A 227,845-nucleotide genomic window follows, 5' to 3' on the forward strand; every position below is an offset into this window, starting at 1 on the left:
CCATATCCAGCGGTGTGACCTACGCCGTCGCGGCCGGCAACAGCAGCGCCAACGCCTCCTCGTACTCCCCGGCCCGCGTCACCGAGGCGATCACTGTCGGCGCCACCACCAGCACGGACGCCCGGGCCAGCTACTCCAACTACGGTTCGGTCCTGGACATCTTCGCCCCGGGTTCGTCGATCACGGCCGGCTGGAACACCGGCGACACGGCGACGAACACCATCTCGGGCACCTCGATGGCCACCCCGCACGTCGCGGGCGCGGCCGCGGTCTATCTGGCCGGTCACCCCTCGGCCACCCCGGCCCAGGTCGCCTCGGCCCTGACCGCCGGAGCCGTCACCGGCAAGGTCACCGGCCCGGGGACCGGTTCCCCGAACCGTCTGCTGCAGATCGTCCCCTGACGGTGAACACCGCCGTGTGAACGGGAGTTTCCCCGAAGGCGCGTGCCGCCTCCGGGGAAACTCCCGTGCGCGCGCCGAACCGCGTGCGGGGTCGAGCCCGCGGCGCGCCGCGGAAAGCGGGTGCACGGGGCGCCCCCGGTGACGGATCATGGCGCCATGTCTGCCAACCCACACGACGCACTGCCGATCCGGCTCAACGTCGACGACAGCGACTCGCCGTCCGATGTCGTCGACGCGCTGTTCCTCGGCCGTTTCGCGACGGGCGAGCAGCCGTACGCGCACGCGGCGAACATCGACCGGGTACGGTCCGGCGCCACCCTCCTGCCGCCGGGCGCCCGAGTGCTGCGGGCCGCGCGGGACGACGACCGCAGCGCGACCCTCGCCGAGGGGGACGGCTGGACCGTGCTGATCTCCCGCTGGAACCGGGGCGCCGACGTCACGGTCACCGCGACCACCGCCGAGCTGGCCCAGAAGGTGCTCGGCCAGGCCACCGACGGCGCGGCCGACGAGCCCGAGCCGCAGCCGCAGGACGTGACGATGGGTTTCTGGTACGTCTCGCCGCGCCGGGGCCCGCACCGCACGACCCGGCAGATCTCGGCCGGCACCTGGGAAGAGGTACGGCCGAACTACACGGCGCCCGTGGCGGACGCGATGGACCGCCTCATGAAGACGACCCCCGAGAACATCGCGGGCCGCCTCCTGCTGCTGCACGGCCCGCCCGGCACCGGCAAGACCTCCGCCCTGCGCACGCTGGCCCGTTCCTGGCGGGACTGGTGTCAGGTCGACTGCGTCCTGGACCCCGAGCGGCTCTTCTCCGACGTCGGCTATCTGATGGACATCGCGATCGGCGAGGACGACTCCACCGGCAAGGGCCGCTGGCGGCTGCTGCTCCTGGAGGACTGCGACGAACTGATCCGCGGCGAGGCCAAGCACACGGCGGGCCAGGCGCTCTCCCGGCTGCTGAACCTCACGGACGGCCTGCTCGGCCAGGGGCGCAACGTCCTGGTCGGCGTCACCACCAACGAGGACCTGGAGCGCCTGCACCCCGCCGTGGTGCGCCCCGGCCGCTGTCTCGCCCGGATCGAGGTGGGCGCCCTGACCCGCGCGGAGGCGGTGGGCTGGCTCGGCACGGACGAGGGGGTCGGCCGTGAGGGCGCGACCCTGGCCGAGCTGTACGCGCTGCGCCGCGGCACGTCACCGACGTCGCTGCCGGAGCCGAGGGGCGGGGCGGACGCGGGCCTGTACCTGTAGGCGGTCGCCTACGGGCGATCACAGTAGGCGGTCGCCTGTGGGCGATCACCTGTGGGCGGTCGCGCTTCGGTGCTTTCATGGATGTATGACCGTGTTCGTCGGCACGTCGGGGTGGCAGTACGAGGACTGGCGCGGCGCCCTCTACCCGGCGGGCTGCCCCACCCGGCTGTGGCTGGAGGAGTACGCGGCCCGCTTCGCCACGGTCGAGCTCAACAACGCGTTCTACCGGCTGCCGACGAAGGAGAACTTCGAGGCGTGGCGGGAGAGGGTGCCGGCGGACTTCGTGGTCGCGGTCAAGGCGAGCCGGTACCTGACCCACATCAAGCGGCTGCGGGACCCCGAGGAGCCGGTGCACCGCCTGATGAGCCACGCGGAGGGCCTCGGCGACCGGCTGGGCCCGATCCTGCTCCAGCTGCCACCGACCCTGCGGGCCGACGCGGACCTGCTGAGCGCCTGCCTGGACCGCTTCCCCGCCGGCACCCGCATCGCGGTCGAGCCCCGCCACGACTCCTGGTGGGCCCCCGGGATCCGCGAGGTGCTGGAGTCCCGCGGCGCGGCCCTGTGCTGGGCCGACACCCGGTCCCGCCCGGCGACCCCGCTCTGGCGCACCACCGGCTGGTGCTACCTCCGCCTCCACCAGGGCCGGGCCCGCCCCTGGCCCCACTACGGCCGCCAGGCCCTGTCGACCTGGGCCCACCGCATCGCCGACACCTGGCCCGCCGACGCCGACGCCTACGTCTACTTCAACAACGACCCCCACGCGGCGGCGGTGAGGGACGCGACGACGTTCGCGAGCGCGGCGCGGAGCGCGGGCCTGCGGCCGACCCGCACACCGCGGCCGGCACGGCCGGCGCGGACCTGAGCCCCGTCGCGGGCCCCTCCCCGGGGTCCTACTCCGCGTACGCGGCCCGCAGGGCGTCCCGGGCCACCGCCAGCGCCTCCGCCTCGCCGAGGCCGAGCCGGCGCACCCGCTCCGCGTACGCCCCCGCGGCCGTCGCGGCCTCGCGCTCCGCGGCCGAGCCGGCGGCCGCCACGAACGTCCCGTTGCGCCCCCGCGTCTCGATCACCCCGTCCGTCTCCAGCGCCCGGTACGCCTTGGCGACGGTGTTGGCCGCGAGTCCGAGCTGCTCGGCGAGCCCCCGTACGGTCGGCAGCCGGTACCCCACGGGCAGCGCGCCGGAGTGGGCCTGTTCCGAGATCTGGGCGCGCACCTGCTCGTAGGGCGCGCCCCCCTCCACGATGCGAATCTTCAAGGTCACGCGGCGATTGTCCCGTACCCGGCGGAAATTCGGAGGCAGCCCACCGTGCGGCCCCCGTACCGTGCGCACCCATGACAGTGATCGTGCGCGCCCTGCGCGCCGCCGACCCCGCGGACGCCGAGGCGTTCGCGGCGGTACGGCGGCAGGCCCTGCCCTTCATGGTCGGTACCGCCGAGTCCGTGCTCCACGACGCCGCCCGAGCGGCTCCCGAGGCGCACTACGGGCAGCTGGTCGCCGAGGCGGACGGCGAGGTGATCGGCACCGCGCAGCTGGGCATCGCCGACGACAGCCCCGTGCCGGGCCAGGGCTTTCTGAACGTCTATGTGCACCCGCGGCAGGTGCGTCGGGGGGCCGGCGCTCTGCTGGTGCGCGCGGCCGAGGAGCGGCTGACGGCGGTGGGGGCGAAGCGGCTGCTGTCGTGGGTGCTGGACACCCCGGAGAACCGGGCGTTCGCCGAGCGCCGAGACTACGCCCCGAGCCGCTCCGCCCACTTCCTCCGCCTGGACCTGGCCCACGGCACCCTCCCCCCGCCCGGAACACCGCCCCCGGGTGCGGAGCTGCGCACGGCCGCCGACTTCGCCGACGACCCACGCCCCCTGTTCGACCTGGACGCGGAGGTGTCGGCGGACGAACCCGGCGATCTGGACGCGGAGTTCGACGACTACGAGCGGTGGCTCGCCGAGACCTACCGCCACCCGCTGCTGGACCACGCCCTGAGCACGGTGGTCGTCGTGGACGGCACGCCCGCCGCGTTCACCGCGGTCCGCACGGACGGCCGGGACCGCTACTTCACGGGGATGACGGGCACCGCCCGCGCCTTCCGCGGCCGGGGTCTGGCCAAGCTCGCCAAGAACGACTCCCTGCACCGCGCCCGGGCCGCCGGCTGCACGGAGGCCTTCACGGGCAACGACGCCGGCAACGGCCCGATGCTGGCGGTCAACAGGTGGTTCGGGTACGAGATCTGCGCGACGGAGGTGCGGTATGTCCGTGAACTGGGCTGAATCCGGAGGCGAGGCGTACGAGGTGGACGTCGTCCTGCTCAAGGCGGGCCGTACGAAGATCCGTTACCCCGCGCGGTTGTTGAGCGACGACGGCGTCCGGGTGGCGGTGCGGGCCGCCTGGGCGGGCGAGGGCGTCCGGGACTTCGGGTTCGTGCGGTTCGAGCCGGGTGACGTGTTCACCGAGTACTTCTGGCGCGACCGGTGGTACGCCGTGAAGGAGGTCCGTGACGCGCGGGGCGCGCTGAAGGGCTGGTACTGCGACGTCACCCGGCCCGCCACGTTCGCCGGCGGGGAACTCGTCGTCGAGGATCTCGACCTGGACCTGTGGCGCTCGGCCGACGGCACGGCCGTACTGCGGCTGGACGAGGACGAGTTCGAGGAGAGCGGGCTCGCGCAGAGCGATCCGGCGGTCGCGGCGGCCGCCGTGGCCGCCCTGGACGAACTGGAGGCGCTCGCCACCGTCGAAGGGGGCCTGGAGTCGCTGCTGGCGTGAACGGCGTCGGCGTCGGCGGGGGTGTGGGCCGGGGGGCGGCTCCGGCTCCGGCCCGGGACGGCGGTCAGAGGCGGGCCACGACCGCGTACCGCTCGTCCTGGACCGTCCGGCCCCACAGCAGCGCGTCGCCCTCCAGCCGCACCACCTCGGCGTCGGCCACGAGGGGCGCGACCATCCCCCGCAGCCGCTCGGCGGAGATGCCGACCGGGCTGAGAGCGCCCCACACCCCCTCGACCAGCACGAGCCGGCCGCCGGGCCGCAGCAGGCCGCACCAGTGGCGCAGGACGCGGCCCGGGTCGGGCAGGGTCCACAGCACATGGCGGACGAGGACGACGTCGAACCGCTCCTCCCCCACGGGCGGGACCGCCGCGTCGCCGACGAGGAACACGGCGGGGCGCCCGGCGAGTTTGGCGCGGGCGAGGGCGACCATGGCCGGGGAGGAGTCGATCCCGGTCACCCGGTGTCCCTGCTCGGCCGCGAGGAGTGACAGGCTGCCGGTGCCGCAGCCGAGGTCGAGCACATCGCGGGCGGGAGGCGGCAGCCAGTCCCGCAGGCGGGCCGCCCAGGCCTCCCGGACGGCGGGTTCCCGCAGGCCATGATCGGATTCGTCGTCGAAACCGGGCGCCTGAGCGTCCCAGTCGACGGCCTCCGGAGGGTCATCTGCCGCCGGGTCGTCCGGTGTTCGAAGGTCCGGGGAGGTTTCGCCGTCGTCGATGTTGGTCATGCCGCCAGAGTGACACCTGCCACTGACAGTCCAGATGGTGACAGCCGCCACTGACAGAGCACGAACGATGAGTAACGCTCCCGGAAAAGGTCTACCTCCGTGAAAACGCGGAACCCGGTGGACGCAAGGAGGCAGCCATGCGCCGTACGACCGTGCAGAAGCCCCTGAGGAAGTCCTCGTCCCGCCAGGTGCGGGACGAGGCCGACGAACGCCCCGTCGAGCGCCGGGAAGTGCGCAAGGACATCGCGCGCACCTGGTGGCCGGACGGCTGACCGCTCGCCCCCGGCCCACCGACCATCCGACCACGCCGTCCGGCGGACGGCCCTCCACGACCTCGTACCCGGCCCTCGGGCCGCGCTGCGGGGTGAATTTCCGGTTCTCCGCGTCACCACGTCGTGCAGGAGCGTGCCCTCGGCCCGGCCGAGGGCACGCTCGTGTACCGGGGGCCCGTACCGGGCCGGGTCAGCGCCGCGACAGGTTGCGGTCCAGCAGGTCCAGCAGCGCGGTCCAGTGGCGTGCCGTCGCCTCGGCGTCGTAGGAGGCCGTGTCTGCCTGGGTGTAGCCGTGCGAGGCGCCCGCGTAGACCTCGGTACGGTGGCGGACGCCCGCCTCGGTGAGCGCCTTGTCGAGCAGGTCGATCTGCTCCGGCGGCAGGGACGGGTCCTCGTCGGCGTGGCCGAGGTACACCTCGCCGGTGATCCGGGCCACCGCCAGGTGCGGGCTGTCCGGGGCGTCGGTGGCCAGGCCCCCGCCGTGGAAGCCGGCCGCGGCGGCGACCCGCTCCGGGAAGGCACCGGCGGTGTGCAGGGCGAGCCGGGTGCCCATGCAGTAGCCGGTGATCCCGACGGGCCCGGCGGCGGCGTGCGGGCTGTCTGCCAGCGTGTCCAGGTAGGCCGCCGCGTCCCGCAGCGCGAGTTCCGGTGTCAGCGCCTGCATGGCGGGGAGGATCTGGCCCCATATCTCCGGGCGCGCGGCCGGGTCGATGAACTCCGGCAGGTCGAACACCGGGGTCCGCCCCGACCGGTAGAAGACATTGGGCACGAGGACCGTGTACCCGGCGCCGGCCAGCCGGTCGGCCATCGCCCGCAGATGCGGCCGCAGCCCGAAGGCGTCCATGTAGAAGAGGACCGCAGGGTGCGCGGCGTCGTCGTCGGGGTGGACGAGGTAGGCGTCGGCGGTGCCGTCCTGGGTGGCGATGTCCACGGTGGTTCCGCGTACGGCGGTCATGGGCGCTCCTCATTCTTCTGGGCGAATGGTCCTCGACCTGTCGTCAACTGACGCGGGCGACCGCATTGTTCCGCGCCCGGGTAAGAAACCGATCATCGGCCGTAGGGGAACGCCCGTTCCTGAGCCCTCGGTTAGCCCCTCCTTAACGCCACCATAAGGATCTCCCGCACCGGCCCCCAGCAGGCGTTCTCACGGTTCTCTGGGGCTAGCTTGCTGATCGCCCCCGGCACCCGGGACCGACCCCGGAGCCGTCCAGGACCGCGTGAGGAGTGCCCCGCCATGCCCGCTGCACGTCGCCGTCGCACGGCCGCCGCGTTCGCCACCGCGGGTGTCGTCGGTGCCGCCCCGCTCGTCCTGGCCGTCCTCGCCGCGGGACCGGCCAGGGCGCACGGCTCGCTGGGCGACCCGGTGAGCCGGGTGGCGCAGTGTTACGCGGAGGGCCCCGAGAGCCCGCGGTCGGCGGCCTGCGCGGCGGCGGTCTCGGCCGGCGGCACCCAGGCGCTCTACGACTGGAACGGCGTACGGATCGGCGACGCGGCCGGCCGCCACCGGGAGCTGATCCCGGACGGTGAGCTGTGCGGTGCGGGCGACGAGGCGTTCAAGGGCCTCGACCTGGCCCGCGCCGACTGGCCGGCGACGAGCGTGCGCGCCGGGTCGTACACCTTCCGGTACCGGGTGACGGCCCCGCACAGGGGCACCTTCGCGGTGTACGTCACCAAGCCCGGCCACGATCCGTCCCGGCCGCTCGGCTGGGACGACCTCGATCTCGCGCACCCGGTCGCCAAGGCCACCGACCCGGCCGCGTCCGGCGGCTTCTACACGTTCTCCGGCACCCTCCCGCAGCGCTCCGGCAGGCATGTGCTGTACGCGGTGTGGCAGCGCTCGGACAGCCCGGAGGCGTTCTACTCCTGTTCGGACGTCACCTTCGGCGGCGCCTCCTCCGGTCCGAGCGCGTCGGCGCCCTCCGAGGAGCAGATCGAGGACGGCACCGACGCATCGACGGTCGAGCACGGCGGTCACGGCGACGACGACGCGCACACGACGACGGACCCGACACCGTCGCCGAAGGCGTCGGCGGCGAAGACCGGCAGGGCCGCCTCCGACGACGCCTCGCCGACCGCGAAGTCGACGACGGACACCGGAGCGGCGAAGGCAGAGGGCACCGCCGGTCTCGCGGAGCCCGCCGGCGGTGCGGAGGGCCTCGCCGACACCGGCGGCGAGGGCATGACGCCCTCTGTGGCCCTCGGCGGCGCGGCCGTCCTGGCCCTCGGCTCCGCCCTGCTCTTCGCCGCGGCCCGCCGCCGCGCGACGACCGCCGGCCGGCACGGCCGCTGACGACCTCCGGGGCCTGTCGGGCGGCTCAGGCCGGACAGGCCCCGGCAGCATGCGTACGCACCGCCGGGCGGCCCCGGCGGTGCGTACGCACACGTGTCAGCCGACGGCCGAGAGGCAGGTCGTCGGGGTGGCGTGGGCGGGGTCGAGGGCGTTGACGACCTCGTGGAACGCGATGCGGTCGAGGAGTCCGATCGCCGCGTGCTCGGAGAGGTCGAGGGCGCAGAGGTCCTGGATGACGATGTTGCGCACGTTCGGTCCGTCGAGGAACTGGGAGCGGTAGGGGGTGACCACCTCGTCGTACTTGGTGGCGAGGACGGTGTACGTGACGCCGGGGACGGTGTCGCCGCCCGCGTTGAGCTTGGTCAGGAAGGGGGAGCCGGCCACCTGGTCGGCGAGGGCGGGGGTGGCGGTGGACAGCAGGTCACCGGCGCCGGGGAAGTACGGGAGGAGTCCGGTGAGACCGTTCAGGGTGGTGCCGTGGTTGGAGGGGGCGATGCCGACGAGGGCGTTCACCTCCGCGGCTCCGCCGAGGAACTTGAGGTAGTAGCGGGGCATCATGCCGCCCTGCGAGTGGCCGACGAGGTCGGCCTCGGCGGCGCCGGTCGCGGCGAGCACCCGGTCGACGAAGGCGTCGAGCTGCTCCGCCGACCTGTCGATGGGGCCGAGCCCGTTGAAGAAGGCGACACCGGGAAGTCGGCCGTAGTCGAGGGAGTAGACGCAGTAGCCCCTGTTCACGAGGTACGGCGCGAGACCGAGCCAGTTGTCGACGGAGTTCGCGAACGTTCCGTGGACGAGGACGACGGGGCGGGGGTGGGCGCTGGAGGGTTTGCAGGAGTAGTCGTTCCAGCCATGGCTGGGTGCGGCGGCCGTGTCGGCGGCCTCGGCGGCGGTGGCGGGGACGACGGTGGCCGCGGCGGCCAGGCACAGGGCGGCCAGCGGTCTGATCAGGCGCTTCCAGGGCAGCATCGAGTGATCTCCTTGCGGCTCAAGGGATGTGCGACGGCGTACGCCCTGTGATCCGGATCACGAGGATGCTGTTCTAATGCGCCAAGTTACGGGCGAGTAGAAAAAGTGGGAAGTTACGCGTCAGTAAAAACTTCAAGTGATGATCGTGGGCACTGACACGTGACGTCACATCGTCACCAGGCGGGCCTGATGGGACCGTAGGGCGCGATACGCGACAACCGATCACGCAACGCCCGCATCTCACCCTCCCCGCCGACCACGTCGACCCATTCGGCGACCACCTCGGCCGCCACCTCCTCGGCCGCGCGGGCGCAGGCCCACCCGCGTCCGGTCATCACGACCAGCCGAGCCCGGGCGTCGGTGGGGTGCGGCCGACGCTCGACGTACCCCTTGCGCACCAGTTCGTCGACGAGCTGGCTGGCGGCCTGTTTGGTCACTCCGAGATGGACGGCGAGGTCGGTGACCGTGGCGCCGTCCGGGGCGAGCCGGGTGAACGCGTAGCCGTACGAGGGCCTTCCGTCGAAGCCCCGCGCGGAGACGCCCTCGTCGATGCGCCGCGTCAGATCACCCGCGGCGGCGAGCAGGGCGGCGGTCAGGGCGAGGGCTTCGGAGTTCTGCACGTCTGCATTGAAACACCGTTGACGGATCGGTCAAGCTGCTTGACCATAGAGGCAGATGGTCAAGCAGCTTGACCATTCGCTCGCATCGACCGAGTGTTCCGAGGACCTCGGAAGCCCTGAAGACCGAAGGAGACCCGTATGCCAGTCGTCCGCTCGTCCGAAGCCGTCACGCACGAGATCCACGGCGCCCGTTTCGTCTCGTACGCCACTCCCCGCACCGGCAGCAGGGAACTGGCCGCCTGGCGGGGCGAGATCCCCGCCGGAACCAAGGCACCCGCGCACACGGTCACCAAGGAGGAGATCCTGCATCTGCTCAGCGGCGAGCTGGTGGTCACGCTGGACGGCCGCACCGAGCGGGTCCGGGCCGGCGACACGCTGATCATCAACTCGGGGGCCACCCTCGCCGTCGAGAACCCGACGACGCAGACCGCCGTCACCTGGGTCGCCACCTCCCTCGGCCTGGAGGCGGAGCTGGCCGACGGCACGCGGATCGTGCCCCCGTGGGCCAACTGAGCACCGCACGAGGGCGGTTACGCGGCCAGCGTCCCCGGCATCACCGCGCGGGGACCGAACTTCGCGCGGACGCGGTCGGCGACCTCCTCGATACGGCGGACCTTCTCGTCGACGGGGTCGAAGGCGAGCTGGTGGGAGGCCTGGCCGGCGGGAGTGAGGCCCTCGGCGCGCAGGGAGATCGCGCGGACACGGGCCCGCTGGAGGCCGAGGGCCTCGTACAGGGCGTAGGCCACCGAGGTCAGCGCCGGGGAGTGCGCGGTCGGCTCCTGGAGGGTGCGGGTGCGGGTCGTCGAGGACCGGTCGGCGTAGCGGACCGTGAGGGTCAGAGTGCGGCAGACCTTCTCCAGGGCGCGCAGCCGGGAGCCCAGTTCGGCGGCGCCGGCGAGCAGGGCGCGGCGGTGCCGGTCCGGGTTCAACTCGTCGAGGGAGAAGGTCTGTTCGGTGGCGAGCGAGCGTGCGACGGCGTTCGGTACGACCCGGCCCCGGTCGACGCCGTTGGCCTTCTCGTGCAGGTCGCGGCCGGTCCGGGCGCCGACCAGGCGCTGGAGCGTGGACAGGGGGGCGCAGGCGACGCCGCCGAGGGTCTCCAGGCCGTACTCGCCCAGGGTGCGGGCGGTCGCGGTGCCGACGCCGGGCAGCGCGGCGACGGGCAGTTCGGCGAGGAAGTCCACGACGAGGTCCTCGGGCACCGCGCACGGCGATCCGGGCGCCGCCGCCCCCAGCGCGAGGCGCGCCGTCAGCGGTCCGGGCCCGGCGCCGATCAGACAGTCGACGCCGTACAGGGCGAGGGCGCGGACCCGGATCAACCGGGCCAGTTCCTCGGCGTCCCGGCCGAAGTACCGTTCGGCGCCCCGCAGGTCGGCCAGTGCTCCGTCCGGCGGCAGGGCCTCCACGACCGGGGTGAAGTCCTCGACCACACCGAGGAGGCCGGGCAGGGCGGCCTCGTACTTCGGCGGCAGCTGGAAACGTACGCAGAGGATGGTCATCCCGCACTCCCTGGACTCTGGTGCCACAACTTCCGTACCTGAGAAGGACCTTGTGAGGGCTCGTCGCCCGCGGGCCGCAGGTCGGCCCATGGGTGCATCCGGTAGCCGGTGGACATACGGATCCGGCGGCCGGTGTCCCCGCGCCGTCCGCCGTCGGAGGCCGCGTCGTCGGGGGCGCTCCCGGTGTCCACGGGCTCCGCCAGCCGGGGTGCCACCGCGTCGAGGCCGCCCTCGCGCCGCAGCTCCACCAGCTCGGCGAGGTTCCAGGCGGCCGCGCCCACCACGCTGAGGCTGCGCGGGCCGCGCCGCTGCACCACCCCGCGCACCAGCAGCAGCCAGGAGTGGAAGACGGTGTGGGCGCAGGCGTCGTGGGAGTCGTCGAAGAAGGCGAGGTCGACCAGGCCGGTGCCGTCGTCGAGGGTGGTGAAGACGACCCGCTTGCCCGAGCGGATGGGCGGGGTCTGGGTCGCCGCCTTGGCGCCCGCGACCAGGACCGTCTCCCCGTGCCGCGCCTCGCGCAGCCGCCGCGCCGACACCACGCCCAGCTCGTCGAGGAACACCCGGTGGTCGTCCATCAGATTGCGCGAGACGTCCATCGACAGCACGCCCAGTTCGGCACTGAGCCGCTCGGCGGAGGACAGGTCCGGCAGTCCGGCCGACGCGGTCCGCCGCCCGCCCGCCAACGGCAGCTGACCGCCGCCCGCGCCCCGGCCGGCCCGGTGCAGCTCGGTCAGGTGCAGTTGCAGATCACGCCGGTTGGCCCCGAAGGCGTCCAACGCGCCGACCTGGGCCAGTCTTTGGGCCAGCGGCCCGCTCGGCCGGGCCCGCTCCCAGAAGTCCAGCAGCGAGGCGTACGGCTGTCCGTCCGCGATCCGCGCGGCCTCCGCCTCGCTGATGCCGTGGCCGTCGGAGAGAGCGAGCCGGATTCCCCAGGCCTTCTCCTCTCCCGACCTCCTTGATTCAGACACCAGTTCGATACGGTGGGCGACCGCCGACCGGTTCACGTCCAACGGCAGGACCGGCACCCCCCGCCGCCGCGCGTCCGCCAGCAGCAGCCGCTTGGGGTACATCCCGGGGTCGTGCGTGAGCAGCCCCGCGTAGAACGCCGCCGGATGATGCGCCTTCAGCCACGCCGACTGGTACGTCGGCACCGCGAACGCCACCGCGTGGGCCTTGCAGAAGCCGTACGACCCGAAGGCCTCGACGATCTCCCAGGTCCGCTGGATCGTCTCGGCGTCGTATCCCTTCGCCGCCGCGTGCTGGGCGAACCAGACCCGGATCCGCCCCTGCGACTCGGGGTCGGACAGCCCGCGCCGCACCCGGTCCGCCTCGTCCCGGCCGCAACCGGTCATGAGGTGCACGATGTCGATGATCTGCTCGTGGAAGACGACCACGCCGTACGTCTCCCGCAGCGGCTCCGCCAGATCGTCGTGCGGGTAGCGGACCGGCGCCCGCCCGTGCCGGGCCGCGATGAACGGCCGCACCATGTCGGCGGCGACCGGACCGGGCCGGAACAGCGAGATGTCCACCACGAGATCGTGGAAGGTGGCCGGCTGGAGCCGCCCCACCAGGTCCCGCTGCCCCGGCGACTCGATCTGGAAGCAGCCCAGCGTCTCGGTGGAACGGATGAGTTCGTACGTCGCCGGATCGCCCGCGCCCCGCTCGAAGTCGAGCGCGTCCAGGTCGACCCGCTCCCCCGTCGCCCGCGCCACCTCCGCCACCGCGTGCGCCATCGCCGACTGCATCCGCACGCCCAGCACATCGAGCTTGAGCAGCCCGAGGTCCTCCACGTCGTCCTTGTCGAACTGGGACATGGGCAGCCCCTCGCCGCTGGTCGGCATCACCGGCGTACGGCTCAGCAGGGACGCGTCGGACAGGAGCACCCCGCACGGGTGCATGGCGACTCCGCGCGGGAGGGCGTCGAGCGCCTCGACCAGCTCCCACAGCCGGCCGTACCTCGCTCCTTCCCGCTGAAGCTCCCCCGCCAGCTTCCTGAGTTCGGGCAGTTCTTCGAGCGCCGCGCGCGCGTCGCGGGCCCGGATGTGCGGGAAGGACTTGGCGATCCGGTCGATGTCGGCGGGGTCCAGGGAGAGGGCCGCGCCCACGTCCCGCACGGCGTGGCGGACCCGGTACGTCTCCGGCATCGCGACGGTCGCCACCCGCTCGGTGCCGAAGCGGCCGATGATCGCGCGGTAGACCTCCAGGCGGCGCGCGGACTCCACGTCGATGTCGATGTCGGGCAGCGCGACCCGCCGCTCGGACAGGAACCGCTCCATCAGCAGGCCGTGTTCGACGGGGTCGGCGTGCGCGATGTCCAGGAGGTGGTTCACCAGGGAGCCCGCGCCGGAGCCGCGCGCGGCGACCCTGATGCCCATCTTCCGTACGTCGTCCACGACCTGGGCGACCGTGAGGAAGTAGGAGGCGAAGCCGTGGTGGGCGATCACGTCCAGCTCCCGGTGCATCCGCTCCCAGTACGCGCGGCGGCCGTCGTAGCCGTGCCGCACCATCCCGGCCGCCGCCCGTGAGGCCAGCGTCCGCTGGGCGGTGCGGCGGGCCGCGCCGACGAGGTACGGCTCGGGGAAGTGGACGGTGCCGAGGCCGAGGTCGTCCTCCGGGTCGACCAGGCACTCGGCGGCCGTGGCCCGGGTCTGCTCCAGCAGGCGGTGCGCGGTGTCGCGGCGGAACCCGGCGGCCTCGACGACCCGCTCGGCGACACCCAGCATGGCGTCCGCGCCCTTGAGCCAGGCCTCGCCGGAGTCCAGCTCGCCCCGGGGGTCGACGGGGACGAGCCGCCGGGCCGCGTCCAGGACGTCGGCGACCGGGCCCATGCCGGGATCGGCGTACCGGACGGCGTTGCTGAGCACGGGCCGTACGCGCTGCTCGGCGGCGAAGCCGACGGTCCGGGCGGCCAGCCGCAGCGAACCGGGGCCGGTGCCCTCGCGACCGTGCCACACGGCCTCCAGCCGCAGGGCGTCGCCGTACCTCTCCCGCCAGGGCACGAGGAGCTTCGCGGCGCGGTCGGGGCGCCCGGCGGCCAGCGCGCGCCCCACGTCGGAGGCGGGGCCCAGGAGCACGGTCAGGCCCTCGGCGGCGGACTCCGACCAGGGCAGCAACGGCGGGACCTCACTCCTGCCCCCGCCCGGGCCCCCACCCGCATGCGCCGCCGAAACGATTCTGCACAGCTCGGCCCAGCCGGTCGCACCCTCGCGCGCGAGGAAGGTCACCCGGGGGGTCGACTCGTCGATGAAGGCACCCCCGCGCACGGGAGCGCGCCGTCGCGCCTGACGCACGGCGGCGGCGGGCACCTCCACCGCCAGGTCCACCCCGAACAGCGGACGGATCCCTGCCCCGGCACAGGCCTTGGCGAACCGGACGGCGCCCGCGAGGGTGTCCCGGTCGGTGAGCGCGAGGGCGTCCATGCCCCGTTCACCGGCGCGCTCGGCCAGCCGCTCCGGATGCGAGGCCCCGTAGCGCAACGAGAACCCGGAGGCGGTGCGCAGATGCGTGAACCCCGGCACACACACCTCCCGCACTCGATCCACCACACGACCGGGCCACCGCCCCGGCCGCGACCCGGCCACCGGCCCGGTCACTCGTCAGCCACTCGGCTCGAACATCAGTTCCCAGCCTCCTCGTCTCCACCATAGACCACTTTTCGAACTTCTGTGCGACCACCATTCGGCTCCATCCCACCTGCGCAAACGTCGTCCGCCCCAGACCGTGGGGACATGACACAGACGTCCGGCCCCGCCCCCCGATCCTTCGCCGGCGAACTCAGGGACGGGATCACACCGCGGGCCACCCTGCTCGTCGTCGGGGTGCTCGCCCTGCAGCTGCTCTTCATCGCCTCGTACGTGGGGGCGCTGCACAGTCCGAGGCTCAGGGACGTGCCGTTCGGCGTCGTCGCGCCGCGGGCGGCGGCCGAGCAGGCGGTGGACCGGCTGGAGCGGCTGCCGGGAGAGCCGCTGGACCCGCGCGCGGTGGCCGACCGGGCGGCGGCGCGCGAGCAGATCGTGGGCCGGGAGATCGACGGCGCCCTGCTGATCGACCCGGCCGGCACCACCGACACCCTGCTGGTCGCCTCCGGCGGCGGTCGCACCCTCGCCACCGCGCTGGCCACGCTCGTCACCGCGCTGGAGCGGCCCGAGGGCCGCACGCTGCGCACGGTGGACGTGGCCCCGGCCGAGACCGGGGACGCCAACGGGCTCACGTCCTTCTATCTGGTCGTGGGCTGGTGCGTGGGCGGCTATCTGTGCGCGTCGGCGCTGGCGATGAGCGCCGGGGCGCGGCCCACCAACATCCGGCGCGGCACCATCCGGCTGGGCGTCCTGGCCCTGTTCGCGATCGTCGGCGGACTCGGCGGCGCGGTGATCGCCGGGCCGGTCCTCGGCGCACTGCCCGGGAGCGTGGCGGCGCTGTGGGGACTGGGGGCACTGGTCGTCTTCGCGGTGGGCGCGGCCACGCTGGCGCTCCAGTGCGTCTTCGGGATCGCCGGCATCGGCGTGGCCGTCCTGCTGGTGGTGATCGCGGGCAACCCGAGCGCCGGGGGCGCGCTGCCGTCGCCGCTGCTGCCGCCCTTCTGGGCGGCGATCGGCCCGGCGCTCCCCCCGGGCGCGGGTGTGTGGGTGGCCCGCTCGATCGCCTACTTCGAGGGCAACGACACCACCGGCCCGCTCCTGGTGCTCTCCGCCTGGGCAGCGGCGGGGGCCGCCATCACCGTGGTGATGGCGGCCCTGAAGAGGAGACCGGCAGAGCGGCCGGTCGACTGATCAGCCGGTCGGCCGGGTCGGCCGGTCAGCCGGTCGGTCAGCCGATCTGCGTGCCCGTCGCCGACAGCGCCTCGGTGACCGGCTGGAAGAAGGTCTCGCCGCCCGAGGTGCAGTCGCCGCTGCCGCCGGAGGTGAGGCCGATGGCCTTGTCGCCGGAGAAGAGCGAGCCGCCACTGTCACCGGGCTCGGCGCAGACGTCGGTCTGGACGAGGCCGTTGACGATGTCGCCGTTGCCGTAGTTCACGGTGGCGTCGAGTCCGGTGACCGTGCCGCTGTGGACCTGCGTGGTCGAGCCGCTGCGGGTGACCTTCATGCCCACGGTCGCCTCGGCGGCCCCGGAGATGGCCTGCGCGGAGCCGTTGTAGAGGTTGACCTCGCTCGGGTGGTCGACGTCGGCGGTGTACTTCACCAGGCCGTAGTCGTCGCCCGGGAAGCTGGAGTCCGCGTTCTCGCCGATGACCTGGCCGCCGGCCGACCAGGTGGAGATGCCCTCGGTGCAGTGACCGGCCGTCAGGAAGAACGGCTCGCCGCCCTTGACCACGTTGAAGCCGAGGGAGCAGCGGCCGGTGCCGCCGGTGATGGCGTCGCCGCCCGCGACGAAGGGCTTGTACTCGCCCTCGGTGCGCTTGAGTTCGGCCTTGGCGCCGAGGCCGTCCACGACCTCGGTGAGTCTCGCCAGTTCGGCCTTGGAGACGGTGCGGTCCGCGGTGACGACGACCTTGTTGGTGGTCGGGTCGGTGGCCCAGGCGGTGCCGGGGATGGTGGCGTCCGACGTGAGGGTCGTCCGGGCGCTCTTCAGCTCGGCGAGGGAGTTCTCGACGAGGCGGGCCTTGGCGCCGGCCGCCTCGACGGTCTCGGCGGCGGACTCGTCGAGCACGTTCACGACGAGGAGCTTGCTCTTCGCGTCGTAGTACGTTCCCGCGGCGTCGGCGCCGAGGTCCGCGTCGAGGGTCCGGGCGAGCTTTCCGGCCGCCATGACGGTGAGCGCTTTCAGCTCGGGGGCCGGCGCGGTCTCACTCGCGTTCGCAGTCTGGAAGGTCACTCCCGCGGCGACCAGCGCGGCGATGCCCGCACCCGTCACGACGGCACGGCGCCTGGGTATGCGTCGGTGCTTCAACTCGCGTCCTCCTGTGGGGGGTTGGCCGAGAGGGGCGTGGGGGCCCGGCTCGGCCGCAATTCGTACGGGCAGGAAGGCGACGGACGAAAGAAAACGCCGCGTCCATGCCAACTCTGCGGCGCCCACTATTCCTAGGCGCACACGGGGCACACAAGGTCGACTTCAGGCCGGGCACACGACGACGGCGCACGCCCCCTATGCCATTACCGTCCGGTAACGCCCCGCCTCACACTCGCAGGAATTCACACTGCAAACACAGGAAGCAACGAACCCCTCCGCAACGAGCGAGGTCTAGTCCTGTCCGAAACTCGCCCCTCGTGGGCCGAACTCAGTGGCGTGTGTTGTCGGTGGAAGGTCAGTGGGGGGGCCGGTCACACAGTTCCCTGCGGCCTTGAGAACAACGACTCTGCGGCCCTGAGAACAACGACTCTGGCGGCCTGAGAACAACGACTCTGCGGGCCCCTGAAAAGGCAGGGGCGCGGCCCCGCCTTTTCAGGGGTGCGGGGAACTGCGCGAGAAGCCCCACCGCCCCGCAGCCGACTCACCGAACGAGGGCGAGCCCCCGCACACATGGTGTGCGGGGGCTCGCCTGTTACCGGCTGCCGCCGGGTGGGGGGCCGGCGCCGGGGGGAAGAGCGCCGGTTCCGTTCGGCCTGATCCCGTTCGGCCTAGTAGACGCTGACCCCGTACGCGCTCAGGGCCTCGGTGACCGGCTGGAAGAAGGTCGTACCGCCGGAACTGCAGTTGCCGCTGCCGCCGGAGGTCAGACCGTACGCCACGCCGTTGCTGCCGTAGAGCGGGCCGCCGGAGTCGCCGGGCTCGGCACAGACCGTGGTCTGGATCATGCCGTAGACGATGTCGCCGCCACCGTAGTTCACGGTCGCGTTGAGGGCGGTCACCCGTCCGGTACGGGTACCGGTGGTGGAGCCGGTACGGATGACGTTGGTGCCCACGCTCGGGGTGGCCGCGCTGGTGATGTCGACGCTGCCCGCGGTGCCGTCCTTGGCGATGGACGTGTTGCTGTAGCGCACGAGACCGTAGTCGTTGGTCGGGAAGCTCGACCCGGCGGTCGAACCGAGGACCGTGGTGCGGCCGGAGTTGGAGTACCAGGTGCCCGCACCGTCGGTGCAGTGACCGGCCGTCACGAAGTAGTAGGTGCTCCCGCTGCGGACGTTGAAGCCGAGGGAGCAGCGCCAGCTACTCGCATAGATGGCGTCGCCGCCCTTGATCAACTTGTTGAACTTGCCCGGCGTCCGCTTGATCGTCAAGGCGCCGGCGTTGTCGCCCGCCGCCTCCTTGATCTTCGCCAGCTCGCCCTGGGAGACGGTGCTGTCGACAGTGACGACGACCTTGTCGGTGGCCGGGTCGATCGCCCAGGCGGTACCCGGGATGTCAGCCTTGAGCACCGATGAGCTGGCACTCTTCAACTCGGACGCGCTGAACGTCTGGGCGCCTGCCGCGTTGGCGGTGGGGACCGTGACGGCGGCCGCGGCGACGAGTCCGGTGGCCACGGCGATCAGCCGAGTCCGTCTCGTTATGCCACTGCGGGGGGTGGTGCGCTTGATCCTCACTGTTCGTTCCCTCCAAAGGGAAGTCGGGGGCCCGCGTGGGGTCGGGGCCCGTGAGGCGCAGATCAGGGACGCGGTCCGGATTCCGGACACGCCGTGTCCCTGACAAGGCGCTGGGGGGAAGTATTCGGCCGTACCGCCGACCCACGCAAGGGTGCCTTTCGGCCTCTCGGGAACCCAACCGGCGCGCCCTCCACTCCAGTTGACCCCATCAGGCCATATGTGCGGGTTCTGTGTAAATCCTGATCGGCTCCCGGCGGGGCCCGATGACGGGTCGTCGGAGCAGGCCGCAGGGCCCGGGAGCGTCGATCACCACTATCGTCGGCCGGGGCGCAGGACACCCTCCGAGGCGCCCGGTCGGAGTACGGGGGTCCACCGCCCGGGGGTGTCCGGAAGTCATCTGTTGGGCCGTTCAGCCGTTCGGGCCCGCCCCCAGGGGCCCTCGACGGCCCGACGCGCGAGCACGGCACCGCCCGCCGCCCCTCCCCACGCTCATGACGCCGCCCCCGTGGCCTTCCCCCGCGCTCTCGCCGTCGCGGCGCACCCGCCGACGGGACGGGCGAGACCCAGGTGCTCGCGGAGCGTGCTGCCCGGATAGAAGGTGCGGAACAGGCCACGGTGCTGGAGCAGCGCCACCGTCGCGTTGACGAGCCGTTCCAGGTCCCGGCGCGGCTCGACGGGGACGAGATGGAAGCCGTCCACGGCCCCGGCCCGGTGCCAGGCGGCGACCAGTTCGGCGAGGTCCACGGGTCCGCCCCGGTACAGCGGGCCGTCGGCGGTCCGCCGTGGACCTCCCCCGCCGTGTCCCGGCTCGGCCGCGTGCTCACCACCGCCGAGATCCACTCCGAGACTGGCCAGCACCCGCAGCTCATCGGGGTCCCGCCCGAACCGGGCCGCCATGTCCCGCAGTTCCTCCCGTACGGCGTCGGCGTGGGCGGGGTCGGTGACCCGCAGGAGGGCCACGTCCGCGTACCGGGCGGCTGCCCCACGGCTCTCCCCCTCGGTCGCGTCGACGACCCGCACGGGACGACCCTGCGGCGACCGGGGCACGATCGCGGGCCCCCGCACACGGGCCCCGGCGTCCTCGGCACTCTCGGCACCCTCGACGCGGTGGCTCCGCTCCCAGCCGCCCTCCTCCCGGCCGTCCTCCTCCCAGCCACCGTCCCCCACCCGGCCCTCGTCCCCCACCCTGCCGTCGGACCACTCGCTCCCGTCGGCACGGACACCGGCGGCACCGTCCTCGCAGCCTGCCCCCCGGGCCGCCGCGTCGCCCTGCCCACCGACGTCCCGCCCCGGCTCATCCCCGGACGCGACGTGCCACCGCCCGAACCGCCGGGCCTCCCTCTGCTCCTGCGGGCCGGGCTCCTCGATCCACCATCCGGCCCGCCCCCGGCTGACCCAGTCGAGCGTCGCCACGGCCGCCCGCGCCCGCGACGGCTCGGCACGCGCCGCCATGGCCGGCACCAGCCCGACCCGCACCGTCTCCGGCGCCACCCGTGCCAGCACCGCGGACGCGTCCGGCCCCGGCCGCCCGGCCGCGTCGCCGAGCGTCACGAAATCCAGCACCCCCCGCTCCGCGAGCCGGGCGAGCTCGACGAACGCCCCCACGTCACCCACCGCGCGCTGATCGATGGCGGCGGCCAGGTGCAACCGCCCCCGACCGTACGACGACTCCATACCGACCGACCTCTCTCCGTTGCTCCGCCGTTCCCGCTTCCGACCGACCGCCCGATCGCCCGTCCCCGCAAGGACGCCGCCCCCTCACGCGGCCGCGCGGCACTCCAGGTCGCGCAGGACCGCGAGTACGGCCCGAGCCGTCGCGTCGTTCTGCCGGAAGGCCGGGCCACCGGTACGCGGACGGGTGAAGGCCCCCGGCGTACGGCTGTTCGTGTAGGGCCCGAGCGCGAAGCGCCGGGGGTGGGGGCGTCCGGCCCGGTCCAGTACGCGCCCGTCCGCGGGGTCGACGGCGACCAGCCCCTCCGCCGTCTCGACGACACCCCCCTCGTCGTACAGCCCGCGCAGCAGCCCGTCGCGGACCCGGGCCACCGTCGGCTCCGGCAACCGCGCCTCGACCAGCGCCCTCGCCTCGACCGATCCCCCGGGCACGGTGGGACTGGACGCCCGGAACACCCCGCCCTCGGCGACCACGCCCATGTCCGCGCCGACGAAGTGCAGGACGCCGGCCCGCGACAGGGCGAGCAGCTGCCGCAGCCGGGGACCAGGCGGCCCGGAGGCGAGGAAGCTGAAGAACCCGTGCCACCAGGTCCCGACGTCACCGAGCCGGATCAACTGCCCGTAGACGGACAGCAGCCCGAAGAAGACCCCGAGGTCGGCGCTGAAGGAGTCATCGTGGCGGCGGGCCAGGTCGGCCTCGACATAGCCGCGCAGCCCCTCCTGGAACTCCTCGTGCGTCCCGTATCTCACGCCCCGCAGCGGACGGTCCAGCGCGGCCAGGTCCAGCCGGTCGGCCACGTCCGGCACCGCCGACGCCACCAGCACCGCCCGTTCGCCCGCGTCCGCCGCCGCGTACTTCTCCTCGAAGTCCGCCCAGGCCATGGCCGTCCGCTCGGGATGCGCGGTGAACAGCCGGTGGTAGTGCGCGAACCCCAGCTCCTTCTCCACCAACGGCCACACATCGCCCCGGAAGTCGAACCCGGCCGCCCGTGACAGCAGTGCGTCGACCTCGGCCGGTCCGAAGAACCTGGGCAGGGGCGGCCGTTCCCCGTCCAGGTCGTACCCGATCTTCGAGCGGTAGGGCACCCCGCGTCGCGACCCGACGTACAGCACGGGCTCCCGCCCGGACGGGTGATACGTCAACTCCTCGTCCCCGTCGCCCTCGTGGCGCACGTACCGCCCGCCGCGCCCCTCCGTCAGCAGCACCAGCAGGTCGACGAAGGCGAGCCCGAAGCCCCGCACGAGCACCGGTTCCCCGGGGGCCAGCAGCGACAGGTCGCTGTCGGCGGTGAAGTCCGGCGGCAGGTGGACGAGCCCGTGGGCGCGGGCGTACTCCGCCAGTTCCCGCTGCTCGTCGTCGAGTTCGGCGTCCAGGTGACCGAGCGCGAGGATGACGAGATCCGCCGGCAGCGGCCGTGGGCGGCCCTCCAGCCACACCTGCTGACGCCCTTCGGCCGGTCCGCTCACCCGGAGTGCCCGCCACGGATGATGGTGGACCTCGACCCCTCGGGGAAGATCGGCGACGGCGTTCTCGTGCACCCAGCGCAGATACTCGCCCTGTATGCGCCGGTCGGGGAAGGTCCGCCCGTCGAGCCCCGCCCACTCGTGCAGCGTGGGCCCCTCCCGTACGGGCCCGTCCATCCGCACCGTCTCGTCGGTGAACATGGTGACGTCCTCGGCCTGCGAGTTCATCCACAGCAGCGGCGACTGGTCCGCCCGCCAGATGCGCCCGGCCCCCGGCGGGTGCGGATCGACGAGATGGATGTCGAAGCCCGTTCCCGCGTACAGCTCACCGGCGTTGGCGGCGATCCGCTCGACCAGTCCGGTGGCACGCGGCCCGGCCCCGACGATCACCAGGGACGGGCGCGCGGAGAACGTGGCGTGAGGGGAGGAAGCAGAGTGGGGAGAGGAGGGGAAGGAAGAGGCAGACGGCATGCGAAAGGCTCCGTGATGTCCGAGTCGAACACGGGTGCCTTCACACGGAGTGCGTCGATGGAGACGGACGCGGGGCGACCGAGCCCCTCAGCAGCGGTCTGCGCCGAGAGTACGGCGACCTTTCCCCTCACTGTCAAGGGTGTCCGAACTGTGGGCGCTCCGTCTCACGTCGGTTGACTCCCTCTCGGATGCCTGTTCCACTTGCTCCATGCATCCGCAGCAGTGGCTGGTCAAGCGCTCCCACATCGACTTCGGTCGAGTGTGGTCCTCCTCCTGTTGAACTGAGCCGACCCCACCGCGCGCCCCGTTTCCGAGGGGCGCCGTTCGCGTTCTCGCCCCTGGCCTTCACACACGCACGCCTCCCCTCGCGTCCGCCTGTTTGCCGATGTTCCCCGCCGTCCGGCTGCCGTCTCAGCAGTCACAAGCACAGCACTCGCACGCCTCGCAGCAGTCACAGTCGCAGTCCCGGCAGCAGCCCTCGCGCTTCTTCCGGGACCAGGGGCCCTCGTACTCCTTGGCACAGCACATCCGGCAGGTGCAGCACAGCAGGGTGAACATCCCGCACCCCGCCCAGAACCCCCGCCGCCGCGGCGGCTGCGGCACCCCGCCGAAGCCACCACCCCCGCCCGCCCCGTAGCCCCCGCCACCGGCGAACGGATTGCCGCCGGCGTACGGTCCACCGGCGCCGCCCGCATAGGGATTCCCGCCGCCCCCGGCGTACGGATCACCCGGCACCGGCGCCCCGCTCCCCCGATGCGCCGAACACACCGGCACGGCGCCGAAGGCCCGGTCCACCGACCTGCGCAACTCGTGCGCCAGCAGCAGATGGGCCAGTCCGCCGTCGACGAAGTCGACCTCGCGCAGGGCGAGTCGGATGCCGTGCAGGGCGTCGTCGGCGAGCCGCCGGGCCTCGGTGAGCGAGGTCCCGGTGGCGGTCAGCGGATTCCACGCGCCCGCGGCGGCGTCAACGGTACGGTCCTCCACCGCGTCCAGCAGATGGGCGAGCCGTCCGAAAAGCCGTCCGGCCTCGGCGAGTGGTTCGGCGTTGCCCGGTCGTCCGGCCAGGATCGCGGTGTGGGCGAAAGCCGCCGCCGTGGCCGTCTCCGTCGGCTCGGTGACCGTCAGCAACCCAGTGCCCGGCCCGGCGAGCGCCTCGATGCCGAGCTGCCGGTCCACCGCGTCGACCAGCACGGCCGTGTCGAACCCGAGGTCGGATCCCGTACGCGCCCCCGCGCGCCCCCAGTTCGTCGCGATCCGGCGCGCGGCGTGCGCCACCGGCTTGCGCGCGAGCAGTCCGTCCCCGTCGGCGACGTGGTCACGGACCTTCGCGGAGGCGAGCACCAGCGAGACGGCGGCGGCGAGCCGCGCGCCCTCACCCTGGGCCACGGAGGCGGTGCGCATCCCGCGCAGCGGGCAGGGCCCGGCGGTGCGCCGCCCTCCGGTGGTGGGCCCGGACTGAGCTTCCGTCAGAACCGAGACCAGCAGGCCGTCATAATTGGTGACAACCCGGGCGAACTGCCCATGGTCCGTGCGCAATGCGAGACACAGACCGCACAGATGCGCCATCCATTGCGTACGCAGCCCTTCGCCGAGGCGATGAGCGCAGGGCCTGACTATTCCGAACACGACACTCCCCCGTGTCTTCGCGCGCCGCCGCGTGCCCGCCGGCGTCGCGGCATCGTAGCCGCCGGAACGTTCACCCGGTCGGCCCCCGACTCACCCATACGCCGCGAACAATATTATTTCACTCCCTGTCAGCAGGTGTGTACAGCGGAGCCCTTGGGGCACATGGACTCTCGACGAATTCGTTCTGCACCAGTACCGTCACGAAACCCCCGTGCGGCGTCTATCCACTTGGCGAGACATCCGCATCATGGACGACGATAGGGATGCGGAAAGCACGAAAGACCGCTGCGAGAGGAGGCGTCCATGGGATCGGTGCGCAAGGCGAGTGCCTGGCTTGGCCTCGTCGACGACAACGATGACGAGCGTTACTACGACGACGACTACGCCGATGAGCGGGAGTCCGGCTCCGGCGAGGCCTGGGTCACCGACCCTCGCGTCAAGGTGGCGTCCGAGTCCGCGCAGGACCACGGCCGCCGGATCGGCACGGTCACGCCGGACAGCTTCCGCGACGCCCGGCACATCGGCGAACTCTTCCGGGACGGCGTCCCGGTCATCATGAACCTCACGAACATGGAGGCCTCCGACGCCAAGCGGGTCGTCGACTTCGCGGCCGGCCTGATCTTCGGTCTGCGCGGCTCGATCGAGCGGGTGTCCAACCGCGTGTTCCTCCTGACCCCCGCCGACACGGAGATCGTCAGCGGCGAGGTCGCGAGCCGTCCGGTCGACGGTTTCTTCAACCAGAGCTGAGGCAGGGCCGCTCGCCGGCGCGTCCCCCGGTCCGCGATCGTCCGACGCGGCTCACCGGAAGGCGTCGAGACCGGTGAGCGCCTTGCCCAGCACCAGTTGGTGCATTTCGACGGTGCCCTCGTAGGTGAGCACCGACTCCAGATTCGTCGCGTGCCGCATCACCGGGTACTCCAGGGAGATCCCGTTCGCGCCGAGAATCGTCCGGGCGGTACGGCAGATCTCGATCGCCTCTCGCACGTTGTTCAGCTTGCCGAAGCTGATCTGCTCGGGACGGAGCCGTCCCGCGTCCATCCGCCGCCCCAGATGGTGGGCGAGCAGAATCCCTTTGTGCAACTCGACCGCCATGTCGGCGAGTTTGGCCTGGGTGAGCTGGAATCCGCCGATCGGTTTCCCGAACTGCTCCCGCGTCCGGGCGTAGGCGACGGCCGACTCGAAACAGGACCGCGCGGCGCCCATCGACCCCCACACGATTCCGTAGCGGGCGTGCGAAAGACAACTCAAGGGGCCTTTCAGTCCCCTGACCTCCGGCAGTACGGCGTCCTGCGGCAACCGCACGTCGTCCAGGACGAGTTCACTGGTGACGGAGGCGCGCAGGGACCACTTGTGCTTGATCTCCGGCGCGGAGAACCCGGCGGTGTCCGTGGGCACGACGAACCCCCGCACGCCCTCCTCGGTCTGCGCCCACACCACGGCGACCCCGGCGACGGACCCGTTCGTGATCCACATCTTCCGCCCGTTCAGGACCCAGTCGCCGCCGTCCCGCTCGGCGTACGTCCGCATCGACGCCGGGTCGGAACCGTGGTCGGGCTCGGTGAGGCCGAAGCATCCGATGACCTCGCCGGAGGCCATGCGCGGCAGCCACGTCCCCTTCTGCTCCTCGCTGCCGAAGCGGTGGACGGCGTACATCGCGAGCGACCCCTGCACGGACACGAGCGACCGGATCCCCGAGTCCGCCGCCTCCAGCTCCAGACAGGCGAGCCCGTACTGCACGGCACTGGCCCCGGCGCACCCGTACCCCTGGAGCGACATCCCGAGCGCCCCGATCGCGCCCAACTCCCGGGCCAGCTCCCGGATCTCGGGCAGCTCCCCCCGCTCGTACCACTCGGCGACCCGGGGCAGCACCCGGTCCGCCGCCCACCTGCGCACGGTGTCCCGCACGGCGAGGTCCTCGGGGTCGAGCAGATCGTCGAGGCCGAGGAAATCGGCGGGATCGAAGGACGGCGACTTCGCGGGCGCGGCCATGGGGAAACCTCCGGCTCATAAAACTAGCGGTGCTCAGCACATTACCCATGGACCGGGCGCCCCGACTCCATCGGACCACGACCGCCGGGAGGCGGCGGCTCAGCGCATCGACTCCGCGCGCACGGACGGTGCCGCCCTGGCCTCCCGCGGGCCCGGCAGGTCCGCGGCGGCCCCGCACTCCATGCCCCGGGGCAGCCTGAGGGCCATCACCGCACCGAGCACCAGCAGCGCCGCGCTCACCAGCAGCGTCATGTGCAGCCCATGGACGAAGGAGTCCCGGGCGGCGTGCCGCAGCGCCTCGCCCGAGGGGCCGCCGAGCCGGTCCGCGACCTCGTACGCCTCGCCGAGCGAGTGCCCGGCGGCGGAGGAGGCCGACGACGGCACCCCCGGCACGGACGAAAGCCCCGGCGTGTACGCCGCGTTCATCACGCTCCCGAGGAGCGCGATCCCGATACCGGCGCCCAGCTGGTACGAGGTCTCGCCGATCGCCGCCGCTCCGCCCGCCGAGGAGGCCGGGGCCTCGCTCAGCATCGACTCGTACGCGCCGAAGAGGGTCGTCTCCAGGCCGAAGCCCAGCAGCACGAATCCGGCGAGCAGCAGGCCCGCGTTGTCGTGGCGCCCCATGGCCGTCAGCAGGACGACCGCGAAGGCGGTGAGGCAGAAGCCGGCGCAGACCATGCGGCGCGGCCCGAAGCGGTGCAGCAGGTGGGAGCCGACGAGCCCGGCGGCCATCGCGGCGATGGTCAGCGGCAGCAGGCGCAGCCCGGTCTCCAGGGGGGAGAGCCCGAGAACCAGTTGCAGATACTGCGCGGCGATCAGCTCGAGCCCGACCAGCGCGAGCATCGCGAGGACGATGCAGCCGACCGAGGTGCTGAACGCGGGGCGGGCGAACATCCGCAGGTCGACCAGCGGATGCCTCCGGCGCCGCTGCCGTCGTACGAACACGGTCAGCAGGCCGGCGCCGCCGAGGAGGGCGAGCGCGGTGCCCGGGTCGAACGGCGGGTGTCCGCCGCCGAGCCGTTTCACCGCGAGGACGACGCCGAAGAGACCGACGGCCGCCATGAGGGCGCCGATCACGTCCCAGGGTCCGTCGCGGTCGCCCGTGGACTCGGGCAGCAGCAGCCGTCCGATCGGCAGGCTCACGAGCATCAGCGGGATGTTGACGAGGAAGACCGAGCCCCACCAGAAGTGTTCCAGCAGGAATCCGCCGAGCAGCGGTCCGACGGCCGCGCCGACGGCGGCGACGGCGCTCCAGACGCCGATGGCGAGCGCCCGTTCGCGCCGGTCGGGGAAGACCTGGCGCAGGATCGACAGCGTGGCGGGCATGATCATCGCGCCGCCGACGCCGAGCAGGGCGCGGGCCGCGATCAGGACCTGGGGGTTGTCGGCGAAGGCGGCGAGGCCGGAGGCGACGCCGAAGAGGGTGTATCCGAGAAGGAGGATCCGTCTGCGGCCGACCCGGTCGCCGAGCGTGCCGAACAGGATCAGCAGCGAGGCGCAGACCAGCGGGTAGACGTCGACGATCCAGAGCAGCTCCATGCCGCTCGGCCTGATGTCCTCGGTGACGGCGGGGACCGCCACGTGCAGCACGGTGGCGTCGACGGCGACCAACAGGAGACTGACGCACAGGACGACGAGGACGACCCAGCGGTTGGCATCGGCCCCGGTGCCCGGACGGCGTCGTGCGGCGGCCGTGGGCGTCCCGGACATGTACGTACCTCCCAGAATGCTCTCGCGTTCGGCGGAACCACGGGGTGGGGACTCCCCTGCGGCCACGGCCCGGGAGGAGCGGCGTCCCGGACCCGCGCAACGAAAGGCGAGCGAGCCGTCAGCGTACGCGAGTCCCGGCCGGTGAAGAGTGGCGGGTGTCTCATGGAACCCTCATGTGACATGTGGCATACGCCACGCCCCGGGCCGCCCACCGGTCCTCCATGACTCCTTCATCACTCGTCCGTGGCTCCCTTGCGGCTCGGCCACCGCCGTCCACCACGGCCCACCACGCGGTGACGTCCCGGCCGGTTCCCGGCTCCGCCGATAATCGAGCGCGTGACCGATCTTGCTACGCGCCCGCCGCCGCCCTCCTGGAGGCGGGCCGCCCCCGCGCTCCTCGGGTACGCCGCCGTGCGCGCCCTGGGCCTCGTCGCCCTCGCCGGGTGGAGCGCGGCACGCGACAAGAGCCCGTGGACGCTGCTGTCGGCCCGCTGGGACTCGCTCTGGTACACGCGCGTCGCCGAACTCGGTTACGGCTACGAGGTGCGCCTGCCGAACGGCGACGTCCACTCGAACCTGGCGTTCTTCCCCCTGCTCCCCTGGCTGGAGCGGGCGGTGTCGGCGGTGACCCCGCTGTCGTACGCCCACGCCGGCCTGGTGGTGGGCACCCTGGCCTCGCTCGCCGCGGCCTGGGGGATCTTCGCGGTCGCCGACCATGTGTACGGCAGGCGGGTCGGCGTCCGCGCCGTCCTGCTGTGGGCGGTGCTGCCGGTCGGGATCGTGCAGTCGATGGCGTACACGGAGTCGCTGTTCACTGCGCTGGCCGCCTGGTCGCTGTACGCCGTCCTGACCGGCCGCTGGGTGACGGCGGGCACCCTGGCCGCCCTGGCCGGGCTGACCCGCCCGGTGGGGCTCGCGGTGGTCGCGGCACTCTGGGCGGCGGCGATCGCGTCGTACGTACGGGACCGGCGACCCGCACCCGCTCCGCCGTCCGGGCGAAGCCTGAGTGACGAGGCGTCGGACGGCGCTCGGTACTGGCCACGCGCCCTCGGGATGCTCCTCGCACCCCTGGGGGCCGTCGGGTACGTCCTGTGGGTCGGCCGGCACACGGGCAAGGGGCCGCTCGGCTACCTCGACGTCCAGGCGGGGTGGCGCAACGGCTTCGACGGCGGCTACGCCTTCGCGCGTTTCGTCACCGACAAGTTCACGTCGTTCCCGTCGGCCCTGGCGGGTCTCGGACTGATCATCGGAGTGGCGTTGATCATTTGGCTGTACGCGGTGTGCGTACGGCAGGGGCAGCCGCTGTCGTTGCTGGTCTACGCGGGGGTCGTCACCGCGCTGGCGCTGTGCGCGTCGAGCTACTTCGGCTCCAAGCCCCGGCTGCTGATGCCGGCCTTCCCACTGCTGCTGCCCCTCGCCCGGGCCCTCGCCGGCGCGCGTACCGCCAGGTCAGCGGCGATCGTCGGGGCCGCCGGGGTGGTGTCGGCCCTCTACGGGGCGTTCTGGCTGAACGGCTCGGGTCCGCCCTGACGGCCGGCCACGGACCGCGAGCGAACGGGTAATTCCACGCAAGCATTCGGTGAACGAATTCAAAAGGGTCGCAAAACGACCGGTCCGTATTAGGCCATGGAATTGAAGGCCAAGTGGCGCAACGATTCGTCATTCAGCAGAAATAAACATCAATATGAGAGGAATCCCACATCACGGCGTCATCACAAAGCCGGTGATTCACGCCGCGTCGGAGCTCACTCGCTGTAACGTCGATTGAGTGCGTACCGAACCAAAGCCGACCCGTCTGGACCGGGTCTTCTCCAGGCTGGACCGTGAGCCGGAACGACCGGCTCACATCGATGTGCCGGGGATGACCCGGCACCGGGTGGTGCTCTTCGCCTCCACCCTGGCCTTCTACGTGGCCATCGTGTGGGCCGTCGTGATCACCTCGTGGCTGGTCCGGCTCGACTGGCAGATCATGTTCTTCCGGCCGTACCAGCAGTGGCAGCAGATCCACGCCTTCCTGGACTACTACGTCGTCCTGGGCCAGCGCGGCCCCACCGCCGTGATGGTCGCCGCCTGGCTGGGCTGGCGCTCGTGGAGACAGCACACCCTGCGCCCGATGCTGGCGCTCGGTGTCTCGCTGCTGCTGCTGAACATCACGGTCGGCGCCGCCAAGATCGGCATGGGCCGGCTCGGCCCGCACTACGCCACCGAGATCGGCGCCAACGAGATGTGGCTCGGCGGCGACATATTTCCTTCGGGACACACCGCCAACGCCGTGGTGACCTGGGGCATCCTGGCCTACCTGGCGTCGACGCCGAGGGCCAGGCGCTGGCTGTCCGCGCTGTCCGCCGTGATCTCGCTCGGGGTCGGCCTCACCACGGTGTACCTCGGTACGCACTGGCTGAGCGACGTCCTGCTGGGCTGGGCCGCCGGTCTGCTGATCATGCTGGCCCTGCCCTGGTTCGAGCCGCTGATCGCCCGCGCCGAGGTCTGGATCTTCTCGCTGCGCGACAGCCTGCGCGACCGTCGTACGGCACCCGCTCCGGCACCCGCACCCGCACCCGCAGCGGTGGGAACGGCCGTGGCGCGAGGGCACGTCGAGGAGCCCGTGACCGTCCGGGAGACCGGCATCGCGGCCCGCGCCGCCCATCCGCCGATCGTGCCGCTGCACCTGTCCACCGGACCCCATCTGGCCAGGTCGGAGAGGGCCCCGGTCACCCCGACCGGCTCCCGCCGGCCGCCCCACGCCGACCGCGTCGCGCACAACGCGACCCCGGCCCGCCCGGTCGCGGGCGGCTGACACGAGGCAGCGGGGCCCGGTACGCACAGCCCATGCCCCGCACGGACGAAGGCCCGGCTCGCCACGAGCCGGGCCTTCGTCCGTCAGGGCCTCAGGGCCTCCACCAGGACCCCCGGTCCTGGGCCTCAGGGTCTCCGCCCTGGACCGGGGGCCCCTCGTCCCGGGTCCGTGATGCCGGCCCTCAGCCCTTCCAGGCGCGTCTCACCCGGCCGTCCTCGACCTCCAGGTTCAGCCGCCCGAAGCGGTACTCCATGGTGATGATCGCTCCCGGCGGCAGCTTTCTGACGGTGGACCAGCCGTGTTCCACGGCTCGGCGCTCGGCGTCCGGCGCCTGGAGTCCGACGTACGCGTCGGGGTCGTCCCGGGGTTCTTCTGAGGGGGTGGGAATCGGTGCCATGGCCGCCACGGTAGGCGGCCGGAGCTCCGCTGTCCCCTCGCCGTCACGCTTCTGTCACAGAACCACGACACCCGTTTCGGCCCAACGCAGTCACACGTACGAGCGGTTCCTTACACCTTCCTCGTGCTGTCGAACGGAATTCCCGGGCACTTCGGCACCATCGCGAATAGCCCGTCGGAAAGCTGTCCGGGCCGTGTGTGTCCGGTGCATGTCCAGCCTTTTCCCACCGATTACCGGACGGCTGCCGGAAGCTCCCGCCCCATGGGAAATACACGGTTCCCGCACACTTCCCCCGTACGCCCCCTGTCGGCGCGACGGGGGCGCGAGCATCATGGCGTGCGGCACGGGCCCAGGACGCGGCGGCGAAGGGGCGAGCGATGGGGACCGAGACCGTACAGGCGGTGGCACGACCCGTGGGGGCGAGGACGCCGGGGCGGGTGGTGGTCGACTGGCTGACCACGACGGACCACAAGAAGATCGGCCATCTCTACCTGGTCACGTCGTTCCTGTTCTTCCTGGCGGCCGGTCTGATGGCGCTGGTGATGCGGGCCGAACTGGCCCGGCCGGGCACACAGATCGTGGACAACGAACAGTTCAACCAGCTGTTCACCCTGCACGGCACGATCATGCTGCTGCTCTTCGCGACACCGACCTTCGCCGGGTTCGCCAACGAGATCATGCCGCTGCAGATCGGCGCGCCCGACGTGGCCTTCCCCCGGCTGAACATGCTGTCGTACTGGCTGTTCCTGTTCGGCGGGCTCATCGTGATGGGCTCGCTGCTGGTGCCGTCGGGGCCCGCCGACTTCGGGTGGTTCGCCTACGCGCCGCTGAACAGTGCGGATCGGTCGCCGGGGATCGGGGCCGACATGTGGATCATGGGGCTCGCGCTGTCCGGCTTCGGGACGATCCTCGGCGCGGTGAACTTCCTGACCACGATCATCGGGATGCGCGCCCCCGGCATGACCATGTTCCGGATGCCGATCTTCACCTGGAACACGCTGTTCACGTCGATCCTGATCCTGATGGCGTTCCCGGTGCTCGCCGCCGCGCTCCTGGTGCTGGAGGCGGACCGACGGTTCGGCTCGCAGGTCTTCGACGCCGCCAACGGCGGCGCGCTGCTGTGGCAGCACCTGTTCTGGTTCTTCGGGCACCCCGAGGTCTACATCATCGCCCTCCCCTTCTTCGGGATCATCACGGAGATCATCCCGGTCTTCAGCCGCAAGCCGATCTTCGGCTATCTGACGCTGGTCGGGGCCACGATGGCGATCACCGGGCTCTCGGTGGTCGTGTGGGCGCACCACATGTTCGCCACGGGCGCGGTGCTGCTGCCGTACTTCTCGTTCATGAGCTTCCTGATCGCCGTGCCGACCGGGGTGAAGTTCTTCAACTGGACGGGCACGATGCTGAAGGGCTCGCTGTCCTTCGAGACACCGATGCTCTGGGCGACCGGCTTCCTGGTGTCGTTCCTGTTCGGCGGGCTGACGGGGGTGATCCTGGCGTCGCCGCCGATGGACTTCCACGTCACGGACTCGTACTTCGTGGTCGCGCACTTCCACTACGTCGTCTTCGGCACGGTCGTCTTCGCCACCTTCGCGGGGTTCTACTTCTGGTGGCCGAAGTTCACCGGCAGGATGCTCGACGAACGGCTCGGCAAGATCCAGTTCTGGACCCTCTTCGTCGGCTTCCACACCACGTTCCTGGTGCAGCACTGGCTGGGCGCCGAGGGGATGCCACGGCGGTACGCCGACTACCTGGCGGCCGACGGCTTCACGGCGCTGAACACGATCTCGACGATCGGCGCGTTCCTGCTGGGCATGTCCACGCTCCCCTTCCTCTACAACGTCTGGCGGACCTCCCGGTACGGCGTGCGGGTCGACGTCGACGACCCGTGGGGCTACGGCCGGTCGCTGGAGTGGGCGACCTCGTGCCCGCCGCCGCGCCACAACTTCGTGACGCTGCCCCGGGTCCGCTCCGAGGCGCCGACGTTCGACCTGCACCATCCGAGGTTCGCGGCGATCACGCCGCCCCAGACCCGGAAGGGCCAGGAGCGGACGCCGCATCCCCGGTTCGGTCAAGAGCGGCCGACAGGCGGTCCCGGAGAGTCCTGATGGTGCCGGTCAGCTCCGCCGGTTCGACGACCTCGAAGTCGACGCCGGTCATCATCACGTGAATGGCCATCACATCGAGGTTCGGCGCCCCGGTGCGCAGCAGACAGCTGTGCTCGTCGTAGGCCTCCAGGGTGCCCGCCGAGGGCGAGATCAGTTCGGTTGCCTCGTGCAGCGGCACCAGCAGCCGTACGACGGCGTGCGAGGCGTACACCGTCGTGGAGACCCCTCGGGAGACGTACGCGGCGAGGTCCTCGGCCGGTGGCTCGCGCGGGGTGAAGCGCGGGCCGTGCGGCGGCGTGGGCGTGACCCGGTCCACGCGGAAGGTGCGCCATCCGGCCCGGTCGACGTCCCAGGCGACCAGGTACCAGCGGCGCTCCGTGCACACCAGGCGGTGCGGCTCGACGGTACGGCGGGTGGCGGCGCCGGAGTGGTCGCGATACTCGAAGCGCAGCCGCTCGGCGTCCCGGCAGGCGTTGGCGAGTTCGGTGAGCACCCCGGGGTCGATCGCGGAGAGCCGGGGGCCGCGCAGCAGCGGCACGGTGAAGGCGTTCAGGGCGCCCACCCGGCGGCGCAGGCGGTGCGGCAGCACCTGTTCGAGCTTGGCGAGGGCGCGCACGGAGGACTCGCCGATACCGTCGATGCCCTGCCCGGCGGCCGAGCGCAGCCCGACGGCGACCGCGACGGCCTCCTCGTCGTCGAGGAGCAGCGGCGGCAGTTCGGCCCCGGCGCCCAGCTGGTAGCCGCCGCCCGTGCCGGGGCTGGCGTTGACGGGGTAGCCCAGCTCGCGCAGCCGGTCCACGTCGCGGCGGACCGTGCGCGCGGTGACCCCGAGGCGGTCGGCCAGGTCCGAGCCGGACCATTCGCGGTGGGCCTGCAGAAGCGAGAGCAGTCGTAGCAGCCGTGCCGATGTCTCCAACATGGGGCGAGTCTGTCAGCGGTCGAGGACAGGTCGTGTCCTCGACCACTGGAGAAGACCGTTGAACCGCCCCGCTTCGTTCAGCGCGACATGCGGTCGGTTCGGCTCACGGCGACGACCGTGACGGACAGGTCGTTGTCGGCCGTGTAGGACGGCACGGCCTCCACCGGGCCGTGCCCGGTCTCGACCCGCTTCCCGGGGTAGACGAGGACGGGTGCCTTCTCGACGATGTCGTCGAGCAGCCGCGCCACGCGCACCCGCGGGCCGGACTCCCCCCGCGGGCGCAGCCACAGGTCCCAGGTGCCGGGCCTCAGCTCGCCGTAGGCCACGGTGAAACGGAGGCCGCCCCGGTCGTCCGGGGCGAGGGAGGCCCGTACGGGGGGCGCTGCCCCCGCCCGGTCGGTGACCTCGGCGTACGCCTCGGGCGCGGGCTCGGCACCGTACGCCCGGACCGTCACCTCCAGTCCGTCGTCGCCCACGTGGAGGGCGCCCGCCTCGGCGTGCGGGGAGCGCTCCCAGCTGCGGATGCTGAGGTTGCCGTGCTTGGTGCCGTAGGGGATGCGGACCGCGACCCGGCCGGTGGTGGCCGCGGGCGCGCGGTCGACGAGGGAGCGCAGGTCGTTGAGGCCGGGGAAGAGCCGGTGCGGCTCGTCGTCGGCGACCTGGAGGTAGACGTCCCAGCGGCCCTCGGGGACGTCCGTGCTGCTGGGCAGCGCGGCCCGCAGGCGGCCGTCGCCGGCCGGGGTGAGCGGCAGGCGTACCTTCCGGTCGCTGTCGCGCAGGAGCAGGAGGAGGTGGGCGGCGTCCGTCACGCCCTGCCCGGCGAGGTCGAAGGTCAGGCCGCCGGCGAAGTCGGCGACGCAGTCGGCGCGCGGGGGCACGGCCCTGTCCTCCTGGTCGTCGTGGTGCGTGGGCCGCCGCGGAGCCAGCGTCATCATGCGGTGCGGGCCTTCCTGATCGCGGAGCGGGCGGAGCGTCCGGCACCCCGAACGGCGTACGCGCTGCCGAGCAGAGCACCACGGGTGCGGTGCAGTGAGCCGCGCACCCGGCCCCATGGCGAGGCACCGCCCCGGGCGAGGAGGTCGCCGAAGAGCGTCTCGTAGCGTTCGGCGATGTGGGACGGGTCGAAGCGCTCGGAGTCCTGGAGCGCGGCGTGCGCCATCTGCCGCCGCTTGTCGTCGTCGTTGATGAGTTCCAGCAGACCGTCGGCGATGGCCGGGACGTTGCCGACCTCGACCAGGCGGCCGTCGACGCCGTCCTCGATGATCTCGCCGGGGCCGTGCGGGCAGTTGGTGGAGACCACCGGCAGTCCGCAGCGCATGGCCTCCACGATCGTCATGCCGAACGACTCCAGGCTGGAGGTGACGGCCGCGATGGAACCCTTGGCCCACTCGGGCTCGATGGGGGTGGCGGGGCCCATCAGGTACACGTGGTTGTAGAGGTCCAACTTGTCGACGAGGGAGCGGAGTTTGTCCTTCTGCTTGCCTCCGCCGTAGATCCGCAGGCGCCAGTCGGGCCGCTCCTGACGGACCTTGTCGAAGGCCTTGACGAGCAGGTCGTAGCGTTTGACGGGCGCGAGCCGCCCGGCGGCGACGACCCACTTGCCGGAGCCGTCGGCCGGGTCGATGCCCGGCGCGGGCACCGGGTTGGGCACGGCCTCCAGGCGGACGCCGGGCAGCCGCATCTTCGCGCGGTACGCGCGCGCGTCCGCCTCGGTGGTCGTGGTGAACGCGTCGAGCCGCGGGTAGGCGCCGCGCAGGGTGGCGCGCAGGGCCGGGGAGTGGCTGTCGAGCGTGAGGTGCTCCTGGCCGACACGGACGGGCCCGCGTCGGGTCTGCCGGGCCATGTGCACGTTCAGCCCGGGGCGGGTACCGACCAGGACGTCGGCGTCGACCGAGGCGAGGTGCTCGGCGATGCGCCGGTCGGTCAGGGCGCTGTACTGGGCGTAGCGGCCCTCGGCGCGCGGGAAGACCTTGGCGGGGCGCCGCAGGTCGGCGTGCCCCTTGTCCGCGCCGCCCTCCCGGATGTCGACGAGGCCCCGCAGCCGCACCCTCGGATCGACGTCGAACACCGGCTCGTCACGATGGCGGAAGACGGAGACGATCTCCACGTCGTGCTGTTCGGCCAGGGTGTTCGCGAGGTTGTACGTCGTCCGGATCGTTCCCCCGATGCCGTACGCGTTGTGTATGAGGAAAGAAATGTGCATGCGTCCCCCGAACCCCCTGATTTCCCTGGTCATCCGTTGATTTCCCCGGTCATCCGTCCATGGCGGTGCTGGTCCACCACCACCCGCTTAGACCCGGCATCCCTGGGAATGGTTGGAAGGCATCATCAACTTGTGCTGCAACGGTTGCCCGATCGATAGCCGGATGAGGGAACCTGTTCGCCGCTCAACGCATCAGGGGCTATAGGGCAGTTGCGGAACGTCGAAGCAGGTGTCGTTCATGTCCCCCTGGCCCACCCACCCCTTCCCGTCCTGCCAGCGGGCCACGGAGACACAGGTCCGGCGGGTCCTCGGCGGCTCGGTGAGCCGCTCGAAGCGGACGGGCACGAGAAGCCCGTCGGCGCTGTAGGGCTCGTCGCGGTTCATGAAACGGTCGACGCACGCGCGCGTGACGCCTTCCCCGCTCCCGGCGCACGAGCGCGCCGCGTCCGTGAACCACATCGCGGCGGCCCAGCCCTCCAGCTGCCACTGGGAGTGCGTCCTGAGACTCTTCGTCGCGTCGCGGAACTCCCGTACGGCCCGGTCCTCGCCGTCCGCGTGGTTGCGGCTGGAGCCGGTGGCCCACAGGGCGTTGCGGCAGTGCGGGGCGTCCGCGTAGTCCTCGGCGATCGTGGAGGTCCAGTTCTGCACGTTGGTGACCTTGGCGGTGAGTTCGACGCCCGCCGCGTCGAGCGCCGCGCAGAGCCGGGCGTTGCCGTGGCCGTCGATGGCGTCGAACACCAGGTCCACGTCCCGCTCCTTGATGTCGGCGGCCACCGCGCGGAAGTTGGGCAGCGCGAAGTCGACCTGCTCGGTGATCACCTCGTATCCCTCGGCCCTGAGCCCCCGCACGACCAGGCGCGCGTACGCCGCCGAAGCGGGCTGGTTGTACGAGACCACGGCGGCGGTGCGGGCGCCCTGCTCGCGCGCGAAGTAGCGGTAGACCTCGGTGCCGCCGTACTGCTTCCCGTCCCAGCCCGTCGTGCCGTTCCGGGGCGCGAGGCTGCCGTAGACGCTGTAGAGGTACGGGTAGGTGTCGTAGGCCGGGCCGATGGGCTGGCCGCCGATGTCGGGCACGCGCGCGCGGGCGACGCGGGAGGCGCCCGCGTAGTCGAGGGCGGTGGTGGCGACGAGCGCCACCACGCCGTCCTCCTCGACGAGCCGGTGCACGCACTCGTTGTTGCCGACGCCGCTGCCCCCGTCGTCGCACTCCCGCACCTCCACCCGGCGGCCGTCGATGCCCCCGCGCGCGTTGAGCGCGGCGAAGTAGGCCTTCGCCCCGTCGCGCGGCCCGGTGAACGCGGTGCCGCCCACCGGGCTGGTGACGCTGGTGACGATCCCGACGCGCAGCGGCTCCGCGCCCGCCGAGGCCGTGGTGCCGTCCCGGCGTTCGAAGTCGCTCTCCGGGAGCCGGCTGCCGCATGCCGTCACCAGCAGGAGCAGCAGGCCCGCGGCGGCCGTCTCAGCAGCCCGGACCCGGTGTCGCATTGCCGCTCAGCGCGACCAGTCCGCACAGCGTCTTGACGGAGATCTTCCAGGTGCCGTCCTGCTCGACGGCCGTGCCCGCCGCGTCCGGCAGGGCCGTGGCGCCCTCCAGCAGCAGCGTGTACGTCACGTCGGCGCCGGTCGCCGAGGTGAACGTGACCTTCCGCACCTCGGCCTCCACCTGCCCGCCGCGCTCGTCCCCGCTGAAGGCCGCGAGGACCGGGCCCATCTCGTCGCCGTTCTCCAGCACGGCCTGCTTCTGCTCGGTGGAGGTGGCCGGGTCGAAGAACGTCTTCCAGTTCTCCTTGATCTGCTTCTCGGCCGCCGCCGTGTCCCCGGGTCCGCTCGCGGTGACGGTCGTCTCGCCGGGCTCCTCGGTCGTCCGTTCCACGGTCGGCGTGGGCGGTGCCGTGTCACCGCCGCCACCGCTGTCGTCGCTGCACGCCGCGAGGGCCGGGGCGAGGAGGAGGACCAGGGCGGCCGCCAAGGCCGTACCCCGTCCCGCCGCCGCGGGCCCGCGCCCGCTCGCCCGCCTGAGGTCGCTCCCGAGAACCATCTGGCTCACCACCGGGTGTCGGTCCGGGCGGTCGACGCCCGGTGCTTTCAGGGTCAGGTTGCAGGGGGCATAGTGCAAGCCATCGGCTGAGATGGACAGACACACGACGTGTGGAGGCCCGGATGCGGACAGCCCGACCGCGGAGCGTGCGGCCCTTTCTGTGGGCTCTCTGGGCCGGCTGGGCCGCGCTCGCCGGCGGGGCGGTGCTGTGCGTCGTCGGCTGGTACGGCGTCTCCGGCGAACGCTTCGCCGAACGCCAGCTCCCCTACCTGGCCTCCTGCACGGTCCCCGGCGCCGCGCTGATCATCGCGGGCTCGGTCCTCCTCGCCCACGGCAGGAGCGCCCTGGCCGTCTCGCGGGTCGAGGAGCTGTACGGCCTCCTGGTCGCCGCCGAACCCTCCGGCGCCGACGCGTCCGGGCAGGCGGCCACCGCCCCGCTCGCCGTCAGCGGCAGGCTGCTGATGGTGCCCGGCGGCACCCTGTGGCACCGCGCGGACTGCCCGCTGGTGGCCGGCAAGGCGGAGGCGGTGCCGGTGGACTCGCGCGTCCTGGCCGGCGGTGAACTGCGCCCCTGCCCCATCTGCGAGGCACCCGCCGGCAGCGACCCCGCCGGGCCCGCGGAGGGCTGATGGCCTCGCTGACGTACGACCTCACGCTGGCGGGACTGTCGGTCGGCAGCGCCGCCGCCCTCAGCGGCATCGGCCTGATCGTGACGTACCGGGCCACGGGTGTGCTCAACTTCGCGCACGGGGCGATCGCCATGGTGTGCGCGTACCTGCTGCGCCAGTGCACCGTGGAGTGGGGGTGGCCGCTCTGGCTCGGCACCCTCGTGACCCTGTTCCTGGTCGCCCCCGCCCTCGGCCTGGCCCTGGAGCGCCTCGTCTTCCGCCCGCTCGCCGTGCTCGGCGGTGACCCGGCACAGACGCTGGTCGCCTCGATCGGCGTCTTCGTCCTCCTCGTCGGCGGGGCCGTGCTGCTGTGGGGGCAGGGGGCGCGGGACGACGTGCCGACCGTGCTGTCCGCCGACCCCTGGGGTCAGCTGGCGGTGGCCGTGGCCGTCGCGGCGGCCGTCGGCGCGGTCACCCGCTGGACGCGCTTCGGCCGTGAGCTGCGCGCCGTCGTCGACGACCGCTCCCTCGCCGTCCTCGGCGGTATCGACGCCGACCGGGTGGCCGCCGCGGGCTGGGCGTTCGGCTCCTTCACGGCGGGCCTGACGGGCGTGCTGCTGGCTCCTTACGTCCGCCTCGACCCGTACGGCCTGCCGCTGCTGGTGATGGAGGTGATCGCCGTGGCGGTCGCCGCCCGGATGCGCCGTCTCGGGGTGGCCGTGCCGGTCGCGCTGGGGATCGGGGTCGCCCAGAGCCAGCTGACCCGGTTCCACCCGTCGGGCCGGGCGGAACCGCTGCTCCAGGCCGTGGGCGCGAACCTCTTCGTGGTCGCCCTGCTGGTCGCGGCCCTCGTCCTGCCCGGGGTGGGGACTCGTGACGCGCTGCCCCGCACGGCGACCGCCCGGGTCCGCACCCCCGCCGGCGCGTGGATCGTGGCGCTCGCGCTGTTCCTGATCCCGCTGGGCTTCGCGGGCGAGGACCTGCACACGGCCGTCCAGGTCCCGGCGCTGGGCGTGGTCCTGCTCTCCCTGGTGGTGGTGACGGGCCGGGGCGGCCAGATCTCCCTGGGCCAGGCGGCGTACGCGGGTCTGGGCGCGCTCTTCACCGCGCTGCTGTCGGCCGGCCGCCTCCCCCTGTTCCCCGCCCTCCCCGAACTGACCGCCCTCCTGGTCGCCGTCCTTCTGGTGGCCCCGCTCGGCCTGCTGACCGGTTGGCCCGCCATCCGCCGCCAGGGTCTGGCGCCGGCCCTCGCCACGTTCGCCGTGGGCGTCGGCGTGAGCCGCTTCGTCCTCGCCCAGCCGTACGCGACCTCGGGGCTGACCCCGACGCGCCCTACGGGGTTCGAGGGCGACCGGGCGTACTACGTCCTGGAGCTGGGGCTGCTGTCCCTGGCCCTGCTGGCCACCCACACCCTGTGCCGGGGCCGCACCGGGCGGGCCCTCGCCGCCCTGCGGGACCACGAGTCGGGCGCGTCGGCGGCGGGTGTGCCTGTCCCGTCGCTGAAGCTGGCGGCGTTCGTCACGGGCGCCGCCCTGGCCGCCCTCGGCGGCGGCATGCTCACCATGGGCGTCCGCGCCTTCGACCCCGGCGCCTACGACCCCGTCCGCGGCCTCCTCTGGTTCGCCGCGATCGTCGTCCTGGGCGCCGACAGCACACTCGGCGCCCTCGCGGCGGCCGCCCTGCTGGTGGGTCTGGACGCGGGCACGAAGGGCGGCGTCGCGGCGGCACTCATCGGCGTCCTGGCCGTCCTGGCAGGCCGCTTCCCGGGCGGCCCCCAGGAGGCGGTACGAGCGGCCCTCGCCCGGCTCCGGCCGGGGCCGGGCCTCCGTCACGAGCTGACGCCGACGGGAGCACGGGCCCGGGAGCGGGTACGCGCGGGCATGGCGGGCGTCGGGAGCGCCGCTAGGGACGGGCGGGGCATGAGCGGGGCCTCGGCGGCCTCGACGGACGGCCGGGCGGAGGCGGGCCGGGGCGGACCGGGCGCGACGGAGGCGGACCAGGGCGGGTCCGCGACCCCCCGCCCCGCGGAGCGGGCCGGAGACCCACCCCCCTCGGGCGGTGCTCTCCGCCTCGCCGGGGCCGAAGCCGGCGCGGAGGGGCGCGAGGCACAGCCCGCAGCCCGCTCAGGCACCCCTCCCCCACCCCTTTTCCTCCGGGCCCGCCGCCTCCGTCTCGTCCACGGCGGCCTCGCGGCCCTCGACGGTGTCGATCTCGACGTGCCGCCGGGGCGGGTCAGCGCGGTGGTGGGGCCCAACGGTGCCGGGAAGAGCACCCTCCTCCACTGTCTCGCCGGGTCGCTGCGGCCGGGGCAGGGGCGGGTGCGGCTCGGCGGGCGGGACATCACGAGGCTGCCGGCGCACGCCCGCACCCGGCTCGGCATCGCCCGGACGTTTCAACAGCCGGCCGTCTTCCCCTCGTCGACCGTGGCGGAGAACGTACGGGTGGGCGCCGAGCAGGGGCGGCGCGCCGATCCGGCAGCCGTGGAACGGGCGTTGCGGCTGTTCGGGCTGGACGGGGCTGTGCGGACGGCGCCGGCGGCCGGACTGCCGACCGGGACGCTGCGGCGGATCGAGCTGGCGCGGGCCCTCGCCGGGAACCCGCGTGTGCTGTTGCTCGACGAACCCGCCGCCGGACTCGACACGGCCGAGGTGGCCGCCCTGGCCCGGGTGCTACGGGCCCTCGCGGACGACGGCATGGCCCTGCTGGTCGTCGAGCACGACCTCGACCTCGTCGCGGACCTCGCGGACGTCGTGCACGTCATGGCCGCGGGCCGGATCGTCACCTCCGGCCCCGCCGACCACGTCCTGCGCACACCGGGCACCCTCGACCCGCTCGACCCGGCGGTGGACCGATGACCCTCCTGGCCCTCCGCCACGCCCGCGTCCGCTACGGCCCCCTGGAGGCCCTGCACGGCCTCACCCTCGCCGTCCCGGGCCCCGGCCTCACCGTGCTGCTCGGCCGCAACGGCTCCGGCCGTACGACGGCGCTGCGGGCCCTCGCCGGCACGGTCCCGCTCTCCGGCGGCGCCGTCGTGTGGGACGGGGCCGACGTCACGCGCACACCGGCGTACGAGCGGGCCCGGCGGGGCCTCGTCCTCGTGCCCGAGCGGCGGGCCGTCTTCGGTTCGCTCACCGTGCGCGAGAACCTCGAACTGGCCGCGCCGGACCTCTCGTACGCCCTGGACGCCTACCCACGGCTGGAAGCCCTGCTCCCCCGCCGCGCCGGCACCCTCTCCGGGGGAGAGCAGCGCATGCTCGCCCTCGCCCGTGCCCTGTCGGCCCACAGGCGGGTCGTCCTCGTCGACGAACCCACCCAGGGCATGTCACCGGCCGTCGCGGCCCGCACGTACGCACTGCTGAGCCGCCTCGACGCGTGTGTGGTCGTCGCCGAACAGCGCCTGCCGTCGGGGCTGCGCGGTGTGCCGGGCGTCCTGGTGTACGAACTGCGGCGCGGGACCCTGGCGTTCGGCGGCGAGGCGGCCGAACTCGCCTGACGGGAGCGCGGACCTGCGGGTGGCGGGGTCAGAGGTCGAGGCGCCGGCCCGGCACGATCATGTCGGGGTCGCCGCCGATGACGGCCTTGTTGGCCGCGTAGATCTGCCGCCAGGTGGTCCCGTGCCGGGCGGCGATCCCGCTCAGGGTGTCGCCCTGCCGGACGGTGTAGTCGCCGCGGGACGAACCCCGGTCCGCGTGTCCGACGGGCCGCGACGGGGCCGCCTCGACGGACTTCTGCGGGCGCGCGGGGGTGACCCGCCGGGTCGATCCGGTCGCGGCCGCGTCGGCGGAGGGCGCGCCGGGCGCGCTGCCGGCCGCGCCGGCGCGACGGGAGCAGGTGGGCCACGCTCCCCAGCCCTGGGCACGCTGGACCTTGGTGGCGACCGCGATCTGCTGGGCCCGAGAGGCCCGGTCCGCGGTCGCCGCGTAGGCGGTTCCGCCGTACGCGCGCCAGGTGGAGGCGGCGAACTGGAGTCCGCCGTAGTAGCCGTTGCCGGTGTTGATGTGCCAGTCACCGCCGCTCTCGCACTTGGCGATGCGGTCCCACACTCCGCTGTCGGCCGCCGAGGCGGTGCCGGTGAGGGCCAGGAGGCCCAGCGGGGCGAGCAGCGCCGCCCCGGCGAGGACGGCCGTCGTACGCGTCTTCCGGGCGCTGCCGCGCGTGGTGTCGGCACATTCGGACATGAAGATCCCTCTCCACGGACCCGGGGTCCCCCAGGGCGGGGCGCTTCCCGCGCATGGACGCGAGTGTCGCGCTCCGCCCCGTCCGCCGCGGTGGTGCTGCACGCTGTCCTGCTCTGCGCGACCGGCGGACGTACCCGAGCGGTGCTCGTTGCACACGGCCGGGAATGTAGGGAGGTTGACGACCTGTCAGCAAGCAATCGCCTGTCGTGCGAGGCCAGTTCGCCGTTACCGCAAGTAGCAGCCAGATCCGGCCACCCATTTCATTCCCTGATTTCCGGATATGTCGACCAAGTGGCCCGATAGCCTGTGACTCACTTCACCGGATCAACTTCCCCGGACCTCGGCGAAGTTGGCGCGGAGTAACCGATTCCACCCACGAGTTCACCCTGCGCTGCGGTTGGTTCGATTCCGTTCGTCCTCGGGCGTGACTCCGGCCACAGATCGTCCGTTGTCATCTGCATGAGCCGGAACCTCCGCGCTCATGGGGCCGGGCGCCACCCGGCACCGACACGCACCGCATCCCGAGGAGCCACCCGTGCCGCGCATGCTCGAGGTCAGCGACGAGGTACGCGCCGAGATCGGCGACGAAGAGGCCGACCGGCTGCTCGCCGGAGAGAACGCCCCCGGCGGCTACGACTGCACGTCGTGCCGCACCCCCGGCGACTCCGAGCAGGAGCGCACCAGCACCGTCCTCTTCGTCGGCGACGAGACAGCCGTGCTCGCCTTCGCCCACTCCACCTGTCTGCCCTCCCAGGTCGTCCAGGTCACCGAGGAGCAGTTGCAGGGCGCCGCCCGTTCCATCGCCGGGGACAACCCGGTCCAGGCCGCGCCCGAGCAGGCCGTGCTCGGCGTCACCAGCGGACTGATCCTGCTCAGCGGCGAGCTGCACCCGGCGCTGGTCGTCGAGCCGACCGCCCCCATCGCCCGCCCCGGCACGACGGGCGTCGGCGACGACTTCCTGCCGCTGCTCATCGAGCAGGGCTTCATGCCGCTCCCCCAGATCGACTCCGTACCGCCCGTGCTGCACGGCTGGTCGGTCCTGCTCGCCATGGGTCAGCTGCACGCCATCCTGCAGCCGGGCACCACCGGTGGTTCACCGGTCGCGTGGTGGCAGGCCCACCAGGCGCTGCAGGTGGCCGACGCGTGGCGGGCCGCCGCCAACAAGCATCAGCAGGTGCTGATGTTCGCGGCGCCGGTGGGCTCGATCGGGCGGCAGCCGCGGGAGGACCTGCTGCGGGACGCGCTCGACAGGGCCGCGGCGAACGGGAAGCTGGTGGCGGCGACCCTGCCGCTGGCCGGCACCTGAGCGTCCACCCGCCGAAGCCGTGACGACCCGCCCCCTCGGGGCGCGATCCCTTCCCGGAGGCTGAATGGTTGAGGTAGCGCATCCCTTCCGGGGCGGGGTCGTTGGCACAGGCGTGCACGCATACGAGGTTCCCCGCCGCCAGTCCTATCAGTCGATCCCGTCCATGCGGCCGACTCAGGACCCTTCGTCCACACCCATCTACGACACGCTCTACGCGGAGTGGGTAAGGACCTACCGGACCCTGCCGGGTGACCGGCACGGGGAGGAGGACATGGGGTTCACGGGCTTCGGCAACCTGTCGCACGGCTCGGGCGGGCCGCGCGCCACCGGGTCGTACACCTCCGCCTCGTACGCCGCCCGGCACGCGGCGGGTCACCTCGCCACCCAGCGCGAGAACCAGCCCGGCCACACGTCCGGCACGGCGGCCGTGTGGCAGCCGGTCGGGCGGATCCCCACCGGACACACCGGGATGCACCACATCCCGTCGCCCCTGCCCCCGAACCCGCGCCGAGGTCTCTGACCACGCAGAGACGCGAAGCGGCGCGCAGGGACACATGAGGAGGGCGGCTGCCCGAGGTCACCGGACCTTCGGACAGCCGCCCTCCTCACACGTGTGCGCCGGCGACGGTGGGACTACTTCTTCTTGCCGCGCTTCTCGCGCACCCGCACCGAGATGTGGATCGGGGTGCCCTCGAAGCCGAACTCCTCACGCAGCCGGCGCTCGATGAAGCGTCGGTAGCCCGCCTCGATGAAGCCGGAGGCGAAGAGGACGAAGCGCGGGGGCTTGGTGCCCGCCTGGGTGCCGAACAGGATGCGGGGCTGCTTGCCGCCCCGGATCGGGTGCGGGTGGGCGGCGACCAGCTCGCCGAGGAAGGCGTTCAGACGGCCCGTCGGGACGCGGGTCTCCCAGCCGGCCAGCGCCGTCTCGATCGCCGGGACCAGCTTCTCCATGTGCCGGCCGGTGCGCGCCGAGACATTGACCCGGGGCGCCCAGGCGACCTGGCCGAACTCGGTCTCGATCTCCCGCTCCAGGTAGTAGCGGCGCTCCTCGTCGAGGGTGTCCCACTTGTTGTACGCGATGACCATCGCGCGACCGGCCTCGACCGCCATCGTCACGATGCGCTGGTCCTGGACCGAGATGGTCTCGGAGGCGTCGATGAGGATGACCGCCACCTCCGCCTTCTCGACGGCCGCCGCGGTGCGCAGCGAGGCGTAGTAGTCGGCGCCCTGCTGGAGGTGGACGCGCTTGCGGATGCCCGCCGTGTCGACGAACTTCCAGACGACACCGCCGAGTTCGATCAGCTCGTCGACCGGGTCACGGGTCGTGCCCGCGATCTCGTTGACGACGACGCGCTCCTCGTTCGCCACCTTGTTCAGGAGGGAGGACTTGCCGACGTTCGGGCGGCCGATCAGGGCGATACGGCGCGGACCGCCGACCGCCGTGCCGAAGCTCTGCTCGGGCGCCTCGGGAAGTGCCTCCAGGACGGCGTCCAGCATGTCACCGGTGCCGCGGCCGTGCAGCGAGGAGACCGGGTGCGGTTCGCCGATGCCGAGGGACCACAGAGCGGTCGCGTCGGCCTCGCCGCTCGGGCCGTCGACCTTGTTGGCGCAGAGCACCACGGGCTTGTTGGCCTTGCGGAGCAGCCGGACGACGGCCTCGTCGGTGTCGGTGACGCCGACCTTGGCGTCCACGACGAAGACGACGGCGTCGGCGGCCTCGATGGCGTACTCGGCCTGGGCGGCGACGGAGGCGTCGATGCCGAGGACGTCCTGCTCCCAGCCGCCGGTGTCGACGACCTTGAAGCGGCGGCCCGCCCACTCCGCCTCGTAGGTGACGCGGTCGCGGGTGACGCCGGGCTTGTCCTCGACGACCGCCTCACGGCGGCCGATGATGCGGTTCACGAGCGTCGACTTGCCGACGTTCGGACGGCCGACGACGGCGAGGACGGGCAGCGGTCCGTGACCCGCCTCGTCGATCGCGCCCTCGACGTCCTCGATGTCGAAGCCCTCTTCCGCGGCGAGCTCCATGAACTGCGCGTACTCGGCGTCGCCAAGCTCTCCGTGCTCGTGCTCGGAGGGAAACTGGTCGTTCATGAAGTCCGTACCTCGTAGTTCATCGTGGTGATCGGTGGAACACCCGGCTCGTCGTCGGATGGTCCACTACTCAGTGTCGCCCAGCGCCCGATCGGACGCCCGGCGTTTTACCGGCGGCCGGTGAGCCGCCGGGCATGCTCCAGGTGCGCGCCGAGCTGCTGCTGGATGCGCACGGTCGCCTCGTCGAGGGCCTTGCGCGTACGCCGTCCGCTGCCGTCGCCCGCCTCGAACGGGTCACCGAAGACCACGTCGACGCGGGAGCGCAACGGGGGCAGCCCCTTGACCAACCGTCCGCGCCGCTCGGTGCTTCCCAGTACCGCCACCGGCACGATCGGCGCTCCGCTGCGCACGGCGAAGTAGGACAGCCCGGCGCGCAGCGAGGCGAAGTCTCCCTCGCCCCGCGTGCCCTCCGGGAAGATGCCCAGCACACCGCCGCCCGCCAGGACGGCGAGAGCGCGGGTGATGGCGGTGCGGTCGGCGGTCGAGCGGTCGACCTCCACCTGGCCGACGGCGCGCATGAACGGGCCGAGCGGACCGACGAACGCCTCCTTCTTGACCAGGAAGTGCGAGGGCCGGGGCGCCACGCCGATGACCATGGGGCCGTCGACGATGTGGGAGTGGTTGGGGGCGAGGATCACCGGGCCGGTCGTGGGGACCCGCCAGGCGCCCAGCACGCGCGGCTTCCACAGCCCGTACATCAGGCCCACGCCGATACGCCGGCCCACCTCGGCGCCGAGCGGCGAGGGAACCTCGGGCGACGCGGCCCGGCCCGTGGCGGCTTCGCTCACTCGCCCGCCCGCTTCTCCTCGACGAGGGTGACCACGCACTCGATGACCTGCTGGAGCGTGAGGTCCGAGGTGTCCACCTCGACCGCGTCGTCCGCTTTGGCGAGCGGCGAGGTCTTGCGGCTGGAGTCGGCCGCGTCGCGCTTGAGGAGGGCCTCGCGGGTCGCCTGGACGTCGGCGCCCTTCAGCTCGCCGCTGCGGCGGGCGGCGCGGGCCTCGGGGGAGGCCGTCAGGAAGATCTTCAGGTCGGCGTCCGGAAGTACGGTCGTACCGATGTCGCGGCCCTCGACGACGATGCCGTTCGCGGCGTCCGCCGCGATGGTCCGCTGCAGTTCGGTGATCCGCGCCCGCACCTCGGGGACGGCGCTGACCGCGCTGACCCGGGAGGTGACCTCCTGGGTGCGGATCGGCCCGGCGACATCCGTGCCGTCGACGGTGATGGTCGGCCCTGACGGGTCCGTCCCCGACACGATGTCCGGCTTGCCGGCCACGGCCGCGATCGCCGTGGGGTCATCTATGTCGATGCCGTTGTTGACCATCCACCAGGTGATCGCCCGGTACTGGGCGCCCGTGTCCAGGTAGCTCAGCCCGAGCTGCGCGGCCACGGCCTTCGAGGTGCTCGACTTGCCCGTGCCGGAGGGGCCGTCGATGGCAACGATCACTGTGGCGCGTTCCACTGGGGAGCACCTTTCCTGGTCCGAGGTGGTGGGGCGGGACGGAAAGCGCCCCGGACAAGGGTACTGGGTGCGCATGCCCCGTCCGGCCCTGCCCACCACCGCCCCGGCCCCACGGCCGCCGGGCTCTCCTGCCGGATCGTCCAGCCCCGCTCGGCACCACCGCCACCGTCGCCTGCGCCGGCCTCCGGCCGCCGACCCACCACCCCCTACTGCCGGATCGCCCAACCCCGCTCCCGCAGCGCCCCCGTCAGCACCACCGCCGCCTTCGGCTCCACCATCAACTGCACCAGACCCGCCTGCTGCCCGGTGGCGTGCTCGATGCGGACGTCCTCGACGTTGATGCCGGCGGCGCCCGCGTCGGCGAAGATGCGGGCCAGCTGGCCCGGCTGGTCGTCGATCAGTACCGCCACCACCTCGTAGACCCGTGGCGCGGACCCGTGCTTGCCGGGGACACGGACCTGGCCCGCGTTGCCGCGGCGCAGGACGTCCTCGATGCCGGTGATGCCTTCGCGGCGCTTGGCCTCGTCGCCGGCCTGGAGGGCGCGCAGGGCCTGGACGGTCTCGTCGAGGTCGGCGGAGACGTCGGTGAGGAGATCGGCGACCGGGCCGGGATTGGCGGAGAGGATGTCGATCCACATGCGCGGGTCGGAGGCCGCGATCCGGGTCACGTCCCGGATGCCCTGCCCGCACAGCCGTACGGCCGACTCGTCGGCGTGCTCCAGCCGCGCGGCGACCAGGCTGGACACCAGGTGCGGCATGTGCGAGACCAGGGCGACGGCCCGGTCGTGGGTGTCCGCGTCCATGACCACCGGGACGGCCCGGCAGTGCGAGACCAGCTCCAGGGCGAGGTTCAGGACCTCGGTGTCGGTGTCGCGGGTGGGGGTGAGCACCCAGGGCCGGCCCTCGAACAGGTCACCGGTGGCGGCCAGCGGGCCGGACTTCTCCCGGCCCGCCATGGGGTGCGAGCCGATGTAGCAGGTGAGGTCGAGGCCCAGTTCCTCCAGCTCACGGCGGGGGCCGCCCTTGACGGAGGCCACATCTAGGTAGCCGCGCGCGAGGCCCCGCCGCATGGCGTCGGCGAGGGTCGCGGCCACGTGCGCGGGCGGGGCCGCGACGATCGCGAGGTCCACCGGGCCCCCGGGCGCCTCGTCGGTGCCGGCGCCCAGCGCGGCGGCCGTACGGGCCTGCTCGGGGTCGTGGTCGGCGAGGTGGACGGTGACACCGCGCTGGGCCAGGGCGAGGGCGGCGGAGGTGCCGATCAGCCCGGTGCCGATGACGAGTGCGGTTCTCACTGGGCGATGTCCTTGCGGAGTGCGGCCGCCGCCCCCAGGTACACGTGCGCGATGTCCGAGCGCGGCCGGTCCGACTCTATGTGCGCGAGGATGCGTACGACCCGGGGCAGGGCGCCCTCTATGTCCAGCTCCTGCGCGCAGATCAGCGGCACGTCGACGATGCCGAGCTTGCGCGCGGCGGCGGCCGGGAAGTCGCTGTGCAGGTCGGGGGTGGCCGTGAACCAGATACTGATCAGGTCGTCCGGGGTGAGCCCGTTGCGCTCCAGGACCGCGGTGAGCAGCTCGCCCACCTGCTCGTCCATGTGCCCCGCCTCGTCCCGTTCGAGTTGGACGGCGCCCCGGACCGCTCGTACCGCCACGGCTCTGCTCCTCACTGCTGTACATCCCGGCCTAGTACGACCAGCCTAGTCATCCGGCCCGGACCGGTGCGCGACGCCTGCCTGCCGAAAGCCTGGCCGAAAGGCGACCACGAGGGCGGATCACGGCCGCAGACCCGGACAATGTCATGCGAACGTCACTGTCCCGCCACTTGGGTCGAAACACCCCGGTACGCCCCTGGACGGCGCCCCGTGCGTCCGCTTCCATGAAGGAGGCCGTCCGCGCCACGCCTCGGGGGAGGCTCCCATGAAGCGCTCCGGACCACTTCTCACCCTTCTCGGCGGGCTGTTGCTGGCCCTGTTCATGCTGTCGCTCAACGCGACGACGGGGACCCGCGCCGACTCGGCGTCCGCCACGACCGACCCACCGCCCGCCTCGGCGACCCCGAGCCCGCCGCCGAGCCCGCCGCCGAGCCCGTCGGCGAAGACCTCGCCGTCACCGGTCCCCGCCCCGCCGGCCGACGCCGACTACGCGGGCCGCACCGACGACGACTCGGCCGCCGTCGCGGTGACCCTGCGCGACGGCAGGGCGGTCGCCTACTTCTGCGACGGCCGCGACAAGGAGGCATGGCTCAAGGGCGACGTACGGGACGACGGCGGCATGCGGCTCACGGGCGGCGACGGCGCCGAGCTGAACGGCACCCTGAAGGGCGGGAGCATCACCGGCACGGTCGACATCGCCGGTCACGCGTACGACTTCACCGCACCGAGGACCGTCGAGCCCTCGGGGCTGTACCGCGCGACCGGCAACGTACGCGGAGCCAGGGTCGACGGCGGCTGGATCGTGCTGCCGGACGGCCGTCAGGTCGGCATTCTCAAGCGCGACGGCGAGCCCGCAGCGGCTCCGGAGATCGACCCCGCGACCGGCACCGTGACGGTCGACGGAGAACAGCTCACGGCCCGCCCCGTCACCCCGGAGGGCAGCTCATGACCGTCGATCCGAACGCCGCGACCCAGGACTTCCCCTCCCCGCCCACCCCGGCGCGCGCCCCCGCCGGCGCCTCCCGCTATCTGGTGCCGGCCCTCGTGGCCTGCGCCGTGGCGGTCGCCCTCGGCGTCTACGGCAGGGCGCACGACCCGGCGGGCACCGCGTTCAACCTCGCGGGCTTCAGCAGCACGGGCGCGGTGAAGTCATGGCTGGCGACGGCCGCGTTCGGCTTCGCGCTGGTGCAGCTGACGTCGGCGCTGATGATGTACGGGAGGCTGCCGGGCCCGAGATGGTCGGGGGTGCTGCACCGCTGGTCGGGGCGGGCGGCGTTCCTGCTCGCCGTGCCGGTGGCGGTGCACTGTCTGTACGCCCTCGGCTTCCAGACGTACGAAACACGCGTTTTGTGGCACTCCCTCCTGGGTTGCTTCTTCTTCGGTGGATTCAGTGCGAAGATGCTGCTGCTCCGTTCGGAGCGACTCCCCGGCTGGCTCCTGCCGATCGTCGGCGGTCTCGTCTTCACCGCGCTCACGGTCGTCTGGCTGTCCTCCGCCCTCTGGTTCTTCCGCACGTTCGGAGTGACGACATGACGATGGGTTCCACGCGGCGCACGGTGCTGACCACGGGCGCGGCGGGCACGGCGGCGCTGCTCATGGGGTGCGGTGAGTACGGCGGGGACGACGGCGGCGACACCACGGAGCGGTCCTCCCCCGGGGGCACCGCCGCGGACGGCGGCGAGGAACTGGCGAAGACGGCCGACATCCCGGTGGGCGGGGGCAAGATCTTCGACGAGCAGAAGATCGTCGTGACGCAGCCCGTGGAGGGCGACTTCAAGGCCTTCTCGGCGGTCTGCACCCACATGGGCTGCATCGTCAGCAGCGTCTCGGACGGCACGATCGACTGTGCGTGCCACGGCAGCAAGTTCAAGGTCGCGGACGGGGCCGTGGTCCACGGACCGGCCACCGAGCCGCTGCCCTCGGAGAAGATCACCGTCGCGGGAAATTCGATTCTGCGGCCTTGATCCACCCCGTACGCTCCGGGCATGCAGCCCCCGCACCCGCACGATCTGGTCCGCGACCACACGATCTACGCCTGCGTGATGGGGTCGCGGGCCTTCGGTCTCGCGACGGACGACAGCGACACGGACCGGCGGGGCGTCTTCCTGGCCCCCACCGAGCTGTTCTGGCGCTTCGAGAAGCCGCCCACACACGTGGAGGGCCCCGCGGAGGAGCAGTTCGGCTGGGAGCTGGAGCGCTTCTGTCATCTGGCCCTGCGCGCCAACCCCAACATCCTGGAGTGCCTGCACTCCCCCCTGGTGGAGCACGTCGACGCCACGGGCCGTGAACTGCTCGCCCTGCGCGGGGCGTTCCTGTCCCGCCGGGCCCACGAGACGTTCGCCCGCTACGCCCTCGGCCAGCGCAAGAAGCTCGACGCGGACATCCGCACCCACGGTGCCCCCCGCTGGAAGCACGCGATGCATCTGCTCCGCCTCCTGATGAGCTGCCGGGACCTGCTGCGCACGGGCGAGCTGACCGTCGACGTGGGCGATCAGCGCGAGCCCCTGCTGGCGGTGAAACGCGGCGAGGTGCCGTGGGCCCGGGTCGAGACCTGGATGGCCAGGCTGGCGACGGAGGCCGCGGACGCGGCGGACCGCAGCCCTCTGCCGGCGGAACCGGACCTGGCCGGGGTCGAGGACTTCGTCGTACGGACCCGGCGCGCGTCGGCCCTGCGCACCGCACGGGGTCGTTGAGCCGCGCGGGGCCTCGGCCCCGCGGATCACCTCAGCCCTTCAGGCCCTCCAGCCGGACGCGGACGACGAAGTCGTGCAGGGCGTCGTACGCGGCCGGGTTCTCGGGCAGCACCGAAAGGGCCTGTTCCTCCTCCAACACCCCCTGGAGCCGCTCCACGTCCGCCGCCACGCGCTCCCGGTCGACGTCCGCCTTGCCGTGCTCCTCGGCCGCCTTCGCCGCGACGAGGTCCGGCAGATAGGCGGGGGCCTCCTCGGTCTCCGGCACCAGGGTGGGCAGATGGGCCTGCACCTCGCCGCTGCGCATGAGGTGGATGCCGGTGAGCAGCACCCGGAACGTGTAGAGCAGCGGCTTGAGTTCACCGGTCTTCTCGAAGAGCCGCCACTGGGTGAGGGCGAACCCCCGGTAGTGGTGGGCGTGGTGCCGGGTGAGGACCCCGGGGGCGAGCGCGACCAGTTCGCGGTGCCACTCACCGGTGTGCACGACGAGCGGGGAGAGCAGCTGCTCCAGCACATAGCCGTTGCGGCGCAGCATCAGCCGGGCGAACTTGCGCAGGTCGTGCGTGACGAGGTCCATCTCGACGCCGTCCCGGTCCCACATCCTCGACCGGGTCTCCTCCGGATCGCGCAGCCCGACCAGTTCGGCCGCGGGCAGCAGATGCACACCGCGCAGGTCGACGTCCGAGTCGCGCGAGGGGAAGCCGTACAGGTGGGCTCCGGAGACGGTGGCGAACAGCAGGGGGTCGGGCTGTTCGGCCACCACGGGGGCCAGGTCGATGTCGAGGGCGTCGGTCAGGGCGTCGGTCATCCCTCAAGCGTCCCAGAGAGCCCCCAGCGACACGAGATCGCTCTGGTACTCGATCCGGTCGGCCCACTCGGCGGGCCAGACGTCCGGGCCGTGGTAGGCGCCCGCGAAGGCCCCGGCGAGACTGGCGATGGAGTCGGAGTCGCCCGAGGTGCAGGCGGCGCGGCGCAGCGCGGTGACGGGCTCGTCGACGAAGAGCAGGAAGCACAGCAGCCCGGTGGTGAGGGCCTCCTCGGCGATCCAGCCCTCCCCCGTGGCCGCGCAGGGGTCGGTCTCGGGCGACGGGAGCCGCAGGGCCTGCTGGAGACGGTCCAGGGCCTCCAGGCACTCGTCCCAGCCCCGGGAGATGTAGTGCTCGGGCGAGGGGTCCTGGCTGTAGGTCCACAGGTCCCCGAGCCAGCGCGCGTGGTAGTGGGCGCGGTTCTCGTAGGCGTACGACCGCAGCCGGCCGACGAGGCCCATCGGGTCGGCGCCCTGGGACAGCAGGCGTATCGCGTGGGCGGTGAGGTCGGAGGCGGCGAGGGCGGTGGGGTGGCCGTGGGTGAGGGCGGCCTGCAACTGGGCCGCGCCGGCGCGCTGTTCGTCGCTGAGCGGGCCGATCAGACCGAGAGGGGCGACCCGCATGTTGGCGCCGCAGCCCTTGGAGTGGATCTGGCTGGCGAACTGCCAGGGGTGGCGCTCGACCGCGAGGAGGTCGCAGGCGACCAGGCAGGTGTGGCCGGGGGCGCGGTTGTTCTCCGGGGAGCGGGACCACTCCACGAACTCCTTGCGGACGGCCCGCTCCAGCGCCTCGGCGCCGAGTGATCCGCGGTCCATGGCCGCCCGCAGCCCGTGGGCCAGCGCCAGCGTCATCTGGGTGTCGTCCGTGACGATCGCGGGCTTCGGCAGCGCCATCTTCCGCCAGGGTCCGCACGTGGCGAGGATCGACGGGACGTCGTTGAACTCCGTCGGGTGGCCGAGGGCGTCTCCGAGGGCGAGGCCGAGCAGGGATCCGGTGGCCGAGCGCTTCGTACGCAGCGTCGTGGTCATCAGGGCCGTCCTTCCGTGGTGGGTCGCAGCAGGGGCGGGTGCAGGGCGGTGGCCCCGCCCGCCCGGTACAGCGCGGCGGGCTTGCCGCGACCGCCGGTCAGGCGCGCGGCGCCGGGCACCTGTTCGACGAAGCCCGGCGTGGCCAGCACCTTGCGCCGGAAGTTGGGCCGGTCGATCGGAGTGCCCCACACGGTCTCGTAGACCTGCTGCAGCTCGCCGAGGGTGAACTCGGGCGGACAGAAGGAGGTGGCGAGACAGGTGTACTCCAGCTTGGCGCCGACGCGTTCGTGGGCGTCGGCGAGGATGCGGTCGTGGTCGAAGGCGAGCGGGCCGATGGCGTTGAACCGCAGCCACTGGGCCTGGGCCGCGTCGCCGCCGCCGTGCGGGACGGGCGGGTCCGGGAAGAGCGCGGCGAACGCGACGGTGACGACCCGCATGCGCGGGTCCCTTCCCGGCTCGCTGTAGGTCCGCAGCTGCTCCAGGTGGAGGCCGGGGACGTCCGAGACCCCGGTCTCCTCCGCGAGTTCGCGCCAGGCGGCCTCCTCCGCGGACTCGCCCGGCAGCACGAACCCGCCCGGCAGCGCCCAGCGGCCCTCGTACGGTTCCTGCCCGCGCTCGACGAGCAGCACCTGGAGGGTGCCCGCGCGGACGGTGAAGACGGCCAGGTCGACGGTGACGGCGAAGGGCTCGTACGCGTGCTTGTCGTAGCCCGCCGGTGAGGTCATGTCCATCACCCTCTTCATGGCCACCGTGAGTAATAGTCAGAACGACTATAAAAGGACGAGGCGTGGCGGCACAACCCTTTTACGGGGAAGGGAACGGCAAGACCGGCACCGGGAACGGCAAAGGGCCGCCCCCGAAGGCAAACCCGGGACCGGCCCCTGCTCGTACGCTCCGACGACCCTAGAGGTCGACCTCCTGCATCAGCATCCCGACCTCGGTGTTCGACAGCCGGCGCAGCCAGCCGGACTTCTGGTCGCCGAGGGTGATCGGCCCGAAGGCCACGCGCACCAGCTTGTCGACCGGGAATCCGGCCTCCGCCAGCATCCGGCGCACGATGTGCTTGCGCCCCTCGTGCAGGGTGACCTCGACGAGGTAGTTCTTGCCGGTCTGCTGCACGACCCGGAAGTGGTCCGCGCGCGCGTACCCGTCCTCCAGCTGGATGCCGTCCTTGAGCTGCTTGCCCAGGTCGCGCGGGATCGGGCCCACGATGTGCGCGAGGTAGACCTTCTTCACGCCGTACTTGGGGTGCGTCAGGCGGTGCGCCAGTTCACCGTGGTTGGTGAGCAGGATGACGCCCTCGGTCTCGGTGTCGAGCCGTCCGACGTGGAAGAGGCGGGTCTCGCGGTTGGTCACGTAGTCGCCGAGGCACTGACGGCCCTCGTTGTCCTCCATCGTGGACACGACACCGGCCGGCTTGTTCAGCGAGAAGAACTGGTACGACTGGGTCGCGACGGTCAGCCCGTCGACCTTGACCTCGTCCTTCTCCGGGTCGACGCGCTTGCCCTGCTCCAGCACGATCTCGCCGTTGACCTCGACCCGCGCCTGCTCGATCAGCTCCTCGCAGGCGCGCCGGGAGCCGTAGCCCGCGCGCGCGAGGATCTTCTGCAGCCGCTCGCCCTCCTGCTCGGCGCCGGGGAAGGTCTTGGGCAGCTTGACGTCCTTCTTGTCCGCGTACCGCTCCCGGTTGCGCTCCTCCGCCCGCGCGTCGTACTCGCGGGAGGTCGCCGGGGCCCACCGGCCCCGCCCACTGCCCGGGGACTGCTTGGGGCCGCCCTTGGCGCCACCGCGCGCGGACGCGCCGCGGCCCGACTTCGGCCCCTCCGGGGAGGCGCCGGGGCCCACGTCGTAGCGCCGCTCCTCCGGGCGCGGGTTCTTCGGCCGGCCGCCCTGCCTGTCGTCGCGGTCGTTCCCGGCACCGCGGTTGTTACCGCGGCCACCGCTGCTCCCGCCGCGGCCACCGCTGTTCCCGCCGCGGCCGCCGCTGTTGCCACCACGGCTCCCGCCGTTGTTTCCGCTGCTGTTCCTGCCGCTGCTGCTTCGCATCAAAGTTCCGTCTTGTCGTCTGCGTCCTCGGAATCCGGGGCGTCCGGATCGAACGACGGGACCCCCTCCAGTGTCTCGGCCTCGATCGCCTCAGCCTCCGGGAGGAAGGGCGCGAGTTCCGGGAGCTCGTCCAGGCCGCGCAGGCCCATCCGCTCCAGAAAGTAGTTCGTCGTCCTGTACAGGATCGCACCTGTTTCGGGTTCCGCGCCCGCCTCCTCGACCAGACCCCGTTGGAGGAGGGTGCGCATGACCCCGTCGCAGTTCACTCCACGCACGGCGGAGACCCTGCTCCGGCTCACCGGCTGCCGGTACGCGACGACGGCCAGCGTCTCCAGCGCGGCCTGGGTCAGCCGGGCCTGCTGACCGTCCAGCACGAACCGCTCGACGGCGGCGGCGTACTCGGGCCGGGTGTAGTACCGCCAGCCCCCGGCGATCAGCCGCAGCTCGAAACCACGCCCCTGCACCGCGTAGTCGTCGGCCAGTTCCCTGAGCGCCTTGGCGATCTGCCGCTTGGGGCGCTCCAGGATCTTCGACAGGTGCTCCACCGTCGCGGGCTCGTCCACGACCATGAGGACGGCCTCCAGGGCGGGCTTGAGGTCGAGGTCGGCGACGGTGCGCGGGCCTCCGGGCCCGCCGGCTCTCTCCTCGCTCACGCCTTCTCCTCCTCGGGCGACTCCGGCGTCTTTGGCGACCTGGGCGACTCGGGCGGCTGGGGCGGCCGGTCGAACTCGTCGGTGACCACGGGCTCCGCGCCCCCGTCCCCGCCGGTCCACCGCACGAGCAGATCCCCGAGCGCCGTCTCCTGGTCGAGGGCCACGGCCTTCTCCCGGTACAGCTCCAGCAGCGCGAGGAAGCGGGCGACGACGGTGAGGGTGTCGTCGGTGTCCTCGACGAGCACCCGGAACGACGCCTCCCCCAGCACCCGCAGCCGCGCGACGACGATCCCGGCCTGTTCCTGCACGCTCACCAACGGCGCGTGGATGTGGTCGATGTACACCTGCGGCTTGGGCTTCGGCTGCATCGCCTTCACGGCCAGCCTGGCGAATCCTTCCGCCCCGATGCTGATGACCACCTCGGGCAGCAGCTCCGCGTACTGCGCCTCCAGCCCGACGGTCCGCGGATACCGCCGCGCCTCCTCGTCCAGCCGCCGGTTGAAGATCTCCGCGATCTGTTTGTACGCGCGGTACTGCAGCAGCCGGGCGAAGAGCAGGTCCCGGGCTTCGAGGAGCGCGAGATCCGCTTCGTCCTCGACCTCGGCGGCGGGCAGCAGCCGCGCCGCCTTCAGGTCCAGGAGGGTGGCGGCGACGACGAGGAACTCGGTCGTCTCGTCCAGGTCCCAGTCCGGCCCCCTCGCCCGGATGTGCGCCATGAACTCGTCGGTGACCTTGGAGAGCGCGACCTCGGTGACGTCCAGCTTGTGCTTGGAGATCAACTGGAGGAGGAGGTCGAAGGGGCCCTCGAAATTGGCCAGCCGGACCTTGAAGACCCCGTCGTCGGGCGCGTCCGGATCCTGGGGCTCGACGGCGGTGAGCGCCTCCTCGGCGAGCAGTGCCTCCCCGACAGGGAGTGCCTCCTCGGCGGGGAGCACCTCGTCCGTTTCCACCGCGTGCGCCCCGCCGTCGTCGGCCGACGACGGCGCCTGGACCTGCTCGGCCGGCTCAGCCTGCTCGACCGGCGGAGCCGACGGCCCCCGACCCAGCGCACGGCGACGACCGGCAGAACCACCGGAAGCCGGGCCAGAGGAGTCGAACGAGGTCATAGCCCCCGCAGGCTACCCCTACCGCCCACGAAGCCGTCGGACGAGGATGCTCGCGTCTCCCCGGGACTCCAGATCCGCCAGCACCACGGCGACGGCCTCCCGCACGATCCGCCCGCGGTCCACGGCCAGCCCGTGCTCCCCGCGCAGCACCAGCCGCGCGTGTTCGAGATCCATGAGCTCCTCGGCGGAGACGTACACGGTGATCTTCTCGTCGTGCCGCTCCCGCCCGCTGGGCCGGCGCCCGGAGGCCCGCCCCTTCTTGCGGGGCCCGGCGGCGGCTGAACCTTCCTGCGGCTTCGGCAGACGTCCGGCCGCGGCGGCCCGCTCGGCACCGACGGCGGCGGAGCGGCTGCGCGGCTGTTCGCCGTCGGACTCGGCGTCCGCGGCCACATGCTCGGCCCCCTCGCCGTCACCGCCCCGCACGGGCACGGACGGTGGAGCGTCCTCCGCGGCGGCGGCCCCGTCGCTGTCCCCGGCGGGAGCGGGCACACGGGCTTCTCCGTTGGCCCCCCGCCGGGGAGTGGACGGCTGCAGCGCCATTCCCCCTGTCGTACGGAAGAGTTCGTCGGCCCCCGGCAGACTCACTCGGCGTGACACCGGGCGAGCACCTCCCTGGCGAGCTGGCGGTAGGCGGCGGCGCCGACGGAGTTGGAGGCGTACGTGGTGATCGGCTCACCGGCGACCGTGGTCTCCGGGAAGCGGACCGTGCGCCCGATGACCGTGTGGTAGACGTGCTCGTCGAACGCCTCGACGACGCGCGCGAGAACCTCACGGCTGTGCACGGTGCGAGAGTCGTACATGGTGGCGAGGATGCCGTCGAGCTCCAGGTCGGGGTTGAGCCGCTCCTGGACCTTCTCGATGGTCTCGGTCAGCAGCGCGACCCCGCGCAGTGCGAAGAACTCGCACTCCAGGGGAACTATCACCTTGTGGGCGGCCGTCAGGGCGTTCACGGTGAGCAGGCCGAGCGAGGGCTGACAGTCGATCACGATGTAGTCGTAGTCGGCCAGCAGCGGCTTGAGCGCCCGCTGCAGGGTGGACTCGCGCGCGACCTCGGAGACCAGCTGGACCTCGGCCGCCGACAGGTCGATGTTGCTCGGCAGCAGGTCCATGTTGGGGACCGCGGTCTTCAGCAGGACCTCGTCCGCCGACATGCCCCGCTCCATGAGCAGGTTGTAGACAGTGAGGTCGAGCTCCATCGGGTTCACACCGAGGCCGACCGAGAGGGCGCCCTGCGGGTCGAAGTCGACGAGCAGGACCCGGCGGCCGTACTCCGCGAGCGCGGCCCCCAGGTTGATGGTCGACGTCGTCTTGCCGACGCCGCCCTTCTGGTTGCACATCGCGATGATCTTCGCGGGACCGTGGTCGGTCAGCGGGCCCGGGATCGGGAAGTACGGCAGCGGGCGACCGGTCGGACCGATGCGCTCGCGGCGCTGGCGGGCCGCGTCGGGCGCGAGCGTGGCCGCGTACTCCGGATCGGGCTCGTACTCGGCGTCGGGGTCGTAGAAGTGCCCGTCGGGCAGCTCGTCGTAGTCGGCGAAGTGGTTGTGGACCCCGCCACTTCCGTCGCCGGCCATGGCGTTCACGTGTTGGCCATCCATGCTCTGGAGTGCTGTCGGAGTTGCCTGCGGACTCTGGTGGGCCGCGAAGGTGCGGACAGCGACCGAGCCGACAGCCGCGAACCCCGTGGGACCCGAGACCGGCGCAGGCATTCCTGGTTGACCACCCCCGGGAGTAAATGTCGACTCATTCACAAGTCGTCTTACCTCCTTGGTGACCAGGAAACTTCTAGATAGGTCAGCGTGGCACCATGCCGACAGCTGGCGACTCTATGGCGTGTCGGCGGTCCGCAGCAACACAATCCGCCGGACCCGGCCCGATGTGTCGGCAATGAAACATGCGGCTGTCAAGGGCGTAGGGCCGTCGCACGGCAGGATTCACCGGTGCGCGAAACAACCGAACGGTTACGTTCGAGGCGAGTTGCGCGAGTGTCGCAAAGTGACCATACACACATCCGGCCGGACCTTGTCGGGCAAGATCCGGCCGGGAAGGTGCTGTTGACGACCTGTGTTGACGTATCGCCTTTTACCGAAAGGTGACTTGAAGCAGCCGGTCGGGATCCGCCCCGCGCCCGGTCACCGGCGGGTCACCGGCCGGTCGGCGGCCTGCGCCGGACGGCCCCCGCGACGGCTCTCGCCGGGCGGCGGGTCAGACGAGCAGCGACGCCAGCTCGACGTGCTCCAGGCCGTGCGCCTCGGCGACCTCGCGGTAAACGACCCTGCCGTCATGGGTGTTGAGGCCCCTGGCCAGCGCGGGGTCGCGGCGCGACGCCTCGGCCCAGCCGTGGTCGGCGAGTTCCACGATGTAGGGCAGCGTGGCGTTGGTCAGCGCGTAGGTGGAGGTGTTGGGCACCGCGCCGGGCATGTTGGCGACGCAGTAGAAGACCGATCCGTGGACCGGGAAGGTCGGCTCGGCGTGGGTGGTGGGCCGGGAGTCCTCGAAGCAGCCGCCCTGGTCGATCGCGATGTCGACAAGGACACTTCCGGGCTTCATCCGCGACACCAGCTCGTTGGTGACCAGCTTCGGGGCCTTGGCGCCCGGGATGAGGACGGCACCGATGACGAGGTCGGCCTCCAGGCATGCCTTCTCCAGTTCGAAGGCGTTGGAGACGACCGTCTGGATCCTCGTACCGAAGATCTTGTCGGCTTCCTTGAGCTTGTTGATGTCCTTGTCGAGCAGGGTCACGTGGAAGCCCATGCCGATGGCGATCTGCGCCGCGTTCCAGCCCGACACGCCACCGCCGATGACGACGGCCCGGCCGGCCAGCACCCCCGGCACACCGCCGGGCAGCACCCCGCGGCCGCCGTTGGCACGCATCAGGTGGTAGGCGCCGACCTGCGGGGCGAGCCGGCCGGCGACCTCGGACATCGGCGCCAGCAGCGGCAGCGCGCGGCTCGGCAGCTCGACGGTCTCGTACGCGATCGCGGTCGTGCCCGACTCGACGAGGGCGTCGGTGCACTCCTTGGAGGCGGCCAGGTGCAGGTACGTGAAGAGCGTCTGGTCCTTGCGGAGGCGGTGGTACTCCTCGGCGATGGGCTCCTTGACCTTGAGCAGCAGGTCGGCGGTGGCCCACACCTCGTCGGCGGTGGCGAGGATCTCGGCGCCGGCGGCGACGTACTCGGCGTCCGGGATCGACGAGCCGACACCGGCGCCCTGCTCGATGACGACCTGATGGCCGTGGCGCACCAGCTCGTGCACACCGGCGGGGGTGATGGCCACCCGGAACTCGTTGTTCTTGACCTCGCGGGGGATGCCGACCTTCACGTCGATCACGGTCCTTGACTCGGAGGGTGTGTGGGGGCTCGCCCGTACGGCGGCACATGCCCACGCAGTGCAGGACATACCCGTACGCATCGGAGCGCACCGGGAGACACCGCAGGAGAACCGGCGGCGTAGCCAGTTTAATGAAGGTGTCCCCGCTGTCTAGCCTTTCAATGCATCAATCTTTCGGGGATGCACTACGGATTTCGCAGGCGTTAGCGTCCTGTTCCGGCTCGATCTCATGGGTTTCGGGGTCCGAAGCCCCGTCTCCGAGGAGCCGCTCCGCGGCCGCCCGGTGCAGCCGGGCCGCCGCCGGATCGCCGAGCCGCTCCAGGGTGTCGGCGGTCCGCAGCTGGATCGCGGCCTGCAACCGGGTGTCGTCGGCGCGCCGGGCCCACTGAGCCGCCTCCTCACACGTCCGCAGCGCCTCCTCGGGCCGCCCCGCGTACTCCTGGACGCGCGCCATCTCGCCCAACGCCCGTGCCTGGGCGCCCACATCACCGAGTCTGCGGTGGCCGGTGAGCGCCGAGCTCCAGTTGCGCAGCGCCTCGCCGTAGCGGCCCGCGTAGGTGTGCGCGGTGGCGATCCGGCCGTACAGCCGGGCTGCGTCCTCGCGCTCGTCCCGGGCGAGCCGCTGGGCGAGCGCGCGGCCGTACCAGTCGGCGGCCCGGTCGTAGTCCTCCAGCTCCTGGTGCGCACCGCCTACGGATTCCATCGCGCGGCCGGTCGCGTACGGGTCGTTCGCCCGCCGTCCGGCGTCGAGCGCGGCCCGGTAGCGGGCCAGTGCCGCCTGCGTACGGCCGGTGCGGGCGTCCAGGTCGCCGAGGTTCAGCAGGGCCGCCGCCGCCTCGCGGGGCAGGGCGCGGCGCTCGGCGACATCGAGGACGAGCCCGTGGATGCCGTACAGGTCGGGGGCCGCGGCCTGGGTGCCGAAGTGCGCGACCATGGCCCGGACCAGCTGGGACATCAGCCGCCGGGCGAGGGTGTCCAGCTCCCCGTCGGCGACCGCGAGCCGGGCCGCGGCCAGCAGCGCGGGCCGCCGGGCGCGCAGCCACTCCTCGGCGGCCCGGGGGGTGGGGAACCGCAGCGCCTTGGGCATGGCGAGGAGCTTCTCGCGGGCGAGCGGGCTGTCGGTCTCGGTGACGGCCCGGCAGGACTGGAGCAGCCGTACCGTCCGCTCCAGCATCCGCGCGCGGGCGAGCCGCAGCTCACCCGGCCGCTCCTGGCTCTCGGCGAGGGACCACAGCAGCGGCTGGAGGCAGCCCGGGACCTCGTACTGCGGGAGCGCCGTGTCGGCCTGGTGCAGGAAGCCGAGGGCCACGAAGTCGTCCAGCGTGGTGCGGGCCGCGCCGACCGAGCAGCCGGCGAGTCCGGAGGCGATGTGCGGGTCGACCAGGCCCGCCGGGGCGAGGGCGAGCAGCCGCAGTATCCGGGCGGCGGCGGGCGGCAGCGAGGCGTACGCCAGCTTGAGCACCCGGGCGAGGGGCGGGCTGTCGCCGTCCTCGGCGCGCAGCTGCTTGGCCAGGTCGGAGACGGCCACGGTCGGCCGGGCGGCCAGCCAGCCGCCGGCGAGCCGCAGTGCGGCGGGCTGGGACCCGCACACCTCGGCGAGCCCCTCGGCCGAGCGAGGGTCCACGGTGATGCGTACCGAGCCGCTGAAGCGTTCCAGCAGGTCCACGGCGGACTTGGTGTCCAGTCCGCCCAGGGTGCAGGGGCGGACGTCGGAGATGCCCGTCAGCGGCCCCCCGGAGACCGCCACGACCAGGGAGTCGGGGGTGGCCGGCAGCAGCGCGTCGACCTGTTCGGCGTCGGCCGCGTCGTCCAGCAGGAGCACCACCCGGCGGTCGGCGAGCGCCTCCCGCAGGGCTTCGCCGAGGTCGTCCTCGTCGGCGCCGGCCGGCGCCGGCAGCCCCAGCTCCCCGAGCAGTTCCCGCGCCGCGCGCTCGACGGGCACGCGGGTGCCGTCGGGCTCGGTGAGCCGGGTCCGTAGCACCCCGTCGGGGTAACCATCGGTAACCTGCCGGACGAGTTCCTCGGCGAGCGCGGTGCGGCCGGAACCGGGCCGGCCGGCGATGAGGAGCACGCGCGCGTGGGGCGCCTTGCGGCCGGCGAGGGTGTTGAGCCCCGCGCGGTCGATGTCGGCCCGCAGTTCCTTCAACTCGCGTGTCCGGCCGAGGAACTGACTGTCCGTGGGGGCGGCCTCGACAGCCGGGGGCCGCCCTGTTCCGGACACCCGGGCACCCCCGAGGTCCACCGCCTGATCCGCCACGGGCCACTCTCCCGTCCCACCGCACGAGCAAGCCCGCCGGGACTCCGGTGCGGGCGATTCCCGAGCCTAGTTCACGCTCTGCGACGATCCGGGCGGAGCGGGGCGGTGAGGTCGCTCGATCGGATCAGCAGATCGTACGACCGGTGCCCTCGGGGTGCCGCGGAGACGGCCCGCATGCCCTCGCAGGAGGCGACGGCCCCGTGCGTCCTACGCCTCGAAGGGCCGCGCGGGCCAGGCCGCCTCGGCGGGGCGCAAGGCCTCGACGCCGTCCTGCGCCCGCGCCGCCACCAGCGAAAGCACGCCCACCACCAGGCAGTTGTTGTGCAGCTCCCCCGCGAGCACCCCCCGCACCAGCTCGTCCAGCGGCACCCGGGCCAACTCCATGTCGGCCTCCTCGTCCTCCACCTCGAACCGCCGACCATCGGCCTCGGAGAGGTCCCGGGCCAGGAAGATCCGCACGGCCTCGTCGCAGCCGCCGGGCGTGGTGTAGACGTCGGTCAGCACCCGCCACTCCTCGGCCTTGACGTGCGCCTCCTCGTACAGCTCGCGCTGGGCGGCGTGCAGCGGGTTCTCGCCGGGCACGTCCAGCAGCCCGGCCGGGATCTCCCACAGCTTCTCGCGGACGGGGTGGCGGTACTGCCGGATGACCAGCACCCGGTCCTGGTCGTCGACGGCGAGGACGGCGACGGACCCGGGGTGCACCTGGTAGTCGCGGCGGACGACCGACCCGTCGGGCATGACCACGTCGTCCGTGCGCACGGAGGTCTTCTTGCCGACGAACGGCGTCTCGCTCGCCCGGACCTCCCACTGCTCGGCGATGTCCTTGATCGTCATGTCGACTCGTCCTCCCACACCTACACAAAAGAAACCGGGGCACACGTCCCGAAAGACGCGTACCCCGGTCACCGTACAAGCTCCGGCGCCGCCCGGTTTCTACTTACCGGTCTTGCGCTCCACGGCCGCCTTCACCAGCCCCGCGAACAGCGGGTGCGGGCGGGTCGGACGGGAGCGCAGCTCGGGGTGCGCCTGGGTCGCGACCAGGTAGGGGTGGACCTCGCGCGGGTACTCGACGTACTCGACGAGCTTGCCGTCGGGCGAGGTGCCCGTGAACTGCAGGCCGGCCTTCTTCTCCAGTTCCCCGCGGTAGGCGTTGTTCACCTCGTAGCGGTGACGGTGGCGCTCCTCGACGTACTCCTTGCCGTCGTACACCTCGCGCACGATCGAGCCCTCGGCCAGCTTGGCCGGGTACATGCCGAGCCGCATGGTGCCGCCCATGTCGCCCTCACCGGCGACGATGTCGAGCTGCTCGGCCATGGTGGAGATGACCGGGTGCGCGGTGGCGGAGTCGAACTCGGTGGAGTTGGCGTCCGGGATGTCGGCCAGGTTGCGCGCGGCCTCGATCACGATGCACTGCAGGCCGAGACAGAGGCCGAGCAGCGGGATCCTGTTCTCGCGGGCGTACCGGATGGCGCCGACCTTGCCGGAGACACCCCGGTCGCCGAAGCCGCCGGGGATGCAGATGGCGTCGACGTCGGCGAGCTGGGCCGCGGCGCCGGCCGGGGTCCGGCAGTCGTCCGAGGTGACCCACTTGATCTTCACGCGGGCCTTGTTGGCGAAGCCGCCCGCGCGCAGGGCCTCGGTGACCGAGAGGTAGGCGTCGGGCAGGTCGATGTACTTGCCGACCAGCGCGAGGTTGATCTCGTGGAGCGGGTTGTGGACGCGGTCGAGCAGGTCGTCCCAGGTCGTCCAGTCCACGTCACGGAACGGCAGGTCCAGCTTGCGGACCACGTAGGCGTCCAGGCCCTCGCGGTGCACGGTCTTCGGGATGTCGTAGATCGACCGGGCGTCGGGGCACGCGACCACGGCGTCCTCGTCGACGTCGCACATCAGGGAGATCTTGCGCTTGATCGCGGCCGGCACCTCACGGTCGCAGCGGAGCACGATCGCGTCCGGCTGGATACCGATGTTGCGCAGGGCCGCAACCGAGTGCTGGGTGGGCTTCGTCTTCAGCTCTCCCGACGGCCCGATGTACGGCAGGAGCGAGATGTGGACGACGAAGACGTTGTCACGGCCGACCTCGTGGCGGACCTGCCGGACGGTCTCCAGGAACGGCAGCGACTCGATGTCGCCGACCGTGCCGCCGACCTCGGTGATGACGACGTCCACCTCGTCGGAGGCCATGCGCCGGATGCGGTGCTTGATCTCGTTGGTGATGTGCGGGATGACCTGCACGGTGTCGCCGAGGTACTCGCCGCGCCGCTCCTTGGCGATGACCGTGTTGTAGACCTGGCCGGTGGTGACGTTGGCCGAGCCGTCGAGGTCACGGTCGAGGAAGCGCTCGTAGTGGCCGATGTCCAGGTCGGTCTCGGCGCCGTCGTTGGTGACGAACACCTCACCGTGCTGGAAGGGGTTCATCGTGCCCGGGTCGACGTTCAGGTAGGGGTCGAGCTTCTGCATCACGACGCGCAGACCGCGGGCCTTGAGCAGCATGCCGAGGCTGGAGGCGGTCAGACCCTTGCCGAGCGAGGAGGCGACACCCCCGGTGACGAAGATGTGCTTGGTCGTCGTGTTTCGAAAAGCAGCGGGCGGCATGGCCAAGAGGGGGCTCCCGTGGTCGCGGTTCGGTATGCGGGTCGGCCGCCGCCCGAACTCATCCGTCGGGGGTGCCTTCGCTGCGGTTCGGGGGTCCCTCGTGCGACTTTTTTCGACTGGGCGCCCACCGGTCCACGGGCTACCAGGGTATCAGCGACAGAACACGATCGCTTCCGGCCACGCTCCGCGCACGGGCCGACACGGACGTCGTACGACCATCGGCGAATCCCCGACGGCCTTCACCCCTTGCTCACCCGTTCGGCTCACTCGCGTTGCCCGGAGCGGGACGCGGAGCCCTCCGCTGCGTCGTATCCTCTTCGGACACTCGCTGCCGAGCGCGGCCGGCGCGACGGCACCACCCCAGCCCGTCTCCGGCAATCATGAGAGCTCGTCAGTCCGTTGAGCAACGATCGCCTCATTTGCGTTGAGGATCGTTGAGCGACATCGCACGACACCGTCCCTTGGATCACTCTGGACACATGGTTCCTTTGTCGATCCCATGGGTCCCTTGACCGCACACCGCACAGCGACCGCCCCTCGGGGGGCGACGACGTGGCCGTTCGACTGGAGTTGCACGTGGCCGGGCGCATCGAAGACTACGCACTCATCGGAGACATGCAGACAGCGGCGCTGGTCTGCCGGGACGGCACGGTCGATTGGCTGTGCCTGCCCCGCTTCGACTCCCACGCCGTCTTCGCGGGACTGCTCGGCACCGAGGAACACGGATTCTGGAGACTGGGCCCCGCGCATGCCGCGGACGCCGAACCGCCGACGGCCTCCCGCCGCCGGTACCGCGGCGACTCGCTGATCCTGGAATCCGAGTGGGACACCCCACGCGGCACGGTCCGTGTGACGGACTTCATGCCGCCCCGTGACGGCGCCCCGCAGCTGATCCGGATCGTGGAGGGCGTCAGCGGCCGCGTGCCGATGCGCTCGGCTCTGCGGATGCGGTTCTCCTACGGCCGGGTGGTGCCCTGGGTGCACAAGCACGAGGGGCGCACGGTGGCCGTGGCCGGACCGGACTCGGTGTGGTTCGACACCGAGTGCGAGACGTACGGCAAGGCGCTGACCACCTACGCCGACTTCACGGTGACGCCCGGCGACCGGATCGCCTTCACGATCTCCTGGGAGCCCTCGCACAAGCAGCCCCCGGCGCTGCCGGAGCCCGAGCCCTCGCTCGTCGCCACGGAGGAGTTCTGGCGCGACTGGGTGGACCAGTGCACGTACCACGGCCCGTACCGCGAGGCCGTGGTCCGCTCGCTGATCACGCTGAAGGCCCTGACGTACGCGCCCACCGGCGGCATCGTCGCCGCGCCGACCACCTCGCTCCCGGAGCACATCGGCGGCGTCCGCAACTGGGACTACCGCTACACCTGGCTGCGCGACGCGGCCATCACCCTCTCCTCGCTGCTGCGCACCGGCTACCGCGACGAGGCCCGCGCCTGGCGCGAGTGGCTGCTGCGGGCCGTCGCCGGCGACCCGGAGAACCTGCAGATCATGTACGGCATCGCCGGCGAGCGGGAGCTGGGCGAGGCCGAGCTGGAGTGGCTGCCCGGGTACGAGAACTCCGCCCCGGTGCGGGTCGGCAACGGCGCCGCGCACCAGCTCCAGCTGGACGTGTACGGCGAGGTCACCGAGGCCCTGCACCTGGCCCACATGACGGGCCTGGCCCGCAACGACTACGCCTCCCTCCTGCAGCTGAAGCTGATCCGCTACCTGGAGGACCACTGGGACGAGCCGGACGAGGGCATCTGGGAGGTGCGCGGTCCGCGCCGGCACTTCGTGCACTCCAAGGTCATGGCCTGGGTCGCGGTGGACCGCACGATCAAGCTCATCGAGTCCGGTGACGCGGACGGCCCGCTGGAGAAGTGGCGCGAGCTGCGCGACGACATCCACCGGGACGTGTGCGAGAAGGGGTACGACAAGGAGCGCAACACCTTCACCCAGTCGTACGGCTCCAAGGAACTGGACGCCTCGCTGCTGCTGATCCCGCAGATGGGGTTCCTGCCGCCGGACGACAAGCGGGTCATCGGCACCATCGAGGCGATCCAGCGCGAGCTGTCGACCCCGGACGGCTTCATCCTGCGCTACCCGACCTCCGGCGCGCAGGAGGGCGTGGACGGGCTGCCCGGCGACGAGGGCGCGTTCCTCGCCTGCTCGTTCTGGATGGCCGACGACCTGGCGATGATCGGCCGCGTGGACGAGGCCCGCAAGCTCTTCGAGAAGCTGCTGTCCCTCCGCAACGACCTGGGTCTCCTCGCCGAGGAGTGGGACCCGGTCCTCCAGCGTCAGGTCGGCAACTTCCCGCAGGCCTTCAGCCACGTCCCGCTCATCGACACGGCCCTGCGGCTGACCGCTTCGGGGGCGTACGGCGGCTGAACGCGCCCTCCGGTCCGGCGCGCGCGACGGCGGACCGGGGCGCGCGGCGGCGGTCCCGCGCGCGGGCGGGCGCGTACGGCAACCGTTCGCGCCCGCCGGTACGGGTGGCTCCGCCGAACAGGACCGATCCACCGCCCCCGCCTAGCCTGGAAGGAGCCCAGTCCCCCGAGCGAAAGGGGGCGGCTCGCCATGGCTCCCCTCTCGAAGGCGCGCGCGGCTCTCACCGCGCTGCGTGAGGATCTGACCGGCGACGTGTTCGCGCCGGAGGATCCGGGGTACGACGACGCCCGTACGGTCTTCAACGCCATGATCGACCGGCGTCCGGCCGTGATCGCGCAGTGCGCGGACGAGGCCGACGTCGTCCGTTCCGTGCGCTTCGCCCGTGACCTGGACCTGCCGATCGCGGTGCGCGGCGGCGGTCACAGCGTGGCCGGCATGGCCCTCAACGACAACGGGCTCGTCATCGACCTGCGCCGGATGCACGCCGTCACGGTCGATCCCGGCTCCCTGAGCGCCCGCGTCGAGGGCGGCGCCACCATGAGCCATCTCGACCGCGCCACCGAACCCCACCGCCTGGCGACCACGGGCGGCCGGGCGTCGACCACGGGCGTCGGCGGTTTCGTCCTCGGCGGCGGCAGCGGCTGGCTGGACCGCACCTTCGGGCTCGCCGTCGACAACCTGCTCGGCGTCGACCTGGTGACCGCCGACGGTCAGGCGGTCCACGCGAGCGCCGAGGAGAACCCGGACCTGTTCTGGGCGCTGCACGGCGGCGGCGGGAACTTCGGCGTGGCCACCACGCTCACCCTCCGGCTGCACGAACTGCCCGCGTTCGCCATCGCCCTGCTGCTCTACCTCCCGGAACACGGCCCTGAGGTGATGCGTGTCTACCGCGAGGTCATCGAGACGGGCCCGCGGGAGGCGAGCGGCGGTGTCCTGTACTTCACCGGGCCGCCCGAGGAGTTCGTGCCCGAACACCTGGTGGGCAGGCTGGTCTGCGGCGTCCTGCTGACGTACGCGGGCACCGAGGACGACATGCTCAAGACCGCGCAGCCGCTGCTGGCGATGCCGCACGAGGCCGAGATCGTCGGCGCGATGCCGTACGCGGACGTGCAGTGCATGATCGACGACCCGCCGGGGATGCGGAACTACTGGTCGGCGGAGCATCTGACCGGTCTGCCGGACGCGGTGGTGGACGTCCTCACCACCCGCGCCTGGACGATGCCCGTGCCGACCGGCACCCAGCACGTGCTCTTCCCCCTGGGCGGCGCCATCGCCGACGGCCCCCGCCAATACCCGGTGCCGTACCGCGACGCCCCCTGGGTCGTGCATCCCTTCGGTGTCTGGTCGGATCCGGCGGACGACGAGCGGTGCGTGCGGTGGGTACGGGACGTGCGCGCCGACGTACGGCCGTGGAGCACCGGCGCGGTCTACCTCAACTTCGTCGGCGACGAGGGCGCCGACCGTGTGGTGGCCGGTGTCGGTGTCGACAACCACCGGCGGCTGACGGCGGTGAAGGCCCGGTACGACCCCGACAACGTCTTCCGCTACAACCACAACATCCCCCCGGCCTGACGACCGGGTACCGTCCGCTGCATGGACACCCGTGACAGCCGCGCACCAGGTGACGGCCGCGAGGCGCAGGGCGGTATCACCGTGCGGCGGGCCCTGGAGCTGCCCGGTCTGCGCGGCGGACTGCCGGAGGTCCTGGCGGGCGCCGACCGGCTGGAGCGGACCGTGCGCTGGGTGCACGCGGGCGAGGTCCCGAACATCGCCTCGCTCCTCAAGGGCGGCGAGCTGCTGCTGACCACCGGGTACGGGCTCGGCACCCGCCCCGCCGACCAGCGCGCGTTCGTGCGGACCCTCGCCGAGCGCGGCATCTCGGCCCTGGTCGTCGAACTGGGCCCGCGCTTCGCCCGGCTCCCGGCGGCCCTCGTGGAGACGGCGCGCTCAGCCGGTCTGCCCCTTGTCCAGCTGCACCGTGAGGTGGCCTTCGTGACGGTCACCGAGGAGATCCACACCGAGATCGTCAACGGCCACTACGCGCTCCTCCAGCAGGCCGAGGAGGTGCACCGCCGCTGCACCGAGGCCCTGCTCGGCGGGGGCGGCATCCCCCAGGTCCTGGACATCCTGGCCGCCTTCAGCGGCAACCCGGTCTTCCTGGAGACCGCCGACGGCCAGCTCCTGTACGCCGCCGGGGCCGGCCCGGCGGACACCGATCCGCTCCAGGTGTGGGAGGGGGTGCGCGACCGGCACCAGGACGCACCGCCGGCCGGGACGACCCTCGTCGACGTGCCCGGCGGCGGTCCGGGCACGGGCTCGGTCCGGGCCCGCCTGGTCCTCCTCCCGGTCGTCGGCCCCCTGGCCCCCGTGCACCGGATGGCGGCCGAGCGCGCGGCCGGGGTCCTCGCCGTCGTCCTGATGCAGGCCCGCCAGGAGGAGGAGCTGGCGGCGCGCGGACGCGGCGACTTCCTCACCGATCTCGCCGAGGGCCGGGTCCGGGCGGAGGACGCGCCCGCGCAGGCCCGCGTCCTCGGCTTCCGGCCGGGCTCAGGCCCCCTGCTCCCGGTCGTGATGAAGCTCGCCGACGGTCTCTCCCCCGACGGGGGCGGCTGGGCCGTCCTCGCCCGCGCGGTCGCCGAGGAGCTGGCCTGCGTGGGTGCGCCCCTCCTGCTCGGCGTACGCCCCGTGGAGGGCCGCGTCCCGCTGCTGCTGGGCCTGCGCGCGGAGTCGGAGCGCCCGGCGATCGCCGACCGGGCCGCGGCGGCGCTGCGGGCCGGCGCGGAGCGGGCCGGGATGCGCCGGCCGGGCGGACGGCCGCCCGTGGTGGTCGTGGGCGTGCCCGGCGGCTGGGCGGCCGCCTCGGCGGGCCTGCGGCACGCGGCGGAGACCGCGACGGCCGCGCAGGGCCTGGCCGACCGCCCCTGGTACGACGCCCGGCGCCTGGACATCGACCTGCTGCTGTGGCGGCTGCGCGACCACCCCGACCTCGCCGCCTTCGTGGACCGCGCGATCGGTCCGCTGCGCGACCACGACGACCGCGCCAAACCCCCGCTGCTGCCGACCCTGGAGACCTATCTGGCGCACGCCGGCCGGAAGGCGGAGACGGCCCGTGAACTGCACCTCAACCGCCAGACGCTCTACAACCGCCTCGCCCGCATCGGCGAACTCCTCGGCACCGACCTGGACGACCCCCAGGCCGTCCTGGCCCTGAGCCTGGCCCTGCGGGCACGTCGGCACGTCTCGTGAGGGTGCACCCCCTCGGGCGCGGGTCGGCCGGTGTGCGTCAGCCGAGGGGCCGCGGCCGGGTCAACTCGTCGTAGACGCTGAGCACCTGGGCCACCGTCTCGTCCTCGGTCGGCCAGGTGGCGGCCTGCCGCGTGCCCCGCTCGCGCAGTCCCGCACAGCGGGCCGGGTCGTCGAGCAGGCGTGTGACGGCCGCGGCGAGCGCTCCCGCGTCGCCGTACGGGACGAGTTCGGCGCCGTCGCCGACCAGGTCGGTCACCGATCCGACGGCGGCGGCGACGAGCGGCACGCGCGCGCGGAGCGCCTCCTGGGCGAGGACGGGACGGGCCTCGGGGCCGCCGGGCAGCAGCGCGACGTCGGCGGCCGCGATCAGCTCGGCCACGTCGTCGCGCCGCCCGGCCAGCCGTACGGGAAGCTCCTCCTGCGCGATACGGCGCTGCAGGACGCTCCGCAGCGGCCCCTCGCCCACGACGACGAGCAGCGGTGCCGGGTCGAGGCCGCGCCAGGCCCGGGCGGCGTCGAGCAGGGTGTCGTATCCCCGGTGGCGGTCGAGCGCACCGACGGCCATGAGCAACGGGCGTGCCGTGGCGCCCAGTTCGGCCCGGACCTTGCAGGCGGGCCGGTCCTGGTCGTCGCCGGTGCCGGTCCGGCCCGGCGCGGGCAGGGCGACGGCGGCGAGCCGGGCGTCGCGAGCGCCCCGGCTGCGGGCCCGGTCGACCAGGTCGGAGGAGGTGCCGAGGACCACGGCCGCGGCCTTGGCGACCCGGCGCTCCAGCAGCCGCAGCAGATGCGCCCGCGCCCCCTCCGCGTACGAACGCGTGTGCCAGGTGACGACGAGCGGGGTGGTGCGCTGGCCGAGCGCGAGGGTGGCGCGGAAGCCGGCGTGCAGGCCGTGCGCGTGCACCAGGTCGGCGTCCGCGCAGGCGCTGCGCAGGCTGGCCACCGAGGCGGGGTCGCTGCTGCGGGGCACGTGGACGTGGTGGGCACCGACGCCGGTGAAGTCGTACCGGCCGTCGGCGTCACTGGGGGCGCACACGGTGACCCGCACGCCCCGGGCGACCAGTCCCGAGGCCAGCGACCGCACATGCGCACTGCTCACCGCGCTGCCACCGCCGAGCACTTGTACGGTTCGCAGCGGCGACTGGCCGTGCGGTGAGTGGCTGCTCACGTGGCTCACGTGGCCGGGGCTCCTGGCTCGGGGTCGGACGGTCACGAAGAAACGTACCGAAGGACCGGCCGGTGGGGGTGGACCGTTCGAGGTACTTCCGCACGGTCCACGCGGCACGTCCTGCTACGTCGCTCCTGTCCAAGGATGCCAGGCCGCAAGGGTGTTCCGGCACAGCCGGACGGAGCGAGAACCGGAGGGGCGGGCAACCTCGGACCCAGGGTCACCCACACGAGTGAACTCCCGTACGAGGTTGCCCCTCCGCGCCCCTCCCGCCGCGCTCCTTCCCGCCCTGTCCCCGGCCCTGTTCGCTCAGGGCCGACGGAGCGGCGGCCGGGGTCCGGCCCTACGCGTCCGCGCGGGCCGCCGCCAGCAGCTCCTCCGCGTGTGCGCGCGCCGTCTGGGAGTCCTCCAGGCCGGCGAGCATGCGCGACAGCTCCCGCACCCGCTCCTCGCCCTCCAGGACCTTCACGCCGGACCGGGTCACGGACCCGTCGTTGGTCTTCTCCACCAGCAGCTGCCGGTCGGCGAAGGCGGCCACCTGGGGCAGGTGGGTGACGACCACGACCTGTGCCGACCGGGCGAGCCGGGCGAGGCGCCGGCCGATCTCGACCGCGGCCTTGCCGCCGACACCGGCGTCGACCTCGTCGAAGAGGTACGTCGGCACGGGGTCGGTCCCGGCGAAGACGACCTCGACGGCCAGCATCACCCGCGACAGCTCACCCCCGGACGCGCCCTTGGCGATGGGCCGGGGCGGCGCCCCCGGGTGCGGGGCGAGCAGCAGTTCGACCTCGTCGACGCCCGACGGCCCGTACGCGACCGTACGCCCGTCCACCTCGACGCCCTCGGGATCAACGCTCTGCCGGATCTCGAACGACACGCGCGCGTGCGGCATCGCGAGCGAGGCCAGCTCCGCGGTGACGGCGGCGGCGAACCGGTCGGCTGCCTCCGTGCGCGCGTCGGTCAGGGCCTGCGCGAGTCCGCCCAGTTCCCCCCGCAGCGCGTCCCGCTCGGCGGTCAGCTCCTCGATCCGCTCGTCGTCGCCGTCGAGTTCGGTGAGCCGCTGGGCTCCCTCCTCGGCCCACGACAGCACGGCGGTCATGTCCTGGCCGTACTTCCGCGTCAGCGCGGTGAGCGCGGCCCGCCGCTCCTCCACGGCCGCCAGCCGCAGCGGGTCGGCGTCCAGGTCGTCGGCGTATCCCGCCAGCTCCCCCGCCACGTCGCCCAGCAGGATCCCGATCTCCCCGATCCGCTCGGCGAGCGCCGCGAGCGCCGGGTCGTGCGACCGCACGGCCTCCAGCGCCCGGTGCGCGCCCGCGACGAGCGTGGTGGCGTCCACGCCCTCCGGGTCCTCGGGGTTGCCCGCGAGCGCCGCGTGCGCGGCCGTGGCGGCGGACGCCAGCGCCTCCGCGTGCCCGAGCCGCTCGGCCTCCTCGGCCAGCTCCACGTCCTCACCCGCCCGCGGCTCGACTCCGGCGATCTCGTCGAGGCCGTAGCGCAGCATGTCGGCCTCCTGGGCCCGTTCACGCGCGCGGGTGACGATCTCGTCGAGTTCGCCGGCCACGGCTCGCAGCCGGCGGTAGGCCTCGCCGTACTTGGTGAGCGGCACGGCGACCGCGTCCCCCGCGTACCGGTCGAGCGCCGCCCGCTGCCGGGACAGCTTCAGCAGCCCCTGCTGGTCGGTCTGCCCGTGCACGGCGACCAGTTCGTCGGCCAGCTCGGCGAGCACGCCCACCGGCACCGAACGCCCGCCCAGGTGCGCCCGCGACCGTCCCTCGGCGGAGACGGTACGGCTGATCAACAGCGCCCCGTCGTCGAGTTCGGCCCCGGCCTCCTCGGCCCGCAGAATCGCCGACGCGCCCTCGGGCACGGTGATCCGGCCCTCCACGACGGCGTTCTTCGCGCCGATCCGCACGAGCGCCGCGTCCGCCCGCCCGCCGAGCAGCAGGCCGAGGCTGGTGACCACCATGGTCTTGCCCGCGCCCGTCTCACCCGTCACGGCGGTGAAGCCGGGCGACAACTCGACGACAGCGTCGTCGATGACTCCGAGCGACCGTATCCGCATCTCCTCCAACACGGACACGACCATACGAGGTCGGGGAGGCGGACCGCGACGCGCCCCGGCACCTATGTCACCCCGGAGAGCTACGGCGCGCTCGGGAAGGGGCGCGGGACGGTGTCGATACGCGGCTCCGCCGCGCGGGCGCGGACCACCACGACGAGCCCGCGGTCCCGACGGTCCCCGCCCCCTCACCTCGCGCTAGTGCCGAGCCCCCCGCCACCCGGAAACGGGCAACGCGAACTTGGCCACCAGCCGGTCCGTGAACGACGCGTGATGCAGCCGGGCCAGCCGCACCGGCACGGCCCCTCGCCGCACCTCGACCCGCGCCCCCGGCGGCAGCTCCACGGTCCGCCGCCCGTCGCACCACAGCACCCCCGGCGGGATGTGCGGCAGGACCTCCACCGCCAAAACAGAATCCGGTGACGTCACCAACGGCTTCGCGAACAGCGCGTGCGCGCTGATCGGCACCATCAGCAGCGCCTCCACCTCGGGCCACACCACGGGCCCGCCCGCCGAGAACGCGTACGCCGTGGACCCGGTCGGCGTCGACAGGACGATCCCGTCGCACCCGAACCCGGTCACCGGCCGGCCGTCGATCTCCAGGACGACTTCCAGCAGCTTCTCGGCGCCCGCCTTCTGCACCGCCGCCTCGTTGAGCGCCCAGTCCGTGTGGACGATGTCCCCGTTCTGATGAACGACGACGTCGACGGTCATCCGCTCCTCGACCTCGTACGCCCTGGTCACGACCCGGTCGACGACCTTGTCCAGGTCGTCCCGCTCGGCCTCCGCGAGGAAGCCGACGCTGCCGAGGTTGACGCCGAGCATCGGCACCCCGGACGCGCGGGCGAACTCGGCGCCGCGCAGCAGCGTGCCGTCACCGCCGAGGACGATCAGCAGCTCGCACCCGTCGAGGCACTGCGGGGTGGCCTCCTTGACGAGTTCCACCTCCTCCGGCACCGGGATGTCCTCGGCCTCGTGCTCCAGAACACGCACCGTGATGCCGTGGTGCAGCAGCCCCTTGACGACGAGTTCGGCACTGCGGATCGCCGCCGGCCGCCCGGTGTGGGTGAGCAGGAAAACGGTTCGAGATCGGTCCTTGCTCAACGCGGCCCCTCCGCCACTGCTCGGTCGACGTCGGCCGGGTCCAGCGCGGGAGCGCCGGCACGCAGCCACAGAAAGTACTCGACATTGCCCGAGGGTCCGGGCAGCGGACTGGCCGTCACACCCTCCACCCCGAGCCCCAGCTCCCCGGCCCGCCGGGCCACCCCGCGCACCGCCTCGGCGCGCAGCTCCGGACTCCGTACCACTCCCCCACTGCCCAGCCGCTCCTTACCCACCTCGAACTGCGGCTTGACCATCATCACCAGATCGGCGTCCGGCTTCACGCACCGCACCAGTGCGGGCAGCACCAGGCCGAGCGGGATGAAGGACAGATCCCCCACGACAAGATCCACAGGCTCCCCATCGATCGCTTCGAGCGTCAACTCGCGTACGTTCGTACGGTCCTTGACGGTGACGCGTTCATCGCTGCGCAGAGTCCAGGCGAGTTGTCCGTATCCGACGTCCACGGCGACGACGTGCGCGGCGCCGGCCCGCAGCAGGACGTCGGTGAAGCCGCCGGTGGAGGCGCCGGCGTCCAGCGCGCGGCGGCCCTCGACGGCCAGGCCCCGCGGCACGAAGGCGGCGAGGGCGCCGGCGAGCTTGTGGCCGCCTCTGGACACGTACTCCGGGTCGCCGTCGTCGGCCACGACGACGATCGCGGCGGCGGTCTCCACCTGGGTGGCGGACTTCGTCGCGACGGTCCTGCCGACGGTGACCCGCCCGGCGGCGATCAGCTGGCTCGCGTGCTCACGCGAGCGCGCGAGCTTCCGCCGGACCAGTTCGGCGTCCAGACGGCGGCGTGCGACTCCTGCCACGGTGGGTTCAGCTCCTGCTCTCGTATGGCCGTGGGGGCCCCGGAGGTCCCGGGCGGGCGTCGAGCGCGGTGAGCGCGTCGCGCAGCCCCCGGTGTACATCCTCGTACACCTCCACATGGCCGTCGGTCGCGAGGTGGTCGGCGTCGGCCAGCCGGTCGAGGGCGGTGTCGACCTCGGGGTGGCCGGTGGGGGTGCGGGGCACGTTCAGCGGGGCCGGGCCGGCGGGGTCGTCCCCGGGTTCGGCGACCCGGGGCTCCGACGCGGGGACGGACTCGTCGGCCGCCGCCGGAACCACTGCTTCCACCCCGGCCTCGACCTCGGGCAAAGAGTCGCTCATGCCCAGACGCTACCGCGAAGCTCTGGGGTACCGTCGACCGCGATGGCAACGATTGAGGAGTGCCGCGCCGCACTCGAAAAGCTTTCGGACACCATGGCAGGCGCCCAGGGACACGTGGGCGAGGCGACGGCCCTCGACCGCTCGGTCAGCTGCCATGTCAGGGACCTCGACGTCACCTTCGTGGGACGCATGCGCGACGGGCGCATCGAGGTGCACGACACTCTCCAGGGACCGCCCGCCGAGAAGGCCCAGATCCGGCTCGCCATGACGGGCGACGACCTGGTGGCCCTCGTCGGCGGCGAACTGAACTTCGCCAAGGCCTGGGGCTCCGGCCGGGTGAAGCTGGAGGCGGGCTTCCGGGACCTGCTCCAGCTCAGGAAGCTGCTGTAGCGGCCGCCTCCACGCTCCGCCCGGCGCCGGTCCGTGCCGCACGGGCCGCCGGCACCACCAGCGGCGTCCCCGTCTCCGGGTCGTCGATGACCTGACAGCGCAGCCCGAACACCTCCTCGACCAGCTCGGCCGTGACGATCTCGGAGGGGGCGCCCTCGGCGATCACCGAGCCGTCGCGCAGGGCGATGAGGTGGGTGGCGTAGCGGGCGGCGTGGTTGAGGTCGTGCAGCACGGCGACCAGCGTGCGGCCCTGTTCCTCGTGGAGTTCGGCGCACAGGTCGAGCACGTCGATCTGGTGCTGGATGTCCAGGAAGGTGGTCGGCTCGTCGAGCAGCAGCAGCGGCGTCTGCTGGGCCAGCGCCATGGCGATCCAGACCCGCTGGCGCTGACCGCCGGACAGTTCGTCGACGTAACGGTCGGCCAGCTCGGCGACCCCGGTCGACTCCATCGACTCGCGCACGATCCGCTCGTCCTCGGGGGACCACTGCCGCAGCAGCCCCTGGTGCGGGTACCGGCCCCGGCCCACCAGGTCTCCTACGGTGATCCCGTCGGGCGCGATCGAGGACTGCGGCAGCAGACCGAGCGTCCGCGCGACCTTCTTGGCGGGCATCGACTGGATGACCTGCCCGTCGAGCAGCACCCGACCCTGCGACGGCTTCAGCATCCGGGACAGGGCCCGCAGCAGTGTGGACTTGCCGCAGGCGTTGGGGCCGACGATGACGGTGAAGGAGTTGTCGGGTATCTCCACCGACAGCTGCTCGGCGATGACCCGCTGGTCATAGGCGAGGGTGACGTCCTCGGCGGACAGGCGGTTCACGGTGCTCCTCTTGTCGTTCTTGTTCGCCGGCGCGCTGCCGTTCTTGTGCGTAGGCCCGCTGTCGTTCTCGTTCTCCGCCACACTGCCGTTCGCATCCGCCGGCGCGCTGCCGTTCGCATCCGCCGGCGCGCTGCTGTTCTCATGCGCCGATGCGCTGCCGTTCGCATCCGCCGGCGCGCTCATATCCGCCCGGCCTTCCGCTCGGTGACCAGCAGCCACAGCAGGTAGACGCCGCCGAGCACGCCGGTGACGACGCCGACGGGCAGCTGGTCGGCGCCGAAGGCCCGCTGGGAGGCCCAGTCGGCCACGATCAGCAGGGTCGCGCCCATGCACATGGCGGGCACCAGGTTCGGGCCGGGCGAGCGGGTCAGCCGCTTCGCGAGCTGGGGTGCGGTGAGGGCGACGAAGCTCACCGGCCCGGCGGCCGCGGTGGCCCCGGCGGTGAGCAGCACGGCCGAGACCATCAGCAGCAGCCGCACCCGCTCGACGCGCACTCCGAGGGCGTACGACACGTCGTCGCCCATCTCCGTCATCCGCAGCCCGCGCGCGTTGCCGAGCACCAGCGGCACGAGGATCACGCACATGATCAGCAGCGGCCAGACCTGGGCCCAGTCACGGCCGCCCAGCGATCCGGTCATCCAGACGACCGCGCGGGCCGCGTCGACGAGGTCGGCCTTGGTGATCAGATAGCCGTTGACGGCGGTGACGATCGCGGAGACGCCGATGCCGACCAGCACGAGCCGGTACCCGTGCACGCCCCGCTTCCACGCCAGCGCGTAGATCGCGAACCCGGTGACCAGACCGCCGGCGAGCGCCCCGAGGGCCACCTGGTTCGCGCTGCCGGAGAACAGCACGATGACGACCAGCGCGCCTGCGGTGGCTCCCTGCGAGAGGCCGAGCACGTCCGGACTGCCCAGCGGATTACGGGAGATGGACTGGAACAGCGCTCCGCCGAGCCCGAGCGAGGCCCCGACGAGGAGTCCGACCAGGACCCTGGGCAGCCGCAGTTCGTTGACGATGAACTCCTGTCCGGCGTCGCCCTTGCCGAGCAGCGTCCTGAGGACGTCACCGGCCGGGATGGGGAAGTCACCGGTGCCGATCAGTACGACGCTCGCGGAGAGCGCCGCCACCAGCAGCAGGGCGACGACGGCGCACGCCCGTACGTCCAGCCGGAACGACAGCCCGCCGGGGGTGCGCACCACACGGTTGCGTGCGCCGTGCCCGCCCGTGCCCGGGGTCTTCCCCACGTCCCGCGTCTTCCTGAAGGTGTCCGGTGTCTCCCTCGTGACCTGCGTCTTCACAGCTGCGCCGTCCTCCGCCGTCGTACGAGAAAGATGAAGACCGGCCCGCCGAGGATCGCGGTGACGATGCCGACCTGCAGCTCCGCGGGCCGTACCACCATGCGGCCGACGACGTCGGCGCCGAGCAGCAGCACGGGCGACAGGACGGTCGCGTACGGGAGGATCCAGCGCAGGTCGGGCCCGGTGAAGGACCGGACGACGTGCGGGACCATCAGCCCGACGAACACGATCGGCCCGCAGGCGGCGGTCGCGGCACCGCACAGCACGGTGGCGGCGCCCATCGAGAGCGCGCGGGTGCGGTTGAGGTCGGCGCCGAGCGCGCGGGCGGTGTCGTCGCCCATGGCCATCGCGTTCAGCGGCCGGGCGAGCAGCAGCGCGACGACCGTGCCGACGGCCAGGAACGGCAGCACCTGCGTGATCGTCCCGTCGGTCGCCGACGCGAGCGAACCGACCGTCCAGAAGCGCATCTTGGAGAGCGCCGCGCCGTCCATGATCATGACGGCCTGCAGATAGCCGTAGAGGGCGGCGCTGATGGCGGTGCCCGCGAGCGCGAGCCGCACGGGTGTCGCGCCCCGGCTGCCGCCGAGGAACCAGACCAGCGCCCCGACCGCGGCGGCACCGGCGAACGCGAACCACACGTACCCGCTCAGCGAGGTGACGCCGAAGTAGGTGATGGCGGTGACGACCGCGGCGGACGCGCCCGCGTTGATACCGAGCAGGCCCGGGTCGGCCAGCGGGTTGCGGGTGAGCGCCTGGAGCACGGCCCCCGCGAGGCCGAGCGCGGATCCCGCGAGCAGGCCGAGGAGGGTGCGCGAGACCCGTTCCCCGACGACGGCGTCGCCGTACGTCCCCGTGTCCTCGAACAACCCGTGCCAGACCTGCGCGAAGGACAGCTCCTTCGCGCCGATCGCGATACTCGCCAGGGCCACCAGGACGAGGATCAGGACGGACACGAGGAGCCCGACGGCCCGTACCGCCCGGCGGTTCACAGGCGCGGGGGCGGTCTCCGCGCTCGGTTCAGGAGGACTGTCGACCAACACCCGGTTAGGTTAGCCTACCCTCCCTTGCGGGCTCGATCGCGGCCCCCTCCAGGGTCCGCCGAGCGCTCACAGCCCCAGCCGGGCCAGCGCCTTCCCTCCGTCCAGCTCGCACGAGCCCTCCCCGGCAGCCGTCCAGGCGGCCGCGCACAGCGCTCGCAGCCCGTCCAGCGCCGAGCCCTCGCCGTCCAGTTCCAGCCGCTCCGCGCCGGCGGTCGCCGTCCAGCCTCCGCAGCGGAAGCCCGCGCCCGCCTCGACGACCTCCGGCTGCCCGGTGAGCATGCCCCGCAGATCGGCGTCGACATACGTCGGCCGGTGCTGCGGGGGCGCGGCCAGCAGCTGCGCGCCGTCGGTCACGCCGGTCAGCACGAGCAGCGAGTCGACCTCGCCGTTGAACGCGCCCTCGATGTCCGTGTCCAGCCGGTCCCCGACCACCAACGGCCGCTCGGCGCCGGTCCGCAGGATCGTCTCCCGGTGCATCGGCGGCAGCGGCTTGCCCGCCACCTGCGGCTCGGCCCCGGTCGCGATCCGCACGACCTGGACGGCCGCCCCGTTGCCGGGCGCGATGCCCCGCGCACTCGGGATCGTCAGGTCGGTGTTGGACGCGTACCACGGCACGCCGCGCGCGATGGCGTAGCTGGCCTCCGCGAACCGCCCCCAGGGCAGGTCGGGGCCGCCGAAGCCCTGCACCACGGCCGCCGGATCGTCGTCCACCGACTCGACCGGTTCGAGACCCCGCTCGCGCAGGGCCACCCGCAGCCCCTCTCCGCCGATGACCAGCACCCGCGCGCCGGCGGGCAGCTGCTCGCTGATCAGCCGGGCGACGGCCTGCGCCGAGGTGATGACGTCCCCCGCCTCGGTCGGTATCCCGAGCGCGGTGAGATGCGCGGCCACCGTGTCGGGCGTCCGCAGCGCGTTGTTGGTGACGTACGCGAGGTGCATACCACCCGCGCGCGCCGTGCCCAGGGACTCCACGGCGTACGCGATCGCACTGCCGCCCGCGTACACCACCCCGTCGAGATCGAGCAGCGCCGTGTCGTACGCCTCGCTCAGGGCCTGCCCACTGCCGTCGGGCCGTGTCCTGACTGCCTGGCTCATTGCACTCCGCTCCTCGCTCGGTCCACCGGTCGGCCGGTCACCCGTCGGCGGTCCGGCGATCGGGCCCCGACCGGGCCGGTGACGGGGCTGTGATCGGGCCGGTGATCGCCCGGTGGGTCAACAATCGATTAGGTCACTTTCCCCGATCATCCCTCACAGCACGGGCACCCATACGATGCATCAATGAACTACGCAGGTCCCGCGGAGGAGATCCCGGCGCGCAGCGGCCTCGAACTGACCCCGTTCCGGGGGCTTCGCTACGACCCCGACCGGGTCGGCAGCCTGGCCGCCGTGACGTCACCGCCGTACGACGTCGTCGTACGGCCGGACGGTCTGCTCCACCTCGAATCCGCCGATCCGCACAACATCGTCCGCCTGATACTCCCCCAGGCCAGAACCCCCACCGCCCGCGACGAACAGGCGGCCGACACCCTGCGCCGCTGGCTCGCCGACGGCGTCCTCGCCGCCGACAGGGAGCCCGGCCTCTATGTCTACGAGCAGTCGGACGGCAGCATCCTCCAGCGCGGCCTCATAGGCGCCCTGCGCCTCTCGGAGCCGTCCGCCGGGGTGGTCCTCCCGCACGAGGACGTCATCCCCCACGTGATCACGGACCGCGCGGCCCTGATGCGCGCCACCTCCACCAACATGGAGCCTCTGCTCCTCACCTACCGGGGCGGCGGTGCGACGGCCGGAGCGACGGCCGTGGTCGAGCGGACCACCGAACGGGCCCCGCTCCTCGCCACGACCACGGAGGACGGCTTCAGCCACCGCCTGTGGGCCGTCACCGACCCCGCCGACCTGGCCGAGATCCAGGCGGACCTCGCCCACCACCAGGCCCTGATAGCCGACGGCCACCACCGCTGGGCCACCTACCTCCGGCTCCGCACGGAACACCCGTCCCCCAGCCCCTGGGACTACGGCCTGGTCCTCCTCGTGGACACCGCCCGCTACCCCCTCCGGGTCCGCGCGATCCACCGCCTCCTCCACCGGCTCGCGGTCCCGGACGCTCTCGCGGCCCTGGACGGCCGGTTCCGCGTACGCCGCCTGGACGTCCCGCTCCCCCAGGCCCTGGAAGCCCTGGGCGAAGCGGCCGCCGCCGGCAACGCCTTCCTCCTCGCGGGCGACGGCTCCTTCCACCTCGTCGACCGCCCGGACCCGGATCTCCTCGCTCGTACGATCCCCACCGACCGCCCGGCCGAGTGGCGCACCCTCGACGCGACCGTGCTGCACGCCACCCTCCTCGACCACGTCTGGCACATCCCCGAGGACTCACCGGCCCACGTCGCCTACATCCACGACACGGCGGCGACCGTCGAGAAGGCGGAACGCGACGGCGGCACGGCCGTCCTGATGCACCCGGTCCGCGAGGAAGTCGTACGCGACCTCGCCCGCCAGGGCGTCACCATGCCCCGCAAGTCCACGTCGTTCGGCCCGAAACCGGCGTCGGGGCTGGTGCTGCGCGCGCTGGACCTCTGAGGGATCCCCGGTCCCCCCGGGGAGCGGGCATGCGAAAGGGCGGGACCCCGTCGTACGGGATCCCGCCCTGACACGGCCTTCGCCGGTTCGCCGAGGTCAGTCCTTGTCGTCCCGGACGTCGACGACATCGACGCTGTCGGCGGACGCCTCATCCGTCACGTCCACGTCCGCGTCCGTCACGTCCACGTCGGCAGCGTCCTCGTCAGGGGCGTCGTCAGTGGCGTCGTCAGTGGCGTCGTCCTCGTCGGTGACGTCATCCTCGTCGGAGGTGTCGTCATCCTCGTCGGTGTCGCTGTCCAGGCCGGCCTGCTCGTCGTGGCTGTCATCGACGGCCGGCTCGTCCGTGACCGACACGCTCAGCGGAGCCTCGTCGCCCTCGTGTCCGCCCTCTTCGTCGCCGAGGGCGTCGACGAACTCGACGCCGTCCATCTCCGCGAGCCGGTCCGACGCGTCCGTGCTGCCGTCCTTGTCGGCCTCGACAGCCTTGGCGAACCACTCCCGCGCCTCGCCCTCACGCCCGGCCGCGAGCAGCGCGTCGGCGTACGCGTACCGCAGACGCGCGGTCCACGGCTGTACGGAGCTGGAGGCCAGCTCCGGGCTCTGCAGGGTCACGATGGCCGCGTCGAGCTGGTCCATGTCGCGCCGCGCGCCGGCCGCCACGAGCCGCATCTCGACCTGACCGGCCTTGTCCAGCTTGTGCACCTCGGGGGCACCGGCCATGTCCAGCGCCTTCTCGGGCCGCCCGAGACCTCGCTCGCAGTCCGCCATGACGGGCCACAGGTCGACATTGCCGGTCATCCGCCGAGCCGCCCGGAACTCCGCGAGCGCCTCGCTGTACTTCTGGTTGGCGTACGCGGCGAAGCCGGCCGCCTCACGCACGGCGGCGACGCGCGACGCCAGCCGCAGCGCGACCCTGGAGTAGCCGTACGCGCCCTCGGGGTCCTCGTCGATGAGTCGCGCGACCATCACCAGGTTCTTGGCGACATCGTCGGCGAGCGTCTTGGGCAGGCTCTGCAGCTCCTGCCGAACGTCCTTGTCGATCTCCTCCCCAGTGACGTCCTCGGGGATCGGCAGCCGCTTGATCGGCTCACGGTCCCGGTCCCGCTCGTCACGGAAACGCCCGCCGCCGCGCCGGTCGTCGCCACCGCGCCGGTCGTCCCGGTCACGGAACCCACCGGGGCGGCCACCACCACGATCGTCCCGACGGGGGCCACGGCTCCGGTCATCACGGCCTCGGTCGTCTCCACGCCGGTCGTCGCGGCCGCGGAACCCACCGGTGCGCTCACCACCGCCACGGTTGTCGTCACGACGGAACCCGCCGGTGCGCTCACCGCCACGGCTGTCATCGCGACGGAAACCACCACGGTCGTCATCACGACGGAAGGAGGGACGGTCCCCCTCACGACGCTCAGGACGGGCCGGACGGTCATCGCGGCGGTCGTCACGGCGGAAGGCGGGCCGGTCTCCGCTTCCGCGGTCGTCACGCCGGAACGGCGGACGCCCACCTCGGTCGTCTCCACGCCGGTCGTCACGGCCTCGGTCGTCTCCACGCCGGTCGTCGCGGCCGCGGAACCCACCGGTGCGCTCACCACCGCCACGGTTGTCGTCACGACGGAACCCACCGGTGCGCTCACCACCGCCACGGCTGTCGTCACGACGGAACCCGCCGGTGCGCTCACCGCCACGGCTGTCATCGCGACGGAAACCACCACGGTCGTCATCACGACGGAAGGAGGGACGGTCCCCCTCACGACGCTCAGGACGGGCCGGACGGTCGTCACGTCGGAACCCACGGTCCCGATCGCCGCCCCGGTCACGGTCGTCCCGACGGAAGCCTCCACGGTCTCCGCCGTCCCGGCGGTCGTCACGACGCGGACCCGCACCCGCGGGACGGTCGTCGCGCCGGAACGCGGGACGGTCATCGCGGCGGGCGAAGCCCCCACGGTCGTCACCACGCCGGTCGTCGCGCCGGTCATCCCTGCGCTCGTCCCGCCGGAAGGCCGGCCGGTCGCCGTCGCGGCGGAAGCCACCACGGTCTCCGCCGTCCCGACGGTCGTCACGACGCGGACCCGCACCCGCGGGACGGTCGTCGCGCCGGAACGCGGGACGAGGCCCACGATCGCCCTCGCGACGGTCGTCCCGTCCCCGGAAGCCACCGCCGCCGCGCTGCTCACCGCGGTTGTCGTCACGACGGAAGCCGCCACGGTCGTCACGACGGTCATCACGCCGGAACCCGCCACGGTCGTCACTTCGACGGTCGTCACCACGGCGGTCATCGGGACGACGGTCGTCCCGCCGACCGTAGCCACCACGGTCGTTGTCCCGACGGTCGTTGTTCGGACGGTCGTTGTTCGGACGCGGCCCGCCGCGATAACCACCACGGTCACCACTGTCCCGTCGCCGCTGGTCGCGCTCCGGTCGATCGTCGGGAGAGTTGGTGGACATGGTGACTCCTGTCTTCGGTACCGCAAGTCATTCTCGCGCAGCCGGATACCCGGCGCGCTCCGGAAAAACAAAAAAGGACCCCTGGTCCCAGCTGTACGCTGGTGACCAGGGGTCCTTCAAAGATTGTTCGGCGGCGTCCTACTCTCCCACAGGGTCCCCCCTGCAGTACCATCGGCGCTGTAAGGCTTAGCTTCCGGGTTCGAAATGTAACCGGGCGTTTCCCTCACGCTATGACCACCGAAACCCTATTGGTTTCGAGCGAACAAGCACACTTTTCAGTTGATGTTCTGCTCTGAGCCGACAACTGTTCGTTGTCTCAGAACTAACACAGTGGACGCGAGCAACTGAGGACAAGCCCTCGGCCTATTAGTACCAGTCAACTCCACCCGTTACCAGGCTTCCATATCTGGCCTATCAACCCAGTCGTCTACTGGGAGCCTTACCCCATCAAGTGGGTGGGAATACTCATCTCGAAGCAGGCTTCCCGCTTAGATGCTTTCAGCGGTTATCCCTCCCGAACGTAGCCAACCAGCCATGCCCTTGGCAGAACAACTGGCACACCAGAGGTTCGTCCGTCCCGGTCCTCTCGTACTAGGGACAGCCCTTCTCAATATTCCTGCGCGCGCAGCGGATAGGGACCGAACTGTCTCACGACGTTCTAAACCCAGCTCGCGTACCGCTTTAATGGGCGAACAGCCCAACCCTTGGGACCGACTCCAGCCCCAGGATGCGACGAGCCGACATCGAGGTGCCAAACCATCCCGTCGATATGGACTCTTGGGGAAGATCAGCCTGTTATCCCCGGGGTACCTTTTATCCGTTGAGCGACGGCGCTTCCACAAGCCACCGCCGGATCACTAGTCCCGACTTTCGTCCCTGCTCGACCCGTCGGTCTCACAGTCAAGCTCCCTTGTGCACTTACACTCACCACCTGATTGCCAACCAGGCTGAGGGAACCTTTGGGCGCCTCCGTTACTCTTTAGGAGGCAACCGCCCCAGTTAAACTACCCATCAGACACTGTCCCTGATCCGGATCACGGACCCAGGTTAGACATCCAGCACGACCAGACTGGTATTTCAACGACGACTCCACCCGAACTGGCGTCCGAGCTTCACAGTCTCCCAGCTATCCTACACAAGCCGAACCGAACACCAATATCAAACTGTAGTAAAGGTCCCGGGGTCTTTCCGTCCTGCTGCGCGAAACGAGCATCTTTACTCGTAGTGCAATTTCACCGGGCCTATGGTTGAGACAGTCGAGAAGTCGTTACGCCATTCGTGCAGGTCGGAACTTACCCGACAAGGAATTTCGCTACCTTAGGATGGTTATAGTTACCACCGCCGTTTACTGGCGCTTAAGTTCTCAGCTTCGCCACACCGAAATGTGACTAACCGGTCCCCTTAACGTTCCAGCACCGGGCAGGCGTCAGTCCGTATACATCGCCTTACGGCTTCGCACGGACCTGTGTTTTTAGTAAACAGTCGCTTCTCGCTGGTCTCTGCGGCCACCCCCAGCTCACCGAGTAAATCGGATCACCAGTGATGGCCCCCCTTCTCCCGAAGTTACGGGGGCATTTTGCCGAGTTCCTTAACCATAGTTCACCCGAACGCCTCGGTATTCTCTACCTGACCACCTGAGTCGGTTTAGGGTACGGGCCGCCATGAAACTCGCTAGAGGCTTTTCTCGACAGCATAGGATCATCCACTTCACCACAATCGGCTCGGCATCAGGTCTCAGACTATGTGCCAGGCGGATTTACCTACCTGACGTCCTACACCCTTACCCCGGGACAACCACCGCCCGGGATGGACTACCTTCCTGCGTCACCCCATCACTCACCTACTACAAGTCTGGTCCGTCGGCTCCACCACTTTCCTTTCCCCGAAGGGTCCGGAACGGCTTCACGGACTTAGCATCGCCTGGTTCAGTGTTTGACGCTTCACAGCGGGTACCGGAATATCAACCGGTTATCCATCGACTACGCCTGTCGGCCTCGCCTTAGGTCCCGACTTACCCTGGGCAGATCAGCTTGACCCAGGAACCCTTGGTCAATCGGCGCAAACGTTTCTCACGTTTGTATCGCTACTCATGCCTGCATTCTCACTCGTGAACCGTCCACAACTCGCTTCCGCGGCTGCTTCACCCGGCACACGACGCTCCCCTACCCATCCCAGCAGGCGTTGGCCCTCAATGCTGGAATGACACGACTTCGGCGGTACGCTTGAGCCCCGCTACATTGTCGGCGCGGAATCACTAGACCAGTGAGCTATTACGCACTCTTTCAAGGGTGGCTGCTTCTAAGCCAACCTCCTGGTTGTCTCTGCGACTCCACATCCTTTCCCACTTAGCGTACGCTTAGGGGCCTTAGTCGATGCTCTGGGCTGTTTCCCTCTCGACCATGGAGCTTATCCCCCACAGTCTCACTGCCGTGCTCTCACTTACCGGCATTCGGAGTTTGGCTAAGGTCAGTAACCCGGTAGGGCCCATCGCCTATCCAGTGCTCTACCTCCGGCAAGAAACACACGACGCTGCACCTAAATGCATTTCGGGGAGAACCAGCTATCACGGAGTTTGATTGGCCTTTCACCCCTAACCACAGGTCATCCCCCAGGTTTTCAACCCTGGTGGGTTCGGTCCTCCACGAAGTCTTACCTCCGCTTCAACCTGCCCATGGCTAGATCACTCCGCTTCGGGTCTTGAGCGTGCTACTGAAACGCCCTGTTCGGACTCGCTTTCGCTACGGCTACCCCACTCGGGTTAACCTCGCAACACACCGCAAACTCGCAGGCTCATTCTTCAAAAGGCACGCAGTCACGACGCACCAAGTAAACTTGATGCGCGACGCTCCCACGGCTTGTAGGCACACGGTTTCAGGTACTATTTCACTCCGCTCCCGCGGTACTTTTCACCATTCCCTCACGGTACTATCCGCTATCGGTCACCAGGGAATATTTAGGCTTAGCGGGTGGTCCCGCCAGATTCACACGGGATTTCTCGGGCCCCGTGCTACTTGGGTGTCTCTCAAACGAGCCGTCAATGTTTCAGCTACGGGGGTCTTACCCTCTACGCCGGACCTTTCGCATGTCCTTCGCCTACATCAACGGTTTCTGACTCGTCCTGTCGCCGGCAGACGACAGAAGAGAGATCCCACAACCCCGTATACGCAACCCCTGCCGGGTCTCACACGCATACGGTTTGGCCTCATCCGGTTTCGCTCGCCACTACTCCCGGAATCACGGTTGTTTTCTCTTCCTGCGGGTACTGAGATGTTTCACTTCCCCGCGTTCCCTCCACTTGCCCTATGTGTTCAGGCAAGGGTGACAGCCCATGACGACTGCCGGGTTTCCCCATTCGGAAACCCCCGGATCAAAGCCTGGTTGACGACTCCCCGGGGACTATCGTGGCCTCCCACGTCCTTCATCGGTTCCTGGTGCCAAGGCATCCACCGTGCGCCCTTAAAAACTTGGCCACAGATGCTCGCGTCCACTGTGCAGTTCTCAAACAACGACCAACCACCCATCACCCCGAACCAGAAGTCCGAGTGCACTGGGGCCGGCACTGAAGGCAGCCATACGGCCATACCCTCAGACACCCAACAGCGTGCCCGGCATCCCTCACCACTCCGATCAGCTTTCCACGCCCCCGAAAGGACAGTACTCACAGCCTGAGATGACTCAAGACGCCGAATAATCAACGTTCCACCCATGAGCTAACCAGCATCAGACGTTCGCTGATGGTCTGGCCTCTGACCTCACCCCGAAGGGATCGGTAGAAGTGCTCCTTAGAAAGGAGGTGATCCAGCCGCACCTTCCGGTACGGCTACCTTGTTACGACTTCGTCCCAATCGCCAGTCCCACCTTCGACAGCTCCCTCCCCGTAAGGGGTTGGGCCACCGGCTTCGGGTGTTACCGACTTTCGTGACGTGACGGGCGGTGTGTACAAGGCCCGGGAACGTATTCACCGCAGCAATGCTGATCTGCGATTACTAGCAACTCCGACTTCATGGGGTCGAGTTGCAGACCCCAATCCGAACTGAGACAGGCTTTTTGAGATTCGCTCCGCCTCACGGCTTCGCAGCTCATTGTACCTGCCATTGTAGCACGTGTGCAGCCCAAGACATAAGGGGCATGATGACTTGACGTCGTCCCCACCTTCCTCCGAGTTGACCCCGGCAGTCTCCTGTGAGTCCCCATCACCCCGAAGGGCATGCTGGCAACACAGAACAAGGGTTGCGCTCGTTGCGGGACTTAACCCAACATCTCACGACACGAGCTGACGACAGCCATGCACCACCTGTCACCCGACCACAAGGGGGGCACCATCTCTGATGCTTTCCGGGCGATGTCAAGCCTTGGTAAGGTTCTTCGCGTTGCGTCGAATTAAGCCACATGCTCCGCTGCTTGTGCGGGCCCCCGTCAATTCCTTTGAGTTTTAGCCTTGCGGCCGTACTCCCCAGGCGGGGAACTTAATGCGTTAGCTGCGGCACCGACGACGTGGAATGTCGCCAACACCTAGTTCCCACCGTTTACGGCGTGGACTACCAGGGTATCTAATCCTGTTCGCTCCCCACGCTTTCGCTCCTCAGCGTCAGTAATGGCCCAGAGATCCGCCTTCGCCACCGGTGTTCCTCCTGATATCTGCGCATTTCACCGCTACACCAGGAATTCCGATCTCCCCTACCACACTCTAGTCTGCCCGTATCGAATGCAGACCCGGGGTTAAGCCCCGGGCTTTCACATCCGACGCGACAGACCGCCTACGAGCTCTTTACGCCCAATAATTCCGGACAACGCTCGCGCCCTACGTATTACCGCGGCTGCTGGCACGTAGTTAGCCGGCGCTTCTTCTGCAGGTACCGTCACTTTCGCTTCTTCCCTGCTGAAAGAGGTTTACAACCCGAAGGCCGTCATCCCTCACGCGGCGTCGCTGCATCAGGCTTTCGCCCATTGTGCAATATTCCCCACTGCTGCCTCCCGTAGGAGTCTGGGCCGTGTCTCAGTCCCAGTGTGGCCGGTCGCCCTCTCAGGCCGGCTACCCGTCGTCGCCTTGGTGAGCCGTTACCTCACCAACAAGCTGATAGGCCGCGGGCTCATCCTTCACCGCCGGAGCTTTCCACCACCCACAGATGCCTGTAGTGGTTGTATCCGGTATTAGACCCCGTTTCCAGGGCTTGTCCCAGAGTGAAGGGCAGATTGCCCACGTGTTACTCACCCGTTCGCCACTAATCCCCACCGAAGTGGTTCATCGTTCGACTTGCATGTGTTAAGCACGCCGCCAGCGTTCGTCCTGAGCCAGGATCAAACTCTCCGTGAATGTGTACCCGTAATCGGGTGCAAACCACGAGAGCGGAACAGCCAGGCGGAATAAGCCCGGCCGTTCACAGCGTCCTCGCTGTGTTTGTTTCAAAGGAACCTCGACCACCGGAACACTGCCCGGCGGACGGGGTATCAACATATCTGGCGTTGATTTTTGGCACGCTGTTGAGTTCTCAAGGAACGGACGCTTCCTTTGTACTCACCCAAGCTACTCTCGGGCTTTCCTCCGGGCAGTTTCCCTTCGGTCTTGCGTTTCCGACTCTATCAGACCGTTTCCGGTTCCGATTCCCAGTCGGGAGGTTTGCCTTTCGGCTGCCTTTTGGCCTCTCGGTTTCCCTTGCGGCCTTTCGACATTCACTACGTTAGCCGATTCCCTCGGCAACTCATAATTGAGTTCTGCGGGCTGGAATCAGGGCATGCCTGATTCGCCCCCGCTGAGGGGAAGTCGTAGGTAGTGGGTTGGCCGCTCTCGGCTGCTGGCTGATCGCCGTAACCGGTTCAAGCGGCTCGGGCTACGTTACGGACCCCCCAGGGGCGAGTCAAGTTGAGCGCCGACGGGGGGCATGGGCCCGATACGGGCTGACCGTCGGGTCGTCGGCGATCCAGAAACGCCAGGGGTGCACTCCACCGTCCCCGGAGACACCGGTACGAGGGCCGTTGCGTACCTGGTCAGGACCAACAGGAGTGCCGGTCAGGACCGTTATGGGCGCGGTGCCCGATGCGCAGGCGTCCGTACCGTCGAGGGCCCGGTCCACGTCCAGGGCGGTGGCCAGGCGGGCGGGTCCTTTGGCCAGTTCTTTGTCATCTCGGGCTGAGATTCGACGTTTGCGGGCGAGGTCGACGCCTTCGGTGATCTCGCCGGCGCGCAGCAGGATCCCGCTCGCCGTGCCCTCCGGACCGCACACGAGGTTCATGCAGTGCCACATGCCGTAGGTGAAGTAGACGTACACGTGACCGGGTGGACCGAACATCACGTCGTTGCGGGCGGTACGCCCGCGATAGGCGTGGGAGCCGGGGTCGTTCGCGCCGTCGTAGGCCTCGACCTCCGTGAGGCGCAGTTCGATCGGTCCGTCCGGGGTGAGGCGTACGAGGACGCGTCCCAGGAGGTCCGGTGCCACCTCCAGTACGGGGCGGTCGAAGAACTCGCGGGCCAGGGGCGTACGGTCGGTGCTCGCGATCATGGCGTCCGAGCGTAGTCCAGACGGGTGCGTGCCGACGGGTGGCGAGAGGGCGTTCTCCTTGGAAGGGTGTGGAGCGGGAGGACGCGGAACCGGTCGACGCCTGTTTGCGTTTGTAGGGATCAAGGATCCACGCCACGCAGAGCGATCCACACCACAAGACACAGAACCACACAGCTATGCAGGCATTGCCTGACGGGAGGAACAGACATGGGGTTCAAGCGGCTGCTCGCGAGCCTGGGAGCCGGCGGGGCTTCGGTCGAGACGGTGCTGACCGAGGTCAATGTCGTCCCGGGCGGCGTCGTCCAGGGTGAGGTGCGGATCCAGGGCGGCTCCGTGGACCAGCAGATCGAGGCGCTGTCCGTCGGTCTGCAGGCCAGGGTCGAGGTGGAGGGCCAGGACGCGGAGTACAAGCAGGACATGGTGTTCACCAAGCAGCGGCTCGGTGGTGCCTTCGAGCTGAAGGCCGGGGCGGTCCACACGGTGCCGTTCGGACTGGAGATCCCGTGGGAGACGCCGATCACGACCATCCAGGGGCAGACCCTGCCGGGCATGAACATCGGTGTGACCACCGAGCTGGAGATCGCGCGTGCGGTCGACTCCGGTGACCTGGACCCGATCAACGTGCACCCGCTGCCGGCGCAGCAGGCCATCCTGGACGCCTTCATCCAGCTGGGCTTCCGCTTCAAGAACGCGGACCTGGAGCGCGGTCACATCCGTGGCACCCGGCAGAAGCTCCCCTTCTACCAGGAGGTCGAGTTCTACCCGCCGCAGCAGTACCACGGCCTCAACCAGGTGGAGTTGAGCTTCGTGGCCGACGACCGCGAGATGGACGTCGTGCTGGAGATGGACAAGAAGCCGGGGCTGTTCAGCGAGGGCAGCGACTCGTTCCGTTCGTTCCGGGTGGGGCTGCACGACTACCAGGGCACGGACTGGGCCGCGTATCTGAACCAGTGGCTGTCGGAGGTCGGCAGCAAGCGCAGCTGGTTCTAGGCTCTGAGCACACCTACCCCGGATCCATCAGGAGGTATTGAGGTGACCGAGCCGAAGAGGCCGCCGCTCCCCCACGATTTCCACCCGGTCGTGCCGTCGTTCACCGTCACGAGCGAGGACGTCGAGGCGGGTGCGACGCTCAAGGACGCCCAGGTCTACGCGGAGGGGAACACCTCGCCGCAGCTGAGCTGGGAAGGCTTCCCGCCGGAGACCAGGAGTTTCGCCGTGACCTGCTACGACCCGGACGCCCCCACGGGCAGCGGGTTCTGGCACTGGGTGGTGTTCGACATCCCGACGTCGGTGACGGAGTTGCCGACGGGCGCGGGCTCGGGGAAGTTCGAGGGGCTGCCCGAGGGCGCCGTGCAGGTGCGCAACGACTACGGGACGAAGGACTTCGGCGGGGCCGCGCCGCCGCCCGGGGACCCCGCGCACCGCTATGTGTTCACGGTGTACGCCGTGGATCAGGAGAAGCTCGGTCCGGACTCGGACGCCTCACCCGCCGTAATCGGTTTCAACCTGCGGTTCCACACTCTGGCTCGTGCTCACCTCATCGGTGAGTACGCCGCTGAGGCGGAAAAGTAACGAAGCCGGACGTTCATTGAACGTTTGCCCGTCTCTGGTCTTGGAAGTGATCAGAGACGGGCATTTTTTATTGCGTTGTCCATCTCGGCGTGCCCGGCCAGAGTTGATCCAAGCCCGCCGGGGGGTGGGCTGGCACAGGAGGTGGGCTGGGATGCGGGACACGCTGGTACTGAACGCGAGCTTCGAGCCGCTGTCGACGGTGACGCTCAACCGAGCCGTCGTGCTGGTACTGCAGGACAAGGCCGTCGTCGAGCAGACCCACCCCGAACTGCGCATGCGCGGAGCCGCGGTCGACATACCGGCGCCCCGGGTGATCAGACTCTGCAGGTATGTCAGGGTGCCGTTCCGAAGACAAGCGCCGTGGTCCAGGCGGGGTGTCCTGGTGAGGGACAGGCACAGGTGCGCGTACTGCGGCAGGCGGGCGACGACCGTCGACCACGTGGTGCCTCGGTCGCGGGGCGGTGGTGACACGTGGCTGAACACGGTCGCCTCCTGCGCCGAGGACAACCACCGCAAGGCCGACCGAACTCCTGAGCAGGCGGGTATGCCGCTGCTGCGACAGCCGTTCGAGCCGACGCCGGCCGACGCCATGCTGCTGTCGCTGGGGCACGAGGACTACGACGCGCTTCCGGCGTGGCTCTCCCAGCAAGCCGCGTAGGGCTTCGCCGGCCCCCGAAAGGCAGAGACCAGGGGCCCGCCTTCTGCTCGAAGGCGGGCCCCTGGTCGTGTGCTCAGTCGATCGCCGGCTTCTCGCGGCGTTCGCCGTTGCCGTCGGCGGGCCTGGGGACCGACGGGCCGCCGCCCAGGTTGCCGAAGTTGCCCATGGCGCCGGAGAGGCCCTTGAGGGCGTCGCCGATCTCGCTGGGGACGATCCAGAGCTTGTTGGCGTCGCCCTCGGCGATCTTCGGGAGCATCTGGAGGTACTGGTAGGAGAGCAGCTTCTGGTCCGGGTCACCGGCGTGGATGGCCTCGAAGACCGTACGGACGGCCTGGGCCTCGCCCTCGGCGCGCAGGGCGGCGGCCTTGGCCTCACCCTCGGCGCGCAGGATCTGGGACTGCTTCTCGCCCTCGGCGGTGAGGATGGCCGCCTGGCGCGTACCTTCGGCGGTGAGGATCGCGGCGCGCTTGTCGCGGTCGGCGCGCATCTGCTTCTCCATCGAGTCCTGGATGGAGGTGGGCGGCTCGATCGCCTTCAGCTCGACGCGGTTGACGCGGATGCCCCACTTGCCGGTGGCCTCGTCGAGGACGCCGCGCAGGGCCGCGTTGATCTCCTCGCGGGAGGTCAGGGTGCGCTCCAGGTCCATGCCGCCGATGATGTTGCGCAGCGTGGTGACCGTGAGCTGCTCGATCGCCTGGATGTAGCTGGCGACCTCGTACGTCGCGGCGCGGGCGTCGGTCACCTGGTAGTAGATGACCGTGTCGATGTTCACGACCAGGTTGTCCTGGGTGATCACCGGCTGGGGTGGGAACGGCACGACCTGTTCACGGAGGTCGATGCGGTTGCGGATCGAGTCGATGAACGGGACGACGATGTTGAGGCCCGCGTTGAGGGTGCGGGTGTAGCGGCCGAATCGCTCGACGATCGCCGCGCTGGCCTGTGGGATCACCTGGATGGTCTTGATCAGGGCGATGAAGACCAACACCACCAGAATGATCAGGACGATGATGATCGGTTCCATCGTTGCTCCCCGTGCCCTTCTCCGCCGTGGCGCTTCCGGAAGATCTTATGCCTGTTCGGACTGTTGAAGATCTTGCTGGTCGAGTCTGGCAGAACCCCGCCTGCCAGGTGGGTCGTTCAGGTCATTGCGTCATCGCCTCGTGACCCCGTCGTGCGAGGTCACATGACGATCGCCGTGGCTCCCTCGATCTCCACGACGTCCACTTCCTGACCCACCTCGTAGGCCTGGCCGGTGTCGAGCGAGCGGGCGGACCAGATCTCGCCGGCCAGCTTGATCCGGCCGCCCATGCCGTCGACCCGTTCCAGGACGACGGCCTGTTTGCCCTTCAACGCGTCGATACCGGTCGCGAGTTGGGGTCGCTGGGACCGGTGCCTGGCCGCGATGGGCCGTACGACGGCGATGAGCGCGACCGAGACGACCGCGAAGACGAGGACCTGGAGTACGACACCTCCGCCCAGCCCCGCGGTCACGGCGCCGGCGACCGCGCCCAGGGCGAGCATGCCCAACTCGGGCATCGCGGTCACGACGAGGGCGATCCCGAGCCCGGCCGCGCCGATCAGCCACCACACCCATGCGTCGATGCTGTCCACATCGGCCATGGTAGAACCGCGATCGGGCCGCCGAACAGAGCGCACGGTCAAAGATCACGTGCAGAGTGCGCCCAAGTCGGTTGCGCCTGGGTCCGGTTGTGGTCCCAGGGCATCCGACTGGCGCAGGGCCGGGAGAAGTTGGAGGTCAGGTGAGCGGCAGACCATGGGCGGTCCAGCGCTCGCCGAGCTGGTCGACGACGAGCGGGAGGCCGAAGCAGAGGGAGAGGTTGCGGGAGGTGAGTTCCAGCTCCAGCGGACCCGCGGCGAGGACCTTGCCCTGACGGATCATCAGGACGTGGGTGAAGCCCGGCGGGATCTCCTCGACATGGTGTGTGACCATGATCATGGAGGGGGCGATCGGGTCGCGGGCGAGGCGGCCGAGACGGCGTACGAGGTCCTCGCGGCCCCCGAGGTCGAGGCCGGCGGCGGGCTCGTCGAGGAGCAGCAGCTCGGGGTCGGCCATCAGGGCGCGGGCGATGAGGGTGCGCTTGCGCTCGCCCTCGGAGAGGGTGCCGAACTTGCGGTCGACGTAGTCGGTCATGCCGAGGCGGTCGAGGAAGGCGCGGGCGCGCAGCTCGTCGATCTCCTCGTAGTCCTCGTTCCAGGTGGCCGTCATGCCGTACGCGGCGGTCAGCACGGTCTGCAGGACGGTCTGGCGCCTCGGGAGCTTCTCGGCCATGGCGATGCCGGCCATGCCGATGCGGGGGCGCAGCTCGAAGACGTCGACCTTGCCGAGGGTGTCGCCGAGGATCGTGGCGGTGCCCTTGCTGGGGTAGAGGTAGCTGGAGGCGATGTTGAGGAGGGTGGTCTTGCCGGCGCCGTTCGGGCCGAGGATGGCCCAGCGCTCGCCCTCCTTGACCGACCAGGAGACCTGGTCCACCAGAGCCCGGCCCTCGCGGACCACGGATACGTCCTCCAGCTCCAGAACATCGCTCATGAGCGCGCTGTCTCCCCTTGCAGTGTCGGCCTGTCTCGGCTGTCGCGTACGCCTGTGGTCGGAGCCACCGCCGGGTGGGCGCAGCCCTCAGGGAAATCTACGCCACCGGTCGGGCCGTCCATCCCCTCGGTCGGTCCTTAGGGTGGGGGCATGCTCTCGGAACCACGCTCAGGACGCCTTGCCGCATGGGGAAATGCCCTACTTGCCGGACTTGTCTCGCCGGATGACGCGGTGCTCGCGATCGTCGGTGAGGACGCGGTGCACCGGGTGGAGGGGCTGCCCGGCGAGCTGGGTCCGGTCGGGCTGACGCTCGCGCTGGGGCGGTTGCGGGCGCTCGGGGTGAGCGGGCTGCGCATCGCGCTGCCGGCGGCGGGGCATCCGCTGGGGCTGAGCGGGCCACCGGAGTTCAACAAGCGGGCGCTGGAGGCCGAGGAGGCGGTCGTCTGCCACGGGGGTGCGCTGGGGCTGGTGCCGGAGGTGTACGCGGCCGGGCCCGCCGGTGACGAGCATGTGGAGGTCGTCTGGCACTGCCTGGAGGTGCGGGAGGCCCCGCCGGCCGACGTGCCGTCCCTCGGGGAGGCCGAGCGCGAGCTGGCGGAGGCGTTGCGGGACGCCACCGCCGTGCTGTCCCGGCTGGACGTCGCGGCGTCCGGGCCGGTGGCCGAGGCGGCGATCGACGCGTACCGGGCGCGGGCCGAGCGGGGGCGGGAGGTGTTGGCTCCCGGGTATCCGCCGCGTGCGGTACGGGTGCTGGAGCTGGCGCAGCGGGTGGGGCTGCTGGTCTCGGTGGCCTTCGAGCACGGGGACGGCGGGGCCGTGAGCGCCTCGGAGATGGCCTCGCGGGCGGACGCCCTGCGGCCGGTGGAGCGGACGGCCCGGCGGGCGCAGGTGGCGGCGTACAACGCGTTCGTGGAGGAGCGGGAGCGGGGGCGGTAGGCGGCCGGGTGCCGACCGGGTGGGGCGGCACAGCCGAAGGCCCCGCGAACCCGGCAGGTTCGCGGGGCCCCGGTGGGAGCGCGGGGATGGTCAGGGGTTGGCCGTGACGTTGCCGAACGTCGGGTTGAGCGCGGCGACGAGGTTGGCACCGAGGCCGGTGACCGTGACGGGGACGTCGACGGGGACCTGCACGTCGAGGCCGGAGGCGACGCCCGGGGAACCGACGGCCGCGCTGTCGGCCGACGAGTCGGCGACGGCGGTGCCGGACGAGGCGCCCGCCGCGAGACCGGCGGCGGTCACGGTCAGGGCGGCCTTCTTGGCGAAGTTCATGAGCCGCGTTCCTCCTGCGTCGTACGGGTCCGACCCGCACACGGATCGTGCGCCGGCCGACGCCGGGCGCGGACGCCCTGGCACGGACGGGCCGTTGGGAACTGCCCGTTCGGCGCATCGAGACGGCAGGACGGCAGGGGAACAGGGTGGGGCGGCAGCCTGACCGGCCTCCCAGGGGCGCCTGGAAGGCCGGTGGTCACTGGTGCTCCGGGGCGGGAACGTCAGTGGTTGACACCCAGGTTGCCGAAGGCCGGGTTCAGGATGCCGATGACGTTCACGCTGTTGCCGACCGCGTTCACGGGGATGTGGACCGGGGCCTGGATGACGTTGCCCGAGACGACGCCCGGCGAGCCGATGGCCTTGCCCTCGGCGTGCGCCCCGCCGTCGGTGGCGGAGGCCATACCGGCACCGGCGGCGACGAGGCCACCGGCCACCATCGTGACAGCGGCGGCCTTCTTCAGGTTCTTCACGTTGAGCCCTTCCTTGCGATCACTGCGGCGGTCGCACGCAGCACGCACTGAAGAACGGCGGGGCTCCCCCGAGGATGCGCCACCCGAGGGACATACACCCGACAGTATGAATCTCAGCCCGGAGTGGAACCCTCCATGTTGCCGGACAATACGCACATCATCAGGTCACACCGTGGCGTACCGCCCACAGCGCGGCCTGGGTGCGGTCCGCCAGGTCGAGTTTCATCAGGATGTTCGAGACGTGGGTCTTGACCGTCTTCTCGGAGAGGACCAGCGCGCGGGCGATCTCGCGGTTGGAGCGCCCGTCTGCTATCAGACCGAGCACCTCGCGCTCCCGCTCGGTGAGGGAACCTCCCCTGCCCTGGCCCGAGTTGGCCCCCTCCTGCGACAGCAGCGCGTCGGCGACCTCCGGCTGCAGGAGGATGTGCCCGGCGTGCACCGAGCGGATGGCACCGGCGAGGGCGTCGGGGTCCACGTCCTTGTAGACGTACCCGGCGGCGCCGGCGCGCAGGGCCGGGACGACCGTGCGCTGCTCGGTGAAACTGGTGACGATGAGCACGCGCGCGGGGTTGGCGAGTTCGCGGAGTTTGCGCAGGGCGTCGACGCCGTCCATGCCCGGCATCTTGACGTCCATGAGGACGACGTCGGGCCGGAGTTCCTCGGCGCGGGCGACTCCCTCGGCGCCGTCGGCGGCCTCTCCCACGACCTCTATGTCGTCCTGCACCTCCAGGAAGGTGCGCAGGCCGCGTCGGACCACCTGGTGGTCGTCGACGAGCAGCACCTTGATTGTCTCAGCCACCGGGGACCTCCATCTCGATCGTGGTGCCCTTTCCGGGCGCCGATTCCACGGTCAGCCGGCCGCCGACGCCGCTCGCCCGGTCGCGCATCGAGACCAGGCCCAGATGGCGTCCCGCGCTGCGCACGATCTGGGTGTCGAAGCCGACGCCGTCGTCCGTGACCCGTAGGACCGCCCCGCCGCCGTGCCGGTCGAGGGCGACGTCGACCCGCTCGGCTCCCGAGTGCCGCAGGGCGTTGTGCAGCGCCTCCTGGGCGACGCGCAGCATGGCCTCCTCCTGGGCGGCCGGCAGCGCGCGGGCGCCCCGGCCGGAGAAGGTGACACGGGCGCTGTGGGCGCGGTCCAGGACGTGGATCTGGGTGCGCAGGGTGGCGGCGAGGCCGTCCTCGTCGAGCCCGGCGGGGCGCAGCTCGACGACGGCGGCGCGCAGCTCCTCGGCGGCCTCGGCGGCGAGGGCGGCGACCTGCTGGAGTTCGCCCTTGGCACGGGAGGGGTCGCGGTCGACCAGGGCGGCGGCGGCCTGGGCGGTCAGGCGCAGGGAGAACAGCTTCTGGCTGACGGCGTCGTGGAGTTCGTGCGCGAGCCGGGAGCGTTCCTCGGCGATGGTCAGCTCGCGGCTGCGCTCGTAGAGACGGGCGTTGGTCAGGGCGATCGCGGCGTGCTGGGCGAGGATCGACAGCAGGTCCTCGTCCTCCTCGGTGAAGCCGCAGCCGCCCTCGGGCCCGGGGCAGCGCTTGTTGGCGAGGAAGAGGGCGCCGATGACCTCGTCGCCGTCGCGGATGGGCAGGCCCAGGAAGTCGACGAGATCGGGGTGCGCGCTCGGCCAGCCCTCGAAGCGGGGGTCCTTGCGGACGTCGGCGAGGCGCTCGGGGGTGGCCTCGTGGAGCATGGCGGCGAGGATGCCGTGCTGGCGCGGGAGGGGGCCGATGGCCTTCCACTGGGCGTCGCTGACGCCGTCGACGACGAACTGGGCGAAGCCGCCGTGGTCGTCGGGGACGCCGAGCGCCGCGTACTCCGCGTCGAGCAGCTCGCGCGCGGAGGCGACGATCGTCTTGAGGACGTCGCGCACCTCCAGGTGCCTGCTCATGGCCAGCAGCGCGGAGCTGACCGCGGCGAGGCCGGACCGTGGACGGTGACTCATGAACTCACCGTACCGGCGGGGTCCGACACCGCGGATCGGGCCGGTGGGGGTCTCCTCCGGACCCTGCGACCTAGGCCGGGGCCTACGACCGGACCTAGGACCGCGGGCCCGCCCGGCGGCCTAGGGCAAAGGGCCCCGACGGTCTGCGGCCCGCGCACGAGGCGGCGGGGGCGGTCCCGTTCCTACGTTGGGATCACCGCCGCCCGGGTCGGGTGGCGGCCGAGGACGAGGGGACGGATGTCATGCCCGTAGCGATCATCACGGGGGCGTCGAAGGGGCTGGGCCGGGCGCTGGGCGCGGCGCTGGCGGAGCGCGGGTGGGATCTGGTGCTGGACGCCAGGACCGCCGGGGCCCTGAGGGAGGCGGCGGCGGAGCTGTCGGCGTACGGAACACGGGTGGAGGCGTTGCCGGGGGACGTCACCGACGCCGGGCACCGGGCCGCGCTGACGGCGGCGGCGCGGGGGCTGGGCGGGGTCGACCTGCTGGTGAACAACGCGAGCGCGCTGGGCGCCGAGCCGCTGGTACGGCTGGAGGAGCTGGCCCTGGACGGGCTGCGGCGGGCCCTGGAGGTCAATGTGGTCGCGGCGCTGGGGCTGGTCCAGGAGGCACTGCCGCTGCTGCGGGCCTCCGGGGCGGGCGCGGTGATCGACGTCAGTTCCGACGCGGCGGCCGAGGCGTACGGGACGTGGGGCGGGTACGGGGCCTCGAAGGCGGCGCTGGACCAGATGTCGGCGGTGCTGGCCGTGGAGGAACCGGGGCTGCGGGTGTGGGCCGTCGATCCCGGGGACATGGGCACGGACCTGTACGCCGCGGCGGTACCGGACGACGACGAGCCGCGGCCCGGTCCGGGGAGCGTGGTCCCGGCGTTCCTGCGGTTGCTGGACGAGCGGCCGGTCAGTGGCCGGTACGGGGCGCGGTCCCTGCTGGAGGGGCGATGAGCACGGTGGCGGTGGGCGTCCCGGAGGAGTTGCACGCGCGCGTGCCCGCCGAGCAGCGCGGGCCGGGCCTGGACCGGGACGGCGTACGGCTGCTGGTCTCGTGCGGTACGCGGGTGTCGCACCACGCGTTCGCGGCGCTGCCGGGGCTGCTGAGGGCGGGAGACCTGCTGGTGGTCAACACCTCGCCGACGCTGGCGGCGGCGGTGGACGGGACGGTGGGGCACGCGCGCGTGGTGGTGCATTTCTCCACGCGGGGCGACGACGGGCGGTGGGCCGTCGAGCTGCGGGATCCGGACGGACGCGGCACCACGCGCGCGCGGGCGGGCGGGCCGGCGGGGACGGAGGTGGGTCTGCCGGGGGAGGTGCGGCTGGTCCTGGAGGAGCCGCTGAGCGCGCGGGGCGAGCGGCTGTGGTGGGCCCGGGTGTCCGCACCGGACGTCGCGGGGGTGCTGCGGGAGCACGGGCGGCCCATCCGCTACTCCTACACGGAGCGGGACCAGCCGCTCTCGGTGTACCAGACGGTGTTCGCGCTGCCGTCGCGGGACGGGGCGGGGTCCGCGGAGATGCCGAGTGCGGGGCGGCCGTTCACGGCGCGGCTGGTGGCGGAGCTGGTGAGCCGGGGGGTGCAGTTCGCGCCGGTCACGCTGCACACCGGGGTGGCGTCGGCGGAGGCGCACGAGCCGCCGTACCCGGAGCGGTTCGCGGTGCCGGAGGCGTCGGCGCGGCTGATCAACGCGGCGCGGGCGAAGGGTGGGAGACGGGCGGGTGGGCGGGTGGTCGCGGTGGGGACGACGGCGGTGCGGGCCGTGGAGTCGGCCACCGGGCCCGACGGTGTCGTACGGGCCCGGCGCGGCTGGACGGACCTGGTGGTGACCCCGGAGCGCGGGGTGCGGGTGGTGGACGGGCTGCTGACGGGGCTGCACGAGCCGGAGGCCTCGCATCTGCTGATGCTGGAGGCGGTCGCCGGGCGGGCGGCGGTCGATCGCGCGTACGAGGCGGCGGCCGAGGGGCGTTACCTGTGGCACGAGTTCGGGGACGTGCACCTCATCCTGCCGGAGGAGGCCCCTCACGCAGAGCATTGCGCCAGCAACTGCCGGTGAGCTTGCCGCCCGGGCCCTGTGAGCCCGCCCATAGGGTGCGCATCACGTACGAAGCTGCCTAGGAGAGGGATAAGGGGGGTTTGAGCGGGAAGGACGGGTTGTTCTGTCCCGTTTTGCCCTTTCCGTTTCAACTAAGCAGCATCGTACGTCACACCTTTGCCACACGATTTTGCGGCCGCTAAGAATTGCTGCTGTCGCTCGACGCCGCGGGTCGCCCCGCGGCGTTTGTGCTGGAACAGCAATGTCCCCACCCGGCACGAGAGCGACCTCCGCGCTATTCGAAGAGGTCCCTCACTCATGATCAAGAACGTCAAGAAGCCCGGCCACAGTCTCGCGCTGACCAAGACCCACAAGCTCTCGCTCGCCGGAGTGGCCGCCTTCGGCACCGCCGCCCTCGCGTTCTCGCTGGTGCCGGCCGAGGCTCAGACCACCACGCAGACCGTGTCCGCGGCTCCGGCGGCGTTCAGCCAGAACCCGGCGCAGGCCGTGAAGGCCAGCGTCACCGACCAGGCCGCCGACGCCGACACGAAGGCCGCCGCGGCCGCCGCGAAGAAGAAGGCCGACCAGGAGCGCGCCAAGAAGGAGGCCGCGAGCCGGTCCGCCCAGCGCGCGAAGATCGCCAAGGCCGCCGTGAAGTCCTACCCGAACAACCTCGACGGCTGGATCCGCGAGGCGCTCGACATCATGAAGAAGCACAAGATCCCGGGCACCTACAACGGCCTGCACAAGAACATCATGCGGGAGTCCTCGGGCAACCCGAACGCCATCAACGACTGGGACATCAACGCCATCAACGGCGTCCCGTCGATCGGTCTGCTGCAGGTCATCAAGCCGACCTTCGACGCCTACCACGTCCCGGGCACGGCCCACAGCCAGTACGACCCGGTCGCCAACCTGACGGCCGCCGCGAACTACGCCGCCGACCGCTACGGCTCGATCGACAACGTCAACAGCGCGTACTGAGGTCGGCGCGGACCTCTGAGAACGTGGAAGGGCGGCACCCGGTGCGGGTGCCGCCCCTCGTACGTCCGTGCCCGGCCCGTGGGCCCTGGGGCTACTTGCGCATGACCTCCGGCTCGTGGCGGCGCAGGAAGCGGGCCACGAGGAACCCGCAGATCACGCCGAGCACGATCAGGGCGATCATGTCGAGGCTGTAGGCGCCGACCGTGTGGTTCCACAGCGGGTCGGTGTCGCCGGCCTCCTTGGGCGGGCTGATGTTGTTGAAGTCCAGCGTGGCTCCGGCGGCGGCGACCGCCCAGCGCGACGGCATCAGGTACGAGAACTCGTTGACACCCGGGCTGCCGTGCAGGGCGAAGAGGCAGCCGGTGAAGACGACCTGGACGATCGCGAACATCACCAGCAGCGGCATCGTCTTCTCGGCGGTCTTCACCAGCGAGGAGATGACCAGGCCGAACATCATGGAGGTGAAGCCGAGCCCCATGATCGGGATCGACAGTTCGAGCATGACGGCGACCTTGCCCTCGCCGAAGATCAGGGCCTCGTCCGGGATCGTCCGGCTGGAGAACCCGATCGCGCCGACCATGGCGCCCTGGAACACGGTAACCGCGCCCAGGACGATCACCTTGGACATCAGGTACGCCGAGCGTGACAGGCCGGTGGCCCGCTCCCGCTCGTAGATCACGCGTTCCTTGATCAGCTCTCGGACCGAGTTGGCGGCGCCCGCGAAGCACGCGCCGACCGCGAGGATCAGCAGCACCGTGGTGGCCGTGCCGTTCGGGACGGGCAGGCCGGTCGCCTTGTTCACCCCCCGCACCAGCAGGTCCTTGTCCGGGTCGATGAGCAGGCTCACCGCGCCGAGCACGGCCGGCAGGATCACCGTCAGCGCCAGGAAGCCCTTGTCGGACACGATGACGGAGACGTAGCGCCGGACCAGGGTGCCGAGCTGGGAGAGCCAGCCCTGCGGCTTCGGCGGGCGCATCGACTGCGGCGGCGGCATGTGGACCGACTGCGGGGCGACGGCGTCGATGTCCGCGGCGTACATCTGGTAGTGCTGCGAGCCCTTCCAGCGGCCCGCCCAGTCGTAGTCGCGGTAGTTCTCGAAGGCGGAGAAGACGTCGGCCCAGGTCTCGTAGCCGAAGAAGTTCAGGGCCTCCTCGGGCGGACCGAAGTACGCCACCGAGCCGCCCGGCGCCATCACCAGGAGCTTGTCGCAGATCGCCAGCTCGGCGACCGAGTGCGTGACCACCAGGACCGTACGGCCGTCGTCGGCGAGGCCGCGCAGCAGCTGCATGACGTCACGGTCCATGCCCGGGTCGAGGCCGGAGGTCGGCTCGTCCAGGAAGATCAGCGACGGCTTGGTCAGCAGCTCCAGGGCGACCGAGACGCGCTTGCGCTGGCCGCCGGAGAGCGAGGTGACCTTCTTGTCCTTGTGGATGTCGAGCTTCAGCTCGCGCAGCACCTCGTCGATGCGGGCGTCACGCTCGGCGGCCGTGGTGTCGGCCGGGAAGCGCAGCTTGGCCGCGTACTTGAGGGCCTTCTTGACGGTCAGCTCCTTGTGCAGGATGTCGTCCTGCGGGACCAGACCGATGCGCTGCCGCAGCTCGGCGAACTGCTTGTACAGGTTCCGGTTGTCGTAGAGGACGTCACCCTGGTTGGCCGGGCGGTAGCCCGTGAGCGCCTTCAGCAGGGTGGACTTGCCGGAGCCGGAGGGGCCGATGACCGCGATGAGCGACTTCTCCGGGACACCGAAGGAGACGTCCTTCAGGATCTGCTTGCCGCCGTCGACGGTGACCGTCAGGTGGCGCGCGGAGAAGGAGACGTCACCGGTGTCGACGAACTCTTCCAGGCGGCCGCCGACGATACGGAACGTCGAGTGGCCGACGCCCACGATGTCGTTCGGACCGAGGAGGGCCGTGCCGCCCTTGGCGATCGGCATACCGTTGACGAACGTGCCGTTGTGCGAGCCGAGGTCGCGGATCTCGAAGCGCCCGTCGGGCGTCGCGTGGAACTCGGCGTGGTTGCGCGAGACCTGCAGGTCGGAGACGACCAGCTCGTTCTCCAGCGCACGGCCGATGCGCATGACCCGGCCGAGCGAGAGGTGGTGGAACGTGGTCGGGCTGCGGTCACCGTAGACCGGCGGCGCCCCCGCGCCACCACCGGGGCCCTGCTGGTGCGGGACCTGTGCCTGCGGCTGCTGCCAGCCCGCCTGCGGCGCCTGCTGCTGCGGGGCCTGCTGGCCGGCGTAGCCGGCGTTCGCGCCCTGCGCCGCGTACGGCTGCTGCTGGGGCTGCGCGACGGACGCGGCACTGCCGGAGAGGTTGAGTCTCGGGCCGTCGCTCGCGTTGCCGAGGTGCACGGCCGAACCGGGGCCGATCTCCAGCTGGTGGATCCGCTGCCCCTGCGCGAAGGTGCCGTTGGTGCTGCCGTGGTCCTCGATCACCCAACCACGGCCGCTGAAGCTGATCGTGGCGTGACGCCAGGACACCCTGGCGTCGTCGAACACGATGTCTCCCTGCGGATCACGTCCGAGGGTGTATGCCCTGGACGGATCGAGCGTCCAGGTTTGTCCGTTCAATTCCAGTACGAGTTCCGGCACTCCATGCCCCACTGAGTTGTCCCCCGATTTACCCCCGTCACAGGGAGTCTAGGGATGTCGAACATCGGGGGGAACTATTTCAGGCTCGGCCCCCTGACCGAAAGTCGGGCCTTGTGAAGAGTGCGTACGGGGGTATCGGCCGGTCCCGTTGACGGGGTTGAAACCGGGCCGGAGAGTGGTAATCCCACGCGAGAGGGACATCGGCGGTGCAACGCCGCGATGCGGATCGGGGGGTCCGACATGAGCGACCGGAATCTCGGCCGAGGCGGCGGCGTGCCGTGGGGGGACGTACTGTTCTCCGCGATCGCCGCCGTGAGCTGGGCGTTGATCGGAATGGCGGGTACGGCGGCGCTCGGCCTGCACCTGCTGGAGGCCGACACGGCGGGCGAACTCGGTCCCATGACCGCGGCGGTCGTGGCGCTGGGGGCAGGTGGGACGGTGACCCCGTCCGGCGACGTGTCCGCCTTCGGCCTGGAAGGAGCCCAGGCCACCACCGCCATCGACATAGCGCCACTGGGGGTCGGCCTGGTGGGGGCGCTCCTGCTGGCCTGGTTCTTCCTGCGGTCCCTGCGGGGCGCGGGACTTGTGATCTCCCCCGGCGAACTCCTCGCGCGGGCGGGCACGGTGCTCGCCCTCTTCGTGGCGCTGATGGGCGGGCTGGCCTGGGCCGGGAACGCCGTCGTCACCCTGGACGGAACCCGGCTGGGGCTCGACGGACAACTGCCCGGCGGCGGCGCCCTCGACGACGTGGAGATCCCGGGGCTCGGTGCCATCGGGGACATCGGCGGCGGTCTGCTGCCGGACCGGCTGGGCGACCTGGCCGACGCGCAGGCCAAGGTCGGCTTCACCGTCGACACCGTGCCGACCCTGCTCGGCGGCCTGACCTGGTGCCTGGGCGTGCTGCTCATCGCCCTGCTGGCCTCGCGCCGCACCCCGCTGCCGCCCGCCCTGGACGCCCTGCACCGCGTCGTACGGCCCACCGTGTCCGCCGTGGTCTCCGTGCTGCTGGTGGCGGTCCTGGCCGGGCTCGCGGCGGCGGCGTACGCGGCGATCGGCGACCCCCACCCCCGGCGGATCGCCGGCGCGGCCCTCCTCGGCGCGCCCAACGGCGTCTGGCTGGGCGTCCCCCTCGGCCTCCTCGTCCCCTGGGACGGCAGGGCCACCGGCGCGCTGGCCGACCTCCTGCCCGACCCGCTCGACGAGCTGCTGAACATCGACACGAGCGAAGCCGTCACGCTCGGCCGCCTCGCCGAACTGGACGGCAGGGTCTGGCTGTTGGGCCTCGCTGCCGCGCTGATGATGGTGTACGCGGGGGTCCTGACCGCCGTACGTACGCCTTTCGTACGGCGGTCCGCTGCCGCCGCTGCCGGGGGCGGATCCGGTGCGGATGCACGGGGCGCGGGCACGCTCGGTTTCGTGGGGCGCTGCGCTCTTCGGCTGGGCCTCGCGACGGCGGTGGCGCTGCCGCTGCTGGTACGGCTGACGGAGGTGTCGGTGGACGCCTCGCTGGGTCTGTTCGGCATCGACGCGTTCGACGCGGGCATCGAGCTGCGCGGGCGGGCGGTGACGGCTCTGCCGCTGGGCGCGCTCTGGGGCGCGGGTGCGGGGGCCGTCGGGGCGCTGCTGGCGTGCGGGACGCGGGCCGCCGGGGTGCGGGCCTCGCCGTGGGCACGGGGGGAAGCGGACGGCCTCCGGGCGGTGCCCGCCGGGGCCCATGGGGCCACAGTCGCGGATTCCTCCTCAGGACCGTACACGCCGGGCATGCCGTACCGGCCGCCGAACCCGGACACCAATCCGTATCTGCGGCTGCCGGACGAGCTGCGGAGGGCGCAGTCGCCGGGGGCCCCGGACTCGCGGGAGCCCCGGGGGGCACCGCCGCCCGATGTGTACGGGGCGCCGACGGTCGTGCGGCGGTTCACGCCTCCGCCGCGACGGCCGGGGCAGCAGCCCGGGTCCGGGGCGGGGTCGGGATCGGGATCGGGATCGGGGTCGAGTGTCTGGCCGGCTCCGCCGCCCCCACCGGAGGAGGGGCCGCCGCCGCCACCGCCACCGCCGCCTCCGCGCGGGCCCCGGGGGCGCTGAGACACCGGGACGGGGGTGGACGGGGGTGATCCGAGGGGGCTCTCCGGGGCGTCGTACACGGTCCAGGTGCGCTTCAGCCGCCGGTAACCCAGTGTTCTCCGTCCGCTGGGCGGACCTCAGGGGCCAAAGGCGCGGGGCGCCGGATACGGTTGGCACATCATGAGCGCTTCGCAGACCTCCTCTGACGTCCCCACTCTCCTCGTCAAGATCTTCGGCAAGGACCGGCCGGGCATCACCGCCGGACTGTTCGACACCCTCGCCGCGTACTCCGTCGACGTGGTCGACATCGAGCAGGTCGTCACCCGTGGCCGGATCGTGCTGTGCGCGCTCGTGACCGAGCCGCCCGCCGGGCAGGAGGGTGACCTGCGGGCGACCGTCCACAGCTGGGCGGAGTCGATGAAGATGCAGGCGGAGATCATCTCCGGCAAGGGCGACAACCGGCCGCGCGGCCTCGGCCGCTCGCACGTGACCGTGCTGGGCCATCCGCTGACCGCCGAGTCCACCGCCCGCATCGCCGCCCGGATCACGGCGACCGGCGGCAACATCGACCGTATCTTCCGGCTCGCCAAGTACCCGGTGACGGCCGTCGAGTTCGCGGTCTCCGGTACGGAACCGGAGACACTGCGGACCGCGCTGGTCACCGAGTCGGTGGCCCTCGGCGTGGACGTCGCCGTGGTCGCGGCGGGGCTGCACCGGCGGGCGCAGCGGCTGGTGGTCATGGACGTGGACTCCACCCTCATCCAGGACGAGGTGATCGAGCTCTTCGCCGCGCACGCCGGGTGCGAGAAGGAGGTCGCCGAGGTGACCGAGGCCGCGATGCGGGGCGAGCTGGACTTCGAGCAGTCGCTGCACGCGCGTGTGGCGCTGCTGGAGGGGCTCGACGCCTCGGTGGTGGAGAAGGTGCGCAGCGAGGTGCGGCTCACGCCGGGGGCGCGCACGCTGATCCGCACGCTGAAGCGGCTGGGCTTCCAGGTCGGTGTGGTCTCGGGCGGGTTCACGCAGGTCACCGATGACCTCAAGGACCGGCTGGGGCTCGACTTCGCGCAGGCCAACACGCTGGAGATCGTCGACGGCAAACTCACCGGCAGGGTGGTCGGCGAGATCGTGGACCGCGCGGGCAAGGCCCGGCTGCTGCGCCGGTTCGCCGCCGAGGCGGGGGTGCCGCTGTCCCAGACCGTGGCGATCGGCGACGGCGCCAACGACCTCGACATGCTGAACGCGGCCGGTCTGGGCGTCGCCTTCAACGCCAAGCCGGTCGTCCGCCAGGCCGCGCACACCGCGGTGAACTTCCCCTTCCTCGACACCGTGCTGTACCTGCTCGGGGTGACCCGCGAAGAGGTCGAGGCGGCGGACACGCACGACGAGTAGCGGGCACGTACGCACGACCGAGGCCCGGCACCGAACCGGTGCCGGGCCTCGGTCGTGCCGGGGGCCGGTGGGGTCGCGCGGGCGGGGTTATTCCGTCGGCGCCCAGTAGTCGGCCAGCGTGGTGGCGCCCGGCTCCAGGCTCTTCCAGACGCCCTCGAACGAGAGCACGGCGAAGGCGGCGGCCGGGAACCCGTGACGGTTCATACGCGCGCGGGTGTCGCCCTCGGCGCTGCCCGCGAGTATGTCGGCGAGGCCCTGGATCCCGGGGTTGTGCCCGATCAGGACGACGTTGCGCATGTCGTCCGGGGTCTCGTTGAGCAGGGCGATCAGCTCGCCGGGCGAGGCCTCGTAGATCCGCTCCTCATAGACCGTTTTCGGCCGCTCGGGCAGTTCGTGGACGGCCAGCTTCCAGGTCTCGCGGGTCCTGACGGCGGTGGAGCAGAGGGCAAGGTCGAGAGGGGTACCGGAGTCGGCCAGCTTGCGCCCAGCGACGGCGGCGTCCATGCGGCCCCGGTCGGCGAGCGGCCGCTCGTGGTCGGAGACCTGCGGCCAGTCGGCCTTCGCATGCCGGAAGAGGATGATCCTGCGGGGTTCTGCGACGCTCATGAGTCCCAGCTTCGCACGAAACAGGCCATGGGGCGCTGGGAGTTGAAGTGCGGATACCCGGTACCCGTACAGGTGCTTCCGGTGGGCTGGTCACTCGTCACTGCGCGTGGCCCGCCAGCGCCTGCCGTATGAGCTCCAGGAGGCGGGGGATCACGGGATCTCCGCCGGCCGCCTGGGCCTGAGCGGGGTCGAGGATCAGCAGCAGGAGGGTGACGAAGCCGAGCGCCGGCAGGGCGACCGCCCACCAGGGCAGCCGGATGTCGACACCGGCCGCGGGTGCCGCCGGGTGGGGCCGGGTGTGTGTACGGGCCGACATGCCGCCTCCGTGGTCCGAGAGTCCTCGTGGCCCGGTCCTCCGTGGGCCCTCGCGGGTCCCCTGCGGCCACATCTCGAACTTACGGACTGCGGGCGCCCCGGCCCATCCGGTGATCCACCCACTTCACCCTGAGACCGACCCCCTAGGGGACGGGGGGTTTTCCCCACCCCTCGGCGGGGTCACGGTGACGCGATGGCCGCGATGATCCCGATGACGACGAAGATGGCGAGGAACGAGCCGAAGACCAGGAGCATCTTCTTCTGGCCGTTCTGGGGGTTCGGGTCGAGCACTGGCATGCCGCCAGTCTCGCACCCCCACCCCCTGCCGGAGTCGCGGGGGCCGGTCCGGGGGCGGGTCAGCGGGCCGCCTCGTCCTCGACCACCCGGTCCCGGCCCGCCAGGACGCCCACCGCCATCTGCGGGAGCATGAGGGCGGCCATGAGGCCGAGGGGCAGGCCCCAGCCGCCGCTGTGCTGATAGAGGACGCCCACGAGGAGCGGGCCGGGGATCGAGATCAGGTACCCCGTGCTCTGCGCGAAGGCGGACAGCCTGGCCACGCCCGCACCGGTCCTGGCCCGCATACCGACCATGGTGAGCGCCAGCGGGAAGGAGCAGTTGGCGATGCCGATCAGCACGGCCCAGGCCCAGGCCCCCTCGGCCGGGGCGGCGTAGAGGCCGCCGTATCCGAGGAGCCCGCAGACGCCCAGGACGATCACGATGGGGCCCTGGCGGGGCAGCCGGGTGGCGAGCCGGGGGATCACGAAGGCCAGCGGTACGCCCATCACCATCGTGACCGCCAGCAGCAGCCCCGCCCGGCCGGCCGGGACCCCCGCGTCCCGGAAGATCTGGGCCATCCACCCCATCGTGATGTAGGCGGCGGTCGCCTGGAGCCCGAAGAAGACGGCGAGCGCCCAGGCGGTACGGCTCCGGGTGATCCGCAAGGCCGGCCCCTCCTCGCGCGCGGGAGCCGGCCCGGCCGAGCGCGGTGCGCGGTCCCGGACGAAGGGCAGCCAGGGCAGCACGGCCGCCGCCGCGAGGCCCGCCCACACCGCGAGCCCGGTCTGCCAACTCCCGCCCAGGGCCGCCGTCATGGGCACGGTGACGGCAGCGGCGGACGCGGTGCCGAGGGCGAGGGCCATGGAGTAGAGGCCCGTCATGGAGCCGACCCGGTCCGGGAACCAGCGCTTGACGATGACCGGCATCAGGACGTTGCTGACGGCGATGCCCATCAGGGCGAGGGCGCTCGCGGCCACGAATCCGGCCGTACCGCCGGCGTACGGCCGCAGCAGCAGCCCGCCGGCGATCGCGGCCATGCCGGCGCAGACGACGGCGGCCGGGCCGAAGCGGCGGGCGAGACGGGGTGCCATGACGCCGAAGGCGGCGAAACAGAGCGGCGGCACGGAGGTGAGCAGTCCGGCGACGCTGCCGCTCATGCCGAGTCCGACGCGCACCTCTTCGAGCAGGGCGCCGAGGCTGGTGATGGCGGGGCGGAGGTTGAGGGCCGTGAGGACGATGCCCACGACGACCAGTCGTGCCGTCCACGCGCGCGTGCCCCGCGCCGGGCGTCCGGACGCGGACCCTCCGGGCGCGGAACCGACGGAATCCACGGACCGCGCGGAACCCACGGACCGCACGGACCGCACGGACATCGTTCGTCCACGTGTCGACGCCGACGTCGAAGTCTCCTCGCTCACCATGACACCCATCATAGAATCATAGGATGATTGGTTGTCCAGAACCCGGCCTCCCCCGGTCGGCCCGCACGTGCGAAGGTGTGCCATGCCGCTGAGCCATCCCCGCCGATCGGCGCTGTCCGAACAGGTCATCGCCGCCCTGCGGAACCAGATCACCTCGGGCGAGTGGCCGGTCGGCTCCCGCATCCCCACCGAGCCCGAGCTGGTCGAGGAGCTGGGCGTCGCCCGGAACACGGTCCGCGAGGCCGTCCGCGCGCTCGCCCACAACGGCCTGCTGGACATCCGTCAGGGCTCCGGCACCTATGTCGTCGCGACCAGCGAACTCGCGGGCGTGATGCACCGCCGCTTCGCGGACGCCGACCCGACCCACATCGCCGAGCTGCGCTCCGCCCTGGAGTCGAACGCCGCCAAGCTGGCCGCCGAGCGGCGCACGGACAAGGACCTCATGCAGCTGGACGCCCTCCTCGCCCGCCGTGAGGAGGCGTGGTCGTCGGGCGACACGGAGGCCTTCGTGACCGCCGACGCGACCTTCCACATGGCGGTCGTGGCCGCGTCCCACAACGACGTCGTCACGGCGGTCTACGCGGACCTCGGCGAGGTGCTGCGGGACTGGCTGCGCGGCGACGTGGGCGAGGAGCTGACCCCGGAGACGTACATGGACCACGCCCGCCTGGTGGACGCGATCCGCGCGGGCGACGCCGGGACCGCGGCGGCGGAGGCGGCCGGCTACCCCTTCCACTGCCGCCCGGGTCGGGTCAGCCCTCCACCCGCTGGTGGCTGAACCACACCGAGCGGACTTCCTTCCAGCAGCGCCCGGCGAGCCGTACGGTCTGCGCCGGTCCCGCCGCGACCGCGGCACTGTCGCTGTCGATGTCCCACCACCGCGCGCACTCGATGTGCAGCCGGACGCGGTCGACGGCCACATAGGGGTTGTGGCAGTGCGCGATCACCCGGGAGCCGGTGACGGTGCTGCGGCAGGCCGCTCCGAACGGGTCGGGCCGGTCGGCCGGATGCGCGTCGGACGGGAGGGCCGGGACGAGGGCCAGGGCGAGGGCGAGGACCGCCGGGGCGATGCTGCGGGAGACGCGCACAAGGGAACCTCCTCAGGCCGAGCGGCTGAGCGGTGTACCTCCAGCGTGCGCGGCACCGGGCCCCGGCGCCCCGCCGGATGAGCCGAACGAGTGATCGTCCCCGCGAAGAGGAGTACGGCGAGGGCGCGCACCCGAATGGATGCGCGCCCCTCATGCGCCGGTGAAACCCAGGGCAGTGCTACGCGCCGATCGCGTGCAGCCCGCCGTCGACGTGGATGATCTCGCCGGTGGTCTTCGGGAACCAGTCGCTGAGCAGGGCGACGATGGCGCGGCCGGCCGGCTCGGGGTCCTTGAGGTCCCACTCGAGCGGCGAGCGTGCGTCCCACACCGAGGCCAGTTCGCCGAAGCCCGGGATGGACTTGGCGGCCATGGAGGCGAGGGGGCCGGCGGAGACGAGGTTGCAGCGGATGTTCTGCTTGCCCAGGTCGCGGGCGACGTAACGGCTGGTGGCCTCCAGGGCGGCCTTGGCAGGGCCCATCCAGTCGTACTGCGGCCAGGCGAACTTCGCGTCGAAGGTGAGGCCGACGACCGAGCCGCCGTTCTGCATCAGCGGCAGGCAGGCCATGGTGAGCGACTTCAGGGAGTAGGCCGAGACGTGCATGGCGGTGGCCACGGACTCGAACGGCGTGTTCAGGAAGTTGCCGCCGAGGGCGTCCTGCGGGGCGAAGCCGATGGAGTGGACGACGCCGTCGAGGCCGCCGAGCTCCTCGCCGACGAGGTCGGCCAGCCGTCCGAGGTGCTCGTCGTTGGTGACGTCGAGCTCGATGACCTTGGTGGGCTTGGGGAGCTTCTTGGCGATGCGCTCGGTCAGCGTCGGCCGCGGGAACGCGGTGAGGATGATCTCGGCGCCCTGTTCCTGGGCCAGCTTGGCGGCGTGGAAGGCGATGGAGGACTCCATCAGCACACCGGAGATCAGGACGCGCTTGCCTTCGAGAATTCCGCTCATGGTGATCAGTGACCCATTCCCAGTCCGCCGTCTACGGGGATGACGGCTCCAGTGATGTACGAGGCGTCGTCCGAGGCGAGGAACCGCACCGTCGCGGCGATCTCCTCGGGCTGCGCGTACCGGCCGAGCGGCACCTGCTTCACGATGCCCGCCCGCTGCTCGTCGGTGAGCACCTTGGTCATGTCGGTGTCGACGAAGCCGGGGGCGACGACGTTGAAGGTGATGTCGCGCGAACCCAGCTCACGGGCGAGGGAGCGCGCGAAGCCGACCAGGGCGGCCTTGGAGGCGGCGTAGTTGGCCTGCCCGGGCGAGCCGTAGAGGCCCACGACCGAGGAGATGAGGACGACGCGGCCCTTCTTGGCACGCAGCATGCCGCGGTTGGCGCGCTTGACGACGCGGAAGGTGCCCGTGACGTTGGTGTCGATGACCGAGGTGAAGTCCTCCTCGGACATGCGCATCAGGAGCTGGTCCTTGGTGACGCCGGCGTTGGCGATCAGGACCTCCACGGGGCCGTGCTGGGCCTCGATCTCCTTGTAGGCCTGCTCCACCTGCTCGGAGTCGGTGATGTCGCACTTGACGGCCAGGTAGCCGGCCGGCGGCTCCCCCGAGCGGTACGTGATGGCGACCTTGTCGCCGGCGTCGGCGAACGCGCGGGCGATGGCGAGGCCGATGCCCCGGTTGCCTCCGGTGACGAGAACCGAGCGGCTCAACGGATCACCCTTTCCATAGGGGTCTGACAGACCCGCCCGTACACCTGGATGACAGGCGGCTTCTCCGAAAACCTATCGGGCCGTCCCCCGCCAAGGGCATTCGGGCACCGACAGTGGGAGACAGCCAGTGCTGTGGGATCCCTACATGCCTGCCGTGAGCGGCGACCGGTGACGCGGTGCCTCCGGTTTCTCACATGTCCCCGGACCAGCGCAGATCCGCCCGGGCCAGTTCGTCGCACAGGATGTGCAGAGTGCGGTCGAACAACACCCCGCGGTGCGACAGCACGTTCCGGGCCAGGACGAGCTGCTCCAGCAGCCGTCGGTCCTCGACGGGGAGGTTGAGGTGGCCCTGGCGGCAGGCACGGAGCAAGGGTCCGACCTCGATGGTGCGGAACACCTCCTGCGCGCGGGTGCGGTATCCGGCCGGAGGCCGCTCGACATAGCGGTCGATCAGCTCGGCCACGGGTCTGGTCGCCGCGGACAGGGCGCGCAGTGCCACACGCTGGCGAGCCTCCTCGATCCAGGGCAGCAGCACCCGTGCCTGGGCTTGGCTGACCAGGATCTTCAAGTGGTCCGAGCGACTCCGGTCGCCGCACCAGACCACCGGGTGGACGCGTGAGCGGCCGTCCCATGCCTGCAGCAGCCCGCGCGCCCAGGCCGGGCGCAGCCCGCTCGCCGGCCGGTGCCCGGAGCCGACGCCCGAGAGAACGGTCAAGGGCTCCTCCGGCGGGACCGCCCGCATGCCCTCCAGGCACGCCCGCAGGCTGTCCTCCAGCGTGCCCTGGCTGCCGTCCCAGCGCCGGGCCAGTCGCCAGCCGAGCACGGGATCGGGCCCGCACACCTCGCTCACCACCTCGTCGCGGACGGCGCGCAGGATGCGGTCGCGCGGTATTTCGCCGGGCCGACGGGTGTCGCGGGAGACGTCGGCGGCCACGGCCGAGACGACCGTCGCGCTGTCGAGCCGATCGACGGTCCCCCACCACCAGTGCACGGCCGAGGTGGCCAGGTCGAGTTCGAGTTCGTCGGGAAACCGGGGCGGAAGGTCCTCGACCCGGGCCGTCACCAGCAGCCGGGGACGGTTCTCGGGCGGCAGACCTGCCTGTTTCGCCGCCGCGTTGAGCGAGCGGATGAGACGGGCCACCTCCCGGCCGCGCTCCTGCTCCGGATCGCCGGAGGCCGCGCTTGCCGCCGACTCCTCCCACGCCCGGACGCCGATCACCGGCCGCCATCGCCGGTCGGGGTCCACGAGGGTGTCGACGGCCTCCCTCGGAGGCACGGACAGTTCCTTGGCCAGCCGGGCGAGGAGTCCGGACTCCGGCGCTTCCGGTGCATCGGTGGGTCGCGGCGCGCTGCGCTGGCGCGGGAAGACCGGCTCCCATCCGAGGTCGAACCCGTCGTCGTAGTCCTCCAGGAGGGGGAGGTCGTCCACAGCCCAGCCCGTCTGCTCAGGAACGGCTCCCAGGGGCGGGACCGAAGCCGTCTCCGACTCGGAGCGTGCCGGTATGTCGAGGCGGTCGGGAGCGGAGCAGAGCGCCACATGGTGCAGTTCCTCGGCGTAGCCTCCCTCGACCAGGTCGTCCGGGAGCAGCCAGAGGCAATGTACGCCTGCCGCCAGATCAGCCGCGATCCTGCTGATCTGGCGCCGCACACCAGGCAGTTCGGACAGCGCTCGGGCGCTGAGCTCCACGCGTCACCCTCCGGCCGTACGAGCGCGCGCCGCGCGGAAGGTGACGGCGTCCACAGCGTGTCCCCCGGGCAGGGAGTCCAGCACCCCGAGCAGATCGAGACGGCCCAGCCAGAGCCCGGCCTCCTCCAGGGGCCGCTCGATCGCCGCCGCCACGTCGTCCAGCGGCACACCTTGCCCCTCGTCGACGTACGACGTCCACATGCCGAGGAGTTGCTCGTCGCGAGTGTCGAGTCCGGTCTGTTTCCAGTGCGCGGCGAGGTTCCCCGGCTTGCCGATGGCGTGGCGCACGGCGTCCAGTGAGCTGTGCAGGGTCGCGCCGTTGACCGAGACCTCGGTGATGGCCAGCTCGACCCAGGGAGCCCATCCGCCGGTCACCCGGATCAGACTCCTTCGCTCGGTCCTCGACACGAACGGACATTCGGGCCAGGCGCGCAGGCTGTCCACGGTCCATCGTTCGGGGTGCAGGAACCGCACCGGCAGTCGCGTCCCCTCGCGGGCCTCGTCCGCCAGTGCGCCCGTCGCGAGCGCGTCACCCAGCAGGAACACCGAGCGGTTGCCCGTGGGCTTGCGGACAGCGGAGCGCACCCGGACGTCGGCCGCGGGTCCGGCGTGTTCGGCGCACAGGTGCACCGCGGTGGCCAGTTCCTGTTTGCCCAAGCCGGAGAGGTCGGCCACCAGGACGTAGTTGCGTCGCAGCCGTGCGGCGTCCCGGAGCGCCACGCGCAGGTCATCGGGTGCCTTGACCTTGCGTACCTCCACTCCGCGCGCCTCGGCGAACGCCTCGGCCGCCCTGATCATCAAAGGCGGCCGATAGGACTCGGTCACTCCGATGAGGGTCACGCCGGGCTGGGCCGCCTCGTGCAGTTGTCCCTCGGTCAGAGGGCTGTATCGCTGGATACGGTCCTTGGGGTCCCGTCCCAGGAGTCGGCGCGCGGCGCGCGGGTCGTAGTCGTAGGGAAGGCTGAACTCCGTCTCCTTGAGCTCCAGTTCCAGTTCCTCGCGGGTGCCCAGCATGTTCACCACGTTGGGGCTGCGCACCGCGAACCGGGACCGGTCGCCGAGTTGGACGAGCAACCCCAGGCCCACCATTTCGGTGAGGTAGATCTCGACCCGCTTCACACCCAGGCCGTCAAAGCCCTGCGGCCATGCCTCCCGGGCCAGGTCGAGCAGTTGCTCGGCGGTGTAGTCGCCCCGGTACTTGTCGGCGAGGCTGCGCAGGGCGATCACCAGGGTGAGGACCCGGTAGCGGTCCTCCAGGTTGATGGTGAAGCGCAGCCGCTCCGCCAGACGCCGCCGGACCGTCTCGGAAGCGGCGACGCCCTGGACGTCCTCCTCCGTGATCCGCATGGGCCGCTCGGGCTCCGGGTGCGCGCGCCCCTGGAGGGTCCGAATGAGCTCGCTGCAGAAGATCTGCACCAGATTGGCCTGGTAGTTGGTGATGGCGAGGATCCGCCACACCAGCTCGGGCCGGTCGAAGACGAAGCCCAGGGCGGCCATCGGCTCGGTCACCAGCCTGACCGCGGCGTGCGGCTTGAGCGGCCCCACCAGGACGTCGGGGCCGCCGTGGGCGGTGGACACGTTCGACAGGTCGCCGAAGCGCTGCACCTGGTGGAGGCCGGCGAACACCACTTTCAGGCGCCGGTTGGTCTGTTCCATGAGCTGCTGGAACCGCTTGACGTTCTGGAACGTCGACTCGCCGCCGCTGCGGAAGACACGGCGCGAGTCGGCGGTGAGGAAGGCGTCCGCCTCGTCCGCGAGGATCAGCAGTCGTCGGGACTCGTCCGCGTCCAGCCAGTCACGGATCCGCTTGGCCACCACGTCGGGGCCGCCACGCTCGGACATCTTCGCGTCGAAGACCCCACGCCGCTTGAGCCCCTCGGCGAGCAGCGACCAGATCTGCTCCGGCGGCTCGGCCTGGCCGATCTCGGCCTTGAGCAGGTCGAGGTAGACGGCGACATTGGCCTCCGACCGGCTGGGGAACAGCTCGGCCACCCGCTGGAGCAGTGCGGACTTGCCCAACTGCCGCCCGCCGTAGAGAAAGAGCCCCCCGTTGGGGTCCATGACCTCCCGGAGCTCGTCGTCACGCCCGTAGAAGACCTCCGGCGGCACCAGTCCGGCGACGAAGGGGGTGTACGGGTTGAACGACGTCCACGGCAGGGTGATCCGCTGCAGGGATCGGAACGAGCGGGGGGCCCGGGCCACCATCCAGCCGAAGACGGCCGGGTCGATGACCAGTGCCTGCTGAGCACGTCCGGAGGCCGCCTCGACGAGCGCCTGCCGGCCGGCCAGGCCCAGCGGATGGAGGTACAGCACGATGTTCGCGTCGACGTCGGCGTCCTCCAGGTGGGTCAGCGGACCGCCCGCACGTTGTTCCTCCCACACGAGCAGGATCGTGTACGACGTGGCACGGGATCCGAGGGCCGCGACGTAACCGGCGTCCTCCGCGACGGTCGCGCGGACCTTGAGCCGGCGGACGCCCTGGCCAGGGCGGTCGGAGTGGAGCTGCCCGGCGGGTTCCAGACCCAGCAGGCGCAGGACGCGCGGGATGTGCTGCTGCCATTCACTGCTGCGGCCCTTCTTGGTGCACAGCGCCTGCCAGGACTCGAGTGCCTGCTCCGCCGCGGCTGTGAGCCGCTCGCCGGAATCGTAGTTGTGGACCCACCACGAGGCGTGGACGCCCTCGCCGCCGGGCCGGGGCATGCCGGGGCCGGTGAGCCCCGACACGAACTCGACGAGTTCGGTCGCATCGTGCTCGGGACGGTCGGGGAGGCTGTGCCCGCCGTTCGCCAGGGCCAGGAACTCCTGGGCGGTGACCGTGTCCCCCTCGTCGATGAGCGCCCGGATGCGGTCGTGGTCGTTCTCCGTCAGAACACGTTCCGGATCGAGGCGCAGGCGCTCCAGGTCCTGGCGCAGTCGCCCGGTCGAGTCCTTGACCAGACCCGCGAGTTCCCGCACCAGCCGGGCCAGCTGCTCGCGTGCGTACCGGTAGCGTCCGGCCTCGTCCCCGTCGGCGAACTCCTGGAGCCGGCCGGTCAGGTCGCGTTCGACGTCCGGTGCCATCAGGTTGAGCGTGCGGATCTGGGCGAGGTGTCCGGCGGCCCGGCGGTGGTACTCGGCGGTGCGGTCGCGCCAGCCCTTCTCCGCCTCACGGCAGCGACGGGTCGCCTCATCGGCCCAGTCCTCCGGCAAGGACGCCAGGAGGGACGGGTTGCGCTCGACCCACGCGATCAGCCCTTTGGCGAGGTGCAGGTCTCCGGTTCCCACGTAGGTGCTCAGGGCGGCGTCGGGTGACGCGGGCGCGAGGAGCGCGGCCATCGCCCGCGGGGTGCGCGGGTCGGCGAGGTCGGGTCGTCCCTCGATGTCCCTGGGGAGGTCCGGGGCGAGCAGCAGGCAGTCCGCGGACGGGGCGTGGTGGGAGGGGGTGCGTTCCGCCGGCGCCCAGGTGTCCGCGACGTACTGGCCGACGAGCCAGTCCCGCAGCAGGCCCAGCGCGGCTCCGCCCACGCCGGGCGGCGGACCGTACGACTCCAGCTGGTTGATGGCGGTGGCCAGCTGGGGCAGGTCGCTCCCGTGCGCGGCGCCGCGGCTGCGGATCGCTGAGGCCACCGCGTCGGCCTTGGTCAGCAGTTCGCTCACGGACCGCACTGCGGCGTGGAGCTGACGCAGCGCCCCGGAATGGATGGCCTCCTTCGACTGCTTCGGCGTGCGGAAGCGGCTGTCGGCCTCCTCGATGAGCCGGTCCACGTACTCCGGTCGCCGCATGTTCTCGCTCAGTACCGCCAGCGGGGCCGCGTCGCCGCCCCGGGCCCACTCGACCACCGCCTTGAGCGCCTTGTGGGGCGCGCCCGACGGACCAGTCAGGTACTGCAGCACCCGGGACGCCCGCTGGTACTTGATCTTCCGGCGGGGCAGGTCCTCCAGCAGAACGCGCGCCTCCTCGCCGAGATCGCCCAGGGTGACGGTGTCCCCCGGGTCCGCCAGGTCACCGATGGCGCCGGGGACGAAGGTCCTGCAGTCCCGCACCGCCGTGACCAGCACGGTGAGCAGTTGCTGCCAGGGCTCGGACAGCCCGGAAGGCGTTGCGAAGTCGCTGACCAGGACATGCGGCCAGCCCGCGGTGAGGCCGGCCCTCAGCGCGGCGACCGTGGCCACGATCGCCGCCTCCCTGTCCTCGGCGACGCGCTCCGGCGTGATGTCGTGGTCGATCTGCACCTGGGTGGCCTCGTCGCTGCCGACACAGCCGAAGGCCGCGGCGGCGAAGGCCAGCGCCTGGGCGCGCGGTTCCGGCTCCTGGGACGCGGCCGTCATCCAGTACGCGTGCGGCAGCTGCCCTGCACCGATCAACCGCGCCACCGGCGAGTCCTGGCTGGTCTCCCAGGGAGCCGCAGGGTCCCAGTCCGCGTGGTCCATGCCGGCGGGCCACGGCACATCCGCGGTCTGCGGGCCGGGCGGGGCGGCGTCCGCGGCCGTCGACGGGCCGTCCTCAGGGGCCGCAGGCGGCTGTGGGGAGGTGTCCTCCGCGGTGGTGTCCGGCGAGGACGGGACGGCGGTGCCCGCCGCGGCGGGCACCTGCGGTACGGCCTCCGGCGTGGCCGTGGGCTCCACGGCGACAGTCAGGCTCGCGTCGGTCAGTCCGGTGTCGGTCTCCTCGGCGACGGTCACGCCCGCGTCGGTCTCCCCGGCGTCGATCCCGCCCGCGTCGGTCTCCCCGGCGACGGTCACCTCGTCCGGACCCAGGGCATCGGGCTCCTCAGCGGCGGCTTCATCGCTGGGCGCCGCACCGGATTCGGCGGCCGGAACGCCGTGCCCGTCCACCGCGGCGATCTGGGAGGGAGCTGTCATGAGGACTGCGTCCGCCGACGGGCCCGGTTCCGTCACCGGGCGGAGTTCGGCCTCCCCATCAGCCGGCTCGGCGACCGGAGCTTTCTCCTCGCCCCGACCGCTCTCCAAGTCGGCGATCTGCGCGACGAGTTGCTGCAGGGCCTGCTCCAGATGCGCGGCGACAGCGGCGTCCGACACGGCGACCATCGTCTGCAGCTGGGCCTCTCGCTGACGCAGCTCGTCCAGCCGACGCTCGCGCGCCTGCGATGCCTCGGCCTGCAGACGGTCGAACTCGGCCTCCAGCTCCTCATGTCCGGAGTCCGAGCCCCAGGTCCCACCCACCTCGGCCACACTCCCTGCCAGCAGCGTGCGCTGCCGCCGCCAGTCGGCCACCGCGTCGGCAGTCCACGCCTGCGCCGACAGGTCGCGTCCCTCGCTCATCAGCTGGGCCGTCTCGCGCAACGCTCGCGCCAACTCGGCACCGTGGGAGTGCAGTTGGGCGGCGGAGTCCCGAAGCCCCCGCAACTGCCCGTCGTCAGGGATCCGGGAGTCCTGCTGCTCTGGCGACGTCATCGTGGCGGCTTCCGCTTTCTGGTCGGACTCGGCGGGCGGGGCGGGAACGCGCAGTGCGGGACCGATGTCCCGGGCATCGGGCGGCGGCTCGCTGTCCGCCGCCCTGAAGTACACCTGCGGACGGCGCGTGACGAGAGCGGCGGCAGGCAGGTTCTTGAGCACCGGGTTCGACAGGCCGAGCACGACGCAGTGCGCGAACTCCGGGTCAAGCACGGTCAGCATCGTGACCAGTTGGTCCTCGGACGGCTCGGCCACCACCTCTTCGGGGAAGCCGTACTCCGTCCGCAGTGCCCTGGCCGCTGTGACCAGCGCACACCGTGCGGTACCGGTCATCTGGGATTCCCGCGCCCTGGTCAGCCACACCCTCGCCGACTGGGCCTCCTGGCGGGTGACGGGCTGCACCGCCCCCGCCGTCTTTCCGTGCACACACCTTCGCTGGCGCAGGCACGCGTGTCGCGTCAGCAGTCGCCGCATGCGGACGTCGTCCAGGGACAACGACCATGTGCGGAACTCAAGTCCCCACCCCTCCATGCCCAGATATTGCCATGAGGACCTGACAGTCCGTGAGGCAACCGCGCATCAGATATGACTGACGCGCGCCAGGGGGCGCGGGATCACCGGCCGATCGGGAAACAGACGCGGTCATCCGTCGACGTGGCGCATCATTGCACTTCGGTGCGCCCGCTTCGGCGACGGCGTGCCTGCCCAAGGGGGTCGAAGAGGAGGAGGGCCATCGTGCCCCATGAGATTGACGCGACGTTTCTCGCACTGCCCCTGCGCGCCCTCGCCGACGCCGCGCTCGCCCGCGCACGTGCCCTCGGCGCCGATCACGCGGACTTCCGGTTCGAGCGGGTGCGCAGCGCGTCCTGGCGGCTGCGGGACGCGAAGCCGGCCGGGTCGTCGGACACCACGGACCTCGGGTACGCGGTGCGGGTGGTGCACGGCGGGACCTGGGGGTTCGCCTCCGGGGTGGATCTGACGATGGACGCCGCCGCCAAGGTCGCCTCGCAGGCCGTGGCGATGGCCAAGCTGTCCGCGCAGGTCATCAAGGCCGCCGGGTCGGACGAGCGGGTCGAGCTGGCGGACGAGCCCGTGCACGCGGAGAAGACCTGGATCTCGTCGTACGGGATCGACCCCTTCACCGTCCCGGACGAGGAGAAGACCGCGCTGCTCACCGAGTGGAGCACGCGACTGCTGGCGGCCGACGGGATCAACCATGTGGACGCCTCGCTGCTCACCGTGCACGAGAACAAGTTCTACGCCGACACCGCCGGGACGGTGAGCACCCAGCAGCGCGTACGGCTGCACCCGTCGCTGACGGCCGTGTCGGTCGACGAGTCCAGCGGTGAGTTCGACTCGATGCGGACGCTGGCGCCGCCCGTCGGGCGCGGCTGGGAGTACCTGACGGGCACCGGCTGGGACTGGGACGACGAGCTGGCCCGGATCCCGGAACTGCTCGCCGAGAAGATGCGGGCGCCGAGCGTCGAGTCGGGCGTCTACGACCTGGTGGTCGACCCCTCCAACCTGTGGCTGACCATCCACGAGTCCATCGGTCACGCCACCGAGCTGGACCGCGCGCTCGGCTACGAGGCCGCGTACGCCGGCACGTCCTTCGCCACCTTCGACAGGCTCGGCAAGCTGCGCTACGGCTCCGAGCTGATGAACGTCACCGGTGACCGCACCGCCGAGCACGGCCTGGCGACCATCGGGTACGACGACGAGGGCGTGGCGGGCCAGAGCTGGGACCTGGTGAAGGACGGCACCCTCGTGGGGTACCAACTCGACCGGCGAATCGCGAAGTTGACCGGTCTCGGGCGCTCCAACGGCTGCGCGTACGCCGACTCCCCCGGACATGTGCCGGTGCAGCGCATGGCCAATGTGTCCCTGCGGCCGGACCCGGCCGGGATGTCCACCGAGGATCTGATCGGCGGGGTCGACCGGGGAATCTACGTCGTCGGGGACCGGTCGTGGTCCATCGACATGCAGCGGTACAACTTCCAGTTCACCGGGCAGCGGTTCTTCAGGATCGAGAACGGCCGGATCACCGGTCAGCTGCGGGACGTCGCGTACCAGGCGACGACGACCGACTTCTGGGGTTCCATGGCGGCCGTCGGCGGGCCGCAGACCTACGTCCTGGGCGGTGCCTTCAACTGTGGGAAGGCCCAGCCGGGCCAGGTCGCCGCGGTCTCGCACGGCTGCCCGTCGGCCCTCTTCAAGGGAGTCAACATTCTCAACACCACGCAGGAGGCCGGTCGATGAGCGCCCGTACCAACAAGCCGCACGAGATCGTCGAGCGGGCCCTCGCGCTGTCCCGGGCCGACGGCTGTGTGGTGATCGCCGACGAGTACTCGACGGCGAACCTGCGGTGGGCGGGCAACGCGCTGACCACGAACGGGGTCACCCGGGGCCGGTCGGTGACCGTGGTCGCCACCGTCGACGGCAAGGAGGGCACCGCCTCGGGGGTGGTGTCGCGGTCCGCCGTCACCGCCGAGGAGCTGGAGCCGCTGGTGCGGGCGGCCGAGGCCGCCGCGCGGGGCGCCGGGCCCGCCGAGGACGCCCAGCCGCTGGTCACGGGCGTGGCGCACTCCCCCGACTTCACGGACGCGCCGGCCGAGACCTCTTCCGCCGTGTTCGCCGACTTCGCGCCGGCACTCGGGGAGTCGTTCGCCCGGGCGCGTGCGGGCGGCCGGGAGCTGTACGGCTTCGCCAACCACGAGCTGGTGTCGAGCTACCTCGGTACGTCCACGGGGCTGCGCCTGCGCCACGACCAGCCGAACGGGACGCTGGAGCTGAACGCCAAGTCCCCGGACCGCAAGCGCTCGGCCTGGGCGGGGCGCTCCACCCGGGACTTCAAGGACGTCGACCCGGCGGCCCTGGACGCCGAGCTGGCCGTACGGCTGGGCTGGGCCGAGCGGCGGGTGCCGCTGCCGGCCGGCCGGTACGAGACGCTGCTGCCGCCGACTGCCGTCTCCGACCTGCTGATCTACCAGATGTGGTCGGCGTCGGCGCGGGACGCGGCCGAGGGCCGGACGGTGTTCAGCAAGCCCGGTGGCGGCACGCGGATCGGCGAACGGCTGACCGAGCTGCCGCTGACCCTGCGCAGCGACCCGAACGAGCCGGGCCTGGAGTCCGCGCCCTTCGTGCTGGCCCACTCCTCCGGCGGCGACAGCTCGGTGTTCGACAACGGCCTGCCGCTGCGGGAGACCGCGTGGATCAGCGGGGGCGAGATCGCGAACCTGCCGACCACCCGGCACAGCGCGGGCCTGACCGGGCTGCCGGTGGTGCCCACGATCGGCAATCTGATCCTGGACGGCGGCGAGGACCGCTCCCTGGAGGAGATGGTCGCAAGCACCCGGCGCGGGCTGCTGCTGACCTGTCTGTGGTACATCCGTGAGGTCGACCCGGCGACGCTGCTGCTGACCGGGCTGACCCGGGACGGCGTCTACCTCGTGGAGAACGGCGAGGTCACGGGTGAGGTCAACAACTTCCGGTTCAACGAGTCGCCGGTGGACCTGCTCGGCCGGGCCACCGAGGCCGGGCGCACGGAGAAGACGCTGCCGCGCGAGTGGAGCGACTACTTCACCAGGGCCGCGATGCCCGCGCTGCGGGTGCCGGATTTCAATATGAGTTCTGTCAGCCAGGGCGTATAACCTCGTACCCGATGACCAGCTCAATCAAGGAGACACGAGAACCGTGACGGACATCGTCGACGAGCTGAAGTGGCGGGGGCTGTTCTCCCTGTCCACCGACGAGGACGCTTTGCGCAAGGCGCTCGCGGACGGTCCCGTCACGTTCTATTGCGGTTTCGACCCGACCGCGCCGTCCCTGCACGTCGGACACCTGGTGCAGGTGCTCACCGTGCGCCGGCTCCAGCAGGCCGGGCACCGGCCGCTGGCGCTGGTCGGCGGGGCGACGGGCCTGATCGGCGACCCCCGCCCGACGGCGGAGCGCACGCTGAACGACCCGGAGACGGTCGCGGGCTGGGTCGGCAGGCTGCGTGCCCAGATCGAGCCGTTCCTCTCCTTCGAGGGTGAGAACGCGGCCGTCATGGTCAACAACCTCGACTGGACCGAGGGCCTGTCCGCCATCGAGTTCCTGCGGGACATCGGCAAGCACTTCCGCGTCAACAAGATGCTGGCGAAGGACTCCGTGGCCCGTCGGCTGCAGTCCGACCAGGGCATCAGCTACACCGAGTTCAGCTACCAGATCCTCCAGGGCATGGACTTCCTGCAGCTCTACCGCAGGTACGGCTGCACCCTCCAGCAGGGCGGCAGCGACCAGTGGGGCAACCTCACGGCCGGTCTGGACCTGATCCACCGGCTGGAGCCCGGCGTACAGGCGCACGCGCTGGCCACTCCGCTGATGACCAAGGCGGACGGCACCAAGTTCGGCAAGACCGAGGGCGGCGCCGTCTGGCTCGACCCTGAGATGACGACGCCGTACGCGTTCTACCAGTTCTGGCTGAACGTGGACGACCGGGACATCAGCGGGTACATGCGCATCCTGTCCTTCAAGTCCCGTGCGGAGCTGGAGGAGTTGGAGCGTCAGACGGAGGAGCGGCCGCAGGCGCGGGCCGCGCAGCGGGCGCTGGCCGAGGAGCTGACGACGCTGGTGCACGGGGCGGAGCAGACGGCCGCCGTGATCGCCGCGTCCCGTGCCCTCTTCGGTCAGGGCGAGCTGGCGGAGCTGAGCGAGAAGACGCTGGCCGCGGCGCTGTCCGAGCTGCCGCACGCGAAGGTGCCCGAGCTGGCGCCGGTCGTGGATCTCCTCGCGGAGGTCGGTCTGGTGCCGAGCAAGTCCGCGGGGCGGCGGACCGTGAAGGAGGGCGGGGCCTACGTGAACAACGTGAAGGTCACCGCCGAGGACGCCGTGCCGGCGTCCGAGGATCTCCTTCACGGGCGGTGGCTGGTGTTGCGCCGCGGGAAGAAGAACCTGGCCGCGGTCGAGGTGACCGGGGCCTAGCCGCCGTCGGGGCGTGGGTGCCTGGCGAGTGCCGCGCGGACGTGGTCGCTCGCGGGTTCTCGCGCCCCTTCCGGGGGTCCCTGGGCTCAGGTCCGCTGCTTCCGCTTGCCCAGGGTCGCCATGTAGACCATGTCGCCGAACGCCACGATGACGATCGCGGCGACCAGTTGGAAGATGTGGCGGCTCCAGTCGATCCCGGCGGTCTCCTCGACCCCGAAGCCGCGTGCGACCGCGTTGCCGATGACGGCGCCCAGCATGCCGAAGATCGTCGTCAGCCAGAGCGGGCTGTGCTGCTTGCCCGGCAGGATGGCCTTGGCCAGCAGGCCCAGGATGAATCCCACGATGATCGCCCACAACCAGCCCATGGCTGCCTCCTCGTACGGCTCGACGTGAGCAGTACGCCCAGTGTCGGCCCGCCCGCGATACGCCGCATGTCGGGCACGGCCGTACGCGCCGCGGCGCATTTCCTCCACTCTCCGCCCAGGGTGCCCCGGTCTCGTAGGCGTCGCAGTCGCGGCGTACCGTGGAGCGTGTCCGGGACCGCGTTCCGTGTGGCGGCGCGGGCGGGCACGGGCCGGGGAGCGTCCGATACAGGCGGGTGGTGGAGCGTGATGCGGAAGCAGGGAAACGTCGAGGTCTTCCGGATCACGGGCGCCCGGCAGGGCCTCACCGACGACGTCCGCGCCCGGCAGCGTCGCTACATCATCTCGATGTCCGTCCGTACTCTCGCGGTGATCGCCGCCGCGGTGCTCTGGAACGTCGAACGGCACGTCGCGGTCGTCGCACTGGTGCTCGGCGGGGTGCTGCCGTACGTGGCCGTGGTGATCGCCAACGCGGGACGGGAGAACGCGCCCTCGCTGCCGTCCACCTTCGTCCACGCACCGACGCGTCCGATGATCACGCCGCCGCAGGGGACGGACGCCGCGTCCTCGGCCGGTTCCGGGGCCGGGGGGCGCTTCGCGGAATCCGTCCCGGAGGACGTCGCGGCCGATCCAGCGGGCGGCGTTCGCGGTGAGTCGCGCGAGCGGTTCTGAGCGTCGGGGGTCCGGAAGAAGCGGAATCCGGCCACCCGCCAAGCTCAAGAAATGCTCAGATCAATCATGAAGTTCCTGTGCCGGGCAGAGGCACACCCGTGACATACTTCGTACGCGCTCCGCATCCCCCGTCGGAGCGACAGACCGACGCCGGGCAGCTCCCCCCGTGGCTGCTCGGCGTCGCCTTTTGTACGGCTAGGGTCGACCTGTGAACATCCTCGACGTCCCCGGTTCCGATCCGTCCTCCCCCATCTGTTCGGCCAAGGGCTGCCGGGCCGACGCGGTCTGGGTGCTCGCCTGGAACAACCCGAAGCTGCACACGCCCGAGCGCCGCAAGACCTGGCTCGCGTGCGACGAGCACCGGGAGCACCTCTCGCAGTTCCTGGGGGTGCGGGGGTTCCTGAAGGACGTCGTGAAGCTGGACGAGTGGGAGGCCCCGGCGCCGTAGAGCGCGCGGCCTCCCCGTCAGCCGCCGATCGCCGACATCGGCCGGTCCGGCTGCACGAACGACGGGTCGTCCAGGCCCGCGCCCGCCTTCTTGCCCCACATCGCCAGACGCCAGATCCGGGCGATCTCCTCGTCGGGCGCGCCGGAGCGCAGCGCGGCGCGGAGGTCGGTCTCCTCCCGGGCGAACAGGCAGGTGCGGACCTGGCCGTCGGCGGTGAGGCGGGTGCGGTCGCAGGCCGAGCAGAACGGGCGGGTGACGGAGGCGATGACGCCGACGCGGTGGGGGCCACCGTCGACCAGCCAGCGTTCCGCCGGGGCCGAGCCGCGGATCTCGGAGCCCTCCGGGGTGAGGTCGAAGCGGGTGCGCAGGGAGGTGAGGATGTCGCCGGCCGTCACCATGCCGTCGCGCTTCCAGCCGTGCTGGGCGTCCAGGGGCATCTGCTCGATGAAGCGCAGCTCGTAGTCGTGTTCCACGGCCCAGGCCAGGAGGTCGGGGGCCTCGTCGTCGTTCAGGCCCGGCATCAGGACCGAGTTGACCTTGACGGGGGTCAGGCCGGCGTCGCGGGCGGCCTCCAGGCCCTCCAGGACGTCCTTGTGGCGGTCCCGGCGGGTGAGGGTCTTGAAGACGTCCGGGCGCAGGGTGTCCAGGGAGACGTTCACCCGGTCCAGGCCGGCCGCCTTCAGGGCCGTCGCCGTGCGCCTGAGGCCGATGCCGTTGGTGGTGAGGGACATCTGGGGGCGGGGGGCGAGGGCCGCCACACGCTCCACGATGCCGACCAGGCCGGGGCGCAGCAGCGGCTCGCCGCCGGTGAAGCGGACCTCCGTGACGCCCAGGGTGCGGACGGCTATGTCGATGAGGCGGACGATCTCGTCGTCGTCGAGCAGGTCGGGCTTGGCCAGCCACTGCAGGCCCTCCTCGGGCATGCAGTACGTGCAGCGCAGATTGCACCGGTCGGTCAGCGAGACCCTCAGGTCGGTGGCCACTCGGCCGTAGGTGTCGATGAGCACGTGGGCCCCCTCCCTCGTAGCGATCACAGGTTTGACGACACTTGCGAGCCTACGTGACACCGCTGACAACATCACCGGCCCGATCGCACGAGATGCGGCGCGGAATCGCCGTAGGTCCCTACGACCGGACACGGCGCGGGGCCGCCGTAGGGATCTACGACGGCCCCGGGCGGGGTGGGCCGGGTCAGTGTGCGCCGGTGCCCGTGAGGGACCGGACCTCCAGCTCGGCGTACTTGCCGGTGTCGGGCTTCTCCTTGGACAGGACGGTGCCGAGGAAGCCCATGAGGAAGCCGAACGGGATGGAGATGATGCCCGGGTTCTTCAGCGGGAACCAGTGGAAGTCGACGTCCGGGAACATCGCCTTCGGGTCGCCGGAGACGACGGGCGAGAACAGCACCAGGCCGACGGCGACGATGAGACCGCCGTAGATCGACCACAGCGCGCCCTGGGTGGTGAACTTCTTCCAGAAGAGGCTGTAGAGGATCGTCGGCAGGTTGGCGGAGGCCGCGACCGCGAAGGCGAGGGCGACCAGGCCGGCCACGTTCAGGTCGCGGGCGAGGGCGCCGAGGCCGATGGAGACGATGCCGATGAAGACGGTCGCCCAGCGGGCCGCGCGGACCTCCTCGGCGCCGGAGGCCTTCCCCTTGCGGATGACGTTGGCGTAGATGTCGTGCGCGAAGGAGGACGACGAGGCGAGGGTGAGGCCGGCGACCACGGCGAGGATCGTCGCGAAGGCCACCGCGGAGATGGTGGCCAGCAGGATCGCGCCCCAGGCCGAGTCGACGCCGCCCAGGTGCAGGGCGAGCAGCGGGGCCGCCGTGTTGCCCGACGGGTTGGAGGCGATGATCTCGTCCTGGGAGATCAGCGCGGCGGCGCCGAAGCCGAGGGCGATGGTCATCAGGTAGAAGCCGCCGATGATGCCGATGGCCCAGTTCACGGACTTACGGGCGGCCTTGGCGTTGGGCACCGTGTAGAAGCGGATCAGGATGTGCGGGAGGCCCGCGGTGCCGAGGACCAGGGCGATGCCGAGGGAGATGAAGTCCAGCTTGGAGGTGCCGGTCGCGCCGTACTGGAGGCCGGGCTCCAGGAAGGCGGCGCCCTTGCCGCTGTTCTCGGCGGCGGTGCCGAGCAGATCGGAGATGTTGAAGTTGAACTTCAGCAGCACCAGGAACGTGATGAGGATCGTGCCGCCGATGAGGAGGACGGCCTTGACCATCTGGACCCAGGTGGTGCCCTTCATGCCGCCGATGGAGACGTAGACGATCATGAGGATGCCGACGAGGGCGACGATGAGGATCTTGCCCGCGTCGGAGGTGATGCCGAGGAGCAGCGAGACGAGGACGCCCGCGCCGGCCATCTGGGCCAGCAGGTAGAAGATCGACACGACGATCGTGGAGGTACCGGCCGCGGTGCGGACGGGGCGCTGGCGCATGCGGTAGGCGAGGACGTCGCCCATCGTGTAGCGGCCGGAGTTGCGCAGCGGCTCGGCGACCAGCAGCAGGGCGACCAGCCAGGCCACCAGGAAGCCGATGGAGTAGAGGAAGCCGTCGTAGCCGAAGAGGGCGATGGCGCCGGCGATGCCGAGGAACGAGGCCGCCGACATGTAGTCGCCGGAGACCGCGAGGCCGTTCTGGAAGGCGCTGAACTGGCGTCCGCCCGCGTAGAAGTCGGCGGCGTCCTTGGTCTGGCGGCCGGCCCAGATGGTGATGGCGAGCGTCGCCAGGACGAACAGGCCGAAGAGGGTGATGATGAGCGGCCGGTGCTGGCTGGCCTCGTTGGCCGCGAGGAACGTCTGCTGTGCGGGGCTCATGCGCCGCCCTCCATCCGGGACTTGATCGCCTCGGCCTTGGGGTCGAGCTTCGCGGCGGCGTGCCGCGAGTACCACCAGGCGATGAGGAACGTGGTGACGAACTGGGCGATGCCGAGGACGAAGGCGATGTTGATGTTGCCGAAGAGCTTGGTGCCCATGAAGTCGCCCGCGTAGTTGGAGAGCAGGACGTACAGCAGGTACCAGGCGATGAACGCCACGGTCAGCGGGAAGGCGAACGAGCGGTAGGAGCGGCGCAGTTCGGCGAACTCGGCGCTCTCATGGACCGCGGCGAACTCCTCGGGTGAGGGGAGGTGATGCTCGGTCTTCGAGGGGGGCGGTGCGTCGGTTGCCACGGAGTCTCCTCGCGTCTGCGCCGCCGTCGCGACGGCGGACGGTGGCTTCTTCGCCGTCGGGTCGGGGGTCGGATGGGGTACGGACATGGGGGTGGGCTCTGTTCCTTCGGTGGCGGGTGCACGATCGTGCTCGGGCTCCCTGCACAACGTCACGGCGGCGCGGTGGGACCGGTTCAACCGTGTGTGTTTCTTTCGAAAACCGATTCGGAAGCGGCCGGGACGTGCGGTGACTTCGAGGGTTACCCCTCTACTTCGGCCTCCCGCCCGTGAAGTCGTTGCTGGCCGACGACGACCAGGGATAGCTTCGGGCTGCACCACCAACGTCATGTACCTGCCCAGGCACACGTGTGCCCGGGGCCGGTTTCTTTGAAGCTGATGTGGAGATCCCATGGCTCATCTGCGCTCCAGACGACGGCTCGCTCTCGCGGTGCCGGTCGTCCTGTCGCTGACCGCCTCGCTCGGTTTCCTGCCGGGTGTCGCCACGGCGGCACCGGTCGCGAAGTCCACCGCCGCGACCGCGGAGGGCCCGAACCTCTCGTACGTCGTGAACACGAAGACGAACAAGCGCACGATAGCCGCCGTCCAGGAGGCGATAGCCGAGGCCGGCGGCAAGATCGTGATCACGTACGACGAGATCGGCGTGATCGTGGTCCACTCGACCGACCCGGCCTTCGGTGCGAAGATCCGCGCCGTGCGCGGTGTGCAGTCGGCCGGTGCCACCCGTACCTCGCCGCTGACGCCGGCCGGTACGACGGACGTGGGTGCCGTCGACTACCTGACGGCCGAGGAGGCCGCGAAGGTGAAGGCCGCCTCGGCGGACATGCCCGGCGCCGAGCCCCTCGAGGCCGACCAGTGGGACCTGCGGGCGATCGGCGCCGACAAGGCCGCGACGATCAACCCCGGGAGCAAGAACGTCACCGTCGCCGTGATCGACACCGGCGTCGACGACACCCACCCGGACCTCGCGCCGAACTTCTCCAAGTCCCAGTCGGCGAACTGCAACGGCGGTGTCGCGGACACCAGTGAGGGCGCCTGGCGTCCCTACACCGCGGACGACTACCACGGCACGCACGTGGCCGGTGAGATCGCCGCGGCCCGCAACGGCGTCGGCGTCGCCGGTGTCGCGCCGGGCGTGAAGGTCTCCGGCATCAACGTGACCGACCGCGTCAGCGGCCTCTTCTACGCGGAGAGCGTCGTCTGCGCGTTCGTGTTCGCCGCCGACCACGGCGTGGAGATCACGAACAACAGCTACTACGTCGACCCGTGGCTCTACAACTGCATGGACGACCCGGACCAGCGGGCGATCGTCGACGCGGTCAACCGGGCCCAGGAGTACGCCACCAAGGAAGGCACGCTGAACCTGGCGTCGGCGGGCAACTCCAACCACGACCTCGCCTCCGACGCGATCGCGGACGCCTCCAGCCCCAACGACACCACTCCGGTCCCGCGCACCATCGACCCGAGTGAGTGCTTCGACGTCCCGACCCAGCTGCCGGGTGTCGTCACGGTCAGCGCGACGGGCGTGAAGAACGAGAAGTCGTACTACTCCACGTACGGCAACGGTGTCGTCGACATCGCCGCCCCGGGTGGCGACGCCCGCTACCAGATCCCGGACACGCCGTCGAAGAACGGCCGCATCCTGTCCACGATGCCGAACGGCGCGTACGGCTTCCTCCAGGGCACCTCGATGGCGTCCCCGCACGCCGCCGGTGTCGCCGCGCTGCTGAAGTCCACGCACCCGGGCGCGAACCCCGGCCGGCTGCAGCGGCTGCTGAAGGCCGAGGCGGACAAGCACGCCTGCCCGACGTCGTACGACCAGAACGGTGACGGCACGCAGGACGCGGTGTGCCAGGGCACCCTGGACCTGAACGGCTTCTACGGCGCCGGCATCGTCAACGCCCTGAAGGCCGTCGAGAAGTAACCCCTCCGCGAGGAGAGGGTACGGTCATGACGTGTACGGCCGGGCGGTGACCTCACCGCCCGGCCGTTTCCGTTGTCGCCCTCCGTCCCGGTCTTCGATGCATAGTGCGGGTCATGACAGACATGAATCACGCGTGGGCGGCCCTGGGCGGCGATCCCGCGCTGCTGCCGAGGGTCTCGACCGTCGTACGGGACGGGGTGCTGCAAGCCCGGCTGCCGGTGCGGGAGCTGGCGCGGACGTGCGTCGGGGTGTGCGCGCTGGCGGCCGCCGAACTCGGGGCGCGACGGGCCGGGCTCGCGGAGGTGCCGCGGGTGCGGGTGGACGACGGGGCGGTCGGCACCGCCTTCGTGAGTGAGCGTCATCTGCTGGTCGGCGGACGGGCGCCGGTCAGCTTCGCGCCGCTGTCGCGGTTCTGGCGGACGGCGGACGGGTGGGTGCGTACGCACGCCAACTATCCGCACCACCGGCGGCGGTTGCTGTCCGCGCTGGGAGTGCCGGAGGCCTCCCCCGACCCCGTCGCCGACGCCGAGGCCGTCCTCGTCGAGCGGGCGTCCCTGGAGGTCGAGGAGACGGTGTACGCGGCCGGGGGCCTGGCGGTCGCCCTGCGGACGGCCGGGCAGTGGGCGGCGCACGGGCAGGCGGGGGCGGTGGCGGCCCGGCCGCTGGTGGAGCACGAGCGGCTGGACACGGCGTACGCGCGCGTGCTCGCGCCGATCGGGGGCGGGCCGGCCGGGGGCGGTCCTGTGCTCCCCGCGGCCGGAGTGCGTGTGCTGGACCTGACCCGGGTCATCGCGGGCCCGGTGGCCACCCGCACGCTCGCCCTGCTGGGCGCGGACGTGCTGCGCGTGGACCCGCCGGGGATGCCGGAGATCCCCGACCAGCACACCGACACCGGATCCGGGAAGCGGTCGACGACCCTCGACCTGGGCCGCACCGCCGACCGGCGGGCCTTCGAGGACCTGCTGGCCGCCGCGGACGTCGTCGTCACCGGCTACCGGCCGGGCTCCCTCGACCGCTTCGGGCTGTCACCGGACGCGCTGGTCTCACGGCGGTCCGGCGCGGTCGTGGCGCAGCTCTCGGCGTGGGGCGCGGACGGGCCGTGGGCCGGGCGGCGGGGGTTCGACAGTCTGGTGCAGGTGGCGACGGGCATCGCGGCGATCGAGGGTACGGAGGAAGGACCGGGCGCGCTGCCGGCGCAGGCGCTCGACCACGGGACGGGGTACCTGATGGCGGCGGCCGTGCTGAGGGCGCTCACCGAGCAGGCGGAGCAGGGACACAGCCGGGTCGTCCGGCTGTCGCTGGCCCGTACGGCGGCCTGGCTGACGGGCGGGATCGAGCATGCCCCGGGCGAGGACGAGGGCGCGGCGTACGAGGGACCGCAGGCGTGGCTCGCCGAGCGGGACAGCCGGCTCGGGCGGCTGCGGTACGCCCTGTCGCCGGTGTCGTTCGAGGGCGGGCCCGGCGACTGGGCTCGGCCGCCGGGGCCCTGGGGTGCGGACGGGCCGCGCTGGGACTGAGTCACCGGGGCCGCTCACCCGTACGTATGGGGGCAATGTCGAACTGCCAGTCGTTTTCCGGCACTTGCATGGTTCTGGTGCGACTGGTGAACTTTTCGGGGTGAGCCTGACGAGTGGGACCGCTGAGGCGACGGAGGCGGGGGCGGACGAGCCCGAGCACAGTGCCGGGCGACCGCCCTGCGGGCCCGGAGGCCGGGCCGGCAGGGCGGTCGTCGTGCTCGTCGTGCTGGGCGCGGGTGCGCTGATCCCCCTGCTCGGACCGCGTGCCGCGCTGGACGGCACGGGTGAGGCCGGGGCGCCCGGGACCGGGGGCGTCGCGCTGCTGCGGGCGGTGCTGCTGGCCGCGCTGTGTGTGCCGGTGGGCGAGCTGTTCGTGGGGTGGCTGGGGCGGCGGGTGCCGGGCGCCTCGCAGGAGGCGCCGCACAGTTGGGCGCCCTGGGCGGCGGTGGCCGGATTCGTGGCCGCGTCGGGGCTGGCCTCGGTGGTGGCCACGGGCAATCTGGTGCCGTACTCCCCCGCCGACCTGGACGTGGGCGGGCTGTACGCGACCCGGGACGGCAGACTCGCACTGCTGGAGGTGAACGCCTTCGCGGCGGCCGGCCTGCTCGCGCTCTCCCGCAGGCCGGCCGCCCAGGCGCTGCCCCTGACCGCGCTCGTCGTCGCGGAGGCCCTGCGGGCGCACCCCGCCACCGAGGACAGCCCGCTCGTCGGCACCGGCCTGACCCTGGTGCATCTGACGTGCGCGGCGCTGTGGGCGGGCGGACTGCTGCACGTCCTGCGGACGCTGCGCACGGGCGCGTGGCGCTCGACGCGGGCGGGCACCGCGTTGCTGGGCCGCTACGCGCGCGTGGCCGCCCTCCTGCTGGCCGCCGTCACCGCCACCGGCGTGTGGAGCACGCTGCGCCGCATGCCACCGGGCACGGCCCTGGACCAGCTGACGCAAACGGCGTACGGACGCGCCCTGTTGGCCAAGGTGCTCCTGGTCACCGCGGTCGCCGCCCTCGCCCTGCGAGCCCGGCGACGCCTGCGCCACCCGACCCACGACCGGCCCGACGCCGCCGCCTTCGCCCGCGCCGAGGTGGCCCTACTGGGCGCGGTCGTCGCGGTGTCGGCGCTGCTGACGGCACTGCCGGTACCGATCCGCTGGTGAGCGGCGCCGGGGGTCCGTGGTGCGAAGGGCGGTCGGTGGTCTCGTCGTTCGGTCCGTCAGAGCGGGTTCGCCGTGTCGTACGCCGGGGTGGCCGGGTGCCGGTCGCCGGGGCTGCCGAGGACGCCACGGACCAGCAGGTACTGGGCCGCCAGATAGGTGAGCATGATCCACAGGTCGGGGCGGGGCGGCTGCGGCCAGTCGGCCACGCCGGTCGCGATGAGCATGTCCGACACCACGAAGAGCGCGCCGCCGAGCCCCGCGAGGCGCCCGAGCCGTGCGGCGGCCCACGCCATCGTGGTCAGCAGGGCGCTGTAACCGGCGACGGGGAGCCGTAGGTCCGCCGGCAGACCGGGCCACAGACTCGCGACGGCGGCGACCAGGGCGAGGCCGTACCCGACGGCGTACGCGAGCCGCCTGGGCGGGTCGGACCTCCCGAACAGGACGAGATAGCAGACGTGGCCCGCGGCGAAGGAGGCCATCCCCGCGAGGAAGGCCGGTTCGGCGCCGGAGAGGAGCAGGACATCGCCGCCCCAGCCGAACAGCAGGGCCGCCGGCAGCGGCCGGGGCGCACCGCGCGTGTACGCGTACGCCGCGAGCAACGGCATCAGCAGGGGCTTGGCGACGGTGTGCCCGGGGGTGACGCCGAGGGCGAGGGCACCGAGGTCGACCACGGCGGCGGTCCCGAAGGCGACGAGGAGGGCGGTTGCCCCGTCCGGTCGTCTCACGCGGCGGTCTCCTCGACGGCGGCCGCGCCCCGGCCGGCCGGCCCGTCCTGCTGGGCCGTCGCGTCCTGCTCGGACGCCGGGGCGCGCTCGGCCGCCGGGGCACGCTCGGCCGCCGGGGCGCGCTCGGGCGGCTGTGCGGGCTGCCAGCCGGGCCCGCGGAAGACCCGGCCCGCCCGCTCGCCCCAACCGCTCGCCCGCTTCAGGTCCCTGGCGATGGAGACGTACTCGTGGGTGGCGACCCGCAGCGGGTTGAACGTGTCGATGTTCTTCGTCAGCCCGTACACCGGCCGCTCGGTCTCCTCCACGAAGGACCCGAAGAGCCGGTCCCAGACGATGAGGATGCCGCCGAAGTTACGGTCCAGATAACCGCCCTGAGAGGCGTGGTGGACCCGGTGGTGCGAGGGCGTGTTGAACACGAACTCGAACGCGCGGGGCAGCTTCCCGACCCGCTCGGTGTGGATCCAGAACTGGTAGACGAGGTTGGCGGAGGAGCAGAAGGCGAGCGCGGCCGGGTGCACGCCGAGGGCGACGAGCGGGACGTAGAAGGGCCAGACGGTCAGCGTCGTCCAGGGCTGCCGCAGGGCTGTGGTCAGGTTGAACCTGCGGCTGGAGTGGTGGACCACGTGACAGGCCCAGAGGATCCGGATCACGTGGTGGCCGCGGTGCGACCAGTAGTAGAAGAAGTCCTGCGCGAGCAGCATCAGCGGGATCGTCCACCACAGGACGGGGACGCGCAGCGGGGTCAACTCGTGGACGGCCGTGTAGATCGCGACGATCGGGATCTTCCAGAGGAAGTCGAAGGCGAGGCTCCCGAGTCCCATGCCGACACTGGTCGCGGAGTCCTTCCTCTCGTACCCGGCGGCATCGTCGTCCGGATGGATCCGGACACTGATCACCTCGATCACGGTGAGCAGCACGAAGGCGGGTATCGACCACAGCACGACATCGGGCAGGTTCGGCATGTGGGCACCGTAGATCCGCTGGTCGGCGGCGGCTAGACGGTGTTACTGACAAGTATTTCCGGCGGTACGCGCTTGCTTCTTGGCGCCCTCCACCAATACGGGGGTACGGGGCACACGGTCGGCGGGGCGCCCCCGCCGACGACGCGAGCGCCGTCGGGCGCCCACACCTCGGGCGACTGCCGCGCACCCGTGCGGAGTTGTACGGCACCGAGCCCGACCTGCCTCGCCCGCAGACGCGGTAACAGGCTGTCAGTCGCGGCCCGTATCCTCAGTGACCATGCTCGAAGACCACACGACCGCAGCGTCGCAGGCGCCTTGGCCGGCCGCGTACCCACAGGGGTACGCGGTCGTCGACGTGGAGACGACCGGACTGTCCCGGGACGACCGGATAATCTCCGCGGCCGTGTACAGACTGGACGCGCGGGGCGAGGTCGAGGACCACTGGTACACGCTGGTGAATCCCGAGCGGGACCCCGGGCCGGTGTGGATCCACGGGCTGACCAGTGACGTGCTCGAAGGGGCGCCGCTCTTCCGGGAGATCGCGCAGGAGTTCTCGTCGCGGCTCGCCGACCGTGTACTCGTCGCGCACAACGCGGTGTTCGACTGGTCGATGATCGCCCGCGAGTACGCGCGCGCGGAGACCGAGGCGCCCGTGCGGCAGCGGCTGTGCACGATCGCGCTGTCGAAGGAGCTGGGCCTGCCGCTGCCCAACCACAAACTGGAGTCGCTGGCGGCGCACTTCGGGGTGGTCCAGCAGCGGGCGCACCACGCCCTGGACGACGCGCGGGTGCTGGCGGAGGCGTTCCGGCCGAGCCTGCGGGTCGCCGCCGCGGGCAACGTTCGGCTCCCGCTGCACGAGTGCCGGCCACTGACCGAGTGGCGGGACAGCCCCGCCGCGCCCCGGATCGGGCAGCAGGCGGGCCCCGGCGGCCACGCCAGCTACCGGCCCACCAGTTGGCGGCCCGCACGGAAGCGGCCCGCCTGCCCGCACCCCAACCCCGGGCGTTACGAAGACGGCAAACCGCTCAAGCAGGGCATGCGGGTCGCCTTCTCCGGGGACACGTCGATCGAACGCGATCTGCTGGAGGACCGCGCGATCGAGGCCGGGCTGCACGTGGCGACCAGCCTGTCCCGGGTGACCAGTCTGCTCGTCACCAACGACCCGGACTCGAACACGTCGAAGGTCGTCAAGGCCCGGCAGTACGGGACACCGGTCGTGGACGAGGCGGCGTTCGGACAGCTGCTGCGCGATGTCGAGCCCGCCGACGGGTGAGCGGCGCGGCGGCCCGCGGCGGCGGCCGTACGGATGGGTGATTGACGCGCGACTCGCCCGCCGCCCGCTCGCCCGCGCGGTGGTGACGGCTCACCCTGTGGCGCATGGCGAGATGCGAAGTTTGCGGCAATGACTACGGCATGACCTTCGAGATCCACGCACAGGGCGCGGTGCACGTCTTCGACTGCTTCTCCTGCGCGATCCACCGCATGGCCCCCATCTGCGAGCACTGCCGGGTGCAGATCATCGGCCAGGGCGTCGAGGTCGAGGGCCACTGGTACTGCGGCGCCCACTGCGCGCGGGCCGAGGGGAAGGCGGGCATCGTCGACAAAGTCTGACCGCGCCCCCGCGGGGCCCGACGAGGTCCGAGCGCCCACCCGCCCGAAAACACCCCACGACCGAGTTGTACGGTCGTGGGGTGTACCGCTTCCTGTTGTCCCGGCAGTGGGTGATCCTCACTCTGCTCTCGCTCGTCCTGATCCCGACCATGGTCAGGCTGGGCATCTGGCAGATGCATCGTTACGAGGAGCGCAGCGCCCGGAATCAGCTCGTCGCCGACGCGCTGGCCGCGAAGCCGGTGCCCGTGGAGCGGCTGACCTCCCCCGGGCACGCCGTCACCAGCGCCGAGCGCTACCGCACGGTGACCGCGAAGGGCCGCTTCGACACCGACGACGAGGTCGTCGTCCGCCGCCGCGTCAACGCCGACGACGAGGTCGGCTTCCACGTCCTGACCCCGTTCGTGCTCGACGACGGCAAGGTGCTGCTCGTCAACCGGGGCTGGATCCCGGCCGACGGACCGAGCCAGACCGCGTTCCCGAAGATCCCCGCGCCGGCCGCCGGTGAGATCACCGTCACGGGACGGCTGATGCCGGACGAGACGACCGAGGCGAGCGGGATCAAGGATCTCCAGGGCCTGCCGGACCGGCAGATCATGCTGATCGACAGCGAGCGGGAGGCGGACCGCCTCGGCGTCCGGGTGCTCGGCGGCTACCTCGTGCAGACGGCGCCCGAGCCGAACGGCGACACCCCGGAGCAGCTCGGCAGTCCCGGCGACGAGAACGCCGCGCTGAACTACGCCTACGCGCTGCAGTGGTGGCTCTTCGCCCTCGGTGTCCCGATCGGCTTCGTCATCCTCGTCCGCCGTGAGCGGCGCGACCGTGCGGAGGCCGCGACCGCCGCCGCGGAGGAGAGGGAGACGGCGTCCGCTCCGGCGTAGACGCGCGTGTTCCCGGCGCGGGTCTCAGGTCCGGCCCCGGCCACCCCTCGCTCTCTCCCGCCAGTACGCGAACATGCGTTCCGGCTCGGGCAGCAGGTCCCACGGGTGGCGTCTCAGCATCTCTGGATCCGGGGTCGGGGGTGGGCGTGGAGTGCGTTGTCGGGTGCGGGTGAGTGGGGGCTGGCCGCGCAGTTCCCCGCGCCCCTGAGAAGCAGGGCTGCGCCCCGTGCTTCTCAGGCCCGCAGAACCGTTGGCTTCCAGGCCCGGAGGACCGTGGCCCCGCGGGACCTGGTCTTGCGGGCCCCGCGGGGCCTGGGCTTTCAGGCCCGCGGGGCCTGGGCTTTCAGGGGCGCGGGGAACTGCGTGAGAAGCCCCACCGGACCCGCACCCGCCGAAGAGACCCGCACCCCGGCCGGGCGGGCCGGCCCAGGGGGCCTGCCCGCCGCGCTCAGCAGCAGCGGCCCTCCGGGTGCTCCTCTCTCCGCCGGGTCCGCAGGACGTCGTACTCCCTGCGGGTCGGGAGCGGGGCCTTCGGGTGGTGGCGGCGGTGGCGGTCGCAGTAGCGGTCGTACTCGGCCTCGCCGGTCAGCTCCCGCAGGTACCAGCGCACCCCGCGCACCCAGTTCCGGACGGTCACCGGCGAGCCCCCACCAGCTCCTTCTCGGAGTCCCCCGCGTCGAGGCGGGACTCCACGTACGGCGTCTCGGTGGACGGCAGCGGGACCGGGGAGCGTACGGCGCGGACGCACACCACGGCGCAGTTGACCAGGACCGTGAGGACCAGGAGCAGGAAGATCGCCATGATCACTCCGTCGACCGTGTTGTTGAGGACGATCGTGTGCATGTCGTCCATGTTCGTGGCGCCCGGCAGCAGTTCGCCCTTGTCGATGGCCGCCGCGTACTTGTCCCGCAGGGCGAAGAAGCCGATCGCGGGGTTGTCCGAGAAGATCTTCTGCCAGCCGGCGGTGAAGGTGACGGCCACGTCCCAGGCCAGCGGGATGCCGGTGACCCAGGCCCAGCGCAGCTTGCCGGACTTGATGAGCACGGTGGTGGTGACGGCCAGGGCGACGGCGGCGAGCAGCTGGTTGGCGATGCCGAAGAGGGGGAACAGCTGCTTGATCCCGCCGAGGGGGTCGGTGACACCGGCGTAGAGGAAGTAGCCCCAGGCGCCGACGACCAGGGCGCTGGTGATCCAGATGCCCGGCTTCCAGGTGACGCGGCCGATCGGCTTCCAGACGTTGCCGAGCATGTCCTGCAGCATGAAGCGGCCCACACGGGTGCCGGCGTCGACCGTGGTGAGGATGAACAGGGCCTCGAACATGATCGCGAAGTGGTACCAGAAGGCCTTCATCCCGGCGCCGCCGAAGACCCCGGCGAAGATCTCCGACATGCCGACGGCCAGGGTGGGCGCGCCACCCGAGCGGCCGACGAGGGTCTCCTCCTCGACCGCCCTGGCCGCCGCGGTGAGCTGTTCCGGGGTGATGGTGAAGCCGAGGTTCTTGACCGCCTCGGCGGCGGTGTCGACGGTCGGGCCGAGCAGCGCGGCCGGGGAGTTCATGGCGTAGAAGAGGCCGGGTTCGAGGACGCAGGCGGCGATGAGGGCCATGACGGCGACGAAGGACTCCGTGAGCATGGCGCCGTAGCCGATCAGCCGGACCTGCGACTCCTTCCGGATCAGCTTCGGCGTGGTGCCGGAGGAGACCAGGGCGTGGAAGCCGGACAGGGCGCCGCAGGCGATGGTGATGAAGAGGAAGGGGAAGAGAGAGCCGGCGAAGACCGGTCCGGCGCCGGTGTGCGCGAACTCGGTGACCGGCTCGGCGCGGAGGTTCGGGGCGGCGATGACGACACCGACGGCCATCAGGGCGATGGTGCCGACCTTCATGAAGGTGGAGAGGTAGTCGCGCGGGGCCAGCAGCATCCACACGGGGAGCACGGAGGCGACGAAGCCGTAGCCGACCAGGCAGAAGACCAGGGTCTCGGGGCTCCAGACGAAGTACTCGGCGAGCGAGGAGTCCTGGATCCACCCGCCGCCGAGGATGGCGAGCAGCAGCAGGGCGACGCCGATGAAGCTGGTCTCCACGACCCGGCCGGGGCGCAGGTAGCGCAGGTAGAAGCCCATGAAAAGGGCGATCGGGATGGTCATGGCGACCGAGAAGGTGCCCCAGGGGGACTCGGCGAGGGCGTTGACGACGACCATCGCGAGGACCGCGAGCAGGATGATCATGATGGCGAAGACACCGATCAGCGCGGCGGCACCGCCGACCTTGCCGATCTCGTCCCGGGCCATCTGACCGAGGCTCTTGCCGTCCCGGCGCATGGAGAGGAAGAGGACGATCATGTCCTGCACCGCACCGGCGAAGATCACGCCCGCGATGATCCAGATCGTGCCCGGCAGATAGCCCATCTGCGCCGACAGCACCGGCCCGACCAGGGGGCCCGCGCCGGCGATGGCCGCGAAGTGGTGGCCGAACAGCACCCGCTTGTCGGTGGGGTGGTAGTCGACGCCGTCCTCCAGGCGTTCGGCCGGCGTGGCCCGGGTGTCGTCGACCTTGAGGACCCGGCGGGCGATGAACCGCGAGTAGAAGCGGTAGCCGATCGCGTACGAACCGAGGGCCGCCATGAGCAGCCAGACCGCCGAGATCTCCTCGCCCCGGGACAGCGCGAGCACGGCCCAGCCGATGGCGCCGACGAGGGCCACGGATATCCACAGCGCGATCGATCTGGGCGACATGCGGGATTTCTCCGGGTACTCCGGACCGGATTCGGGCATGACTGAGGTGGACATGGCGGCTCCTGATGTCAGCGGGTGTGCGTGCGGCAGGGAGGAGTGGGGCGGGGGCGGCTCAGGGATGGGGCTCGGAGCGCTGTCCGTCCGAGCGCTGTCCTCGCGGACGACGGCGGTCGGTCAGCGCGTACGCGGCGAGCAGGCACAGGCCGCATCCCGGGACCCAGGCGAGCTGGTACCAGTAGAAGAACGGCGTGCCCGCGAGCCGGGGCTCCGCGCCGGCGTACCAGGGCACCCACAGCAGTCCCGCGGCCGGGGCGAGGAGCAGGACGGCGGTCGCGACGCGCCGTAGCCGCTGGTGAGCGTGGGGTTCCATGGGCTGTGCTCCTCTCCCGATCGCTGTGGGTCTGTGCAAGAGTTGCCCACCCGCCGGATCCGGTTGACACCGAATTTCCAGAAGATTTCCCGCCGCTTCGTGTCCTCCGAACCGGCCGTCCGCGCAACCAACACGCGAGGGCCCAGGCACACCAAGGACGGTGACCCATGGCGGACGCTGCCATGACCGCGACGTTCCTCGCCGTGATCGGCGGAGCGTCGCTGCTCGCCGTCACCGCGCGCCGGCTGCGCCCCACCGACCGGCTGCCCTCGCTGGAGGGCTGGGCGCTGGCCGACCGGAGCCTCGGCCCGGTGTGGACCTGGCTGCTGCTGGGCGGCACGATCTTCACCGCGTACACCTTCACCGCCGTGCCCGGCCTCGCGTACGGCAACGGGGCGCCCGCCTTCTTCGCGGTGCCGTACACGGTGATCGTCTGCCCGCTGGCCTTCGTCCTGCTGACCCGGCTGTGGGAGGTGGCCCGGCGGCACGGCTATGTGACGGCCGGGGACTTCGTGCGCGGGCGGTACGGTTCGGCGCCGCTCGCCCTGGTGGTGGCACTGACCGGGATCCTCGCGACGATGCCCTATCTGGCGTTGCAGCTGCTCGGCATCAGGGCCGTACTGACGGCCGGGGGCGTCTATCCGAAGGGCGCGGCCGGTGACCTCGTGATGGTCGCGCTGTTCGCGGGGCTCGCGGTGGCGACATACCGGCACGGGCTGCGGGCGCCCGCCGTGATCTCGGCGCTGAAGGCGGTGGCCGTCTTCGTGTCGCTGACCGCCGTGTGCTGGCTGGTGCTGGAACGGTTCGGCGGCCCGGGCGCGGTCTTCGAGGGCGCGGCCCGGCGGCTCGGCGGCACCGGGGTCGAGGGGTCCGCCCTCCTGCTGGCCCCCGAACAGCAGCCCGCCTACGCCACCCTCGCGCTCGGCTCGGCGCTGGCCCTGCTGATGTACCCGCACGTCCTCACCGCCGGGTTCGCCGCCGACGGGCCGCGCACGGTCCGCAAGGTCGCGGTGGCGCTGCCCGCCTGGACGGGGCTGCTGGCCCTCTTCGGCTTCCTCGGGATCGCGGCGCTCGCGTCCGGGGTGCGGGCACCCGAGGGCGGTGCGGAGGCGGCCGTGCCGATGCTGGTGGACCGGCTGATGCCGGCACCGCTGGCCGGACTGGTGTTCGGCGCGATCACCGTGGGCGCGCTGGTCCCGGCGGCGGTGATGTCGATCGCGGCCGCCACCGGCTTCGTCCGCAACGTGTACGTCGAGTACTTCCAGCCCACCGCCACACCCAAGCGCCAGGTGCGCATCGCCAAGGCGGTGTCGCTGACCGCGAAGGTGGGGGCGGTGGCGTTCGTGTTCGGACTGCGCGACCAGGACGCCATCAACCTCCAGCTCCTCGGCGGGGTGTGGATCCTGCAGATCTTCCCGGCGGTGGCGGTCGGCCTCTTCACCGGACGGCTGCACCCCCGGGCCCTGCTCGCCGGATGGGGCGTGGGCATGGTGACCGGCACGTTCCTGGTGGTGCGCGAGGGGTTCTCGTCCATCGTGCTCCTGGGCGGCGGCTCGCTGGAGATCTACGCCGGCCTGCTCGCGCTCCTGCTCAATCTGACCGTCGCCGTCGTCGGCACCGCGGTCCTCGAACGGCTCGGTGTCCCGCGCGGCGCCGACGCGACCGGCCTACCGTCCCGCCTGACCGTCAGGCGGCGCCCCGAGACGGGAGCGAGCAACCCGTGAGACGCAGACAGCACCTACGCGTGCCGGTGCCCCCGGCCGTTTCCGGACCCGTGACCGCCGCCGGGTCCCGGAGCCCGGTGCCGGCCCCGGCCGCCGCCGAACCCCTGATACCGCAGCCGGGGCTGGTCCCGAACCAGGCCCTGCCGCCGGGCGCCCTCAGTGATCCCGCCGACGTGGAGCGCGAGGCGGGCGTCGCCCGGCTGTTCGAGCTGCACTACTCCTCGATGCTGCGGCTCGCGGTGCTGCTGGGCGCCGACGACCCCGAGAACGTGGTGGCCGAGGCGTACTACCAGATCTACCGCAAGTGGCGGCGCCTCAGGGACGCCGAGGCGGCGGAGGCGTATCTGCGGTCGACGGTCTGCAATCTGACCCGGATGCGGATACGGCACCTCCAGGTCGCCCGCAGGCATGTCGAGACGCCCGCGGCCGAGGAGCCGGTCGCCTCCGCCGAGAGCACCGCGCTGCTCCACGACGACCAGCGGGTGCTGATCGGCGCGCTCCAGCACCTGCCCGCCCGGCAGCGGGAGGCACTCGTGCTGCGCCACTGGCTGGGGCTGAAGGAGAGCGAGATCGCGGCCGCGATGGGGATCTCCTGCGGCTCGGTCAAGACCCACACCGCACGCGGCCTCGCCGCCCTGACCCAGGCGATGGAGGCCAGGCGATGAACGACACCACCGGCAACGACACCGGCCGGGACCGCACCGAGCGGGAGCTGGCCGAGGCGCTCGCCGCACTGGCGGGCGGGGTCCACGCCGCCCCGGACGCCTACCGCACGGCCCGCGGCGACTGGCTCCGCCGCGAACGCCACCGCCGCCTCGTCCTCGCGGTCCTCGTCCTCGTGGTCTTCACCCTCGCCACCCTGCTCGGCCTGTGGGTCCTCAACCAGGCCCCCTCCGGCTCCGGGGTGATCTTCTCCGGGGTGGGAGGGACGACGGCGGGGGCGGGGCCGGGCTGACCCTCCCCTTCCGGTTCCCGCCGGATTGATCACCCCGGGCCCGGGAACCCGCACCCCGTGCACCCCCGCATCGAGGACTACGCGCTCATCGGCGACCACCAGACGGCCGCGCTGGTGAACCGCCACGGTTCCATCGACTGGCTCTGCCTGCCCCGCTTCGACTCGGCCGCCTGCTTCGCCGCGCTGCTCGGCGACCAGGAGAACGGGCACTGGACGATCGCGCCCCGAGGAGGCGGAACCTGCGCGCGGCGGGCCTACCGGCACGACTCGCTCGTCCTCGACACCGAGTGGGAGACCGACGAGGGCACGGTACGGGTCACCGACCTGATGCCGCAGCGCGACCGCTCCCCCGATGTCGTACGCATCGTGGAGGGCCTGTCCGGCCGGGTGACCATGCGCAGCACCGTGCGCCTGCGCTTCGACTACGGCTCGGCCGTGCCGTGGATGCGCAGGTCGGACGGTCACCGTGTGGCGGTCGCCGGACCGGACTCGGTGTGGCTGCGCAGCGAACCCGGGGTGCGGTCGTGGAGCGAGGACCGCGCCACGTACGCGGAGTTCACGGTCGGACCGGGCGAGAAGGTCGCGTTCGTGCTGACCTGGCACCCCTCGCACGAGCCCCGGCCCCGCCTCGTCGACCCGTACGAGTCGCTGGAGACGAGCCTGCACGACTGGCGGGCCTGGGCCGCGCGCTGCCGGTACACCGGCCCGCACCGGGACACCGTGGTCCGCTCCCTGATCACCCTCAAGGCGCTCACCTATGCCCCGACCGGCGGGATCGTCGCGGCCGCCACCACCTCCCTGCCCGAGGAGATCGGCGGCGTCCGCAACTGGGACTACCGCCACTGCTGGCTGCGCGACTCCACCCTCACCCTCGGCGCGCTGCTGTCCTGCGGCTACCAGGAGGAGGCAGAGGCCTGGCGTGACTGGCTGCTGCGCGCGGCTGCGGGCGACCCGGCCGACCTGCAGATCATGTACGGCCTGGCCGGTGAGCGCCGCATCCCCGAGTACGACCTGCCCTGGCTGTCCGGGTACGAGGACTCGCGTCCGGTCCGGGTCGGCAACGACGCCGTACGGCAGTTGCAGTTGGACGTGTACGGCGAGGTCATGGACTCCGTGTTCGTGTCACGGCGTGCGGGTCTGCCCGACAAGCCGGACATGTGGCGGATGCAGTGCGCGCTGATGGAGTACCTGCGCTCGGCCTGGCGCAAGCCGGACGAGGGGCTGTGGGAGGTGCGCGGGCCGCGCCGCCACTTCACGCACTCCAAGGTGATGTGCTGGGTGGCCGCCGACCGGGCCGTGCGCACCCTGGAGGACGACCCGACGCTGACCGGCGGCGACCTCGAAGGCTGGCGGGCCCTGCGCGACGAGATCCACCGCGAGGTCTGCGACCGGGCCTACGACCCCGAGCGGGGCACCTTCACCCAGTCCTACGGCTCCCGCGAACTCGACGCCTCGCTGCTGCTCATCCCCCTCATGGGCTTCCTGCCGCCGGACGACCCCCGGGTCGTCGGCACCGTCGACGCGATCCGCGCGGAGCTGAGCCACGAGGGGCTGGTCCGCCGCTACGGCCTCGACCACCGCACGGCCGCGACCACCTCCGTCGACGGCCTGCCGGGCGGCGAGGGCACGTTCCTCGTCTGTTCGTTCTGGCTGGCGGACGCACTGCATCTGACGGGCCGCACGGCCGAGGCGCGGGAGCTGTTCGAACGGCTCGTGGGGCTGGTCAACGACGTGGGGCTGCTGGCGGAGGAGTACGACCCCGTCGCGGGCCGGCAGCTCGGGAACTTCCCCCAGGCGTTCAGCCACGTCGGTCTCGTGGGCACCGCCCTCGCCCTCTTCGACGGGAAGGAGGCAGGATAGGGCCATGGATCTTGGGCTGAAGGACCGTGTCTACATCGTCACCGGAGCGACCCGCGGACTGGGTCACGCGGTCGCGCGCGAACTCGTCGCCGACGGCGCGAAGGTGGTCGTCACGGGCCGCGAGGAGGAGAGCGTCGGGGCGGCGGCGGCCGCGCTCGGGGGGAACGCGGTGGGCGTCGCCGTGGACAACGCCGACCCCGGGGCCGCCGGGCTGCTGATCGCCGCCGCGCGCGAACGCTTCGGGCGCTTCGACGGCATCCTGGTCAGCGTGGGCGGGCCGGCGCCCGGGTTCGTCGCCGACAACACGGACGAACAGTGGACCGCCGCGTTCGAGTCGGTGTTCCTGGGGGCGGTCCGGCTGGCGCGGGCCGCGGCCGAGGAACTGGGCGAGGGCGGTGTCATCGGGTTCGTGCTGTCCGGGTCCGTGCACGAGCCGATCCCCGGGCTGACCATCTCGAACGGGCTGCGGCCGGGGCTGGCCGGGTTCGCCAAGTCGCTCTCCGACGAGCTGGGGCCGCGGGGCATCCGGGTCGTGGGGCTGCTCCCGGCGCGTATCGACACGGACCGGGTGCGTGAGCTGGACGGGCTGTCGGCGGACCCGGAGGCGACGCGGGCCGCGCACGAGTCGCGGATCCCGCTGCGGCGGTACGGGCGACCGGAGGAGTTCGGGCGTGCGGGCGCCTTCCTGCTGTCCCCGGCCGCGTCCTATCTGACGGGGATCATGCTGCCGGTGGACGGCGGGATGCGGCACGGGTTCTGACGGCCCGGGAGACCAGCCCGGACGCGCCGGGGCGAGGTGGGGCTGACCGTCAACTCACCCTCTCCGCACGGTGCCTGGCCGCGCGCAGTGCGACCTCCGCCGGGAGCGCGGCCAGTCCGGCCGAGTCCTTGGCATGGGTCAGGGCCTGGGACGTCAGGGTGCGCAGGGCGTCGCCCGGGTTCACATGGGGCTGGAGGAGGAGGCGGACCCGGGCCTCGGGGGCGTTGCGGCGCCCCGTCAGGCGGGTGTGGGCCCGTTCGACACCGTCCGCCTCGGCGGCCTCGGTGGTGAGCACGCCCTCCAGTGCCCGTCCGCGCAGCAACGCGCCCTCGCCGTCGCCGGTGTCGACGAGCACCTCGGCGAGGCGGTGGCGCCGCAGGACCGCCGTCAGCCACCACAGGGCGAGCAGGACAAGCACGGCGAGCACGGCGATGACGGTGGGCCACCACCAGCCGGAGTCGTGCCACCGGGTGCGGTCGGCGTCGCTGAGCAGGACGTCCTTCTTGCCGTCGTGCGGCCACCACGAGGGCGGGTCCACACCCAGTCCGACGGCGAGGACGGCGCCGCCGACCACCGCCAGCACGAGTCCGACGACTGCGAGCAGCATCCGGTTGACGATCCTCAGCATCGCGCTCACCCCTTCCGGCCGGGCCGGCGGACATGCACCGACAGAGCGGGCGGCCGGGACAGGCCGAGCCCCCGGATGCCGTCGGCGAGCATGACGTCCAGGTCGGCCCGTACCTCGTCGAGTTCCCGGAAGTGGGACACCGCGCGGACGTCGACCCGCCTGCGGCCCGCCCGGACCCGTACGGACTGCACCCCGGACACCTCCATGGCCCGGTCGCGCAGGGCCAGCGCGGCGGCGTCCCGGTGCAGTCCGGCCCGTACCCGGGGGTGGACACGCCGCATCGGCAGGACGTCACGCAGTCCGGGGGTCGCGGCGAGCACCAGCAGCCAGAGGCCGAGGAGCACGGCGACCGAGGCGCCGACGAGCACCCAGATGTCGTCGAGGGGGCGCTCGGCGAGTTCCCCGGCCAGCGAACGGCGCCACTGCATGGCGGGCCGGCCGGCGCGGACGGCGACGACGTCGTACAGCAGCAGGCCGAGACCCGCGAGGAGCACGGCGGCGAGGATGCCCGCGGGGATTCTGCGCGCGGACCAGAAGCGTTTCTCCCCGCCGTTCTCGCCGTCGCGGACCGGCGGCGGGTCGTACGCGGCGGCGGACGCGGACTGGTCCGGCTCGCGGTCGGCGGTCCTTCCGTCCGCGCCCGTGCCGTCGGTGTCGTCGGCCTTCTCGATGACGGGTAGTCGTCGCGTGGTGCCTTCGGAGCGCTCGGGTTCGCTCATCGCGTCCTCGCCTGTGCCACGTCGTGTGCGTGCGCCGGGTACAGCCGTTCGACGTGGACGGCCACCTCCGACACGTGCATTCCCGCCAACGTCGCTACCCGCTCGACGACATGACGACGCACCGCGGCGCACTGGCCCCCGATGTCCGAGGGGTAGGGGAGCCCGAGACTGACCGTCACGCGCGCGGTCTCGTGATGGACGAGGACGGTGGCGTTCGGGGGCGCGGAGTCCGGCGTCGGCGCCACCATTGCCTCGCGCGCCGCCTGCGCGGCGATCTTCGCGACCACTCGGTCGGCGATCCGGATCGCCCCGCGCTCACCGGGCTCGACGGCCCCGCGCTCCGCGGGACGGCCGCTGCCAGGCGGGTTCATCGGCGTCGGTCGTCACGTGGGCGGAAGAAGTCGCCCGGTTCCAGGTCCCCCGCCAGGAACCGGCCGACGACGAAGCCGACGGCACCCAGCGCGGCCACCAGCAGGAAGGCGCCGAATCCGCCGAAGTACCCGGCGAAGCCCAGCGCCATGCCGGCGATCATGCCGATCATGGCCAAGCTCATCCTGTGCTCCTAGACACTCCAAGACTCCTGACGTACGTGGTGGGCCGGGTGCTCGACGGCCGGGCCCCGCTCACTGCAGGCGGGACTCGGGCTCCTCGTCCTCCTCGTCCGGCAGCTTCACGTCGCTGACCGCGATGTTGACCTCGACGACCTCCAGCCCGGTCATCCGCTCGACGGCCGCGACGACGTTCTCGCGCACATCGCGGGCCACATCACCGATGGACACCCCGTAGTCGACGACGATCTCCAGGTCCAGCGCGGTCTGCACCTCGCCGACCTCGACCTTCACACCCCGGGTCACGGACTTGGCCCCGCCGGGCACCCGGTCCCGCACGGCCCCGAAGGTCCGTGACAGTCCGCTGCCCATGGCATGGACGCCCACGACCTCCCGCGCGGCGAGTCCGGCGATCTTCTCCACGACGCCGTCGGCGATGGTCGTACGCCCCCGGCCCGCGGGATCCCCGCCACCGCGCCGGGTGGTCCTCCGCCCGACCTGTGGCGGCTCCTTGGTGGTGTCGGGCCCTTCCGTCCGGTTCCGCTCCGTCATGTCAGTCATGCCGTACGTCCCTTCCGGTCGTCCCCCTCAACCCACAGTAAGCGCGGTTGCGGCGCCGCGCGCCGGGGATAGGGCAGGCTGGAGGAATGACGGCGGACAGGTGGACGAAGGCGGTACGCCGGCACCTCGGGACGGGCCGCGTGCTCCCCCTGGGCGGCCCGCAGGACGGCGCGTGGATCACGGAGCGGGCCGTGGAATCGGTGCTGCGCGGCGCGGCCGCGGCGCTGCGGGGGCTGAGTCTCGGCCCGCTGCGCGTCTCGTCGGCCGACGTCGACGGGAGCGAGGCGGCCGTGCCCCCGCCGCCGAGCGCGCTCCCCTGCGGACCGCTGCGCGTCACAGCCGACTTCGCGGCCCTGGCGGGCCCGGCCGCCGAGCCCTTCCCCGCGACGGCGGCCCGTCTGCGGACCGTCCTCACCACCACCGCCCGGGAACGCATCGGCCTGCGGGTGGCAGAGGTGGATCTACGGCTGACCCATCTGCTGGAGGACGACGAGCAGGCGGTCCCCCCGCTCTCCGCGCCCCCGTCGGCGACCCCCGCTCCGCCCACCGGCGACGACGAGCAGGCGCGCGCCGCCGCCGCGGGGCTCGCGGTCCCCGGCGTCGGCCGCCTCACCACCGTCCTCGGCGCTCCCGGCACGACGGGGCCCGCCCTCCCCCGCCGCCATGTCCTCGTGGAACTGGTGGTGACGGAGGAACGGCGGGCCCTGGACGTGGCACGCGAGGTACGGGTGGCGGTGGGCGAGGCAATGCCGGACCACCCGACGGTGGCGGTGCTCGTCACCGCGGTGACAGGCGGGGCCGCCCTGGCCTGACCGCCGTGGATCGCGGCGCCGACTCGGTGCACACGTCGCCCCGGCTGCCGGGTGCCTGCTACTGAGCGATCCCCGCGAGGTCCCGCAGGCGCCGTGCCTGGGCCGCCCGCTCCGCCGCGCGCTGCTGGTCGTAGTCCCGGCCCACCGCTCCTCGCAGCAGCGCCTTCGTCTCGACCACCGCGTCGCGCGGCGCGGACACCAGCGCGGCGGCCAGGTCCCGCACCGCGTCGGCGAGCTGGTCGCCGGGGACCGCGAGGTTCGCGAGCCCGATGCGCTGCGCCTCCTCCGCCGTGACGAAGCGTCCGGTGAGACAGATCTCCAGTGCGCGGGCGTACCCGACGAGGCCGACCAGCGGATGCGTCCCCGTGAGGTCGGGCACGAGCCCGAGGCTGGTTTCGAGCATGGTGAACTGCACGTCGTCGGCGACGACGCGCAGATCACAGGCGAGGGCGAGCTGGAAGCCCGCACCGACGGCGTGTCCCTGCACGGCGGCGATGGACACGATGTCGTTGCGCCGCCACCAGGTGAACGCCTCCTGGAACTCGGCGATCATCGAGTCGAGCCCGGCGTCGTCACGACGCGCGAGATCGACGAAGGAGGGCTCCCCTTGAATGCCTTCGGGCGTGAACATCTGCCGGTCGAGGCCGGCGGAGAACGATTTGCCCTCGGCCCGCAGCACGACCACACGGACGGAGCCCGGCACCGACCGTCCGGCCTCGGTGAGCGCCCGCCACAGAGCGGGGCTCTGCGCGTTGCGCTTGGCCGGATTGGTCAGCGTCACCGTGGCGATGGCGTCGTCAACGGTGAGCCGTACGCCGTCCTGGTCGAGCAGCGGTTCGAGCGAAGCCATGGGGCGCCTCCGATGAGTGCGGTCAGCAGAGCGATGAAACATCGCTAAGTGACTGCACAGTAACCACCCGGTCGGTCTGCGGTCCCCCCAGGTCCCTCTAGGGCCCTGGGGGACGACCGACCGGGTGGCCACCATCGAAGCCGATGGGCCGCCCGGCGCGTCAGGCCGAGGCGGCTTTCTTGCCCCGCGTCGCGCCGCCACGCCCTCGGAGCGTGACACCCGATTCGCTGAGCATCCGGTGTACGAAGCCATACGAGCGACCGGTTTCCTCGGCCAGCGCCCGAATGCTCGCACCGGAGTCGTACTTCTTCTTCAGGTCTGCCGCGAGCTTGTCGCGCGCGGCGCCGGTTACCCGGCTGCCCTTCTTCAGAGTCTCGGCCACCCGGTCCTCCTCATGGGAAGTGCGCTCTGGTCTCCTCATGATCACCCCTCCGGGGCGTGATGGCCACCCATTCGGCAAGGTCCGTGGGACAAGGTTGTGACGACAGGAGTGCGTACTCACGAGCGGAACCTGTGATTCCGCCCAGCGTTGTCCGTACACCCGAACGGGTTGTTCTGCGAAGTACCAGGTCAGAGACGCACGATGGCCGAGCCCTTCGCACGGAAGGACTCGGCCGTGAAATCGATGTAGGACACACCTCGGTACGAGGAGATCTCACACAGATGATGGATCACGGATGGGCCGAATGATCCAGAGGCAGTTGATCAACCCGAGTGGTCGGCCCATTCGCTCCGCCGCTCGCTCAGGCGAGCGCGACCAGATCCGCGTAGTCCGCGCCCCACAGGTCCTCGACGCCGTCCGGCAGCAGGATGATCCGCTCCGGCTGGAGCGCCTCGACCGCGCCCTCGTCGTGGGTGACGAGGACGACCGCGCCCTTGTAGGTGCGCAGCGCGCCGAGGATCTCCTCGCGGCTGGCGGGGTCGAGGTTGTTCGTCGGCTCGTCGAGGAGCAGGACGTTCGCGGACGACACCACCAGGGTCGCGAGCGCGAGACGGGTCTTCTCGCCGCCGGAGAGGACCCCGGCCGGCTTGTCGACGTCGTCGCCGGAGAACAGGAACGAGCCGAGCGTCTTGCGGATCTCGACCAGGTCCAGGTCCGGGGAGGCGGAGCGCATGTTCTCCAGGACCGTGCGCTCCGGGTCGAGGGTCTCGTGCTCCTGCGCGTAGTAGCCGAGCTTGAGGCCGTGGCCCTCGATCACCTCGCCGGTGTCGGGCTTCTCCACACCGCCGAGCAGGCGCAGGAGGGTGGTCTTGCCGGCGCCGTTGAGGCCGAGGATGACGACCCGGGAGCCCTTGTCGATGGCCAGGTCGACGTCGGTGAAGATCTCCAGCGAGCCGTACGACTTCGACAGGCCCTCGGCCATGAGGGGGGTCTTGCCGCAGGGCGCGGGCTCGGGGAAGCGCAGCTTGGCGACCTTGTCGGAGACCCGGACCGCGTCGAGGCCGGCGAGCAGCCGGTCGGCGCGCTTGGCCATGTTCTGCGCGGCGACGGTCTTGGTGGCCTTGGCGCGCATCTTGTCGGCCTGCGAGTGCAGCGCGGCGGCCTTCTTCTCGGCGTTCTGCCGCTCCCGCTTGCGGCGCTTCTCGTCGGCCTCGCGCTGCTGCTGGTACAGCTTCCAGCCCATGTTGTAGACGTCGATCTCGGCGCGGTTGGCGTCCAGGTAGAACACCTTGTTGACGACCGTCTCGACCAGGTCGACGTCGTGGGAGATCACGATGAAGCCGCCGCGGTAGGTCTTCAGGTAGTCCCGCAGCCAGACGATCGAGTCGGCGTCGAGGTGGTTGGTCGGCTCGTCGAGGAGCAGGGTGTCGGCGTCGGAGAAGAGGATCCGGGCCAGCTCGATACGGCGGCGCTGACCGCCGGAGAGGGTGTGCAGCGGCTGGCCGAGCACCCGGTCGGGCAGGTTCAGCGCGGCGGCGATGGTGGCGGCCTCGGCCTCGGCGGAGTACCCGCCCTTGGTGAGGAACTCCGTCTCCTGGCGCTCGTACTGCTTCAGCGCCTTCTCCCGGGTGGCGCCCTGACCGTTGGCGATCCGCTGCTCGTTGTCGCGCATCTTGCGGATCAGTACGTCGAGGCCGCGCGCGGAGAGGATGCGATCGCGGGCGAGGACGTCGAGGTCGCCGGTGCGGGGGTCCTGCGGGAGGTAGCCGACCTCGCCGGAGCGGGTGATGGTGCCGCCGGCCGGCATGCCCTCGCCGGCCAGGCACTTGGTGAGGGTGGTCTTGCCGGCGCCGTTGCGGCCGACCAGGCCGATGCGGTCACCCTTGGCGATGCGGAAGGTGGCGGACTCGATGAGGACGCGGGCACCGGCGCGCAGCTCGACGGCGGAGGCGGAGATCACGGACAGACTCCAGGGCGGATCGGGGGTGGCGGGTGGGCGGCTGAGGACGTTCCCGCCGTCTAATGCGCGAGGAGAATGGCCATGGGCCGATTCTAACTGGGGGCGGCAAGCGGTTTATCGCCCGTATGACAAGGGATCACGTGGTCTCGGTCACCGGCGTACCGGGGCGTTGTCGGTGGTGGGTGCGAAACTGAGCCGCAGGGCGTGTTCCGGACGACGGAGAGGTCGTGATCGGTATGACGGGCAGGAGCGACGGACGTCCGAGCGTCTATCCGACGCTGCTGTACGCGGACGCCAAGGCCGCCATCAGACAGCTCACGGAGGCGTTGGGCTTCACCGAGCTGTCGGTCTACGAGGGCGAGGACGGTGTGGTGCAGCACGCCGAGCTGACGCAGGGCAACGGCGCGGTGATGGTCGGCTCCAAGGGCAGCGGCAGCGTCTTCGACGGCGCGATGAAGGGCGCGGGGCCCGCCGGGGTGTACATCGTCGTGTCCGCCGACGAGCTGGACGCCCACCACCGGCGGGCCGTGGAGCACGGCGTGGAGATCCTGACGCCCCCGACGGACCAGGAGTACGGCTCACGGGACTACATGGCCCGGGACGCCGAGGGCAATGTCTGGAGCTTCGGCACCTACGCCCCCGAGACGGGCGGCTGACGGGCCGCCGCCTCACCCGCCCGGTCAGCTGCCCCCGGTGTGCACCTGGAAGGCGGCGCGGCGGACGGCCTTGGCGAGGGCCGGGTCGGGGTGGGCGGCGGCGAGGGCGACCAGGACCTGGACGGTGCGGGGGTGGCCGACCGCGCGGACCTCGGCCAGCAGCGCGGGGACCGTCGGCTGCACCGCGGACTCCAGATGCCGCACGAGCAGCGGGGCCTCGCCGTGGTCGGCGACGGCGGCGGCGGTGTCCACCCAGAGCCAGGTGGACTCCTCACGGGTGAGGACCTCGTGGGCGTCCTCGGGGTCGGCGCCGTCGTGCTCGGCGAGCCAGAGCAGGGCGTAGGGGCGCAGCGGGGTCTCGTCGGCGACCGTGCGGACGTCGGGCTCGGCGGGGGCGCCGACGACGCGCAGGGCCTCGAAGGCGAGGCCCCGGATGAGGGCGTCCTCGCCGCGCGCGGCGGCGATCAGCTCGGTGACGGCGCCGCCGACGGGGCGGGCGGCGAGCCAGGCGCGGTACTCGGCGCGGGCCGCGTTCGGACGGAGCTGCGCGCAGCCTCTGAGCATGTCCTCGGCGGAGACCTCGATGTTCCCGGCGGGGCTCTGCGCGGCGACGCAGATCTGCTCCAGCTTGACCCAGACCGCCCAGCTGCCGAGCGGGGTGAGGGTGGCCTGGGCGTCGCCGTAGGTGAGGGCGCCGACGGAGGCGAGGGCGCGCAGGGACCAGTCGAGGAGCGGTGCGAGGGGGGTGTCCTCGGCGGCGGGCTCGGGGTTCGGCTCCGGCTGCGGGCCGTAGGGGACCTCGCAGCGCTCGGTGCGCAGTTCGGTGACCCGCTGCTCCAGGAGGTCGAGGAGTTGTTCGACGGGGACGGGCCCGGCGGAGAGCTGGAGGAAGGAGAGCACCTGGGGCATGGCCGAGACGACCTCGGCGACCGCCGCGGGCTCGCGGTCCTCGGGCTCGGGGTAGGCGATGGACCAGGCGTCGAAGAACGCGACCCAGCCGCGCAGGACGGCGCTGTCGTCGCGGTGCCAGGCACGCAGCCGCCAGCCGGGGCGCGCGCTGTCGCCGTGCACCTCGATGAGGCCGGCCAGTCGTGCCGTGTCCCAGTCGTGGCGGACCTGATCCGGGGTCAGGCCCAGTTCGACGGCGGCCCGTTCGGCGGTCGCGGCGGAGAGGGTGCCCTTGCCGTCGGGGTTCGCGCCCTCACGGCCGGGGCGCAGGACGGCATCGGCCCAGTGGGCGACCCGGGCCGCGTCCGCCAGAACGGCGCGGGCCATACGGGCGAGTTCCACGGGCGGCGGGGTGCCCTCCGGGGGCCGGGGGGCCGGTCGGCGGCGCTGGGTCACTGCTGCTCGGGGAGCGGCGGCCAGGGTTCGCGGGCCGACGAGGCGGAGCCTGGAGTCGCGCGGGTTACGGGACGTCACGGGGGCAGTCTTCCGGTTGACGGTCCGAAAACCCAAACGGAATGTCACAGCGGGCGACAGGGGTGGCCAACGCACGGGGTCCCCAGGGGTCGGTACCGACGAGGATCGCGTCGCCACCGCACTAAGCGGAATGTGGCGTACCTCTCGCCGCGGACGGGTTTCGCGGGGCCCTCGACGAGCCCCGGCCGTTACACCAGGGGGGTGAGGAAGCGGCGGAGCGTTTCCTCGTAGGCCTTCGGGTCGGCGTTCCACATGGCGCCGTGCGGGGCGTGGCGGACCGTGCGCAGGGTGACCCGGTCGGGGCGGAGGGCGGCGAGGCGCCGGGAGGGGCCCCAGGGGGCGACGGTGTCGTCGGGACCGTGGAGGAGCAGCGTCGGGGCCCGGAGACCGGAGGGGGCGGGCTCGTGGTCGGCGGGGACGGCCCGCAGTCCGGTGCGCCCCTGGGCGGCGCGGACCGCGAGGGGCAGCAGGGGGCCGGGGGTGCGGCGGGCGGTGGCGAGGGCCCGCAGGGTGGCGGCCCAGTCGAGGACCGGTGAGTCCAGCACGAGTCCGGCGACGCGGTCGCGCAGGGCGGAGCGGGTGGCGGCGTGCAGGGCCATGGTGGCGCCGGTGGACCAGCCGAGCAGGACGACGCGCTCGGCGCCGTACCGCACGGCGTACCTGAGGGCGGCGTCCACGTCCCGCCACTCGGTCTCACCGAGGTGGTTCAGGCCGTCCGGGGAGCGGGGCGCGCCCGGGTCGCCCCGGTAGGCCGGGGCGAGGACCGGGAAGTGGTGGCGGTGCAGGGCCTCCATGAGGTTCAGGGCGTGCGCGCGGGTGGCACCGAGACCGTGCACGGCGATCACCCAGGTGTCCCGGGCGGCGGGCACGAACCAGGCGGGCAGGGTGCCGAGTTCGCCGGGGATCTCGACGTCGTCGTGGTCGAGGCCGAGCGCGGTGCGCGGGTCGCCGATGTGGAGGTCCGGGGTGAACCACACCTTGTCGCCGGGCTCCAGGGTGCCCTGGCTGACACGCTCCAGGCGGCGGACGACCGCGTCGGGGGCGTGCGGGGCGCCGTTCAGCACACCGCCGACGACCGCGTGGGAGCCGTTGCCGGTGAGGCCGTAGGTGCCGGGACGCTGGGAGGCGAAGGCCCGGGTCAGCGCGATGCGGCCGGCCGCGGTGGCGTGCACGGTCAGCCGGGGTTCCGTGGGCAGCGGTTCGCCCGGCGGCGCCTTCAGCGCGACGTCACTGGCCAGCCGGCCCGCGGCGACACTGGCCGCGCCGGCGGCGAACGCGACCCCGAGGGCCGAGGCTGCCGCTCTCACTCCACGCACGGCTCCAGTGTCCCGGCGGACCGTGCCGGGGGCCAGTGGGCGTGCGTCGGGGAGTGACCACGCGCGCGTCGCGGAGTGCGGGCGCCCGGCCGAGTGGCTGGTGTACGCATCCCGAGGGTGCCCCGCAGGCTCGCCGCCGTCGGTCCGGAAGCTAGCCCGGCTGGCCGTATCCCTTGAGGCGCTCGCCCGTCTCGTTCAGCTGTTCGCGGGTGAGCAGGTGCGGGGTGAGGTGCGGGACGGTGGAGGCCTTCAGCCAGACCTGGCACATCCATTCCAGCTGGGCCGTGCGGTCGTAGGCCTCGTCGAGGGTGCCGCCGTAGGTGACTGTGCCGTGGTTCTGGAGCAGGCAGGCCGTGCGGCCCGTCAGGGCTCGGAGCATGTTCTCGGCCAGCTCCGGGGTGCCGTAGGTCGCGTAGGGGGCGACCCGGACGGGTCCGCCGAGGGCGGCGGACATGTAGTGGATCAGCGGCAGCTCGTCCACGAGGGTGGAGACGGCCGTCGCGTGCACGGCGTGAGTGTGGACGACGGCACGGGCGTCGGTGGTGGTGTGGATCGCCAGGTGCATGGGGAGTTCGCTGGTCGGGCGGAGCGTGCCGAGGACCTGCCGGCCGGAGAGGTCGACGCCCGTGACGTCGTCCGGGGTCAGGCGGTCGTACGGCACTCCCGTCGGTGTGACCAGGACGGTGTCCCCCACGCGCACGGAGACGTTGCCGGAGGTGCCGACGACCAGACCGTCGGCCACGGTCCGCCGGGCGGTGGCGACGAGTCCGTCCCACGCGCGCGCCACCTCGTGGGGCACACCGCGCCGCCCCCCGCCCCGCGCATCCCGCGGATGCCCGCCCACCTCGTCCACGCCTCGCTCGTCCGGGACGTCGCGCCGCTGCTCAGCCATGCCGCGATCCTGCCAGGCACCTCGCCCCCGGCGGAGGGACGGGCGACCGGATGCGGGGCGGCCGGACGCGGGGCGAAGGGCGGCCGGACCACGGCATTCCGCCTGCGTTCGAACGTCGGGCAGCCGTCCCGTCGGACCGCACCCCGCCGCACGCGCACAAGCGGAAGGGTGGCACCTCATTCACTACACCCACGCGCCCGCCCCAGTTCACCTTCCGTTCATCCAGGTTGCCTACGGTCCTCATGCCACTGACGTCCGAAAGAAGCTCAGGTAAATGGAAAACTTCTCGCTGATCCTCGCGATCGTGGTCGTCACCGCGCTTGCGTTCGATTTTACGAACGGTTTCCACGACACCGCCAACGCGATGGCCACCACCATCTCGACAGGCGCCATGAAGCCCAAGGTCGCGGTGGCCATGTCCGCCGTGCTCAACCTTGTCGGCGCGTTCCTTTCCATCGAGGTCGCCAACACCATCTCCAAGGGGCTCGTCGACGAGTCCGGCATACAGCCAGAGGTCATATTCGCGGCGCTCGTCGGCGCCATCCTCTGGAACCTGTTGACCTGGCTGGTCGGACTCCCCTCCAGCTCCTCGCACGCCCTGATGGGCGGCCTCATCGGCGCCACCATCGCCTCGGTCGGCACGGGCGCGGTGCACGGGGACGTGCTCGTCACCAAGGTGCTGATCCCGGCCGTCGCCGCCCCGCTGGTCGCCGGCCTCGCGGCGATGCTCGCCACCCGGCTGACGTACAAGCTCGGCGCGCACACCAACGAGAAGGCCTCCGGCAAGGGGTACCGCGCCGGCCAGATCGCCTCCGCCGGCCTGGTCTCGCTGGCCCACGGCACGAACGACGCCCAGAAGACGATGGGCATCATCACGCTGGCCCTGGTGGCCGGCGGCACCCTGGCGCCCGACTCGGACCCGCCGGTGTGGGTCATCGTCTCCGCCGGTACGGCCATCGCGCTCGGCACCTACCTGGGCGGCTGGCGCATCATCCGCACCATGGGCAAGGGCCTGACCGACCTCCAGCCGCAGCAGGGCTTCGCCGCCCAGACCAGCGCGGCCACGGTCATCCTCGCCTCCTCGCACCTGGGCTTCTCGCTCTCCACCACGCACTCGGTCTCCGGTGCGGTGATGGGCGCGGGCCTCGGCCGCAAGGGCGGGGTGGTCCGCTGGTCCACCGCGACCCGGATGTTCGTCGCCTGGGGCCTGACCCTGCCGGCCGCCGCGCTGGTCGCCGCGCTGGCCGAGTGGGTGACGTCCTTCGGCACCTGGGGCACGGCCGTCGTCGCGGTCTTCCTCGTCGCCTCCAGCGCCGCGATCTGGCTGGTCTCCCGCCGCGAGGTGGTCGACCACACCAACGTGAACGACACCGAGGAGCCGCCCGGGGTGGTGACGCCGGCGATCGCCGCCGTGACCCCGCCGCCGGTCGGCACCGTGGCCGAGGACCTCACGGCGACCATCCCGGCCCCCGTCGCCGAGACCACGGCACCGGCGAGCACGTCCGCGCCGACGCCCGCCGTCTGAGCCCCACGACTCCCTGAGGAAGATCACCACCATGCACATCGACTGGGCAGCTCTCGGCTCCGTCTTCGGAGTCAGCCTCGTGGTCACCGTGGCCCTCGTCGGCCTGTTCACCCTCGGCATCGTCGGCCTCTCCAAGCGGGAGGAGGCGTCGACCCGGGGCGACTCGGTGGCGGCGGCGACCACGGGTGCGTACGTGTGCTTCGCGCTGTGCGCGGCGGCCGTGGCGTACGGAATCTCCCTGATCATGACCTGAGACCGGACATGATCATGACCTGAGACCGGACCTCCCGGCCTCTCGACAGCTCGACCAGCGACCCCCGACGACGTACGGCGCCCCGGGGGTCGCGCGCGTCCCGGGCCGGCGTCAGCGACGCTCCGGCCCGCGGGGCCGGGGCGCGACCGGAGCGCGGTCCAGGACCCGGAGCCGCCCGGTGCCCGGGGTGAGACCCGACCACAGGCCCGCGCCGGCGGCGACGAGAACCGTCACCAGTGTCCAGACCGGACCGCGCACCTCACCCGCCGGGACGACGAGCGCCGCCAGCGCGCCCGCGCCGACGGCCAGCACCCCCATGACCGAACAGAAGAGCGCCCAGGGCGCGGCCGCCGTCACCCACGCTCCGCGCGCGCTCCCGTACCTCGTGCCCGACGAGACCGTCCTGCTCCGCCGATCGCCCACGTGTGCACCTCCCGTCCCCCGGACGGCCCGTCGCGAGCCGCCCGTTCCGGGTCCACAGGTCCAGCCAGAAAAGCACACCACGCCGCGTGGCGGAAGATGTACACAGAGTTCCGGGCCGGGCTCGGACCATGCGCCGCCGTTCCTCGGGGTGTTCCCGGCCGGGCCGTCGGGGAAGCGCGCGGAAGGAGCCGATTCGGGCGTCTGACGGGATTTCGGCGGTGTGGGGCTCAGCACACCGCTGCGCCGCAGGTCAACAGCAAGTTGACGGGTCTTCCGGGGGCGTGGTGGACTGCCGGGGCCATGTACGACGGCAGAAGAGGAAGCCGGTGCGAGTCCGGCGCGGTCCCGCCACTGTCACCGGGGGAACATCTCGAAGCGTCTCCCCGGGAGCCAGGAACTCTCGCCGTCGGTCTCGTCGAACCAGGGCGTGGACACCCTGAGTGAGGACCTATCGCCATGTGCGCCCTGTGCGGCTGCCCTTCGGGGCCCAGCGTCCGGACCCTGCCCGACCCCGTGATCGGCTGAACCGGTGCGTGCCGATCGCGTCTTCGCGTACGGCGCGGCCGCCGGGCTCCTCGGTGATCTGCTGTTCGGCGATCCGCGCCGGGGGCATCCGGTCGCGGCGTTCGGGCGGGCCGCCGGTGCGGTGGAGCGGGTGCTGTGGCGGGACCACCGGGGGTGGGGCGCGCTGCACACCGCGGTGTGCGCGGGCGGCGCCGTCGCGCTGGGGGCCGCCGCCTCGGCCGCCGTGCGGCCGTCGCGGATCGCGTCCCTCGGACTGACCGCCGCCGCCACCTGGGCCGTCGTCGGGGGGACCTCGCTCGGGCGGGAGGCGCGGACGATCGCGCGGTTCCTCGACGCGGGCGATGTCGAGGGCGCGCGGGGCCGGTTGCCCCATCTGTGCGGACGGGATCCGCAGGCGCTCGACCCGGACGGGATCGCGCGGGCGGTCGTGGAGTCCGTCGCCGAGAACACGTCCGACGCGGTGGTGGGGGCGCTCGTGTGGGGGGCCGTCGGCGGGGTGCCCGGGCTCGTGGGGTTCCGGGCCGTGAACACCTTGGACGCCATGGTCGGACACCGGTCGCGGCGCTACCGGCGCTACGGGTGGGCCTCCGCACGGCTGGACGACGTGGCGGGGTGGCCGGGGGCCCGGCTGACCGCCTTGCTGGCCACCGCCGCCGGCGGGGATCCCCGGGGGGCGGTGCGGGCCTGGCGGGCGGACGCGGGCAGGCATCCGAGTCCCAACGCGGGGCCCGTGGAGGCGTCGTTCGCGGGGGCGCTCGGAGTGCGGTTGGGGGGCACGTTGTCGTACGGGGGGCGGGTCGAGCACCGGCCCGTGCTCAATGGGGAGGGGCGGGCCGTCGGCGTCGGGGACATCGAACGGGCCGTCCGGCTGTCCCGCAGGGTGAGTTGGCTCGCCCTGGGGGTCAGCGCGGGTGCGGCGATGGTGCGGGGGCGGGTCGCGGGGCGGCCGGCACGGCGGGCGAGGAGTCAGGGATGAGTGGCGGGTTGCTGGTCGCCGGGACCACCTCCGATGCCGGGAAGAGCGTGGTGACCGCCGGGATCTGCCGGTGGCTCGTGCGGCAGGGGGTGAAGGTCGCGCCCTTCAAGGCGCAGAACATGTCGCTCAACTCCTTCGTGACGAAGGAGGGCGCCGAGATCGGGCGGGCGCAGGCCATGCAGGCCCAGGCCTGCCGGGTGGAGCCGACCGCGCTCATGAACCCCGTCCTGCTGAAGCCCGGTGGTGAGCGCAGCAGTCAGGTGGTGCTGCTCGGGAAGCCCGTGGGCGAGATGAGTGCGCGCGGGTACCACGGCGGGCGGCAACAGCGCCTGCTCGGGACCGTGTTGGACTGTCTCGCCGAGTTGCGGGGCACGTATGACGCGGTGATCTGTGAGGGGGCCGGCTCCCCCGCCGAGATCAATCTCCGGCGGACCGACATCGTCAACATGGGGATCGCCCGGAACGCCGGGCTCCCCGTGCTCGTCGTCGGCGACATCGACCGCGGTGGGGTCTTCGCGTCCTTCTTCGGGACCGTGGCGCTGCTCTCGCCCGAGGACCAGGCACTCGTCGCCGGGTTCCTCGTCAACAAGTTCCGGGGCGACGTCTCCCTGCTGGAGCCGGGGCTGGACATGCTGCACGGGCTCACCGGGCGGCGGACCTACGGCGTGCTGCCGTTCCGGCACGGGCTCGGGATCGACGAGGAGGACGGGCTGCGCGTCTCGCTGCGCGGGACGGTCCGCGAGTCGAACGTGGCACCGCCCGTCGGGGAGGACGTCCTGCGGGTCGCCGTGTGCGCGGTGCCGCTGATGTCCAACTTCACCGACGTGGACGCCCTCGCCGCCGAACCCGGAGTCGTCGTGCGGTTCGTGGACCGGGCCGAGGAACTGGCCGACGCGGACCTCGTCGTGGTGCCGGGGACCCGGGGAACGGTGCGGGCGCTGGAGTGGCTGCGGGAGCGGGGCCTGGCCGACGCCCTCACGCGGCGCGCCGCCGAGGGGCGGCCGGTGCTCGGCGTCTGCGGCGGGTTCCAGGTCCTCGGGGAGCACATCGAGGACGACGTCGAGAGCCGGCGGGGGCACGTCGACGGGCTCGGACTCCTCCCCGTCCGCGTACGGTTCGCCCCGGAGAAGACACTCACCCGCCCCGTCGGGGAGGGCCTCGGGGAGCGCGTCGAGGGGTACGAGATCCACCACGGGGTCGCCGACGTACTGGGCGGGGAGCCCTTCCTCGACGGGTGCCGGGTCGGACAGGTCTGGGGCACGCACTGGCACGGTTCGCTGGAGTCGGACGGGTTCCGGCGGGCCTTCCTGCGGGAGGTGGCGGCGGCCTCCGGGCGCCGTTTCGTACCGGCCGCCGACACCTCCTTCGCCGCGCTGCGCGAGGAGCAGCTGGACCGGCTCGGCGACCTGATCGAGGAACACGCGGACACGGACGCGCTGTGGCGGCTCATCGAGTCGGGCGCGCCGAAGGGTCTGCCGTTCGTGCCGCCGGGGGCTCCCGGAACGCCGGGAGCGTCCGGATGACGGGCACGGGCTCGCTGTGGAACGACCGGCCGCGGGTCAACCGCCCGCGGCCGGAGGGTGACTTGGAGGGCGACGCAAAGTGAGTGTTCCGTTTCCGTTCACGGCCGTCGTCGGCCAGGACGACCTGCGCCTGGCGCTGCTGCTGAACGCGGTGTCGCCGGCGGTCGGCGGTGTGCTGGTACGCGGCGAGAAGGGCACCGCCAAGAGCACCGCCGTGCGGGCGCTCGCGGCGCTGCTGCCGGAGGTGGAGGTCGTCGCCGGGTGCCGGTTCTCGTGCGACCCCGCGAAACCGGACCCCGCGTGCCCGGACGGGCCGCACGAACCGGCGTTCGAGACGCGGCCGGCGCGCATGGTCGAGCTGCCCGTCGGCGCCTCCGAGGACCGGCTCGTCGGCGCCCTCGACATCGAGCGGGCGCTGTCGGAGGGCGTGAAGGCCTTCGAGCCGGGCCTCCTCGCCGACGCGCACCGGGGCATCCTGTACGTCGACGAGGTCAACCTGCTCCACGACCACCTCGTCGACCTGCTGCTCGACGCCGCCGCGATGGGCGCCTCGTACGTGGAGCGCGAGGGCGTCTCCGTACGGCATGCCGCGCGGTTCCTGCTGGTCGGGACGATGAACCCCGAGGAGGGCGAGCTGCGGCCGCAGTTGCTCGACAGGTTCGGGCTGACCGTGGAGGTCGCGGCCTCGCGGGAGCCGGACCAGCGGGTGGAGGTCGTCCGGCGGCGGCTCGCCTACGACGACGACCCGGCGGCCTTCACGGCCCGTTGGGCGGACCAGGAGGCCGACGTACGGCAACGGGTGGTCGCCGCGCGGGAGTTGCTGCCGTCCGTGGTGCTGGGCGACGGGGTGCTGCGCCAGATCGCGGCGACCTGTGCGGCCTTCGAGGTGGACGGGATGCGGGCCGACATTGTCATGGCCCGCACGGCGACCGCGCTGGCCGCGTGGGCCGGGCGGACCGAGGTGCTCGCGGAGGACGTGCGGCAGGCGGCGCTGCTGGCGCTGCCGCACCGGCGACGGCGGAACCCCTTCGACGCGCCGGGGCTCGACGAGGACAAGCTCGACGAGACCCTGGAGGAGTTCGCGGAGCCCCCGCGGGACCCGCAGGACCCGCAGGACCCGCAGGACCCGGAGGATCCGCACAACCCTCGGGACGAGGATCCCGATCCCGACGGGCCCGGTGGCGGCGGGCAGCCGCCCTCCTCCGAGCCCGACGGGCCGCAGGGCGGCGACGGCGCAGCGCGACCCGAGCACGGGGAGGGCGTGCCGGCTCAGGCGCCGGCCGCCGGGGAGCAGTCGGCCGTACGGGCCGCCGAGCCCTTTCGGACGAAGGTGCTGAGCGTGCCGGGGCTCGGGGAGGGTGCCGCCGGGCGGCGTTCGCGGGCGCGGACCGAGCACGGGCGCACCACCGGGGCGCGCCGGCCGCGCGGCACGCTGACCAAGCTGCATCTGGCGGCGACCGTGCGGGCGGCGGCCCCGCATCAGCGGACGCGGGGCCGGTCCGGGCCGGGGCTGGTGGTCCGCCGGGACGATCTGCGGCAGGCGACCCGGGAGGGGCGTGAGGGCAATCTCGTGCTGTTCGTGGTCGACGCCTCCGGGTCGATGGCGGCGCGGCAGCGGATGAGCGCCGTGAAGGGCGCGGTGCTGTCGCTGCTCCTCGACGCCTATCAGCGGCGGGACAAGGTGGGGCTGGTGACCTTCCGGGGGTCGGCGGCCGAGGTGGCGCTGCCGCCGACCTCGTCCGTGGACGCGGCGGCGACCCGGCTGGAGTCGCTGCCGACGGGCGGGCGGACGCCGCTCGCCGCCGGGCTGCTGAAGGCGCACGACGTCCTGCGGGTGGAACGGCTGCGGGACCCCGCGCGCCGCCCGCTGGTCGTGGTGGTCACCGACGGCCGGGCGACCGGCGGCCCGGAGCCCGTCGCGCTCGCGGAGCGGGCGGCACGGCTGTTCGCGGCCGAGGGGACCGCGTCCGTGGTCGTCGACTGCGAGTCGGGCCATGTCCGGCTCGGGCTCGCCGGCCGGCTCGCGGGTGAACTGGGCGGTACGGCGGTGACGTTGGACGAGTTGCGGGCGGACTCGATCGCCGGGCTGGTACGGGATGTGCGGGGCACGCAGAAACCGCAGGGAACACAGCGAACGCAGGGAACGCAGAAAGCTCCGAGGAGGGCCGCGTAGATGCCGCAGGGACAGCCGAGTGTCGTACCGGACGACGGACTGACGACACGTCAGCGCCGGAACCGTCCGCTGGTGTTCGTGCACACGGGCATAGGCAAGGGCAAGTCCACCGCCGCGTTCGGGCTCGCGCTGCGCGCCTGGAACCAGGGGTGGCCGATCGGGGTGTTCCAGTTCGTCAAGTCGGCGAAGTGGAAGGTCGGCGAGGAGAACGCGCTGCGGGTGCTCGGGGCGTCCGGTGAGGGCGGGTCCGTGGACTGGCACAAGATGGGCGAGGGCTGGTCCTGGGTGCAGCGGGATGGGCAGATGGACAACGAGGACAAGGCCCGCGAGGGCTGGGAGCAGGTCAAGCGGGACCTGGCGGCCGAGACGTACAAGCTCTACGTGCTGGACGAGTTCGCGTACCCGCTGCACTGGGGGTGGATCGACACCGACGAGGTGATCGAGGTGCTGCGCGACCGGCCCGGGACCCAGCATGTCGTCATCACCGGGCGGAACGCGCCGGACAAGCTCCTCGACTTCGCGGACCTGGTGACCGACATGTCGAAGGTCAAGCACCCCATGGACGCGGGCCAGAAGGGCCAGCGGGGCATCGAGTGGTGACGTCGTGACCTCCTCGCCCTCCGCTCCCCCGCCCTCCGTGCCCCGGCTGGTGATCGCCGCGCCCTCCTCGCGCAGCGGCAAGACCACCGTGGCCACGGGGCTGATGGCCGCGCTCACCGAGCGCGGGCTCGCCGTGTCCCCGCACAAGGTGGGGCCGGACTACATCGACCCCGGCTACCACGCGCTCGCGAGCGGGCGGGTGGGCCGGAACCTCGACGCGTACCTGTGCGGACCTGACCTGGTCGCGCCGCTGTTCGCGCACGGGGCGCGCGGGTGCGACATCGCCGTCGTCGAGGGTGTGATGGGGATGTACGACGGGGCCTCGGGGCAGGGGGAGCTGGCGTCCACCGCGCATGTGGCGAAGCTGCTGCGGGCGCCCGTGGTGCTGGTCGTGGACGCCTCCTCGCAGTCGCGGTCGGTGGCGGCGCTGGTGCACGGGTTCGCCTCCTGGGACCCCGAGGTGCGGATGGGGGGCGTGATCCTCAACAAGGTCGCCTCCGACCGGCACGAGGAGTTGCTGCGGGACGCCCTGGAGTCGACCGGTGTGCCCGTCCTGGGGGTCCTGCGGCGGGCTCCTCAGGTGGACACGCCGTCCCGGCATCTGGGGCTGGTGCCGGTCGCCGAGCGGCAGGCCGCGGCGGTGGAGGCGGTCGCGGCGATGGCCGCGCAGGTACGGGCGGGGTGCGATCTGCAGGCGCTGGTCGCGCTCGCCCGGAGCGCGGGGCCGTTGTCCGGTCCCGCGTGGGAGCCGCCCGTCGTCGATCCCGTGGGCGGACGGCAGGTGGTCGCGGTGGCCGGCGGGCCCGCGTTCACGTTCTCCTATGCCGAGCACGCCGAACTGCTGACCGCCGCCGGTGCCGAGGTCGTCGTCTTCGATCCGCTGCGCGACGAGCAACTCCCCGAAGGGACGCGGGGGTTGGTGATCGGGGGCGGGTTCCCCGAGATGTACGCCGCCGAGTTGTCCGCCAACGAGCCGCTGCGCAAGGCGGTCGCCGAGCTGGCCTTCGGCGGGGCTCCGGTGGCCGCCGAGTGTGCCGGGCTGCTCTATCTGTGCCGGGAGCTGGACGGGCGGCCCATGTGCGCGGTGCTCGACGCGACAGCCCGGATGGACGAGCGGCTGACGCTCGGCTACCGGGACGCCGTGGCCGTCGGCGACAGTGTGCTCGCGCCCGCCGGGACCCGGATGCGGGCCCACGAGTTCCACCGGACGGTCGTCGAACCGGGGGCCGGACCCGCGCCGGCCTGGGGGGTACGGACTCCCGGGCCGCGGGTCGAGGGGTTCGTCCGGCGAGGGGTGCACGCGAGCTATCTGCATACGCACTGGGCGGCCGAACCCGGCGTCGCCAGACGGTTCGTGGAGAGATGCCGGACGTCATGAGCCGTCGACCGGCCGGCGCCGCGCACGGCTTCGCGTCCTGCCTCTCACTCCGCCACGCCCACCACCAGCCAGATGAAGGCCGCGCCCGCGATCGTGCAGAGCAGGGTCGAGCGGGCCGGGTGCGCGTGGTGGGCCTCGGGCAGGATCTCGGCGGCGGCGAGGTAGAGCAGGGCGCCGCCGAAGAAGCCGAGGTAGCAGCCGAGGGGGCCCTCCGGGATCGTGAACAGCACAGTGGAGGCGGCTCCCACCACCGGGGCCGCCGCGTCGGCGTACAGCATCGCGAGCGCCCGGCGGCGGGCGTTGCCGTACAGGCTCGTGAGTGTGTAGGTGTTGAAGCCGTCCGCGAAGTCGTGGGCGATCACCGCGAGCGCGACCGCGACGCCCATGCCCTCGCCGATCTGGAAGGCCGCGCCGATCGCGACGCCGTCCATGGCGCTGTGCCCGACCATCGCGGCCGCGGCCGTCAGACCCACCTGGGGCGTACGGCCGTTGTGCTCCCCCGCCCCGTGCGCGGCCTGGCGGACGGCCAGCAGGCGCTCCACGAGGTGGGCCAGGAGGAATCCGGCGACGAACAGCAGCAGCGCGGCCGGTACGCCGAAGACCTCGTCACCGGCGGCCTCCAGTGCCTCGGGGAGCAGGTCGAGGCCGACCACGCCCAGCATCAGGCCGCCGGCCAGGCCCAGCACCAGGTGACGGCGGTCCGTCACCCGTTGTGCCGTCCAGCCGCCGACCAGCGTCATCACGAACGCGCCGAGTGCCACGAAGACCGCCATGCGTCCTTGCTACCGGATGAGCGGGGTCTCCTGGCCGCGGCGCCCCGAACGAGTGAGGAGCGGGGCGGGCGGGTCGCGGGACCGGGCGGGCCGAGGCCGGTGGGGTCCGGGCGGTGGGGCCGTCTCGTGTTCCCCGAGGGGCGCGGCCGTGGCTGACCGTGCGCGTGGCTCCGTCGTCGTGGGGGTGGGCGCCTCCAGGGGCGTACCGGTCGCGGAGGTCGTCGGGCTGATCGAAGGGGCCCTGCGGGAGGCCGGTCTTCCGTCCGGAGCGGTCGCCGCGCTCGCCACCGTGGACACCAAGGCGGACGAACCCGGCGTCGTCCAGGCCGCCGTACGTCTCGGTGTTCCCCTGGTGACCTACTCGGCGCGGGAGTTGGCCGCGGTGCCGGTACCCCACCCCTCCGACGTGCCCCTCTCCGCCGTGGGCACCCCGTCCGTCGCGGAGGCCGCGGCGCTCGTGGGCGGGGGCGAACTCCTCGTGCCCAAGCGGAAGTCGGCTCCGGCAAACGGGCGGCCGGCGGGGGTGACGTGTGCCGTCGCGTCGGCCGGTGCGGTGCGGGGCGCCTCGCCGCCGGACACCTCGCCGCCGGACGGGACGGGCGCTCCGGTGGACCCTGGTCGCGCAGGTCCCGCCGCCGGTCGGCATGATGATCATCGTGACGGCCGCCGTGACCGGGGCCCGAAGGGGTACGACGACGGTGACCGCCGCCGCCCCGGCCCCCACACCTGACCCACCGCTCGACCCGCACCCCGCACCCGTCCGCCGCTTCCGCTTCCGCATCCGCATCCGCATCCGCATCCGAGGAGACATCGTGACCACCCCGCCGCCCGCCCTGCTCATCGCCGGTCATGGCACCCGGGACGATGCCGGGGCCGAGGCGTCGCGCGGCTTACTGCGTGAGCTGATGCGCCGTCACCCGGGGCTGCCCGTCGGGGACGGCCTCGTCGAGCCGTCCGGGTCGTCACTGGGCGGAGCCGTGGCCGAGCTGGTGGAGCGGGGGGTACGGCGGTTCGTCGTGGTCCCGCTGACGTCGGAGCCCACCGGGCGGGCCGGGAGGGACCTGACGGTGGCGCAGGCCCTCGCCCAGGAGCGGCACCCGGGGATCGGATTCACCTGCGGCCGGCCCCCGGGCCCGCACCCGACGCTGCTGAACCTCCTGGAGCGGCGCACCGAGGAGGCGCTGGGGTCGCCCACGCCCCGGATGCCGGGCGACCGGGCCGAGGTGACCGTGCTGCTCGTGGGGCACGGGTCCACCGACGCCGGGGCCAACGCCGAGGTGCACAGGGCGGCCCGGCTGCTGTGGGAGGGGCGCGGCTACGCGGGTGTGGAGACGGCGTTCGCGTCGCTGGCGGCGCCGGACGTGCCGAGCGGTCTCGACCGGTGCGTGAGGCTGGGCGCGCGGCGCGTCGTCGTGCTGCCGTACTTCCCGCTCGCCGGCGGACCGGCGGACCGGGTGCGGCAGCAGACCGAGGGCTGGGCTGCCGCCCGCCCGGAGATCGAGGTACGGTCGGCCGATGTCATCGGACCGGAGCCGGAGCTGCTCGACCTGGTCGTGAAGCGGTACCGGGAGGCGCTGGAGGGCGACCCGCACATGAACCGCGCATCCCGCGAACCGTCCGTCGGCGTCGCCCCGTCCGGCGCCGGGAGCATCACGGGGCTGCCTCGGCAGCCTCGCGTCCAGCCGGACGAGAACGGGCACCACGGCCACGATCATCACCACCGGGGACACGCGAACTCCCATGCACACTGAATCCGGCACCGAGAACGGCCACGCCCCCCGGCACGCGGGGCACGACCTCCGGCATCACGGCGACGCCGAGGTGCGCGACGACGGGGCGCGCCTCGTCGACCTCGCCGTGAACGTCCGGGCCGGCACCCCGCCCGACTGGCTGCGGGAGCGGATAGCCGGGTCGCTGACCGGGCTGGCCGCCTACCCCGACGGGCGGACGGCGCGGGAGGCGGTGGCGGCCCGGCACGGGCTGACGGCGGACCGGGTGCTGCTCACGGCGGGTGCCGCCGAGGCGTTCGTGCTGCTCGCCCGCGCCCTGAAGGTCCGTCGGCCCGTGGTCGTGCACCCGCAGTTCACGGAGCCCGAGGCCGCGCTGCGGGACGCCGGGCACGCGGTGGACCGGGTGCTGCTGCGGGCGTCGGACGGTTTCCGGCTGGACCCGGCGGCCGTGCCCGAGGACACGGATCTGGTCGTCATCGGCAATCCGACCAACCCGACGTCGGTGCTGCACCCGGCGGCGTCCGTCGCCCGACTGGCCCGGCCGGGACGGACCCTGGTGGTCGACGAGGCGTTCATGGACGCGGTGCCCGGGGAGCGTGAGGCGCTGGCGGGGCGGACGGACGTGCCCGGCCTCGTCGTCCTGCGCAGCCTCACCAAGACCTGGGGCCTGGCCGGCCTGCGGATCGGGTACGTCCTCGCCGCCCCCGGGACGATCGCCGAGCTGGAGCGGGCGCAGCCCCTGTGGCCGGTGTCGACGCCCGCCCTCGCGGCGGCCGAGGCGTGCGTGTCGGACCGGGCGCTCGCGGAGGCCGCCGACGCGGCCCGCCGGATCACCGCCGACCGGGACCATCTGGTCGCCGGACTGCGGGAGTTCGCCCCCGACGGGCTGGCCGTGGCCGAGCCCGCGGAGGGCCCGTTCGTGCTGATGCGGCTGCCCCGCGCGACCGCCGTACGACGGCATCTGCGCAGCCTCGGCTACGCCGTCCGGCGGGGCGACACCTTCCCGGGGCTGGACGAGGAGTGGCTGCGCCTGGCGGTCCGCGACCGGGTCACGGTCAACGGTTTCCTCCAGGCGCTGGACCGGGCGATGACGCTGGCGGACCGCTGAGCGAAAGGGGCCCGACGGTTCGCGGGCGGACCGTCGAGGGCCTTCCTCCGGGCCGAGGAACCCGCCGCGCGGAGCCTGCGGCCGGATCAGCGGGTCACTTCGGTTCCTGCCCCTGAGGCGCCCGTCGATCGCGCTGGTCAGGCCGTCCGCGCGGCGGGCCGGCGCCCAGCGCGGCCCCGACTCCCCCGCGGGCGGCCCCCCGTCCTCGGCCACGGCCCAGCCCCCTTCCCGTACGGGTACGCCGGCCGGGGCGTCGACCCGGTGCGCCCTGATCCGAGCACCCCCGCGGCGACCATGTCGTCCCCCGCGAACACGGTGGGGCGGCCGGTGGTGGCGTCGAGCCCGGGTACGGCCGGTGGGGGCACCGCTCCTAGCCGACCACCCGTCCGTTGAGGACCACCCTCGACGGTGCCGCCAGAACGCGCACGTCCGTGCGGGGGTCCTCCGCGTAGACCACCAGGTCGGCGGGGGCGCCCTCGGTGAGGCCGGGGCGGGCCAGCCAGTCGCGGGCGGCCCAGGTGGTGGCCGCGAGGGCCTCGACGGGCGGGATCCCGGCGGTGACCAGTTCGGCGACCTCGGCGGCGACCAGGCCGTGGGCGAGGGAGCCGCCGGCGTCGGTGCCGACGTAGACGGGGATGCCGGCGTCGTAGGCGTCGCGGACCGTGTCGTAGCGGCGTTCGTGCAGTCGGCGCATGTGGGCGGACCAGCGCGGGAACTTGGCCTCGCCGCCGTCCGCCATGGCCGGGAACGTGGCGATGTTGACGAGGGTGGGGACGATGGCGACCCCGCGGGCGGCGAAGAGCGGGATCAGGTCCGCGGTCAGCCCCGTCGCGTGCTCGACGCAGTCGATGCCCGCCTCGACGAGGTCCCGCAGGGAGTCCTCCGCGAAGCAGTGGGCGGTGACCCGGGCGCCCAGCACGTGCGCCTCCGCGATGGCCGCCTCGACGGCCTCCCGGGGCCAGCACGCGGTCAGGTCGCCGACGCCCCGGTCGATCCAGTCCCCCACCAGCTTCACCCAGCCGTCGCCGCGCCGGGCCTCCTGGGCGACGTACGCGACGAGGTCCTCCGGCTCGATCTCGTGGGCGAAGTTCCGGATGTAGCGCCGGGTGCGGGCGATGTGACGGCCGGCCCGAATGATCTTCGGGAGGTCGTCGCGGTCGTCGATCCAGCGGGTGTCGGAGGGGGAACCCGCGTCGCGGATCAGCAGGGTGCCGGCCTCGCGGTCGGTCAGGGCCTGCTTCTCGGCGATGTCCTCGGGGACGGGCCCGTGCGCCCCGAGGCCCACATGGCAGTGCGCGTCGACCAGGCCGGGGAGCGTCCAGCCCTCGACGGTACGGACGTCCTGGGCGCCGCGTGGACGGTCGTAGGAGATGCGCCCGTCCACGACCCACAGTTCGTCGCGGACGTCCTGCGGACCGACGAGGATCCGCCCCTTCACGTGCAGCACCGCGTGATCGCTCATGCACCGCACGATAAGGCTCCCCCGGGGCGCCCTGTCGACCGCGGGTGCGTGAGCGCGGCCGCCGCGCGTCCTACGGGGCGCTGTCGTCCTCTTCTTCCACGTCCGCCATCGCCGGGTCCAGTAGCCGTGAGAGGAAGTGGCGGGTCCGCTCGTGGGTCGGGCTGCCGATGACCTGGGCCGGTGCGCCGTCCTCGACGACGACGCCGTCGTCCATGAAGACCACGCGGTCGGCGACCTCCTTGGCGAAGGTCATCTCGTGGGTCACGACCATCATCGTCATGCCCTCGTTCGCGAGCATCCGCATCACCGCCAGGACATCCCCCACCAACTCCGGGTCGAGCGCCGAGGTGGGCTCGTCGAAGAGCATCACCTCGGGGCCCATCGACAGCGAGCGGGCGATCGCGACCCGCTGCTGCTGGCCGCCGGAGAGGGAGGCCGGGTAGGCGTCCGCCTTCTCGGACAGGCCCACGCGCTCCAGGTTCTCGGCGGCCACCTTCGCCGCGTCGGCCTTGCCGCGCCCGAGCACCCTGCGCTGCGGCAGCGTGAGGTTCTCGGTCACCGTGAGGTGGGGGAAGAGGTTGAACTGCTGGAAGACCATGCCGATCCGGCGGCGTACCGCGTCGATGTCGACGTCGGGGTCGGTGAGTTCGGTGCCGCCGACGAAGACCTGGCCCTTCGTCGGCTCCTCCAGGAGGTTCACACAGCGCAGAAGGGTCGACTTGCCGGAGCCCGACGGGCCGATGACGCACACCACCTCGCCGCGCCCGATCTCCAGGTCGATGCCCTTCAGCACCTCGTTGGTGCCGAACGACTTGTGCAGGCCGCGTACTTCGATCTCCGCGCGCCCGCCGGGGGACGTCCCGCCCAGGGTCTTCTCGGTCATTTCACGGCCTCCTGGGCCTTGGCCTCCATACGGCGTACGACGAAGCCGAGCGGGATGGTCACCAGCAGGTAGCACAGGCCCGCGACCAGGATCGGCGTGGAGTTGGCGGTGGTGCTGGCCAGGTCGCGGCCGTACTTGGACAGTTCGCGCTCCTCCAGCGTGACGCCGAGGAACAGCACGAGCGAGGAGTCCTTGAACAGGAGCACCAGTTCGTTGGTGAGCGGCGGGAGGATGATCCGGAACGCCTGCGGGATGACGATCGAGACCATCGCGCGCGCGGGTGAGAAGCCCAGCGAACGGGCCGCCTCCAGCTGCCCCTTGGGAACCGCCTGGATGCCCGCGCGGATCGTCTCCGCCATGTACGCGGCGGCCACCAGCCCGAGGGCGAGGGCGACCTTGCCGTAGGTGCCGCCGGGGATCTCCGTGCCGGGGAAGGCCAGCGGGACGGCGACGCCGATGAAGATGAAGATCAGCAGGGCGGGCAGGCCCCGGAAGATCTCGATGTAGACACCGGCGAACCAGCGGTACGGGCCGACCGACGACAGCCGCATCAGCGCGATGACCATGCCGAGGACGAGCCCGAACACGAAGCCGGACAGCGTGTACAGCACGGTGTTCTTGAGCGCGAGCGTGATGACGTCGGGGAACATCTGCTCGGCGATGTCCCACTGGGCGAACTGGTTCTTCAGCCGGGCCCAGTCCGCGGACGCCGCGAAGGCGACGACCACGGCGACGAACACGACGTACTGCGCGCCCCGGGACAGGGCGCGCCTGCGACTGCGGCTCAGGCCCTTCCTCTTCGGCTGGAGCGGGGTGTCCGTGTCGGCCTGGCTCATGAGGCGGACGGGGAGGCGGAGGCGGCGCTCTCGTCGTACGGGCCGATCCACTGCTCGTACAGCTTCTTGTACGTGCCGTCGGACTTGGCCTTCGCCAGCGCCTCGTCGATGGCGGCGAGGAGCTTGGTGTTGCCCTTCTTCACCGTGAAGCCGTACTGCTCACCGGTGTTGATCTGGTCGGCGACCTCGAAGGCGTCGGCGTTCGCCTTGTCCTTGAGCCAGCCCTGGACGACCGGGTAGTCGATGATCACGGCGTCGACCTGCTTCGTGCGCAGGCCGTTGAGGACGGCGTCGGAGGACTCGAAGGAGACCGAATCGATGCCCTTGCTCTTGGCGTAGTCCTCGCCCGTGGTCTGCGCCTGGGTACCGACCTTCTTGCCCTTGAGGTCGGCGAAGGAGGCGATGCCGGCGGTCTTGTCGGCGAGGACGGCCTGGGTGGCCTCGAAGTACGGGTCGGAGAAGTCGACGTTCTTCTTGCGCTCTTCGGTGATCGTCATACCGGCGGCGGCGAGGTCGCACTGGCCGGCATTGAGGGATCCACCGGTCTTGAAGTTCTCGAAGGGCTGGTCGACGACTACCTGCTTCACACCGAGGTCCTCGGCGACGAGGTCGATCAGCGACACGTCGAAGCCCTGCACCTTGCCGTCGATCTCCGACTGGAAGGGCGGGTACGGCAGGTGCGTGCAGGTCGTGAGCTGACCGGCCTTCACCAGCTCGACCCCGCCGGCCGCGGTCTTGGTGCCGCCGCTGCCGCCGTCACCCTCCGAGCCACAGCCGGCCACGAGCAGCAGGCCGGCCGCGGCGGTGGTGGCGGCCAGGGTGCGGGTCCGGCGTCCGAGGACCGAGTTCACGGGGAGACCTCCTGTAAGGGAACTTGAGACAACCGATTATAAGGAGATGTTTGACTTCCCCAAACCAATCCGATGGGTACCGGGCCGCTTGACCTCGGATGTCGCCGGTGAGGGGGGCGAGGGTGCCGTCGGTACCCTCGACACCATCTACCCCATAGGTGAAGAGAGCACCCCGTGACACACCCGTTTCTGGATCTGGCCCCGCTGAGCGCGGCACACTTCGCGTCGATCGAGGACCGGGTGGCCCGACTGCTCTCCACCACGCAGGACGTCGTGATCACCCAGGGCGAGGCGCTGCTGCCGCTGGAGGGCGCGATCCGCGGGGCCGCCGGGCCCGGCACGACCGCGCTGAACGTGATCACCGGCCCGTACGGGCAGACCTTCGGCAACTGGCTGCGGGACTGCGGGGCGACCGTGATCGACCTGGCCGTCCCCTTCCACACGGCGGTCACGGCCGCGCGGATCCGGGAGGCCTTCGCCGCGCACCCGGCGATCGACTTCGTCTCACTGGTCCACGCCGAGGCGGCGACCGGCAACACCAACCCCGTGGCGGAGATCGGCGAGGCCGTCCGGGCGCAGGGCGCCCTGTTCTACCTGGACGCGGTCGCCTCCGTCGGCGCCGAGCCGGTACTGCCGGACGCGTGGGGTGTCGACCTGTGCGTCATCGGCGCGCAGAAGGCCATGGGCGGGCCGGCCGGGGTGTCGGCGATCTCCGTGAGCGAGCGGGCGTGGGCGCGGATGGCGGCCAACCCGCGCGCCCCGCGCCGCTCCTACCTCTCCCTGCTGGACTGGAAGGAGCGCTGGATCGACGGCGGCCGCCGCGCGCTCCTGCACGCACCGGCCCAGCTGGAGATGCTGGCGCTGGAGGCCTGTCTTCAGCGCATCGAGACGGAGGGGCTCGACACGGTGATGTCCCGGCACGCGTCCGCCGCCGCGGCGACCCGGGCGGGGGCGCTCGCGCTGGGCGGCGGTCTGGAGCCCTACGTCCACGAGGCTGCCGACGCGGCGCCGGTGGCCACGACCCTGCGGGCGCCCGCCGGGGCCGACGCGGCGGAGCTGGTCGCCGAGGCGCTCGCCGCGGACCCCGCCCTGCCGCTGGCCGCGGGCGGCGGCGCCCTCGCCTCGGAGGTGATCCGCGTGAACCACTACGGCGCCGACGCGACCCCGCAGGTCGTGCACGCGGCCCTCGCGGGGCTGGGGGCGGCGCTGGCCGAGCACGGCAGGACGGTCGATCCGGAAGGGGCCCGTCGCGCGGCGGCGCAGGCCTGGGCGTAGAGCGGCGGGCAGCTGGGCGTGAAAAGGCCCGCCCTGAGAATTTCCGATATCTTCCACGGGGTAATTCAGTGAATTCAGCGGGTAGAACCCCGTATTCTTCTGCCCGCTCTCCCCTTCCCTAAACGCAAAGATTTCGCGAACGCGGCGGGGCGTAATTCGAGCAGATCTCGTGAGGGTTGCACACGTGTGACCGACTCCACAGCGCGCCCTTTTCGTACGGTAATTTCCGGACGAAAAGCATCAGATCCACCTCGGTTCGACGGAGCACTCGCGCCCGCGTGATAACACGCGCTCGGCGCATACGTAACCCCGCGGGGCGATGCAATTCGAAATTCCGCTGGGTAAATTCAAGCCGTATGACCGCCGCACAAGCAGACCTGCACACCCAACCCCTGGAAGCCCCTCAGAAAATCGCGGAAGGGATTCGGATCGACCGCCCGAGCGTGGTGGACGGCGCGGCGCTGTGGCGCATCGCCGGGGACTCCGGAGCCCTCGACCTGAACTCCTCGTACAGCTATCTGCTGTGGTGCCGGGACTTCGCCGACACCTCGGTGGTGGCGCGGGACGACTCCGGAGAGCCGGTCGGGTTCGTGACCGGGTACGTGCGGCCCGAGCGGCCGGACACCCTGCTCGTGTGGCAGGTGGCCGTCGACGAGGCGCACCGGGGGCTCGGCCTCGCGGCGGCGCTGCTGGACGGACTGACCGAACGGGTCGCACGACGGCACCCCCTGACCACCGTCGAGACCACCATCACGCCGGGCAACACCGCCTCCGAGCGTCTGTTCGCCGGGTACGCCGCCCGTCATGGCGCGGACATCGAGCGCACGGTGCTCTTCGAGGCGGGGGACTTCCCGGACGGCCCGCACCCGCCCGAGATGCTCCACCGCATCGGACCGCTGTCCTTCTGAGCACCACCCGCACTCCCCCTCCCCCCTTCCTCTCCCTCCCCCCACGCACCGAGGAGCGATTCGACGTGACCATCACCCAGCCCGACCTGAGCGTCTTCGAGACCCTGGAGTCCGAGGTGCGCAGCTACTGCCGCGGCTGGCCCACCGTCTTCGACCGCGCGCAGGGCAGCCGCATGTTCGACGAGGACGGCCGCACGTACCTGGACTTCTTCGCCGGCGCCGGTTCACTCAACTACGGACACAACAACCCCGTACTCAAACGCGCGCTCATCGACTACCTGGAGCGGGACGGCGTCACCCACGGGCTCGACATGTCGACGACCGCCAAGCGGGCGTTCCTGGAGTCCTTCCAGAACCTGGTGCTGCGGCCGCGCGACCTGCCGTACAAGGTGATGTTCCCGGGGCCGACGGGCACCAACGCGGTGGAGTCGGCGCTGAAGCTGGCGCGGAAGGTGAAGGGCCGGGAGTCGGTCGTGTCCTTCACGAACGCCTTCCACGGCATGTCGCTCGGCTCGCTGGCCGTGACCGGCAACGCCTTCAAGCGGGCCGGGGCGGGCATCCCGCTGGTGCACGGCACCCCGATGCCCTTCGACAACTACTTCGACGGCACGGTCGAGGACTTCCTGTGGTTCGAGCGACTGCTGGAGGACCAGGGCTCCGGGCTGAACAAGCCCGCCGCGGTGATCGTGGAGACCGTGCAGGGCGAGGGCGGCATCAACGTCGCCCGCCCGGAGTGGCTGCGGGCGCTGGCCGCGCTGTGCGAGCGGCAGGACATGCTGCTGATCGTCGACGACATCCAGATGGGCTGCGGTCGCACGGGTGCCTTCTTCTCGTTCGAGGAGTCGGGCATCACCCCCGACATCGTGACGGTCTCCAAGTCCATCAGCGGCTACGGGCTGCCGATGTCGCTGTGCCTGTTCAAGCCGGAGCTGGACATCTGGGAGCCGGGCGAGCACAACGGCACCTTCCGCGGCAACAACCCGGCGTTCGTGACGGCGACGGCCGCCCTGGAGGCGTACTGGGCGGACGGCTCCGCCATGGAGAAGCAGACCCGGGCGCGCGGTGAGCAGGTCGAGGAGGCGCTGATCTCGATCACCGAGGAGAACCTCGCCGACGTGAAGGAGTACCGGGGCCGCGGCCTGGTGTGGGGCCTGGAGTTCCACGACAAGGCCCGCGCGGGACGGGTCGCCCACCGGGCCTTCGAGCTGGGGCTGCTGATCGAGACGTCCGGCCCGGAGAGCGAGGTCGTCAAACTGCTGCCCGCTCTCACCATCACCCCCGAGGAACTGGACGAGGGGCTGCGCGTCCTCGCCCGGGCCGTGCGGGAGACGGTCTGAGACCGCACCGGGTCACCCCGAGCACCTGAAGCACCTGAAGCACCTAACTAGGAGGCATCGCAACACCGTGATCGTCCGTTCGTTCAAGGACATCGAAGGAACCGACCGGCATGTGAAGTCGGCGTCCGGCACCTGGGAGAGCAAGCGGATCGTGCTCGCCCGGGAGCGGGTCGGCTTCTCCCTCCACGAGACGGTCCTGTACGCGGGGACCGAGACGTCGATGTGGTACGCGAACCACGTCGAGGCCGTCGTGTGCGTCGAGGGCGAGGCCGAGCTCACCGACCAGGAGACCGGGCGGAGTTACACGATCACGCCCGGCACCATGTACCTCCTCGACGGGCACGAGCGGCACACGCTGCGGGTGAAGGAGGACTTCCGCTGCGTCTGCGTGTTCAACCCGCCCGTGACCGGCCGGGAGGACCACGACGAGAACGGCGTCTACCCGCTGCTCACCGAGCCCGAGGAGGTGTGACATCACCATGACCACGACCACCACGATGAACACTGCCACCACCGTGCCCGACCTCTACCCCAGCCGTGGGGCCACCGAGGTGTCGGTCCCGCGTCAGGACCCGGTCGTCTGGGGCGCCCCCACCACGCCCGGCCCGGTCTCCCTCACCGAACTCCAGGCCTACGAGCGCGACGGCTTCCTGCCCGTCGAGCAGCTCATCGCGCCGGACGAGGTCGCCGTCTACCGGCAGGAGCTGGAGCGGCTCGTCGCCGATCCGGCGATCCGCGCCGACGAGCGCTCGATCGTCGAGCCGCAGTCGCAGGAGATCCGGTCGGTCTTCGAGGTGCACCGGATCAGCGAGATCTTCGCCCGGCTGGTGCGCGACGAGCGGGTCGTCGGACGGGCCCGGCAGATCCTCGGCTCGGACGTCTACGTCCACCAGTCGCGGATCAACGTCAAGCCGGGGTTCGGCGCCTCCGGCTTCTACTGGCACTCCGACTTCGAGACCTGGCACGCCGAGGACGGTCTGCCGAACATGCGGACGGTGTCCGTCTCGATCGCCCTGACCGAGAACCACGACACCAACGGCGGCCTGATGATCATGCCGGGGTCGCACCGGACGTTCCTCGGCTGTGCGGGGGCCACCCCCAAGGACAACTACAAGAAGTCGCTGCAGATGCAGGACGCCGGCACCCCGTCCGACGAGGCGCTGACGGCCATGGCCTCCGAGTACGGCATCAAGCTGTTCACGGGCAAGGCCGGTTCGGCGACCTGGTTCGACTGCAACTGCATGCACGGCTCCGGCGACAACATCACGCCGTTCCCGCGCAGCAACGTCTTCATCGTCTTCAACAGCGTGGAGAACACGGCGGTCGAGCCGTTCTCGGCGCCGGTACGGCGGCCCGAGTTCATCGGCGCGCGAGACTTCACCCCGGTGCGCTGAGCACCGGATCCGGGCCCGTGCGGTGACCTCACCGTCACCCGGGCCGGGCCGGGCGGCCGCTGCCCCTGAGCGGCCGCCCGGCCCTTTCGCGCGTTCACAGCCAGGCCAGTGACGCCGCCCTGTCCAGCACGTTCCGGGCGGCGGCCGCGTCGCCCGTGATGCCTCTGGGGACGCCCCCCGGGGTGTGACGGCCACCGACCAGGAGGCAGAAGTCCACGGGATCCAGGGTGAGTTCGGCCCGTACGGGACCGGTGTCGTCACCGAGGATCCAGCTGGTGCCGGTGGGGCCGGTGACCTCGAAGAGGACGGGGGCCGCGTCGTGGAGGGCCAGACCGAGGATGCGGACCGCCAGGCGGACCAGGGACCAGAGGTGTTCGTCCGGGGGCGGGGGGACGGGGAGGCCGAGCGCGCGGCCGATGTCGTCCGTGTGGATCCATGCCTCGAAGGCGCGGACCACGAAGTGGTCGGCGACCGGCAGCCGCAGGCCCATCACCGAGACGGGGCGGGCGGCGAGTTCGGGGTCGGCGGCCTCGGGGGTGGCCAGCAGCGCGGCGGCCTGCGCGGCCCAGGTGGCGACCGTCTCCGCCGGGGTGCGCCCGTGCTCGTGGGCGATGACGTCGGCGGTGCGCCGGGCCCAGGCATCCCCGGCGGGCATCCCCTCCGGGATGTGCGAGGCGGGCAGGGGCGGGTCCAGGCCGAGGTGTACGGCGAGGTGCTCGTCGGCGGCGACGAGGTGCGCGACCGTGGCGTGCGCGTCCCAGTCGTGCACCACCGGTGTGCCCCAGCGGCCGTCCACCTCCGGTACCAGCGCCTGGAGTCCGGCCACGGCGGCGGCGTAGGGGGCGGCGTGGTGGGCGATCTCGGCGGCGCGGGGGCGGCGGGAGCGCAGGGCGAGCGCGAGGACGCCGTCGGCGCCGGTGCCCGGGGCGTCGGCACCGTCACGGGCGGGGACCGGCCCGCCGTCCAGCAGGCGTACGGTGTCGCGGAGCCGTTCGGCCTCCGCCGCGCACGACTCGCAGCCGGCCAGGTGCAGGGGGACCGTCCGCCGGTCGCCGGGGGGCAGCGCGCCGACCGCCCAGGCGGCCAGCAGCTCCCGTACCCCGTCGTGGTCGTTGGTCATCGCGCGCCGCCCTTTCGCCCTGCCCCGTCCACGATACGCACGACCGGCGCGGTCCCGGCGGTCACGTACGCCCCCATCACGCGCCCCTCACCGCCGCCGGGTCCGGTGGGTCCGCGAGGGAGCGGGCCAGGGTGCGCAGGGCCGAGCGGAGCCGGGTCTTCGCGGTGCCCTCGGGTATGCCCAGTTCGACGGCGGCCTGGCGGTAGGTGCGGCCCGCGAAGTAGGCGAGGTGGACCACCTCCCGCTGGGGGCGCGGGAGTCCGGCGAGGGCGGTGTGCAGCAGCAGGGAGCGCTCGCGGTCGACGACCGCCTCGTCCGGGCCGGGCCGGGGGTCGGGGACGGCGTGCAGCGCGGAGTCGTCCGCGCGGGCGTCCCTGCGGTGCCGGGCCTCGTCGCGCACCCAGTCCACGGCCCGCCGGTGGGCGAGCATGGAGAGCCAGGTGCGCAGCGAGCCCCGGCGCGCGTCGAAGCCGTACGGCCTGCTCCACAGCTGGGCGAAGACCTCCTGCGCCACGTCCTCGGCGGCTGCCGGGCTGCGGGTGACCCGGGCGGCCACCCGCCGGACGAGTCCCCCGTACACCGCGTACGCCTCACGCAGCGCGGACTCGTCCCCGTACACCAGCCGCCGATGCAACTCCACATCGAAGGACGGCTGTTCGAGCGTCGGCTCCACCGGCACCACCACCTCGTGAAGCCTTCCTAGCGCCCTCGCCCGGTCCCGCGCCAGTGGGTCTCGTGAACTCAGCCGGACAGGACGTCCAGGAGGCGGTCGACATCCGCGGGCGTGTTGTACAGGTGGAAGGCGGCCCGCAGATGGCCCGCGCGATCGGAGACCTCGACGCCGGCCCGGCTCAGTTCCGCCTGCTGGTGGCCGAGTCCGGGCACCGAGACGATCGCCGATCCGGGCGCCGGAACGGGCTCGTGGCCGAGGCCGGCGAGGCCCGCGCGGAACCGGCCGGCCAGCGCCAGGTCGTGGTCCCGCACGCGGGGGACGCCCAATTCCTCGATCAGCGCCAGGGACCGGCGTGCGCCGGCGTACGAGAACAGGCTCGGGCTCTCGTCGAACCGGCGGGCGGAGCGGGCGAGTTCCTCGACCGGGCCGTAGCAGCTGTCCCACGGTTCCTGTCCCGCGACCCAGCCGGCGAAGAGGGGGGTGAGGCCGCCGAGGTCCTCCGGGACGACCAGGAAGGTCACTCCGCGCGGACAGAGGAGCCACTTGAAGGCGACGGAGACGACGTAGTCGTACGCGTCCGCCTCGATCGGGAGCCAGCCGGCGGACTGCGACGCGTCGACGTACGTGCGCGCGCCGTGGGTCAGCGCGGCCTCCCGGATCGCGGGCAGGTCGGCGATCCGGCCGTCTGCGGACTGGGCGGCGCTGACCGCGACGAGCGCCGTGCCGGGGCGGACCGACTCCGCGACGCGCTCCAGCGGGACCTGGCGCACCTTGAGGTCGCCGCGCACGTGGAAGGGGTTCACGAGGGAGGTGAAGTCGGCCTCGGCGGTCAGCACCTCGGCGCCCTCGGGCAGCGAGGCGGCGACCAGTCCGCTGTAGACGGCGACCGAGGCGCCGGCCGCCACACGGCTGTCCGGCACCCCGACGATCCGCCCGAAGGCCGCCCGCGCGGCCTCCACGTCGGCGAACATGTCCTGCGGCTGCCCGGCCGCGACCGAGTCCACACCGGCCTTCATCGCGTCGACCGTGCGGGCCGGCAGCAGTCCCGTACTCGCGGTGTTCAGATAGGTGTTCTTCGGGGCGAACTCGGTCCGGACGAGGCTCTCGAAGGTCTCCATGGCTCCACTGTGGGCCCCCGCGCATCCCACGTCCATGGAGATGTTCTGCGCGATTTCCCCAAGCGATACTTATGGATGGCCGCTGACCTGCGCCGCAGGCCTCACCGCGGCTACTGCGGCACGGCACATCCGTCGGGTCCGCAGGCGTCCGCGCCCTCGGCCGCGACGACCTTCAGGGGCGCGGGCCGCTCGCCCCACGCCTGCGTGAGCGCCCGCTCGAACACCTCGGCGGGCTGGGCGCCGGACACCCCGTACGTGCGGTCGAGCACGAAGAACGGCACCCCGTTCGCCCCCAGCTCCGCCGCCTCGCGCTCGTCCGCGCGGACGGCGTCGGCGTACGCGCCGGAGTCGGTGAGCACCGTGCGGACCGCACTCTCCTCCAGTCCCGCCGCCACGGCCAGCTCGACCAGGTACTCGTCCGCGTCGGCGTACACGGACCGCTCCTCGGCGAAGTTCGCCCGGTAGAAGGCCTGGAGCAGCTCGCTCTGGCGGCCCTGCTCCTTGGCGAAGTGCAGCAGGCGATGCATGTCGAAGGTGCTGCCGTGGTCACGGCCCTCGGCCCGGTAGGCGAGGCCCTCGGCGCCGGCCTGCTCGCGCAGGTTGTGCTCGCCGGCCTGGGCCTGCGCCTCGCTCATCCCGTACTTCTTGCTCAGCATGGTGAGGACCGGCTGGATGTCGTCCTTGGCGCGGCCCGGGTCGAGCTCGTAGGAGCGGTGCACCACCTCGACGCCGTCGCGGTGCGGGAAGGCGGCGAGGGCCTTCTCGAAGCGGGCCTTGCCCACGTAGCACCAGGGGCAGGCGATGTCGCTCCAGATCTCGACGCGCATGGTGTCAGCTCTCTCCAGGTCGTACGGGTATGACGGAGACGGCCCCCGCCTCCAGGATTGGTGAACGTTCAAGCAGCTCGGCTCATTCCCGGCCACGCCCTTTCCGGTCACCGTGAGGGCCCGAGGCGCGCCTCAGCTGCCGTTTCTCAGGTCCTTGGGCCAGTTCGGGCGGAACTCGATCTCGTCGTAGGTGACCACGCAGCCCTCACCCATCGGGGACTGGGTCATGAAGCCGACGAGGGCGGCACCGCTCTCGTAGGGGTCGGAGAGGGTGAAGAGGCGGACGAAGATCCAGCGCTTGCCGTCGCGCGAGGCGTGGAAGGCGAAGGCGCGGCCGGTGCGGCTGACCCGCAGCCATACCGAACTGCCGTCCACGGTGAAGGAGTTGGCGTCGTCCGAGTGGCCCCGGGTGACCACCGTGCACACGGTCGGCACGTCAGGCGAGTACTCCAGGCAGAGCTTCGCCCAGGCCCGCTCCCCCACGTGCACGTACAGCACGCCCGCGTCGAATCCGGCGCCGAAGCCGACCGTGACCCTCGCGATCAGCTGGAAGTCCCCTTCCGGCGCCCCCAGCAGCCGGGGCGCGTCCGAAGCGGGGTCCAGCGCCTCGCCGGTGGGTGGCACGAACCGGTCCTGCCGGGCACCGGCCCACCCGGTGAGCACCCCGTCCTCGTAGGACCAGTGCCCATCGGGACCGTATGTACGGAGCGAGAACGGGAGTTCGGGGATGTCGACGTCCATGGGGGGATTCTCGCAGCTCCCGGCCCACGGCAGTGGGCCTTTCGGGGGCGCGGGAAGCTGCGTGAACCACCGTGTCCGGCGCTCGGCCCGAAGCGGGCCGAGCGCCCGCACCGCTAGCGCTCCAGGCGGCCGTCGAAGCGCCGCGGCAAGCCCAGCGGGTTGTCGTCCCGCAGCTCCGGCGGGAGCAGCGCCTCGGGCGCCCCCTGGTAGGCGACCGGTCGCAGCCAGCGCTCGATCGCGGTTCCGCCCACCGACGTGGACGTGGAGGTCGTCGCCGGGTAGGGCCCGCCGTGGTGCTGGGCGGCGGCCACGGCCACGCCCGTCGGCCAGCCGTTCACGAGCACGCGGCCCGCCAGCGGCGTCAGCTCGGCCAGCAGCTCCGGTCCGCGCCCGCCCTCGGCGGCCTCCTCACCGGACACGTGCACGGTCGCGGTGAGGTTGCCCGGCAGCCGGGACAGCACGGACTTGGCCTCGTCCTCGTCCGTGTAGCGCGCCACGACCGTGAGCGGCCCGAAGCACTCCTCCAGGAGCAGGTCGTGCTCGCCCTCGGTCGCCAGCTTCTCCGCGGGGACGGTCAGGAATCCGGGGCTGACGGTGTGGTCGCCGCCCGCGCCGGCGGTCACCGGCGACTCCACCTCGGGCAGTTCGGCACGCTCGGCGACACCGGCGAGGAAGTTGTCGCGCATCCGGTGGTCCAGCAGGACCCCGGAGCCGACGTCGCTGACCGCGTCGGTGAGGGACTTGAGCAGGCGGTCACCGGCGTCACCGGCGGGCGCCAGCACCAGGCCGGGCTTCACGCAGAACTGCCCGACGCCGAGGGTCATCGACCCGGCGAGTCCGGCGCCGATCGCCTCGGCGCGCTCGGCGGCGGCGGCCTCGGTGATGAGCACGGGGTTCAGGGAGCCCAGCTCGCCGTGGAACGGGATCGGCACGGGCCGGGCGGCGGCCGCGTCGAACAGGGCCCGGCCGCCGCGTACCGAACCGGTGAAGCCGGCGGCGGTGACGAGCGGGTGCTTGACCAGCTCGACGCCCGCCTCGAAGCCGTGCACGAGGCCGAGGACGCCCTCGGGGATGCCGTGCTCGGCGGCGGCCCGGCGCAGCACGATCGCGACCAGCTCGGACAGCGCCGGGTGGTCGGGGTGCGCCTTGACGACCACCGGGCAGCCGGCGGCCAGCGCGCTCGCGGTGTCGCCGCCGGGGACGGAGAAGGCGAAGGGGAAGTTGGACGCCGAGTAGACGGCGACGACACCGAGGGGGACCTTGTAGCGGCGCAGGTCCGGGATGGGCGGGGTGGCGGTGTCGTCGGGGTGGTTGATCACCACGTCGAGGAAGGCACCCTCGTCCACGATGTCGGCGAAGGCCCGCAGCTGGTAGCAGGTGCGGGCGAGTTCGCCGGTGAGCCGGACCGGGCCGAGCGCCGTCTCGGCGTCGGCGACCTCGACGAGTTGGTCCTTGGCCGCCTGGAGCTGGTCGGCGGCGGAGCGCAGGAAGGCCGCACGGACCGTGCGGTCGGCCAGGGAGGCGCGGGCGGCGTGCGCCGCGCGGACGGCGGCGTCCACCTCCTGGGCTGTGGCCTCCACCGCAACCTGCTCGCGCTGCTTCCCGGTTCGGGGGTCGACACTCCAGACTGGTGCTGCTGCCACCGCGGGTTCCTCCACGTATATCTGGGTCAATTCCCAGGGGTATTTCTGGGTCATTCACCAGGGTCGTTCGATATGCTGAACGCTGTCTCTGATGATGAATACTCAGTCGGAGACTATTTCCCGTCCAACGAAGGGGTCAAGGGCGATGTCGGCAGTCGAGACGGGCGGCGGAGCGCAGGTCAAGTCGGCGGTGAGGACCGTTGAGCTGCTCGAATACTTCGCCGGGCGCCCCGGAATGCACTCCCTGGCGGCCGTCCAGGAAGCCGTCGGTTACCCCAAATCCAGTCTCTACATGTTGCTCCGGACCCTGGTGGAGCTGGGCTGGGTCGAGACGGACGCGACGGGCACCCGGTACGGCATCGGGGTGCGGGCACTGCTCGTGGGCACGTCCTACATCGACGGCGACGAGGTGGTGGCCCTGGCCCGGCCGACGCTGGACCGGCTGTCGGACGACACCACCGAGACGATCCACCTGGCCCGCCTCGACGGCACGAACGTCGTCTACCTGGCCACCCGGCAGTCGCAGCACTATCTGCGCCCCTTCACCCGGGTCGGCCGCCGGCTGCCCGCCCACTCCACCTCGCTCGGCAAGGCGCTGCTGGCCACGCACACCGACGAGCAGGTCCGCAAGATGCTCCCGGAGACCCTGCCCGCGCTGACCGAGCACACGATCACCGACCGGGAGCGGCTCATCGAGGAGCTGCGGCAGATCCGCGACCAGGGCTTCTCCGTGGACCGCGAGGAGAACACGCTCGGGCTGCGCTGCTTCGGCGTGGCGATCCCGTACCGCACGCCCGCCCGTGACGCCATCAGCTGCTCGGTCCCCGTGGCCCGGCTGACGCCCGCCCACGAGCAGCTGGTCAAGGACGCCCTCTTCGACGCACGGGACCGGCTGACGCTGGCGACGCGGCGGCTCTGAGCCGGCCGGGGCGCGCACCCCGGCCGACGCCCCGGGGTCAACCCCGCTTTCATGAGGAGCCCATGAGAAAACCGGCCGAGGGGAACGACCGATCGCGTTCCGCTCGTCCTTACGGGTGCCATGAACAAGACGATCAGGCGCTCCGCCGTCTTCATCCTGCTGCTCGTGCTCGCTCTGCTGGGGCGGGCGACGTGGGTGCAGTTCTACGAGGGCACGGCGCTCGCGGACGACCAGGACAACCGGCGCAACGCGATCAAGACGTACGCGGACCCGCTGGGGAACATCGTCGTGGCCGGCGACTCGATCACCGGCTCGGGCCGGACGAGGGACAGCGACCTCGCGTACAAGCGCACGTACAAGGACGGCGAGCTGTACGCGGCGGTCACGGGCTACGCCTCGCAGGCCTACGCGCCGACGCAGCTGGAGGGCGTCTACAAGGACCTGCTCGACGGCACCGACCTGCGGCTGAAGACCGTGATGGACACGGTCACCGGCGAGCGGGCCGAGCCGGGCAACGTGATCACCACGATCGAACCGGCCGTGCAGAAGGCCGCGTTCGACGCCCTCGGCGACAAGAAGGGCGCGGCCGTGGCGATCGACCCGGCCACCGGGCGCATCCTCGCGGTGGTGTCGACGCCGTCGTACGACCCGTCCTCGCTCACGGACGCGGGCACCGCCGGTACGGCCTGGAAGAAGTTGAACGCCGACCCGGACAAGCCGCTGACCAACCGGGCGCTGCGCCAGCCGCTGCCACCGGGGTCGACGTTCAAGCTGGTCGTGGCGGCGGCCGCGCTGGAGGACGGGCTGTACGCGTCGGTGGACACCAGGACCGACAGCCCGGACCCGTACACCCTGCCGGGCACGCGCACGGAGCTGTCGAACGAGAACCCGAGCGCGCCGTGCACGAACGCCACGATCCGTACGGCGCTGCAGTACTCGTGCAACAACGTCTTCGCGAGGATGGCCGTCAAGCTCGGGCAGGACAAGGTGCGGGCGATGGCCGAGAAGTTCGGCTTCGACGACAAGACGCAGGACGTGCCGGTGCGGGCCTACGAGAGCGTCTACCCCTCGGACATGGACGAATCCTCCACAGCCCTGACAGGCATCGGCCAGTACGACGTCACCGCGACGCCACTGCAGATGGCGATGGTGTCGGCGGCGATCGCGAACGGCGGCAAGCTGGTCTCGCCGCACATGGTGGCGCAGATCACCGACGGGGGTGGCGACGTCCTGGAGGACTACGACGCCGACGCGGACACGAAGGAGATCATGAGCGCCGACACCGCGGAGCAGCTGCAGTCGGCGATGCGGACGGTCGTCGAGGACGGCACGGGCACGAACGCGCGGATCAGCGGGGCGAGGGTGGGCGGCAAGACCGGCACGGCCCAGCACGGCGAGAACAACAGCAAGACCCCGTACGCCTGGTTCACGTCGTACGCGAAGGCCGACGGCAAGGAGGTCGCCGTCGCGGTCGTCGTGGAGCAGTCGAACGCGGCCCGGTCGGAGGTCAGCGGCAACGGGCTGGCGGCGCCGGTGGCCAAGGCGGTCATGGAGGCCGCGCTGAAGAACTGAGGCACCCCCGAACCATCCGAAGAAGAAGGGCCGCCCTCACTCCCCCCGGAGGGCGGCCCTTCGCCGTCAGTGGGCGAGCGGTGTCACTTCACCCCGAACAGCTGCTGGATCGGGTTGATCGCGAAGTAGACGAGGAACAGGACCGAGGTGGCCCACAGCAGCCAGTGGATCTCCTTCGCCCTGCCGAGGACCGTCTTGATGAGGACGAAGGCGAGGAAGCCGGCGCCGATGCCGTTGGTGATGGAGTAGGTGAACGGCATGACGGCGATGGTGAGGAACGCCGGGATGGCTATCTCGTACCTGTCCCAGTCGATGTGCTTGACCTGGGTCATCATCAGGAAGCCGACGGCGACGAGCGCGGGCGCGGCGGCCTGCATGGGGACGATGGTCAGCAGCGGGGTCAGGAAGAGCGCCACCGCGAAGAGGCCGCCGGTGACCAGGTTGGAGAAGCCGGTGCGCGCGCCCTCGCCGACGCCGGCCGCGGACTCGATGTAGGAGGTCGCGGAGGACGAGGAGGCGGCGCCGCCCGCGACGGCCGCCGCGCCGTCGATGAGGAGGACCCGGCCGAGGTTCGGGACCTTGCCCTCCTCGTCCAGCAGGCCCGCCTCGGCGGTGATGCCGACGACCGTGCCCATGGTGTCGAAGAAGTCCGACAGCAGCAGCGTGAAGATCAGCAGGACGACCGTGATGACGGTGGTCTCGCCGAACGAGCCGAACAGGCTGAAGTCGCCGATCAGTCCGAACTCGGGGGCGGCGACGAGGTCGGCCGGGACCTTCGGGGTGGTGAGGCCCCAGCTCTTGATGTCGGCCACCGAGTTGATCACGATCGCGACGACCGTCATCGTCAGGATGCTGATGAGGATCGCGCCCCGCACCTTGCGGGCGAGCAGGGCGATGGTCAGCAGGACACCGAGACAGAAGACGAGTACGGGCCAGCCGGACAGCGCGCCGCCGGCGCCGAGTTGGACCGGCACGGTGGTGCCGGCGATGTCGGGTATGCGGCTGACGAAGCCGGCGTCGACGAAACCGATGAAGGCGATGAACAGGCCGATGCCGACGCTGATCGCCTGCTTGAGCGGTTGCGGGATGGCGTGCATGACGGCCTCGCGCAGGCCCGTGGCCACCAGGACGCAGATCAGCAGGCCTTCGAGGACGACCAGGCCCATCGCGTCGGGCCAGCTCATCAGCGGGGCTATCTGGAAGGCGACGACCGCGTTGAGTCCGAGGCCGGCGGCGAGGGCGAGGGGCAGGTTGCCGCCGACGCCCATGATGATCGTCATCACCGCGGCCACGAGGGCGGTGGCGGTGACGAGTTCGGCGCCGTCGAGGGTGTGGCCGAACTTGTCCTTGGCGTTGCCGAGGATGATGGGATTCAGGACAAGGATGTACGCCATCGTGAAGAACGTGGCGAGGCCGCCGCGTATCTCACGGGCGAAGGTGGACCCTCGGGCGCTGATCTTGAAGAAGCGATCGACGCTGTTCGCCCCGGGTGGTCCGGCTGCGGGCCGGTCGGCCACCTTCTGTGCGTCGGACATGAACGGTGCTCCTAGTGACATGCGTGGACTACGCGCGGATGCTGGCTGGATTGTTCCCCCGTTGAACCTGGTTCAGGTTTTCTCCGTGTTACGAAAACGGAGTTCTCCCTGCAAGACGGCGTTCGAAGCCGCGTACGAACCTCGTTCACGATCACTGCTACTCTTCCGGATCTCGTCGGGGGTCGACCTCGGACGATCACATGTCATTCACATGACTCGCACAGGCAGCCGGATGGGCTGCCGTGGCCGCAGCGAGAAGAGAGGTCCCGTGGGCACTGTCGTCGACGACGCAGCCTCCGTGGAGTTCCACGCCTTCTTCGAACGGCACTATGCCGAACTCTCCCGTCTCGCGCACCTGTTGACGGGTGAGGCGGACGCCGCCGACGACCTGGCCGCGGACGCGTTGCTCGCGATGTGGCACCGCTGGGACCGGGTCCGCGCGGCGGACCATCCGGTGGCGTACGCCCGTGGCGTCGTCGCCAACCTGGCCCGCACCCGGATCCGCAGCGCGGTCCGTGAGCGCCGCAGGATCACGCTGTTCTGGTCGCAGCGCGAGGAGAAGACCGAGAATCCCGATGTGCCCGGCGTGGTCGACGTCCAGTCGGCGCTGCGCAGACTGCCCTTCCGCAAGCGGGCGTGCGTGGTGCTGCGGCATGCTTTCGACCTCTCGGAGAAGGACACGGCGCTGGCCCTCGGTGTCTCGGTCGGTACCGTGAAGAGCCAGACGTCCAAGGGCATGGCCGAACTGCAGAAGCTGCTCGGCACCGAGAACGCGCCACGGCGTATGCACGCCGGCATCACGGGCGGGGGCGTGAGGGGCGCGAGTGTGACCGGTGCGGGCGCGCCGGGCAGTGGAGGAAGGGACCGATGAGGGACGTGCACGAGGATCTGCGCGCCCGGCTGCGTGAGTCGGCCGAGGCGCACGAGCCCGACCGCGCCCGCATCCTGGCCCGGATCGAGCGCGGTATGGCGGCCCCCGAGGAGCGCCGGAGCCGCAAGGCGACCCGGCCGCCGCTGTGGGGCTGGGTGCGGGTGGTCACGGCCACCGCCGGTGTCGCGAGTGTGCTCGCGGTGGGCGGTTACGCGGTCGCCTCCGCGGTGAAGGGCGAGGAGACGGCGCCGGCCGACCGGGGGACCGTCGTGGTCTCCCCGACCCCGGTCGACTCCCCGGCCGCGACGAGCCGGGCCCCGATCCCTCCCGACCGTCCGAGCCCGAGCGCCGGCGGGAAGCAGGAGACGAAACCCCGCTCGACCCCGTCGCAGAGCCCGTCGGCCAAGGACACGACCGCGCCGACGCTGCCCTCCTCGGGGGACGAGAGGGACGGTCCGCTCTGGTCGGACGGCTCGGTCGACCCGCACAGCAACGACTTCTGGGCGCAGAGCAATCTCACCCTGAAGACGAGCGAGCAGCTCACCGAGCTGACCGTGCAGCTGCGGATCGCCCGGACCGGCGGGGTCACCTCGGCCGGCGCCTGGCGCTCGCTGCCGGAGCAGGACTTCGACCTCACGGTCGCCACGGACGACGGGTTCCTGGTCTACACCTGGGTGCTCAAGGACGGCCGTACGGTCCCCAAGGGCGAGTTCGTCTTCGCCGGGCAGTACAACCACGAGCGCGGCGGCCGGGACGCGGGCGGCGACCGCTACGCGATGACGGCGAAGGCCGGCGGCGACGACCTCTCGGTGGCGGGCGACTTCGAGGCCCACGACGACAAGGGCGAGGGCTCCTCGGACGAGGACGACTCGTAGGAAGATCCGCGGCGGCGGCAACCCTGTCCCCACCGGTGGCGACCAGGAGGCAGCACAGTCACCACCAGCGGGGGATCGGGCACATGACCGCAGCCGCGGAACGGACCGGGGGCACGGACGCGTTCGCGGGCGATCGGCCGCGGGTATCCCCGTACGACCGGGGGAACAACCACCCGTGCGCGTACGGCGTCCTTGTCGATACAGGGCATTCGAACACCAGTCAGTACGACGTCCCCGGTCCGGGCATGGTGTCCGCCCGTGTGGACCTGCCGGCCCGAGCCCCCTCGGCCGGCGGCGGTGCCGACCGGAGCCCCCCTCGGGGTCGGCACGAACAGCGCCCCCCGCCGGTGACGACCGGCGGGGGGCGCCTTCGCGCGCGTGGTGCGGCGGTTCAGCGCATCGTCGCTCCGATGGTGGTGGAGCCCGTGGTCAGGAACGTGGTGGCTGGCAGCGACCCGTCCGCCCGCCGCGCGCCGTACACGGTGGTCGGGGTCGTCGATCTGAAGGCCGGCGCGCTCACGCCGCTGTCCCAGCTGTTCGCGGTGGACACCGTGGAAGGGCCCAGCTCGGCCCTGTCCGCCCCGTTGTCCACCGCCAGGTTGCGGGCCAGACGGGCCGTGCCCGCCGCGAAGGAGAACCCGCTCTCCCCGTTGGCGTAGGCCGTGTTGCGGTCCAGCCGGATCGCGCCGGTGTTGGAGTCCCCGGTGAACCCGTGGAGCGCGTTGTCCGAGGCCGCGTTGGAGTCGACCGCGTGGGCGGCCGTCGCCCCTCCCCCGCCCAGCTCGAACCCGTTGCCCCGGCCCTCGGACGCGGGGTCGTGCCGGTGGTCCCTGCCGTTGCCGAAGGCCCAGGAGTGCTCGACGGTGACGGGCGAGGAGAACTGCCAGAGGTCGAGCCCGTCGTCCGCGTTGCCGTACAGGCGTGCGCCGGTGATCCTGTTGCCGGTGCCGGAGCCGAACTTCACGGCGATGCCGTCCGCGTTGCGGCCGTGGCCGGCGGCGTCGTCGTTGCCGTGGCTGTCCAGGTTCGCCACGAGGTTGTCGGTGGTGCCGTCGCCGCGCAGGGTGAACCCGGTGTCGCCGTTGTCCGCGGTGACGAGGTTCTCGAAGATTCCGCCGGTCGACGACGTGGCGACGAAGCCCTGCGCCGGGGAGTTCTGGAAGGTGAGGCCGGAGACCGTCCAGTAGTCACCGTGGATCCCGGCGAGCCAGGAGCCGGCGGCCAGCCCGGACCCGTCGATCCTGACCTTCTCGTCGCCGTACGCGGTGAGCGTGATCCGGGCCGAGGCGGTGCCGTTCGCCGTGGATCTCAGGGTGTGTGCCGGCCGGTAGGTGCCACCGCGCACCTGGATCGTCGTACCGGCGACGGCGTGCGCGACGGCCGACTCCAGCGACGCGGTGTCGGAGACGGTGACCGTGACCGCGGCGGCCGCGGCCCGGGCGTCGTCGTGCGCGAGGCCGAGGTGGACGCCGCCCGCCCCCGCCGCGACGGACACGGCGGCGGCGATCGACAGGGTCCGCGCTCTTCGATGGCGTCCGTGGCTGTGACGCACGGTGTTCCTTTCGCAGGCGACGCGTCTCGGGGAGACGAGGGACGAAGCGGGCCGGAGGGGCCGCTCCGGCCCGCTTCGTTCCCCTGGTCGCCGCCCGGCGGGAAAGGGTTGCCGCGCGCCCGCGAAACTGTTCGAAAGTTTCGCGGCGGAGTTCAGTTCATGGTCGCGCCGATCGTGGTGCTGCCCGTGGTCAGGAAGGTGGTCGCGGGCAGGGTGCCGCTGGACGAGCGGGCGTTGAACGTCGTCGAGGCGCTGGTCGAGCGGAAGGCCGGGGTCGAGACGCCCGAGTCCCAGTTGTTGCCGGACGACACGACCGACGAGCCCTTGTTGACCGAGCCGCCGCTGTTGCCCACCGCCAGGTTCTTGCCGAGGCGGGCCGCGCCGGTGGCGAAGTAGTAGCCCCACTTGGCGTTGGCGTAGGCGGTGGTGCGGTTGATGACGATGGCGCCCTTGTTGCTGTTCTCGGTGAAGCCGTTGCCCGCGTTGTCCCAGGCGGCCGAGTTGTTGATGACATGGGCGACGGTCTCGCCGTCGCCGCCCAGCTTGTAGCCGTTGCCGTCGCCGGCGAACGCGGAGTCGCCCCAGCGGTTCCTGCCGTTGCCCATCGCCCAGGTGTGCTCGACGGTGACGGGCGAGGAGAAGGACCAGAAGTCCAGGCCGTCGTCCGCGTTGTTGTAGAGGCGGGCACCGGTGATGAGGTTGCCGGAGCCGGAGCCGAACTTGACCGCGATGCCGTCGGCGTTCTCCCCGTGGTTGGCCGCGTCGTAGTGGCCGTAGGAGTCGATGTTGCGGACGGTGTTGTCGGTGGTGCCGTCCCCGGTGAGCGTGAAGCCGGAGTCGCCGCCGTTGATGGTCTTGATGTTGTCCCAGACCGTGGAGGCGCAGGACTGGCAGACGACCGCGCTGTCCGGGGAGTTCTGGAAGGTGATCCCGGAGACGGTCCAGTAGTCGGCGGTCAGCTTGAAGATCCAGCCGCCGGCGGGGAGGTTCGAGCCGTCGATCTTCACGGTCTCGGAGCCGTACGGCTGGAGGTATATCCGGCTGGAGGAGCTGCCGTTGGCCGTCGACTGGAGGGTCGCCGTCGGGTAGTACGTGCCGCCGCGCACCTGGATGGTGGTGCCGGCGGTGGCGTTCTTGATGGCGTTGGAGAGGTCGGTGGTGTTGCCGACGACGACCGTGGCGGCGTGCGCCTGGGTGGGGAGCACGGCCAGGCCGGCGCCGAGGGCGAGGGCGGTGCCCAGGGCGAGAGTGGTACGACGAGACATGGAGAGCGGTTCCTTTCTCGTGCGGGTGGGGTCGTTCACAGGACGGAGTCGAGCCAGTCGAAGACCTCGTCCTGCTGGGGCGCGGTGAAGACATGACCGAGGTCCGGCCAGGTGCGCAGCCGCAGCCGCTCCTCGGCGTGGCGGGACCGCCAGACGGCGCGCAGCTTGTCGTGGGCCACGTGGACGCCGTCGGCGGGGAACAGCGGATCGAGGCCGCCGTTCAGGAAGAACATCGGCTTGGGGGCGCCGATGCTCGCCACGTCGGGGAAGTCGAGGTGCCGGGCGAGCCCGGGGTGGAGCATGTAATAGGCGGACTGGCCGCGCAGGATGTTGTTGCCGGGGACCATGACCTCCTTGAGTCCGGTCATGCAGCAGACGCTCACGGTGGCCGCGATGTCGTCGCTGAGCGCGGCCGTCTGCCAGGCCCGGAACGCGCCCATCGAGAAGCCGAGGGCCGCCACCCGGCGCCGGTCCACCCGGTCGAGACCGGCCAGGAAGCCCGCCGCGCGCACGTCCTCCCTGGCCATGAGCCCGGCGAGGGACGAACCCAGGTTGTACAGGTTGGCGGCCAGGGCCTGCTGGTCCTCGTAGGCGACCGGGCCCCGGTCGCCCCAGCCGAGCGCGTCGACGGCGAGGACGACGTAGCCGCGCCGGGCCAGTTCGTCGCCGACGAACCGGCCGCCGAAGTACCGGTCGGCCCAGGCCTGCGCCGAGGGCAGCCGGCTCTCGTCGGACCAGGGCCGGACCAGTTTCTCCTTGCCGATGTCGAACCTGGCGCCGTGGTCGTGCAGGAGGAGGACGGCCGGGAAGGGCCCGGTCCCGTGCGGGGTGAGCAGAGCACCCCGGACACGGCCGTACCGGGTCAGGGAGAGGGTGACCGTCTCCCGCGTGAACCCGTCGCCCTCGCCGCTGCGCTCGCCGAACTCGGGTGCGTACGGCGTGTCGTCCCGGGCGACGAACAGGTGCTCCTCGACCTTCGCTCGCGCCACCCGCCGCCAGGTGCGGAAGTCCCGGACGGGTGAGGTGCCCCAGGCCAGCGGGAAGCGGAGTTCGTCCTTGAGGAGGGGGTAGAAGTCGGGGAGGGTGCCCGGCGGGGCGGCCGGGGCGGGGACGGAGCCTCCGGCGGCCGCCGCCGTTCCCGCCCCCGCCAGGAGCGCCGCCGCCCCCGCGCCCACGACGAAGGAGCGGCGCCCCACGGGGTCACGGCCTCCGGTCGGATCACCGGTGGCCATAGGGCCTCCAGTCCCCCAGGTACGTCCGGCGCGTGTGCGTCGCGGCTTCGGCCTCCGTCAGCTGCGGCCGGTTCTCCGGCACCGCGACCACCGCGCCCGGACCGGAGTTGGCGTACTCCCCGAAGCGCATGGTCTGCCAGGGGTAGGCCTCCCGCATGTTGGTGTACGGGGCGACCGCGTCGATCCCGGGCCCGATCCAGGTGTCCCGCACGACCAGCGAGGGCCAGGCGGTCGTCTCGTACGAGGGCACCCAGGGCCGGGCGATCTTGTACGCGGCGTCCTCGGCGCCGGAGGTGATCCGGCCGCGCAGGACGAGGAAGCCGTAGGGGTTGGCGCGGGCGGTGGCCGGGGCGAAGACCATGCCCTTGGGGGTGAAGGACACGTCGCGCCGGAGCGTGCGGAAGTGGCAGGCGTCGAAGACGGCCCTGGCCCGCCCGAACACGAAGTCGACGTCACCCTCGATGTGGCAGTGCCGGTAGTACTGCCGGTCGAAGGCGTCGAGCGCGGTGGTGTCCGCGAAGAGGGTGTCCTGGTGGCCGAGGAACCGGACGTTCTCGAAGTGCGAGCGGTCCCCCGTGACGTACGCGGCGACCGCCTGGGTCCCCGTGTAGTCCGGATGGTCCGCGCGCAGCCAGTCGTTGGCGAGGGTCAGGTCGCGTACGGTCAGCCCGGCCGCCGCCGAGGTGAAGGTGGCGGAGCCCGCGGTGCCGTAGGTGCCGCCCTCGGGCCTCGGGGTGCCGTTGGCCCGGTCGAAGACGACGACGGCGGCGCGGGGGTCGCGGGACGCGCCGCGCAGAATCAACTCCCCTTTCTCTGCTGGGATGTTGACGACCTCGCGGTACGTCCCCGGGTGGACGACGATGGTCCACCCGGGGCCGGTGACGGCGTCGACGGCGGCCTGGACGGACCCGCCGGGCCGCACGTGCAGGACCCGGCGGGCGTGACCATGGGTGAGGGAGGGGGTGGTGCCGACGGCCGCCAGGCCACCGGCGAGCCCGGTGAGCAGGGTGCGCCGGCGCATGTCAGCACCTCTCCCACGGGGTCCAGTCGCCGAGATACGCCTCCCGGGTCGCCGACGCGGCTTCCGCGCGCGTGAGCTGGGGCCGGTTCTCGGGGACGGAGACGACGGCGCCCGGCCCGGTGTTCCGGTACTCGGCGAACCGCTGGTCCTGCCAGGGGAAGCCGGCCGACATGTTCGTGTACGGGGCGACCGCGTCGATCCCCCGCCCGAGGTGACTCTCGCGCACGGTGAGCATGGGCCGGGCGGTGGTGTCCGAGCTGGGCACCCAGGGGCGGGCCAGCTTGTAGGAGGCGTCCGGGGCCTCACTGGTGATCCGGCCGCCGGTGACGAGGTAGCCGCGCGGGTTGGCGCCCGCGGTGGAGGGCGCGAACACGAACCCGTACGGGGAGGACTCCAGATCGGTCCTGGTCAGCGTGTGGAAGCGGCAGCGCTCGAACACGGCCGTGGCCCGCCCGAAGACGAAGTCCACGTCCCCTTCGGCATAGCAGTCGCGGAAGTACTGCCGGGCGAAGGTGCCGAGGGCCATCGAGTCGGCGTACAGCGTGTCCTGATGCCCGAGGAACCGGCACCGCAGGAACGCCGCCCGGTCGCCCTGCACCTTGATCGCGACGGCCTGTGTGCCGCTGATCTCCGGGTGGTCGGCACGCAGCCAGTCGTTGGCGAAGGTGATGTCCCGCGCGGTGAACCCGTCGGCCTGCACCAGGGTCGTGGCGGACCCGGTGGTGCCGTAGGTGCCGCCGCCCGGTTTCGGCGTACCGGCCGCGTTGTCGTACACGATCACCGCGTCCCGGGCGTTCCCGGAGGCCCCGATCCAGGTCATCCGGGTACGGGCGACGCTGACGGCGACGGTCTCGCGGTACACGCCCGGCGCGACGACCAGCGTGTATCCGCTCCCGCTCGCGGCGGTCACCGCGGCCTGGACGGTGGTGAAGTCACCGGCTCCTGCGGCGTCCACGTACAGCGTCTGCGCGTCGAGCCGTGCGGCGGGCGATCCGTGCCGGCCGAAGACGCGGCGGCCGTGGGCGGCTCGGGCGGGGGATGTGAGGGTGAGGGCGAGGGTGGTGCCGAGGGCGGCGGTCAGGAGGGACCGTCTGCCGACCCTGCGGCCGGAGCCCCCCATCAGCACACCTTCCCGGCACCCGCGCCGTTCCCGACGATGCCCGGCACGGCACGCGGGGAGTCGACCTTGGTGCGCAGGGTGGGGGTCCACCCGGCGCCGGACTGCAGGATCTCCGTGGGGATCTCGGCGTTGTGCACGGCGATCAGGTCCGTCAGCTTGCCGTTGACGTAGTTGTTCTGGGCCGTGAGCGGGGACTCGTTCCACTTCTTCAGGGCCTTGCCGACGCTCGCGCCCGCCGGCAGCGTGATCGCGTTGTCGCTGGCGTGGAGCTGCGAGCGGATGCCGACGCCGAAGATGTAGTAGTCGGACTTCTGCGCCTCGCCGACGACGTAGTGGTTGTTGTAGACGTCGACCTGGCCGAACCGCACGCGCGGGGAGCGCTGGAGGATCCCGTCGAAGCGGTTGTGGTGCATGGTGACCTTGAGCTTGCCGGAGTCGGTGGTGGCGGTGCTGTCGCTGTTGCCGATCAGCATGTTCTTGTCGTGGTCCTGGAAGCGGTTCCAGGACACGGTCACGTGGTTGGCGCCGCGCACGATGTCCGTCAGCCCGTCGTGCTGCTGGAAGACCTTGCCGAAGTAGACCGGCCGCTCGCTGTCGGGGTAGCGCCCGTCGGTGAACGTGTTGTGGTCGAGCCACACGTGGTCGGTGCCGTAGACCACCACGGCGTCGTACTCGGAGTTCCAGTTGCCGGTGTTGTTGTCGTCGGTGGGGTCCCACTTGGGGAAGCAGTCGAGCGGCGCCTCGATGGTGAGGTTGCGCATGATGACGTTGGAGACGCCCTTGATCTGGATGCTGCCGCCGAGGATGCCGGAGTGCTTGCCGACGCCGACGATGGTGGTGTTGCTCGGGATGTTGGCCTTGATCTCCGAGTCCTGCCGGGCGGCGGAGGCGACCCGCGCGTCCTCCTGCGGGCCCTTGGCGACCTCGTCGTTGCCGTACACGGCCGGGTCGTAGTCCTTGAGGTACTGCTGGAGGTCGTAGCCGCCGGCGACGAAGGCCTCGCACCCCTCGGAGACGGCGTCGATCATGCCCTTGACCTTGATGATCTTCGGCGCGTCACCGCCGTCCCGCAGCGCGGCCTTGAACTCGGCCCAGGTGGTGACGGTGTAGACATGGCCGGCGTCGGCCGTCGAGCCTCCGGTGGTGCCGCCTTCGGCCGAGCCCCAGCCGTCACCCGCGCCGAGCACCTGCCGGCCGAGGTCACGCCCCTGGGCCTGGGCGACACCGGTGCCCGTGACGCCGAGGACGAGGGCGGTGCAGCCGATGACGGAAGTCATGACGTGGGCATGCCAGATACGAGGACGCATGGATGTGGTTCCTTTCGAAGCAAAGGGGGGTCTTCGGGGGCGCGCGAAAGCCGCGCGCGCGGGGAGCTACGCCTCGGGCCAGGTGATCCAGGAGTCGGGGATCTCCTCGGTCAGCCGACGCACGTCGAGCCGCGACAGGACCCGGCGCCGCAGCAGCTCGGAGGCGACCAGCCGCGCCACGGCGATGGCTCCCGGCGGGTTGAAGTGGGTGTTGTCCTGCTCGGTCGCGGTCCAGTTGAAGTACTTCTTGGTCTCCTCGACGCCGAGCCTCTGCCACAGCGCGAGGGACAGCGCCTGGATGTCGAGGAGCGGGACCCCCTCCTGCGCGGCGAGCGCGATGGCCGCCGCCGGATACTCGCCGTGGGTGGGCAGCGCGGTGCCCGCCGCGTCGAACTTCCTGCGTTCGACCGAGGTCGCGAGCACCGGCCGGGCCCTCCGGGCCCGCGCGCCGTCGATGTACTGGCGCAGATGGTCCTGGTAACTCGTCCACGGCTCGGTGTAGCGCGTGGGGTCCGCGATCTTGGAGTCGTTGTGCCCGAACTGGATGACGAGCAGGTCCCCGTGGCCGATGGCGTCGAGGATGACGTCCAGGCGCCCCTCGTCGATGAAACTCTTCGAACTACGGCCGTTCACCGCGTGGTTGGAGACCTTCAGTCCCGAGCGGAGGAAGAACGGGAGCGCCATGCCCCAGCCCGTTTCGGGGGCGGCGTCGGCGTACTTCTGCGCGGCGGTGGAGTCGCCGGCGATGTAGAGGGTGCGTTCCCGACGGGCCCCGCGGGGCGCGGCCGCGGCGGACGCGGGCCCCGTGGCGGCGACGGCGAGCGGAACGGCGGCGAGCGCCGCGGTGGTGACCTGTCTACGGGTGAGTGACACGTGCGGGTGCCTTTCCAGTAGGCCCCGCGCCCCGATCTGGGGCGCGGGGAACTGCGCGACCGGCCGAGTGCGAACCGGTGGCCGGGAGACCCGGCCCACCGGCGGAGGGTCAGCCCTTCTGTTCGTTCCATTCGGCCTGCGCCTTGTTCAGCTGGTCGGCCAGGGCGTCCAGGAACTCCTTCGCGCTGGTCTGGCCGTCCATCACCTTCTGGAAGGCCGGCTCGTTGTCGGTCTTGGAGATCGTGTTCCAGTCGGGCAGGTAGTACGGCAGCTGCACGATGGTGGTGGATCCGTCGGTCAGCGCGGCGGCGGCGAGCTTGGTCGGCTCGGCCTCGGAGATCCAGCCGTCCTTGGCCGCGTCGTTGTTCGACGGCACCTGCCCCGCCGACTTGTTGAACTTGGAGTTCTCCTCGTGCGAGGTGGCGAACTCGATGAACTTCCAGGCGGCTTCCTTGTTCTTCGAGCTCTTGAACAGCCCGAGCCCGTCGACCGGGTTGGAGACCTGGACCCGCTTGCCGTCGGAGCCGGTGGGCTGCGGGATGCCCCGGAACTTGTCGACGCCGAACGCCTTCACGTGGTCCTGGTAGGAGCCCAGGTTGTGGTTGAGCATGCCGATGGTGCCGGAGTCGAACTGGGCGACCATCTTGGTGAAGTCGTTGTTGAGGTCGGCGGCCGGCGTGACCTTCTTGTAGAGGCCGACGTACTTCTCCAACGCCTTGACGTTCTTCGGGTCGTTGACGGTGCTCTTCTCACCGCTCGCGTCCCAGAACGAGGTGATCCCGGACTGCCCGTACATCGCGTCCAGGGCCTGCGCGATGGAGCCGGCGCCACCGCGGATGGTGTAGCCGAACTCGTTCTTGCCCTTGTTCGTGAGCTTCTCGGCGGCCGCGTAGAACGTGTCCCAGTCGGTCGGCGCGTCCAGGCCCGCCTTCTTGAACAGGTCGGTGCGGTAGTAGAGGACACCGTTGTTGGCGGAGGTCGGGATCGAGTAGAGGGCGTCGCCGCCGCCGGCGGACTTCAGCGACTCGACCATCGCCTCGTTGAGCTTGCCGTTCAGGGAGGACTTGGCGAGCCGGTCGTCGAGCGGCTCCAGGGTGTTCTGGGCCGCGAACCCGGCGGCCATGGCCGCGCCGACACCGCCGACGTCCGGGAGGCCGCCGCCCTGGATGGCGGTGTCGACCTTGGACTGGTACTCGGTGGAGGCGATCCCGACGTACTCGACCTCGATGTCCGGGTTGGCCTTCTCGAAGTCGGCGATGATCTCCTTCCAGATGTCGGTGCGGACACCGCCGTTGTTGTCCCAGAAGAGGACCTTGCCCTTGCCGCTGCCCTCGGAGCCCTTGTCGCCGCCCGCGCCGCTGCCGTCGTCACCGCAGGCGGTGGCGGTCAGCGCGAGGACGGATCCCAGGGCGACGGCCACGGCGGCGCGCCTGCTTCTGCGGTTGCTGATCTTCATGGAACGGCTCTCTTCTGCTGGATACGAGGGTGATGAAGTTGTGGGGGGGTCTGTGCTGTCTCCGGGAGCGGACTCAGTGGCCGGCGCGCCGGCTGTGCGGCGCCCAGCCGTCCGTCCCCGCGAGGTACGTGGTGACCGTGTGGGCCGACGCCTGCGAGGCGTCGAGCTGCGGCCGGTCAGCGGTCACGCCGGCCCCCGGCCCGTACGTCCGGTACTCCGTGAACCGCGCGTCCTTCCACGAGAAGCCGCTCATGTCCGTCCACGGCGACGACTTGACCGCGGCGGGCAGTTCGGTGTCCCGGAAGAGCACCTGGGCGACGGCGTCCGGCTCGCCGCCCGGGTGCCAGGGCCGGCCGAGGTGGTAGGTCCCGGCGGGCGCGTCACTGACGACCTTCGACCGGGTGATCAGGAAACCGTAGGGGTTGCCCTTCCAGGTGGAGGCGGCCGTGATGTAGCCGTTGTTGCTGTCCGAGCCCCGGCTGAGCGCCTTGATCAGGGAACGCTCGATCACCGTCGTGGCCCGGCCGTAGATGAAGTCGACATCGCCCTCGATGTACGAGTCGCGGATGTAGACCCGGCTGACGACGTCGAGCTTGGGGCTGTCCGTCATCAGGGTGTCCTGGTTGCCCAGGAAGGCCGTGTTCTCGAAGACGATCCGGTCGCCGGTGGTCTTCATCGCGAGCGCCTGCTCGCCGTTCACCTCGTGGGCGGCCTCGTCGAAGTCGTTGCTGAAGGTGAGGTTGCGGGCGGTGACGTCACTGGCGAGGATCCGCACGGTGGCGCTGCCGTTGGAGCCGCCGTTCGCGGCGGGCGTGTCGAAGACGATGACGGTGTCCGAGCGATCCTGTCCAGTCCCCCGCAGCACCAGGTTCGGCTTGTTCGCGGGGATCAGGACCTTGGCTCGGTAGGTGCCGGGCGCGATGCGGATCGTGACCGTGCCGTCGTTGCCGGCGGGCACGGCGTCGACGGCGGCCTGCACGGTCGCGTGGTCGGCGGGGACGTTCAGCACGGTGTTGGTGCCGAGCGTCTTCTGCGGGCCGGAGAACCGGGTGACCAGGGCGGGGACGGCGGCGGCCGGGTCGAGGCGGTAGCGGTAGAAGTCCCTGGGGTCGAAGGCGGCGCCCCAGGCGTCCCGCCGTCCGCCGACGTTCTTCAGGATCGACCCGCGCTGCACCAACTCGGCGGTGGCGTCGGCCTGGTAAGGGTGCCGGACGCCGTCGTAGTAGCTGTTCTCGATGACCATCTTCGTCCGGCCGCGCGACCAGTTCCCGTACGTCCACACGGGGTCGCCGTCGGCCACCTGCGCCGAGAGGTAGTTGTTGTAGAGGTGCGCGTAGGCGCAGTTGTCGGCGGAGGGGTTGCGCTGTTTGGTGCCGGTGAACCAGTTGTGGTCGATGGTGATCTCGGTCCGGACGTTGGTGGTCCAGCCGATGCCGAGGGCCTTGTTGTGATTCCTGAACTGGTTGTGGGAGACGGTGATGTACCGGCTGTCCTTGCGGATGTCGAGCAGTCCGTCGCCCATGTGCTCGAAACGGTTGTGGTCGATCCAGACGTGGTCGACGGTGTCCATCTGGATCGCGTCGAAGTCGGTGGTCTTGCCGTCCCAGTCGCCCTCGACGTAGGAGTCCCGGATCGTCAGGTTGCGGATGACGACGTTGCTGGTCCCGGGGCCCAGGTGCAGCTCGCCGTGGACGATCTCGCCGGTGTCGCCGACGCCGATGATCGTCTTGTCCGAGGTCACGGCGATGTCCGAGCCGAAGGGGGCCACCTCGATCGCCCCGGCCACGCGGATGACGTAGGGCTCCTCCGCGGAGGCGTACCGCATCAGCGAGGCCTGGTCGGTGACGGTCACGACCTTGCCGCCGGCGCCCCCCGTGGTGCCGCCGTCGAGGGAGGCGAAGCCGTGCGGCCGGTCGCTCCAGCGGGGTTTCGCCGTGGTGACGGCCTCGGCGGGCTGTGCGGCCTCGGCCGGGGTGAACGCGCCGCCCAGGAACGAGGCGATCAGGGCGGTGACGGCGGTTAAGGCTCTCCCTCGATGCGGCAAGCGCTTGCTACGGAGGTGCGTCATTGCGGCTCCCAACAGGCGTACGAAGTCTGGGGTCAGGCGGTCGTGGCGCGTGCGGCGGTGATCCGGAACTGGGTGAACGTGGCCGCTCCGGCGGGTCCGCCGCCGGTGGGCGCGACCGCGAAGAGGCCGAGCAGGGCGCCGACCCAGCGCCAGGGGGTCGCGGCGAAGACCTGTCCCGAGGACTGCCACCCCTCCCCCACGTCGTAGGAGTAGCGGCAGCGGGCCCCGGCGGCGGTCTCGATCCGCAGCCGGGCCCGTCCCTCCGGCGCCGGGCGGGGATGGCCGGCGTCCCGTTCCCGGTCCGCCACGGTCTCGGCGAACCGGTGGACGAGGTGCACGGTCCCGTCGGCCCCCCGCTGGAGTCCGATCCAGCGGAACGCGTCCCCGAGCACGGCGAGCCCCGCCCGCGCCCCCGGTTCCTCGCTGTCGAGCCTCAGCTCCACCTCGATCACGGCCGGGATCCCCGGCAGCCGCTGTGTGAGCACATTCGCCAGTTTCCGCAGGTCGTGCGCGTGCACGGAGCGCACGCACGTGAGCCGCAGCCCGTCCCCGGAGTGCTGGGTGGCCCAGCCGTCCTGGGGGTTCGCGGTCCACTGCCACTGGCGTCCGAAGCGGCCGCCGGGGAAGTCGTCGTCGGTCGCGGGCGCGGCCGGCGGCTGTGCCGGCAGCGCCGGCTTGCGGTGGACGGCGACCGGGGCGCCGTCGTCGCCGATCACCGGCCAGCCGCCCGCGGCATCCCAGCGCATCGGCTGGAGGTGGACGACCCTGCCGTACGCGCCGCGCTGCTGGAAGTGCAGGAACCAGTCCTCGCCGGCCGCCGTGCGCACCCAGCCGCCCTGGTGGGGCCCGTTGACCTCGGTGTCCTTCTGCTCCAGGGCGATGTGTTCCTCGTACGGGCCGAAGAACTCGCGGGAGCGGAAGACGCCCTGCCAGCCGGTCTCCACGCCCCCGGCGGGGGCGAAGATCCAGTACCAGCCGTCGTGGCGGTAGAGCTTGGGGCCCTCCAGGGTGAACCAGCCGGGGAGCCGGTCCGCGTCGACGACGACCTTGCCCTCGTCGAGCAGTCCGGTGCCGTCGGGCCGCATACGGTGCCCGGTGAGCCGGTTCTTGATCCCGGAGCGGGACCTGGCCCAGGCATGCACGAGGTGAGCCTCGCCGGTCTCCTCGTCCCACAGCGGGCAGGGGTCGATGAGTCCCTTGCCCTCCTTGACCAGGTGCGGGCGGGTCCAGGGGCCCCTGATGCCGGGGGCGTTGACCTGGAAGACGCCGTGGTCGGGGTCGCCCCAGAAGATCCAGAAGCGGTCGTCGAAGTGCCGCAGCGAGGGCGCCCACACCCCGCAGTCGTGGCGCGGGACCCTGAACTCGGCTGCCGGTTCCAGGAGTTCGAGCGCGTGGCCGACGAGCGTCCAGTTGACCAGGTCCCGGGAGTGGAGCAGGGGAAGGCCTGGAGCCCGGCCGAAGCTGGAGGCCGTCAGATAGAAGTCGTCGCCCACGCACAGGACGTCGGGGTCGGACCAGTCGGCGTCGAGGACCGGGTTGCGGTAGGTGCCGTCGCCCTGGTCGGCGCAGAAGGCGGGCGTGGTGACGGCGGACACGGTGCCTGCGGACGAGGTGCCGGCACCGGTCGTGGCGGCGGACAGGCTGCTCATGCGCTCACCGCCTTCCGCGCGAGGGCGGCGGCCTCGCCCCGGTCGAGGATGCCGTCGGCGACGATGGTGACGACCCGGCGTACGGCGGTCTCGCCCGGCCCGATCGCAAGGCGCTCGCTGTGGGCGAGGGAGGAGCCGACTCCCGGGTACTCCTCGGCGCGCACGAACCACGGGTCGCGGCGGGTGGCGTCGGTGGCCCCCGCGAAGACGAGCGTCCACATGCCGCCGGCCAGGGCGAGCCAGTCGGCGCGGCGCCCGTGGACCGCCGACTCGCCCTCCGCGTCGGCGGTGAAGACGCGGGGTGCGGCGGCCTCCTTGCGGGCCCGCCAGAAGAACCCGCCGTACGCGGCGCCGGGGCGGCCGTTGGTGGCGGGGCTGCCGATCGAGACCGGGGCGTCGGTGGTGTTGGTGAGGGAGAAGGTGAAGTCCAGCGCCCAGGCGGATTCGGTGAGTTCGGTGGCCGCGACCGTACGGCGCTCGCGCAGCAGCTCTCCGGGGGACGCCACCCAGCGCAGTTCCTCGACGAAACCGTCGGGGTCCCGCAGCTGGAAGGCGATGTGGCGCTGGGAGCCGTGGTTGGCGAGTTCGGTCGGGCCCCGGTCGCGAACGTAGGTGCGTCCGCCCCAGAAGTTGTGCCCCTCGACGTCGGGAACGGCGACACCGACGCCGAGGTGGTGGGTGTGGTCGGCGGGGCTCAGTTCGGTGACCGCCGTACCGGACAGGGTGGTGACGGGGTGCAGATAGGGGCGGGGCGAGTGCCGTTCCGGCAGTTCGGGCCGGGTGAGGTAGCGGCCCACCGGACGGCCCGCCACCCGCAGGACGAGGGATGCGTCGGTCATCATGTGCTCACCTCTTTCGCCGGTGCTTCGGGCAGCGCCCAGGGGGCGCCGAGTTCGGAGTAGAGGGCGAGGTTGTCGGCGGCGGCCGCGACCAGGCCGTCGATGCCGTCGACCACCCGGCGCTCCTCGTCGGGCAGCCGGTGCCAGGCGCCGGCCGGGAGCGCGATGGGGTCCGGGGCGGCCCGGATCGCCTCGACGACCTTCATGAACGCGCCGGTGACCGCCGGCGGGACCAGCAGCTCGGTGCCGTCGACGAGGTGGTCGACGAGGTTCTCCAGCAGGTCCGTGCGGTCGAACTCGATCTCCTCCGGGCCGTGCCCGGCCCGCTGGACCAGCACGCGGTCCTGCTTGTACCAGAAGGTGATCCGGCCGCTGGTGCCGTGGACGACGTTGTACGGCTCGTCCGGGTCCTCCGCGCACAGGGTGGCGGCGACGGTGATCCGGCCGCCGTCGGCGGTGGTGACCCGCACGCACGAGGTGTCGTCGGACTCGATGTCGTTGGCGCGCAGCAGCTCGGTCTCGATGGCCGTGACGTCCTCGGCGCGGCCCGCGCCCGCGAGCGCGAGCCCGGTGGCGACGGCGTGCGCGAGGGGGTTGGTGAGCGCCCCGTCGATCACGTCCACGCCGTTCAGGCGACGCTTGCCGGCCCAGGGCGCCCGCCGGTAGTACGCCTCGGCGCGCGCCCAGGCGCCGGCTCCGCCGATGCCGACGACCTCGCCGATCAGGCCGTCCGCGACCATCTTCCGGATGGCGGGCAGGGCGTGCGAGCCCAGCGACTGGAAGCCGATCTGGCAGACCGTGCCGGCGTCCGCGACCCCGTCCGCCATACGGCGGAACTCGGCGTAGGACGGGGCCGGCGGCTTCTCCAGCAGCACGTGCACGCCCCGCCGGGCCGCCGTCAGGGCCAGGTCGGTGTGGGTCGGGATCGGGGTGCAGATCACCGCGATCGCGGCGCCCGTCGCGTCGAGGAGCGCCCCGAAGTCGGCGGACTGCTCGGGCGTGCCGAGACCGTCCGGGATCTCGTCCGCGCCCAGCGGGGTCAGCTCGCAGATCCCGGCGAGCCGGACGATCCCCTTGTCCTGCAGCCGCCGGATGTTCTCCAGGTGCCAGCGGCCGTGGCCGCGGGCGCCCGCGAGGACGAGCGGCAGCGGGGTGTCGTAGGCGGTGGTCTCACGGTTCATCGGGGTCATCGGATCCTCCCTGCGCCCGCGCCGCGGGCCACCTCTCGGTCGGCCCTCCCGGCGCTGTCGATCTTTTGGTGCAGGGTAGGCGTCCAGCCGACGTCGGCCGTGAGATCACGCTCGCTGCCGGAGTTGTAGGCGTTGTGGATGGCCAGGAGATCCACCGGATAGCCGTTGAAGAGGGTGCCCGTCTGGTGCAGGGCGGTGCCGTTCCAGCTCTTGACCAGGTCGGCGGCCTCGATGTGGCCGGGGGTGGTGAAGGCGTTGTTCTCGGCGTACACGGCGGACTCGGTGGAGACGCCGAGGGAGTACCGGAAGTCGTGGGCGTCGGCCGGGACGACGTAGCGGTTGTTGTAGAGGTGCACCTGGCCGAAGCGGACGCGCGGCGCGCGCTGCACGACGTTCTCGAACTCGTTGTGGTGCAGCGTCACCCGCAGCCTGCCCCGGTCGCCGGTGGCCGTGTCCCCGTTGCCGATCAGGATGGCCTTGTCGTGGTCGGCGAAGCGGCTCCAGGAGACGGTGACCAGGTCGGAGGCGTTGGTGATGTCGAGCAGGCCGTCGTGCCGGAGGTGGTTACGGCCGAAGTACGTCGGCTCGTCCTGGTCGGTGTGCCCCCGGTCGGAGATCGTGACGTGGTCGATCCATACGTGGCGGGAGCCGCGCACCCAGATGTTGTCGTACGCCGTCTTCCAGTCGCCGAGTCCGCCGGTGTTGGGCTGCCAGACGGGGAAGCAGTCGTAGGCGTCGCGGAGTTCGAGGTCGCGGACGATGACGTTGTCCACGCCCCTGAGCTGGAGGCTCGCGCCCTTCAGGACGGCCCCCTTGAGGCCGACGAGGGTGGTGTTGGGGCCGACGGCCAGCTCGACCCGTTCGGCCTGCTTCGCCGCCGACGCCTGGCGGGCCTCCTCCTGGGGGCCGGCGGGCTTGGCGGAGCCCCAGGTGCGCGGGTCGTACGCGGCCAGGTACTTCCTCAGGTCGTAGCCGTCGGTCGCGTAGTCGGCGCAGTCGAGCCGGTCCCCGTCGTCGGAGGTGTTGGCGTCGACGGTCCCCGCGATCCGGATGATCTTCGGGGTGGCGCTGCCGCCGTCCAGGGCGCGGACCAGCTCGCTCCGGGTCCGGACGGTGAAGACATGGGCGTCGTCTGCGGTGGAACCCCCCGTGGTACCACCGTCGGCTGCCGCCCAGCCGTCGTCCGTCGCGAGCGTGTCGCGGCCGATGTCCCGGGCCTCGGCCCCGGCCGGGGTGGTGAGCGTGGCGCCCAGCACGCCGGCGAGGGCGAGGAGCTGCGCCGCTCTGCGGCGTGCGGTCATCCCTTCACCGCCCCGGCGCTGAAGCCCGTGATCAGCCACTTCTGGATGAAGGCGAAGACGATGACCACGGGCACGGCGGCGATGATGCCGCCGGCCGCCAGCGCGCCGAGGTCCACGCTGTCCGCGCTGAGCAGGGTGTTGAGGCCGACCGGGATCGTCTGCTTGTCCTGGTTGCTGAGGAACATCAGGGCGAACAGGAAGTGGTTCCAGGAGTGCACGAAGGCGAAGGAGCCGACGGCGATCAGGCCGGGCCGCAGCAGCGGCAGCACGACCACCCGGAACGCGGTGAACCGGTTGCAGCCGTCCACCCAGGCCGCTTCCTCCAGCGTGTACGGCACGTTCTTGATGAAGTTGCTGATCAGGATGATCGACAGCGGCAGCTGGAAGACCGTCTCGGCGAGGATGACGCTGAAGAGCGAGTTGATCATCCGCAGCTCGGCGAAGATCTGGAACAGCGGGACGAGGAGCAGTGCGCCCGGGACGAACTGGGAGCACAGCAGCGCCAGCATGAACCCGCGCTTGATCTTGAAGTCGAAGCGGGCGAGGGCGTAGCCGCCGGCCAGGGCGACGAGCGTGGTCATCAGCAGGGTGACGACACCGACGAGCACGCTGTTCTGGAAGTAGACCCCGAAGCTGCGCTCGTTCCACACCTTCTCGAAGTGCTCGAACGTCACCGGCCACGGCACGAGCGAGGTCGAACCGGGCTTGCGCAGCGCGAAGAGCAGGATCCAGTAGAAGGGGACGAGGGTGAAGACGAGGTAGATCCCCAGCGGCAGGTAGATCTGCCAGCGCGGCACCTCGTCCCAGGCGCGGCGGACCTTGTGCGGGCGCTGCGGGGGCTCCTCGGCCGCGGGCGCGGACGTCACCGGTACGGTCCTCTCGGCGTCCTTGGTGATCACTTGGACTCGCCTCCGAACTTGCTGAGCCGCAGATAGACCATCGAGCAGAAGAGCAGGATCACGAACGCGACCGTGGTCAGGGCGGACGCGTAACCGAAGTTGTGGGCGTCGACCGAGGTGTTGGCGATGTAGAGGGGGAGCGTCGTGGTCTCCCCCGCCGGTCCGCCGCCGGTCAGGGTGTAGAGGAGGTCGACGTTGTTGAACTCCCACACCGCGCGCAGCAGCGTGGAGAGGATGATCGCGTCCTTCAGGTGCGGCAGCGTGATGTGCAGGAACTGCCGGACCCGGCTGGCGCCGTCGACCTCGGCGGCCTCGTACAGGTCCTTCGAGACGGACTGGAGGTCGGCGAGGATGAGGATCGCGAAGAAGGGGACACCGCGCCACAGGTCGGCGACGACCGCCGCCGAGAAGACGGTGGAGGTGTCGGAGAGCCAGCTGGTGCCGTACTCGCCGATGCCCATGTCCGCGAGGTAACGGGTGATGCCCGTCTGGGAGTTGTAGAGGAGCACCCAGATCGCGGAGGTCAGCACGCCGGAGACGGCCCAGGGCGAGAAGACCAGCGCCCGGCCGACGGCCCGGCCGACGAAGGTCTGGTTGACGATGAGCGCGAGGGCCAGGCCGAACAGCAGCTGCAGCGAGACCTCGACGACCACCCACTTGGCGCTGAAGACGAGGGTGTCCCAGAAGAGGGGGTCCTCGGTGAAGGCGTGGACGAAGTTGTCGAAGCCGGCGAAGCCGTTCCGCCAGGGCTTGGTGGGGTTGTAGTGCTGCAGGCTGTAGTAGAAGACGCTGATGACCGGGTAGGCGATGAAGCCCAGCATGAGCAGGGCGGCCGGGGCGATCAGCAGGTAGGGCAGCCTGCGCGGTGTCGCGGAGGCACGGCGCGCACGGCTCCGCCGGGGTGGCGCGGGCGGTTTCGCCACGGCTGCGGCTTGGGCCATGACTGGGGCTCCGTTTCTGGGTACGTCGTGGTGCGTTGCGGTGCGGGGTGGTGCGGTGCGTCGTGGTGCGTCGTGGTGCAGGAAGCGCTTTCTCGATGTGCGTGGGGATGTGGTGCGCGGTATGGGGTGCGGCTTGCTGTGGGGTGGCGGGTGCGGGTGCGTGGGGGCTTGTCGCGCAGTTCCCCGCGCCCCTGACAAGCACGGGGTTGCTCTGCGTTCTTCAGCCTGCGTACGGGTCCGGGACCTTGCCCGGTCTGGCCAGGAACTCGAAGTCGCAGCCGGTGTCCGCCTGGGTGATCTGGTCGTTGTAGAGGGCGCCGTAGCCGCGTTCGTAACGGGCGGGCGGTGGCGTCCAGTCCGCTCGGCGGCGCTCCAACTCCTCGTCGTCCACGTTGAGTCGCAGAGTCCGCGCCTCGACGTCCAGGGTGATCGAGTCGCCGGTGCGCACGAGGGCGAGGGGCCCGCCGACGTACGACTCCGGTGCCACGTGCAGGGCGCAGGCGCCGTAGCTCGTGCCGCTCATCCGGGCGTCGGAGATCCGCACCATGTCCCGTACGCCCTGCTTCAGCAGGTGGTCGGGGATGGGCAGCATCCCGTACTCGGGCATGCCCGGTCCGCCCTTGGGCCCGGAGTTGCGCAGCACCAGCACGCTGTCGGCGGTGATGCCGAGGGACGGGTCGTTGATCGTGCGCTGCATCGTGCGGTAGTCGTCGAAGACGACCGCCGGTCCGGTGTGCTTGAGCAGGTGCGGTTCGGCGGAGATGTGCTTGATGACCGCGCCGTCCGGACAGAGGTTGCCGCGCAGGACGGCCACGCCGCCTTCGGTGGCGACCGGGTTGTCGCGGGTGCGGATCACGTCGTCGTCGTGCACGCGCGCGCCGTCGAGCTGCTCGCGCATCGTGTCGAAGGAGACGGTCGGCCGTTCCAGATGCAGCAGGTCGGTGATCCGGGAGAGGAACCCGGGGAGGCCGCCCGCGAAGTGGAAGTCCTCCATCAGGTACTTCTGGCCCCCGGGCCGGACGTTGGCGAGCACCGGGACGGTACGGGCGACGCGGTCGAAGTCGTCGAGGGTGAGCTTGACGCCCGCCCGGCCGGCCATGGCGATCAGGTGGATGACGGCGTTGGTGGAGCCGCCGAGTCCGAGGACGGTGGTGACGGCGTCCTCGAAGGCGTCGGCGGTGAGGATGTCGTTCAGTTTGCGGTCCTTGTGGACCAGTTCGACGATCCGGAGGCCGGCGGCGGCCGCCATGCGGTCGTGGCCCGAGTCGACGGCAGGGATGCTGGACGCGCCCGGCACCGTGACACCGAGCGCCTCGGCGGCGGCGGTGAGCGTGGAGGCCGTACCCATCGTCATGCAGTGGCCCGGGGAGCGCGCGAGACCGGATTCCAGCTCGGTCATCTCGCAGTCGCCGATGAGCCCGGCGCGCTTGTCGTCCCAGTACTTCCACATGTCGGTGCCGGAGCCGAGGACCTCGTTGCGCCAGTGGCCCGGCAGCATCGGCCCGGCGGGCACGAAGACGGCCGGGAGGTCGACGCTCGCCGCGCCCATCAGCAGCGCGGGGGTCGACTTGTCGCAGCCGCCCATCAGCACGGCCCCGTCGACCGGGTAGGAGCGGAGCAGTTCCTCGGTCTCCATCGCGAGCATGTTGCGGTAGAGCATGGGGGTCGGCTTCTGGAAGGTCTCGGAGAGGGTCGAGACCGGGAACTCCAGCGGGAAGCCGCCCGCCTGCCACACACCCCGCTTGACCGCCTGGGCGCGATCCCGGAGGTGCACATGACAGGGGTTGATGTCGGACCAGGTGTTGAGGATCGCGATGACCGGCTTGCCGAGGTGCTCCTCGGGGAGGTAGCCGAGCTGACGGGTGCGGGCGCGGTGGCTGAAGGAGCGCAGCCCGTCCGTGCCGTACCACTGGTGGCTCCGGAGTTCCTCCGGCCTCTTCGTGTGCTGCTCCTGCTTCATATCGACCACCCGGCGGCGATGGCGGCGACCTCGGCGCGTTCGTCCTCGGGCAGGTGCCTGCTGGGGGCCCGGACGTCGCGGCGGCACAGGCCTAGGGAGGCGAGGGCCTCCTTGACGACGGTGACGTTGTTGGCGGAGCCGTTGGCGGCGCGCAGCTCCTCGAAGCGGCGGATCTGCTCCCAGATCTTCATGGCGCCCGGGAAGTCACCGGACCGCAGCGCTTCGATCATGTTCAGCGAGACGGCCGGGGCGACGTTCACCAGGCCCGACGTGAAGCCGGTGGCGCCGGCCGAGAAGTAGGAGGGTGCGTACGGCTCGGCGAGCCCCGCCACCCAGACGAAGCGCTCCAGGCCGGCGTCGCGGGCGAAGGCCGCGAAGCGCGCGGCGTCCGGCACCGCGTACTTGACCCCGACCACGTTGGGACAGGTGTCGGCGAGCCGGGCGAGCCGTTCGCCGGTGAGCTGCGCGTTACGGATGTAGGGCACGACGCCCAGTTCGGGCACGGCCTCGGCGATCGCCCGGTGGTAGTCGACCCAGCCGTCCTGCGACACGTACGGGTGCACCGGCTGATGGACCATCACCATCTGCGCCCCGATGTCCCGGGCGTGCTCGGCGGAGGCCACGGCGGTGGGTACGTCGTGGCCGACCCCGACCAGGATCACGGCCCGGTCGCCGGCCTCGTCCATCGTCAGCTCGGTGACCAGGCGCCGCTCTTCGGGGGTGAGGGCGTAGAACTCGCCGGTGTTTCCGTTGGGGGTGAGGGTGGTGATCCCTCCGTCGAGCAGCCGGCGCAACAGGGCCCGATGGGCACCCTGGTCGACGGTGCCGTCCTCGGCGAACGGAGTCACCGGGATCGCCACCACGTCGGCCAGGGCCGCCCGTTGGGTCTCGAACGTCACGCTGCTCATGGATGACCTTCCTCTGCGAAAAGCTCTTGGAGGACTACGGAGGCCGGCGGTCCGCGGTGAGGTGCGGGTGCGCCGTGCCTCGTGGACACAGGGGCTTACCGGTTCTGCTGGGGCCGCCGGGGCACGGAGGCCTGCTCGTCCTCCCGCGCCCCGGGGAAGGCGCGTTCCACGAACGAGGCGATGTGCGCGTGCAGGGCGGCGGCAGCGCCGTCGGCGTCGCCGTCGAGGGCGAGCCGCAGGATCTCCCGGTGCTCGGCGGCCTCCCGTTCCCAGGAGGGGTCGGCGGCCCACGCCACGGCCGACACCAGGGCGGCCTGGTCGCGCACCTCGTCGAGCATCCGGCCGAGCAGCGGGTTGCCGCACGGCACGTACAGGGCGCGGTGGAACTCCCGGTTGGCCAGCGACCGTTCGGCGGTGTCCGTGGCCTCGTCGGCCCGGGTCAGCGCGTCGGCGGCCGCGTCCCAGGGAGCGCCGCGCCGCACCGAGCGCCGCAGGGCCTCCGGCTCCAGGAGCAGCCGTACGTCATAGACCTCGCGCGCCATGTCCGCGTCCACCATGCGCACCGTGACGCCCTTGTACTGGCTCATCACGACGAGGCCGGTCCCGGCCAGCGTCTTGAGCGCCTCGCGCACGGGGGTCTTGGACACCCCGAACTGCGCGGCCAGCTCGGTCTCGACCAGGGCCTGACCGGGCGTCAACTGCCCGGTGAGGATGCGGTGCTTGATCCCTTCCAGCACGAACTGCGTGCGGGACGGGATCGGCGTGGGCACAGAGGTCATGCGCGCCTCTCGGTTCTCACGTGTGAGATCTCAGGTATGGGATCTCACGTATCGCGTCTCATATATGACGTACGAAGTACGACGCGTTGAAGGTAGGAGGGGTGCGATGTTTCGTCAATGCTTCTGACAGAAGAAGATGTGCCGACCGTCACATGATCTTGAAATCACACGGTCGTGGTCTCGCCCTCGCGCGCGCTCTCGGTGGGCCCGCCGAAGACGACGGCCGCCCGGCCGGTCGCCCCCTCCGGGGTGAGCGTGGGACCCACATGGGTGATCAGCAGCCGGCTCGCACTCTTCGCGTACGTCCCGGCCTCCTCCGGCGTGAGGTGCACGCGGGGTTCACCTTCGCGATGCGCGTCGAGGTCCGCCTCGCACAGGAACAGGTCGGCGCTGCCGGCGAGCCGGCTCAGCGCGTCGCACGGGCCGCTGTCCCCCGAGTAGGCGAAGACGCGGCCCTGGCACTCGGCGCGCAGCCCGTACGACTCCACGTCGTGGACGACGGCATGGGCAGTGAGAGTGAGGTTCCAGTGCCGGACCGTGTGGCCGTCATAGAGGGTCCGGAAGTCGAAGACGCTGTTCAGGAAGGTCGTGTCCGGCCTCCCGAAGAATCCGGCGAGGCGCTCCGCGCAGCCGTCGGGCGCGTACACGGGCAGCGGCGCGGGCAGGGTGAGGCCGCCGTACGCGAAGGCGTACAACGCGGCCACCAGGTCCGCGCAGTGGTCCGCGTGCAGATGGGAGATCCAGATCGCCGTGAGCCGAGTGGGATCCGTGTGCCGCTGCAACTCGGCGAACGTCCCGAACCCCGCGTCCACCCATATCTCGGCGCCCCCGCCGCGCAGCAGATACCCGGAGGCGGGCCGGCCCGGGCGGGGGTGCGGAGAGGCGGTGCCGAGGACGGTGAGACTCAGGGGCATGCCCGGGAGCGTACGGAGCGGGAGGGGGCGCGCGCCGCGTTTCGCGGGTTCTGTCCTGGATGCGTCTACGGGGTGGGGTGCGGGTCGGGTGGGGCGGAGGGCGGCGGCGTAGGCCGGGAACGTCGCCCGGCGCTCCCCTCCGCCCTCCGCCCTCCGCCGCACGGCCTACCGCTTCCAGAGCGGGTCGCGGCCGCTCAGGCCGATCGCCCGGTCCAGCAGCGGCGCGTCGTCCGGTACGGGCTGTACGGGGCCGAAGATCTCGCCGCGCGCCGGGTCGTCGGCCGAGGCGGCGAGGAAGGCGTGGGTCGCGGTGAGGGCCGCCGGATCGGGGTCGTACGCCTGGCGGGTCGCCCGTGCGAGGTCCCAGCCGTGCACGACCAGCTCGTCCGCGGCCACCGCGCCGGCGATCTCCCCCGGCAGGGACACCCCGCCCGCCCGGGTCTCCCCCGCCCACGCGGCCGGGTCCTGCCAGGCCTCGGCGAGTTCGTCGAGGACTCGCGGCAGGGCCTCGCGCCAGTCCGGCCCGATGTCGGGCAGCGCCGCCTGCGGGTTGGTGTCCGTCGTGGGCCCCAGATCCTTCCGGCCCGCGTCACGGAAGGCGACGGACAGCCCGAGCAGATGCCCGAGGATGTGGCGCACGGCGTACTCCGGGCACGGAGTGGGGTCGGAGAGCTGCTCGTCGCGGACGCCCCGGGCGAGGCGGGCGACGGCGCGGGCCTGCGGGGCGAGGTCGAGGGGGGCCGGTGCCTGGTCGGTCATGCGGAGCTCCTGGGTACGTCTCGAAGGCGCGTCGGGGTGGTGCGCCCGTGTTCTCTGTCGTCATGTCGGTAGACCCCCGGCGTCCAGGGAACTCATCGCTCGCCCCCTACTCGTTCCTCCCGGCGACGATTCCTAGGGCATCTGTCCGATCCGTGCGGCGGGTCCTCAGCACCACGATCACCAGTCATGACATCCATGGATTCGACGGCATCGACGTCGGCCCGGGCCACGAGGCGTGTCCTCGGGGACCGGAACGCGGGGCCGTATCTCGCCGCCGTGGTGGTCTCGGGCCTCGGCTCGTCGGCGATGTGGCTGGTCGCGGGCGTCTGGGTCAAGGACCTCACCGGCTCGGACGCGCTGGCGGCGCTGTGCACGCTCGCCCTGTGGACCCCGCTCCTCGCCGGCCCCCTCCTGGGCACCCTCGCGGACCGCCCCCGCCGCCGCGCCCTCCTCGTCACCACCGACCTGGGCCTGGCCGCCCTCCTGCTCACCCTCTTCGCCGTCGACTCCCCGGGCGACCTGTGGCTCCTCTACGCGGTCCTCCTCGTCTACGGCGCGGCAGGCGTCGTCCACGACGCGGCCGAGTCGGCCCTCGTCGCCACCGCCGTCGACCCTGCCCTCCTCGGCGACTTCAACGGCCTGCGCATGACGGCCAACGAGAGCATGAAACTGGTGGCCCCGCTGGCGGGAGCCGGTCTGTACGCGACGTACGGCGGAGCGACGGTGGCCCTGCTGGACGCGGTGACGTTCGTCGCGGCGGCGGGGTTGTACGGACTGGTGCGCAAGGGAACGCCGCGCCCGCCCGGCCGCGGCGAAGGACCCGCCCCCGGCCTGTACGCCCGTACGGCCGAAGGCGCCCGCCAGCTCCTCACCCACGAGCGCCTGCGCCCCCTGGTCCTGGCCGGCGGCACGACGATGCTGCTCTCCGGGGTGAACGGCGCCCTGATCTACGCGGTGGTCGAGTCCCTGGGCCACTCCCCGGCGTACACCGGCCTCCTCTTCGTCGCCCAGGGCACCGGTTCGATCGCCGTCGGCCTGGCCACGGGCCCCCTCCTGCGGCGCCTCGGCGAACTCCCCTTCGCGGCCTACGGCATCGCCCTGACGGGGGCGGCGGTGGCGGCCCGCACCGTCCCGAGCGACATCGCCGCCCTGGCCTGCGGCGCGGCGATCGGCATCGGCCTCCCCTGCGTCCTGACCGCGGCGCTCACCGCGGTCCAGCGCGAGACCCCGCCCGACCGGCTGGGCCGCACCACGGCCACCGCCCACACCCTCCTCTTCGCCCCGACAGCGGTGGGCACGGCGATCGGCGCCGGCCTGGTGGACGTGGCCGGTCTCCCGGTGCTGTTGCCGGCCCTCGGCACACTTCTCCTCCTGACAGCGGCCTGGCTGCTGTGCCGCCGCTGACCCGTACGGGAGGCTGGACGCATGAGCACAGTGGTCCGCGACATCACGGTCTCGGTCGACGGCTAAGCGGCCGGGCTCGACCAACTGGAACAGCTGTCCGCACGTCCGACGAGCCTCGTCACCCACGTGACCCACCGCGTGACGGGTTGCCTGCCGGACCCCGGTGCCCGAGAGTGAGGAACCGCCGACTTCCGCGTGCGGAGCGGGAGTTGACGGCACCGGGAAGGGATTTCTCATGGCACTGCGCAAGACGGCCGCGGCCCTGTTCGCGGCAGCGGCGATCGCGATCTCGACGGTCGGGTCGGCCGGTACGGCCGCCGCCCGCACAGCGGGCACCGACGGCGGCACCGGCGTCCGCACGTCCGAGGAGGTCCGGCAGCCGTCGCTGACGGCGGACCAGATGAAGAACGCCGTCGTGCCCCGGGCGGCCAGGTCCGGCTCGGCCGCCGCCGCCCCGCTGAACTGCGCGTACTACTACGTGTGCGGCAAGGGCGGCAACGGCAACAGATTCGACTACACCACGTGCGGCGTGACGTACACGCTGCCCAACCTCGTGGGCTGGGGCTCCCTCCACAACAACCAGACGCCGGGCACCCGGGCGAACTTCTACGACGTGAACGGCGCCTGGATGTTCTCCCTCGACGCTCCCCTCAAGAACGACGTGTTCTGGACCCCGGTCTGGTACGTCATCGCCTGCTGAGCCGACGCCCGGCGCGGTGCGGTCCGGGCGCGGTGGGGTGGACGGGGCGGTTCACCGCACCGCCGTCAACGCCTCCCGTACCGCCGCCAGATCCTGGTCCGAGGCCAACCCCGCGTGGTACAGCCGGAGTTCGGTCGCCCCCAGCTCCACCGCCCGCCCCGCGTCCTCGGCCAGGGTCACCGGGCTGCCGCCCATGCCCGACACGATGCCGAAGTTGGCGGCCAGCACGGCCCCGTCCGCCCCGGCCTTCGCGAACGCCGGCAGCAGCCCCGGCCCGCCCGCGCAGGGCACGACGACACCGTCGGCCACGCCGAGGATGTGCTGGGGGTCCACCCCGGGGTTCGCCCCGCAGTGGTACGTGACCGGGTCCGCGTGCAGCAGCACCTGGAACCCGGCGGGCGCGGCGGACCGTACGGCCCCGACGGCCTCCTCCTGGAGCGAACGGGCGGTCGCGTCGCGCCACACCCGCGTGGCCGTCGCCTTCTCGGTCCCGAGGAGTTTCTCCACGGCCGGCCAGCCCTCGTCGACGGTCTCGCCCCGCCACAGCGGTTCCAGCGCCGCGCGTACGGCCGCCGCCAGCTCGTCGGGGTCCTGTCCAACGCCGGCGTACCCGTCGCGGCAGGTGCCGCAGAAGCACAGCGACATCAGGTACTGCCCGGCGTCGCCGAGGCCGACCCCGCCCGTCTTGTCGTGGGCGTGGAGGTGGGAGAAGCCGTACCAGCCGAGCGACTCCAGCTCGGTGCCGCGCGCGCCGGGCCGGACCGCCGCCTCCACCGCCAGGTCGACCAGGTACTCCCGGGTGTCGGGCTGCGCGACACAGGGGGCCCACGGATACCGGTCCCCGTAGGCGTTGACCACGGAGGTCGAGGGATGCTCGGCGCCCAGGCGGGAGTTGTGCGCCAGGACCACCCAGGTGTGCACTTCGAGTCCGGCGTGCGCGAGCGCGGTGGCCGCCTCGCCGAACGCGTCGCCGAACGCCCAGTCCCCCGCCGCGCAGGGCCGCAGCGTACGGCCCTCCCACCGCGCACCCGGCGGGTACAGCACGGCCGCGTGCTCGGCGGTGACGATGCGGTGCCGGGGGTGGCGGGGGGTGAGCGCGCGGGTGGAGTGGTAGGCGGAGGCGAGCGTCGCCTGCCGTACCCCGAGCCCCGCGATGCGCTCGGCGGCGGCCGGATCCCCGTTGACGTCCCACGGGTAGACGAACGTCGACGCCTTCACTTGCCCTCCTGGCACTCTTCCAGCAGCGCGTGGCCGCGCTCGATCAACTGGCTCAGTTGCTTGACGTGTCCCTCGGCCGGTTCGTGCAGGGGTGGCCGCACCTCTCCGACGTCCAGCCCCCGTAGCCGTACCCCGGCCTTGACCAGTGACACCGCATAGCCGCGTCCCCGGGCGCGGAGGTCGACGAAGGGGCGGTAGAACCCGTCGATCAGCCGCTCCACGAGCGCATCGTCCCCGGCGCCCAGCGCCCGGTGAAACGCGAGGGCGATCTCCGGGACGAAGCAGAAGACGGCCGACGAGTACAGGGGGACCCCGACGGCCCGGTACGCGGGCTGGGTCAGCTCGGCGGTCGGCAGGCCGTTGAAGTAGAGGAAGTCGTCCGGGCCGGGGGCCTCGCCGCGTACGGCGCTCACGATCCGCGTCATCAGGTCCAGGTCGCCGAGGCCGTCCTTGAGGCCGACGATCCCCTCCGTGCGGGCCAGTTCGACCACCGTCTCCGGCGTGAACACGGCGTTGTCGCGCTGGTAGACGACGACGGGGAGGGAGGTCGCCGCGGCGAGTTCCCGGTAGTGGCGGAGCAGCCCCTCCTGGGCGGCCACGACCAGGTAGGGCGGCATGGCGAGGAGGCCGTCGGCCCCGGCCTCCTCGGCGAGACGTGCGTAGCGCACGGCGAGGGCGGTGCCGTAGCCCGCGCCGGCCACCACCGGCACCCGGCCGGCCGTCTCGGCGACGGCGGCCCGTACGCAGCGCTGGAACTCCTCGGGCGTGAGTGCGTGGAACTCGCCGGTGCCGCAGCAGGCGAAGACCGCGGCGGCCCCGGCCTCGACGCCCTGGCGGACGTGCGCGCGATAGACGTCCAGATCGATGGCGCCGTCCGGGCCGTAGGCCGTGACGGGGAAGAACAGCGGTCCGCTGGGGACCCTGAGCCGGGCGGCGAGCGGGGCTGACGTCACGGGCTGTCCCAAGTCCACGGGCTCTCCCAGTCCAGGTCACTGATCAGTGTTTACATTTCTGAACAACAGCACGCTAAGGCGCCTCCTCATGGACGGTCAAGCCGGACAACCTGCGCCGCACCAGCGATTTCACGCCTCCGCGTCCCCCTTGACGCACGGGACCGCACTCCCTAGCGTGTCCATGAATGTGAATGTTGGACGCCCATGTGCACGGCTGGCGATGCAAGGAGATCCCCGGATGCCCGCTCCCCGCACCGTTCTGCTCACCGGCGCCGCCGGCGGGCTCGGCACCCTGATGCGGGACCTGCTCCCGGCCCACGGCTACGAGCTTCGCCTGATGGACCTGCTCCCCGTCGAGGGCGCGCCGGACGCGATCACGGCCGACCTCGCCGACAAGGACGCCCTGCGCGAGGCCGTCCGGGGCGTCGACGCGATCATCCACCTCGCGGGCATCTCCCTGGAAGCCTCCTTCGACAAGATCCTGAAGGCGAACATCGAGGGGACCCACAACCTGTACGAGGCCGCCCGCGCGGAGGGTGTGCCCCGTATCGTCTTCGCGTCCTCCAACCACGCGGTGGGCTTCACCCCCCGCCCGCTGGGCGAGGACCCGCTGATCCCCGTCGACACCCCGCACCGCCCCGACACCTTCTACGGCCTGTCCAAGTCCTTCGGCGAGGACCTGGCGCAGCTGTACTGGGACAAGTACGGCCTGGAGACGGTCTCCGTGCGCATCGGCTCCTGCTTCCCCGAGCCCACCAGCGTCCGGATGCTCTCGCTGTGGATGAGCCCGGCCGACGGCGCCCGCCTCTTCCACGCGGCCCTGACCGCCGAGCACGTCGGCCACACCGTCGTCTACGGCTCCTCCGCCAACACCCGCCTGTGGTGGGACCTGTCCACCGCCCGCGCCCTCGGCTACGAGCCGAGGGACGACTCCGAGCCGTACGCCGAGAAACTGATCGCCGAGCAGGGCGAACTGGACCCCGGGAACGTGGCCCACGCCCACCTCGGCGGCCACTTCGTGAGCGACCCGCCGATCTGGCCGCACTGACCACACCGGCGCGGACCCAGGAGTTCGCGCGCCGTACGGGAAACGAGGGCCGTACGCCGTGCGGAAGGAGCGGGCGGGCACCGAACGGGCCCGCCCGCTCCCCCATGCGGGCACGCCCCTTGCCCGATCCCACGCCCGCCCCAGGTCCGTGACGGGCCGAGGCGCCGCGAAACGGTCAGGGACGGGCATCATCGGTCGCGCAACAGGCCTGGTCGGCGCCGCGCACCGGCTGTAGAACTTCCCCCAGGGCCCGCACCGGGCCCGAACGGGCAGCACTACGGCGAGGGAGAGCGGGTGTCGGCCATGAGCGCGGAGGAGAGGCAACGCGAGATCGTCCGGGCCGCCCGCCGCACGGGCGCGGTCGACGTCGGCGAACTCGCCGTCACGCTGGGCGTGGCCAAGGAGACCGTACGGCGTGATCTGCGCGCCCTGGAGGACCACGGCCTGGTCCGCCGCACGCACGGCGGGGCGTATCCCGTGGAGAGCGCCGGGTTCGAGACGACGCTCGCCTTCCGCGCCACGAGCCACGTGCCCGAGAAGCGCCGGATCGCCGCCGCGGCGGCCGAGTTGCTGGGCGACGCGGAGACGGTCTTCGTGGATGAGGGCTTCACCCCGCAGCTCATCGCCGAGGCGCTGCCCCGGGACCGGCCGCTGACCGTGGTCACCGCGTCCCTCGCCACCGCCGGGGCGCTCGCGGAGGCCGGCAACACCACCGTGCTGCTGCTCGGCGGCCGGGTGCGCCCCGGCACGCTCGCGACCGTCGACCACTGGACGACGAGGATGCTGGCCGGCTTCGTCATCGACCTGGCGTACATCGGCGCCAACGGCATCACCCGCGACCACGGCCTCACCACCCCCGACCCGGCCGTCAGCGAGGTCAAGGCCCAGGCGATGCGCGCTTCCCGGCGCACGGTCTTCGCGGGCGTCCACACCAAGTTCGGCGCGGCCAGTTTCTGCCGGTTCGCCGGGGTGGGCGACCTGGACGCGATCGTCACGAGCACCCTGCTCCCGGCCTCGGAGGCCCACCGCTACTCGCTGCTGGGTCCCCAGGTCACCCGAGTCTGACCACCCCACCCACCCCACCAACCCCTTCCGCACCCCCTCCGCACCCCCTCCGCGCCTTGCGCCACCCCTTATCTCCCGCTATCCCCCATACGTCCAGGAGCGATCCATGCGAATCCCGAGCCGACGGAGACCGCGCGCACTCGCCGCGGTCGCCGCAGGGACGCTGCTCGCCCCGCTTCTCTCCGGCTGCTGGACCGGAGCGGGCGGGGCGGGATCCGGCGGCGACGCCATCAACGTGCTGATGGTCAACAACCCCCAGATGCAGGAACTGCAGAAGCTCACGGCCGCGCACTTCACCAAGGAGACCGGCATCGAGGTGAACTTCACCGTGCTGCCGGAGAACGACGTCCGCGACAAGATCAGCCAGGACTTCGCCAACCAGGCGGGCCAGTACGACGTGGCCACCCTCAGCAACTACGAGATACCGATCTACGCCCGCAACGGCTGGCTGGAGGAGCTGGACCCCTACGTCGCGAAGGACCCGGGCTTCGACCAGCAGGACATTCTCGAACCCATGCGCCAGTCCCTGACCGGCGACGACGGCAAGCTCTACGGGCAGCCCTTCTACGGCGAGTCGTCCTTCCTGATGTACCGCAAGGACGTCTTCGCCGAGCGGGGCCTCACCATGCCCGAGCACCCCACCTGGCGGCAGGTCGCCGGCCTCGCCGCGAAGGCGGACGGGGCCGAGGAGGGCATGAAGGGCATCTGCCTGCGCGGCCTGCCCGGCTGGGGCGAGGTGATGGCACCCCTGACGACGGTCGTGAACACCTTCGGCGGCACCTGGTTCGACAAGGACTGGAAAGCACGCCTGGACTCCCCCGAGTTCGAACGGGCGACCAGGTTCTACGTGGACCTCGTGCGTGAGCACGGCGAGTCGGGCGCCGCCCAGGCCGGCTTCGCCGAGTGCCTCAACAACATGACCCAGGGCAAGGTCGCCATGTGGTACGACGCCACGTCCGCCGCCGGATCCCTGGAGGCGGACGGCTCCCCCGTGAAGGGGAAGATCGGCTACGTACCGGCCCCGGTCGAGAGGACCGAGTCCGCGGGCTGGCTCTACACCTGGGCCTGGGGCATCCAACACGCCTCCCGCAACCCCGACAAGGCCTGGAAGTTCGTCTCCTGGGCGTCGAGCAGGGAGTACGAGGAACTGGTCGGCGAAGAGATCGGCTGGTCGAACGTGCCCGCCGGCAAACGGGAGTCGACGTACGCGAACGCGGACTACCGCGAGGAGGCCGCCGCCTTCCAGGAGATGACCCGCGAGGCCATCGAGGGCGCCCGACCCACCGACCCCGGGGTGCAGCCGCGTCCCGCGCCGGGCATCCAGTTCGTCGGCATCCCCGAGTTCACCGACCTCGGCACCAAGGTGTCCCTGGAGATCAGCGCGGCCATCGCCGGACGCCAGTCCGTCGCGACGGCCCTGAGGAAGGCACAGGCGCTCGCCGAGCAGATCTCCGAGGAGTACGAGGGACGATGACCGCGACCACGACAGCGCCGAGGGCGGCGACCCCCGTACGTACCCGGAGCGCGCCGAACACCCGGCTGCGCGCCTGGGCCACCCGCGCCCCGCTCCTGCCCGCCCTGATCTTCATGATCACCGTGACCCAGCTCCCGTTCGTGGCCACGCTGGTGATCTCCTTCCTCGACTGGAACTCCCTCTACCCGGACGCCCGCGGCTTCGCCGGCCTCGCCAACTACGGCGAGGTGCTCACCGACCCCGACCTGCGCCGCTCGGTGTGGACGACGATCCTGCTGACGGTCGCCGTGGTCCTCGCCGGCCTCGTCCTCGGCCTGCTGCTGGCGCTTCTCCTGGACCGGAGGTTCCGGGGCCGGGGCCTCGTGCGCACCCTGCTCATCGCCCCCTTCCTGGTCGTCCCGGTGGCGGCCGCCCTGCTGTGGAAACACGTCCTCTACAACCCCGAGTACGGCCTGTTCAACGGCCTGTTGCACTATGTCGGCGGCCCGCAGCCGGACTGGATCTCGGACACCCCGCTGCTCGCGGTCGAGGCCTCCCTGGTGTGGCAGTGGACGCCGTTCATGATGCTGATCCTGCTGGCGGGGCTGCAGTCCCGGGACCACCAGCAGATCGAGGCGGCCCGGGTCGACGGCGCGAGCGACTGGCAGATCTTCCGCCATCTCACGCTCCCGCACCTGCGCCGCTACCTCGAACTGGGCGCGCTGCTGGGCTCGATCTACATCGTCCAGAACTTCGACGCGGTCTTCACGATCACCTCGGGCGGCCTGGGCACCGCGAACCTGCCGTACACCGTCTACCAGACCTTCTACCAGGCCCACGAGAACGGCCTCGCCTCGGCCGCGGGCGTCCTGGTCGTCATCGGCTCGATCATCATCGCGACGTTCGCCCTGCGCGTGGTCTCGTCGCTGTTCCGTGAGGAGGCGGGCCGGTCATGAGGTCGACTGCCGTGCGACGCAAGGGACTCGGCCTGGGCCTGGTGGCCTGGCTGGTGGGGGTCCTGTTCTTCCTGCCGATCGCCTGGATGGCACTGACGTCGCTCCACTCGGAACCGGACGCGGCGACCAATCCCCCGTCCTGGGCGGCCTCCCTGACCCTCGACGGCTACCGGGAGTTCTTCGGCGTGGACGGCGGGGCCAGCCCCTGGCCCGCCCTGGTCAACTCGGCGGTGGCGTCCCTGGCGTCGACGCTGCTCGTCCTCCTCCTGGCCTTCCCGGCGGCGTACGCGCTGTCGATCCGCCCGGTGAAGAAGTGGACGGACGTCCTGTTCTTCTTCCTGTCGACGAAGATGCTGCCGGTGGTGGCGGGCCTGCTCCCCCTCTACCTGTTCGCGAAGAACACGGGTCTGCTGGACAACATCTGGCTGCTCGTCCTCCTCCACACCTCCATGAACCTGCCGATCGCCGTGTGGATGATGCAGTCCTTCCTGGCGGAGGTCCCGGTGGCGGTCATCGAGGCCGCGCACCTGGACGGCGCCCGGCTGCCGACCGTGCTGGCCCGCGTGGTGGCGCCGATCGCGGCCCCCGGCATCGCCGCCACGGCCCTGATCTGCTTCATCTTCAGCTGGAACGAACTGCTGTTCGCCAGGGTGCTGACCGGTGTGGTGGCGGAGACCGCCCCCGTCTTCCTGACCGGCTTCATCACCAGCCAGGGCCTGTTCCTGGCCAAGGTGTGCGCCGCGTCGCTCGTGATCTCCCTGCCGGTGCTCGCCGCGGGGTTCGCCGCCCAGGACAAACTCGTCCAGGGCCTCTCCCTGGGAGCCGTCAAATGAAGGCCGCCGTCATCGAGTCCGTGGGCAAGGCCGTCGTCACCGAGGTCCCGGACCCGGCACCGGGCCCCCGTGACGTGGTCGTCGAGGTCGCCGCGTGCGGACTGTGCGGGACCGATCTGCACATCCTGCAGGGAGAGTTCGCCCCGAGGCTGCCGATCGTGCCGGGCCACGAGTTCGCGGGCGAGGTGGTGGGCGTGGGCGGCCGGGTCACCGAACTGTCCGTCGGCGACCGGGTGGCCGTCGACCCGTCCCTGTACTGCCACGAGTGCCGGTACTGCCGTACCGGCCACAACAACCTCTGCGAACGGTGGGCCGCGATCGGGGTCACCACGGCGGGGGGCGCGGCGCAGTACGCGCTCGCCCCCGTCGCGAACTGCGTCCGGCTGCCGGAGCACGTCCGCACCCAGGACGCGGCGCTCGTGGAGCCGCTGTCCTGCGCGGTACGGGGGTACGACGTCCTCCGCGCCCGGCTGGGCGCCCATGTCCTGATCTACGGCTCCGGGACGATGGGGCTGATGATGCTGGAACTGGCGAAACGGACGGGCGCGGCGAGCGTGGACATGGTGGACGTGAATCCCGCGCGCCTGGAGACGGCACGGCGGCTGGGCGTCTCGGGAGCCGCCGCCGGCCCCGACGAGCTGGAGCGGCCCCAGGGCTGGGACGTCGTCGTGGACGCGACGGGCAACGCGGCGGCGATCCAGGACGGGCTGGGGCGGGTGGCCAAGGCGGGCACGTTCCTGCAGTTCGGGGTGGCCGACTACGCGACCCGGGTCACGATCGACCCGTACCGGATCTACAACCAGGAGATCACCATCACCGGGTCGATGGCCGTGCTGCACAGCTTCGAACGGGCGGCGGAACTCTTCGCCGGCGGGGTCCTGGACCCGGAGGTCTTCATCAGCGACCGGGTGCCGTTGGCGCGGTATCCCGAGGCTCTGGAGCAGTTCGCGTCGGGGGTGGGCCGGAAGATCGTCGTGGTGCCGTAGGTGCCGTGAGGGCGTTAGGGCGTGGTGCCCGGGGAGGGGCGGGGCGGCGACAGAGATGGCCGGGCGACTCGGCGGGCGTCCGAAATTCGCTGGGCCGCCGACGCTGCCGCCCCTACGATCCGGGACATGCCACGCCCCAGCGGATTCACCTACACCGAGCACTCCGACCACACCGTGACGATCGACCACCACGGCCGCGAGGCCACCACGCTGCGCGGCCCCCGAGCTGCCCGGTTCCTCGCCGAGGTGGCGGCGGGTGACCCGCAGCTCGTCATGGCCCGCTGGACCGGGAACTACCGCCGGGGCAACGAA

General features: G+C 71.8%; 204 protein-coding genes, 3 rRNA genes, 2 pseudogenes and 1 riboswitch (2 of these 210 cut by a window edge). Of the genes and pseudogenes, 84 read left to right on the forward strand and 125 right to left on the reverse strand.

The window, feature by feature from the left end:
- The 3 genes from H4687_RS10285 to H4687_RS10295 form a co-directional block, all read left to right on the forward strand.
- On the forward strand, positions 1 to 401 hold the 3' end of the coding sequence (locus H4687_RS10285) for a S8 family peptidase (RefSeq protein WP_046915912.1). It extends 805 nt beyond the left edge of the window; only the last 401 of its 1,206 coding nucleotides appear in the window; its start codon lies beyond the left edge, outside the window; it ends in the stop codon at positions 399 to 401.
- A gap of 156 nt (positions 402 to 557) precedes the next feature.
- Positions 558 to 1,652: a DUF5925 domain-containing protein gene (locus H4687_RS10290; protein ID WP_046915911.1), complete on the forward strand. Its 1,095-nt coding sequence runs from the start codon at positions 558 to 560 to the stop codon at positions 1,650 to 1,652.
- Between the two features lie 85 nt (positions 1,653 to 1,737).
- Positions 1,738 to 2,514: a DUF72 domain-containing protein gene (locus H4687_RS10295; protein ID WP_046915910.1), complete on the forward strand. Its 777-nt coding sequence runs from the start codon at positions 1,738 to 1,740 to the stop codon at positions 2,512 to 2,514.
- Positions 2,515 to 2,542: 28 nt separating this feature from the next.
- On the opposite strand, the gene H4687_RS10300 is transcribed toward H4687_RS10295, so the two are convergent.
- A complete protein-coding gene (locus tag H4687_RS10300; protein WP_046915909.1) occupies positions 2,543 to 2,911 on the reverse strand; it encodes a GntR family transcriptional regulator in 369 nt (122 codons plus the stop codon).
- 71 nt (positions 2,912 to 2,982) lie between these two features.
- Between H4687_RS10300 and H4687_RS10305 the strand changes: the two genes are divergently transcribed.
- Together H4687_RS10305 and H4687_RS10310 are read left to right on the forward strand one after the other, a co-directional pair.
- Entirely contained in the window at positions 2,983 to 3,912 is a 930-nt protein-coding gene (locus H4687_RS10305) for a GNAT family N-acetyltransferase (protein ID WP_046915908.1), read from the forward strand.
- Positions 3,893 to 4,405: a DUF402 domain-containing protein gene (locus tag H4687_RS10310; RefSeq protein WP_046915907.1), complete on the forward strand. Its 513-nt coding sequence runs from the start codon at positions 3,893 to 3,895 to the stop codon at positions 4,403 to 4,405. Before H4687_RS10305 ends, H4687_RS10310 begins: the two co-directional genes overlap by 20 nt.
- A gap of 64 nt (positions 4,406 to 4,469) precedes the next feature.
- Here the strand turns inward: H4687_RS10310 and H4687_RS10315 are convergent, their stop codons facing one another.
- Positions 4,470 to 5,129, reverse strand: a complete 660-nt coding sequence (locus tag H4687_RS10315; RefSeq protein ID WP_046915906.1) for a class I SAM-dependent methyltransferase — start codon at positions 5,127 to 5,129, stop codon at positions 4,470 to 4,472.
- A gap of 137 nt (positions 5,130 to 5,266) precedes the next feature.
- On the opposite strand from H4687_RS10315, the gene H4687_RS47470 reads away from it, so the two are divergent.
- Positions 5,267 to 5,401: a hypothetical protein gene (locus H4687_RS47470; protein ID WP_005485045.1), complete on the forward strand. Its 135-nt coding sequence runs from the start codon at positions 5,267 to 5,269 to the stop codon at positions 5,399 to 5,401.
- A gap of 190 nt (positions 5,402 to 5,591) precedes the next feature.
- Here the strand turns inward: H4687_RS47470 and H4687_RS10320 are convergent, their stop codons facing one another.
- Positions 5,592 to 6,356 carry a dienelactone hydrolase family protein gene (locus tag H4687_RS10320; RefSeq protein WP_046915905.1) on the reverse strand — a complete coding sequence of 255 codons (765 nt, stop codon included), beginning with the start codon at positions 6,354 to 6,356 and terminating at the stop codon, positions 5,592 to 5,594.
- A gap of 279 nt (positions 6,357 to 6,635) precedes the next feature.
- On the opposite strand from H4687_RS10320, the gene H4687_RS10325 reads away from it, so the two are divergent.
- The gene (locus H4687_RS10325) at positions 6,636 to 7,691 is read left to right on the forward strand and encodes a lytic polysaccharide monooxygenase auxiliary activity family 9 protein (RefSeq protein ID WP_046915904.1); all 1,056 of its coding nucleotides are present in this window, start codon (positions 6,636 to 6,638) and stop codon (positions 7,689 to 7,691) included.
- A gap of 96 nt (positions 7,692 to 7,787) precedes the next feature.
- On the opposite strand, the gene H4687_RS10330 is transcribed toward H4687_RS10325, so the two are convergent.
- Positions 7,788 to 8,657, reverse strand: coding sequence for an esterase/lipase family protein (locus H4687_RS10330; protein ID WP_046915903.1), 870 nt, complete (start codon positions 8,655 to 8,657; stop codon positions 7,788 to 7,790).
- Between the two features lie 173 nt (positions 8,658 to 8,830).
- Complete coding sequence (locus H4687_RS10335; protein WP_046915902.1) at positions 8,831 to 9,277, reverse strand: MarR family winged helix-turn-helix transcriptional regulator; 447 nt, start codon at positions 9,275 to 9,277, stop codon at positions 8,831 to 8,833.
- A gap of 138 nt (positions 9,278 to 9,415) precedes the next feature.
- Between H4687_RS10335 and H4687_RS10340 the strand changes: the two genes are divergently transcribed.
- Positions 9,416 to 9,790 (forward strand): cupin domain-containing protein, encoded by a 375-nt coding sequence (locus tag H4687_RS10340; protein WP_046915901.1) that lies wholly within the window; start codon positions 9,416 to 9,418, stop codon positions 9,788 to 9,790.
- Between the two features lie 17 nt (positions 9,791 to 9,807).
- On the opposite strand, the gene H4687_RS10345 is transcribed toward H4687_RS10340, so the two are convergent.
- Both H4687_RS10345 and H4687_RS10350 read right to left on the reverse strand, forming a co-directional pair.
- Complete coding sequence (locus tag H4687_RS10345; RefSeq protein ID WP_046915900.1) at positions 9,808 to 10,776, reverse strand: DNA polymerase Y family protein; 969 nt, start codon at positions 10,774 to 10,776, stop codon at positions 9,808 to 9,810.
- Positions 10,773 to 14,294 carry a DNA polymerase III subunit alpha gene (locus H4687_RS10350; protein ID WP_050398502.1) on the reverse strand — a complete coding sequence of 1,174 codons (3,522 nt, stop codon included), beginning with the start codon at positions 14,292 to 14,294 and terminating at the stop codon, positions 10,773 to 10,775. Before H4687_RS10350 ends, H4687_RS10345 begins: the two co-directional genes overlap by 4 nt.
- A gap of 210 nt (positions 14,295 to 14,504) precedes the next feature.
- Here H4687_RS10350 and H4687_RS10355 point away from each other — a divergent pair, with 210 nt between their 5' ends.
- Positions 14,505 to 15,545: a membrane protein gene (locus H4687_RS10355; RefSeq protein ID WP_046919763.1), complete on the forward strand. Its 1,041-nt coding sequence runs from the start codon at positions 14,505 to 14,507 to the stop codon at positions 15,543 to 15,545.
- Between the two features lie 37 nt (positions 15,546 to 15,582).
- Here H4687_RS10355 and H4687_RS10360 read toward each other — a convergent pair whose 3' ends face one another.
- The 5 genes from H4687_RS10360 to H4687_RS10380 form a co-directional block, all read right to left on the reverse strand.
- On the reverse strand, positions 15,583 to 16,662 hold the full coding sequence (locus tag H4687_RS10360) for a S1 family peptidase (protein ID WP_046919762.1): 1,080 nt from the start codon (positions 16,660 to 16,662) through the stop codon (positions 15,583 to 15,585).
- A 668-nt stretch (positions 16,663 to 17,330) separates the two neighbouring features.
- Positions 17,331 to 18,233: a S1 family peptidase gene (locus H4687_RS10365; RefSeq protein WP_050398500.1), complete on the reverse strand. Its 903-nt coding sequence runs from the start codon at positions 18,231 to 18,233 to the stop codon at positions 17,331 to 17,333.
- A gap of 489 nt (positions 18,234 to 18,722) precedes the next feature.
- Positions 18,723 to 19,907 carry an LLM class flavin-dependent oxidoreductase gene (locus tag H4687_RS10370; protein WP_050398499.1) on the reverse strand — a complete coding sequence of 395 codons (1,185 nt, stop codon included), beginning with the start codon at positions 19,905 to 19,907 and terminating at the stop codon, positions 18,723 to 18,725.
- An 84-nt stretch (positions 19,908 to 19,991) separates the two neighbouring features.
- Positions 19,992 to 21,758 carry an FAD/NAD(P)-binding protein gene (locus H4687_RS10375; RefSeq protein ID WP_046919546.1) on the reverse strand — a complete coding sequence of 589 codons (1,767 nt, stop codon included), beginning with the start codon at positions 21,756 to 21,758 and terminating at the stop codon, positions 19,992 to 19,994.
- 492 nt (positions 21,759 to 22,250) lie between these two features.
- Positions 22,251 to 23,465, reverse strand: a complete 1,215-nt coding sequence (locus tag H4687_RS10380; protein WP_078907267.1) for a DUF5685 family protein — start codon at positions 23,463 to 23,465, stop codon at positions 22,251 to 22,253.
- Between the two features lie 303 nt (positions 23,466 to 23,768).
- Between H4687_RS10380 and H4687_RS10385 the strand changes: the two genes are divergently transcribed.
- Positions 23,769 to 24,212, forward strand: a complete 444-nt coding sequence (locus H4687_RS10385; RefSeq protein ID WP_046914714.1) for a cell division protein SepF — start codon at positions 23,769 to 23,771, stop codon at positions 24,210 to 24,212.
- Between the two features lie 51 nt (positions 24,213 to 24,263).
- Here the strand turns inward: H4687_RS10385 and H4687_RS10390 are convergent, their stop codons facing one another.
- Positions 24,264 to 25,454: an acyl-CoA dehydrogenase family protein gene (locus H4687_RS10390; protein ID WP_046914713.1), complete on the reverse strand. Its 1,191-nt coding sequence runs from the start codon at positions 25,452 to 25,454 to the stop codon at positions 24,264 to 24,266.
- Between the two features lie 99 nt (positions 25,455 to 25,553).
- Positions 25,554 to 27,164, reverse strand: a complete 1,611-nt coding sequence (locus H4687_RS10395; protein WP_046914712.1) for an MFS transporter — start codon at positions 27,162 to 27,164, stop codon at positions 25,554 to 25,556.
- 336 nt (positions 27,165 to 27,500) lie between these two features.
- Here H4687_RS10395 and H4687_RS10400 point away from each other — a divergent pair, with 336 nt between their 5' ends.
- Both H4687_RS10400 and H4687_RS10405 read left to right on the forward strand, forming a co-directional pair.
- Positions 27,501 to 28,694: a glycosyltransferase family 39 protein gene (locus tag H4687_RS10400; protein WP_046914711.1), complete on the forward strand. Its 1,194-nt coding sequence runs from the start codon at positions 27,501 to 27,503 to the stop codon at positions 28,692 to 28,694.
- Positions 28,695 to 28,932: 238 nt separating this feature from the next.
- On the forward strand, positions 28,933 to 29,961 hold the full coding sequence (locus H4687_RS10405; RefSeq protein ID WP_046914710.1) for a phosphatase PAP2 family protein: 1,029 nt from the start codon (positions 28,933 to 28,935) through the stop codon (positions 29,959 to 29,961).
- Between the two features lie 181 nt (positions 29,962 to 30,142).
- Here H4687_RS10405 and H4687_RS10410 read toward each other — a convergent pair whose 3' ends face one another.
- Entirely contained in the window at positions 30,143 to 30,358 is a 216-nt protein-coding gene (locus H4687_RS10410) for an I78 family peptidase inhibitor (RefSeq protein WP_046914709.1), read from the reverse strand.
- A gap of 377 nt (positions 30,359 to 30,735) precedes the next feature.
- Here H4687_RS10410 and ctaD point away from each other — a divergent pair, with 377 nt between their 5' ends.
- Positions 30,736 to 32,466, forward strand: a complete 1,731-nt coding sequence (gene ctaD / locus H4687_RS10415) for an aa3-type cytochrome oxidase subunit I (protein ID WP_046914708.1) — start codon at positions 30,736 to 30,738, stop codon at positions 32,464 to 32,466.
- Here the strand turns inward: ctaD and H4687_RS10420 are convergent.
- From H4687_RS10420 to H4687_RS10440, 5 genes are all read right to left on the reverse strand, one after another.
- Positions 32,375 to 33,385: a helix-turn-helix transcriptional regulator gene (locus tag H4687_RS10420; protein WP_046914707.1), complete on the reverse strand. Its 1,011-nt coding sequence runs from the start codon at positions 33,383 to 33,385 to the stop codon at positions 32,375 to 32,377. The genes ctaD and H4687_RS10420 overlap by 92 nt on opposite strands.
- Before the next feature lie 77 nt (positions 33,386 to 33,462).
- Entirely contained in the window at positions 33,463 to 34,317 is an 855-nt protein-coding gene (locus H4687_RS10425; protein WP_046914715.1) for a hypothetical protein, read from the reverse strand.
- Positions 34,317 to 35,588, reverse strand: coding sequence for a glycosyltransferase family 4 protein (locus H4687_RS10430; protein ID WP_046914706.1), 1,272 nt, complete (start codon positions 35,586 to 35,588; stop codon positions 34,317 to 34,319). The genes H4687_RS10425 and H4687_RS10430 overlap by 1 nt, the downstream gene beginning before the upstream one ends.
- A 192-nt stretch (positions 35,589 to 35,780) precedes the next feature.
- Positions 35,781 to 37,073: an ABC transporter substrate-binding protein gene (locus H4687_RS10435; RefSeq protein WP_046914705.1), complete on the reverse strand. Its 1,293-nt coding sequence runs from the start codon at positions 37,071 to 37,073 to the stop codon at positions 35,781 to 35,783.
- Positions 37,048 to 37,626, reverse strand: coding sequence for a hypothetical protein (locus H4687_RS10440; RefSeq protein ID WP_179860161.1), 579 nt, complete (start codon positions 37,624 to 37,626; stop codon positions 37,048 to 37,050). Before H4687_RS10440 ends, H4687_RS10435 begins: the two co-directional genes overlap by 26 nt.
- 122 nt (positions 37,627 to 37,748) lie before the next feature.
- On the opposite strand from H4687_RS10440, the gene H4687_RS10445 reads away from it, so the two are divergent.
- From H4687_RS10445 to H4687_RS10455, 3 genes are read left to right on the forward strand one after another with little or no spacing between them, the layout of a single operon-like run.
- Positions 37,749 to 38,255 (forward strand): hypothetical protein, encoded by a 507-nt coding sequence (locus H4687_RS10445; protein ID WP_046914703.1) that lies wholly within the window; start codon positions 37,749 to 37,751, stop codon positions 38,253 to 38,255.
- Entirely contained in the window at positions 38,255 to 41,089 is a 2,835-nt protein-coding gene (locus H4687_RS10450; RefSeq protein WP_050398498.1) for an ABC transporter permease subunit, read from the forward strand. The genes H4687_RS10445 and H4687_RS10450 overlap by 1 nt, the downstream gene beginning before the upstream one ends.
- On the forward strand, positions 41,086 to 41,727 hold the full coding sequence (locus H4687_RS10455) for an ABC transporter ATP-binding protein (RefSeq protein ID WP_046919874.1): 642 nt from the start codon (positions 41,086 to 41,088) through the stop codon (positions 41,725 to 41,727). Before H4687_RS10450 ends, H4687_RS10455 begins: the two co-directional genes overlap by 4 nt.
- 28 nt (positions 41,728 to 41,755) lie before the next feature.
- Here H4687_RS10455 and H4687_RS10460 read toward each other — a convergent pair whose 3' ends face one another.
- The gene (locus H4687_RS10460; RefSeq protein WP_046919875.1) at positions 41,756 to 42,412 is read right to left on the reverse strand and encodes a LysM peptidoglycan-binding domain-containing protein; all 657 of its coding nucleotides are present in this window, start codon (positions 42,410 to 42,412) and stop codon (positions 41,756 to 41,758) included.
- A gap of 535 nt (positions 42,413 to 42,947) precedes the next feature.
- Between H4687_RS10460 and H4687_RS10465 the strand changes: the two genes are divergently transcribed.
- Together H4687_RS10465 and H4687_RS10470 are read left to right on the forward strand one after the other, a co-directional pair.
- Positions 42,948 to 43,718: a hypothetical protein gene (locus H4687_RS10465; protein WP_046919876.1), complete on the forward strand. Its 771-nt coding sequence runs from the start codon at positions 42,948 to 42,950 to the stop codon at positions 43,716 to 43,718.
- A 163-nt stretch (positions 43,719 to 43,881) separates the two neighbouring features.
- The gene (locus tag H4687_RS10470) at positions 43,882 to 44,238 is read left to right on the forward strand and encodes a hypothetical protein (RefSeq protein WP_046919877.1); all 357 of its coding nucleotides are present in this window, start codon (positions 43,882 to 43,884) and stop codon (positions 44,236 to 44,238) included.
- 113 nt (positions 44,239 to 44,351) lie between these two features.
- On the opposite strand, the gene der is transcribed toward H4687_RS10470, so the two are convergent.
- From der to aroH, 5 genes are all read right to left on the reverse strand, one after another.
- Complete coding sequence (gene der / locus H4687_RS10475; protein WP_046919878.1) at positions 44,352 to 45,812, reverse strand: ribosome biogenesis GTPase Der; 1,461 nt, start codon at positions 45,810 to 45,812, stop codon at positions 44,352 to 44,354.
- A gap of 107 nt (positions 45,813 to 45,919) precedes the next feature.
- Positions 45,920 to 46,600 carry a lysophospholipid acyltransferase family protein gene (locus tag H4687_RS10480; RefSeq protein ID WP_005484956.1) on the reverse strand — a complete coding sequence of 227 codons (681 nt, stop codon included), beginning with the start codon at positions 46,598 to 46,600 and terminating at the stop codon, positions 45,920 to 45,922.
- Positions 46,597 to 47,259, reverse strand: a complete 663-nt coding sequence (gene cmk, locus H4687_RS10485; protein WP_192781808.1) for a (d)CMP kinase — start codon at positions 47,257 to 47,259, stop codon at positions 46,597 to 46,599. The genes H4687_RS10480 and cmk overlap by 4 nt, the downstream gene beginning before the upstream one ends.
- A gap of 221 nt (positions 47,260 to 47,480) precedes the next feature.
- Positions 47,481 to 48,566, reverse strand: coding sequence for a prephenate dehydrogenase (locus H4687_RS10490; RefSeq protein ID WP_046919880.1), 1,086 nt, complete (start codon positions 48,564 to 48,566; stop codon positions 47,481 to 47,483).
- Entirely contained in the window at positions 48,563 to 48,925 is a 363-nt protein-coding gene (aroH, locus tag H4687_RS10495; RefSeq protein WP_005484950.1) for a chorismate mutase, read from the reverse strand. The genes H4687_RS10490 and aroH overlap by 4 nt, the downstream gene beginning before the upstream one ends.
- Before the next feature lie 265 nt (positions 48,926 to 49,190).
- On the opposite strand from aroH, the gene H4687_RS10500 reads away from it, so the two are divergent.
- From H4687_RS10500 to H4687_RS10515, 4 genes are read left to right on the forward strand one after another with little or no spacing between them, the layout of a single operon-like run.
- The gene (locus H4687_RS10500; RefSeq protein WP_050398497.1) at positions 49,191 to 49,874 is read left to right on the forward strand and encodes a hypothetical protein; all 684 of its coding nucleotides are present in this window, start codon (positions 49,191 to 49,193) and stop codon (positions 49,872 to 49,874) included.
- Positions 49,871 to 50,458 (forward strand): DUF6529 family protein, encoded by a 588-nt coding sequence (locus tag H4687_RS10505; RefSeq protein ID WP_050398495.1) that lies wholly within the window; start codon positions 49,871 to 49,873, stop codon positions 50,456 to 50,458. The genes H4687_RS10500 and H4687_RS10505 overlap by 4 nt, the downstream gene beginning before the upstream one ends.
- On the forward strand, positions 50,455 to 50,889 hold the full coding sequence (locus tag H4687_RS10510) for a Rieske (2Fe-2S) protein (RefSeq protein ID WP_046916267.1): 435 nt from the start codon (positions 50,455 to 50,457) through the stop codon (positions 50,887 to 50,889). The genes H4687_RS10505 and H4687_RS10510 overlap by 4 nt, the downstream gene beginning before the upstream one ends.
- Before the next feature lie 21 nt (positions 50,890 to 50,910).
- Complete coding sequence (locus H4687_RS10515; RefSeq protein WP_046916266.1) at positions 50,911 to 51,618, forward strand: nucleotidyltransferase domain-containing protein; 708 nt, start codon at positions 50,911 to 50,913, stop codon at positions 51,616 to 51,618.
- Positions 51,619 to 51,649: 31 nt separating this feature from the next.
- Here the strand turns inward: H4687_RS10515 and H4687_RS10520 are convergent, their stop codons facing one another.
- From H4687_RS10520 to H4687_RS10575, 12 genes are all read right to left on the reverse strand, one after another.
- Entirely contained in the window at positions 51,650 to 52,411 is a 762-nt protein-coding gene (locus H4687_RS10520; RefSeq protein ID WP_046916270.1) for a nucleotidyltransferase domain-containing protein, read from the reverse strand.
- Positions 52,412 to 52,426: 15 nt separating this feature from the next.
- A complete protein-coding gene (locus H4687_RS10525; protein ID WP_046916265.1) occupies positions 52,427 to 53,449 on the reverse strand; it encodes an ADP-ribosylglycohydrolase family protein in 1,023 nt (340 codons plus the stop codon).
- Positions 53,449 to 54,174, reverse strand: a complete 726-nt coding sequence (locus H4687_RS10530; protein ID WP_020114365.1) for an NUDIX hydrolase — start codon at positions 54,172 to 54,174, stop codon at positions 53,449 to 53,451. The genes H4687_RS10525 and H4687_RS10530 overlap by 1 nt, the downstream gene beginning before the upstream one ends.
- A gap of 178 nt (positions 54,175 to 54,352) precedes the next feature.
- Positions 54,353 to 55,495 carry a pseudouridine synthase gene (locus H4687_RS10535; RefSeq protein ID WP_046916264.1) on the reverse strand — a complete coding sequence of 381 codons (1,143 nt, stop codon included), beginning with the start codon at positions 55,493 to 55,495 and terminating at the stop codon, positions 54,353 to 54,355.
- The gene (gene scpB, locus H4687_RS10540) at positions 55,495 to 56,148 is read right to left on the reverse strand and encodes an SMC-Scp complex subunit ScpB (RefSeq protein ID WP_046916263.1); all 654 of its coding nucleotides are present in this window, start codon (positions 56,146 to 56,148) and stop codon (positions 55,495 to 55,497) included. The genes H4687_RS10535 and scpB overlap by 1 nt, the downstream gene beginning before the upstream one ends.
- On the reverse strand, positions 56,145 to 57,254 hold the full coding sequence (locus H4687_RS10545; RefSeq protein WP_078907266.1) for a segregation and condensation protein A: 1,110 nt from the start codon (positions 57,252 to 57,254) through the stop codon (positions 56,145 to 56,147). Before H4687_RS10545 ends, scpB begins: the two co-directional genes overlap by 4 nt.
- Before the next feature lie 18 nt (positions 57,255 to 57,272).
- Positions 57,273 to 57,851, reverse strand: a complete 579-nt coding sequence (locus H4687_RS10550; RefSeq protein ID WP_078907265.1) for a hypothetical protein — start codon at positions 57,849 to 57,851, stop codon at positions 57,273 to 57,275.
- Positions 57,836 to 58,963: a ParA family protein gene (locus H4687_RS10555; RefSeq protein ID WP_078907264.1), complete on the reverse strand. Its 1,128-nt coding sequence runs from the start codon at positions 58,961 to 58,963 to the stop codon at positions 57,836 to 57,838. The genes H4687_RS10550 and H4687_RS10555 overlap by 16 nt, the downstream gene beginning before the upstream one ends.
- A gap of 496 nt (positions 58,964 to 59,459) precedes the next feature.
- A complete protein-coding gene (gene ald, locus H4687_RS10560) occupies positions 59,460 to 60,584 on the reverse strand; it encodes an alanine dehydrogenase (RefSeq protein WP_005484924.1) in 1,125 nt (374 codons plus the stop codon).
- A 166-nt stretch (positions 60,585 to 60,750) separates the two neighbouring features.
- A complete protein-coding gene (locus tag H4687_RS10565; RefSeq protein ID WP_046916261.1) occupies positions 60,751 to 62,841 on the reverse strand; it encodes a tetratricopeptide repeat protein in 2,091 nt (696 codons plus the stop codon).
- A 207-nt stretch (positions 62,842 to 63,048) separates the two neighbouring features.
- The gene (locus H4687_RS10570) at positions 63,049 to 63,675 is read right to left on the reverse strand and encodes an NUDIX domain-containing protein (RefSeq protein WP_046916260.1); all 627 of its coding nucleotides are present in this window, start codon (positions 63,673 to 63,675) and stop codon (positions 63,049 to 63,051) included.
- A 99-nt stretch (positions 63,676 to 63,774) separates the two neighbouring features.
- A complete protein-coding gene (locus H4687_RS10575) occupies positions 63,775 to 65,433 on the reverse strand; it encodes a CTP synthase (protein WP_005484920.1) in 1,659 nt (552 codons plus the stop codon).
- A gap of 576 nt (positions 65,434 to 66,009) precedes the next feature.
- Here H4687_RS10575 and H4687_RS10580 point away from each other — a divergent pair.
- From H4687_RS10580 to H4687_RS10590, 3 genes are all read left to right on the forward strand, one after another.
- Positions 66,010 to 67,812: a glycoside hydrolase family 15 protein gene (locus H4687_RS10580; protein WP_046916259.1), complete on the forward strand. Its 1,803-nt coding sequence runs from the start codon at positions 66,010 to 66,012 to the stop codon at positions 67,810 to 67,812.
- Between the two features lie 189 nt (positions 67,813 to 68,001).
- Positions 68,002 to 69,384: an FAD-binding oxidoreductase gene (locus H4687_RS10585; protein WP_046916258.1), complete on the forward strand. Its 1,383-nt coding sequence runs from the start codon at positions 68,002 to 68,004 to the stop codon at positions 69,382 to 69,384.
- 21 nt (positions 69,385 to 69,405) lie between these two features.
- Complete coding sequence (locus tag H4687_RS10590; RefSeq protein WP_046916257.1) at positions 69,406 to 71,058, forward strand: PucR family transcriptional regulator; 1,653 nt, start codon at positions 69,406 to 69,408, stop codon at positions 71,056 to 71,058.
- A gap of 37 nt (positions 71,059 to 71,095) precedes the next feature.
- On the opposite strand, the gene H4687_RS10595 is transcribed toward H4687_RS10590, so the two are convergent.
- The 5 genes from H4687_RS10595 to H4687_RS10615 form a co-directional block, all read right to left on the reverse strand.
- Complete coding sequence (locus H4687_RS10595; protein WP_046916256.1) at positions 71,096 to 72,232, reverse strand: glycosyltransferase family 4 protein; 1,137 nt, start codon at positions 72,230 to 72,232, stop codon at positions 71,096 to 71,098.
- A gap of 334 nt (positions 72,233 to 72,566) precedes the next feature.
- Positions 72,567 to 74,309 (reverse strand): DNA repair protein RecN, encoded by a 1,743-nt coding sequence (recN, locus tag H4687_RS10600; protein ID WP_179860160.1) that lies wholly within the window; start codon positions 74,307 to 74,309, stop codon positions 72,567 to 72,569.
- A gap of 171 nt (positions 74,310 to 74,480) precedes the next feature.
- Positions 74,481 to 75,386 (reverse strand): NAD kinase, encoded by a 906-nt coding sequence (locus tag H4687_RS10605; protein ID WP_050398494.1) that lies wholly within the window; start codon positions 75,384 to 75,386, stop codon positions 74,481 to 74,483.
- The gene (locus tag H4687_RS10610; protein WP_050398493.1) at positions 75,383 to 76,198 is read right to left on the reverse strand and encodes a TlyA family RNA methyltransferase; all 816 of its coding nucleotides are present in this window, start codon (positions 76,196 to 76,198) and stop codon (positions 75,383 to 75,385) included. The genes H4687_RS10605 and H4687_RS10610 overlap by 4 nt, the downstream gene beginning before the upstream one ends.
- 7 nt (positions 76,199 to 76,205) lie before the next feature.
- Complete coding sequence (locus H4687_RS10615) at positions 76,206 to 76,535, reverse strand: hypothetical protein (protein WP_179860159.1); 330 nt, start codon at positions 76,533 to 76,535, stop codon at positions 76,206 to 76,208.
- Between the two features lie 42 nt (positions 76,536 to 76,577).
- Between H4687_RS10615 and H4687_RS10620 the strand changes: the two genes are divergently transcribed.
- Positions 76,578 to 76,925, forward strand: coding sequence for an SCP2 sterol-binding domain-containing protein (locus H4687_RS10620; RefSeq protein WP_028796649.1), 348 nt, complete (start codon positions 76,578 to 76,580; stop codon positions 76,923 to 76,925).
- Here H4687_RS10620 and H4687_RS10625 read toward each other — a convergent pair.
- Positions 76,909 to 77,742: an ABC transporter ATP-binding protein gene (locus tag H4687_RS10625; RefSeq protein WP_179860312.1), complete on the reverse strand. Its 834-nt coding sequence runs from the start codon at positions 77,740 to 77,742 to the stop codon at positions 76,909 to 76,911. The two genes, H4687_RS10620 and H4687_RS10625, sit on opposite strands and share 17 nt — an antisense overlap.
- Positions 77,743 to 77,752: 10 nt before the next feature.
- Between H4687_RS10625 and H4687_RS10630 the strand changes: the two genes are divergently transcribed.
- Positions 77,753 to 77,950, forward strand: a complete 198-nt coding sequence (locus H4687_RS10630; protein ID WP_192781662.1) for a hypothetical protein — start codon at positions 77,753 to 77,755, stop codon at positions 77,948 to 77,950.
- On the opposite strand, the gene H4687_RS10635 is transcribed toward H4687_RS10630, so the two are convergent.
- From H4687_RS10635 to H4687_RS10645, 3 genes are all read right to left on the reverse strand, one after another.
- Positions 77,922 to 78,989 (reverse strand): FecCD family ABC transporter permease, encoded by a 1,068-nt coding sequence (locus H4687_RS10635; RefSeq protein ID WP_046918814.1) that lies wholly within the window; start codon positions 78,987 to 78,989, stop codon positions 77,922 to 77,924. The genes H4687_RS10630 and H4687_RS10635 overlap by 29 nt on opposite strands.
- A gap of 50 nt (positions 78,990 to 79,039) precedes the next feature.
- On the reverse strand, positions 79,040 to 80,083 hold the full coding sequence (locus tag H4687_RS10640; protein WP_046918811.1) for a FecCD family ABC transporter permease: 1,044 nt from the start codon (positions 80,081 to 80,083) through the stop codon (positions 79,040 to 79,042).
- 66 nt (positions 80,084 to 80,149) lie between these two features.
- Positions 80,150 to 81,178: an HAD hydrolase-like protein gene (locus H4687_RS10645; RefSeq protein ID WP_046918810.1), complete on the reverse strand. Its 1,029-nt coding sequence runs from the start codon at positions 81,176 to 81,178 to the stop codon at positions 80,150 to 80,152.
- Positions 81,179 to 81,361: 183 nt separating this feature from the next.
- Here H4687_RS10645 and H4687_RS10650 point away from each other — a divergent pair, with 183 nt between their 5' ends.
- Positions 81,362 to 82,654 carry a DUF1015 family protein gene (locus tag H4687_RS10650; RefSeq protein WP_046918809.1) on the forward strand — a complete coding sequence of 431 codons (1,293 nt, stop codon included), beginning with the start codon at positions 81,362 to 81,364 and terminating at the stop codon, positions 82,652 to 82,654.
- A 96-nt stretch (positions 82,655 to 82,750) separates the two neighbouring features.
- Here H4687_RS10650 and H4687_RS10655 read toward each other — a convergent pair whose 3' ends face one another.
- From H4687_RS10655 to H4687_RS10680, 6 genes and pseudogenes are all read right to left on the reverse strand, one after another.
- Positions 82,751 to 83,620, reverse strand: coding sequence for a hypothetical protein (locus H4687_RS10655; RefSeq protein WP_404819309.1), 870 nt, complete (start codon positions 83,618 to 83,620; stop codon positions 82,751 to 82,753).
- A gap of 351 nt (positions 83,621 to 83,971) precedes the next feature.
- Positions 83,972 to 84,910: pseudogene (locus H4687_RS48450) on the reverse strand (hypothetical protein); the annotation flags it as partial.
- A gap of 314 nt (positions 84,911 to 85,224) precedes the next feature.
- Positions 85,225 to 85,341: ribosomal RNA gene (rrf, locus tag H4687_RS10665) — 5S ribosomal RNA — on the reverse strand.
- Between the two features lie 104 nt (positions 85,342 to 85,445).
- Positions 85,446 to 88,569, reverse strand: a 23S ribosomal RNA gene (locus H4687_RS10670).
- Between the two features lie 316 nt (positions 88,570 to 88,885).
- Positions 88,886 to 90,413, reverse strand: a 16S ribosomal RNA gene (locus tag H4687_RS10675).
- Together the 16S, 23S and 5S rRNA genes form the textbook arrangement of a ribosomal RNA operon.
- Before the next feature lie 541 nt (positions 90,414 to 90,954).
- Positions 90,955 to 91,596, reverse strand: a complete 642-nt coding sequence (locus H4687_RS10680; protein ID WP_046912562.1) for a DNA-3-methyladenine glycosylase — start codon at positions 91,594 to 91,596, stop codon at positions 90,955 to 90,957.
- A 207-nt stretch (positions 91,597 to 91,803) separates the two neighbouring features.
- Between H4687_RS10680 and H4687_RS10685 the strand changes: the two genes are divergently transcribed.
- From H4687_RS10685 to H4687_RS10695, 3 genes are all read left to right on the forward strand, one after another.
- Entirely contained in the window at positions 91,804 to 92,586 is a 783-nt protein-coding gene (locus H4687_RS10685) for a sporulation protein (protein WP_005477592.1), read from the forward strand.
- Positions 92,587 to 92,628: 42 nt separating this feature from the next.
- Entirely contained in the window at positions 92,629 to 93,168 is a 540-nt protein-coding gene (locus H4687_RS10690; RefSeq protein WP_046912563.1) for a YbhB/YbcL family Raf kinase inhibitor-like protein, read from the forward strand.
- 151 nt (positions 93,169 to 93,319) lie between these two features.
- Complete coding sequence (locus tag H4687_RS10695) at positions 93,320 to 93,826, forward strand: HNH endonuclease (protein ID WP_046912564.1); 507 nt, start codon at positions 93,320 to 93,322, stop codon at positions 93,824 to 93,826.
- A 73-nt stretch (positions 93,827 to 93,899) separates the two neighbouring features.
- Here H4687_RS10695 and H4687_RS10700 read toward each other — a convergent pair whose 3' ends face one another.
- The 3 genes from H4687_RS10700 to H4687_RS10710 all read right to left on the reverse strand — a co-directional run bounded on the left by H4687_RS10700 (position 93,900) and on the right by H4687_RS10710 (position 96,374).
- Entirely contained in the window at positions 93,900 to 94,847 is a 948-nt protein-coding gene (locus H4687_RS10700; RefSeq protein WP_005477598.1) for an SPFH domain-containing protein, read from the reverse strand.
- 158 nt (positions 94,848 to 95,005) lie between these two features.
- A complete protein-coding gene (locus H4687_RS10705; protein WP_046912571.1) occupies positions 95,006 to 95,437 on the reverse strand; it encodes an NfeD family protein in 432 nt (143 codons plus the stop codon).
- A gap of 145 nt (positions 95,438 to 95,582) precedes the next feature.
- Positions 95,583 to 96,374, reverse strand: a complete 792-nt coding sequence (locus H4687_RS10710) for an ABC transporter ATP-binding protein (RefSeq protein ID WP_046912565.1) — start codon at positions 96,372 to 96,374, stop codon at positions 95,583 to 95,585.
- A gap of 150 nt (positions 96,375 to 96,524) precedes the next feature.
- Between H4687_RS10710 and H4687_RS10715 the strand changes: the two genes are divergently transcribed.
- Positions 96,525 to 97,310, forward strand: coding sequence for a hypothetical protein (locus H4687_RS10715; RefSeq protein ID WP_046912566.1), 786 nt, complete (start codon positions 96,525 to 96,527; stop codon positions 97,308 to 97,310).
- 90 nt (positions 97,311 to 97,400) lie between these two features.
- On the opposite strand, the gene H4687_RS10720 is transcribed toward H4687_RS10715, so the two are convergent.
- From H4687_RS10720 to H4687_RS10735, 4 genes are all read right to left on the reverse strand, one after another.
- A complete protein-coding gene (locus H4687_RS10720) occupies positions 97,401 to 97,640 on the reverse strand; it encodes a chaplin family protein (protein WP_046912567.1) in 240 nt (79 codons plus the stop codon).
- A gap of 221 nt (positions 97,641 to 97,861) precedes the next feature.
- Complete coding sequence (gene chpE / locus H4687_RS10725; protein WP_046912568.1) at positions 97,862 to 98,110, reverse strand: chaplin ChpE; 249 nt, start codon at positions 98,108 to 98,110, stop codon at positions 97,862 to 97,864.
- A gap of 160 nt (positions 98,111 to 98,270) precedes the next feature.
- Complete coding sequence (locus tag H4687_RS10730) at positions 98,271 to 98,909, reverse strand: response regulator (protein WP_020114354.1); 639 nt, start codon at positions 98,907 to 98,909, stop codon at positions 98,271 to 98,273.
- Positions 98,902 to 100,047: a GAF domain-containing sensor histidine kinase gene (locus tag H4687_RS10735; protein WP_046912569.1), complete on the reverse strand. Its 1,146-nt coding sequence runs from the start codon at positions 100,045 to 100,047 to the stop codon at positions 98,902 to 98,904. Before H4687_RS10735 ends, H4687_RS10730 begins: the two co-directional genes overlap by 8 nt.
- Positions 100,048 to 100,289: 242 nt before the next feature.
- On the opposite strand from H4687_RS10735, the gene H4687_RS10740 reads away from it, so the two are divergent.
- The 3 genes from H4687_RS10740 (at position 100,290) to H4687_RS10750 (ending at position 103,048) form a co-directional block, all read left to right on the forward strand.
- Positions 100,290 to 100,985 (forward strand): SDR family NAD(P)-dependent oxidoreductase, encoded by a 696-nt coding sequence (locus H4687_RS10740; RefSeq protein WP_046912572.1) that lies wholly within the window; start codon positions 100,290 to 100,292, stop codon positions 100,983 to 100,985.
- Entirely contained in the window at positions 100,982 to 102,085 is a 1,104-nt protein-coding gene (locus tag H4687_RS10745; RefSeq protein ID WP_192781663.1) for an S-adenosylmethionine:tRNA ribosyltransferase-isomerase, read from the forward strand. Before H4687_RS10740 ends, H4687_RS10745 begins: the two co-directional genes overlap by 4 nt.
- Before the next feature lie 297 nt (positions 102,086 to 102,382).
- Positions 102,383 to 103,048, forward strand: a complete 666-nt coding sequence (locus H4687_RS10750; protein WP_046917506.1) for a transglycosylase SLT domain-containing protein — start codon at positions 102,383 to 102,385, stop codon at positions 103,046 to 103,048.
- Positions 103,049 to 103,139: 91 nt separating this feature from the next.
- On the opposite strand, the gene H4687_RS10755 is transcribed toward H4687_RS10750, so the two are convergent.
- Positions 103,140 to 105,641, reverse strand: coding sequence for an ABC transporter ATP-binding protein/permease (locus H4687_RS10755; protein ID WP_046917507.1), 2,502 nt, complete (start codon positions 105,639 to 105,641; stop codon positions 103,140 to 103,142).
- A 240-nt stretch (positions 105,642 to 105,881) separates the two neighbouring features.
- Here H4687_RS10755 and H4687_RS10760 point away from each other — a divergent pair, with 240 nt between their 5' ends.
- Positions 105,882 to 107,723: a streptophobe family protein gene (locus H4687_RS10760; protein WP_050398321.1), complete on the forward strand. Its 1,842-nt coding sequence runs from the start codon at positions 105,882 to 105,884 to the stop codon at positions 107,721 to 107,723.
- 159 nt (positions 107,724 to 107,882) lie between these two features.
- On the forward strand, positions 107,883 to 109,091 hold the full coding sequence (gene serB, locus H4687_RS10765) for a phosphoserine phosphatase SerB (RefSeq protein WP_050398305.1): 1,209 nt from the start codon (positions 107,883 to 107,885) through the stop codon (positions 109,089 to 109,091).
- A gap of 87 nt (positions 109,092 to 109,178) precedes the next feature.
- Here serB and H4687_RS10770 read toward each other — a convergent pair whose 3' ends face one another.
- From H4687_RS10770 to H4687_RS10780, 4 genes are all read right to left on the reverse strand, one after another.
- On the reverse strand, positions 109,179 to 109,697 hold the full coding sequence (locus tag H4687_RS10770) for a SixA phosphatase family protein (protein WP_046914407.1): 519 nt from the start codon (positions 109,695 to 109,697) through the stop codon (positions 109,179 to 109,181).
- A gap of 97 nt (positions 109,698 to 109,794) precedes the next feature.
- On the reverse strand, positions 109,795 to 110,013 hold the full coding sequence (locus H4687_RS10775; protein WP_046914406.1) for a hypothetical protein: 219 nt from the start codon (positions 110,011 to 110,013) through the stop codon (positions 109,795 to 109,797).
- A 179-nt stretch (positions 110,014 to 110,192) separates the two neighbouring features.
- The gene (locus H4687_RS47480; protein ID WP_005477623.1) at positions 110,193 to 110,309 is read right to left on the reverse strand and encodes an SGM_5486 family transporter-associated protein; all 117 of its coding nucleotides are present in this window, start codon (positions 110,307 to 110,309) and stop codon (positions 110,193 to 110,195) included.
- Positions 110,310 to 110,368: 59 nt separating this feature from the next.
- Positions 110,369 to 111,721, reverse strand: coding sequence for a CynX/NimT family MFS transporter (locus H4687_RS10780; RefSeq protein ID WP_046914405.1), 1,353 nt, complete (start codon positions 111,719 to 111,721; stop codon positions 110,369 to 110,371).
- 70 nt (positions 111,722 to 111,791) lie between these two features.
- Here H4687_RS10780 and H4687_RS10785 point away from each other — a divergent pair, with 70 nt between their 5' ends.
- On the forward strand, positions 111,792 to 112,487 hold the full coding sequence (locus tag H4687_RS10785; RefSeq protein WP_046914404.1) for a FadR/GntR family transcriptional regulator: 696 nt from the start codon (positions 111,792 to 111,794) through the stop codon (positions 112,485 to 112,487).
- Here H4687_RS10785 and H4687_RS10790 read toward each other — a convergent pair.
- The 5 genes from H4687_RS10790 to H4687_RS10810 form a co-directional block, all read right to left on the reverse strand.
- Positions 112,462 to 112,797: a hypothetical protein gene (locus H4687_RS10790; RefSeq protein WP_046914403.1), complete on the reverse strand. Its 336-nt coding sequence runs from the start codon at positions 112,795 to 112,797 to the stop codon at positions 112,462 to 112,464. The two genes, H4687_RS10785 and H4687_RS10790, sit on opposite strands and share 26 nt — an antisense overlap.
- A 178-nt stretch (positions 112,798 to 112,975) precedes the next feature.
- Positions 112,976 to 113,743: an enoyl-ACP reductase FabI gene (gene fabI, locus H4687_RS10795; RefSeq protein ID WP_046914402.1), complete on the reverse strand. Its 768-nt coding sequence runs from the start codon at positions 113,741 to 113,743 to the stop codon at positions 112,976 to 112,978.
- A 5-nt stretch (positions 113,744 to 113,748) separates the two neighbouring features.
- Complete coding sequence (fabG, locus tag H4687_RS10800; RefSeq protein WP_046914401.1) at positions 113,749 to 114,453, reverse strand: 3-oxoacyl-[acyl-carrier-protein] reductase; 705 nt, start codon at positions 114,451 to 114,453, stop codon at positions 113,749 to 113,751.
- 190 nt (positions 114,454 to 114,643) lie between these two features.
- Complete coding sequence (locus H4687_RS10805) at positions 114,644 to 116,140, reverse strand: hypothetical protein (RefSeq protein ID WP_046914400.1); 1,497 nt, start codon at positions 116,138 to 116,140, stop codon at positions 114,644 to 114,646.
- A 3-nt stretch (positions 116,141 to 116,143) separates the two neighbouring features.
- Positions 116,144 to 121,867 carry a hypothetical protein gene (locus H4687_RS10810; RefSeq protein ID WP_159026118.1) on the reverse strand — a complete coding sequence of 1,908 codons (5,724 nt, stop codon included), beginning with the start codon at positions 121,865 to 121,867 and terminating at the stop codon, positions 116,144 to 116,146.
- Between the two features lie 402 nt (positions 121,868 to 122,269).
- On the opposite strand from H4687_RS10810, the gene H4687_RS10815 reads away from it, so the two are divergent.
- From H4687_RS10815 to tyrS, 3 genes are read left to right on the forward strand one after another with little or no spacing between them, the layout of a single operon-like run.
- Positions 122,270 to 123,793, forward strand: a complete 1,524-nt coding sequence (locus H4687_RS10815) for a TldD/PmbA family protein (RefSeq protein WP_046914398.1) — start codon at positions 122,270 to 122,272, stop codon at positions 123,791 to 123,793.
- Positions 123,790 to 125,184, forward strand: a complete 1,395-nt coding sequence (locus H4687_RS10820) for a metallopeptidase TldD-related protein (RefSeq protein ID WP_046914397.1) — start codon at positions 123,790 to 123,792, stop codon at positions 125,182 to 125,184. Before H4687_RS10815 ends, H4687_RS10820 begins: the two co-directional genes overlap by 4 nt.
- 43 nt (positions 125,185 to 125,227) lie before the next feature.
- Complete coding sequence (tyrS, locus tag H4687_RS10825; protein WP_046914396.1) at positions 125,228 to 126,496, forward strand: tyrosine--tRNA ligase; 1,269 nt, start codon at positions 125,228 to 125,230, stop codon at positions 126,494 to 126,496.
- Between the two features lie 86 nt (positions 126,497 to 126,582).
- Here tyrS and H4687_RS10830 read toward each other — a convergent pair whose 3' ends face one another.
- Positions 126,583 to 126,861, reverse strand: coding sequence for a GlsB/YeaQ/YmgE family stress response membrane protein (locus tag H4687_RS10830; RefSeq protein WP_046914395.1), 279 nt, complete (start codon positions 126,859 to 126,861; stop codon positions 126,583 to 126,585).
- 246 nt (positions 126,862 to 127,107) lie between these two features.
- On the opposite strand from H4687_RS10830, the gene H4687_RS10835 reads away from it, so the two are divergent.
- On the forward strand, positions 127,108 to 127,530 hold the full coding sequence (locus tag H4687_RS10835; protein ID WP_046914394.1) for a DUF3099 domain-containing protein: 423 nt from the start codon (positions 127,108 to 127,110) through the stop codon (positions 127,528 to 127,530).
- Between the two features lie 208 nt (positions 127,531 to 127,738).
- Positions 127,739 to 127,978 carry a hypothetical protein gene (locus H4687_RS10840; RefSeq protein ID WP_005477648.1) on the forward strand — a complete coding sequence of 80 codons (240 nt, stop codon included), beginning with the start codon at positions 127,739 to 127,741 and terminating at the stop codon, positions 127,976 to 127,978.
- A gap of 17 nt (positions 127,979 to 127,995) precedes the next feature.
- On the opposite strand, the gene moaA is transcribed toward H4687_RS10840, so the two are convergent.
- From moaA to H4687_RS10855, 3 genes are all read right to left on the reverse strand, one after another.
- Complete coding sequence (gene moaA / locus H4687_RS10845; RefSeq protein ID WP_046914393.1) at positions 127,996 to 128,985, reverse strand: GTP 3',8-cyclase MoaA; 990 nt, start codon at positions 128,983 to 128,985, stop codon at positions 127,996 to 127,998.
- Positions 128,986 to 129,169: 184 nt separating this feature from the next.
- Positions 129,170 to 130,795, reverse strand: a complete 1,626-nt coding sequence (locus H4687_RS10850) for a solute symporter family protein (protein WP_046914392.1) — start codon at positions 130,793 to 130,795, stop codon at positions 129,170 to 129,172.
- Positions 130,792 to 131,148, reverse strand: coding sequence for a DUF485 domain-containing protein (locus tag H4687_RS10855; RefSeq protein ID WP_028796642.1), 357 nt, complete (start codon positions 131,146 to 131,148; stop codon positions 130,792 to 130,794). The genes H4687_RS10850 and H4687_RS10855 overlap by 4 nt, the downstream gene beginning before the upstream one ends.
- Before the next feature lie 388 nt (positions 131,149 to 131,536).
- Here H4687_RS10855 and H4687_RS10860 point away from each other — a divergent pair, with 388 nt between their 5' ends.
- The 3 genes from H4687_RS10860 (at position 131,537) to H4687_RS10870 (ending at position 135,736) form a co-directional block, all read left to right on the forward strand.
- Complete coding sequence (locus H4687_RS10860) at positions 131,537 to 133,069, forward strand: S8 family serine peptidase (RefSeq protein ID WP_046914391.1); 1,533 nt, start codon at positions 131,537 to 131,539, stop codon at positions 133,067 to 133,069.
- Between the two features lie 113 nt (positions 133,070 to 133,182).
- Positions 133,183 to 134,586 carry a CoA transferase gene (locus H4687_RS10865; protein WP_046914390.1) on the forward strand — a complete coding sequence of 468 codons (1,404 nt, stop codon included), beginning with the start codon at positions 133,183 to 133,185 and terminating at the stop codon, positions 134,584 to 134,586.
- Positions 134,587 to 134,686: 100 nt separating this feature from the next.
- Positions 134,687 to 135,736, forward strand: a complete 1,050-nt coding sequence (locus H4687_RS10870) for a CopD family protein (RefSeq protein WP_046914389.1) — start codon at positions 134,687 to 134,689, stop codon at positions 135,734 to 135,736.
- 56 nt (positions 135,737 to 135,792) lie between these two features.
- On the opposite strand, the gene H4687_RS10875 is transcribed toward H4687_RS10870, so the two are convergent.
- Complete coding sequence (locus H4687_RS10875; RefSeq protein ID WP_046914388.1) at positions 135,793 to 136,461, reverse strand: lysoplasmalogenase; 669 nt, start codon at positions 136,459 to 136,461, stop codon at positions 135,793 to 135,795.
- Positions 136,458 to 137,423: a sterol desaturase family protein gene (locus tag H4687_RS10880; RefSeq protein ID WP_046914387.1), complete on the reverse strand. Its 966-nt coding sequence runs from the start codon at positions 137,421 to 137,423 to the stop codon at positions 136,458 to 136,460. Before H4687_RS10880 ends, H4687_RS10875 begins: the two co-directional genes overlap by 4 nt.
- Positions 137,424 to 137,700: 277 nt before the next feature.
- On the opposite strand from H4687_RS10880, the gene H4687_RS10885 reads away from it, so the two are divergent.
- From H4687_RS10885 to H4687_RS10895, 3 genes are all read left to right on the forward strand, one after another.
- A complete protein-coding gene (locus H4687_RS10885; protein WP_046914409.1) occupies positions 137,701 to 138,696 on the forward strand; it encodes a DEDDh family exonuclease in 996 nt (331 codons plus the stop codon).
- 104 nt (positions 138,697 to 138,800) lie between these two features.
- The gene (locus H4687_RS10890; protein ID WP_078531414.1) at positions 138,801 to 139,034 is read left to right on the forward strand and encodes a hypothetical protein; all 234 of its coding nucleotides are present in this window, start codon (positions 138,801 to 138,803) and stop codon (positions 139,032 to 139,034) included.
- An 80-nt stretch (positions 139,035 to 139,114) separates the two neighbouring features.
- The gene (locus H4687_RS10895) at positions 139,115 to 139,912 is read left to right on the forward strand and encodes an SURF1 family cytochrome oxidase biogenesis protein (RefSeq protein WP_046914386.1); all 798 of its coding nucleotides are present in this window, start codon (positions 139,115 to 139,117) and stop codon (positions 139,910 to 139,912) included.
- A 448-nt stretch (positions 139,913 to 140,360) separates the two neighbouring features.
- Here H4687_RS10895 and H4687_RS10900 read toward each other — a convergent pair whose 3' ends face one another.
- From H4687_RS10900 to H4687_RS10910, 3 genes are read right to left on the reverse strand one after another with little or no spacing between them, the layout of a single operon-like run.
- A complete protein-coding gene (locus H4687_RS10900; RefSeq protein ID WP_046914385.1) occupies positions 140,361 to 140,549 on the reverse strand; it encodes a YbdD/YjiX family protein in 189 nt (62 codons plus the stop codon).
- Entirely contained in the window at positions 140,546 to 142,696 is a 2,151-nt protein-coding gene (locus H4687_RS10905) for a carbon starvation CstA family protein (protein ID WP_046914384.1), read from the reverse strand. Before H4687_RS10905 ends, H4687_RS10900 begins: the two co-directional genes overlap by 4 nt.
- A 58-nt stretch (positions 142,697 to 142,754) precedes the next feature.
- A complete protein-coding gene (locus tag H4687_RS10910; protein ID WP_046914383.1) occupies positions 142,755 to 143,012 on the reverse strand; it encodes a DUF3311 domain-containing protein in 258 nt (85 codons plus the stop codon).
- A gap of 167 nt (positions 143,013 to 143,179) precedes the next feature.
- On the opposite strand from H4687_RS10910, the gene H4687_RS10915 reads away from it, so the two are divergent.
- From H4687_RS10915 to H4687_RS10935, 5 genes are read left to right on the forward strand one after another with little or no spacing between them, the layout of a single operon-like run.
- Positions 143,180 to 144,736 (forward strand): sodium:solute symporter family protein, encoded by a 1,557-nt coding sequence (locus H4687_RS10915; protein ID WP_046914382.1) that lies wholly within the window; start codon positions 143,180 to 143,182, stop codon positions 144,734 to 144,736.
- Entirely contained in the window at positions 144,733 to 145,401 is a 669-nt protein-coding gene (locus tag H4687_RS10920) for a SigE family RNA polymerase sigma factor (RefSeq protein WP_404819272.1), read from the forward strand. Before H4687_RS10915 ends, H4687_RS10920 begins: the two co-directional genes overlap by 4 nt.
- Positions 145,398 to 145,691 (forward strand): hypothetical protein, encoded by a 294-nt coding sequence (locus tag H4687_RS10925; protein WP_050398307.1) that lies wholly within the window; start codon positions 145,398 to 145,400, stop codon positions 145,689 to 145,691. Before H4687_RS10920 ends, H4687_RS10925 begins: the two co-directional genes overlap by 4 nt.
- A gap of 57 nt (positions 145,692 to 145,748) precedes the next feature.
- Positions 145,749 to 147,551, forward strand: coding sequence for a glycoside hydrolase family 15 protein (locus H4687_RS10930; protein ID WP_050398308.1), 1,803 nt, complete (start codon positions 145,749 to 145,751; stop codon positions 147,549 to 147,551).
- Between the two features lie 4 nt (positions 147,552 to 147,555).
- Positions 147,556 to 148,311: an SDR family oxidoreductase gene (locus tag H4687_RS10935; protein ID WP_046918956.1), complete on the forward strand. Its 756-nt coding sequence runs from the start codon at positions 147,556 to 147,558 to the stop codon at positions 148,309 to 148,311.
- A gap of 49 nt (positions 148,312 to 148,360) precedes the next feature.
- On the opposite strand, the gene amaP is transcribed toward H4687_RS10935, so the two are convergent.
- The 5 genes from amaP to H4687_RS10960 all read right to left on the reverse strand — a co-directional run bounded on the left by amaP (position 148,361) and on the right by H4687_RS10960 (position 150,767).
- Complete coding sequence (gene amaP / locus H4687_RS10940) at positions 148,361 to 148,939, reverse strand: alkaline shock response membrane anchor protein AmaP (protein WP_046918957.1); 579 nt, start codon at positions 148,937 to 148,939, stop codon at positions 148,361 to 148,363.
- A 5-nt stretch (positions 148,940 to 148,944) separates the two neighbouring features.
- Positions 148,945 to 149,658, reverse strand: coding sequence for a DUF6286 domain-containing protein (locus H4687_RS10945; RefSeq protein WP_046918958.1), 714 nt, complete (start codon positions 149,656 to 149,658; stop codon positions 148,945 to 148,947).
- Positions 149,655 to 150,029 carry an Asp23/Gls24 family envelope stress response protein gene (locus H4687_RS10950; RefSeq protein WP_046918959.1) on the reverse strand — a complete coding sequence of 125 codons (375 nt, stop codon included), beginning with the start codon at positions 150,027 to 150,029 and terminating at the stop codon, positions 149,655 to 149,657. The genes H4687_RS10945 and H4687_RS10950 overlap by 4 nt, the downstream gene beginning before the upstream one ends.
- Positions 150,026 to 150,211: a hypothetical protein gene (locus H4687_RS10955; RefSeq protein ID WP_046918960.1), complete on the reverse strand. Its 186-nt coding sequence runs from the start codon at positions 150,209 to 150,211 to the stop codon at positions 150,026 to 150,028. The genes H4687_RS10950 and H4687_RS10955 overlap by 4 nt, the downstream gene beginning before the upstream one ends.
- A 70-nt stretch (positions 150,212 to 150,281) precedes the next feature.
- A complete protein-coding gene (locus H4687_RS10960; RefSeq protein WP_046918961.1) occupies positions 150,282 to 150,767 on the reverse strand; it encodes an Asp23/Gls24 family envelope stress response protein in 486 nt (161 codons plus the stop codon).
- An 86-nt stretch (positions 150,768 to 150,853) separates the two neighbouring features.
- Here H4687_RS10960 and H4687_RS10965 point away from each other — a divergent pair, with 86 nt between their 5' ends.
- Positions 150,854 to 151,579, forward strand: a complete 726-nt coding sequence (locus H4687_RS10965; RefSeq protein WP_050398309.1) for a hypothetical protein — start codon at positions 150,854 to 150,856, stop codon at positions 151,577 to 151,579.
- Between the two features lie 58 nt (positions 151,580 to 151,637).
- Here H4687_RS10965 and H4687_RS10970 read toward each other — a convergent pair whose 3' ends face one another.
- The 3 genes from H4687_RS10970 to abc-f all read right to left on the reverse strand — a co-directional run bounded on the left by H4687_RS10970 (position 151,638) and on the right by abc-f (position 154,771).
- The gene (locus tag H4687_RS10970; protein ID WP_046919319.1) at positions 151,638 to 152,429 is read right to left on the reverse strand and encodes an enoyl-CoA hydratase/isomerase family protein; all 792 of its coding nucleotides are present in this window, start codon (positions 152,427 to 152,429) and stop codon (positions 151,638 to 151,640) included.
- Between the two features lie 160 nt (positions 152,430 to 152,589).
- Positions 152,590 to 152,811: a helix-turn-helix domain-containing protein gene (locus H4687_RS10975; protein WP_006123601.1), complete on the reverse strand. Its 222-nt coding sequence runs from the start codon at positions 152,809 to 152,811 to the stop codon at positions 152,590 to 152,592.
- A 361-nt stretch (positions 152,812 to 153,172) separates the two neighbouring features.
- Positions 153,173 to 154,771, reverse strand: a complete 1,599-nt coding sequence (gene abc-f, locus H4687_RS10980) for a ribosomal protection-like ABC-F family protein (protein WP_046919318.1) — start codon at positions 154,769 to 154,771, stop codon at positions 153,173 to 153,175.
- Between the two features lie 227 nt (positions 154,772 to 154,998).
- Here abc-f and H4687_RS10985 point away from each other — a divergent pair, with 227 nt between their 5' ends.
- A complete protein-coding gene (locus H4687_RS10985; RefSeq protein ID WP_046919317.1) occupies positions 154,999 to 155,427 on the forward strand; it encodes a VOC family protein in 429 nt (142 codons plus the stop codon).
- Between the two features lie 24 nt (positions 155,428 to 155,451).
- On the opposite strand, the gene H4687_RS10990 is transcribed toward H4687_RS10985, so the two are convergent.
- From H4687_RS10990 to H4687_RS11000, 3 genes are all read right to left on the reverse strand, one after another.
- The gene (locus H4687_RS10990) at positions 155,452 to 156,849 is read right to left on the reverse strand and encodes a hypothetical protein (RefSeq protein ID WP_179860157.1); all 1,398 of its coding nucleotides are present in this window, start codon (positions 156,847 to 156,849) and stop codon (positions 155,452 to 155,454) included.
- A 188-nt stretch (positions 156,850 to 157,037) separates the two neighbouring features.
- Positions 157,038 to 158,165, reverse strand: coding sequence for an alpha/beta hydrolase (locus H4687_RS10995; RefSeq protein WP_050398310.1), 1,128 nt, complete (start codon positions 158,163 to 158,165; stop codon positions 157,038 to 157,040).
- Positions 158,166 to 158,316: 151 nt separating this feature from the next.
- A complete protein-coding gene (locus H4687_RS11000; RefSeq protein ID WP_046916222.1) occupies positions 158,317 to 159,057 on the reverse strand; it encodes a class II aldolase/adducin family protein in 741 nt (246 codons plus the stop codon).
- 274 nt (positions 159,058 to 159,331) lie between these two features.
- Here H4687_RS11000 and H4687_RS11005 point away from each other — a divergent pair, with 274 nt between their 5' ends.
- Together H4687_RS11005 and H4687_RS11010 are read left to right on the forward strand one after the other, a co-directional pair.
- On the forward strand, positions 159,332 to 160,582 hold the full coding sequence (locus tag H4687_RS11005) for an inorganic phosphate transporter (RefSeq protein ID WP_046916223.1): 1,251 nt from the start codon (positions 159,332 to 159,334) through the stop codon (positions 160,580 to 160,582).
- 31 nt (positions 160,583 to 160,613) lie between these two features.
- The gene (locus H4687_RS11010; RefSeq protein WP_005477691.1) at positions 160,614 to 160,835 is read left to right on the forward strand and encodes a hypothetical protein; all 222 of its coding nucleotides are present in this window, start codon (positions 160,614 to 160,616) and stop codon (positions 160,833 to 160,835) included.
- A gap of 111 nt (positions 160,836 to 160,946) precedes the next feature.
- On the opposite strand, the gene H4687_RS11015 is transcribed toward H4687_RS11010, so the two are convergent.
- Complete coding sequence (locus H4687_RS11015) at positions 160,947 to 161,192, reverse strand: hypothetical protein (RefSeq protein ID WP_046916224.1); 246 nt, start codon at positions 161,190 to 161,192, stop codon at positions 160,947 to 160,949.
- 334 nt (positions 161,193 to 161,526) lie between these two features.
- A riboswitch (cobalamin riboswitch) is annotated at positions 161,527 to 161,680 on the forward strand.
- Positions 161,681 to 161,787: 107 nt separating this feature from the next.
- Between H4687_RS11015 and H4687_RS11020 the strand changes: the two genes are divergently transcribed.
- The 5 genes from H4687_RS11020 (at position 161,788) to H4687_RS11040 (ending at position 168,433) form a co-directional block, all read left to right on the forward strand.
- The gene (locus tag H4687_RS11020; RefSeq protein WP_050398311.1) at positions 161,788 to 162,759 is read left to right on the forward strand and encodes a cobalamin biosynthesis protein; all 972 of its coding nucleotides are present in this window, start codon (positions 161,788 to 161,790) and stop codon (positions 162,757 to 162,759) included.
- On the forward strand, positions 162,756 to 164,282 hold the full coding sequence (locus H4687_RS11025) for a cobyric acid synthase (protein WP_046919529.1): 1,527 nt from the start codon (positions 162,756 to 162,758) through the stop codon (positions 164,280 to 164,282). The genes H4687_RS11020 and H4687_RS11025 overlap by 4 nt, the downstream gene beginning before the upstream one ends.
- A gap of 79 nt (positions 164,283 to 164,361) precedes the next feature.
- A complete protein-coding gene (locus H4687_RS11030; protein ID WP_046919530.1) occupies positions 164,362 to 166,455 on the forward strand; it encodes a putative cobaltochelatase in 2,094 nt (697 codons plus the stop codon).
- On the forward strand, positions 166,456 to 167,055 hold the full coding sequence (gene cobO / locus H4687_RS11035) for a cob(I)yrinic acid a,c-diamide adenosyltransferase (protein ID WP_046919531.1): 600 nt from the start codon (positions 166,456 to 166,458) through the stop codon (positions 167,053 to 167,055).
- A gap of 4 nt (positions 167,056 to 167,059) precedes the next feature.
- Positions 167,060 to 168,433 (forward strand): cobyrinate a,c-diamide synthase, encoded by a 1,374-nt coding sequence (locus tag H4687_RS11040; protein WP_046919532.1) that lies wholly within the window; start codon positions 167,060 to 167,062, stop codon positions 168,431 to 168,433.
- Positions 168,434 to 168,477: 44 nt separating this feature from the next.
- Here H4687_RS11040 and H4687_RS11045 read toward each other — a convergent pair whose 3' ends face one another.
- Positions 168,478 to 169,206: a ZIP family metal transporter gene (locus tag H4687_RS11045; protein ID WP_046919533.1), complete on the reverse strand. Its 729-nt coding sequence runs from the start codon at positions 169,204 to 169,206 to the stop codon at positions 168,478 to 168,480.
- Positions 169,207 to 169,375: 169 nt separating this feature from the next.
- On the opposite strand from H4687_RS11045, the pseudogene H4687_RS46315 reads away from it, so the two are divergent.
- The 3 genes and pseudogenes from H4687_RS46315 to cobC all read left to right on the forward strand — a co-directional run.
- Positions 169,376 to 169,797 (forward strand): annotated as a pseudogene (locus H4687_RS46315) (cobalamin biosynthesis protein); the annotation flags it as partial.
- A gap of 221 nt (positions 169,798 to 170,018) precedes the next feature.
- Entirely contained in the window at positions 170,019 to 170,957 is a 939-nt protein-coding gene (locus tag H4687_RS11055; protein WP_046919075.1) for a sirohydrochlorin chelatase, read from the forward strand.
- On the forward strand, positions 170,947 to 172,044 hold the full coding sequence (cobC, locus tag H4687_RS11060) for an Rv2231c family pyridoxal phosphate-dependent protein CobC (protein ID WP_046919068.1): 1,098 nt from the start codon (positions 170,947 to 170,949) through the stop codon (positions 172,042 to 172,044). Before H4687_RS11055 ends, cobC begins: the two co-directional genes overlap by 11 nt.
- A gap of 370 nt (positions 172,045 to 172,414) precedes the next feature.
- On the opposite strand, the gene H4687_RS11065 is transcribed toward cobC, so the two are convergent.
- The 4 genes from H4687_RS11065 to H4687_RS11080 all read right to left on the reverse strand — a co-directional run bounded on the left by H4687_RS11065 (position 172,415) and on the right by H4687_RS11080 (position 176,076).
- Positions 172,415 to 173,506, reverse strand: coding sequence for an amidohydrolase family protein (locus H4687_RS11065; protein ID WP_046919069.1), 1,092 nt, complete (start codon positions 173,504 to 173,506; stop codon positions 172,415 to 172,417).
- 70 nt (positions 173,507 to 173,576) lie between these two features.
- Complete coding sequence (locus H4687_RS11070; RefSeq protein WP_046919070.1) at positions 173,577 to 174,389, reverse strand: amino acid ABC transporter ATP-binding protein; 813 nt, start codon at positions 174,387 to 174,389, stop codon at positions 173,577 to 173,579.
- Complete coding sequence (locus H4687_RS11075; protein WP_046919071.1) at positions 174,386 to 175,225, reverse strand: amino acid ABC transporter permease; 840 nt, start codon at positions 175,223 to 175,225, stop codon at positions 174,386 to 174,388. The genes H4687_RS11070 and H4687_RS11075 overlap by 4 nt, the downstream gene beginning before the upstream one ends.
- The gene (locus tag H4687_RS11080; RefSeq protein ID WP_046919072.1) at positions 175,222 to 176,076 is read right to left on the reverse strand and encodes a transporter substrate-binding domain-containing protein; all 855 of its coding nucleotides are present in this window, start codon (positions 176,074 to 176,076) and stop codon (positions 175,222 to 175,224) included. The genes H4687_RS11075 and H4687_RS11080 overlap by 4 nt, the downstream gene beginning before the upstream one ends.
- A gap of 174 nt (positions 176,077 to 176,250) precedes the next feature.
- Between H4687_RS11080 and H4687_RS11085 the strand changes: the two genes are divergently transcribed.
- The 5 genes from H4687_RS11085 (at position 176,251) to thpD (ending at position 180,990) form a co-directional block, all read left to right on the forward strand.
- Positions 176,251 to 177,351 carry a pyridoxal-phosphate-dependent aminotransferase family protein gene (locus H4687_RS11085; protein WP_046919073.1) on the forward strand — a complete coding sequence of 367 codons (1,101 nt, stop codon included), beginning with the start codon at positions 176,251 to 176,253 and terminating at the stop codon, positions 177,349 to 177,351.
- Between the two features lie 356 nt (positions 177,352 to 177,707).
- Positions 177,708 to 178,259 carry a diaminobutyrate acetyltransferase gene (gene ectA / locus H4687_RS11090; protein ID WP_225966655.1) on the forward strand — a complete coding sequence of 184 codons (552 nt, stop codon included), beginning with the start codon at positions 177,708 to 177,710 and terminating at the stop codon, positions 178,257 to 178,259.
- A 65-nt stretch (positions 178,260 to 178,324) separates the two neighbouring features.
- Positions 178,325 to 179,596, forward strand: coding sequence for a diaminobutyrate--2-oxoglutarate transaminase (gene ectB / locus H4687_RS11095; protein ID WP_050398313.1), 1,272 nt, complete (start codon positions 178,325 to 178,327; stop codon positions 179,594 to 179,596).
- Between the two features lie 67 nt (positions 179,597 to 179,663).
- Positions 179,664 to 180,068: an ectoine synthase gene (locus tag H4687_RS11100; RefSeq protein ID WP_046920322.1), complete on the forward strand. Its 405-nt coding sequence runs from the start codon at positions 179,664 to 179,666 to the stop codon at positions 180,066 to 180,068.
- 7 nt (positions 180,069 to 180,075) lie between these two features.
- Positions 180,076 to 180,990, forward strand: a complete 915-nt coding sequence (thpD, locus tag H4687_RS11105) for an ectoine hydroxylase (protein WP_179860156.1) — start codon at positions 180,076 to 180,078, stop codon at positions 180,988 to 180,990.
- 94 nt (positions 180,991 to 181,084) lie between these two features.
- Here thpD and H4687_RS11110 read toward each other — a convergent pair whose 3' ends face one another.
- From H4687_RS11110 to H4687_RS11135, 6 genes are all read right to left on the reverse strand, one after another.
- Positions 181,085 to 182,110: a maleylpyruvate isomerase family mycothiol-dependent enzyme gene (locus H4687_RS11110; protein WP_078907190.1), complete on the reverse strand. Its 1,026-nt coding sequence runs from the start codon at positions 182,108 to 182,110 to the stop codon at positions 181,085 to 181,087.
- Positions 182,111 to 182,186: 76 nt separating this feature from the next.
- Positions 182,187 to 182,795: an RNA polymerase sigma factor gene (locus H4687_RS11115; RefSeq protein WP_046913311.1), complete on the reverse strand. Its 609-nt coding sequence runs from the start codon at positions 182,793 to 182,795 to the stop codon at positions 182,187 to 182,189.
- A gap of 56 nt (positions 182,796 to 182,851) precedes the next feature.
- On the reverse strand, positions 182,852 to 183,901 hold the full coding sequence (locus H4687_RS11120; RefSeq protein ID WP_046913312.1) for an aminotransferase class V-fold PLP-dependent enzyme: 1,050 nt from the start codon (positions 183,899 to 183,901) through the stop codon (positions 182,852 to 182,854).
- A 110-nt stretch (positions 183,902 to 184,011) separates the two neighbouring features.
- Positions 184,012 to 184,728: a DsbA family oxidoreductase gene (locus H4687_RS11125; protein ID WP_046913313.1), complete on the reverse strand. Its 717-nt coding sequence runs from the start codon at positions 184,726 to 184,728 to the stop codon at positions 184,012 to 184,014.
- Positions 184,729 to 184,860: 132 nt separating this feature from the next.
- Positions 184,861 to 185,469: a DUF1349 domain-containing protein gene (locus tag H4687_RS11130; protein ID WP_046913314.1), complete on the reverse strand. Its 609-nt coding sequence runs from the start codon at positions 185,467 to 185,469 to the stop codon at positions 184,861 to 184,863.
- A 113-nt stretch (positions 185,470 to 185,582) separates the two neighbouring features.
- Positions 185,583 to 187,112, reverse strand: coding sequence for an aldehyde dehydrogenase (NADP(+)) (locus tag H4687_RS11135; RefSeq protein ID WP_078907187.1), 1,530 nt, complete (start codon positions 187,110 to 187,112; stop codon positions 185,583 to 185,585).
- Positions 187,113 to 187,257: 145 nt separating this feature from the next.
- Here H4687_RS11135 and H4687_RS11140 point away from each other — a divergent pair, with 145 nt between their 5' ends.
- Complete coding sequence (locus H4687_RS11140; protein WP_005477746.1) at positions 187,258 to 188,031, forward strand: IclR family transcriptional regulator; 774 nt, start codon at positions 187,258 to 187,260, stop codon at positions 188,029 to 188,031.
- Between the two features lie 120 nt (positions 188,032 to 188,151).
- Positions 188,152 to 189,603, forward strand: a complete 1,452-nt coding sequence (locus H4687_RS11145; RefSeq protein WP_046913316.1) for a peptidoglycan D,D-transpeptidase FtsI family protein — start codon at positions 188,152 to 188,154, stop codon at positions 189,601 to 189,603.
- A gap of 83 nt (positions 189,604 to 189,686) precedes the next feature.
- Here the strand turns inward: H4687_RS11145 and H4687_RS11150 are convergent, their stop codons facing one another.
- On the reverse strand, positions 189,687 to 191,138 hold the full coding sequence (locus H4687_RS11150; RefSeq protein ID WP_046913317.1) for an NCS2 family permease: 1,452 nt from the start codon (positions 191,136 to 191,138) through the stop codon (positions 189,687 to 189,689).
- A 268-nt stretch (positions 191,139 to 191,406) separates the two neighbouring features.
- On the opposite strand from H4687_RS11150, the gene H4687_RS11155 reads away from it, so the two are divergent.
- Both H4687_RS11155 and H4687_RS11160 read left to right on the forward strand, forming a co-directional pair.
- A complete protein-coding gene (locus H4687_RS11155; protein ID WP_046913318.1) occupies positions 191,407 to 192,009 on the forward strand; it encodes a SigE family RNA polymerase sigma factor in 603 nt (200 codons plus the stop codon).
- Positions 192,006 to 192,884 carry a hypothetical protein gene (locus tag H4687_RS11160; RefSeq protein ID WP_046913319.1) on the forward strand — a complete coding sequence of 293 codons (879 nt, stop codon included), beginning with the start codon at positions 192,006 to 192,008 and terminating at the stop codon, positions 192,882 to 192,884. Before H4687_RS11155 ends, H4687_RS11160 begins: the two co-directional genes overlap by 4 nt.
- A gap of 391 nt (positions 192,885 to 193,275) precedes the next feature.
- Here H4687_RS11160 and H4687_RS11165 read toward each other — a convergent pair whose 3' ends face one another.
- From H4687_RS11165 to H4687_RS11260, 20 genes are all read right to left on the reverse strand, one after another.
- The gene (locus tag H4687_RS11165) at positions 193,276 to 194,436 is read right to left on the reverse strand and encodes a right-handed parallel beta-helix repeat-containing protein (RefSeq protein ID WP_046913320.1); all 1,161 of its coding nucleotides are present in this window, start codon (positions 194,434 to 194,436) and stop codon (positions 193,276 to 193,278) included.
- Between the two features lie 152 nt (positions 194,437 to 194,588).
- On the reverse strand, positions 194,589 to 195,701 hold the full coding sequence (locus H4687_RS11170; protein WP_046913321.1) for a right-handed parallel beta-helix repeat-containing protein: 1,113 nt from the start codon (positions 195,699 to 195,701) through the stop codon (positions 194,589 to 194,591).
- A gap of 35 nt (positions 195,702 to 195,736) precedes the next feature.
- A complete protein-coding gene (locus H4687_RS11175; protein WP_050398315.1) occupies positions 195,737 to 196,933 on the reverse strand; it encodes a dienelactone hydrolase family protein in 1,197 nt (398 codons plus the stop codon).
- Entirely contained in the window at positions 196,920 to 197,954 is a 1,035-nt protein-coding gene (locus tag H4687_RS11180) for a pectinesterase family protein (protein WP_046917906.1), read from the reverse strand. Before H4687_RS11180 ends, H4687_RS11175 begins: the two co-directional genes overlap by 14 nt.
- A 1-nt stretch (position 197,955) precedes the next feature.
- Positions 197,956 to 199,074: a pectinesterase family protein gene (locus H4687_RS11185; protein ID WP_046917905.1), complete on the reverse strand. Its 1,119-nt coding sequence runs from the start codon at positions 199,072 to 199,074 to the stop codon at positions 197,956 to 197,958.
- Positions 199,074 to 200,381, reverse strand: a complete 1,308-nt coding sequence (locus H4687_RS11190; RefSeq protein ID WP_046917904.1) for a pectate lyase family protein — start codon at positions 200,379 to 200,381, stop codon at positions 199,074 to 199,076. Before H4687_RS11190 ends, H4687_RS11185 begins: the two co-directional genes overlap by 1 nt.
- A gap of 66 nt (positions 200,382 to 200,447) precedes the next feature.
- Positions 200,448 to 201,254: a rhamnogalacturonan acetylesterase gene (locus H4687_RS11195; protein ID WP_046917903.1), complete on the reverse strand. Its 807-nt coding sequence runs from the start codon at positions 201,252 to 201,254 to the stop codon at positions 200,448 to 200,450.
- 109 nt (positions 201,255 to 201,363) lie between these two features.
- Positions 201,364 to 202,710 carry an ABC transporter substrate-binding protein gene (locus H4687_RS11200; protein WP_046917902.1) on the reverse strand — a complete coding sequence of 449 codons (1,347 nt, stop codon included), beginning with the start codon at positions 202,708 to 202,710 and terminating at the stop codon, positions 201,364 to 201,366.
- Between the two features lie 73 nt (positions 202,711 to 202,783).
- Positions 202,784 to 204,778 (reverse strand): pectinesterase family protein, encoded by a 1,995-nt coding sequence (locus H4687_RS11205; RefSeq protein ID WP_046917901.1) that lies wholly within the window; start codon positions 204,776 to 204,778, stop codon positions 202,784 to 202,786.
- A gap of 32 nt (positions 204,779 to 204,810) precedes the next feature.
- Complete coding sequence (locus H4687_RS11210; protein ID WP_046917900.1) at positions 204,811 to 206,427, reverse strand: glycoside hydrolase family 43 protein; 1,617 nt, start codon at positions 206,425 to 206,427, stop codon at positions 204,811 to 204,813.
- Complete coding sequence (locus H4687_RS11215; protein WP_046917899.1) at positions 206,424 to 207,269, reverse strand: DUF6807 domain-containing protein; 846 nt, start codon at positions 207,267 to 207,269, stop codon at positions 206,424 to 206,426. The genes H4687_RS11210 and H4687_RS11215 overlap by 4 nt, the downstream gene beginning before the upstream one ends.
- A complete protein-coding gene (locus H4687_RS11220; protein ID WP_046917898.1) occupies positions 207,266 to 208,456 on the reverse strand; it encodes a Gfo/Idh/MocA family protein in 1,191 nt (396 codons plus the stop codon). The genes H4687_RS11215 and H4687_RS11220 overlap by 4 nt, the downstream gene beginning before the upstream one ends.
- On the reverse strand, positions 208,453 to 209,757 hold the full coding sequence (locus tag H4687_RS11225; RefSeq protein ID WP_046917897.1) for a pectate lyase family protein: 1,305 nt from the start codon (positions 209,755 to 209,757) through the stop codon (positions 208,453 to 208,455). Before H4687_RS11225 ends, H4687_RS11220 begins: the two co-directional genes overlap by 4 nt.
- On the reverse strand, positions 209,754 to 210,656 hold the full coding sequence (locus tag H4687_RS11230; RefSeq protein ID WP_005477791.1) for a carbohydrate ABC transporter permease: 903 nt from the start codon (positions 210,654 to 210,656) through the stop codon (positions 209,754 to 209,756). Before H4687_RS11230 ends, H4687_RS11225 begins: the two co-directional genes overlap by 4 nt.
- A complete protein-coding gene (locus H4687_RS11235; RefSeq protein WP_046917896.1) occupies positions 210,653 to 211,597 on the reverse strand; it encodes a carbohydrate ABC transporter permease in 945 nt (314 codons plus the stop codon). The genes H4687_RS11230 and H4687_RS11235 overlap by 4 nt, the downstream gene beginning before the upstream one ends.
- A gap of 220 nt (positions 211,598 to 211,817) precedes the next feature.
- Entirely contained in the window at positions 211,818 to 213,557 is a 1,740-nt protein-coding gene (gene araD / locus H4687_RS11240) for an L-arabinonate dehydratase (RefSeq protein WP_046917895.1), read from the reverse strand.
- The gene (locus tag H4687_RS11245) at positions 213,554 to 214,465 is read right to left on the reverse strand and encodes a dihydrodipicolinate synthase family protein (RefSeq protein ID WP_046917894.1); all 912 of its coding nucleotides are present in this window, start codon (positions 214,463 to 214,465) and stop codon (positions 213,554 to 213,556) included. Before H4687_RS11245 ends, araD begins: the two co-directional genes overlap by 4 nt.
- A gap of 95 nt (positions 214,466 to 214,560) precedes the next feature.
- On the reverse strand, positions 214,561 to 215,244 hold the full coding sequence (locus H4687_RS11250) for a GntR family transcriptional regulator (protein ID WP_046917893.1): 684 nt from the start codon (positions 215,242 to 215,244) through the stop codon (positions 214,561 to 214,563).
- Positions 215,245 to 215,408: 164 nt separating this feature from the next.
- On the reverse strand, positions 215,409 to 216,158 hold the full coding sequence (locus H4687_RS11255; RefSeq protein ID WP_050398316.1) for an MBL fold metallo-hydrolase: 750 nt from the start codon (positions 216,156 to 216,158) through the stop codon (positions 215,409 to 215,411).
- A gap of 165 nt (positions 216,159 to 216,323) precedes the next feature.
- Entirely contained in the window at positions 216,324 to 216,917 is a 594-nt protein-coding gene (locus H4687_RS11260; protein ID WP_050398317.1) for a TIGR03086 family metal-binding protein, read from the reverse strand.
- A 195-nt stretch (positions 216,918 to 217,112) separates the two neighbouring features.
- Between H4687_RS11260 and H4687_RS11265 the strand changes: the two genes are divergently transcribed.
- Positions 217,113 to 218,321: an MFS transporter gene (locus tag H4687_RS11265; protein WP_046919915.1), complete on the forward strand. Its 1,209-nt coding sequence runs from the start codon at positions 217,113 to 217,115 to the stop codon at positions 218,319 to 218,321.
- Between the two features lie 235 nt (positions 218,322 to 218,556).
- On the forward strand, positions 218,557 to 219,021 hold the full coding sequence (locus H4687_RS11270) for a hypothetical protein (protein ID WP_046919914.1): 465 nt from the start codon (positions 218,557 to 218,559) through the stop codon (positions 219,019 to 219,021).
- A gap of 51 nt (positions 219,022 to 219,072) precedes the next feature.
- Here H4687_RS11270 and H4687_RS11275 read toward each other — a convergent pair whose 3' ends face one another.
- Entirely contained in the window at positions 219,073 to 220,239 is a 1,167-nt protein-coding gene (locus H4687_RS11275; protein ID WP_046919913.1) for a hypothetical protein, read from the reverse strand.
- The gene (locus H4687_RS11280) at positions 220,236 to 221,192 is read right to left on the reverse strand and encodes a 5-dehydro-4-deoxyglucarate dehydratase (RefSeq protein ID WP_046919912.1); all 957 of its coding nucleotides are present in this window, start codon (positions 221,190 to 221,192) and stop codon (positions 220,236 to 220,238) included. Before H4687_RS11280 ends, H4687_RS11275 begins: the two co-directional genes overlap by 4 nt.
- Positions 221,193 to 221,430: 238 nt before the next feature.
- On the opposite strand from H4687_RS11280, the gene H4687_RS11285 reads away from it, so the two are divergent.
- The 7 genes from H4687_RS11285 to H4687_RS11315 all read left to right on the forward strand — a co-directional run.
- Positions 221,431 to 222,240, forward strand: coding sequence for an NAD-dependent epimerase/dehydratase family protein (locus tag H4687_RS11285; RefSeq protein ID WP_046919911.1), 810 nt, complete (start codon positions 221,431 to 221,433; stop codon positions 222,238 to 222,240).
- 303 nt (positions 222,241 to 222,543) lie between these two features.
- A complete protein-coding gene (locus tag H4687_RS11290) occupies positions 222,544 to 223,305 on the forward strand; it encodes a DeoR/GlpR family DNA-binding transcription regulator (protein WP_179860309.1) in 762 nt (253 codons plus the stop codon).
- A 106-nt stretch (positions 223,306 to 223,411) separates the two neighbouring features.
- Positions 223,412 to 224,779 (forward strand): ABC transporter substrate-binding protein, encoded by a 1,368-nt coding sequence (locus H4687_RS11295; RefSeq protein WP_046919688.1) that lies wholly within the window; start codon positions 223,412 to 223,414, stop codon positions 224,777 to 224,779.
- Positions 224,776 to 225,714 carry a carbohydrate ABC transporter permease gene (locus H4687_RS11300; protein WP_046919687.1) on the forward strand — a complete coding sequence of 313 codons (939 nt, stop codon included), beginning with the start codon at positions 224,776 to 224,778 and terminating at the stop codon, positions 225,712 to 225,714. Before H4687_RS11295 ends, H4687_RS11300 begins: the two co-directional genes overlap by 4 nt.
- Positions 225,711 to 226,547, forward strand: coding sequence for a carbohydrate ABC transporter permease (locus H4687_RS11305; RefSeq protein WP_046919686.1), 837 nt, complete (start codon positions 225,711 to 225,713; stop codon positions 226,545 to 226,547). Before H4687_RS11300 ends, H4687_RS11305 begins: the two co-directional genes overlap by 4 nt.
- Positions 226,544 to 227,533 (forward strand): zinc-dependent alcohol dehydrogenase family protein, encoded by a 990-nt coding sequence (locus H4687_RS11310; protein WP_046919685.1) that lies wholly within the window; start codon positions 226,544 to 226,546, stop codon positions 227,531 to 227,533. Before H4687_RS11305 ends, H4687_RS11310 begins: the two co-directional genes overlap by 4 nt.
- A 126-nt stretch (positions 227,534 to 227,659) precedes the next feature.
- Positions 227,660 to 227,845 carry the 5' portion of a hypothetical protein gene (locus tag H4687_RS11315; RefSeq protein ID WP_046919684.1) on the forward strand. The gene runs 36 nt beyond the window's last position, so 186 of the gene's 222 nt are visible here — the first part of the coding sequence; its start codon is at positions 227,660 to 227,662; its stop codon lies off the right edge, out of view.

This window comes from Streptomyces stelliscabiei, from assembly GCF_014873495.1.
Classification (GTDB): Bacteria; Actinomycetota; Actinomycetes; order Streptomycetales; family Streptomycetaceae; genus Streptomyces; species Streptomyces bottropensis.

Excerpts from the sequence above, each read along its gene's own strand:
- H4687_RS10620 (WP_028796649.1), top strand. The coding sequence starts at position 76,578 with ATGGCAACGATTGAGGAGTGCCGCGCCGCACTCGAAAAGCTTTCGGAC.
- H4687_RS11285 (WP_046919911.1), top strand. The coding sequence starts at position 221,431 with ATGCCCGCTCCCCGCACCGTTCTGCTCACCGGCGCCGCCGGCGGGCTC.
- H4687_RS10880 (WP_046914387.1), bottom strand. The coding sequence starts at position 137,423 with ATGCCGAACCTGCCCGATGTCGTGCTGTGGTCGATACCCGCCTTCGTG.
- serB (WP_050398305.1), top strand. The coding sequence starts at position 107,883 with ATGAGCGCTTCGCAGACCTCCTCTGACGTCCCCACTCTCCTCGTCAAG.
- H4687_RS10320 (WP_046915905.1), bottom strand. The coding sequence starts at position 6,356 with ATGACCGCCGTACGCGGAACCACCGTGGACATCGCCACCCAGGACGGC.
- H4687_RS11065 (WP_046919069.1), bottom strand. The coding sequence starts at position 173,506 with ATGAGCGATCACGCGGTGCTGCACGTGAAGGGGCGGATCCTCGTCGGT.
- H4687_RS10590 (WP_046916257.1), top strand. The coding sequence starts at position 69,406 with ATGGACACCCGTGACAGCCGCGCACCAGGTGACGGCCGCGAGGCGCAG.
- H4687_RS10865 (WP_046914390.1), top strand. The coding sequence starts at position 133,183 with ATGACAGACATGAATCACGCGTGGGCGGCCCTGGGCGGCGATCCCGCG.
- H4687_RS10830 (WP_046914395.1), bottom strand. The coding sequence starts at position 126,861 with ATGGGCTGGTTGTGGGCGATCATCGTGGGATTCATCCTGGGCCTGCTG.
- H4687_RS10750 (WP_046917506.1), top strand. The coding sequence starts at position 102,383 with ATGATCAAGAACGTCAAGAAGCCCGGCCACAGTCTCGCGCTGACCAAG.
- H4687_RS10440 (WP_179860161.1), bottom strand. The coding sequence starts at position 37,626 with ATGGTTCTCGGGAGCGACCTCAGGCGGGCGAGCGGGCGCGGGCCCGCG.
- amaP (WP_046918957.1), bottom strand. The coding sequence starts at position 148,939 with ATGCTGAGGATCGTCAACCGGATGCTGCTCGCAGTCGTCGGACTCGTG.
- H4687_RS10585 (WP_046916258.1), top strand. The coding sequence starts at position 68,002 with ATGGCTCCCCTCTCGAAGGCGCGCGCGGCTCTCACCGCGCTGCGTGAG.
- H4687_RS10420 (WP_046914707.1), bottom strand. The coding sequence starts at position 33,385 with ATGTTGGAGACATCGGCACGGCTGCTACGACTGCTCTCGCTTCTGCAG.
- H4687_RS10785 (WP_046914404.1), top strand. The coding sequence starts at position 111,792 with ATGCCGCTGAGCCATCCCCGCCGATCGGCGCTGTCCGAACAGGTCATC.
- H4687_RS10515 (WP_046916266.1), top strand. The coding sequence starts at position 50,911 with ATGCAGCCCCCGCACCCGCACGATCTGGTCCGCGACCACACGATCTAC.
- H4687_RS10955 (WP_046918960.1), bottom strand. The coding sequence starts at position 150,211 with ATGAGCTTGGCCATGATCGGCATGATCGCCGGCATGGCGCTGGGCTTC.
- H4687_RS10925 (WP_050398307.1), top strand. The coding sequence starts at position 145,398 with ATGAACGACACCACCGGCAACGACACCGGCCGGGACCGCACCGAGCGG.
- H4687_RS11140 (WP_005477746.1), top strand. The coding sequence starts at position 187,258 with ATGTCGGCAGTCGAGACGGGCGGCGGAGCGCAGGTCAAGTCGGCGGTG.
- H4687_RS10835 (WP_046914394.1), top strand. The coding sequence starts at position 127,108 with ATGCGGAAGCAGGGAAACGTCGAGGTCTTCCGGATCACGGGCGCCCGG.
- H4687_RS11025 (WP_046919529.1), top strand. The coding sequence starts at position 162,756 with ATGAGTGGCGGGTTGCTGGTCGCCGGGACCACCTCCGATGCCGGGAAG.
- H4687_RS10545 (WP_078907266.1), bottom strand. The coding sequence starts at position 57,254 with ATGACCTCGTTCGACTCCTCTGGCCCGGCTTCCGGTGGTTCTGCCGGT.
- H4687_RS10960 (WP_046918961.1), bottom strand. The coding sequence starts at position 150,767 with ATGACTGACATGACGGAGCGGAACCGGACGGAAGGGCCCGACACCACC.
- H4687_RS11150 (WP_046913317.1), bottom strand. The coding sequence starts at position 191,138 with ATGTCCGACGCACAGAAGGTGGCCGACCGGCCCGCAGCCGGACCACCC.
- H4687_RS11210 (WP_046917900.1), bottom strand. The coding sequence starts at position 206,427 with ATGAGCAGCCTGTCCGCCGCCACGACCGGTGCCGGCACCTCGTCCGCA.
- H4687_RS10525 (WP_046916265.1), bottom strand. The coding sequence starts at position 53,449 with ATGACCACGACGCTGCGTACGAAGCGCTCGGCCACCGGATCCCTGCTC.
- H4687_RS10780 (WP_046914405.1), bottom strand. The coding sequence starts at position 111,721 with ATGATGGGTGTCATGGTGAGCGAGGAGACTTCGACGTCGGCGTCGACA.
- H4687_RS10385 (WP_046914714.1), top strand. The coding sequence starts at position 23,769 with ATGGGATCGGTGCGCAAGGCGAGTGCCTGGCTTGGCCTCGTCGACGAC.
- H4687_RS10860 (WP_046914391.1), top strand. The coding sequence starts at position 131,537 with ATGGCTCATCTGCGCTCCAGACGACGGCTCGCTCTCGCGGTGCCGGTC.
- H4687_RS10720 (WP_046912567.1), bottom strand. The coding sequence starts at position 97,640 with ATGAACTTCGCCAAGAAGGCCGCCCTGACCGTGACCGCCGCCGGTCTC.
- H4687_RS11000 (WP_046916222.1), bottom strand. The coding sequence starts at position 159,057 with ATGGCTGAGCAGCGGCGCGACGTCCCGGACGAGCGAGGCGTGGACGAG.
- H4687_RS11045 (WP_046919533.1), bottom strand. The coding sequence starts at position 169,206 with ATGGCGGTCTTCGTGGCACTCGGCGCGTTCGTGATGACGCTGGTCGGC.
- H4687_RS10655 (WP_404819309.1), bottom strand. The coding sequence starts at position 83,620 with ATGGTCGCGCGACTCATCGACGAGGACCCCGAGGGCGCGTACGGCTAC.
- H4687_RS10310 (WP_046915907.1), top strand. The coding sequence starts at position 3,893 with ATGTCCGTGAACTGGGCTGAATCCGGAGGCGAGGCGTACGAGGTGGAC.
- H4687_RS11075 (WP_046919071.1), bottom strand. The coding sequence starts at position 175,225 with ATGAGCCAGGCCGACACGGACACCCCGCTCCAGCCGAAGAGGAAGGGC.
- H4687_RS10435 (WP_046914705.1), bottom strand. The coding sequence starts at position 37,073 with ATGCGACACCGGGTCCGGGCTGCTGAGACGGCCGCCGCGGGCCTGCTG.
- H4687_RS10905 (WP_046914384.1), bottom strand. The coding sequence starts at position 142,696 with ATGTCCACCTCAGTCATGCCCGAATCCGGTCCGGAGTACCCGGAGAAA.
- H4687_RS10450 (WP_050398498.1), top strand. The coding sequence starts at position 38,255 with ATGGCCTCGCTGACGTACGACCTCACGCTGGCGGGACTGTCGGTCGGC.
- H4687_RS10680 (WP_046912562.1), bottom strand. The coding sequence starts at position 91,596 with ATGATCGCGAGCACCGACCGTACGCCCCTGGCCCGCGAGTTCTTCGAC.
- H4687_RS10510 (WP_046916267.1), top strand. The coding sequence starts at position 50,455 with ATGACGATGGGTTCCACGCGGCGCACGGTGCTGACCACGGGCGCGGCG.
- H4687_RS11205 (WP_046917901.1), bottom strand. The coding sequence starts at position 204,778 with ATGACGCACCTCCGTAGCAAGCGCTTGCCGCATCGAGGGAGAGCCTTA.
- H4687_RS11225 (WP_046917897.1), bottom strand. The coding sequence starts at position 209,757 with ATGACCGCACGCCGCAGAGCGGCGCAGCTCCTCGCCCTCGCCGGCGTG.
- H4687_RS11260 (WP_050398317.1), bottom strand. The coding sequence starts at position 216,917 with ATGACCGACCAGGCACCGGCCCCCCTCGACCTCGCCCCGCAGGCCCGC.
- H4687_RS10535 (WP_046916264.1), bottom strand. The coding sequence starts at position 55,495 with ATGCGAAGCAGCAGCGGCAGGAACAGCAGCGGAAACAACGGCGGGAGC.
- H4687_RS10325 (WP_046915904.1), top strand. The coding sequence starts at position 6,636 with ATGCCCGCTGCACGTCGCCGTCGCACGGCCGCCGCGTTCGCCACCGCG.
- H4687_RS11160 (WP_046913319.1), top strand. The coding sequence starts at position 192,006 with ATGAGGGACGTGCACGAGGATCTGCGCGCCCGGCTGCGTGAGTCGGCC.
- H4687_RS11305 (WP_046919686.1), top strand. The coding sequence starts at position 225,711 with ATGAGGTCGACTGCCGTGCGACGCAAGGGACTCGGCCTGGGCCTGGTG.
- H4687_RS10330 (WP_046915903.1), bottom strand. The coding sequence starts at position 8,657 with ATGCTGCCCTGGAAGCGCCTGATCAGACCGCTGGCCGCCCTGTGCCTG.
- H4687_RS10650 (WP_046918809.1), top strand. The coding sequence starts at position 81,362 with ATGAACTACGCAGGTCCCGCGGAGGAGATCCCGGCGCGCAGCGGCCTC.
- H4687_RS11245 (WP_046917894.1), bottom strand. The coding sequence starts at position 214,465 with ATGAGCAGCGTGACGTTCGAGACCCAACGGGCGGCCCTGGCCGACGTG.
- H4687_RS11005 (WP_046916223.1), top strand. The coding sequence starts at position 159,332 with ATGGAAAACTTCTCGCTGATCCTCGCGATCGTGGTCGTCACCGCGCTT.
- H4687_RS10715 (WP_046912566.1), top strand. The coding sequence starts at position 96,525 with ATGCTCTCGGAACCACGCTCAGGACGCCTTGCCGCATGGGGAAATGCC.
- H4687_RS11180 (WP_046917906.1), bottom strand. The coding sequence starts at position 197,954 with ATGCGCCGGCGCACCCTGCTCACCGGGCTCGCCGGTGGCCTGGCGGCC.
- fabI (WP_046914402.1), bottom strand. The coding sequence starts at position 113,743 with ATGAGCGGAATTCTCGAAGGCAAGCGCGTCCTGATCTCCGGTGTGCTG.
- der (WP_046919878.1), bottom strand. The coding sequence starts at position 45,812 with ATGAACGACCAGTTTCCCTCCGAGCACGAGCACGGAGAGCTTGGCGAC.
- H4687_RS11215 (WP_046917899.1), bottom strand. The coding sequence starts at position 207,269 with ATGATGACCGACGCATCCCTCGTCCTGCGGGTGGCGGGCCGTCCGGTG.
- H4687_RS11255 (WP_050398316.1), bottom strand. The coding sequence starts at position 216,158 with ATGCCCCTGAGTCTCACCGTCCTCGGCACCGCCTCTCCGCACCCCCGC.
- H4687_RS11295 (WP_046919688.1), top strand. The coding sequence starts at position 223,412 with ATGCGAATCCCGAGCCGACGGAGACCGCGCGCACTCGCCGCGGTCGCC.
- H4687_RS10820 (WP_046914397.1), top strand. The coding sequence starts at position 123,790 with ATGAGCGCCCGTACCAACAAGCCGCACGAGATCGTCGAGCGGGCCCTC.
- H4687_RS11130 (WP_046913314.1), bottom strand. The coding sequence starts at position 185,469 with ATGGACGTCGACATCCCCGAACTCCCGTTCTCGCTCCGTACATACGGT.
- H4687_RS11300 (WP_046919687.1), top strand. The coding sequence starts at position 224,776 with ATGACCGCGACCACGACAGCGCCGAGGGCGGCGACCCCCGTACGTACC.
- H4687_RS11125 (WP_046913313.1), bottom strand. The coding sequence starts at position 184,728 with ATGCGCGTCGAGATCTGGAGCGACATCGCCTGCCCCTGGTGCTACGTG.
- H4687_RS10290 (WP_046915911.1), top strand. The coding sequence starts at position 558 with ATGTCTGCCAACCCACACGACGCACTGCCGATCCGGCTCAACGTCGAC.
- H4687_RS11145 (WP_046913316.1), top strand. The coding sequence starts at position 188,152 with ATGAACAAGACGATCAGGCGCTCCGCCGTCTTCATCCTGCTGCTCGTG.
- thpD (WP_179860156.1), top strand. The coding sequence starts at position 180,076 with ATGACCACGACCACCACGATGAACACTGCCACCACCGTGCCCGACCTC.
- H4687_RS10505 (WP_050398495.1), top strand. The coding sequence starts at position 49,871 with ATGACCGTCGATCCGAACGCCGCGACCCAGGACTTCCCCTCCCCGCCC.
- H4687_RS47480 (WP_005477623.1), bottom strand. The coding sequence starts at position 110,309 with ATGCCAGTGCTCGACCCGAACCCCCAGAACGGCCAGAAGAAGATGCTC.
- H4687_RS10555 (WP_078907264.1), bottom strand. The coding sequence starts at position 58,963 with ATGCCTGCGCCGGTCTCGGGTCCCACGGGGTTCGCGGCTGTCGGCTCG.
- H4687_RS11270 (WP_046919914.1), top strand. The coding sequence starts at position 218,557 with ATGGCACTGCGCAAGACGGCCGCGGCCCTGTTCGCGGCAGCGGCGATC.
- H4687_RS10885 (WP_046914409.1), top strand. The coding sequence starts at position 137,701 with ATGCTCGAAGACCACACGACCGCAGCGTCGCAGGCGCCTTGGCCGGCC.
- H4687_RS10390 (WP_046914713.1), bottom strand. The coding sequence starts at position 25,454 with ATGGCCGCGCCCGCGAAGTCGCCGTCCTTCGATCCCGCCGATTTCCTC.
- H4687_RS11120 (WP_046913312.1), bottom strand. The coding sequence starts at position 183,901 with ATGGAGACCTTCGAGAGCCTCGTCCGGACCGAGTTCGCCCCGAAGAAC.
- H4687_RS10345 (WP_046915900.1), bottom strand. The coding sequence starts at position 10,776 with ATGACCATCCTCTGCGTACGTTTCCAGCTGCCGCCGAAGTACGAGGCC.
- H4687_RS10315 (WP_046915906.1), bottom strand. The coding sequence starts at position 5,129 with ATGACCAACATCGACGACGGCGAAACCTCCCCGGACCTTCGAACACCG.
- H4687_RS10570 (WP_046916260.1), bottom strand. The coding sequence starts at position 63,675 with ATGACGATCAAGGACATCGCCGAGCAGTGGGAGGTCCGGGCGAGCGAG.
- H4687_RS10370 (WP_050398499.1), bottom strand. The coding sequence starts at position 19,907 with ATGGAGTCGTCGTACGGTCGGGGGCGGTTGCACCTGGCCGCCGCCATC.
- H4687_RS10700 (WP_005477598.1), bottom strand. The coding sequence starts at position 94,847 with ATGGAACCGATCATCATCGTCCTGATCATTCTGGTGGTGTTGGTCTTC.
- H4687_RS11290 (WP_179860309.1), top strand. The coding sequence starts at position 222,544 with ATGAGCGCGGAGGAGAGGCAACGCGAGATCGTCCGGGCCGCCCGCCGC.
- H4687_RS10950 (WP_046918959.1), bottom strand. The coding sequence starts at position 150,029 with ATGAACCCGCCTGGCAGCGGCCGTCCCGCGGAGCGCGGGGCCGTCGAG.
- H4687_RS11310 (WP_046919685.1), top strand. The coding sequence starts at position 226,544 with ATGAAGGCCGCCGTCATCGAGTCCGTGGGCAAGGCCGTCGTCACCGAG.
- cobO (WP_046919531.1), top strand. The coding sequence starts at position 166,456 with ATGCCGCAGGGACAGCCGAGTGTCGTACCGGACGACGGACTGACGACA.
- H4687_RS11010 (WP_005477691.1), top strand. The coding sequence starts at position 160,614 with ATGCACATCGACTGGGCAGCTCTCGGCTCCGTCTTCGGAGTCAGCCTC.
- H4687_RS10695 (WP_046912564.1), top strand. The coding sequence starts at position 93,320 with ATGCGGGACACGCTGGTACTGAACGCGAGCTTCGAGCCGCTGTCGACG.
- H4687_RS11265 (WP_046919915.1), top strand. The coding sequence starts at position 217,113 with ATGGATTCGACGGCATCGACGTCGGCCCGGGCCACGAGGCGTGTCCTC.
- H4687_RS10810 (WP_159026118.1), bottom strand. The coding sequence starts at position 121,867 with ATGACCGGTACCGCACGGTGTGCGCTGGTCACAGCGGCCAGGGCACTG.
- H4687_RS10945 (WP_046918958.1), bottom strand. The coding sequence starts at position 149,658 with ATGAGCGAACCCGAGCGCTCCGAAGGCACCACGCGACGACTACCCGTC.
- H4687_RS10470 (WP_046919877.1), top strand. The coding sequence starts at position 43,882 with ATGCGGCCGACTCAGGACCCTTCGTCCACACCCATCTACGACACGCTC.
- H4687_RS11170 (WP_046913321.1), bottom strand. The coding sequence starts at position 195,701 with ATGTCTCGTCGTACCACTCTCGCCCTGGGCACCGCCCTCGCCCTCGGC.
- H4687_RS10575 (WP_005484920.1), bottom strand. The coding sequence starts at position 65,433 with ATGCCGCCCGCTGCTTTTCGAAACACGACGACCAAGCACATCTTCGTC.
- H4687_RS10455 (WP_046919874.1), top strand. The coding sequence starts at position 41,086 with ATGACCCTCCTGGCCCTCCGCCACGCCCGCGTCCGCTACGGCCCCCTG.
- H4687_RS11110 (WP_078907190.1), bottom strand. The coding sequence starts at position 182,110 with ATGACCAACGACCACGACGGGGTACGGGAGCTGCTGGCCGCCTGGGCG.
- H4687_RS11200 (WP_046917902.1), bottom strand. The coding sequence starts at position 202,710 with ATGAAGATCAGCAACCGCAGAAGCAGGCGCGCCGCCGTGGCCGTCGCC.
- H4687_RS10910 (WP_046914383.1), bottom strand. The coding sequence starts at position 143,012 with ATGGAACCCCACGCTCACCAGCGGCTACGGCGCGTCGCGACCGCCGTC.
- H4687_RS10760 (WP_050398321.1), top strand. The coding sequence starts at position 105,882 with ATGAGCGACCGGAATCTCGGCCGAGGCGGCGGCGTGCCGTGGGGGGAC.
- H4687_RS11250 (WP_046917893.1), bottom strand. The coding sequence starts at position 215,244 with ATGACCTCTGTGCCCACGCCGATCCCGTCCCGCACGCAGTTCGTGCTG.
- H4687_RS10965 (WP_050398309.1), top strand. The coding sequence starts at position 150,854 with ATGACGGCGGACAGGTGGACGAAGGCGGTACGCCGGCACCTCGGGACG.
- H4687_RS10890 (WP_078531414.1), top strand. The coding sequence starts at position 138,801 with ATGGCGAGATGCGAAGTTTGCGGCAATGACTACGGCATGACCTTCGAG.
- H4687_RS10615 (WP_179860159.1), bottom strand. The coding sequence starts at position 76,535 with ATGAGCGACTCTTTGCCCGAGGTCGAGGCCGGGGTGGAAGCAGTGGTT.
- H4687_RS47470 (WP_005485045.1), top strand. The coding sequence starts at position 5,267 with ATGCGCCGTACGACCGTGCAGAAGCCCCTGAGGAAGTCCTCGTCCCGC.
- H4687_RS10410 (WP_046914709.1), bottom strand. The coding sequence starts at position 30,358 with ATGGCACCGATTCCCACCCCCTCAGAAGAACCCCGGGACGACCCCGAC.
- H4687_RS11235 (WP_046917896.1), bottom strand. The coding sequence starts at position 211,597 with ATGGCCCAAGCCGCAGCCGTGGCGAAACCGCCCGCGCCACCCCGGCGG.
- H4687_RS11175 (WP_050398315.1), bottom strand. The coding sequence starts at position 196,933 with ATGGCCACCGGTGATCCGACCGGAGGCCGTGACCCCGTGGGGCGCCGC.
- H4687_RS10685 (WP_005477592.1), top strand. The coding sequence starts at position 91,804 with ATGGGGTTCAAGCGGCTGCTCGCGAGCCTGGGAGCCGGCGGGGCTTCG.
- H4687_RS10530 (WP_020114365.1), bottom strand. The coding sequence starts at position 54,174 with ATGACCTCACCGGCGGGCTACGACAAGCACGCGTACGAGCCCTTCGCC.
- H4687_RS10970 (WP_046919319.1), bottom strand. The coding sequence starts at position 152,429 with ATGGCTTCGCTCGAACCGCTGCTCGACCAGGACGGCGTACGGCTCACC.
- H4687_RS10340 (WP_046915901.1), top strand. The coding sequence starts at position 9,416 with ATGCCAGTCGTCCGCTCGTCCGAAGCCGTCACGCACGAGATCCACGGC.
- H4687_RS10735 (WP_046912569.1), bottom strand. The coding sequence starts at position 100,047 with ATGAGTCACCGTCCACGGTCCGGCCTCGCCGCGGTCAGCTCCGCGCTG.
- H4687_RS10740 (WP_046912572.1), top strand. The coding sequence starts at position 100,290 with ATGCCCGTAGCGATCATCACGGGGGCGTCGAAGGGGCTGGGCCGGGCG.
- H4687_RS10915 (WP_046914382.1), top strand. The coding sequence starts at position 143,180 with ATGGCGGACGCTGCCATGACCGCGACGTTCCTCGCCGTGATCGGCGGA.
- H4687_RS10460 (WP_046919875.1), bottom strand. The coding sequence starts at position 42,412 with ATGTCCGAATGTGCCGACACCACGCGCGGCAGCGCCCGGAAGACGCGT.
- H4687_RS10445 (WP_046914703.1), top strand. The coding sequence starts at position 37,749 with ATGCGGACAGCCCGACCGCGGAGCGTGCGGCCCTTTCTGTGGGCTCTC.
- H4687_RS10850 (WP_046914392.1), bottom strand. The coding sequence starts at position 130,795 with ATGAGCCCCGCACAGCAGACGTTCCTCGCGGCCAACGAGGCCAGCCAG.
- H4687_RS11220 (WP_046917898.1), bottom strand. The coding sequence starts at position 208,456 with ATGACCCCGATGAACCGTGAGACCACCGCCTACGACACCCCGCTGCCG.
- cobC (WP_046919068.1), top strand. The coding sequence starts at position 170,947 with ATGCACACTGAATCCGGCACCGAGAACGGCCACGCCCCCCGGCACGCG.
- H4687_RS10355 (WP_046919763.1), top strand. The coding sequence starts at position 14,505 with ATGACACAGACGTCCGGCCCCGCCCCCCGATCCTTCGCCGGCGAACTC.
- H4687_RS11185 (WP_046917905.1), bottom strand. The coding sequence starts at position 199,074 with ATGGGGGGCTCCGGCCGCAGGGTCGGCAGACGGTCCCTCCTGACCGCC.
- H4687_RS11190 (WP_046917904.1), bottom strand. The coding sequence starts at position 200,381 with ATGCGTCCTCGTATCTGGCATGCCCACGTCATGACTTCCGTCATCGGC.
- H4687_RS10775 (WP_046914406.1), bottom strand. The coding sequence starts at position 110,013 with ATGTCGGCCCGTACACACACCCGGCCCCACCCGGCGGCACCCGCGGCC.
- recN (WP_179860160.1), bottom strand. The coding sequence starts at position 74,309 with ATGGTCGTGTCCGTGTTGGAGGAGATGCGGATACGGTCGCTCGGAGTC.
- H4687_RS10395 (WP_046914712.1), bottom strand. The coding sequence starts at position 27,164 with ATGTCCGGGACGCCCACGGCCGCCGCACGACGCCGTCCGGGCACCGGG.
- ctaD (WP_046914708.1), top strand. The coding sequence starts at position 30,736 with ATGGGGACCGAGACCGTACAGGCGGTGGCACGACCCGTGGGGGCGAGG.
- H4687_RS10935 (WP_046918956.1), top strand. The coding sequence starts at position 147,556 with ATGGATCTTGGGCTGAAGGACCGTGTCTACATCGTCACCGGAGCGACC.
- H4687_RS10710 (WP_046912565.1), bottom strand. The coding sequence starts at position 96,374 with ATGAGCGATGTTCTGGAGCTGGAGGACGTATCCGTGGTCCGCGAGGGC.
- H4687_RS10305 (WP_046915908.1), top strand. The coding sequence starts at position 2,983 with ATGACAGTGATCGTGCGCGCCCTGCGCGCCGCCGACCCCGCGGACGCC.
- araD (WP_046917895.1), bottom strand. The coding sequence starts at position 213,557 with ATGAAGCAGGAGCAGCACACGAAGAGGCCGGAGGAACTCCGGAGCCAC.
- ectA (WP_225966655.1), top strand. The coding sequence starts at position 177,708 with ATGACCGCCGCACAAGCAGACCTGCACACCCAACCCCTGGAAGCCCCT.
- H4687_RS10645 (WP_046918810.1), bottom strand. The coding sequence starts at position 81,178 with ATGAGCCAGGCAGTCAGGACACGGCCCGACGGCAGTGGGCAGGCCCTG.
- H4687_RS10425 (WP_046914715.1), bottom strand. The coding sequence starts at position 34,317 with ATGACGCTGGCTCCGCGGCGGCCCACGCACCACGACGACCAGGAGGAC.
- H4687_RS10770 (WP_046914407.1), bottom strand. The coding sequence starts at position 109,697 with ATGAGCGTCGCAGAACCCCGCAGGATCATCCTCTTCCGGCATGCGAAG.
- H4687_RS10745 (WP_192781663.1), top strand. The coding sequence starts at position 100,982 with ATGAGCACGGTGGCGGTGGGCGTCCCGGAGGAGTTGCACGCGCGCGTG.
- H4687_RS10295 (WP_046915910.1), top strand. The coding sequence starts at position 1,738 with ATGACCGTGTTCGTCGGCACGTCGGGGTGGCAGTACGAGGACTGGCGC.
- H4687_RS10430 (WP_046914706.1), bottom strand. The coding sequence starts at position 35,588 with ATGCACATTTCTTTCCTCATACACAACGCGTACGGCATCGGGGGAACG.
- H4687_RS11070 (WP_046919070.1), bottom strand. The coding sequence starts at position 174,389 with ATGACCGAGAAGACCCTGGGCGGGACGTCCCCCGGCGGGCGCGCGGAG.
- H4687_RS10500 (WP_050398497.1), top strand. The coding sequence starts at position 49,191 with ATGAAGCGCTCCGGACCACTTCTCACCCTTCTCGGCGGGCTGTTGCTG.